This is a genomic window from Pleomorphomonas carboxyditropha (genome assembly GCF_002770725.1).
Classification (GTDB): domain Bacteria; phylum Pseudomonadota; class Alphaproteobacteria; order Rhizobiales; family Pleomorphomonadaceae; genus Pleomorphomonas; species Pleomorphomonas carboxyditropha.
In genome coordinates, this window is record NZ_NQVN01000004.1 from 1 (window position 1) to 224,127 (window position 224,127).

At 66.3% G+C, this 224,127-nt stretch carries 217 protein-coding genes, 1 tRNA gene, 3 pseudogenes and 2 riboswitches (1 of these 223 only partly in view); of the genes and pseudogenes, 99 read left to right on the forward strand and 122 right to left on the reverse strand.

All coding sequences use genetic code 11. The features are described 5' to 3' along the window. From CJ014_RS08845 to CJ014_RS08880, 8 genes and pseudogenes are all read right to left on the reverse strand, one after another. Positions 1-208, reverse strand: a pseudogene (locus CJ014_RS08845) (signal transduction protein); the annotation flags it as partial. Positions 209-661: 453 nt separating this feature from the next. After that, positions 662-1,447: a hydroxypyruvate isomerase family protein gene (locus tag CJ014_RS08850; RefSeq protein WP_100080122.1), complete on the reverse strand. Its 786-nt coding sequence runs from the start codon at positions 1,445-1,447 to the stop codon at positions 662-664. A 2-nt stretch (positions 1,448-1,449) separates the two neighbouring features. Continuing rightward, complete coding sequence (gene otnC, locus CJ014_RS08855; protein WP_100080123.1) at positions 1,450-2,091, reverse strand: 3-oxo-tetronate 4-phosphate decarboxylase; 642 nt, start codon at positions 2,089-2,091, stop codon at positions 1,450-1,452. Then, positions 2,084-3,400: a 3-oxo-tetronate kinase gene (gene otnK / locus CJ014_RS08860; RefSeq protein ID WP_342588531.1), complete on the reverse strand. Its 1,317-nt coding sequence runs from the start codon at positions 3,398-3,400 to the stop codon at positions 2,084-2,086. The genes otnC and otnK overlap by 8 nt, the downstream gene beginning before the upstream one ends. Positions 3,401-3,478: 78 nt before the next feature. Next, entirely contained in the window at positions 3,479-4,387 is a 909-nt protein-coding gene (locus CJ014_RS08865) for a dihydrodipicolinate synthase family protein (protein WP_100080125.1), read from the reverse strand. A 15-nt stretch (positions 4,388-4,402) separates the two neighbouring features. Continuing rightward, positions 4,403-4,795 carry a hypothetical protein gene (locus tag CJ014_RS08870; protein ID WP_133121822.1) on the reverse strand — a complete coding sequence of 131 codons (393 nt, stop codon included), beginning with the start codon at positions 4,793-4,795 and terminating at the stop codon, positions 4,403-4,405. Between the two features lie 95 nt (positions 4,796-4,890). Further along, the gene (locus CJ014_RS08875) at positions 4,891-6,768 is read right to left on the reverse strand and encodes a TRAP transporter permease (RefSeq protein ID WP_100080127.1); all 1,878 of its coding nucleotides are present in this window, start codon (positions 6,766-6,768) and stop codon (positions 4,891-4,893) included. Between the two features lie 171 nt (positions 6,769-6,939). After that, positions 6,940-7,932, reverse strand: coding sequence for a TAXI family TRAP transporter solute-binding subunit (locus tag CJ014_RS08880; RefSeq protein ID WP_100080128.1), 993 nt, complete (start codon positions 7,930-7,932; stop codon positions 6,940-6,942). Between the two features lie 288 nt (positions 7,933-8,220). Here CJ014_RS08880 and CJ014_RS08885 point away from each other — a divergent pair, with 288 nt between their 5' ends. From CJ014_RS08885 to CJ014_RS08895, 3 genes are all read left to right on the forward strand, one after another. Beyond that, on the forward strand, positions 8,221-8,889 hold the full coding sequence (locus CJ014_RS08885; protein ID WP_100080129.1) for a FadR/GntR family transcriptional regulator: 669 nt from the start codon (positions 8,221-8,223) through the stop codon (positions 8,887-8,889). A 49-nt stretch (positions 8,890-8,938) separates the two neighbouring features. Further along, on the forward strand, positions 8,939-9,400 hold the full coding sequence (locus tag CJ014_RS08890; RefSeq protein WP_100080130.1) for a NanQ anomerase/TabA/YiaL family protein: 462 nt from the start codon (positions 8,939-8,941) through the stop codon (positions 9,398-9,400). A gap of 116 nt (positions 9,401-9,516) precedes the next feature. Then, positions 9,517-11,013, forward strand: a complete 1,497-nt coding sequence (locus tag CJ014_RS08895; RefSeq protein ID WP_245427208.1) for a sodium:proton antiporter — start codon at positions 9,517-9,519, stop codon at positions 11,011-11,013. A 63-nt stretch (positions 11,014-11,076) separates the two neighbouring features. Here the strand turns inward: CJ014_RS08895 and kdgR are convergent, their stop codons facing one another. Further along, complete coding sequence (gene kdgR / locus CJ014_RS08900) at positions 11,077-11,898, reverse strand: DNA-binding transcriptional regulator KdgR (protein ID WP_100080132.1); 822 nt, start codon at positions 11,896-11,898, stop codon at positions 11,077-11,079. Between the two features lie 404 nt (positions 11,899-12,302). On the opposite strand from kdgR, the gene bglB reads away from it, so the two are divergent. The 5 genes from bglB to CJ014_RS08925 all read left to right on the forward strand — a co-directional run bounded on the left by bglB (position 12,303) and on the right by CJ014_RS08925 (position 17,429). Continuing rightward, on the forward strand, positions 12,303-13,427 hold the full coding sequence (gene bglB, locus CJ014_RS08905) for a beta-galactosidase BglB (protein WP_100080366.1): 1,125 nt from the start codon (positions 12,303-12,305) through the stop codon (positions 13,425-13,427). Between the two features lie 97 nt (positions 13,428-13,524). Further along, positions 13,525-14,511 carry a TRAP transporter substrate-binding protein gene (locus CJ014_RS08910; RefSeq protein ID WP_100080133.1) on the forward strand — a complete coding sequence of 329 codons (987 nt, stop codon included), beginning with the start codon at positions 13,525-13,527 and terminating at the stop codon, positions 14,509-14,511. Positions 14,512-14,514: 3 nt separating this feature from the next. Further along, on the forward strand, positions 14,515-15,024 hold the full coding sequence (locus CJ014_RS08915; RefSeq protein WP_100080134.1) for a TRAP transporter small permease: 510 nt from the start codon (positions 14,515-14,517) through the stop codon (positions 15,022-15,024). A gap of 2 nt (positions 15,025-15,026) precedes the next feature. Then, a complete protein-coding gene (locus tag CJ014_RS08920) occupies positions 15,027-16,325 on the forward strand; it encodes a TRAP transporter large permease (RefSeq protein WP_100080135.1) in 1,299 nt (432 codons plus the stop codon). A 276-nt stretch (positions 16,326-16,601) separates the two neighbouring features. Next, positions 16,602-17,429: an alpha/beta hydrolase gene (locus CJ014_RS08925; RefSeq protein ID WP_100080136.1), complete on the forward strand. Its 828-nt coding sequence runs from the start codon at positions 16,602-16,604 to the stop codon at positions 17,427-17,429. Positions 17,430-17,501: 72 nt separating this feature from the next. Here the strand turns inward: CJ014_RS08925 and CJ014_RS08930 are convergent, their stop codons facing one another. Continuing rightward, positions 17,502-17,681 carry a hypothetical protein gene (locus CJ014_RS08930; RefSeq protein WP_100080137.1) on the reverse strand — a complete coding sequence of 60 codons (180 nt, stop codon included), beginning with the start codon at positions 17,679-17,681 and terminating at the stop codon, positions 17,502-17,504. Between the two features lie 566 nt (positions 17,682-18,247). Next, positions 18,248-18,646: a Na+/H+ antiporter NhaA gene (locus CJ014_RS28155; RefSeq protein ID WP_245427209.1), complete on the reverse strand. Its 399-nt coding sequence runs from the start codon at positions 18,644-18,646 to the stop codon at positions 18,248-18,250. Between the two features lie 184 nt (positions 18,647-18,830). Next, a riboswitch (cobalamin riboswitch) is annotated at positions 18,831-19,030 on the forward strand. Between the two features lie 175 nt (positions 19,031-19,205). On the opposite strand from CJ014_RS28155, the gene CJ014_RS08940 reads away from it, so the two are divergent. The 4 genes from CJ014_RS08940 (at position 19,206) to cobF (ending at position 22,968) form a co-directional block, all read left to right on the forward strand. Next, positions 19,206-19,997, forward strand: coding sequence for an ABC transporter ATP-binding protein (locus CJ014_RS08940; RefSeq protein ID WP_207765708.1), 792 nt, complete (start codon positions 19,206-19,208; stop codon positions 19,995-19,997). A 10-nt stretch (positions 19,998-20,007) separates the two neighbouring features. Then, a complete protein-coding gene (locus tag CJ014_RS08945; RefSeq protein ID WP_100080138.1) occupies positions 20,008-20,958 on the forward strand; it encodes an ABC transporter substrate-binding protein in 951 nt (316 codons plus the stop codon). Between the two features lie 32 nt (positions 20,959-20,990). After that, entirely contained in the window at positions 20,991-22,079 is a 1,089-nt protein-coding gene (locus CJ014_RS08950; RefSeq protein ID WP_100080139.1) for a FecCD family ABC transporter permease, read from the forward strand. 127 nt (positions 22,080-22,206) lie between these two features. Continuing rightward, on the forward strand, positions 22,207-22,968 hold the full coding sequence (cobF, locus tag CJ014_RS08955; RefSeq protein WP_100080140.1) for a precorrin-6A synthase (deacetylating): 762 nt from the start codon (positions 22,207-22,209) through the stop codon (positions 22,966-22,968). Positions 22,969-23,294: 326 nt separating this feature from the next. Here cobF and CJ014_RS08960 read toward each other — a convergent pair. The 3 genes and pseudogenes from CJ014_RS08960 to CJ014_RS27515 form a co-directional block, all read right to left on the reverse strand. Further along, a pseudogene (locus tag CJ014_RS08960) lies at positions 23,295-23,552 on the reverse strand (hypothetical protein); the annotation flags it as partial. Positions 23,553-23,731: 179 nt separating this feature from the next. After that, the gene (locus tag CJ014_RS08965; RefSeq protein WP_100080141.1) at positions 23,732-24,022 is read right to left on the reverse strand and encodes a DUF3175 domain-containing protein; all 291 of its coding nucleotides are present in this window, start codon (positions 24,020-24,022) and stop codon (positions 23,732-23,734) included. Between the two features lie 11 nt (positions 24,023-24,033). Beyond that, positions 24,034-24,324, reverse strand: a complete 291-nt coding sequence (locus CJ014_RS27515) for a hypothetical protein (protein WP_133121823.1) — start codon at positions 24,322-24,324, stop codon at positions 24,034-24,036. Here CJ014_RS27515 and CJ014_RS08970 point away from each other — a divergent pair. Further along, on the forward strand, positions 24,314-26,698 hold the full coding sequence (locus CJ014_RS08970; RefSeq protein ID WP_100080142.1) for a phosphoketolase family protein: 2,385 nt from the start codon (positions 24,314-24,316) through the stop codon (positions 26,696-26,698). The two genes, CJ014_RS27515 and CJ014_RS08970, sit on opposite strands and share 11 nt — an antisense overlap. A gap of 112 nt (positions 26,699-26,810) precedes the next feature. Here CJ014_RS08970 and CJ014_RS27805 read toward each other — a convergent pair whose 3' ends face one another. After that, the gene (locus CJ014_RS27805) at positions 26,811-26,981 is read right to left on the reverse strand and encodes a hypothetical protein (protein ID WP_165790800.1); all 171 of its coding nucleotides are present in this window, start codon (positions 26,979-26,981) and stop codon (positions 26,811-26,813) included. 192 nt (positions 26,982-27,173) lie between these two features. Between CJ014_RS27805 and CJ014_RS08975 the strand changes: the two genes are divergently transcribed. After that, the gene (locus CJ014_RS08975; protein WP_100080143.1) at positions 27,174-28,034 is read left to right on the forward strand and encodes a recombinase zinc ribbon domain-containing protein; all 861 of its coding nucleotides are present in this window, start codon (positions 27,174-27,176) and stop codon (positions 28,032-28,034) included. A 114-nt stretch (positions 28,035-28,148) separates the two neighbouring features. Here the strand turns inward: CJ014_RS08975 and CJ014_RS08980 are convergent, their stop codons facing one another. Continuing rightward, positions 28,149-28,841, reverse strand: coding sequence for an HNH endonuclease (locus tag CJ014_RS08980; RefSeq protein ID WP_100080144.1), 693 nt, complete (start codon positions 28,839-28,841; stop codon positions 28,149-28,151). Between the two features lie 151 nt (positions 28,842-28,992). Here CJ014_RS08980 and CJ014_RS08985 point away from each other — a divergent pair, with 151 nt between their 5' ends. The 6 genes from CJ014_RS08985 (at position 28,993) to CJ014_RS27535 (ending at position 33,877) form a co-directional block, all read left to right on the forward strand. After that, the gene (locus CJ014_RS08985; protein WP_133121824.1) at positions 28,993-30,180 is read left to right on the forward strand and encodes a restriction endonuclease; all 1,188 of its coding nucleotides are present in this window, start codon (positions 28,993-28,995) and stop codon (positions 30,178-30,180) included. A gap of 19 nt (positions 30,181-30,199) precedes the next feature. Further along, positions 30,200-30,724, forward strand: coding sequence for a DUF6650 family protein (locus tag CJ014_RS27520; RefSeq protein ID WP_133121825.1), 525 nt, complete (start codon positions 30,200-30,202; stop codon positions 30,722-30,724). A gap of 7 nt (positions 30,725-30,731) precedes the next feature. Beyond that, positions 30,732-31,634 (forward strand): hypothetical protein, encoded by a 903-nt coding sequence (locus CJ014_RS08995; protein ID WP_100080147.1) that lies wholly within the window; start codon positions 30,732-30,734, stop codon positions 31,632-31,634. Between the two features lie 64 nt (positions 31,635-31,698). Beyond that, on the forward strand, positions 31,699-31,947 hold the full coding sequence (locus CJ014_RS27525) for a hypothetical protein (RefSeq protein WP_133121826.1): 249 nt from the start codon (positions 31,699-31,701) through the stop codon (positions 31,945-31,947). 131 nt (positions 31,948-32,078) lie between these two features. Continuing rightward, positions 32,079-32,816 (forward strand): hypothetical protein, encoded by a 738-nt coding sequence (locus CJ014_RS27530; RefSeq protein WP_133121827.1) that lies wholly within the window; start codon positions 32,079-32,081, stop codon positions 32,814-32,816. Positions 32,817-32,830: 14 nt separating this feature from the next. Further along, positions 32,831-33,877, forward strand: a complete 1,047-nt coding sequence (locus CJ014_RS27535; protein ID WP_133121828.1) for a hypothetical protein — start codon at positions 32,831-32,833, stop codon at positions 33,875-33,877. Between the two features lie 221 nt (positions 33,878-34,098). Here CJ014_RS27535 and CJ014_RS27540 read toward each other — a convergent pair whose 3' ends face one another. Then, on the reverse strand, positions 34,099-35,076 hold the full coding sequence (locus CJ014_RS27540) for a hypothetical protein (RefSeq protein ID WP_133121829.1): 978 nt from the start codon (positions 35,074-35,076) through the stop codon (positions 34,099-34,101). A gap of 278 nt (positions 35,077-35,354) precedes the next feature. On the opposite strand from CJ014_RS27540, the gene CJ014_RS27810 reads away from it, so the two are divergent. The 11 genes from CJ014_RS27810 (at position 35,355) to CJ014_RS09060 (ending at position 45,416) form a co-directional block, all read left to right on the forward strand. Next, positions 35,355-35,495, forward strand: a complete 141-nt coding sequence (locus CJ014_RS27810; RefSeq protein WP_165790801.1) for a hypothetical protein — start codon at positions 35,355-35,357, stop codon at positions 35,493-35,495. 256 nt (positions 35,496-35,751) lie between these two features. Continuing rightward, complete coding sequence (locus CJ014_RS09015; protein WP_100080151.1) at positions 35,752-36,957, forward strand: MFS transporter; 1,206 nt, start codon at positions 35,752-35,754, stop codon at positions 36,955-36,957. Positions 36,958-36,999: 42 nt separating this feature from the next. Beyond that, a complete protein-coding gene (locus CJ014_RS28160; protein WP_245427211.1) occupies positions 37,000-37,329 on the forward strand; it encodes a hypothetical protein in 330 nt (109 codons plus the stop codon). A gap of 6 nt (positions 37,330-37,335) precedes the next feature. Further along, a complete protein-coding gene (locus CJ014_RS09025; RefSeq protein WP_100080152.1) occupies positions 37,336-38,478 on the forward strand; it encodes an MBL fold metallo-hydrolase in 1,143 nt (380 codons plus the stop codon). Positions 38,479-38,725: 247 nt separating this feature from the next. Beyond that, entirely contained in the window at positions 38,726-39,295 is a 570-nt protein-coding gene (locus CJ014_RS09030; RefSeq protein WP_100080153.1) for a DUF6152 family protein, read from the forward strand. 166 nt (positions 39,296-39,461) lie between these two features. Further along, entirely contained in the window at positions 39,462-39,956 is a 495-nt protein-coding gene (locus CJ014_RS09035) for a hypothetical protein (protein WP_100080154.1), read from the forward strand. A 358-nt stretch (positions 39,957-40,314) separates the two neighbouring features. Continuing rightward, positions 40,315-41,139, forward strand: coding sequence for an SDR family NAD(P)-dependent oxidoreductase (locus CJ014_RS09040; protein ID WP_165790802.1), 825 nt, complete (start codon positions 40,315-40,317; stop codon positions 41,137-41,139). Between the two features lie 43 nt (positions 41,140-41,182). Continuing rightward, positions 41,183-42,163 carry an aldo/keto reductase gene (locus tag CJ014_RS09045; protein WP_100080156.1) on the forward strand — a complete coding sequence of 327 codons (981 nt, stop codon included), beginning with the start codon at positions 41,183-41,185 and terminating at the stop codon, positions 42,161-42,163. Positions 42,164-42,345: 182 nt separating this feature from the next. Next, positions 42,346-42,756, forward strand: coding sequence for a cyclophilin-like fold protein (locus CJ014_RS09050; RefSeq protein ID WP_100080157.1), 411 nt, complete (start codon positions 42,346-42,348; stop codon positions 42,754-42,756). Positions 42,757-42,927: 171 nt separating this feature from the next. Beyond that, on the forward strand, positions 42,928-44,031 hold the full coding sequence (locus CJ014_RS09055) for an alpha/beta hydrolase (RefSeq protein WP_100080158.1): 1,104 nt from the start codon (positions 42,928-42,930) through the stop codon (positions 44,029-44,031). Between the two features lie 167 nt (positions 44,032-44,198). Beyond that, positions 44,199-45,416 carry an arabinose transporter gene (locus CJ014_RS09060; RefSeq protein WP_100080159.1) on the forward strand — a complete coding sequence of 406 codons (1,218 nt, stop codon included), beginning with the start codon at positions 44,199-44,201 and terminating at the stop codon, positions 45,414-45,416. 12 nt (positions 45,417-45,428) lie between these two features. Here CJ014_RS09060 and CJ014_RS09065 read toward each other — a convergent pair whose 3' ends face one another. From CJ014_RS09065 to CJ014_RS09080, 4 genes are all read right to left on the reverse strand, one after another. Beyond that, positions 45,429-46,322, reverse strand: a complete 894-nt coding sequence (locus CJ014_RS09065) for a LysR family transcriptional regulator (protein WP_100080160.1) — start codon at positions 46,320-46,322, stop codon at positions 45,429-45,431. 71 nt (positions 46,323-46,393) lie between these two features. Continuing rightward, the gene (locus tag CJ014_RS09070; protein WP_100080161.1) at positions 46,394-46,693 is read right to left on the reverse strand and encodes a superoxide dismutase; all 300 of its coding nucleotides are present in this window, start codon (positions 46,691-46,693) and stop codon (positions 46,394-46,396) included. 89 nt (positions 46,694-46,782) lie between these two features. Further along, positions 46,783-47,331: an NAD(P)H-dependent oxidoreductase gene (locus CJ014_RS09075; protein WP_100080162.1), complete on the reverse strand. Its 549-nt coding sequence runs from the start codon at positions 47,329-47,331 to the stop codon at positions 46,783-46,785. 33 nt (positions 47,332-47,364) lie between these two features. Then, entirely contained in the window at positions 47,365-48,522 is a 1,158-nt protein-coding gene (locus CJ014_RS09080; protein WP_100080163.1) for an iron-containing alcohol dehydrogenase, read from the reverse strand. Positions 48,523-48,662: 140 nt separating this feature from the next. Between CJ014_RS09080 and CJ014_RS09085 the strand changes: the two genes are divergently transcribed. Next, positions 48,663-49,616, forward strand: a complete 954-nt coding sequence (locus CJ014_RS09085) for a LysR family transcriptional regulator (RefSeq protein ID WP_100080164.1) — start codon at positions 48,663-48,665, stop codon at positions 49,614-49,616. A 36-nt stretch (positions 49,617-49,652) separates the two neighbouring features. Here CJ014_RS09085 and CJ014_RS09090 read toward each other — a convergent pair whose 3' ends face one another. Together CJ014_RS09090 and CJ014_RS09095 are read right to left on the reverse strand one after the other, a co-directional pair. Beyond that, positions 49,653-50,669 (reverse strand): zinc-dependent alcohol dehydrogenase family protein, encoded by a 1,017-nt coding sequence (locus CJ014_RS09090; protein WP_100080165.1) that lies wholly within the window; start codon positions 50,667-50,669, stop codon positions 49,653-49,655. Between the two features lie 17 nt (positions 50,670-50,686). Continuing rightward, positions 50,687-51,154, reverse strand: a complete 468-nt coding sequence (locus CJ014_RS09095) for a cyclophilin-like fold protein (RefSeq protein WP_245427215.1) — start codon at positions 51,152-51,154, stop codon at positions 50,687-50,689. 619 nt (positions 51,155-51,773) lie between these two features. Here CJ014_RS09095 and CJ014_RS09100 point away from each other — a divergent pair. Together CJ014_RS09100 and CJ014_RS09105 are read left to right on the forward strand one after the other, a co-directional pair. Continuing rightward, entirely contained in the window at positions 51,774-52,502 is a 729-nt protein-coding gene (locus CJ014_RS09100) for a dihydrofolate reductase family protein (RefSeq protein ID WP_100080167.1), read from the forward strand. A gap of 163 nt (positions 52,503-52,665) precedes the next feature. Next, positions 52,666-53,643, forward strand: coding sequence for a LysR family transcriptional regulator (locus tag CJ014_RS09105; protein WP_100080168.1), 978 nt, complete (start codon positions 52,666-52,668; stop codon positions 53,641-53,643). On the opposite strand, the gene CJ014_RS09110 is transcribed toward CJ014_RS09105, so the two are convergent. From CJ014_RS09110 to CJ014_RS09245, 29 genes are all read right to left on the reverse strand, one after another. After that, positions 53,576-53,815, reverse strand: coding sequence for a DUF2274 domain-containing protein (locus CJ014_RS09110; RefSeq protein ID WP_100080169.1), 240 nt, complete (start codon positions 53,813-53,815; stop codon positions 53,576-53,578). The genes CJ014_RS09105 and CJ014_RS09110 overlap by 68 nt on opposite strands. A gap of 2 nt (positions 53,816-53,817) precedes the next feature. Next, positions 53,818-55,002 (reverse strand): TraB/TrbI/VirB10 family type IV secretion system protein, encoded by a 1,185-nt coding sequence (locus CJ014_RS09115; RefSeq protein ID WP_100080170.1) that lies wholly within the window; start codon positions 55,000-55,002, stop codon positions 53,818-53,820. Then, the gene (gene trbG, locus CJ014_RS09120; protein ID WP_100080171.1) at positions 55,002-56,042 is read right to left on the reverse strand and encodes a P-type conjugative transfer protein TrbG; all 1,041 of its coding nucleotides are present in this window, start codon (positions 56,040-56,042) and stop codon (positions 55,002-55,004) included. The genes CJ014_RS09115 and trbG overlap by 1 nt, the downstream gene beginning before the upstream one ends. Before the next feature lie 71 nt (positions 56,043-56,113). Continuing rightward, positions 56,114-56,803 carry a conjugal transfer protein TrbF gene (gene trbF / locus CJ014_RS09125; RefSeq protein WP_100080172.1) on the reverse strand — a complete coding sequence of 230 codons (690 nt, stop codon included), beginning with the start codon at positions 56,801-56,803 and terminating at the stop codon, positions 56,114-56,116. Next, positions 56,800-57,939 carry a P-type conjugative transfer protein TrbL gene (gene trbL, locus CJ014_RS09130; protein ID WP_100080173.1) on the reverse strand — a complete coding sequence of 380 codons (1,140 nt, stop codon included), beginning with the start codon at positions 57,937-57,939 and terminating at the stop codon, positions 56,800-56,802. Before trbL ends, trbF begins: the two co-directional genes overlap by 4 nt. 3 nt (positions 57,940-57,942) lie before the next feature. Then, positions 57,943-58,230, reverse strand: coding sequence for a putative entry exclusion protein TrbK-alt (trbK-alt, locus tag CJ014_RS09135; protein WP_100080174.1), 288 nt, complete (start codon positions 58,228-58,230; stop codon positions 57,943-57,945). 21 nt (positions 58,231-58,251) lie between these two features. Beyond that, entirely contained in the window at positions 58,252-59,013 is a 762-nt protein-coding gene (gene trbJ / locus CJ014_RS09140) for a P-type conjugative transfer protein TrbJ (RefSeq protein ID WP_100080175.1), read from the reverse strand. Further along, positions 59,010-61,448, reverse strand: a complete 2,439-nt coding sequence (gene trbE / locus CJ014_RS09145) for a conjugal transfer protein TrbE (protein ID WP_100080176.1) — start codon at positions 61,446-61,448, stop codon at positions 59,010-59,012. The genes trbJ and trbE overlap by 4 nt, the downstream gene beginning before the upstream one ends. Before the next feature lie 13 nt (positions 61,449-61,461). Beyond that, positions 61,462-61,743, reverse strand: coding sequence for a VirB3 family type IV secretion system protein (locus CJ014_RS27815; RefSeq protein ID WP_165790803.1), 282 nt, complete (start codon positions 61,741-61,743; stop codon positions 61,462-61,464). Beyond that, on the reverse strand, positions 61,743-62,075 hold the full coding sequence (locus CJ014_RS27820; protein ID WP_165790804.1) for a TrbC/VirB2 family type IV secretion system protein: 333 nt from the start codon (positions 62,073-62,075) through the stop codon (positions 61,743-61,745). The genes CJ014_RS27815 and CJ014_RS27820 overlap by 1 nt, the downstream gene beginning before the upstream one ends. Then, the gene (trbB, locus tag CJ014_RS09155; protein ID WP_425351908.1) at positions 62,072-63,007 is read right to left on the reverse strand and encodes a P-type conjugative transfer ATPase TrbB; all 936 of its coding nucleotides are present in this window, start codon (positions 63,005-63,007) and stop codon (positions 62,072-62,074) included. Before trbB ends, CJ014_RS27820 begins: the two co-directional genes overlap by 4 nt. Before the next feature lie 190 nt (positions 63,008-63,197). Then, positions 63,198-63,995, reverse strand: coding sequence for an AbiJ-NTD4 domain-containing protein (locus tag CJ014_RS09160; protein ID WP_100080179.1), 798 nt, complete (start codon positions 63,993-63,995; stop codon positions 63,198-63,200). Between the two features lie 237 nt (positions 63,996-64,232). Next, positions 64,233-64,676 carry a CopG family transcriptional regulator gene (locus CJ014_RS09165; protein WP_100080180.1) on the reverse strand — a complete coding sequence of 148 codons (444 nt, stop codon included), beginning with the start codon at positions 64,674-64,676 and terminating at the stop codon, positions 64,233-64,235. 5 nt (positions 64,677-64,681) lie between these two features. Beyond that, complete coding sequence (locus CJ014_RS09170; protein WP_100080181.1) at positions 64,682-66,664, reverse strand: conjugal transfer protein TraG; 1,983 nt, start codon at positions 66,662-66,664, stop codon at positions 64,682-64,684. 26 nt (positions 66,665-66,690) lie between these two features. Beyond that, the gene (locus CJ014_RS09175) at positions 66,691-68,430 is read right to left on the reverse strand and encodes a relaxase/mobilization nuclease domain-containing protein (protein ID WP_100080182.1); all 1,740 of its coding nucleotides are present in this window, start codon (positions 68,428-68,430) and stop codon (positions 66,691-66,693) included. Between the two features lie 243 nt (positions 68,431-68,673). Then, entirely contained in the window at positions 68,674-69,390 is a 717-nt protein-coding gene (locus CJ014_RS09180) for a lytic transglycosylase domain-containing protein (protein ID WP_100080183.1), read from the reverse strand. Positions 69,391-69,394: 4 nt separating this feature from the next. Then, positions 69,395-69,730, reverse strand: coding sequence for a DUF736 domain-containing protein (locus CJ014_RS09185; RefSeq protein ID WP_100080184.1), 336 nt, complete (start codon positions 69,728-69,730; stop codon positions 69,395-69,397). 67 nt (positions 69,731-69,797) lie between these two features. Further along, on the reverse strand, positions 69,798-70,343 hold the full coding sequence (locus tag CJ014_RS09190) for a S26 family signal peptidase (protein ID WP_100080185.1): 546 nt from the start codon (positions 70,341-70,343) through the stop codon (positions 69,798-69,800). After that, on the reverse strand, positions 70,340-70,861 hold the full coding sequence (locus tag CJ014_RS09195; protein WP_100080186.1) for a DUF2840 domain-containing protein: 522 nt from the start codon (positions 70,859-70,861) through the stop codon (positions 70,340-70,342). The genes CJ014_RS09190 and CJ014_RS09195 overlap by 4 nt, the downstream gene beginning before the upstream one ends. Continuing rightward, positions 70,858-71,112 carry a hypothetical protein gene (locus CJ014_RS09200; protein ID WP_100080187.1) on the reverse strand — a complete coding sequence of 85 codons (255 nt, stop codon included), beginning with the start codon at positions 71,110-71,112 and terminating at the stop codon, positions 70,858-70,860. The genes CJ014_RS09195 and CJ014_RS09200 overlap by 4 nt, the downstream gene beginning before the upstream one ends. Beyond that, positions 71,109-71,804: a ParA family partition ATPase gene (gene parA / locus CJ014_RS09205; RefSeq protein WP_100080188.1), complete on the reverse strand. Its 696-nt coding sequence runs from the start codon at positions 71,802-71,804 to the stop codon at positions 71,109-71,111. Before parA ends, CJ014_RS09200 begins: the two co-directional genes overlap by 4 nt. Then, positions 71,801-72,961, reverse strand: a complete 1,161-nt coding sequence (locus CJ014_RS09210) for a replication initiator protein A (protein ID WP_100080189.1) — start codon at positions 72,959-72,961, stop codon at positions 71,801-71,803. Before CJ014_RS09210 ends, parA begins: the two co-directional genes overlap by 4 nt. Positions 72,962-72,979: 18 nt before the next feature. After that, complete coding sequence (locus CJ014_RS09215) at positions 72,980-73,261, reverse strand: helix-turn-helix transcriptional regulator (RefSeq protein WP_100080190.1); 282 nt, start codon at positions 73,259-73,261, stop codon at positions 72,980-72,982. Between the two features lie 136 nt (positions 73,262-73,397). Next, entirely contained in the window at positions 73,398-73,973 is a 576-nt protein-coding gene (locus tag CJ014_RS09220) for a DUF2285 domain-containing protein (protein WP_245427217.1), read from the reverse strand. After that, entirely contained in the window at positions 73,864-74,223 is a 360-nt protein-coding gene (locus CJ014_RS28165) for a transcriptional regulator domain-containing protein (RefSeq protein ID WP_342588534.1), read from the reverse strand. The genes CJ014_RS09220 and CJ014_RS28165 overlap by 110 nt, the downstream gene beginning before the upstream one ends. 65 nt (positions 74,224-74,288) lie before the next feature. Then, a complete protein-coding gene (locus tag CJ014_RS09230; protein WP_100080191.1) occupies positions 74,289-74,561 on the reverse strand; it encodes a DNA -binding domain-containing protein in 273 nt (90 codons plus the stop codon). A gap of 102 nt (positions 74,562-74,663) precedes the next feature. Continuing rightward, positions 74,664-74,915, reverse strand: coding sequence for a helix-turn-helix domain-containing protein (locus CJ014_RS09235; protein ID WP_100080192.1), 252 nt, complete (start codon positions 74,913-74,915; stop codon positions 74,664-74,666). 326 nt (positions 74,916-75,241) lie between these two features. After that, positions 75,242-75,643, reverse strand: coding sequence for a single-stranded DNA-binding protein (locus CJ014_RS09240; protein ID WP_100080193.1), 402 nt, complete (start codon positions 75,641-75,643; stop codon positions 75,242-75,244). 762 nt (positions 75,644-76,405) lie between these two features. Beyond that, on the reverse strand, positions 76,406-77,059 hold the full coding sequence (locus CJ014_RS09245; protein WP_100080194.1) for a TetR/AcrR family transcriptional regulator: 654 nt from the start codon (positions 77,057-77,059) through the stop codon (positions 76,406-76,408). A 188-nt stretch (positions 77,060-77,247) separates the two neighbouring features. On the opposite strand from CJ014_RS09245, the gene CJ014_RS09250 reads away from it, so the two are divergent. After that, positions 77,248-77,853 carry a cytochrome b gene (locus tag CJ014_RS09250; protein WP_133121830.1) on the forward strand — a complete coding sequence of 202 codons (606 nt, stop codon included), beginning with the start codon at positions 77,248-77,250 and terminating at the stop codon, positions 77,851-77,853. 118 nt (positions 77,854-77,971) lie between these two features. Here CJ014_RS09250 and CJ014_RS09255 read toward each other — a convergent pair whose 3' ends face one another. The 12 genes from CJ014_RS09255 to CJ014_RS09310 all read right to left on the reverse strand — a co-directional run bounded on the left by CJ014_RS09255 (position 77,972) and on the right by CJ014_RS09310 (position 91,746). Further along, positions 77,972-78,904: a DUF2493 domain-containing protein gene (locus CJ014_RS09255; protein ID WP_100080370.1), complete on the reverse strand. Its 933-nt coding sequence runs from the start codon at positions 78,902-78,904 to the stop codon at positions 77,972-77,974. Between the two features lie 374 nt (positions 78,905-79,278). Beyond that, entirely contained in the window at positions 79,279-80,316 is a 1,038-nt protein-coding gene (locus tag CJ014_RS09260) for a DUF7146 domain-containing protein (protein ID WP_100080196.1), read from the reverse strand. Beyond that, positions 80,316-84,665 (reverse strand): strawberry notch-like NTP hydrolase domain-containing protein, encoded by a 4,350-nt coding sequence (locus CJ014_RS09265; RefSeq protein ID WP_100080197.1) that lies wholly within the window; start codon positions 84,663-84,665, stop codon positions 80,316-80,318. Before CJ014_RS09265 ends, CJ014_RS09260 begins: the two co-directional genes overlap by 1 nt. Before the next feature lie 158 nt (positions 84,666-84,823). Next, positions 84,824-85,468 carry an antitoxin of toxin-antitoxin stability system gene (locus tag CJ014_RS09270; RefSeq protein ID WP_100080198.1) on the reverse strand — a complete coding sequence of 215 codons (645 nt, stop codon included), beginning with the start codon at positions 85,466-85,468 and terminating at the stop codon, positions 84,824-84,826. After that, positions 85,461-85,877: a hypothetical protein gene (locus CJ014_RS09275; RefSeq protein WP_100080199.1), complete on the reverse strand. Its 417-nt coding sequence runs from the start codon at positions 85,875-85,877 to the stop codon at positions 85,461-85,463. Before CJ014_RS09275 ends, CJ014_RS09270 begins: the two co-directional genes overlap by 8 nt. Before the next feature lie 96 nt (positions 85,878-85,973). Continuing rightward, positions 85,974-88,109, reverse strand: coding sequence for a ParB/RepB/Spo0J family partition protein (locus tag CJ014_RS09280; protein ID WP_100080200.1), 2,136 nt, complete (start codon positions 88,107-88,109; stop codon positions 85,974-85,976). A gap of 216 nt (positions 88,110-88,325) precedes the next feature. Next, positions 88,326-88,697: a DUF2958 domain-containing protein gene (locus tag CJ014_RS09285; RefSeq protein ID WP_100080201.1), complete on the reverse strand. Its 372-nt coding sequence runs from the start codon at positions 88,695-88,697 to the stop codon at positions 88,326-88,328. After that, positions 88,694-89,656: an ArdC family protein gene (locus tag CJ014_RS09290; protein WP_100080202.1), complete on the reverse strand. Its 963-nt coding sequence runs from the start codon at positions 89,654-89,656 to the stop codon at positions 88,694-88,696. Before CJ014_RS09290 ends, CJ014_RS09285 begins: the two co-directional genes overlap by 4 nt. 224 nt (positions 89,657-89,880) lie before the next feature. After that, the gene (locus tag CJ014_RS09295; RefSeq protein WP_245427219.1) at positions 89,881-90,465 is read right to left on the reverse strand and encodes a PIN domain-containing protein; all 585 of its coding nucleotides are present in this window, start codon (positions 90,463-90,465) and stop codon (positions 89,881-89,883) included. Then, on the reverse strand, positions 90,446-90,892 hold the full coding sequence (locus tag CJ014_RS09300; RefSeq protein WP_100080203.1) for an excisionase: 447 nt from the start codon (positions 90,890-90,892) through the stop codon (positions 90,446-90,448). Before CJ014_RS09300 ends, CJ014_RS09295 begins: the two co-directional genes overlap by 20 nt. A gap of 129 nt (positions 90,893-91,021) precedes the next feature. Further along, positions 91,022-91,447: a PIN domain-containing protein gene (locus CJ014_RS09305; protein WP_100080204.1), complete on the reverse strand. Its 426-nt coding sequence runs from the start codon at positions 91,445-91,447 to the stop codon at positions 91,022-91,024. After that, entirely contained in the window at positions 91,444-91,746 is a 303-nt protein-coding gene (locus CJ014_RS09310) for a hypothetical protein (protein WP_100080205.1), read from the reverse strand. The genes CJ014_RS09305 and CJ014_RS09310 overlap by 4 nt, the downstream gene beginning before the upstream one ends. 499 nt (positions 91,747-92,245) lie before the next feature. Here CJ014_RS09310 and CJ014_RS09320 point away from each other — a divergent pair, with 499 nt between their 5' ends. After that, positions 92,246-94,003: a recombinase family protein gene (locus CJ014_RS09320; protein WP_100080372.1), complete on the forward strand. Its 1,758-nt coding sequence runs from the start codon at positions 92,246-92,248 to the stop codon at positions 94,001-94,003. Here the strand turns inward: CJ014_RS09320 and CJ014_RS09325 are convergent. Together CJ014_RS09325 and CJ014_RS09330 are read right to left on the reverse strand one after the other, a co-directional pair. Beyond that, a tRNA-Met gene (locus CJ014_RS09325) sits at positions 93,960-94,036 on the reverse strand. The genes CJ014_RS09320 and CJ014_RS09325 overlap by 44 nt on opposite strands. A gap of 242 nt (positions 94,037-94,278) precedes the next feature. After that, positions 94,279-95,832, reverse strand: coding sequence for an NAD(P)H-hydrate dehydratase (locus CJ014_RS09330; protein WP_245427221.1), 1,554 nt, complete (start codon positions 95,830-95,832; stop codon positions 94,279-94,281). Positions 95,833-96,217: 385 nt separating this feature from the next. Between CJ014_RS09330 and CJ014_RS09335 the strand changes: the two genes are divergently transcribed. The 3 genes from CJ014_RS09335 to CJ014_RS09345 all read left to right on the forward strand — a co-directional run bounded on the left by CJ014_RS09335 (position 96,218) and on the right by CJ014_RS09345 (position 99,096). Beyond that, positions 96,218-96,556, forward strand: a complete 339-nt coding sequence (locus CJ014_RS09335) for a P-II family nitrogen regulator (RefSeq protein ID WP_026790983.1) — start codon at positions 96,218-96,220, stop codon at positions 96,554-96,556. A 132-nt stretch (positions 96,557-96,688) separates the two neighbouring features. Next, positions 96,689-98,098 (forward strand): type I glutamate--ammonia ligase, encoded by a 1,410-nt coding sequence (gene glnA / locus CJ014_RS09340; RefSeq protein ID WP_100080207.1) that lies wholly within the window; start codon positions 96,689-96,691, stop codon positions 98,096-98,098. Positions 98,099-98,268: 170 nt separating this feature from the next. Next, a complete protein-coding gene (locus CJ014_RS09345) occupies positions 98,269-99,096 on the forward strand; it encodes a shikimate 5-dehydrogenase (RefSeq protein WP_100080208.1) in 828 nt (275 codons plus the stop codon). 4 nt (positions 99,097-99,100) lie between these two features. Here the strand turns inward: CJ014_RS09345 and CJ014_RS09350 are convergent, their stop codons facing one another. Together CJ014_RS09350 and CJ014_RS09355 are read right to left on the reverse strand one after the other, a co-directional pair. Then, positions 99,101-100,348 (reverse strand): Hsp70 family protein, encoded by a 1,248-nt coding sequence (locus CJ014_RS09350; RefSeq protein ID WP_100080209.1) that lies wholly within the window; start codon positions 100,346-100,348, stop codon positions 99,101-99,103. A 67-nt stretch (positions 100,349-100,415) separates the two neighbouring features. Then, positions 100,416-100,622 (reverse strand): hypothetical protein, encoded by a 207-nt coding sequence (locus CJ014_RS09355; protein WP_133121831.1) that lies wholly within the window; start codon positions 100,620-100,622, stop codon positions 100,416-100,418. 205 nt (positions 100,623-100,827) lie between these two features. On the opposite strand from CJ014_RS09355, the gene parE reads away from it, so the two are divergent. The 4 genes from parE to CJ014_RS09375 all read left to right on the forward strand — a co-directional run bounded on the left by parE (position 100,828) and on the right by CJ014_RS09375 (position 107,903). Then, positions 100,828-102,873, forward strand: a complete 2,046-nt coding sequence (gene parE, locus CJ014_RS09360) for a DNA topoisomerase IV subunit B (RefSeq protein WP_100080211.1) — start codon at positions 100,828-100,830, stop codon at positions 102,871-102,873. A 73-nt stretch (positions 102,874-102,946) separates the two neighbouring features. After that, on the forward strand, positions 102,947-104,773 hold the full coding sequence (locus CJ014_RS09365; RefSeq protein ID WP_100080212.1) for an SLC13 family permease: 1,827 nt from the start codon (positions 102,947-102,949) through the stop codon (positions 104,771-104,773). Between the two features lie 305 nt (positions 104,774-105,078). Beyond that, a complete protein-coding gene (locus CJ014_RS09370; protein WP_100080213.1) occupies positions 105,079-106,623 on the forward strand; it encodes a DEAD/DEAH box helicase in 1,545 nt (514 codons plus the stop codon). 224 nt (positions 106,624-106,847) lie between these two features. Beyond that, positions 106,848-107,903 carry a GGDEF domain-containing protein gene (locus CJ014_RS09375; RefSeq protein WP_100080214.1) on the forward strand — a complete coding sequence of 352 codons (1,056 nt, stop codon included), beginning with the start codon at positions 106,848-106,850 and terminating at the stop codon, positions 107,901-107,903. A gap of 1 nt (position 107,904) precedes the next feature. On the opposite strand, the gene CJ014_RS09380 is transcribed toward CJ014_RS09375, so the two are convergent. Then, complete coding sequence (locus CJ014_RS09380; protein WP_100080215.1) at positions 107,905-110,070, reverse strand: ComEC/Rec2 family competence protein; 2,166 nt, start codon at positions 110,068-110,070, stop codon at positions 107,905-107,907. Between the two features lie 158 nt (positions 110,071-110,228). Here CJ014_RS09380 and gltX point away from each other — a divergent pair, with 158 nt between their 5' ends. Beyond that, complete coding sequence (gltX, locus tag CJ014_RS09385; RefSeq protein WP_100080216.1) at positions 110,229-111,653, forward strand: glutamate--tRNA ligase; 1,425 nt, start codon at positions 110,229-110,231, stop codon at positions 111,651-111,653. A 363-nt stretch (positions 111,654-112,016) separates the two neighbouring features. After that, complete coding sequence (gene gltA / locus CJ014_RS09390) at positions 112,017-113,309, forward strand: citrate synthase (protein ID WP_100080217.1); 1,293 nt, start codon at positions 112,017-112,019, stop codon at positions 113,307-113,309. Between the two features lie 76 nt (positions 113,310-113,385). On the opposite strand, the gene CJ014_RS09395 is transcribed toward gltA, so the two are convergent. From CJ014_RS09395 to rpsB, 14 genes are all read right to left on the reverse strand, one after another. Continuing rightward, positions 113,386-114,573: a lipid-A-disaccharide synthase gene (locus tag CJ014_RS09395; RefSeq protein ID WP_100080218.1), complete on the reverse strand. Its 1,188-nt coding sequence runs from the start codon at positions 114,571-114,573 to the stop codon at positions 113,386-113,388. After that, the gene (locus tag CJ014_RS09400; RefSeq protein ID WP_100080219.1) at positions 114,570-115,442 is read right to left on the reverse strand and encodes an LpxI family protein; all 873 of its coding nucleotides are present in this window, start codon (positions 115,440-115,442) and stop codon (positions 114,570-114,572) included. Before CJ014_RS09400 ends, CJ014_RS09395 begins: the two co-directional genes overlap by 4 nt. Beyond that, positions 115,439-116,245, reverse strand: coding sequence for an acyl-ACP--UDP-N-acetylglucosamine O-acyltransferase (gene lpxA / locus CJ014_RS09405; protein WP_100080220.1), 807 nt, complete (start codon positions 116,243-116,245; stop codon positions 115,439-115,441). The genes CJ014_RS09400 and lpxA overlap by 4 nt, the downstream gene beginning before the upstream one ends. A gap of 122 nt (positions 116,246-116,367) precedes the next feature. After that, positions 116,368-116,796, reverse strand: a complete 429-nt coding sequence (gene fabZ / locus CJ014_RS09410; protein WP_100080374.1) for a 3-hydroxyacyl-ACP dehydratase FabZ — start codon at positions 116,794-116,796, stop codon at positions 116,368-116,370. A 65-nt stretch (positions 116,797-116,861) separates the two neighbouring features. Then, positions 116,862-117,911 carry a UDP-3-O-(3-hydroxymyristoyl)glucosamine N-acyltransferase gene (gene lpxD / locus CJ014_RS09415; RefSeq protein WP_100080221.1) on the reverse strand — a complete coding sequence of 350 codons (1,050 nt, stop codon included), beginning with the start codon at positions 117,909-117,911 and terminating at the stop codon, positions 116,862-116,864. Between the two features lie 372 nt (positions 117,912-118,283). After that, positions 118,284-120,524, reverse strand: a complete 2,241-nt coding sequence (bamA, locus tag CJ014_RS09420) for an outer membrane protein assembly factor BamA (RefSeq protein WP_207765710.1) — start codon at positions 120,522-120,524, stop codon at positions 118,284-118,286. Between the two features lie 251 nt (positions 120,525-120,775). After that, positions 120,776-121,885: an RIP metalloprotease RseP gene (gene rseP / locus CJ014_RS09425; RefSeq protein ID WP_100080223.1), complete on the reverse strand. Its 1,110-nt coding sequence runs from the start codon at positions 121,883-121,885 to the stop codon at positions 120,776-120,778. A gap of 70 nt (positions 121,886-121,955) precedes the next feature. Then, positions 121,956-123,152, reverse strand: coding sequence for a 1-deoxy-D-xylulose-5-phosphate reductoisomerase (gene dxr / locus CJ014_RS09430; protein ID WP_100080224.1), 1,197 nt, complete (start codon positions 123,150-123,152; stop codon positions 121,956-121,958). 17 nt (positions 123,153-123,169) lie between these two features. Further along, complete coding sequence (locus tag CJ014_RS09435) at positions 123,170-124,033, reverse strand: phosphatidate cytidylyltransferase (RefSeq protein ID WP_100080225.1); 864 nt, start codon at positions 124,031-124,033, stop codon at positions 123,170-123,172. Continuing rightward, positions 124,030-124,788 carry an isoprenyl transferase gene (locus CJ014_RS09440; protein WP_100080375.1) on the reverse strand — a complete coding sequence of 253 codons (759 nt, stop codon included), beginning with the start codon at positions 124,786-124,788 and terminating at the stop codon, positions 124,030-124,032. Before CJ014_RS09440 ends, CJ014_RS09435 begins: the two co-directional genes overlap by 4 nt. Before the next feature lie 57 nt (positions 124,789-124,845). Beyond that, entirely contained in the window at positions 124,846-125,409 is a 564-nt protein-coding gene (gene frr, locus CJ014_RS09445) for a ribosome recycling factor (protein WP_100080226.1), read from the reverse strand. Between the two features lie 80 nt (positions 125,410-125,489). Further along, positions 125,490-126,206: a UMP kinase gene (gene pyrH / locus CJ014_RS09450; protein WP_100080227.1), complete on the reverse strand. Its 717-nt coding sequence runs from the start codon at positions 126,204-126,206 to the stop codon at positions 125,490-125,492. Positions 126,207-126,507: 301 nt separating this feature from the next. Next, on the reverse strand, positions 126,508-127,434 hold the full coding sequence (tsf, locus tag CJ014_RS09455) for a translation elongation factor Ts (RefSeq protein ID WP_100080228.1): 927 nt from the start codon (positions 127,432-127,434) through the stop codon (positions 126,508-126,510). Between the two features lie 231 nt (positions 127,435-127,665). After that, on the reverse strand, positions 127,666-128,451 hold the full coding sequence (gene rpsB, locus CJ014_RS09460) for a 30S ribosomal protein S2 (protein WP_100080229.1): 786 nt from the start codon (positions 128,449-128,451) through the stop codon (positions 127,666-127,668). Between the two features lie 295 nt (positions 128,452-128,746). Here rpsB and CJ014_RS09465 point away from each other — a divergent pair, with 295 nt between their 5' ends. The 3 genes from CJ014_RS09465 (at position 128,747) to CJ014_RS09475 (ending at position 131,957) form a co-directional block, all read left to right on the forward strand. Beyond that, complete coding sequence (locus tag CJ014_RS09465) at positions 128,747-129,256, forward strand: MarR family winged helix-turn-helix transcriptional regulator (protein WP_100080230.1); 510 nt, start codon at positions 128,747-128,749, stop codon at positions 129,254-129,256. 119 nt (positions 129,257-129,375) lie between these two features. Then, positions 129,376-130,428 carry an HlyD family secretion protein gene (locus CJ014_RS09470; protein ID WP_245427223.1) on the forward strand — a complete coding sequence of 351 codons (1,053 nt, stop codon included), beginning with the start codon at positions 129,376-129,378 and terminating at the stop codon, positions 130,426-130,428. Beyond that, positions 130,425-131,957: a DHA2 family efflux MFS transporter permease subunit gene (locus CJ014_RS09475; protein WP_100080232.1), complete on the forward strand. Its 1,533-nt coding sequence runs from the start codon at positions 130,425-130,427 to the stop codon at positions 131,955-131,957. The genes CJ014_RS09470 and CJ014_RS09475 overlap by 4 nt, the downstream gene beginning before the upstream one ends. 57 nt (positions 131,958-132,014) lie before the next feature. Here the strand turns inward: CJ014_RS09475 and CJ014_RS09480 are convergent, their stop codons facing one another. From CJ014_RS09480 to CJ014_RS09490, 3 genes are all read right to left on the reverse strand, one after another. Further along, entirely contained in the window at positions 132,015-132,623 is a 609-nt protein-coding gene (locus tag CJ014_RS09480) for an NADH-quinone oxidoreductase subunit E (protein ID WP_100080233.1), read from the reverse strand. A gap of 254 nt (positions 132,624-132,877) precedes the next feature. Further along, positions 132,878-135,322, reverse strand: coding sequence for a BON domain-containing protein (locus CJ014_RS09485; RefSeq protein ID WP_100080234.1), 2,445 nt, complete (start codon positions 135,320-135,322; stop codon positions 132,878-132,880). A gap of 218 nt (positions 135,323-135,540) precedes the next feature. Further along, a complete protein-coding gene (locus tag CJ014_RS09490) occupies positions 135,541-136,653 on the reverse strand; it encodes a porin (RefSeq protein WP_165790805.1) in 1,113 nt (370 codons plus the stop codon). A 672-nt stretch (positions 136,654-137,325) separates the two neighbouring features. On the opposite strand from CJ014_RS09490, the gene CJ014_RS09495 reads away from it, so the two are divergent. The 6 genes from CJ014_RS09495 to CJ014_RS09520 all read left to right on the forward strand — a co-directional run bounded on the left by CJ014_RS09495 (position 137,326) and on the right by CJ014_RS09520 (position 142,942). Continuing rightward, positions 137,326-138,489 (forward strand): benzoate/H(+) symporter BenE family transporter, encoded by a 1,164-nt coding sequence (locus CJ014_RS09495; protein WP_100080236.1) that lies wholly within the window; start codon positions 137,326-137,328, stop codon positions 138,487-138,489. A gap of 22 nt (positions 138,490-138,511) precedes the next feature. Then, the gene (locus CJ014_RS09500) at positions 138,512-139,084 is read left to right on the forward strand and encodes a histidine phosphatase family protein (protein ID WP_100080237.1); all 573 of its coding nucleotides are present in this window, start codon (positions 138,512-138,514) and stop codon (positions 139,082-139,084) included. 121 nt (positions 139,085-139,205) lie between these two features. Continuing rightward, complete coding sequence (locus CJ014_RS09505) at positions 139,206-139,904, forward strand: molecular chaperone DjiA (RefSeq protein WP_100080376.1); 699 nt, start codon at positions 139,206-139,208, stop codon at positions 139,902-139,904. Positions 139,905-139,959: 55 nt separating this feature from the next. Then, a complete protein-coding gene (locus CJ014_RS09510; protein ID WP_100080238.1) occupies positions 139,960-140,595 on the forward strand; it encodes a GNAT family N-acetyltransferase in 636 nt (211 codons plus the stop codon). A gap of 116 nt (positions 140,596-140,711) precedes the next feature. Beyond that, entirely contained in the window at positions 140,712-142,211 is a 1,500-nt protein-coding gene (locus CJ014_RS09515; protein ID WP_207765712.1) for an AMP nucleosidase, read from the forward strand. Between the two features lie 53 nt (positions 142,212-142,264). Then, positions 142,265-142,942, forward strand: coding sequence for an HAD family hydrolase (locus CJ014_RS09520; RefSeq protein ID WP_100080240.1), 678 nt, complete (start codon positions 142,265-142,267; stop codon positions 142,940-142,942). 5 nt (positions 142,943-142,947) lie between these two features. Here CJ014_RS09520 and CJ014_RS09525 read toward each other — a convergent pair whose 3' ends face one another. The 8 genes from CJ014_RS09525 to CJ014_RS09555 all read right to left on the reverse strand — a co-directional run bounded on the left by CJ014_RS09525 (position 142,948) and on the right by CJ014_RS09555 (position 151,913). Next, a complete protein-coding gene (locus CJ014_RS09525; protein ID WP_100080241.1) occupies positions 142,948-143,208 on the reverse strand; it encodes an EscU/YscU/HrcU family type III secretion system export apparatus switch protein in 261 nt (86 codons plus the stop codon). Further along, entirely contained in the window at positions 143,205-145,496 is a 2,292-nt protein-coding gene (locus CJ014_RS09530; RefSeq protein WP_100080242.1) for a hypothetical protein, read from the reverse strand. Before CJ014_RS09530 ends, CJ014_RS09525 begins: the two co-directional genes overlap by 4 nt. 238 nt (positions 145,497-145,734) lie before the next feature. Next, the gene (gene gcvPB / locus CJ014_RS09535; protein ID WP_100080243.1) at positions 145,735-147,282 is read right to left on the reverse strand and encodes an aminomethyl-transferring glycine dehydrogenase subunit GcvPB; all 1,548 of its coding nucleotides are present in this window, start codon (positions 147,280-147,282) and stop codon (positions 145,735-145,737) included. Next, positions 147,279-147,437, reverse strand: a complete 159-nt coding sequence (locus CJ014_RS27825) for a hypothetical protein (protein ID WP_165790806.1) — start codon at positions 147,435-147,437, stop codon at positions 147,279-147,281. The genes gcvPB and CJ014_RS27825 overlap by 4 nt, the downstream gene beginning before the upstream one ends. Continuing rightward, on the reverse strand, positions 147,434-148,780 hold the full coding sequence (gcvPA, locus tag CJ014_RS09540) for an aminomethyl-transferring glycine dehydrogenase subunit GcvPA (protein ID WP_100080244.1): 1,347 nt from the start codon (positions 148,778-148,780) through the stop codon (positions 147,434-147,436). Before gcvPA ends, CJ014_RS27825 begins: the two co-directional genes overlap by 4 nt. 227 nt (positions 148,781-149,007) lie before the next feature. Next, positions 149,008-149,379, reverse strand: a complete 372-nt coding sequence (gene gcvH / locus CJ014_RS09545; protein WP_100080245.1) for a glycine cleavage system protein GcvH — start codon at positions 149,377-149,379, stop codon at positions 149,008-149,010. Between the two features lie 27 nt (positions 149,380-149,406). Then, positions 149,407-150,567: a glycine cleavage system aminomethyltransferase GcvT gene (gene gcvT, locus CJ014_RS09550; RefSeq protein ID WP_100080246.1), complete on the reverse strand. Its 1,161-nt coding sequence runs from the start codon at positions 150,565-150,567 to the stop codon at positions 149,407-149,409. Between the two features lie 154 nt (positions 150,568-150,721). After that, a riboswitch (glycine riboswitch) is annotated at positions 150,722-150,815 on the reverse strand. A 522-nt stretch (positions 150,816-151,337) separates the two neighbouring features. After that, the gene (locus CJ014_RS09555) at positions 151,338-151,913 is read right to left on the reverse strand and encodes a hypothetical protein (protein WP_133121833.1); all 576 of its coding nucleotides are present in this window, start codon (positions 151,911-151,913) and stop codon (positions 151,338-151,340) included. Between the two features lie 270 nt (positions 151,914-152,183). Between CJ014_RS09555 and ispH the strand changes: the two genes are divergently transcribed. From ispH to CJ014_RS09575, 4 genes are read left to right on the forward strand one after another with little or no spacing between them, the layout of a single operon-like run. Then, positions 152,184-153,158 carry a 4-hydroxy-3-methylbut-2-enyl diphosphate reductase gene (gene ispH / locus CJ014_RS09560; RefSeq protein WP_245427225.1) on the forward strand — a complete coding sequence of 325 codons (975 nt, stop codon included), beginning with the start codon at positions 152,184-152,186 and terminating at the stop codon, positions 153,156-153,158. A 1-nt stretch (position 153,159) separates the two neighbouring features. Then, on the forward strand, positions 153,160-154,140 hold the full coding sequence (locus tag CJ014_RS09565; protein ID WP_100080249.1) for a homoserine kinase: 981 nt from the start codon (positions 153,160-153,162) through the stop codon (positions 154,138-154,140). Next, a complete protein-coding gene (rnhA, locus tag CJ014_RS09570; RefSeq protein ID WP_100080250.1) occupies positions 154,137-154,619 on the forward strand; it encodes a ribonuclease HI in 483 nt (160 codons plus the stop codon). Before CJ014_RS09565 ends, rnhA begins: the two co-directional genes overlap by 4 nt. Beyond that, positions 154,609-155,484: a diacylglycerol/lipid kinase family protein gene (locus tag CJ014_RS09575; protein WP_100080251.1), complete on the forward strand. Its 876-nt coding sequence runs from the start codon at positions 154,609-154,611 to the stop codon at positions 155,482-155,484. The genes rnhA and CJ014_RS09575 overlap by 11 nt, the downstream gene beginning before the upstream one ends. Before the next feature lie 6 nt (positions 155,485-155,490). Here the strand turns inward: CJ014_RS09575 and CJ014_RS09580 are convergent, their stop codons facing one another. After that, positions 155,491-155,973, reverse strand: coding sequence for a peroxiredoxin (locus CJ014_RS09580; RefSeq protein ID WP_100080252.1), 483 nt, complete (start codon positions 155,971-155,973; stop codon positions 155,491-155,493). A gap of 41 nt (positions 155,974-156,014) precedes the next feature. Beyond that, the gene (locus tag CJ014_RS09585; RefSeq protein ID WP_165790807.1) at positions 156,015-156,839 is read right to left on the reverse strand and encodes a protein-disulfide reductase DsbD domain-containing protein; all 825 of its coding nucleotides are present in this window, start codon (positions 156,837-156,839) and stop codon (positions 156,015-156,017) included. A gap of 223 nt (positions 156,840-157,062) precedes the next feature. On the opposite strand from CJ014_RS09585, the gene CJ014_RS09590 reads away from it, so the two are divergent. Next, positions 157,063-159,156, forward strand: coding sequence for a methyl-accepting chemotaxis protein (locus CJ014_RS09590; protein ID WP_100080254.1), 2,094 nt, complete (start codon positions 157,063-157,065; stop codon positions 159,154-159,156). Positions 159,157-159,320: 164 nt separating this feature from the next. Continuing rightward, positions 159,321-159,911, forward strand: a complete 591-nt coding sequence (locus CJ014_RS09595) for a YqgE/AlgH family protein (protein WP_100080255.1) — start codon at positions 159,321-159,323, stop codon at positions 159,909-159,911. On the opposite strand, the gene purD is transcribed toward CJ014_RS09595, so the two are convergent. Continuing rightward, positions 159,912-161,195 (reverse strand): phosphoribosylamine--glycine ligase, encoded by a 1,284-nt coding sequence (purD, locus tag CJ014_RS09600; RefSeq protein ID WP_100080256.1) that lies wholly within the window; start codon positions 161,193-161,195, stop codon positions 159,912-159,914. It abuts the gene before it with no gap. A 142-nt stretch (positions 161,196-161,337) separates the two neighbouring features. Between purD and ubiA the strand changes: the two genes are divergently transcribed. After that, positions 161,338-162,282, forward strand: a complete 945-nt coding sequence (gene ubiA / locus CJ014_RS09605; protein WP_100080257.1) for a 4-hydroxybenzoate octaprenyltransferase — start codon at positions 161,338-161,340, stop codon at positions 162,280-162,282. An 11-nt stretch (positions 162,283-162,293) separates the two neighbouring features. Here ubiA and CJ014_RS09610 read toward each other — a convergent pair whose 3' ends face one another. Next, positions 162,294-162,689: a DUF6165 family protein gene (locus tag CJ014_RS09610; RefSeq protein ID WP_245427227.1), complete on the reverse strand. Its 396-nt coding sequence runs from the start codon at positions 162,687-162,689 to the stop codon at positions 162,294-162,296. 106 nt (positions 162,690-162,795) lie between these two features. Between CJ014_RS09610 and CJ014_RS09615 the strand changes: the two genes are divergently transcribed. Further along, a complete protein-coding gene (locus tag CJ014_RS09615; protein ID WP_100080258.1) occupies positions 162,796-163,677 on the forward strand; it encodes a glycosyltransferase family protein in 882 nt (293 codons plus the stop codon). 27 nt (positions 163,678-163,704) lie between these two features. Here CJ014_RS09615 and CJ014_RS09620 read toward each other — a convergent pair whose 3' ends face one another. After that, entirely contained in the window at positions 163,705-164,268 is a 564-nt protein-coding gene (locus tag CJ014_RS09620; protein WP_100080259.1) for a DUF6101 family protein, read from the reverse strand. Positions 164,269-164,704: 436 nt separating this feature from the next. On the opposite strand from CJ014_RS09620, the gene CJ014_RS09625 reads away from it, so the two are divergent. The 6 genes from CJ014_RS09625 (at position 164,705) to lpxK (ending at position 170,265) form a co-directional block, all read left to right on the forward strand. Further along, a complete protein-coding gene (locus CJ014_RS09625; protein ID WP_100080260.1) occupies positions 164,705-166,048 on the forward strand; it encodes a TldD/PmbA family protein in 1,344 nt (447 codons plus the stop codon). After that, positions 166,035-166,829, forward strand: a complete 795-nt coding sequence (locus tag CJ014_RS09630) for a 3'(2'),5'-bisphosphate nucleotidase CysQ (protein WP_100080261.1) — start codon at positions 166,035-166,037, stop codon at positions 166,827-166,829. The genes CJ014_RS09625 and CJ014_RS09630 overlap by 14 nt, the downstream gene beginning before the upstream one ends. Positions 166,830-166,914: 85 nt before the next feature. Further along, positions 166,915-167,148, forward strand: a complete 234-nt coding sequence (locus CJ014_RS09635; protein WP_100080262.1) for a DUF4170 domain-containing protein — start codon at positions 166,915-166,917, stop codon at positions 167,146-167,148. 69 nt (positions 167,149-167,217) lie between these two features. Further along, positions 167,218-167,961, forward strand: a complete 744-nt coding sequence (locus tag CJ014_RS09640; protein WP_100080263.1) for a lysophospholipid acyltransferase family protein — start codon at positions 167,218-167,220, stop codon at positions 167,959-167,961. Further along, entirely contained in the window at positions 167,954-169,252 is a 1,299-nt protein-coding gene (locus CJ014_RS09645; RefSeq protein ID WP_100080264.1) for a 3-deoxy-D-manno-octulosonic acid transferase, read from the forward strand. The genes CJ014_RS09640 and CJ014_RS09645 overlap by 8 nt, the downstream gene beginning before the upstream one ends. Then, positions 169,246-170,265, forward strand: coding sequence for a tetraacyldisaccharide 4'-kinase (gene lpxK / locus CJ014_RS09650; RefSeq protein WP_100080265.1), 1,020 nt, complete (start codon positions 169,246-169,248; stop codon positions 170,263-170,265). Before CJ014_RS09645 ends, lpxK begins: the two co-directional genes overlap by 7 nt. 74 nt (positions 170,266-170,339) lie before the next feature. Here lpxK and CJ014_RS09655 read toward each other — a convergent pair whose 3' ends face one another. From CJ014_RS09655 to thrC, 10 genes are all read right to left on the reverse strand, one after another. Continuing rightward, a complete protein-coding gene (locus tag CJ014_RS09655) occupies positions 170,340-170,552 on the reverse strand; it encodes a DUF2093 domain-containing protein (protein ID WP_026782128.1) in 213 nt (70 codons plus the stop codon). A 52-nt stretch (positions 170,553-170,604) separates the two neighbouring features. After that, positions 170,605-171,954 (reverse strand): MATE family efflux transporter, encoded by a 1,350-nt coding sequence (locus CJ014_RS09660; protein ID WP_100080266.1) that lies wholly within the window; start codon positions 171,952-171,954, stop codon positions 170,605-170,607. A gap of 46 nt (positions 171,955-172,000) precedes the next feature. Then, positions 172,001-172,702 carry a TerC family protein gene (locus CJ014_RS09665; protein WP_100080267.1) on the reverse strand — a complete coding sequence of 234 codons (702 nt, stop codon included), beginning with the start codon at positions 172,700-172,702 and terminating at the stop codon, positions 172,001-172,003. Positions 172,703-172,853: 151 nt separating this feature from the next. Continuing rightward, positions 172,854-173,474 (reverse strand): HAD family hydrolase, encoded by a 621-nt coding sequence (locus tag CJ014_RS09670; protein WP_100080268.1) that lies wholly within the window; start codon positions 173,472-173,474, stop codon positions 172,854-172,856. Between the two features lie 3 nt (positions 173,475-173,477). After that, the gene (gene tldD / locus CJ014_RS09675; RefSeq protein WP_100080269.1) at positions 173,478-174,899 is read right to left on the reverse strand and encodes a metalloprotease TldD; all 1,422 of its coding nucleotides are present in this window, start codon (positions 174,897-174,899) and stop codon (positions 173,478-173,480) included. Between the two features lie 111 nt (positions 174,900-175,010). Next, positions 175,011-175,541, reverse strand: coding sequence for an invasion associated locus B family protein (locus CJ014_RS09680; protein WP_100080378.1), 531 nt, complete (start codon positions 175,539-175,541; stop codon positions 175,011-175,013). A 149-nt stretch (positions 175,542-175,690) separates the two neighbouring features. Next, a complete protein-coding gene (locus tag CJ014_RS09685) occupies positions 175,691-178,684 on the reverse strand; it encodes an EAL domain-containing protein (protein WP_425351905.1) in 2,994 nt (997 codons plus the stop codon). A gap of 190 nt (positions 178,685-178,874) precedes the next feature. After that, positions 178,875-179,462 carry a GNAT family N-acetyltransferase gene (locus CJ014_RS09690; protein ID WP_100080271.1) on the reverse strand — a complete coding sequence of 196 codons (588 nt, stop codon included), beginning with the start codon at positions 179,460-179,462 and terminating at the stop codon, positions 178,875-178,877. Continuing rightward, positions 179,459-180,739, reverse strand: a complete 1,281-nt coding sequence (locus CJ014_RS09695) for a M16 family metallopeptidase (RefSeq protein ID WP_100080272.1) — start codon at positions 180,737-180,739, stop codon at positions 179,459-179,461. Before CJ014_RS09695 ends, CJ014_RS09690 begins: the two co-directional genes overlap by 4 nt. Positions 180,740-181,129: 390 nt before the next feature. After that, positions 181,130-182,530 (reverse strand): threonine synthase, encoded by a 1,401-nt coding sequence (thrC, locus tag CJ014_RS09700; protein ID WP_100080273.1) that lies wholly within the window; start codon positions 182,528-182,530, stop codon positions 181,130-181,132. Positions 182,531-182,730: 200 nt separating this feature from the next. Here thrC and CJ014_RS09705 point away from each other — a divergent pair, with 200 nt between their 5' ends. Beyond that, entirely contained in the window at positions 182,731-183,582 is an 852-nt protein-coding gene (locus CJ014_RS09705) for a patatin-like phospholipase family protein (RefSeq protein ID WP_100080274.1), read from the forward strand. 1 nt (position 183,583) lies between these two features. Here the strand turns inward: CJ014_RS09705 and CJ014_RS09710 are convergent, their stop codons facing one another. Next, the gene (locus CJ014_RS09710) at positions 183,584-184,024 is read right to left on the reverse strand and encodes a nucleoside deaminase (RefSeq protein ID WP_207765713.1); all 441 of its coding nucleotides are present in this window, start codon (positions 184,022-184,024) and stop codon (positions 183,584-183,586) included. 112 nt (positions 184,025-184,136) lie between these two features. Between CJ014_RS09710 and CJ014_RS28375 the strand changes: the two are divergent. Together CJ014_RS28375 and rsmD are read left to right on the forward strand one after the other, a co-directional pair. Beyond that, positions 184,137-184,937 (forward strand): annotated as a pseudogene (locus CJ014_RS28375) (pseudouridine synthase); the annotation flags it as partial. A 538-nt stretch (positions 184,938-185,475) separates the two neighbouring features. Beyond that, entirely contained in the window at positions 185,476-186,036 is a 561-nt protein-coding gene (gene rsmD, locus CJ014_RS09720; RefSeq protein ID WP_100080277.1) for a 16S rRNA (guanine(966)-N(2))-methyltransferase RsmD, read from the forward strand. Between the two features lie 8 nt (positions 186,037-186,044). Here rsmD and CJ014_RS09725 read toward each other — a convergent pair whose 3' ends face one another. Continuing rightward, positions 186,045-186,713, reverse strand: a complete 669-nt coding sequence (locus CJ014_RS09725; protein WP_100080278.1) for a HugZ family pyridoxamine 5'-phosphate oxidase — start codon at positions 186,711-186,713, stop codon at positions 186,045-186,047. Between the two features lie 267 nt (positions 186,714-186,980). Between CJ014_RS09725 and CJ014_RS09730 the strand changes: the two genes are divergently transcribed. From CJ014_RS09730 to CJ014_RS09755, 6 genes are all read left to right on the forward strand, one after another. Next, complete coding sequence (locus CJ014_RS09730) at positions 186,981-187,685, forward strand: response regulator transcription factor (RefSeq protein ID WP_100080279.1); 705 nt, start codon at positions 186,981-186,983, stop codon at positions 187,683-187,685. A 62-nt stretch (positions 187,686-187,747) separates the two neighbouring features. Next, complete coding sequence (locus tag CJ014_RS09735; protein ID WP_425351906.1) at positions 187,748-189,556, forward strand: stimulus-sensing domain-containing protein; 1,809 nt, start codon at positions 187,748-187,750, stop codon at positions 189,554-189,556. Further along, the gene (locus CJ014_RS09740; RefSeq protein ID WP_100080280.1) at positions 189,553-190,005 is read left to right on the forward strand and encodes an HPr kinase/phosphorylase; all 453 of its coding nucleotides are present in this window, start codon (positions 189,553-189,555) and stop codon (positions 190,003-190,005) included. Before CJ014_RS09735 ends, CJ014_RS09740 begins: the two co-directional genes overlap by 4 nt. Before the next feature lie 263 nt (positions 190,006-190,268). Next, entirely contained in the window at positions 190,269-190,670 is a 402-nt protein-coding gene (locus CJ014_RS09745) for a PTS sugar transporter subunit IIA (protein ID WP_026790909.1), read from the forward strand. Then, complete coding sequence (locus CJ014_RS09750) at positions 190,667-190,960, forward strand: HPr family phosphocarrier protein (protein ID WP_100080281.1); 294 nt, start codon at positions 190,667-190,669, stop codon at positions 190,958-190,960. Before CJ014_RS09745 ends, CJ014_RS09750 begins: the two co-directional genes overlap by 4 nt. Positions 190,961-190,965: 5 nt before the next feature. Then, positions 190,966-191,478: a GNAT family N-acetyltransferase gene (locus tag CJ014_RS09755; protein WP_100080282.1), complete on the forward strand. Its 513-nt coding sequence runs from the start codon at positions 190,966-190,968 to the stop codon at positions 191,476-191,478. 2 nt (positions 191,479-191,480) lie between these two features. On the opposite strand, the gene mutL is transcribed toward CJ014_RS09755, so the two are convergent. Continuing rightward, positions 191,481-193,361: a DNA mismatch repair endonuclease MutL gene (gene mutL, locus CJ014_RS09760; protein ID WP_100080380.1), complete on the reverse strand. Its 1,881-nt coding sequence runs from the start codon at positions 193,359-193,361 to the stop codon at positions 191,481-191,483. 146 nt (positions 193,362-193,507) lie between these two features. Between mutL and CJ014_RS09765 the strand changes: the two genes are divergently transcribed. Beyond that, a complete protein-coding gene (locus tag CJ014_RS09765; protein ID WP_425351907.1) occupies positions 193,508-194,245 on the forward strand; it encodes an NAD-dependent deacylase in 738 nt (245 codons plus the stop codon). A 12-nt stretch (positions 194,246-194,257) separates the two neighbouring features. Here CJ014_RS09765 and CJ014_RS09770 read toward each other — a convergent pair whose 3' ends face one another. Then, positions 194,258-194,782: a P-loop NTPase family protein gene (locus CJ014_RS09770; protein WP_100080283.1), complete on the reverse strand. Its 525-nt coding sequence runs from the start codon at positions 194,780-194,782 to the stop codon at positions 194,258-194,260. A gap of 83 nt (positions 194,783-194,865) precedes the next feature. Here CJ014_RS09770 and CJ014_RS09775 point away from each other — a divergent pair, with 83 nt between their 5' ends. Then, a complete protein-coding gene (locus CJ014_RS09775) occupies positions 194,866-195,717 on the forward strand; it encodes a TIGR01459 family HAD-type hydrolase (protein ID WP_245427229.1) in 852 nt (283 codons plus the stop codon). A gap of 61 nt (positions 195,718-195,778) precedes the next feature. On the opposite strand, the gene CJ014_RS09780 is transcribed toward CJ014_RS09775, so the two are convergent. Together CJ014_RS09780 and CJ014_RS09785 are read right to left on the reverse strand one after the other, a co-directional pair. Beyond that, a complete protein-coding gene (locus CJ014_RS09780; protein ID WP_207765715.1) occupies positions 195,779-196,414 on the reverse strand; it encodes a protein phosphatase CheZ in 636 nt (211 codons plus the stop codon). 161 nt (positions 196,415-196,575) lie between these two features. Continuing rightward, positions 196,576-196,959 carry a response regulator gene (locus CJ014_RS09785; RefSeq protein WP_026782148.1) on the reverse strand — a complete coding sequence of 128 codons (384 nt, stop codon included), beginning with the start codon at positions 196,957-196,959 and terminating at the stop codon, positions 196,576-196,578. 457 nt (positions 196,960-197,416) lie between these two features. Here CJ014_RS09785 and CJ014_RS09790 point away from each other — a divergent pair, with 457 nt between their 5' ends. From CJ014_RS09790 to CJ014_RS09805, 4 genes are all read left to right on the forward strand, one after another. After that, positions 197,417-198,391 (forward strand): bifunctional riboflavin kinase/FAD synthetase, encoded by a 975-nt coding sequence (locus CJ014_RS09790; RefSeq protein ID WP_100080286.1) that lies wholly within the window; start codon positions 197,417-197,419, stop codon positions 198,389-198,391. Between the two features lie 227 nt (positions 198,392-198,618). After that, on the forward strand, positions 198,619-201,570 hold the full coding sequence (gene ileS, locus CJ014_RS09795) for an isoleucine--tRNA ligase (RefSeq protein ID WP_100080287.1): 2,952 nt from the start codon (positions 198,619-198,621) through the stop codon (positions 201,568-201,570). Next, entirely contained in the window at positions 201,567-202,070 is a 504-nt protein-coding gene (gene lspA, locus CJ014_RS09800; protein WP_100080288.1) for a signal peptidase II, read from the forward strand. Before ileS ends, lspA begins: the two co-directional genes overlap by 4 nt. Positions 202,071-202,137: 67 nt before the next feature. Further along, positions 202,138-202,797, forward strand: a complete 660-nt coding sequence (locus CJ014_RS09805; protein WP_133121834.1) for a hypothetical protein — start codon at positions 202,138-202,140, stop codon at positions 202,795-202,797. Between the two features lie 130 nt (positions 202,798-202,927). Here CJ014_RS09805 and CJ014_RS09810 read toward each other — a convergent pair whose 3' ends face one another. Continuing rightward, on the reverse strand, positions 202,928-204,337 hold the full coding sequence (locus CJ014_RS09810; protein ID WP_133121835.1) for an EAL domain-containing protein: 1,410 nt from the start codon (positions 204,335-204,337) through the stop codon (positions 202,928-202,930). Between the two features lie 241 nt (positions 204,338-204,578). Between CJ014_RS09810 and CJ014_RS09815 the strand changes: the two genes are divergently transcribed. The 12 genes from CJ014_RS09815 to hisG all read left to right on the forward strand — a co-directional run bounded on the left by CJ014_RS09815 (position 204,579) and on the right by hisG (position 217,211). After that, positions 204,579-204,773, forward strand: coding sequence for a heavy-metal-associated domain-containing protein (locus CJ014_RS09815; RefSeq protein WP_100080291.1), 195 nt, complete (start codon positions 204,579-204,581; stop codon positions 204,771-204,773). A gap of 211 nt (positions 204,774-204,984) precedes the next feature. Continuing rightward, on the forward strand, positions 204,985-206,313 hold the full coding sequence (locus tag CJ014_RS09820) for a sigma-54-dependent transcriptional regulator (protein ID WP_100080292.1): 1,329 nt from the start codon (positions 204,985-204,987) through the stop codon (positions 206,311-206,313). Between the two features lie 167 nt (positions 206,314-206,480). Then, the gene (locus tag CJ014_RS09825) at positions 206,481-207,065 is read left to right on the forward strand and encodes a hypothetical protein (RefSeq protein ID WP_100080293.1); all 585 of its coding nucleotides are present in this window, start codon (positions 206,481-206,483) and stop codon (positions 207,063-207,065) included. A gap of 4 nt (positions 207,066-207,069) precedes the next feature. Continuing rightward, positions 207,070-207,558, forward strand: coding sequence for a GNAT family N-acetyltransferase (locus tag CJ014_RS09830; RefSeq protein ID WP_100080294.1), 489 nt, complete (start codon positions 207,070-207,072; stop codon positions 207,556-207,558). A gap of 138 nt (positions 207,559-207,696) precedes the next feature. After that, complete coding sequence (locus tag CJ014_RS09835; RefSeq protein ID WP_100080295.1) at positions 207,697-208,584, forward strand: DMT family transporter; 888 nt, start codon at positions 207,697-207,699, stop codon at positions 208,582-208,584. Between the two features lie 156 nt (positions 208,585-208,740). Continuing rightward, on the forward strand, positions 208,741-209,028 hold the full coding sequence (gene groES / locus CJ014_RS09840; protein ID WP_026782155.1) for a co-chaperone GroES: 288 nt from the start codon (positions 208,741-208,743) through the stop codon (positions 209,026-209,028). Positions 209,029-209,081: 53 nt separating this feature from the next. Next, positions 209,082-210,713 carry a chaperonin GroEL gene (gene groL, locus CJ014_RS09845; RefSeq protein ID WP_100080296.1) on the forward strand — a complete coding sequence of 544 codons (1,632 nt, stop codon included), beginning with the start codon at positions 209,082-209,084 and terminating at the stop codon, positions 210,711-210,713. A gap of 337 nt (positions 210,714-211,050) precedes the next feature. Further along, the gene (locus tag CJ014_RS09850) at positions 211,051-212,856 is read left to right on the forward strand and encodes an ABC transporter ATP-binding protein/permease (protein ID WP_100080297.1); all 1,806 of its coding nucleotides are present in this window, start codon (positions 211,051-211,053) and stop codon (positions 212,854-212,856) included. A 165-nt stretch (positions 212,857-213,021) separates the two neighbouring features. Continuing rightward, a complete protein-coding gene (locus CJ014_RS09855; RefSeq protein WP_100080298.1) occupies positions 213,022-213,438 on the forward strand; it encodes a DoxX family protein in 417 nt (138 codons plus the stop codon). 157 nt (positions 213,439-213,595) lie between these two features. Then, on the forward strand, positions 213,596-215,089 hold the full coding sequence (gene hisS / locus CJ014_RS09860) for a histidine--tRNA ligase (RefSeq protein WP_100080299.1): 1,494 nt from the start codon (positions 213,596-213,598) through the stop codon (positions 215,087-215,089). Further along, entirely contained in the window at positions 215,086-216,222 is a 1,137-nt protein-coding gene (locus tag CJ014_RS09865) for an ATP phosphoribosyltransferase regulatory subunit (protein WP_165790808.1), read from the forward strand. The genes hisS and CJ014_RS09865 overlap by 4 nt, the downstream gene beginning before the upstream one ends. Further along, positions 216,219-217,211: an ATP phosphoribosyltransferase gene (gene hisG / locus CJ014_RS09870; protein WP_100080301.1), complete on the forward strand. Its 993-nt coding sequence runs from the start codon at positions 216,219-216,221 to the stop codon at positions 217,209-217,211. The genes CJ014_RS09865 and hisG overlap by 4 nt, the downstream gene beginning before the upstream one ends. A gap of 133 nt (positions 217,212-217,344) precedes the next feature. Here hisG and CJ014_RS09875 read toward each other — a convergent pair whose 3' ends face one another. The 4 genes from CJ014_RS09875 to CJ014_RS09890 form a co-directional block, all read right to left on the reverse strand. Continuing rightward, entirely contained in the window at positions 217,345-217,656 is a 312-nt protein-coding gene (locus tag CJ014_RS09875) for a helix-turn-helix domain-containing transcriptional regulator (RefSeq protein ID WP_100080302.1), read from the reverse strand. A 13-nt stretch (positions 217,657-217,669) separates the two neighbouring features. Next, positions 217,670-217,993: a type II toxin-antitoxin system RelE/ParE family toxin gene (locus CJ014_RS09880; protein WP_100080303.1), complete on the reverse strand. Its 324-nt coding sequence runs from the start codon at positions 217,991-217,993 to the stop codon at positions 217,670-217,672. Between the two features lie 90 nt (positions 217,994-218,083). After that, positions 218,084-218,704: a DNA-3-methyladenine glycosylase I gene (locus CJ014_RS09885; protein WP_100080304.1), complete on the reverse strand. Its 621-nt coding sequence runs from the start codon at positions 218,702-218,704 to the stop codon at positions 218,084-218,086. A gap of 125 nt (positions 218,705-218,829) precedes the next feature. Next, positions 218,830-219,480, reverse strand: coding sequence for a protein phosphatase CheZ (locus CJ014_RS09890; RefSeq protein WP_207765716.1), 651 nt, complete (start codon positions 219,478-219,480; stop codon positions 218,830-218,832). 372 nt (positions 219,481-219,852) lie between these two features. Here CJ014_RS09890 and CJ014_RS09895 point away from each other — a divergent pair, with 372 nt between their 5' ends. Together CJ014_RS09895 and CJ014_RS09900 are read left to right on the forward strand one after the other, a co-directional pair. Continuing rightward, positions 219,853-220,560: a L,D-transpeptidase gene (locus CJ014_RS09895; protein ID WP_100080306.1), complete on the forward strand. Its 708-nt coding sequence runs from the start codon at positions 219,853-219,855 to the stop codon at positions 220,558-220,560. A 161-nt stretch (positions 220,561-220,721) separates the two neighbouring features. Continuing rightward, positions 220,722-221,399 carry a L,D-transpeptidase gene (locus CJ014_RS09900; protein ID WP_245427232.1) on the forward strand — a complete coding sequence of 226 codons (678 nt, stop codon included), beginning with the start codon at positions 220,722-220,724 and terminating at the stop codon, positions 221,397-221,399. Between the two features lie 35 nt (positions 221,400-221,434). Here CJ014_RS09900 and CJ014_RS09905 read toward each other — a convergent pair whose 3' ends face one another. After that, positions 221,435-221,767, reverse strand: a complete 333-nt coding sequence (locus CJ014_RS09905) for a lysozyme inhibitor LprI family protein (protein ID WP_100080307.1) — start codon at positions 221,765-221,767, stop codon at positions 221,435-221,437. A 378-nt stretch (positions 221,768-222,145) separates the two neighbouring features. Between CJ014_RS09905 and CJ014_RS09910 the strand changes: the two genes are divergently transcribed. Continuing rightward, the gene (locus CJ014_RS09910; protein ID WP_100080308.1) at positions 222,146-222,760 is read left to right on the forward strand and encodes a LysE family translocator; all 615 of its coding nucleotides are present in this window, start codon (positions 222,146-222,148) and stop codon (positions 222,758-222,760) included. 7 nt (positions 222,761-222,767) lie between these two features. Here the strand turns inward: CJ014_RS09910 and CJ014_RS09915 are convergent, their stop codons facing one another. Then, a complete protein-coding gene (locus tag CJ014_RS09915; protein ID WP_100080309.1) occupies positions 222,768-223,658 on the reverse strand; it encodes a LysR substrate-binding domain-containing protein in 891 nt (296 codons plus the stop codon). Between the two features lie 272 nt (positions 223,659-223,930). Here CJ014_RS09915 and CJ014_RS09920 point away from each other — a divergent pair, with 272 nt between their 5' ends. Continuing rightward, on the forward strand, positions 223,931-224,127 hold the 5' portion of the coding sequence (locus CJ014_RS09920; RefSeq protein ID WP_100080310.1) for a YjiS-like domain-containing protein. The gene runs 127 nt beyond the window's last position; the window shows 197 of its 324 coding nt (coding positions 1-197); its start codon is at positions 223,931-223,933; its stop codon lies beyond the right edge, outside the window.

A 224,127-nucleotide genomic window follows, 5' to 3' on the forward strand; every position in this document is an offset into this window, starting at 1 on the left:
GCCCCTTGTCGGCCTTGACCGGGTGGGCGCGGCGCGCCTTGCGGCCGAGCGAAGCGAGCGCCTTTTCGAGCAGCGCTTCGTACTTGGCCTCGACCGGCCAGCATTCGACGTTGGCGCTTTCGCGCAGATCGGCATTGGTGACGAACAGAACCTCGCCGGGAGCCGGCGAAATCTGGGCGGGGGCGGCGGGGAGTTTCAGCGCGAGCATGATCGATGTCCAATTCTCAGCAAAATAATGCGGCGAAGAGCGGAAATCCTGAAGCTTTTATGACGGCGAGATCACTTGCTACGTCGTGTTAGCAGCGAATTATCGCACATATATACCCCTGTCAAGGCTGGCCAAAAGTCGTAGAAGGGAGGTGAAGGCGCGCAGACCGGCGAGGGGGAAAAGAGCGCGAGCTATCGCAGCCTTTGGCTGACAACGGCGACGTCCATTGCCGCTTGTTCATTGCCGGCCGAGCGTTTCCGGGCCAGCCTTTTCCCGCGGTGGAGACCGACAACGAGACGGCGGGACGCCGGCAAGGCCCGAACGGCTGGTGGTGGACAGCCGCATCCGGCACAACGGAAACCCGCCTCTGGGAGACCGTCGGTATCGCGTCGGGGCCATCGCCGGCACATGGCGCGGTTTGAAAGCCCTACCGCCTCGTTCAGGTCTCGCTGCTTATGGTTCAGTTGAGAGAGCCCGATAGCGATCGAGCCAGGCCAATCCGGCCTCGGGCGAGGAGCGCGGCCTGTATTCGGCACCGATAAAGCCCGAATAGCCTGCGGCTTCCAGACCGGAAAGCAGCACGTCGTAGTCGACGTCTCCATGATCCGGTTCGGACCGATCGGGAGAACTGGCAATTTGAATATGGGAAACGATCGACCCAAGAGAAGCGAAGACTTCGAGCGGGTCGAGGCCCATGCGCGCGGCGTGATAGCAGTCCAGCATGACGCCGAGGTTCGGCTGACCGAGTTCCTCGACGATTTTCCCGGCCGGTGCGAAACCATCGAGAAAATAGCCGGGAGAATCGAAAGCGTTCAAAGGCTCGATCAGAACGCCGATGCCATGGCGTCCGGCCAACTCACAGGCATAAAGGAGGTTGTCGCGGAAAACGGCGTCGGACCCGCGGCTGCGAGAGATCCGTCCGGCCATCACGTGGATGTTTCGGGCTCCGATCGCCGAAGCCCATTCGACGGCCTGTTCTATGGCCGCCCTCGCCTCTTCCCTTCGGTCCGGCAGCGCCGCCAATCCGAAGTCGCCTGGCCGGTCTCCTTTGCTCGTGTTGACCGACAGCATCGGCAGCCCGGCCTCGTCGAGCGCCGCCCGGACCGCGCTCATGTCCTCCCCATAAGGCCAATGACATTCAACCGCGTCGAAGCCGGATCGCATCGCGGCCTCGATCGCCTGCGGAAGCGACATCCCCGTCCAGAGAAAGCCGAGGTTCGCGGATATTTTCAGCGCCATGATCAGGCTGCCCCATGGTTTGCCGCGAGTTCCTCGACCTGGGCCGGGGTCAGCCGCTTCGCGCCGCAGTCGCGCGTCAGGAAAAACAGCCGAGCGGTTGCTTCCAATTCCTCCATGGCATTGACCGCATCCTCGAGCGTACGCCCGACGACGATCGGCCCGTGGTTGGCAAGCAATACGGCCTTGGCGCTGCCGGCCAGCGCCGCGATCGCTTCGCCGATCGCCGGGGAGCCGGGACGGAAATATGGCAGCAGCCTGACCTTCCCGAGCAGCATGATCGAATAGGGCGTGAGCGGCGGGAGCGCATCGCCCGGGTCGACATCGGACAGCATGGAAAAGGCCGTCGCAAAGGGCGAGTGCAAATGGACCACCGCCCCGGTTCCCGGGCGCGAGGCATAGAAAGCGCGGTGGAGCGGAATTTCCTTGGTCGGCCGGTCGCCGCCGATATGGTTGCCATCGGCGTCGAGTCGGGACAGCCGGCCAGCGTCAAGGGTGCCGAACGAGGATCCCGTCGGCGTCATGACAAGACCGCCGTCATCGAGACGGGCGGATATGTTGCCGCTCGAACCGTGCGTCAATCCGCGCCTGTGGAAGGAGCCGGCGAAGTCGACGATCTTCCGTCGAAGTTCGGTCTCGTCAATCAATGCAACCTCCTGCAAGCGTCGTCAGCGCCTTTTCGAAAAAGCTTTCGTCGCCGAAATTGCCGGATTTCAAAGCCAGCCACAGGGGGCGGCCGCTGGCCCGGACCGCCGGCACGCCCGGTGCGATCTGCGGACCGATCTCCAGGCTCGCAATTCCAAGCCCCTCCACCACGGCGCCGGAGGTTTCGCCGCCGGCGACGACGATGCGCTCGATACCGGACGCGGCGAGCTGGCTTGCCAGGGCGGCGAAGAAAGCCTCGATGGCCAATGCGGTTCGTTCGATGCCGTACTCGGCTTGAACCGCCTCGACCACCCGTGGTTCAGCAGAGGAATAGATGAGTGGCGCAACCCCCGGCGTCTGGCCGGCAAACCAGTTGACGACGGTATCCGGGACAAGCTTGCCGCTCAGGATGTCGGCTGGAACCACCTCGAAGGCAGGATGGGAGTTGGCAAAAACAGAAACCTGCAGTCGCGTCATGGCGGAACAGGAGCCGGACAGCACCACCGCCGGACCGGAACTGCCCGTCCACCAATTTGAGGATTGTGTCGCAGGGCCGATCCCGAAGTTGCCGGGCAGGCCGAGGGCCAATCCGGAGCCGCCGGTGAGCAGCAGCAGATCGGAAGCGGCGCTGCCGATTTCGACGAGATCGGCGTTGGCAATGGCGTCGACCACCACCACTGGCCGTCCCGCGGTCGCTTCCCGCTTGAGAGCGGCACGGATCGCATCGGCTCCGCCCCGAACATCGGGCATGGCGACATGCCCCACCGCCTGTCGGCTCTGGTGGCCGAGCCAACGGCGGATGTCGGAATCGGACATCGGCGTCAGCGGATGGTGGCGCATGCTGCTCTCGGACAGCAGGCGGTCGCCGACGAAGAGGTGCCCCTGGTAAACGCTGCGGCCGTTGTCCGGAAAGGCCGGGCAGACGACCGACAGGGATGCGCCGAGGCGGGCCATCAGCGCGTCGATCACCGGCCCGATGTTGCCGTCGCGCCGTGAATCGAAGGTCGAACAGATCTTGAAGAAGATCTGGCGGCATCCCTGCGCCAGCAGCCAGTCGGCGGCGGCCAGCGATTGGCCGACCGCCTCGGCCGGCGCAACGGTACGCGACTTGAGAGCGACGATACCCGCCTCGACCGCAGGATCGGCGTCGGTCGCCGGCAAGCCACAATACTGGACGACACGCATGCCGCCGATCGCCAGCGTGTTGCCGAGATCCGACGATCCGGTGAAGTCGTCACCTATGCAGCCGAGTAGCATGTGGCTTTCCTTTTCTTCAGCACCGCGCGAATTCAAGTTTTCGCCGTCCGGCAAGCGTGCTCGAAGGCCTCGCGATCATGACGTGCGGCCAAAGCCGGCATCGTGGCCGCACGTCATCGGTCGATATGGATGTCAGGGCAGTTCGGCGATCATCGCCCGGATGCGGTCGATCGCGGCGTCGATCGCCTTTTCCTCTTCCGGCCGGATCGGCTCTGTGGGCTGGCAGACGCGTTTGTCGAAGAGTCCCAGGCGGCTCAAGGCATACTTCGTCGAAGAGGTCTGACTTTTGGCAAGCGGGAAGATCCGGCAGATTTCCTCGATGACCGAATGGCAGCGCATGGCCTTGTCGATATCGCCGGCACGACCGTAGTCATAGCACTTGACGAACGGTTCGGGGAACAGCGGCGACATCGACGGAATGAAGCCGTCGGCGCCGAGCAGCATCGAGGCGGCGGCAAACAACGTCGTACCCTGCAGCAGCAGGAAATCGGTGCCGCGGAAATGATCGAGGCAGGTCTGGAAGTCGGCGAAGGATCCGCTGGTGTCCTTGTATCCGACCACCTTGTCGATCTCGGCGATCTTGAAGATCGTGGCGGGCTTCAAGGTCTGTCCGGTAAACGGCGGGATGTTGTAGATGAACAGATCGAGATCGGTGTGGCGGGCAATTTCCTCGAAATGGCGTACGGTTTCGTCCTGCGTAGCGTGGCGGGCGTAGAATACCGGCGTGATGACGGCGGCCGTGCCGCCCATCTGCTCCAGCGCCTTGATGTTGTCGATCACCCGGCGTGTGCTCGAATCCATCACTCCGCTCATCACCGGCACGCGTCCGGCGGTCTGGTCGATAACGATCCGGATGGCCCGATTGCGCTCGGCTTGCGTCAAGGCCAGACATTCGCCGTTCGACCCGGCGACGAAGATGCCGTGATTGCCGCCGGCGATCGTATGGTCGACCAGCCTGCGCAGCCCGCCTTCGTCGACGTTCTCGTCGGCGTCGACCGGGGTGACGATGGGGGGAATGGAGCCTATGTAGTTCTTCTTCATCTCGATTCTCTCAGATCAGCGGTTGGCCTCGGCGGCAATGTCTTCGGGGCGGATGTTGTCGACCTGGCCATAGATGCAGACGGCGTCGATGAAGCCGCCTTCGCCGTATTGGAAGACGTGCCACTCGAGCTCTTCGAAGTGCAGGATGGTACCCGCGCGGAGATCGACCTTCTCGGGAAGATCGTCCTTGGCCGGTCCCTTGCGCACCCAGCCATTCCTGGCGTCGAGAATGACGACCGTCTCCTCGGCGTGATTGTGCGGCTCCATAGGACCGCTCTCGGCCGAATAGCGGCAGAAAGACACGGTCATCTTTTCGCTGCCGGAGGCTGAATTACGGCCGATCGCCCTCTGGAGAACCCGCCCCGGCAGTGGTTCTGCCACGATGTCGTCGCGTTGAATGACTTTCATTTTCTTGGCTCCAGTCATGAATTGTTATGTGGGAGAGGCCGGCGGCTGGAAGGGAGAGGACCGCCGGCCCGGCTCTGGTCAGCCGGAAGGAGGGTTTACTGACTGACCTGAATTGCCTTGCGGCCGCGCCCGGCGGACACGAAACACCATCCCGCAAGGATCGCGCTGGCACCGACGAGGCCCCACCAGTAGACGCTCGACGTCGGGACGATGATGATCGCGAAGGAGAGAGCGGCGAACGCCCCCCGTTCGATCAGATTCAGCATCCGGAACAGCCAGCCCTGCAGGAACACCGCCCAGAAGAGGCACGCGACCAGCATGCCCGCCGCCGCGATGATGATCTCGAGGGCTGTCCCCTGCCACAGGATGGCGGAGTTATTGATGAAGCCGAAGGGAATGACGAACATCACCAGGGCGTAGACGAAGGCGATGCCGCCCGTTTTCATTATGCTTCCGCCCGCCATGCCGGCCGCCGCGTAGGAGGCGAGCGCCACCGGCGGCGTGACCATCGACAGCACGCAGAAGTAGAAGATGAAGTAGTGGGCGCTGAGCGGCTCCATGCCAAGTCCGGTCATCGCCGGGATGAACAGCACCGCGCCGATGATATAGGCTGCCACGGTGGGCATGCCCATGCCCATGATCAGGCAGCCGATGATGATCATGATCAGCGACAGGTAGAGGTGATCGCCGCCGATCAGCGTCAGGAACCCGAGGAAACGCAAGACCAGACTGGACTGAATGGCCACAGCCATGACGATGCCGACGGCCGTGCAGGAAACGGCGATCTCGGCGGCCTGCACCCCGGATTCGGGGATGATCTTCAGGAATTTCCTCAGCGAGAAGCGCGTGTTGCTGCGCAGCATCGGCACGAGGAGCGCCACGACGATGCCTGCAACCGCCGCGAGCTTGGCGGAGTAGCCCAGGAACAGAGCCGCCGCCAACACGATCGGGCCGGCCAGCAGATGCAAGCGGGGGAGGAGGGGATCGCCGGCGATCTCGCCCACCCCCATCTTCATGCCACCCTGCTTCCGGGCGATCAGGTCGGCGTTCATGAACACCGCGAAATAATACCCGAGCGCCGGGATGAGACCCGCGAGCGCGATCTCGGCATAGGGAACGCCGAGAATCTGCGCCATCACGAAGGCCGAGGTTCCCATGATCGGCGGCATCAGCTGTCCGCCGGTGGAGCCAACCGCTTCGGTGGCGCCGGCCTGATCGGCGTTCATGCCCGATCGCATCATCAGCGGAATGGTCAGCACGCCGACGGTGGTGACGTTGGCGACCGCCGAGCCGCTGACGGTGCCGAACAGTGCGCTGCCGAGAATGGCCGACTTGGCGGCGCCGGCGTTCATGTTGCCGACCAGGCGGATAGCGATGTCCATGAACACCTTGCCGCCACCGGTCATGGTGAAGACGGCACCGAAGGCGACGAAGAACACAATGATGTCGAGACCGACCTGGGCCGGCGTATCGAAAATGCCGACGGTCTGCATCGACAGGATTTCGGCGAGTTCGTCGAGGCTGAAGCCGGGAAACGATACGAGACTCGGCAGATGCTGGCCGAACAAACCATAGGCGAGAAACGCCAGCACGACCGACAGGAGCGGCCAGCCGACCTGCCGGCGCACGCCTTCGAGCAGCACGACGAGGCCGAGCCAGAGTGCAGCCACATCCCGAGGATAGACGTCGTCGACGTATTGCATGCGGGTCTGCAGGCGATAGGCGTCGAGCAGATAGTGGGCACAGAGCCAGAGGCAGGCAACCACCAACGCGGCGTCGATCACCATGGCCACCCGCGGCGAAACCGGCAGATAGCGCTCAAGCGGCTTGAGCAGCAATACCACGGCAAGGGTCATGTAGACGTGGAAGGGGATCACCCCCATCGGATTGAAGGGCGTCACGAAATTGGCGAAGGCAATGACGATGTAGACCGTCGCCAGCGCCATCGCCGCGTATTTTCGGTAGGCGAGCATGAGGATGCTCCTATGAACAGGCGCGAGAGCCGGCGCGGGGAAATGGCCGACCAGGAGGATGGTTTTCGTGGGGGGGCGGATCCGCGTCGATACGCGGATCCGTTGAATTGCGGGCTGCGAAGCGACACCCGAGGCGCGTTCCGTCCCGAGACAGGGGGGCCTATTGCAGGCTCACTTCAGCCAGCCGCGCTCGCGGTAGTACTTTTCAGCACCCGGATGCAGCGGGATCACCTGGAACTCGGGCTGGATATACTTTTCCGGTTCCCAGCCGGCGAAACCCTTGTTGGCGGCCACCAGCGTATCGATGCTCTCGATGACTGCCTTGGTGACGTTGTAGACGACGTCCTCCGGCACATCCTTGTTGGCGATGAAGTCGTTGAGGGTCACCGGCATCTTCAGATCCGCCGTCTGCCCCTCATAGGAGTTGGCAGGCAGAACGCTGGTCGCAAAGCCGTAAGGCTTTAGGGCGGCGAGATCGTCGTCGTTCCACCCCAGGAACACCATCTTTTCGGAAAGCATGATTTCGGCGAGATCCGGGTTCCCGATCGGACCGATGCCGAAGTAGGCGTTGGCCATGCCGTCCTGAACGCGCTGGCCCATCTGGGACGACGGAACCTGGGCGATACTGCCCCTGGCCCGCTGCTCATCAAGGCTCGAACCGGCGTGCTTGAGGAACAGATCCAGGACCACCGGGTTGATGCTGCCGGCCGGCTCGACCAGCACCTTGGCGGGGTTGTCGCCGGTCAGGGCCGTACGCACCTCGGCATTGCCGGATTTCTCCACGTAGCTCTGACTGGCGACAACGGAGAGATAGGCAACCTGCATGCCGCTGAACACCAGACGGTTGTTCTGCTGCGGCTTGCCCTCGAAGTCCAGGATGGCGTTCCAGCCCCAGGAGAGCGGCAGCGCGTTGGAAAAGGCGAATTCGGTCTTGCCGGCGTTGGTGAGGGCGGTGTTGGTCACCGAGCCACCGCGGGGGATGATCTCGACGTTGTAGCCGGTCGCCTTCTCGATGGTCGGCTCGAACAGACCCGCATAGATGTAGATGCTGCTGCCGGGCTCCTCCGCCTGAATATGAATGGTCGTTTCCGCATGGGCGCCGAATGAATAGGCGCCCCCGGCGATAACCGTCGTCGCAAGGGCAAGTGTCCTCAAAAGATGCATTTCATCCTCCCGTCTGTCGCTCGTGGCGATGCCGTACGGTAATCATATAACCATGTTACCAGTCAATACGGGAATCACAAGACATGGACCTTAGTGGAATAAGCATAAAGACTTAGCAGCGAGCCCCTTGAGAGAAATCGGGACAGATGCCTCAATGAGTTGTAAAAATGTGCCCCCACTCCAGTGAGATGCACTGGCCTTTGAACCCGCCCCGTGATAGAGATCGACATTGTAACCATATAACCATCTCAATCGTCGAGCAGAGAGACCGGGCTGGAAACTGAACGGATGAGAAAGAGCCTTACCGACGAACTCACGGCGTCCCTGACGACGCAGATCGAGACCGGCAAGTTCTCCCTTGGCGAGAAGCTTCCGACGGGCCAGCGACTTGCCGAAGAGCACGGCGTAAGCGTGACCGTTGTCAGGGAGGCCATTTCCCGGCTGATGTCCGAGGGACTGGTCGTATCTCGGCAGGGCGCAGGCGTATTCGTGGCGCCGTCAATCGACCGGCGCCCCTTCCGCATCATGCGGTCGAATGGGGCCGATGCTCCGACGCTGTCCGAGGTTTTCGAGTTGCGCCTCGGTGTCGAGGTGGAGGCGGCGGCCCTTGCGGCCACACGGCATAACAAGCGGACGCTGGCCGCCATCTCCAGGGCGCTCAAGGAGATGCAAGCCGCCTACGAGGCCGGCGGCGACGCCGTCGAGGAAGACCTCGCCTTCCACCGCAAGATCGCGCTGGCCACCGGCAATGCCCTGTTTGGCGGGTTCATCGAGTTCATCGGCGGCCATGTCAAGGGGGTGATACAGGCCTCGCGCGAAAGCGGCGACCGCGACGAAATCGTCGCCGCGCTCGCCGAGCACAATCTTATTTATTCGGCGATCGCAGCCGGCGATGCCAACGGAGCGCGGGAGGCGATGAAGCAGCACATGGACCGCTGCCTCAGCCGTTGCGGTTGAATTCGATCCGGCAACGCCGTTTCATCAGACCCCCTGGGAGGAACTTCGCTTGTTTTCCGGCCATCTGGACAATCTCGACCGCGACGCTGCGGCCCTGCCCGCCGACATCTTGCAGTGCCTTCGCTTCCTCAGGCAGATCGACCGGGGTGCTGTGGCCGGGCGGATCGAAATCGATGGCGAGAACGCCTATGGGCTGGTACAGGAATACCTGTCGGCTCCCCGAGAGGCCTGCAAGGCCGAGGTGCACCGGCTTTTCGCCGACATCCAGTTTATGGTGTCGGGCGAAGAGACGATCGGCTATGCGCCGCTTCCGGCCGGCGCGTTGCCGGACGAGGCGCATTTCGAGGAGCGTGATGTCGGTTACTTCCGTTCCGTCGACGGCGAGAGTTTCATTCACCTGCGTCCCGATGCCTATGCCGTGTTTTATCCCTCCGACATTCATCGTCCGCGTTGCCAGGCCGGGAACGCACCGGAAGCCGTCAGGAAAATCGTCATCAAAGTCAGGGTTTGAGTCGAGTGATCGCTTGAACCGGCATACGGGGTCGAGGCTTTCGGCCTCCGTTTGCGATTTTTCGACCCGACGGTCGGCGGGCTCATAATATCCAGGGACAGGAAATCACTTCCATCATGCAGAAAAAATGTCCGTCGATGGCGGCGACCGGCCATCCGAAGTCGCCATATCCGCTCGGTTGCCGCGTCGCATCTGGTTGCCTATGGCTGTCCTGCATCCTCGGGACGTTTCTCATCTCCTCCCCTGCCCTGGCCTCGGAAGGCGGCCATGGCCTCGACGGCGCCGCGCTCGGCGTGATCTGGGCCGTGCCCTTCGTCGGCATTCTCTTGTCGATCGCCCTGTTGCCGCTGCTGGCGCCGCATTTCTGGCACCACCATTTCGGCAAGGTCGCCGCCGCCTGGGCGCTCGCCTTCGTGCTGCCCTTCACCCTCCTCAACGGTAAGGCGGTCGTCGAGCCGCTGGCCGAAACCGTCCTCCTCGACTACCTGCCCTTCGTCATCCTGCTGACCGCCCTCTTCACCATCGCCGGCGGCATCCTCGTCACCGGCAACCTGCACGGATCGCCGAAGACCAATCTTGCCCTGCTCACCATCGGCACCCTGCTCGCCTCCGTCGTCGGCACCACCGGCGCTTCCATGGTGATGATCCGCCCGCTCCTGCGCGCCAACGACGGCCGACGCCACAACGTCCACGTCGTCGTCTTCTTCATCTTCCTGGTCTCCAATATCGGCGGCTCGCTCACTCCGCTCGGCGACCCGCCGCTGTTCCTCGGCTATCTCAGGGGCGTCGGCTTCTTCTGGACCACGCTGCACATGCTCAAAGAGACCGGCTTTGCCGCCGTGGTGCTGCTCGCCCTGTTCTACCTCATCGACCACAAGCTTTACCGCAACGACGCCGATTTCCGCGGCAAGTTCGATCCGACGCCCGACACCGGCCGCGTCGGCGTCGAGGGCCGGCTCAACATCGCGCTTCTGATGGTGGTGGTCGGCGGCGTGCTGCTGTCGGGCTCGTGGAAGCCGGGCATCGGCTTTCAGCTGTTCGGCGTCGAAGTGCAGTTGCAGAACCTTGCCCGCGACCTGATCCTGATCGCCGCCGCGCTCGCCTCGCTGTCATTGACGCCGAAAGATGTCCGGCATCGCAACGGCTTCGAATGGGGACCGATCCTCGAGGTCGCCAAGCTGTTCGCCGGCATCTTCGTCACCATCATCCCGGTGCTGGCCATGCTGAGGGCGGCCCACGAAGGCGCCTTCGCGCCGCTGGTCGGCCTCGTCACCGCCGCCGACGGCACGCCGGTCAACGCCATGTATTTCTGGGCGACCGGCCTGCTGTCGTCCTTCCTCGACAACGCGCCGACCTACCTCGTCTTCTTCAATCTCGCCGGCGGCGATCCCCAGCACCTGATGACCGAGATGGCGACGACGCTGGTGGCGATTTCGGCCGGCGCCGTGTTCATGGGCGCCAACAGCTATATCGGCAACGCCCCCAACTTCATGGTCAAGTCGATCGCCGAGGGCGCCGGCGTCAAAATGCCGTCCTTCTTCGGCTACATGGCCTGGTCGGCCGGCATCCTCGTCCCGCTGTTCCTGATCATGACGGTGCTGTTCTTCGCATGACGAAAGGCTGCCGGGCATCCATCCGGCACCGGCGATTCGACGGACTGTGTCGGGCCGGCTGGGTCAGGCTGCCGTCGAGCCGGAGCGGGCGAGCGGGGCGTAGTCGCCGGAGAAGCCGAGCCCTTCGGACGTCGCCTTGCCGGCCCGCCGCAGCTCCCGGACATAGTCGGCCCGCCGGTTTTCGTCGAAGCGAAACACCGGAAAGGACACGCTTATCGCCGCCACCACCTTGCCGATGTGATCGAAGACCGGCACGGCCATGCAGCGCACGCCGAGTTCGCTTTCCTCGCATTCCTCGGCATAACCCTGCTGGCGGGCCTTCCAAAGCTGCGCGGCGAGCACGGCGGGATCGGTGATCGTGTTCGGCGTCTGCTTGAGATAGCCCAGCTTTGGCAGCAGCGCGTCGAGGTCGTCGTCATCCCGCCAGGCCAGCAGTGCCTTGCCGAGCGAGGTGCTGAACAGCGGGTTGCGCTTGCCGATCGGCGATTGCAGGAACAGGTTGTACAGCGAATCGAGCTTGTGGATGTAGACGACCGAGTTGACCTGCGGATCGAGGATGCCGAGGTGAACCGCCTCGTGCGTCCGCTGGACGAGTTCGCCCATCGGCTTGTCGGCCACCTTGATGAGATCGGCCCTGCGATTCAGCACCTTGGCGCCGAGATCGTAGACCTTGAGCGTCAGGCCGTATTTCTCGGTGTCGCCCTCCTGCTCCACGTAGCCGAGTTCCTGCATGGTCTGCAGCAGGCGGTAGGCCGTGCTTTTCGACGTCATTGCCCGCTGCGACAGCTCCGTCAGACTGACCGTCCGGTCTTCGGCCAATGCTTCGAGCACGGCGAAAACCTTGAGAACGGCGGCGACCGAGTCCTGTTTGGGAGGTGTGGGCATGGATGATCTCGTCTCGTAAAATTCGGAACACGATTTTGAAATGCGCCCCCATGAAATGCAACAGCTCGTTGGCGCTTTCCGACGCCATCGCAATCATACTGATGGAGAACGATTTTCATCGAGTAGGGGAAATGACGGAACTTGCGGATCGGCGCAAGTCATGCAACCTTGCTCTTGTCGAAACGCTGTTTCGGATTTTTGCGATCAACAGTTCGCATAAGATCGGACCGGTGTTCCGCAAAAGTGGGGAGCCGCTGAACGAACTGGTGGACGGAAAGCGCCGCGGCCGGCAATGGCTGCCGGACGGGCATTTCGTGCCGACGTTCGCGCACGGTTTTCCGAGCGTGCGGCCGCCAGCCGGCGGAGAGCGCAATTCCCAATTGGGCGAGGACCCGCAAGAGGCCATGACCATGCATCCGCTGCTCCGGCAGAAAGAACGCATCTACCCGCGCGACCATGTGATCGGTCTCCTCGACCGCCTGACCGAGAACCTGATCAACATCAGGGACGAGACCGGCGAGTTCCTGCTGCGCCTCGAGGATGGCCGCGTCATCGACACCAAGGGCTGGGCCGGCTGGGAATGGACCCACGGCATCGGCCTCTATGGCATGTACAAGGTCTGGGAACTCACCGGCGACAGGAAGTTCGCCGACATCATCACCGACTGGTTCGCCGCCCGCTTGCGGGAAGGCACCCCGTCGCGCAACATCAATACGGTCGCCCCTTTCCTGACGCTCGCCTATCTCTACGAGCGCACCGGCAATCGCAGCTACCTGCCCTATCTCGACGTCTGGGGCGAATGGGTGATGAACGGCTTGCCGCGCACCGAGGAAGGCGGCTTCCAGCACATCGTCTACAACTCGGTCAACAACCAGCAGATCTGGGACGACACGCTGATGATGAGCGTGCTGCCGCTGGCCAAGATCGGCCTGCTGCTCGGCCGGCCGGCCTACGTCGACGAGGCCAAGCGGCAATTCCTGCTGCACATCAAGTATCTCGTCGACCGGAAGACCGGCCTCTGGTTCCACGGCTGGACGTTCGAGGGACGGCACAATTTCGCCAATGCGCTGTGGGCGCGCGGCAATTCCTGGATCACCATCGCCATCCCCGAGTTCCTCGAGCTGACCGACTTGCCGGAAACCGATCCGGTGCGGCGGATGCTGATCGATACGCTGGCGGCGCAGGTGGGGGCGCTGGCGCGCTGCCAGGCGCCATCCGGGCTGTGGCGCACCATTCTCGACGACGAAACGTCCTATGAGGAGGCATCCGCCTCGGCGGGCTTCGCCTACGGCATCCTGAAGGGTGTCCGGCGCGGCTACCTGCCGGCGGAATTCGAGGCCGTGGGCGTGCGCGGCGCTCAGGCGGTCTGCCAGCACATCTCGCCCGCCGGCGAACTGACGCAGGTCTCCTTCGGCACGCCGGTGTTCATGTCGGTGGACGACTACAAGAAGATCCCGCTCACCTCGATGCCCTACGGCCAGGCCATGGCGCTTCTGGCGCTCGGCGAGCTTCTCTACCAGTACATCTGACGAAATCCGGTCGCCGGGCCGGACCTTCCGCCGGAGGACATACGGCGAAGGATCCGGCCCGGCGGCCGGCCGAATATCCCAAACCAGGAGGAAACCCATGAAATTCGTGACTGCCATTCTGGCGTCGGCCTGCCTTGCCGCCAGCCTTTCCGCCGCCGAGGCGCTGGAGCTGCGCTTTGCCTACGCGCAGAACGCCACGCCCACCAAGGAGGCGATGGCCAAGTTCGGCGAGATCCTGAAGGAAAAGACCAACGGCGAGATCACCGTCGCCTATTTCCCCGACAGCCAGCTCGGCGGCGAGCGCGAGCTCGTGGAGATGGTGCAGGGCGGCCTGCTCGACATGACCAAGGTTTCGGGCGGCCTGCTCGAAAGCTTCTCGCCGGTCTACGGCGTCTACTCGATGCCCTATCTCTTCGACAGCGAGGAGCATTTCTACCGGGCCATGGACGACGCCAAGATCATGGACCCGATCTACAAGTCGACCGAGGCGCGCGGCATGGTCGGCATCACCTATTACAATTCCGGCGCCCGCAGCTTCTACACCGCCAAAAAGCCGATCGAGAAGGTGGCCGACCTCAAGGGCCTCAAGATCCGCGTTCTCCAGAGCCCGACGCTCATCCGCATGGTGCAGCTGCTCGGCGCCGCCCCGATCGCCATGAGCCAGGACGAGGTTTACACCTCGCTGCAGCAGGGCGTGCTCGACGGCGCGGAAAACAACGAATTCGCGCTGACGGTCGCCCGCCACGCGGAAGTGGCCAAGAACTACACCTACGACGTCCACACCCGCATTCCCGACATCATGCTGATCTCGACGGCGACGCTCGCCCGCCTCACCTCCGACCAGCAGAAGGCCGTCTATGACGCCGCGAAGGAATCGACCGAATTCCACAAGCAGCTCTGGGGCGCCGCCGTCGACGAAGCCCGCAAGGAGAGCGAGGAGAAGTTCGGCGTGAAGTTCATCTACCCCGACGTCTCCGAATTCCAGAAGGCCGTCGAGCCCATGTACGAGGATCTCAAGAAGAATGCCGACCAGTACCCGGCCTTCGAGGCGATCCGGGCGGTTGCGGACAAGAAGGCAAACTGACAGATGCTCCAGGTAAGACGGCTCATTGATTTCATCACGGCGGCGATCTGCTCCGTGCTGCTGCTCGCCATGGTCGTGCTCGTCACGTGGCAGGTCATCAGCCGCTATGCGCTGAATGATCCGAGCACGTTTTCCGAGGAGCTCCTTCGCTTCGGCGTCATCTGGCTGTCCCTCATCGGAACGGCCTATGTCGCCGGCAAGACCGGCCACATGTCGGTCGATCTCGTCAAGGACCTCCTGCCGCGCAAGTGGCAGGCGGCCCTCGACATCCTGATCCAGGTCGCCTTCATCGCCTTCGCGGTCGGGGTGCTGATCATCGGCGGCATGCGCGCCGTCAACATCGCCGCGCAACAATACACCGCCGTTCTCCAGATACCGATGGGGGCGATCTACGGCTCGCTGCCGGTCGCCGGCGTGCTGACCCTCGTCTATTCCATCCTCAACATTATCGATCTCCTTCAGGGCCGCGCGACCAAGGCGCCCGTCGGCGACGACATCCCGGCGGGAGAATGACCATGGCCGGATATGCAAGCATCATCCTGATCACGGTCTTTCTCGGCCTTACCGCCCTGGGGATTCCGCTCGGCATCGGCATTCTCGGCGCCGCCCTGTCGGCGATCGCGCTGATGGCGCCTTTCGATCTCGCCCTGTTCACCGCCGCGCAGAAGATGATCGCCAGCCTCGACAGCTTCTCGCTGCTGGCCGTGCCCTTCTTCGTGCTTGCCGGGGTGATCATGAACAGCGGCGGTATCGCCATCCGCCTGGTCAACTTCGCCAAGCTGATCGCCGGCCGCATCCCCGGCTCGCTGACGCAGACCAACATCGCCGGCTGCATGCTGTTCGGCTGCATCTCCGGTTCGGCCATCGCCGCCTCCACCTCGATCGGCGGCGTCATGGTGCCGATGCAGGCCAAGGAAGGCTACGACCGGGAATTCGCCGCCGCCGCCAATATCGCCTCGGCGCCGACCGGCATGCTGATCCCGCCGACGACCGCCTTCATCATCTACGCGCTGGTTTCCGGCGGCACGTCGATCGGTGCCCTGTTCCTCGGCGGCGCGGTGGCCGGCACGCTCTGGGGCCTCGGCCTGATGGTGCTCACCTATTTCGTCGCCAAGAAGCGAGGCTACGCGCTGGCGCCGAGGGTGGGCGTGAGCGAGGCGGTCAAGATCACCATCGAGGCGCTGCCAAGCCTGTTCCTGATCGTGCTGGTCATCGGCGGCATCGTCCTCGGCGTCTTCACCGCCGTCGAGGCCTCCGGCATCGCGGTCGTCTACACCATGCTGCTCGCCTTCGTCGTGCATCGCACCGCGCCGATCTCCAAGCTGCCGCGGTTCCTGATCGAGACGGCGCAGATGACCGGCGCCATCATGCTGCTGCTGGCGTCTTCGGCGGCGCTGTCCTTCGCCATGGCCTTCTCCGGCATTCCGGCGGCGGTGACTAGCCTGATCCTCGGCATATCCGAAAACCCGATCATCGTGCTGCTGATCATCAACATCGTGCTGCTGATCGTCGGCTGCTTCATGGACATCGGTCCGGCGATCCTGATCTTCACGCCGATCCTGCTGCCGATCGCCCAGAAGGTCGGCATGGATCCGGTGCACTTCGGCGTGGTGCTCATCTACAACCTCGCCATCGGCACCATTACGCCGCCGGTCGGCTCCGGCCTCTACATCGGCGCCGCCATCGGCAAGGTGAAGGTGGAGCGGGCGGTCGTGGCGCTGCTGCCCTTCTACGCGGTGATCTTCGCCATCCTCCTGCTGGTCACCTATGTGCCCTCGCTCACCATGTTCCTGCCGCGCTACTTCGGCATGTAACACGCGCCGGCTGAGCAGCCTCCATGTCGGGCAAAAGGCACAGGCTTTTTTCCCGATATGCAACGGCGACATTCATGTCGACATGATCGGGACTTGAGTCTGTGCCGGCTCGACCGTGACCGTCGCCGCGGAAACGGCGCCGGCCCCATGCCTCTACGCTGCGTTTGATGATTGCCCCGGCGGGCGGAAGCCAACCGCGGGTTACCGCCGATCCGAAGTGCCGCGCCGGGCGACTACGCCCGGAGGGACTGTCGGCGCCCTACCTGGAACGATGCAATGAATACCATTTCCCACTCCCGTCCGGTCGTGCCCGTTCCGGCGATAAAGGTTCTGGCCGACGGGGCGGCCAACCGCGTCTCCGGCGCTTGGCCCGACCGCGTTCTGGATATGGTGACGCGCGCCGAACTCCACAGTTTCGCGATCGACGCGCCGCGTGCCCGCGCGATCGTCTACGCCGGCGGCGGCTACACGCAGCTCTTCTACGACAAGGAGGGGACCGAGGTGGCGCTGTGGCTGAACAGCCTCGGTATCGACGCGCATGTCCTCGTTCATCGCCTGCCCGGAGCGTCCGACGGATGTGGCGGCGCCTTTCCCAAGGACATCGCCCTCCGCGACGGCCTGGCGGCGCTCGATCGCCTCGCCGGCGAGGGGCCGGACCTGCCGCTTTTCCACGTCGGCCTGTCTTCGGGCGGCCATTTGGCGGCCGTCATGACCTGCCAGGCGCACAGGCTTGCTCCGCGCGGCGCCATCGTCGCCTATGCGCCGATCAACGCCAATCATCGCCTGCACAAGGTGCCGCCCGGCAAGCCGGACTATCCGCCGCTCGAAAAGCAGGACTTCTACGACGACTGGCCGATCGGCCTCGCCGCCTATCCGCATGGCCTGCCGAAGGTGCCGCTCTTCCTCGCCTATGCGCTTCACGACCGGTCGGTGCCGGTCCAGCACGCGCTGCGCCTCGTCGAGACGGCGGCCGACGCCGGCCTCGAGGTCGACGCGCATGTCTTCGGCGCCGCGCCGCACGGCTTCGCCCTGCGCGACCGCGACGGCAGCCATGCCCGCTGGCCGGAACTCGCCGCCGACTGGATCGACCGCCATCTCCGATAGGACGCGTCGTGCGACCGACGAACGGCACGGCGAACGGTGTCGGCGCCCAATGAGGTCGCCGAGATCAGAACATCAGAGCCAGGAACGAAGCGTGTCGCGGCTGTAACCGATGCCCTTGAGCTGTTCATCGTCCAACTTGAGCAAATATGGCGCGGCCATGCGCTGGGCGTGCCGCTCACGCGAGACCTTGGTGGATTCCCAGGCGCGCGACAGGAAACCCCCGCGGGTGGAGTTGCGATCGATGTTGCTCATCACATGCACCTCTGAATATTGGCCGGCGGGACTTTCGGACGCAGCATCGCCACGCGATGCCGCCTCTTTCCCGTCACCTTGCAATATGAGCACGATCCTACTTTAGTTGTAGGTATAATCACGCAATCCGGCCATGCCGGACGGTCATATCATCGCAATGCCTCCGTGAAGGCTGACGAGCATTCGGAGGCCGCTGCCGCCGAGACCGGCAACGAGCCGAACACGGCTTCGATCGGCTAACGCAAAACCATATTGATGGCGCATCGCCTTATGCCTTCGCCTGCCTGCGAAGTCCTCCGGCATAGATCACGCCCCAGCCGATCCCCAGCAGCGCCGCCGTGATGGACCCGAGCAGCACGCCCAGCTTGGCCGCGCTCGGAAGGTTCGAGCGCCCGGCGGCACATAGGCATAGGCCGAGCCAATACCTATGCGCTGGAGGAGCAGCACCAGGCCGATGCCGAGAGCAACGACGGCGAAGCCGCTATATTCCAGCCCACCGGAATAGAAGAAGGCGATGTCGGTGGCCGTCGGCACCGCCCAACCCTGGGCTTGTGGCGCGGCGCTGTTCAGAGCCAGATCAGCGCTGGCGCGGCCACACCGCCAACCGCAGCTGCGATCGGCAAGGAGGCTTGCCGCAGGTCGCTCAGCGCCCCGTCGTGAATCTCCCGCCGTATTTCCATGCCGACGACGAGGAAGAACGCGGTCATCAGCGCGTCATCGATCCAGAAATGCAGGGGGCGATCGAACTTGAATTCTCCGAGGCCGACGGAAAAGGAGACGTGCCAGAGATGATGATAGCTTTCCGCCAGCGGCGAGTTCGCCCAGACGAGAGCGATTGCGGCAGCCACCAGCAGCACGATGCCGCTGACGGCCTCGACATGCAGGAATCGTTCAAGGGTGGCGAAAGCGCGTTCGGCGAGGATTTGGGTACGAGGACGTTTCCGCCCCGGTGTCAGTCGGTTCATCGGCATGGCTTCTCCGCGCGGCGGCCCGACCAACGCAAGAACCTGCCTCACCGCACCATGCAGCGGGCACCCTTGAGGGTGCTGGCAAAGCGATTCGGGACTTCCAACCATTCGTCTCTGCGGCGGCGGACCCGTCACCCATCGGTAGCGCACGCCAGCCATTGACGACACCCCAAGCCGGCGCCTACGTTTGCTTCGTGACGGTCCTTCGGAAACGAAGGTGAAAAGGGAACGCGGAAGGCTCCCCATGGAGTTCGAGCCGCGGCTGCCCCCGCAACTGTGAACGGCGAGCCCGCTGCCATCGGCCACTGGTCTGAACGACCGGGAAGGCGGTGCGGGCGATGAACCGCGAGCCAGGAGACCTGCCGTCCCGCCCTTGAAACACCAGCCGGCGGTGGGCCGGCGCGGAGGTCATGCGATGGTCAAGCCACCGATCCGGACGTCGTCCGGTTGCTCGCTGGGTTCGTGCCTCAAGATGCACGCCGGCTGACAGTGCCCGCCTTTTCCCATCCTTCACGTGTTTTCTGACGCTTGCCCGCTACGCCGGATCGCTTTTGTCATGCCCGAGCACATGCCCATCCTGTCGGTCAGCAATCTCGCGTGGGGGCCGAAGGGCCGCCTCATCTTGTCCGACATCGGTTTCGATCTCGAGCGAGGCCGGCGGCTCGTGATCGTCGGACGCAATGGCGCCGGCAAATCGAGTCTCCTGCGCTGCCTCTACCGGGTGAACCGGCCGACCGCCGGCCGCGTACTCCTCGACGGCGAAGACATCTGGACGCTGTCAGGCCGATCCTTTGCCCGCAAGGTGGCGACGGTGCTGCAGGAGACGCCCGCCGACTTCGGCCTCACCGTGCGGGAGATCGTCGAGCTGGGCCGGCTGCCGCACCGGGCCTCGCCATTTTCTCCGGAGGTCGCTGGCCGTGACACCGTCGAAGCCGCCATGGCATGCCTTGATGTCTCCCGCCTATCGTCGCGCGCCTTCGCAACGCTGTCGGGCGGCGAGAAGCAGCGGGTGATGCTGGCCAGGGCGCTGGCCCAGGAGCCTGAGCTGCTGATCCTCGACGAGCCGACCAATCATCTCGACATCCGCCATCGTCTCGAGCTCGTCGAACTGATCAGGGGCTTGCCGATCACCATTATCGCGACCGTGCACGACCTCGAGCTCGCCGCCGCTTTCGGCGATGACATGCTGGTGCTGTCGGACGGAAGGCTCGCCGCCCATATCCGCTCCGACGCCCTGACCCCCGAACTCATTCGCTCCGCCTTTGCCGTCGAGGCCACCGTCGAGACGATCGGCGGCGCGCCCCGATACGCCTTCGCCCTGCCTCTCCCCCATTCCGAACATCCCTGAAAGGCCTGCCATGCTTCCAAGATCCGCCATTCTCGCCCTGCCGATCCTCCTTGCCGCCGGCCTGCCTGCTCTTGCCGGCGTCACCGTCAGAAGCTGCGACCGCGACGTCACCTTCGACAAGCCGCCCGTCCACGCCGTCTCCAATGACGTCAACCTTACCGAGATGATGCTGGCGCTGAAGCTCCAGGACCGCATGGTCGGCTATACCGGCGTCTCCGGCTGGAAGACGCTCGATGCGTCCTTGCGCGAAGGCATCGGCGAATTGCCGGAGCTGTCGGCCAAATACCCGACCAAGGAGGTGCTGGCCGCCGCCGACGCCGATTTCTTCTTCGCCGGCTGGAACTACAGCATGAAGGTCGGCGGCGAGGTGACGCCGGAGACGCTGGCGCCGCTCGGCATCAAAGTCTACGAGCTGACCGAAAGCTGCATCCACATCATGAAGAAGGACAAGGCGTCGTTCGCCGACTTCTTCAACGACATCGACAACCTCGGAAAAATCTTCGACGTTTCCGACCGGGCCGATAAGCTGGTTGCCGGCTACAAGGCCCGTCTCGCGGAAATCGAGGCCGGTATCGACCCGAAAACGCCTCGCCCGCGCGTCTTCGTCTACGACAGCGGCACCGACAAGCCATTCACCGCCGGCGGCTATGCCATGCCGACGGCGCTGATCGAAGCCGCCGGTGGCAGCAACATCATGGACAACGTCGACACAAGCTGGACGACGGTCGGCTGGGAAGCGGTGGTCGACCGCGATCCCGAGGTGGTCGTCATCGTCAACTACGGCGACGTCACCGCCGAACAGAAGCGGCAGTTCATGCTCGATAATCCGGCATTCAAGAACGTCTCCGCGGTGAAGAACGATCGTTTCGTCGTGCTCGACTACGTCGAGGCGACGCCGGGACCGCGCAACATCGAAGCGGTCGCCAAGCTCGCCGCAGCCTTCCACCCGGCGGCCAAGTAACAAATCAGGAGACGGTCCGGGAAAAGAATATCATGGCGACCATCGACGGCGACGCAGACCGCGCAGCCGGCTTCTCCAAGCCGGTCAACAAGGCATATCGCCTCGCCCTCCCCGCCAGTCTGGGAGTCGGCCTGCTACTGCTCGTCCTCGCCATCGGCTGGGCGGTCGGCGTCGGGTCGACGCCCATCCCGCTCGGCACAGTGGCAGGCGTCGTTCTCGACCATCTCTGGCCGGGCAGCGTCGCCGTGAGCTGGAGCCCCGGCCGGGCGTCGATCGTCTGGGATATCCGCTTGCCCCGCGCGCTGCTCGCCGCCCTGGTCGGCGGCGGGCTTGCGCTCGTCGGCACGGCGCTGCAGGCGATCACCCGCAATCCGCTCGCCGATCCGCATCTCCTCGGTGTCTCATCGGGGGCGAGCTTCGGCGCCATCTTGGCCCTCCTGCACGTCGGGCTGGTCTGGGGGCTTTTAACCTTGCCGCTGTTCGCCTTCGCCGGGGCCATGGCGGCCACCGCCCTGGTGATCGTCGTCACCCGGGTGGCCGGCGCCGGCAGCGCCGAACGCATGGTGCTGGCCGGCGTCTCCGTTTCCTTCGTGGTAATGGCGGCCGCCAATCTCCTGATCTTCCTCGGCGACCCGCGTGCCAGTCATACGGTGATCTTCTGGATGCTGGGCGGGCTCGGCCTCGCCGAATGGCGCCACCTCGTCTACCCCGCCACGGTGCTCGCCGGCTGCGGGTTCTGGCTCGCCGCGCGAGGATCGGAACTCACCGCGATGACCGTCGGCGACGAGACGGCCGCCTCGCTCGGGATCGCCGTCGATCGCTTCCGCCTCGAGGTCTTCACCATCTCGGCGCTGCTCACCGGCACCATGGTGGCCTTCTCCGGCACTATCGGTTTCGTCGGGTTGATGGTGCCGCATGTGGCGCGAGCGCTGGTTGGCGGCGAGGTCCGCCGCATGATTCCGGTCTCCGCTCTGATCGGGGCGATCTTCCTGGTCTTGGCCGATGCCTTCGCCCGCGTCATCGCCGCTCCCGAGGACATGCCGATCGGCATCGTCACCGGCGTCGTCGGCGGCCTGTTCTTCATCGGGCTGATGGCGAAGCAACGAAGGTCACGGCGTTGATCACCGAATTCCGCAATCATGGCAGCCCGCATCCCGGTTCGGCGCGAACTCCCTCCGCCGACCATGGCCGGCGTCGGGAAAAAGACATCACGGCTCCTTGCCCCAAGTCTCGATCCGGAGGAGATCCATGCGCAAGATATTGATCATCGGAATAGGCGCGGGAAACCCCGATTACCTTACCGTGCAGGCAATCAACGCCCTCAATCAGGTCGATGTGTTTTTCATTCCCGACAAGGGAGTGGAAAAGACAGCACTACAACTGCTGCGCAAAGACGTTTGTGAACGCTTCATAGCCGATCCCAAGTACCGAATGGTTCGCATCCCGATGCCGACACGGGCCGCCGCGGGAGCGGACTATCGCGGCAGCGTCGACAAGTGGCACGCCGAGCTTGTCGAGGCGTTCTCAGGGTTCATCACCGAAGAACTCGGCGAAGAACAGTGCGGAGGCTTTCTCGTCTGGGGCGACCCGACGCTCTATGACAGCACATTGCGGATCATCGAGCACATCCGGAAGAACGGCCTCGCATTGGAGTATGAAGTAATCCCCGGCATCAGCAGCGTGCAGGCCTTGGCGGCCCGCCATCGCGTCGCGCTCAACGGCATCGGGCAACCGGTATTGGTGACGACCGGTCGCAAGCTCGCCGAAGGATTTCCCAACAATCTCGACAGCGTCGTGGTCATGCTGGACGGCGACCAGGCTTTCAAGCGGATCGAAGCGGAAGACATCGATATCTACTGGGGGGCTTACGTGGGCACCAAGGACGAAATACTGGTCGCCGGAAAGCTGTCCGAGGTGATGGGGGATATCGAGAGGATCAGAAGCCAGGCACGCATGGAGAAGGGTTGGATCATGGACACCTACTTGCTTCGCAAGGGTGACGGGAAATAGCAGGGAACTGGCCCATCGCGACCGGCTCCGACCCAAACGGTGCGGGACTGGTCGGCTTGTTCAGGCGCTGCTGTTCGATATATTGCGACAGTCGATCTTGCGCCTCATCGTCGTGCTCACTTCGCCGTATCCGCGCCTCTACGGCCCGTGCGCTCGCCTACGGCGTCACGGGCGAGGCCGCTTTTTGATATGACAGACTTCCATCGGGGCTGAGACAGCGGAGGATACGCGCCGCCCTTGCCGAAGCGGTAGACCGGGATACCGAGCTTCCTCGCCTTGTCGGTGAGGTTATCCTGGGTGCCGGAGCCGAGGAAGACGAGGACGCCGATCCGCCCGACGGCGCGGTGGAAGAGGGTCGACCAGAGGAGATCGTCGAGGTCGGGCTCGAGGCGGGTATCGGCCAGCGTGGCGATGAAGGCGTCGAAGATATCGGCGACGACGCCGGCGACCTGATCGCCCTCGGGAAGCGGCCGGGGATCGGGCTCGCTCTCGAAGGAACGCCAGCCATAGAGCTGAAGCTCCTGCAAGCGCCGCCCTCTACCTCTCGAGGGCAGCGCGACGAAACCGGAAAACCGGAAAGACACGGAAGCGCCGAAGCGGAACTCTGGACCCAATGAGAGTCAGTCGCCGGCAAATCCGCTGCGTTCGAGATCCTTGATGCGGACGATCATGCTCCGTCGGGGATCGAGTCCAACGCTTTGGTCCTAGCCCAAACGCACTCCGACGAGCAGGAGGCGGCCCGCCGCTCGCGATATATGGGGGGTTAGTCGTCAGCAGTCTTGCCATAGGCGCGACGAAGCTCATCCTTTGCCTCTTCCAGCACCTTCTTGCGGCTCGCCGTGAGGTTTTGGCCGGCCCGGTTGATGTAAAAGGTCAACATGGACATGGCCGACCGGTACGGCTCGGACTTGCGTTTTTCACTCTTGTCGGCCGATCTTTTCAAGGACGCCGCGATCTCCTTCGGGTCGTCCTTCTCGAACACATTCGGCTCGAGGTCGAGCGCGTCGCTGTGCTCGGTAACCTCCGCCGACCACTTCTTCGTCTTTCGGGGCATAGCCATTCTCCTCAGATTTGACCGCCTGGCATTTTCTCAAGCGGCGTTCCTGGCAGTATCTGGATCGGTGCTTGCGACGGCGAGAGGATCGGATCTGGAGATGGCAGGGGAACACCCGGCGGTTCATCGGGTTGGGGAGTTTCGGGCGGCGCAGGCGGTGTCGGTCGCGGGTCGTTGGGATCGGGCGCTGTCATCTTGTCGTCGAGCCTTTTCCGATACCAACCTTGGCATTTGTCATGTGTTCCAGAAGAAGAAGGGTTATTCTGCTGGCGGACGGAAAGGACATAGGTGATGAACGACAAGACTGACCAGTTCGAGATGATGGACCGGTATTTTCGTGCCGCAAACTACGTGTCGGTCGGCCAGATCTACCTTATGGACAATCCGCTTTTGCGGGAGCCGTTGCGCGGAGAGCATGTGAAACCGCGGCTGCTGGGGCATTGGGGCACCACGCCCGGCCTCAATTTCATCTATGTGCACTTGAACCGCCTGATCAAGGAGGGCGATCTCGACGTGCTCTACATCTGCGGCCCGGGTCATGGCGGGCCGGCGATGGTTGCCAACACCTGGCTCGAAGGCAGCTACAGCGAGATTTATCCCGACATCGGCCGCAACGCGGAGGGGATGAAGAAGCTATTCAAGCAGTTCTCTTTCCCAGGCGGCGTGCCGAGCCATGTCGCTCCTGAGACACCCGGTTCGATCCATGAGGGCGGCGAGCTCGGCTATGCGCTGGTGCATGCCTTCGGCGCCGCATTCGACAATCCCGACCTGCTCGTCGCCTGTGTCGTCGGCGATGGCGAGGCCGAAACGGGTCCGCTGGCAGCCGCCTGGCATTCCAACAAGTTCCTCAATCCCCGCATCGACGGCGCAGTCCTGCCGATCCTTCATCTCAACGGCTACAAGATCGCGAACCCGACACTGCTGGCGCGGATGGATGACGACGAGTTGAGAAACCTCTTCGCCGGGTACGGCTACGATCCGTTCTTTGTCGAAGGCAGCGATGCCATGACCATGCACGGCTTGATGGCGGCCACGCTCGACGAAGTCATGGGCCGCATCCGCGACATCCAGGCGGACGCGCGCTCCGACGAAGCATCCGCCACACGGCCGCGCTGGCCGATGATCATCCTACGCAGCCCGAAAGGATGGACCGGGCCGAAGGAGGTCGACGGGGAAAAAGTCGAGGATTTCTGGCGTTCGCATCAGGTGCCGGTTTCGAACGCGCGCGGCGATGCAGCCCATCGCAAGATCCTCGAAGACTGGCTGCGCAGCTACCGACCGGAGGAGTTGTTCGACGCAGAGGGCTGCCTGTTGCCCGAGATCGCCGCCCTTGCTCCCGAAGGCGACAAACGCATGGGCGCGCTGCCCCATGCCAATGGTGGGCTCCTGAAAAAGGAACTTCTGCTACCCGACTGGAAGAGTTTCGCGCTGGACTTGCCGAAGCCGGGCGGCAGGATAGCGGAAGCCACGCGCCTCATGGGCGCCTATCTGCGCGACGTCATCAGCCTCAACGACCACGCGAAGAATTTTCGCCTGATGGGGCCGGACGAGACAACATCGAACCGGCTCGACGCCGTCTTCGAGGTCACCGACCGCGTCTGGATGGAAAAGATCGAACCCTACGACGTGCATCTCGCACGCGAAGGCAGGGTCATGGAGGTCCTATCGGAGCATCTTTGCCAGGGCTGGCTGGAGGGCTATCTCCTAACCGGCCGGCACGGTCTTTTCTCCTGTTACGAGGCGTTTATCCATATCGTCGATTCCATGGTGAACCAGCACGCCAAATGGCTGAAGACCTCGGCCGAGCTTTCTTGGCGCAAACCGATCGCCTCGCTGAACTACCTGCTGACCTCCCATGTCTGGCGGCAGGACCACAACGGGTTTTCCCATCAAGACCCCGGCTTCGCCGACTTCGTCGCCAACAAGAAGGCCGACACGGTACGGCTCTACTTCCCGCCGGATGCGAACACACTTCTGTGGATCACAGACCATTGCCTCCGGACCTGGAACCGCATCAATGTCATCACCGCCGGCAAGCAGCCCGCACCGCAGTGGCTGACGGCGGACGAGGCTGAGAAGCACTGCAAAGCCGGCGCCGGCATCTGGGACTGGGCCTCGACCTGCCCGGTCGGCGAGGAGCCCGACCTCGTGATGGCCTGCGCCGGCGACGTGCCGACGATGGAGACGCTCGCTGCTGTCGATCTTGTGCGCACGGCGTTGCCGGATTTGAAGATCCGGGTCGTCAACGTAGTGGATTTGATGACGCTGCAGTCGCACAGCGAGCATCCGCACGGCTTCACCGACGAGAGGTTTGACGCTCTGTTCACCAAGGATAGGCCGGTAATCTTCGCCTATCACGGCTATCCGTACCTAATCCACCGGTTGACCTACCGTCGGACCAACCACGACAATTTCCACGTCCACGGTTTCCGAGAGGAGGGAACGACGACGACGCCCTTCGACATGGCCGTGATGAACCAGATCGACCGCTTCCACCTAGCGCTGGCCGCGCTTCGCCGCCTGCCGCAGTTCGCCGAGCGGTCCGCTCATTTTGCAGCCACGCTGGAAAGGAAGCTCGAAGAGCACAGCGCCTATGTCTCCGAGCACGGCGAGGACATGCCGGAAATTCGCGACTGGTTCTGGCCCTACGGCACCGCCGCTAAGGCGGGCGACTGACGGGCAAGGCGATCCTGACGCTGACTGCCGGTTCATTGAACGTCGGTTTGGGCTTTACGACATCGGTGACGGGAAACCTGCAACCGCGGCTCGGGGAACGCTTACGACAAGCCTATCGCCGCGCCTGACCGTGGCGGCCATAGATGGCACGCTTCGCATCGATCGTCCTGTTCCCAGTGAAGGCGTGGCCGATAGCATCGCAGCGCTGCTCGCTCTCGTCGAGCAGGATTTTGGCGGTCGCCGGCTGTTGGCTTGCGGCCATCGCATCGCCGGTGAAGCTCACGTCCTCGCATCAACTCTATTCGGACCGACCGGCAGAAAGGATTGGCCAAACCGTCTGGCTTGGCCGCAGGAGGAACTGTCCTTTTTCTAAGCTATAATCACCGATTACCGCACAGGGGCATTCCTTGTGTTTTCATCGGCGTCTAGCTGCGGTTTCATCGTTCGTGCCAATCCCTAGCTTGGATTTTTGCGAATGAAGGCAGCGCGGCGGGACAAGATCAGGATCGAGGTTTTCGGCCCTACCAATAAGGTGGGAACGGCCGAAGACGCTCTCCGCATGAATGGCTTCCACCGGCCGAAGACCCTGTTGTCCGGTCTGATCTTCTGCGGCTGTTGCGGCGGTCCCTTCTCGATCCGCGGCGCTGACCGCTTCGCCTGCTCGACGCACGCCACCAAGGGCACCTGCTCCAACAACCGTACCATCCCGCGCGAGGAGTTGGAGAACCGGGTTCTTGCTGGGCTGAAGCACCGACTGATGACGCCGGAGGCGGCCGACGCGGCGGTGCGCAGCTATGCCCAGGAACTCAACCGGCTGAACCGCGAGCATCGTTCGAGCACGGCGGCCTGGCAGAGCGAACTCGGCAAGATCGACAAGCAGATTGCCCAGATCGTCGACGCGATTGCCGAGGGCATGTACCATCCTTCGATGAAGGAGAAGATGACCGGGCTGGAGACGCGCAAGCAGGAACTGACCGCCCTGCTCGCCGACGCGCCGAAGGACATGCCCGATATGCTTCCGAACGCGGCGGTGGTCTATGCTAAGAAGATTGCCCGCCTTATCGACGCACTCAATCAACCCGAAGAACGACAGGAAGCGGCAGCTACGATGCGGACGCTGATCGAAAAGATCGTGCTGACGCCCGGCCCGAACCGGGGCGAGATCGACGCAATGCTGTACGGGGAGCTAGGGACGATCCTGAATTGGATCGAGAGGCAGGACATTGGCAAAGGCGGGAAAAAGACAAAACCCGCAGCTTTCGCTACGGGTTTGTCGGTCTCAATGGTTGCGGGGGGGCGCAACCATCTCAAATTGCTATTTCGTGCCGCCGCCTAGCTCACTGTCTGGCATCATCTTGTGGTCGATTATCCCTCTGTAGGTCCCGCGTTTCAATCGAAAAGCTGCCACTGCCAACGCAAAGGCCGGAGTCGCCCAATCAATCTACGTCGATCACGCAATCTCATCGGCGCGCTTCGCGTGCATCTTCAGTTTCCTGAGGAACGCGTCGAGCTCTCCATTTTCGAGTAATTCAAATGCCAGCAGCTTTGCGTCGTTCACACTTGAAAGGGTTTTCTTCCCGCGAACATTATTGACGCATAATCTGAATTTCTCGTCTACGGGCTCAACTATTAAATCCGCACCCTTCTGGTGGATGCGAAACGCACCGTCACTATCAACCTTCCAACGTGTTGATCGGATAAAACGCTGTTGTCGCGCCTCGAAGCGGCGAATTGAGTCCATGTGGTTGCTGGCTAGCGTTGTGTCCGTAAGATGGTCGCAGCAGGTTTCCCCTACCTCAAGTGAGGGCCATTTGGCGTGCTGAACAAAGAAAACATGACGGATGGACGTGCCGCATAACTCGCACTCCCCCGAAGGTTCGCCCAAATCATCGTAGCCAATGCACTCCCATCCTGTGAAGGGCTGCACGATCCCATGTTCATCCGCGTGGCATCCTTTGCACAGAGTCTCGCATAGTTCGTAGGGATAATCCCACGGCAGCTTTCCCGGAAGGTATTCCTTGTGGTGAACTTGAAGGACCGCCCCTTGTAGCGGACCACGGCCGCAGCGCACGCAAGCACCGCCATCGAGTTCGATGACTTCTTGGCGGAATTTCAGCCAGTCCTTGCGGTGGTAGTGGCGCATGGTACAGATTCCATGCTTGGGTTGCTGCGCAATGATACTCGATTCTCGATCTGTGGGATGTATGGCGCGATGGTCCTCTCGGCTTGCCACAGGCAGTGCGGCTGATCGTTGTGTTGGACCGGTTCTGAAATAGTTTGATCGGGGGCGAAGCGTGGAAAAAACTACACTCTATGGAGCGCTTGAACAGCTCGAAGCGATCGAAGCAAATCTCACAAAGCTTGAACGGCTGTGCAACGACATAGAAGACCTGATTCCGACTGGAATTTCATTTGGGTCGAACCCTGTTTACGAAGACAAATGCCGTGCGGCGCTAGCAATTGTAGAACACATGCCTGCTATCGACGGTTGGCGGCTTAAGCTGGACTTCCTCGACCTAGACGCGATTGCGCAGACCAGATTCGATCTCGCGGAGATCATGGAACCGACCGCCGAGATAAGCTTTGAAAGCAGCCTCGAGGAACCATCCCGCCAGCTTCGCGAATATCGCTTCAGGTTCAACCGCAAGCGCCGGGAACTGATAAGACAAACCCTTGACGACGCCATTGATCAGATTGACCGGCTGATCCGGGAAATCCATCCCACCATCGAAGCGATGGAACCACGGGCATCAATTCCCGAAGCGCCACTGGCCGGGCTGCGTACCCATTTCAAAGAAATCACCACGCTGATTGGGAGCAGCATGCCGCGCCCCGACCGCTGGACCGAGATGGGCCGCCACCTGCATTTTGGGCAGGTCGGCGACTTCCACGACATCGAAGGCGTTGACTGGCCAGCCGCCAAGTCCAGCCTACGAAAGAACCTCTACGGTCAAGACGATCCGATCCCTGTAAAGGTCGGCGACCTCTGCGAGTTAATAGCCAGCAAACCATCAGGGCCGATACCGACCAAGCTCAACTGGGAAAAGCTTACGGACGAAGAATTCGAGCGATTGATTTTCTCGCTGATTGCGGGCGAGCCAGGATATGAAAATCCGGAATGGCTGACACAGACACGAGCCGCCGATAAGGGGCGTGATCTGTCTGTTACCCGCGTCAACAGGGATGGATTATCCGGACATTTGCGTGCTCGAGTCATTATCCAATGCAAACACTGGCTGGAGCGCAGCATCTCTCCGGCGGACGTTGCCCTTCTCAGAGAACAGATGGCTTTGTGGGAACCACCGCGTGTCGATATCCTCATTATCGCAACAAGTGGGCGATTTACGACAGATGCGGTGGCGGCCATTGAAAAGCAGGCGCAATCGGACCGGGCGCTCAGGATCGAAATGTGGCCGGAGAGCCATTTGGAAATGCTCCTCGCGGCGCGGCCGGCGCTGATTGCGGAGTTTGGTTTGCGATGATGGGAAACGGGGAAATTATATGAGGAACTGGCTTCGCAAAAGCAGCAAGGTCACGGCAGAAACGGCCCGGCAAATAACCGGCTTCAGCACGCCTCTTGGAGGCGTGCAGTGGGCCGATCCTGGACCGTCCGAAACCGAACTCGTCCGGCGCTTCCTTGTCTTTCTCGAAGATCGCCGTGTTCTCTACAATCCTTTCCAGCTTGAAGTCGAAAGCCAAGTCGAGCATTCCGTCCAACAAATCCGCGAGGAATGTACCAAGACCTTGCAATCACTGCCTGCTTCGGCCTTCGCCGTTGCGCCGGTTAGAGCAATCCGCGAAGCAGGGCGACGTTTCCACGATGATCAGCTTGAAGAGTTCCCTCATTTCGATGGCGATTGGCCGCGCCGCGGTCGGCCCGGCTTCTTCATGGCTTTGGGGGCCTACCGTGCTACAGTTGGCTATCAGGTTGCACTTCTGGCGGGGCGGTACGGCATCGACGTAGAAGGCGACCTCGCGTCGACTATGCCAACTCTTGGCGATGGTGCTACTGGCGGTGGAAGCTAAATGCATCATGCGGCAGCCGCATTTTCTTGATCCGCTGGGTTCACGGCTTCCGGCTCTGGAGCAGAATACGCTGAAACTGCGCGCCATGCAGATGATGCTGGTCATGTTCTATGCTGAGGAACTCAAACGCAAAGTTCTTGACCTGATCCAGGCGACGGACGGTCTGGCGGCAAGATTGCAGCCTGCTGGCTCCAGGCATGAGCGCGTGCCGAAGGGTACAAAAAACCCCGTAGACAAGGCCCTGAACGCACTGATCGATGACGGTGCGATCGCGCCTGATGAAAAGGTTGAGATCGTTTCGCTGATCGACTACCGCAATGCGATCGGGCATCGCATGCATGAACTCGTTGCCGACTTCAGCACAGAACGATACGTAAGAGATCTTTTTGAGTACGGTTCAGACCGCATCAAGGAGTTTGATTACGGTGCCGTCGAACGACTACAGCATTTTCACCGGCGGATCGGTAGCCTATATCGCACGCATCACTACGTCATGACATCTTCTGCCAACAAACTGATGTTCAAGGCTGCGGAGCGGACATTTCTTTCAGAGATTAAGAGACTTAAACGCAAGATTTGCGACCTCCATGCTGTGCGCGGTGAGGACATCAGAGCAATCAATGCCGAGCTGTCCCTTACCGGAACCGAGTTTGACAGCAACGAGCGATATCCTACGCACCCGCTGCACAAATATGATGACGGCCGACTGACGCAGCGCGGCGTGGAGATTTGCTACCGGCTCTTCGATAGCGGGCGCTCCCCCATGAGCGTTGCACATCTGATGGGCATCTCGCTCCGGGCGGCCCGGCATCACCACAAACTGTGGGGCGCAGCAGGCGGGAAAGTGCGGCCGCAGGTCGATTACGAGAGCCTGCCCCGCCGTAAATTCTATCGGAAGTACGACGACTAGCGAGGATCGCCTCAGGTCAATCCCGAATCGGGTATAACGATAGTCAGTTCATTGGAGGCAGCACTTGGTAGACGTCATATACAACGCTAAAGATGTACCGTTGCCAGTTGAACAGCACGTTACTGTTGTTGTTCATAAAGAACTTGTGAACGGTCGTGCAATAGATAAGGCGTATTTCTATGATAGTTCCAAGGGTGATTACGGTGGAAGCGGACCGTTTGATTTTTTAGTAGACGAAGCAATCGAACGCGCGAAGCGCTTTGCATCTGACAATAACATCACGAAAGTCGTCATGAGAGCACAACAGCCGTGAACGTCAAGGTTACGCCCGAAATCTGCACCACAGACCCTATCTGGCGAGGATGCCGCTTCATTTGGAAAAGGCCGGATAGCTGGATGCCGCTCCTTGGGTCATGGTTGGGCCCCCGATTTCGTAAGGACGGCATGCGTCGTCTGCGTCCTGGCGTTTATCGCGATATTTGCTGGGACGACTCGGAGTGGTCCGACATACTAGAGAAATCTGTGCGCGGCAATTTTGACAGCTATACGGAAGAACTCGCGGACTCCCTTAAGCACGCGATCATGCGCACCTTCCATGGCTGCCGGACAGACGATGCCGGCATTTATTTCCGGGAAGGACTTCGCCTTCATGACCGGCGCGAGATGACGGCCAAACTGCGCACGATTATTGAGGAGAATGCCGAACTTCACTGGATGCGGGATCGCGTTGATGAGGCAATCCGTGAAGTGGACAACACTCTAGACGAGGGGCGGTTATATGTCGTTGCCGATGATACGGTTCTTCTGAAACACGCCGCGCATTATCTCATATACGGGAGCGAGTGGATTACCGCCGTTCTCGGCGGTCCCGGACACAGGGTGCTGAAGAATATTGGCGTCCCCACACTACTGGAAATCGACCTGCCACTTTCGATGAGTACCTCTCAGACGCGCACAGAACTCGCCGTCAAAATGCTCAATGAGTGGACGCGGTTTACATGTAATGCACCGGATTGGTCTGCCCCGATCGATTTTTCCTTTTGCCTCCGGGCCGATGTTCCCGCATCTTGTATTGTGGGCCATTCACATCCTGCCGAATTGCATGATCCGTTGAACGGCAGAGCGCTCTATCGCCCCCTAAAGACGGCATGCGCTTATTGCGGCCAGAGATTGCCCTTATAGTGCAGGTGTTTCCTATGCCACGAAATCCCCGCACCCACCTCCCTCCTGAACTCGAACCCGTCCGCGAGGCGGCACGTCGCGCGCTTGGCCCAGTCAAAACGGCGACGGAGAATACCAAGGCCGATAAGAATTTTCTCTTCAACGCTCAACGCACCGATGCTGGACGCCAGCTTCCGGCACAGCATCTTGTCTACTTCGTGCTGGCAGATCTCCTCGGATTTCGCGATCTCGGGCGCTTCGAAAAATTGGCATGGTCGATTCCAGTTGAGTTCAACGGGCGCGCTTTCCTGATCGAACACCGAAAATTCGGTGTTGGCGTTTTCGCGGCAGATACCGAGAAAAACGAAGCGGACGCACAGCAAATCGTCAACCACATCCATAAAGCTGTGAAGGTTGCACGACCTTTTTTCGACTGGCTGGCTACTAAGGCGGTGGAAGAGTCCGCTGTTAACGTCACCAACAAAAGCGCCTCGCTCTTTGACCGATTCGAGTTTCTGCGCGACACCTATCAATTGAAGAATAGCGAGGCTGAAAGCCGCAAAGGCGAACGGATCGTCCAGGCGGGCAAGACAAAGAGCAGCGATGAATGGCAATCTATCTCCTTTCCGGCGATGCGCCTTCGCACCGAAGCAAAATGGCTCGGTCTTGCCGCTATCGAGGCATTCTTTAGTTGGACTGAACATGTCTTCATCCATATCGGTATCCTCCGCGGTACGCTGACGAGCGCGGATGAGGTGGCCCGAGCCGCCGAAGCCGATTGGGCGACGAAGTTCAAGCTAGCCTTCGATCTCGTGGACGGACGCTCAAAGGAACTTTACGAGGAGCTGCTCAAAATACGAAAGGAACTGCGCAATTTTGTCGCGCACGGCTCGTTTGGAAAACAGGGGGGAAGCGTTCAATTTCCATTCTTCTGCCGGCGCCGTACCTGTGCTGCTGCCAGATCCGATCGGCAGCCGCAGATTTTCGTTTGGCGAAATTGGTACCTTCGATATTCAATATGCATTGCAATCGGTCGAAGAGTTCATTGTGCATCTATGGGAGGGGTCGCGCGCACCGGCTAGAATTTACGTTCAGGAATACGAGCTACCCCTCATCCTGACTATGGCGCGTGACAGCACTTACGAGAGGGCAATCACTTCAGTCGAGAATATGACATTGTTTGCTAGCCACCTAGCCGGTCAGATAGATAACGCTGCGAATATGGATTGGTAGGCAACCGGCGGAAGAACAGAAATCAGCGTTTCGTTGGAGATCACGAGACGCCCGCGTTGGTGATTGGAGCTCAAGCAAGAAAGCTTCGAGGCCCAGTGCCGGCAATCTTGTCACCGGATGCCGCATAAACGGCAGCGATGTCCTCAATCGATCCGATCTCGACGAAAAAAGCGCCGTCGGCCAGAGGCGGGCCGCCTTCGGGATCGAGGGCGAACCTCATCTCCCGCTGATAAGCGAACGCCATCTCCTTTGAAACCATGGCTCTGGGCTTGTAGCCGCATGGGAAATGTGGATCGAAATACTCATTCGGGAAAAGGGACTTCGCTGCGTGAGGAGCAGCACGATTGAGATGTGGTAGGGCGCGTTCGACAAACTTCATTGGCTCAAAAATAACGATACAGGCGTCTGATCCGGCAAATTCTTTAAAGAGACGCGGATCGAGATCGCTGCTGAAGGAGCAAAACCAGTACGGAGTGTTCTCAAGCTCGCCATTGCGCTCAACGCAGCGGCGCGATGCGAACACCACATCTCCAATAGGCTCGATCGTGCTGCCATCAGAGCCAGTGATCCGAATTGCCTGGGCGGGCCGCCTGTAAGCTTTGCTCATCTCCTCATCCGCTCGCGCCGCATCCAGATTTTCATTCCGATATGTTCCGGCAGGAGCGAACCGGATGCACCCATTCAGAAGCTGAAGAAGCCATCTTGTTTCACCCAGTCGCACCAGAAGTTTCCGTCCCCCTGCCACTACACCGTCAAATCCAGGTGCAAGAGCTGGCATCGGCAGTATCGTCGAGGTCGGCATTGACGTTATACCGCGCCGTTGGAACTCTAGGATCGTCCAGTGACGGGCGCGAAGCCACCACCATGGACTTAACCATCCATTATCCTCACTAAGACTGTCCCGTGGTGTATTTCCATTATCGAGATATTGGATGTTGCGGTCGAGATGATCGAGGCGCGCCTGCAACGTCGCGTCCGAGAGATTTACGAGGTTCCGTCCGCCAACCCGGTCCATGAGGGTCCAGAGTTCCTCATCATAGGCGGGCATGGCCCTTCGCAAGTCGATTATCGCTTCTACTGGCACGTCGTCTCCTTTTTTCATTCATGATACAGAAGCGCTGTCGTCAACACAGCCGCTGGAGAGCGCCATCCCCAACAAGGTGGGCAACCGCAAATTTTGAGACCAGTGGATTCAAATCGGCAAAATCCGACTCCTTCCTGCCACGCACCCGCTCACCCTGGAGTGGCGAGCGTTACGGATATGGCTGGTTCACCCGCGAGGCCGCCGGCGTTGCCGTTCACTATGGCTGGGGCTATGGCGGCCAGATGATCTATGTGGTGCCCAAGCTTGAGCTGACCGTCGCCATGACCTCGGATGAAAGTTCGCCCTCGGTCACCGGGCATCGTGAAGCCCTGAATGACCTTCTGACCGAGATCACTCGAGTGTTCGCGGCCGCGCAAAACTGACGGCGGTCCCGTTCGGCCCTATCCGGCGCTGAATGCACGGACTAGGGACGCGCATTCATGAACCCTTCTTATGAGCACATGCAATTTTGCCCGGCTAGTCACTGATCGGGCCTTCGACTAAGTCGAAGTCACAGGTTCGATGCGGCGGTGTTACTGTTCGTCCCCGGACATTCAGGAAAATTGCGCCGGTGACCCATGACCGCCCGGCGGGCCGGTGCGTTCTGCGCCCGCGACAGTTTTGAAGGTGGAAACAGAAATGTCGGCTCGGGTTACCGACGCTGCGACGGGTGACGCAGCGGATCAGACCGCCAATTGGGGCGGGGTGCTCGCGATGTCGCTCTGCGTCTTCGCGCTGATCGCGTCGGAGTTCATGCCCGTCAGCCTGCTGACGCCGATTGCCTCCGAGCTTCAGGTGACCGAGGGACAAGCCGGACAGGCGATCGCCATTTCCGGCGCTTTTGCCGTGCTGACCAGTCTCTTCATTTCCTCCATCGCCGGACACCTCGACCGCAAGGTGTTGTTGCTGGCGCTGACAGGCGTGATAGCGGTCTCGGGGACGTTGGTGGCGATCGCGCCGAACTATGTGGTCTTCATGGTTGGCCGGGCGCTGATCGGCGTCGTCATCGGCGGGTTCTGGTCGATGTCGGCGGCGACCGCGATGCGGCTGGTGCCGGCGCATCTTGTGCCGCGCGCGCTCGCGATCTTCAACGGCGGTAATGCGCTGGCAACCGTGGTCGCTCCGCCGCTCGGCGCCTTCCTCGGCTCGATCATCGGCTGGCGCGGTGCGTTCTTCTGCGTCGTTCCGGTCGCGGTGATCGTGTTCTTCTGGCAGTTGGTTAGCCTGCCGCCGATGAAATCGGAGCGCCGCTCCGGTTCCGGCAACGTCTTCAGGCTCTTGCAGCGCCCGCTGGTCGCCCTGGGTATAGCCTCGGTCGGTCTCTTCTTCATGGGGCAGTTCGCGCTCTTCACCTATGTTCGTCCCTTCCTTGAGACCGTCACGATGGTCGATGTCTCGACGCTCTCCCTCGTTCTGCTCGGAATCGGTCTCGCCGGCGTCGTCGGAACCAGCCTCATCGGCGCTTTCCTGAAGGAAGGGCTCTATCGAACCTTGACCGTCATCCCCGTGGCTATGGCCCTGATCGCCGTGATCCTCATCGCCTTCGGCCACAGCCTTGCCGTCACGGCGGCCGTGCTGGGCATCTGGGGCCTGATCGGCACGGCGGCGCCGGTGGGCTGGTGGACCTGGCTGGCACGTTCGCTGCCGCAAGATGCCGAAGCCGGCGGCGGGCTGATGGTGGCGGTCATCCAGCTTGCGATCACGCTCGGAGCGGTTACTGGCGGCGTGCTCTTCGATTTCAGCGGCTACCGGATGACCTTCGCCGCCAGCGCCGTGCTGCTGCTGCTTGCGGCCGTGGTGACCGTCCAGACATCGCGCCGGACGACTGCACCTGCCGGGCGGTAAAGACCGCCCGGCCGAATGGAGATTGGGGAGTTCAATCAGATCATGGAACGCGCACAGGGAAGCCCGATCTTCGATGCGAACGCCCGCCGCACGATGCGGACCGGAAAGTCCCACCTCCGCATGGGGGCCACGCTTTCGCTTCTTGCAGTGCTGATCGCAGTCCCGGCCGCTTCACTGGCACAGGATACTCTCACCCCGATCCTGGATCGGGGAGAAGGCACATGGACGGCGACCGTCATCGCAGACGGACTGGACTACCCCTGGAATCTGGTGCGGGACGGCGAGCGTCTGATCGTGACCGAGAAGGCTGGTGCTCCTCGAGGACAGGGACCGTCCGCCGATCGTCTGATCCGGCTATCCCCGCAGCTGTGAACCCACATGAGTTTTCTCGTCAAGACGATCCGCTTCAGGGTCAGGACCATCGTCAAGGCTCTTGTCGTCGTCGCTGCCCTTTTGGGGTTCGGTGCGCTGGTATTTTCACAGCACCCCCTCTGGGGAAGATTGCCGGCAGGCGAGCGTCTGGCTCGCCTCGCCCAATCTCCCAACTACGCCGACGGCGCCTTTCGGAACCTCGTTGATACGCCGATGCTGACCACGGAGGAATCGCGGCTGTCGATCATGATCGGCAACACCTTCGGCAAGGCGGGCAATCGGCGTCCCCAAGCTGAGATCCCGGCCATCAGGACCGACCTCTCTGCTCTGGACCCGGTCGAGGATCTGGTCATCTGGCTGGGGCATTCTTCCTATTTCGTGCAACTGGCCGGGCGCCGCATCCTGATCGATCCGGTATTCAGCACCAACGCTGCCCCCATACCCGGGGCGAACGTCGCCTTTGAAGGAACCAGCCTCTATACCGCCGATGACATGCCGGAGATCGACCTCCTGCTGATCACCCACGACCACTATGACCATCTGGACTACCGCAGCATTCGGGATTTGCTGCCCAGGGTCAGGCAGGTCGTCGCGGGATTGGGGATCGGAGCGCATTTCGAGGCATGGGGTTACGCGCCGGAAATCGTGCATGAAGCCGACTGGTATGAGACCGTTCGACCGGTGCTGGAACTGGAGATCCATGTCACGCCCGCCCGCCACTACTCGGGGCGCACCTTCACGCGCGACAAATCCCTGTGGGCCGGTTTCGCGCTGACGACCGCCGAGCGCCGGATTTTCATCAGCGGCGATTCTGGATACGGGGAGCATTTCGCCGAGATCGGGCGGCGCTACGGCCCCTTCGATTGGGTGACGCTGGATGCCGGGCAATATGATCCACGGTGGGCGAACGTCCATATGACGCCCGAGGAGGCCGCACAGGCGGCTGAGGATTTGCGGGCGAGTGCGCTCACACCGGGCCATGCAGGCCGCTTTTCCATTGCGCCCCATGACTGGAACGATCCCTTCCTGCGCATTGTCGCGGCCAGCGAGGAGCGCAGCTATGCGCTGTGGACGCCGGAGATCGGCCGCGCCTTCCATCTGGACGGACGTTCGCAGGTGTTCTCGCCCTGGTGGGAAAATGTCAGGTAAAGGGCCGCCTGCACAATCCGGGAGACCAGGACCGACAGTGATGCTGTCGCCCTGCCGACCCGTTCGCAACCCGTTTTGCTCTCGATATTTTGGCGCTTATTCATGAGCTGTGCCGATAGGCACAAGCGATTTGGCCCCGGTAATCCGGGCCATCGTGCCATGATAACCTTCATCCTTGAAGTTGAGGCGGGTGGCACAGCGCCGCTGCCGGTCCCGTGGCACGACCGATGAAGCGGGGAGAAGAAGAATGGCGGATACCGACCGGAAAAGCATCCATGGGAATGAAGCCATATCGCGCGACCGCCGGCGCGTGATCTTCGGCGCTGCCGGGCTGGCGGCCGCACCACTGGCCTCGATCCTTACGGCCCTGCCGGCGTTCGCGCATCACGGGTGGGCCGGCTTCGACACCGATCACCTCATCTACATCGCTGGAACCGTCTCTTCGGATGGTGTCTGGGGGAACCCGCACTCGCACTTCGATGTAACCCTGGACAGCAACCTGCCTGCCCACACTCCCGAGCTGGCGATTCCAGAGCAGTTGCAAGATCCCGAGGACAGTGTCCGGGTCAATGCCGCTCTCTCCTACAAAGGCCCCCACACGGAGCTGGAGATCATCATCGCGCCGCCGGCCTGGTCGGGCAGGTGGGGCCTGGCCCGTGCGCTGGAGATCGGGGAGCGCGTCCAGGCGGTCGGCTACATCAATCGGACAGATGACGGTCTGTTTCGTCCGGTTGTGTTCTGGTTCGGGGATGACGCAGTGCCGGTGAACCAGGTGCTCGGCAACACGCTCCCGGTGCGAGCGCCGCTGCCGGAATAGGCTTCCGCGACGGATGCGGGCGCCACCCCGACCACCAGGGCAGACGCCGCAGTGCATGACTCCGGGGATTGGGTCGTGTGGATAGTGTTGGGGGTCATCATCGTCGCAGCGGGTGCGGGTGGGTTCCTCCACCTGCGCCGTCGCACCGGGCGGAATTGAACGGAGTATGCTTGATTTGCTCGACTCGTTGCTGAAGCTGCTGCAGGGCTCTGCGCTCGGCCAGACGGTGCGGAGTGCCGAATACCTCTATCCCGTGCTCGAAGCCACCCACATCCTCGGGATTGCTCTCCTTGTCGGCCCGGCTTTCACCTTCGACGTCCGCCTGACGGGAGTCGGACATCGCGTCGTGTCCGTAACCACGGCCGCGCGCTATCTGCTGCCCGTCTCCCACATCGGCTTTGCCATCACCGTTATCACGGGCATCGCATTGCTCAGTGCGCAGGCGACCGTGGTCGCCGGTGCCGGAGCTGCACCGTGGAAGTTCGGCCTGTTGATCCTCGCTTGCCTCAACGTGCTGGTGTTCCACTACGGCATCTACCGCCGCGTCGATGAGTGGACGGATTCCGCTGTGACCCCGGTCGCCGCGCGCGTCGGGGCAGGCGTGTCGCTGACCGCATGGACAGGCGTGATCTTCGCCGGTCGGCTCCTCGCCTACACCTGACCGTCGCAGCATCGGCATCGGCGGATTGTTTTTCCGGCAATGGATTGATGTCGCCGAACCGCATTGCAGCACGTGAATGGTTATCGAAACAGATTAAATTGATGAGACAATCTCATAGCTACATGCATATTTGAGTGGATTATCAGCGGGAGACCGGAGCTCTATCCTGGCGCGGCAACCACGAAAGACGGTGAACCGCATGACCAGGATGAGCAGACGTAGCCTTCTCCTGTCCGCAACCGCGTTCGGAGTCGCGGGCCTCGCCCTTCCTCAACTCGGACACGCTGAATCGTCCGCCGTTCCCGCGCCCGCAGGGCCAGGGGACAATGGTCTCGCGCCCAGCGGAGACCGGTTCGGCGTGGGCATCTACAACACTCAGCAAGTCGCAGACGAATTGCGCTACATCGAGGAGAACATTCAGCCGCAGGGCGAGACGGGAAGCAGGCGCATCCTGATCACCGGCTCAACCGCTGGGTTGGGTCAGCTTGCCGCCGCTTACCTGCTCCGGCGGGGTCATCGCGTCGTCGCACACGCGCGCAACGCTCAACGCGCCGCTGACGTGCGACGCGACCTGCCCGGTCTCGAATCCGTGGTCATCGGCGACCTGCTGAATCTGGATGAGACCCGAGCGCTCGCTTCCCAGATCAACGAGTTGGGAGCGTTCGATATCATCATCCACAATTCCGGCGAATACGGCCTGCCGAATGCTGAAATCCTCAACGCCAACTCGCTGTCGCCGTATCTGTTGACGTGCCTCGTCGATGCGCCCCGGGAAGTGCTGGTCTACCTCACATCGGACCTGCACCGGGGCGGCAACCTCAAGCTCGACGAGATCCGGGGCGAAGGCACGAATGTCAACTACAACGACAGCAAGCTCCACATGGCGGTACTTGCGACGGCGATCGCCCGGCGTCACTCCGCCCTGCGTGTCAACGCGGTCGCTCCGGGTTGGGTGCCGACGGTCATGGGATTCCACAATGGGCCATACGCCCCCGACGATCTGCGCGCCGGCTACATGACGCAGGTCTGGCTGGCCGAAGGCACGGACCCGGCCAGCCGGATCACCGGCCGGTATCTGTTCCATCAGAAAGAAGACAGTGTTCACGCCGACGTCTACGACGAGGCAGCCCAGGACGCCCTGCTCGCCGCCTTTGCCGAGCGGACAGGGGTTTCGCTCGGCTGAGCCGGTCCGTCGCCGCCCGCGGCCAACCACAAGGAGATCCTCGATGCAATACGCCCATCTTGGCCGCACCGGCCTGCGCGTCAGCCGGCTTGCGCTTGGAACCATGAATTGGGGCTATGTCACCGACGAAGCAGCCGCCTTCGAGATCATGGATGCTGCCGTCGATGCCGGCATCAACTTCTTCGACACTGCCGACGTATATGGCGGCCCGCAGAAGCCGGACATCGAGAAGGGTTACGGCATTTCGGAGGAAATCATCGGCCGCTGGCTCGACCAGGGTGGGCGTCGCAACAAGATCGTGCTGGCGACGAAGGTGTATCAGCCCATGGACTACGGGCAGAACGACCGGAAGCTGTCCGCCTATCACATCCGCCGCGCCTGCGAGGACAGCCTCCGGCGGCTGAAGACCGACCATATCGACCTCTACCAGATGCACCATATCGACCGCGCCACGCCTTGGGAGGAAATCTGGCAGGCGATGGAGCTTCTCGTCCAGCAGGGCAAGGTCAGCTATATCGGCAGCAGCAATTTCGCCGGCTGGCATATCGCCACCGCGCAGGGCGTGGCGCGCGAGCGGCATTTCCTCGGCCTCGTGGCGGAGCAGAGCCTCTACAACCTCGTCGACCGAACCATCGAACTGGAAGTAATCCCGGCGGCGCGGCATCATGGGATCGGCATCATCCCATGGAGCCCTTTGGCGGGCGGACTCCTCGGCGGCGTGCTCGACAAGACACTCGACGGCCGACGCGCCGGGCTTGCCCAAAGGGTCGAGCGCAATCGCGCGCAGCTCGAAGCCTATGAGGCGCTTTGCGGCGACCTCGGCGAGCGTCCGGCCGACGTGGCCATCGCCTGGCTCCTGCACAACCCGGCCGTCACCGCGCCGATCATTGGGCCGCGAGTGAAGGAGCAACTGGTCGAACAGCTTCGCGCGCCCGAGATCGTCCTGTCGCCCGAGGTGCTGGCGAAGCTGGACAAGATCTGGCCCGGCCCCGGCGGCGAGGCGCCCGAAGCCTACTCCTGGTAGGGAAGCGTCATATATGCGCCGCGCATCCCGCGGCGAAGCTTCGAAGCCGTCAAGTTCGCGACACTGACCTGGATCGACCGGCTCAACAATCGCCCGGCTGTGGCCCTTTGCAGGCGCCGGCGGAGCGAAAGTCTTTTGGCCTCCAAGCTCCTTTCACCACGCTCACTTTAGGTGAACGCCATATGCGGTACACGTCTCTCCTCGCAGCCGGTCTCACCCTTGTGCTGACAGGACCTGCAACAGCCCAAGAGCGCATCCAGATTTCGTCAGACTGGGGATGGATCACCGCCACGCTGGTCGACAACACCGCGACACGTCGCTTGGTCGAGATGCTGCCGATCACGATCGCGATGCGGGATCATCTGCGTCAGGAGAAGACCGGTGATCTTCCCGCAGCTCTTCCGGAAGCCCCGAGACAACGCGCGTTCAGGGCTGGGACGCTCGGGCTTTGGGGACCGGATCATTTCGTCATCTATTACCGGAACGGGCGTGTCCCTCCGCCCGGCATCGTGATCCTCGGCCATGTGACTGGCGATGTGTCGATTTTCGATCGCCCCGGCCCGATAGCCATTCGGATCGAACGTGCGAACTGAGCGCCGCTCAAGCCTCAGCCAGGCGACGTTATGCGCTTCGCGAGCTGGTCCAGCATCTCCGGATTAATGAATCGACCTCATCACTTCAATCAAAGTTGGCCGCCTAGTCGATGAGCCCCGCGTCGAATAAAATGAGTAAATCAACGTATTATACGGAAAGGATATGCTGCCATGATCGAGCAGAATGAGATTGTCAATACAGTCAAATTCCAGGATGTGCCCGACGCTGGTCGTCGCAATCTGCTCAAGATGGCAGGTGTTGGCGCCGCTGCGTTGAGTGCCGCCTCCGTCGCCGGCGCACCCGCTGTCGCGCAATCCAATAACGAGTGGGACAAGACCTTCCCCAAGAGCGAGAACGTCAATCACCAGAAGGTCAGCTTCCGGAACCGCTATGGCATTACATTGTCGGGCGATCTGTACCTGCCGAAGAACCGTGCCGACCAGCGGCTGCCGGCGCTCGCCATCGCCGGTCCATTTGGCGCGGTGAAGGAGCAGTCTGCGGGCCTCTACGCGCAGACCATGGCCGAGCGCGGCTATGTCGCGGTCGCGTTCGATCCGTCCTATGTCGGAGAAAGCGGCGGAGAGCCCCGCAGTGTCGCTTCTCCCGACATCAATACCGAGGATTTCAGCGCCGCTGTCGACTATCTCGGCCTGCACGCTTCCGTCGACCGGGATCGGATCGGCATCATCGGCATTTGCGGCTTTGCCGGCATGGCATTGAACGCCGTCGCCGTGGACAAGCGCGTCAAGGCCGTCGCGACCACCTCCATGTACGACATGTCGCGCGTCATGGCGCGGGGCTATTATGACGCGCTCACTCCCGAAGAGCGCACGCAGTCGTTCAAGCAGATGAGCCAGCAGCGATGGGCTGATGCCGAAAGCGGAACGCCCAAGCTGGCAGGCGGGCTGCCCGAAACCTTGGACGGCGTCGACAATCCCGTCATCCGGATGTACTTCGACTATTACAAGACACCTCGCGGCTTCCACGCGCGCTCGGTGAACTCGACGACAGGCTGGACCGTGACAAATCCGCTGTCGTTCATGAACATGCCGCTCCTGACCTACATCAAGGAAATATCGCCGCGGCCGGTGCTGCTGATCGCCGGCGAGAATGCCCACTCGCGTTACTTCAGCGAGGACGCCTACAAGGCGGCGGCAGAGCCGAAGGAGCTGATGATCATCCCGGGCGTCGACCATGTCGCTCTGTACGACCGCCTGGATGTGATTCCGTTCGACAAGCTCAAGTCGTTCTTCGACCAGCATCTCAGCGCATAAGCGAGGCAGCTTCATCTCGCTGGCGATTGGTTTGTTAGTGTCTCAGGGGAGCCCAGATATTGTCGGGGCTCCCCGTTTGGTACTGTCTTGACACGGTTTCGGCACCGCCCTCGATGGCAACCGAGCGTGCCGACGGCTCGGCCTCCAAGCAATGAAGGCACTCCACAATGACATCGGCGGTTCCTCGGGAGGGCTCGAAACCTTCGCTTGCGGTTTCTCTCCTGCCGATGGCGTCGGTGGTCTTCATCCTCTTCTTCGTGATCGGCATGGCGATGCCGGTTTTGCCGCTCCATGTTGATGGGCGGCTGGGCCTGCCTGCGTTCGTGGTTGGACTGGTCGCGGGCAGCCAGTTCATCGCTTCCCTGGCATCGCGTCTCTGGGCGGGACGATTTGCGGATGCACGCGGCGGCAAGCCGGCGATCGTCATCGGCTGTATCGTCGCTGCGGCCGCGGGCCTGCTCTATCTCTCTTCCCTGCTTTTCGTGTCGGTTCCTGCTCTTTCGGCTGCGATCCTGATCCTTGGCCGCGGTGTGCTCGGCGCCGCGGAGAGCTTGGTCATCACCGGTGCGCTCGCATGGGGGCTGGCTCTCGGTGGGCCGGCGAACGCCGGCAAGGTGATTGCCTGGATGGGAATGCCGATGTTCGCGGCCTTTGCCCTCGGCGCCCCATTCGGCTCCCTGCTCTATGATCGAAGCGGTTTCGCCGCCGTCGCGCTCGCGACGATGATCGCCCCGCTCGCCGCGGTCCTGTGCGTCACGCCATTTGCGGGGGCCGCGCCACTTCCCGGTCAGCGGCCGAGCATGCGTGCCGTGCTCAGCTTCGTGCATGTTCCCGGCTTGGCACTGGCGCTCGGCAGCATGGGGTTCGGCTCGATCACCATCTTCATCGCATTGCTTTTTACCGAGCGGCACTGGAACGCGGCCTGGGCCGCGTTCACGATCTTCAGCGTCGCCTTCATCCTGGCGAGAGTGCTGTTCGGCCATCTGCCCGACCGGGTGGGAGGCGCCAAAGTCGCCCTGGCAAGTCTCGTGATCATCGCATCCGGTCAGGTCTCGATCTGGATCGCGCCATCGCCGCTGCTGGCCTTCGTCGGATCAGGGCTCACGGGTTTCGGTCATTCCCTGCTCTATCCGGCACTCGGCGTGGAGGCGGTGCACCGAACACCCCCTGAAAGCCGGGCGGCGGCGATGGGAACCTATACCGCCTTTCTCGACCTGGCGCTCGGCATCGCCGGACCTGCGCTTGGGTTGATCGCCGGCTGCATTGGGATCCGAGATGTGTTTCTCGTCACGGCGATAATGGTGATGGCCTCGGCCATGGTGACGCTGAAGCTCTTGCCGAACGGCATAGCCGATTTGCTGCGTCGGTTGCTGGCCAGATCCTGAGCTTTCGGCGCCTTACTCGCGGTGTCGCAATGCCTCGACCAGTGCGACGAAGGCGGGCGAAGACTGGCGCCGGCTCGGATAATAGAGATAGTAGCCGTCCCAGTACGGACACCAGCTTTCGAGAACTCGCCTTAGGCGCCCTGCTGCAAGATGGGGTTGCGCGATTTCCTCGGGCACATAGGCGACGCCGAGGCCCGCAAGCGCAGCATCCAGCGCATGAAAAATGTTGTTGAAGGTAAGCTGACCGTCGACACGAATCTTGATCTCGCGCCCCTTCTCCTCGAACTCCCAGGCCCAGAGCCCGCCCGACGTGGGAAAGCGATAGTTTATGCAGGTGTGGTGCATGAGGTCTTGTGGGCTCGTCGGCTCGGCATGCTCCGCAAAGTAGGATTCCGCACCGACAACGGCGAAACGAAAATCCGGACCGATGCGCGCGGAAATCATATCCTTCGCAAGCTGCTCGCCCATACGAACGCCGGCGTCATAGCGCTCGGTGACGATATCCGTGAGACCGTTGTCGAGCAGGAGCTCGACCTTGATGTCAGGATAGTTTGGAAGAAACTTTTGCAGCTTCGGCCACAAGACGCTGCTGATCGCATAGTCGGCCGCGGTAATCCGGATGGTGCCCGCAGGCTTTTCCCTGAGATCGTTCAGAGCGTCGACCTGCGCCTCGATCTCATCGAAATGCGAAGCTATGCCGGCAAGCAGCCGCTCGCCGGCTTCAGTCAGCGAGACGGCGCGCGTCGTGCGGGTGAGCAGCCGGACGCCGAGCTGTGCCTCGAGCTGACGGATCGTGTGGCTCAGAGCTGATTGTGAGACTCCCATCTTTGCCGCAGCTTTGGTGAAGCCGCCCTCACGAGCGACTGCCAAAAACACAAGCAGGTCCTTGATGTTCTCGCGCGCCACCCATGAATCCTTCTCATGCTCGCATGCAAATTATAGCTTCCAGTCCAAGCCATCGATAGTGGCGTAGCTTGTCACTGACGCGATGGAGCGAACAGCATTTCCCAGTTCAGAAAGGGACCGAGCGGGATGATGTCCCAATCGATGAGGCCCGCTTTGGCCAGCGGGAATTCGGCCAGGGCTTCGCGCGCGGCTTCCACCGACTCGCATTCGGCGATGATAGCGACACCGGGACGGTCTTGCCGGAAATAGATGTCGCGCACGACGGTGCTTTTGTAGAGCAGCCAGGCATGACGCACTTCATCGAGCAGATGCGGCTGGTACTTTTCAAGGCTGGCACCCGGCTGGGGGATGTCGAGGCAAAGCAGTTTCATGGATCTTGCTCCTGGCTGCCACAAGTGGTTCATGAGCGCTGACCGCCTAGTGACGGCGCCAACGCTCAGAACCTGGTGGTGTGTTAGGTTTACGCATCCACAGGCGCGGCGAGTGGCATAACCAGCTTCTCGACAAAGGCGCGGCGGAAGGCTGCGAGAGTTTCTTCGCTGACGCCCATGGCGTTATAGAAAGCCAGAGGCGGCAGGTATTTCATTCCGACGTAGTAGGCGCTCGCCTTCATCGGCGTCAGGACCTCGTCCACCGTGCTCTGGATCAAGCCTGTGGCGGAGTAGGTCTGCTCGGTCGCCCCCGCGGAGACGACCACCTGCATCTCCTTGCCCTTCAGTGCCGTTCCCTCGGGGCCAAACGCCCAGCCGTAAGACCACACCTGATTCAGATAGGCCTTGAGCATCGGCGTCAGGTTGAACCAATGGATCGGGAACAGGTAGACGATGCGGTCCGCATTGTCGTGCGCTCGCTGTTCTGCCGCCACGTCAAAGCCATTCAGGCGGCCGCCGTACAACGACTCGAGGTTGCGCACGGCGACGCCGGCGGTCTTCTCGGCCGTCCTCTGCAAGTCCTTGATGACTTTGGATTGATCGGGATAGGGATGAGACACGATGACGAGGGTTTTCATTGCTCTGTCCTTAATCGGCGTGCGTGGGTCGCATCAAAGGCTGGCTTCAAGAACCGTTCGGCTGACCTCCAGCGTCACGTCCTGACGCTCGCCGAGCCGGGTCATGCCGTGCAGGCCCAACTGCTCGACCAATCCGTCGATTGCCTCAGCCTGGATGCCATAGTCGGAAAGGCGGGTCTTGACGCCGAGGTCTTCGAAGAAGGCGCGGGTCTTCTCGATGGCGAGATCGATCCTTTCGTCCTCGCTGTCCGCCGTGATGTGCCACACGCGTTCGGCGTACTGCAGCAGCTTTGCCCTCTTGCCGTCCCGACGGGCGTCGAGCATCGACGGCAACAGAATGGCCAGAGTCTGCGCGTGATCGAGGCCATGGAGCACCGTGAGCTCGTGCCCCACCAGATGGGTGGCCCAGTCCTGCGGCACGCCGGCTCCGATCAGGCCATTGAGCGCCATCGTGGCCGCCCACATCATGTTGGCGCGTGACTGGTAGTCCGGGGGTTGGCTGACCACCGTCGGACCGATCTCGATCAAGGTCTGCAACAGCCCTTCGGCGAAACGATCCTGGACCCGCGCGTCAACGGGATAGGTCAGGTATTGCTCGACGACATGGGTGAAGGCATCGACCACGCCGTTGGCGAGCTGGCGCGCCGGGACGGTAAAGGTCTTGCTCGGGTCCAGGATGGAAAACTGCGGGAACACATGAGGCGATGCGAAGAGGGCCTTGGTCTGCGTCGCCTTGCGCGTCACCACAGCGTTGAAGTTCATTTCGGAGCCGGTCGCCGACAAGGTCAGCACCGCGCCGAACGGCAGCGCGTCGCGGACGGCGCCACCGACGGTCTCAAGGATCTGCCACGAGTCGCCCACGAATTTCGCGGCGGCCGCGACGAACTTCGTGCCGTCGATGACGGAGCCGCCGCCCACCGCCAGGAGGTAATCGATGTTGTGAAAGCGGACCTGCTCGACCGCCTGCGTGAGCGTCTCGAAGCTGGGGTTCGGTTCGATGCCGCCGAATTCGTAGTGGGCGCGATCGCCCAACGCCTTGCGTACCTCGGCCAGGGTGCCGGTGCGCTCCGCGCTCTGACCACCGTAGAGGATCAGGACGCGCGCATCACCGGGGATCAGTTCGTCGAGCGCCGGAACGGTGTCCTTGCCGAAGACGATGCGGGTCGGGTTATGAAATTGGAAATTGAGCATTTGCGAGCCATTCGAGCATTGCGATGGCTGCAATTTATGCGGAGCTATTCATGAACAGAATGAGCCATGCGGTTTATGATTACATAACTTCGAGTTGAGAGTAGACTCTCCTCCAGAAGCAGGGCACCGGATCTCAAGCCATGAATTCGACGCAGCGCGTTCGCGCCATCCTTTCGTTCGTGCAGGCGGCGGACGCCGGCAGTTTCGCCGGCGCCGGGCGCGCTTTGGACATTTCGTCGGCGGCGGTTAGCAAGAACATCGCCGGGTTGGAGAAAGCGCTCGGCGTGCGGTTGATGAACCGCACGACGCGCACGTTGAACCTGACCGAGGAAGGAGAGGCGTTCCTTCGTCAAGCCCGCATTGCCCTCGAAGCTCTGGATCTGGCGGCCGAGGCCGCAATTGCGCATCGCGCGGCGCCCGCAGGACGGGTCCGAATCTCGACGAGCGTCGGTTTCGGCCGGGAGCAACTGGTGCCGGCCCTCCCGGGACTCCTCGAGAAATACCCTGGCCTGGCGGTCGAAGTGGACTTCGATGATCGCATCATCGATCTGGTCCACGATCGCTATGATCTGGCGTTGAGAGGCGGCCGCATTGCCGACTCGTCACTGGTCTCGCGAACGATCTGCCACATGAACATGGTTCTGATCGCGTCGCCGGCCTACCTCTCTCGGTATGACGTGCCGCGAAAGCCCGACGATCTCGCCCGACACCGATTGCTCACGCGACGTTTTCTGGGCGGTCGTGTCTTGCCTTGGAATTTCAGGGCCGAAGACGGGAGCGTGACCACTCTCAATACCGACGCTTCTGTCATGACCCTATCATCTCCGGAAGCGCTCGCCCAGGCAGCGCTGGCGGGCGCAGGCATTGCCGAGGTGGGCGTCCATCACGCCTGGAAACACTTGGTCGACGGCCGGCTGAAGGTTCTGTTGCTGGATGCCCACCACCCCGGCAGTTTCGAGATGACGTTGCAATACCCCCATCGCGCCTTGGTCGCGCCCCGCGTGCGCGTGACGGTGGACTATCTGCTCCAGGCGTTCGCGAAACTGGAGGAGTTGCATGTGCCGCTTTCCGCGTTGAAGCAACATGAAGCCTGACGGCCGCGCCGGGAGCGGCGCGACCGCCCGGCCGCTTCACACGTGGAGCAACGTCTTGATCGCGCGCCGTTCGTCCATCGCACGATAGCCTTCGGCGACGTCGGTCAACGGGAGGGCGAGATCGAAAACCCTTCCAGGATTGATCGTCCGGTTCAGCACCAGATCGATCAGATCAGGAAGGAATCGGCGCACCGGCGCCGGTCCGCCCAGCAGGCTCTTTTGGGCGAAGAACAGACCTTGACCGTCGATCTGGACCCCGTGCGGAACGCCGACGAAGCCGATGGAGCCGCCGGGACGGGCGCAATTCATCGCCTGCGTCATGGACTCCTGCGTACCGACGCATTCGAGGACCGAGTCGGCACCGACGCCATCGGTCAGTTCCTTGACGCGCGCAACCCCTTCGTCGCCCCGCTCCGACACGATGTGCGTTGCCCCGAACTCAAGCGCGAGATCTTGGCGCGTCTTGTGACGGCTCATGGCGATGACGCGCTCCGCCCCCATATGCCTCGCAGCAAGAACCCCCATGAGCCCAACCGCGCCATCTCCGACCACGACGGCGGTGCTGCCTGGCTGCACGCGGGCCGCGTCGGCGGCGTACCAACCGGTGCCAAGCACGTCGGACGCGGCCAGCAGGCTCGGGATCAGATCGTCCGAAGGCATGGCCGAGGTCGCAACCAGCGTGCCGTCGGCGAGCGGCACGCGCAAAACCGGCGCCTGAGCTCGGCTCATGAACTCGCGCTGCTCGCAGGACGATTGAAAGCCGAAGCGGCAATGCGGGCAGGTATTGTCCGAAATACAAAACGAGCCGACCACGAACTGTCCCGGCTTCACGGTCCTGACGGCGCGTCCCACCTCCACGACCACGCCGCAATACTCGTGACCCATGTGCATCGGCGCATCGACCGGCTGGAGGCCGCGGTAGGGCCAGAGATCGGAGCCGCAGATGCAGGATGCCGAAAGCTTGATGATGGCATCGGTCGCCTCAACGATTTCTGGTTCAGCGACGGCCTCGCAGCGGATGTCGCCTGGACCGTAAAGCACTGTTCCGAGCATGGGATTATCCTTCGGGTCTATGGAAGGCGCGTGATCCGCGCGGCGAACCGTCCGTCGCGCAGTAGCGGCGCGATGTCGCCGTCGAACCGGCCAAGGCGGATCACGTCGTTCGAGTAGCGATAGTTGCCGTAGTAGAAGATGATGTTGCCCCAGGGCGCGTAATAGGCGAGGTCGCCGATGGCTTCGTTGGCAAACGGGCCGCTGCCTTCGGTGGTCAACTTGCGCGGCAGGTAGGCGATTTTCTCGATTGATGCGTAATCCTCGAACGTCAGATCCAGCGGCAGCATGGCCGCGAAGTCCCGGGCGCTCGGGTTGTCGGCGAGCGTCGCGGTCAACCGTGCCCCGCCAATGTCGATTGCGATTCTCATGGCCGACCTCGACTGATCCGCTGTCTCTGCCCGAACGATCGACGAAACGAACGCGCCACCAAGGACGGCGGCAACAGCGGCGCGGCGCGTCATACCGTTGTCCAAGGCATTGACCATGGGCGAGTTCAAAGGAAGTGGGCTCTCAGCTCTACGCATCGCATCATCAACCGGGAAGAAGAGGGGCGGTGTGACTGATCCCGCCGGCATGCAAACACAAAGGCTTCGCGTCTCGGATGCGGATTGGAAAGCCCGTGAATTTCTAGGCGGCAAGGCGCTCCATTATGACAGGCGCCACGGCCGGAACTAGGTAGGGAAATGAGATTGACGCCATGAGCCGGATTCATGAATTCTCGCCAACATGCTCATGCAGATGCCACTATAACGTGCCGGCTGCTTCCAGTCGTGGACGCCCATAATTTCTGAAGTCCGATGGCTTGGCATCGAGTGGCCTCTTCCTGCGAGGCGACGAGATCAAACCTTGTGGTCGGCTCTGCTCTTGATGACCGCTTGTTCGGCGCGCTGACCGCACAAGGCATCGCTCAGCCCTCACTTACGGCCGTCGCGCGACACTGAAGGGGTTAGTCGACGTTCCTCATTGATGAGAGCGTTTCATGACCTCAAGCATGATTTCCGGCCTAATCATGTCAGCGCCGGAGCAATATACAGAGGCAGATCCGACGCGCTTCGCCGCAGCGGGCTCGGTGCGTTTCATTACTCAATCTTGGAATGCTCCCTGATGCGCCCCTTCATCGTCTGCCATATGGGCACCTCCATCGACGGTCGCCTCCATCCCAGCAGGTTTACCCCGGCGGCCGAGGGTATCTCCGTCAAGGTGTTACGCAGCCACTATGAAGAGGTGGCGGGACACTTCAACGCAGAGGGATGGATCGTCGGCCGCAAGACCATGGCCGAGATGGCCAAGGGTCTCCAGCGAGCCATCGACAACGCCCCGACCGTGGCGCGCCAACCTCACGTCGCCAACCGAAACGGAAGGGACCTTGCTGTTGCCATAGACCCCTCGGGACGTGTCCACTATGGCCAGGACAATATCGGCGGCGACCACATCGTCGCGGTGCTGGGGGAGCAGGTCCCGGACGACTATCTGGCCGAACTGCGCGAAGACGGCGTCTCCTATATTTTCGCCGGCCCGAAAGGCGACGATCTCCCCGGAGCCATGGACCAACTTGCCAACGTGTTCGGGGTGAAGAGGCTGCTGCTCGAGGGCGGCGGCCGGATCAACGGCGCCTTTCTCAAGCATCGCCTGATCGACGAGTTCAGTACGCTGATCTTTCCCGCTGTCGATGGCCTCGCCGGAGCGTCAAGCATCGTCGACTATGACGGAGCGGAGGGCGAGCGCCCTGGCGCCGGTAAGGCGCTACGGCTGATCGGATGCGAGATTCTCGAAGGTGGGATGGTCTGGCTGCGCCACGCCGTCGAGGATGCGCCAAGCGCGGAGGCGCGGTGATGATGGACCTTGGCGACATCGTCAACTAAGCAGGCTGAGGCTGGACATGAATTATCCTTTCCGGCTCAGAGCAGGGCCGTCGAATATAGCGGGCTGTCCTCAACTTGCGCCGATGTCCGCGACCGAGATGAGCGCCGACATCCGCGCTCGCTGATCGCTGCAGATGGCGAAGCGTTCCAGCTCTATAGAGCTTCGCCATCTGCGCTATTTCGTTGCCGCAGCAGAATATGGCAGTTTCCGCAAGGCGGGAGACTCCATGGAGATACAGAAGTCCGCGATCAGCCGAAGCATTCGCGATCTCGAAGACTATCTAGGCGCTTCTTTGTTCCAACGATACAATGGCGGTGTCCGTCTGACGCTGGCAGGGCAGCGCTTTCTTCAGCGAGCGCGTATAGCTCTTAGGCAGATCGATGAAGGCGCCAAGGATGTCGCAGCAATTGGCCGCTCCCACGAAGGCTGCATAAAGGTTGGCATTCTCTCGTCGCTGGCCTCAGGCTTCCTGTTCGAGCTGCTACGGGCTTACGACAAAGCCCATCCGAGCATTCTGATGGAGTTGATGGATGGCAGCCCCGCAGAACATGCCGCGGCTGTTCGGCAATTCCAGCTCGACGTCGCCTTCATAATCGGCACGGCGGAGTGGAGTGACTGCCAGACCGAATACCTATGGTCGGAGCGGATCTTTGCGGTCCTGCCAAGCGATCATCGGCTGACGGCAAAAGCAGAGCTTGGCTGGCATGATCTCGCTGGCGAGAGCTTTATTGTTAGCGATGCGGCGCCCGGCCCCGCAGTCCACGATTATCTTGTGCAGCGGCTTGCCGCTCTCGGTCGCCACCCGGAGATCCATGTCCAATTGGTCGGACGGGATGATCTATTGTCAATGGTGGCCATGGGACGCGGCCTCACCCTCACGAGCGAAGCAGCAACAGGGGCACAGATGCCAGGGGTCGCCTACCGCCCCATTCTCAATGAGGTACTATCGTTCAGCGCGATATGGTCGCCTAGGAACGACAATCCTGCGTGCCGTCGACTGCTGAGCCTCGCCCGTTCTATGGCGCGATCGGGAACCGCTTCTCTCAATTTTCCGATCTCGACGGTGTCACAGTTCGCCTCGCCTTTGCGAAGAACCGATCCGTCGCAATGAATCGCTCCAGCATCGGAACGATGAGACGCATGGGATCGGTCGGCGCGTGGTTGTTTTCGCGGGCGAGAATTTCGGCGTAGGCGATCAGATCGCGATGGAGGCTGGCAGGCAGTTCCACTGTCACCTTCACTGGTTTGTCGTCAGCAATCGGGCCGAGCTTCAACTTCGCCATGGCTATCCCCGGTATGATTCGAGCACGAGATCGCGGGTGACGATGACGCGCACCGGGAAGCCGGGCCGGATGGTCAGCGTCGGCGCGATCTGTAGCTGGCGGCGGACGATCTGCTGGCCGGCGTCGTTGATAGTGTCCTGGCCGCCGTCGCGGATGGCCCGGATCAGCCGGTCGTCGTCATCCGTGGCCAGCTCGGCGCCAACGCTGAGCAGCGTCGACAGGCCGGCGGCCTTGGCGAGATCCCACCAGTGATAGTCGACGCCATCCTCGAGCCCGGCATAGCCTTGGGGATCGGCGCCGGGCTGGCGCTCGAGCACGATCGAGCGGCCGTTGGGGAAGATCAGACGGTTCCAGACCAAGAGCACCCGGCGCTGGCCGAAGCCGACGTTGTTGTCGTACTGGCCGATGATGCGGGTGCCTTGGGGCACGAGCAGGAAGCGGCCGGTCGGGCTGTCATAGATGCTCTCGGTGACCTGGGCGGTGACCTGCCCCGGCAGGTCGGAGCGGATGCCGGTGATCAGCGCCGCCGGGATGACGGCGCCGGCCTGAAGCACGTAGGGCGACGCCGGCGCCATGACGCGATCGGCGGCGACGGTGCGGCGGTCGACGCCGGCATTGAGGAAGGCCACCTCCCGGTCCTGCGCGCCGGATGCGCCGGCCAAGCCTAGGCTGCCGGGGTCCCTTGCCGTCGGGCCGGCAGACGATCCGACGCCGGCAGCGGTTCTTGCCTCGGCCTGGAAGAAGACGCGGCTGGTGCGGGCGGCTTCCTGCTCGGCGAGCCGGCGCTGTTCGGCCGGATCGACGGTGGTGGGCTGCACGGTCGGCGGCACGACCGGCTGGCCGCGGTTCTGCGCCGCCACGATCGGCCGGCCGAGATCGCCGGGCAGCGCCGGGCCGAGGACCGGGCCGGTATAGTCGCGCGGCAGACCGGCAAGCCCGTCGGCGGTCACCCGGTTATCGGTGGAATAGAGCTCCTCGCCGCCGGGGCCGCGATCGCGGGTCTGCAAGGCGTAGATCAGCGCACCACCGATGCCGAGCGAGGCGACCAGGCCGAGCCCGGTGAGCACCTTGCGCGACAGGCGGGTGACGCGCGGTGGCTCGGCGCGCAGCCGCATGGAGGTGGCGGATTCCGAGGCGGAGGCGGACAGTGGCTCATCCACGGCTTCGCTCCTGTCACTGCCGCTCATCACGACTGCCCTCCTTCCGGCTTTCCTGGGGTCGATCCCGGCTGCCGGCCATCGGTTCGCACGATCCGGACGGTCTGCTGGCGGTCGCCGCCACCGAGGCGCAGCTCGGCGGCACCGAACAGGCGGTCGACGATCAGGACGTTCTGGTAAATGCGGCTGTTGACGATCTGCGCCTCGCCGTCCGGGCCGATGACGAACAACGGCGGCATCTCGCCCTGTGCGATGCCGCGCGGGAACTCCAGATAAACGCGCCTGCCGTCGTCGTAGACGGAGACCGGCCGCCAGGGCGGCGTGTCGCCGGTGAGGCCATAGCGATAGTTCCGGGCCGAGATGACCGGAATGACCGGCGTCGCCGGCACGCCCGGACGTTGCGAGGCCGGCAACTGCGGATAAGCCCAGGCGACCGACGGCATGTAGGGTTTCTCGCCGGATCGCAGCTCGAGCATGTAGGTGCGGCGGTCGGTAGTCACGACGAGGTTGGTCGAGATGTCCGGCCGGGTCGGCTTGACCAGCACGTGGACGCGGCGCGTGACGCCAGAACCGCTCTCGGTGTCGCCGATTATCCAGCGGGCGGTGTCGCCGGCGGCGATCGGCCCGGCGCCGGTCAGGCCCTCGCCCGGCTCGAGGGCGATGTCGGTGATCTGGCCGGGCGCTGCATAGACCTGGTAGAGGGCGCCCTCGCTCCACGGATAGACCTGGATGGCGTTGTAGTAGCCCTCGCGGCGCGGCTCGACGCGGGCGGCGGCGTTGGCGTTCTCGACCCGCGCCGCCGGCGTACCGGCAGCCACCCCGCCGCGTGCCGGCGTCCAGACCGGTGGCACGTGCAGCGGCTTCGGCCGCTCGTCGACGGTGCCAGCCGGCACGGCCGGCAACGGCGGCACGTCGGCGTCATAGCTGATCTGCGGCGGCTTCTGCGCTGTGGCGCAGCCGGCGAGCAGGGCAGCGGAAACGAGCAGAAGCGTGATGCCGCATTTACGGAAAGCCGAGGATACGCCAGCGCAGCAAACCGGAGACACGTGAGTGCGACAAGCCGGGAACATGGAAAGTCGCCCACACGGAGACGCGGAACCAAGGCCAGTCGGGCTTGTGGCTTTCAGGATCGTCGGCCGGTTCATTGTCCCAACTCCCGCGACCAGGCGATGGCGTTGACGTAAATTCCCAACGGATTGGCCTTGAGCCGTTCGGCGTCGCGCGGCGGCTGAACGACGATGGTCAGGATGGCGGTCCAGCGTTCGGTGGTGGAGAGCTGACCGTTGTCGTAGCGACGCTCGGTCCAGGCGACGCGGAAGCTGTCGGGCGAGGCACGGATGACCGATGACACCTCGACGGCAACCTGCTGCCTGCCGACTTTGGCAAACGGATCGTTGGCGCGAGCGTAGTCGTTGAGCGCGGCGGCGCCGCGGTCGGTGGTCCAGTCGTAGGCCCGGAGCCAGTTCTGGCGGACGATGATCGGATCGGCCGGGATGCTGCGCACCTCCTCGATGAACCGCGCCAGATGCCAGGCCACCTGCGGGTCGGTCGGCCGGTAGTCGGCAACGGCGGTGGCAACGGTTCGCGCCTCGCCGAGACGATCGACTTCCACCACCCAGGGCACGACGGTGCCGCGCGCCGACTGCCAGACCAGACCGCCGGCAAGCCCGGCCGCCAGGATTAGCGAGCCGAAGGCCATCAGCCGCCAGTTCTTCGCCTGGATACGGGCCGTGCCGATACGCTCGTCCCAGACCTGCGCCGCTTTCTGGTAGGGCGTGACGGGTTCCGGCGTCTTGCCGTAGTGGGTGGAGGCGCGCTTGAAGAGGCTCATGAGCGGTCGCTTTCGGAGAGGTTGACGGAGGCGCCGCCACCGTGACTGTCGCCCGAGCGCATGGCGTGCGCGGCGGCGGTAGCGCCGTGGCTCATCGTCTGGCCATGTTTCATGCGTTGCGCCCAGGCCGGCGGAGAATCCGGTGCGGAAGGCGATGCGGTTCCCCCTGCGGAAGCCGTGTTCCCAGCACCGGTCCCGCCGCCGACGGTGCTGCCCAGGGTGGAAGCGCCGGTCGTCGTGAAGCTGCTCTTGGCGGCCAGCATGGCGCCGCCACCGGCTGCGAGCGCCACGCCGCCGACGGCAAGGCCGGTACCGACGGCCGCGCCGGCGCCGAGCTGCGGCCCGCCGGAGACGAGGCCGTTGGCGATGCCGGGGCCGAAGATGCCGAGTCCGACCAGCGACAGGGCGGCCAGCACAATCGCCATGGCGTCGTCGATGGTCGGCGCCGTGTCGCCGAAGCCGGCGGTAAACTCGGAGAACAGCGTCGAGCCGATGCCGATGACGACGGCCAGCACCAGCACCTTGATGCCCGAGGAGACGACGTTGCCGAGCACCCGCTCGGCCATGAAGGCGGTCTTGCCGAACAGCCCGAACGGGATGAGCACGAAGCCGGCCAGCGTCGTCAGCTTGAATTCAAGCAATGTCACGAAGAGCTGGACGGCGAGGATGAAGAAGGCGAGCAGCACCAGCGCCCAGGCGAATAGCAGGCTGGCGATCTGGATGAAGTTCTCGAAGAAGCTGACCCAGCCCATCAGATCGGAGATGGACTCGAGTAGCGGCCGGCCGGCGTCGAGGCCGGTCTGCGCCACCTTGCCCGGCCGCATCAGGTCGGCAACGGTGAAGCCGGTGCCGGAGCCCTTGAGGCCGAGGCCGGCGAAGCTCTCGAAGACGATGCGGGCCAGGTTGTTCCAGTTGCCGATGAGGTAGGCGAAGACGCCGACGAACAGCGTCTTCTTGACGAGGCGCGCCATGAGATCGTCATCCGCGCCCCAGGACCAGAACAGGGCAGCGAGCGTCACATCGATGACGATCAGCGTCGAGGCGATGAAGGCGACCTCGCCGCCGAGCAGGCCGAAGCCGCTGTCGATGTAGCGGGTGAACACGCCGAGGAACTGGTCGATGACGCCGGTGCCCATGGATCACCGCCCTTCGCCGGGGGACGGAGAGACGCGCGCCGTGGTGCGGCCGAGGAACCTGTCTCGCGTCTCCGCCCAGACACGCAGGCAGTCGGCATCGCCGGCGGCGGCCTCGCCCATCTGCTGGCAACGACGTTGATCTTCGCGCAGGGGATCGCGCGACGGCGTGACCACGAGCGCCGGCCGGGGTGCCGGAGCTTCTTCCTTGCGCGTCATCTCGATCGCCGTCGCGGTGATGGCGACCGCGACAAAGACGATTGCGCCCAGTTGGGCCAACGTCTTGCCATCCATAACGATGCTCCCTTCCGGCTCTCAGTTGCCGCTGTTGAACATCTGCGCGTTGCCGGGCTGATAGCCGCTGCCCGGTCTCAGGAAGCGCTGGCGCTGCACACGGCCCTGTTCGGCGGCGGCGGCGCGTTCGGCCGCCGTCAGCGCGTCGGCCCGGCCGTTGGCGGCGACGAGCGCGGTCAGGTCGGAAAGCTGCTGCGCCTGCAGGGCGAGGAGCTGGTTGCCAGCCTGCGCGGCTTGCAGGGCGCCGGTCGCACCCTGGCTCTGGCCGACCAACTCCGCCGTCTGCGTGCGATTGGTATCGATGTTGCCGACGACGCCGGCCTGAACCCGCATGGCGTCCTGCAAGCCGCCGACGGTGTTCTGCCAGCGGCTTCGTGCGTCCGCGACGAGTTGCTGGTCGGTCGCAGTCAGGGGGATATTGCCGTACTGGCTCTGGAACGCCTGATCGATCTGCTGCACGTCGAAGGCGATGCGCTGCGCCTGTTGCAGAAGCTGCTGGGTGCGCTGGACGGACTGCTGAAGCTGCTGCAACGAGGAATAAGGCAGGCTCGCCAGGTTCCGCGCCTGATTGATGAGCATCTGCGCTTCGTTTTGCAGGCTCGTGATCTGGTTGTTGATCTGCTCGAGCGCCCGGGCCGCCTGAAGGACGTTCTGGACATAGTTGGTCGGGTCATAGACGAGCCAGGCGGCGGCGGCCGTCGGCGCCAGCAAGGGCGAAAAGGCGATGGGAAGCGAGAGGAACGATGCGGCGACGAGTGCCGCGCGAGAGCGACGGATCATCATCGCTTGCTCTCCAGGTTGGTGAGATCGGGGATCAGGTCGGCCGCCCAATCGACGCTCCGCGCGCGGAGCCAGGCCGCGAGAAAGCCATTGCGACCGTCCTCGGCGTGAATGCGGGCGATGAGGGACTGGTCGGATTTGGCCGAAGCGGCGGTCAGCGCGAGCCCGATTTCGTTGAGGCCAAGTTCGAACAGGCGGTTACCTCTTCGGCTCTGGCAGTAATAATCACGCTTCGGCATCGCCCGGGCGATCAGTTCGATCTGCCGGTCGTTGAGGCCGAAGCGCCGGTAAATGGCGGTGATTTGCGGCTCGATCGCCCGTTCGTTCGGCAGCAACAGCCGGGTGGGACAGCTCTCGATGATCGCCGGCGCGATGGCACTGCCGTCGATGTCGCTGAGCGACTGGGTGGCAAAGACGACGGAGGCATTCCGCTTCCTGAGCGTCTTCAGCCATTCGCGGATCTGGCCGGCAAAGCCATCGTCGTCGAGCGCCAGCCAACCCTCGTCGACGATCAGCAGCGTCGGCCGGCCATCGAGCCGGTCGCCGATGCGATGGAACAGGTAGGAGAGCACGGCAGGAGCGGCGCCAGTACCGATCAGGCCCTCGGTCTCGAACGCCTGGACGGAGGCTTGCCCGAGATGCTCGGTCTCGGCATCGAGCAACCGGCCATAGGGACCGCCGACACAATAGGGCCTGAGCGCTTGCTTGAGATTGTGCAACTGGAGCAGCACGACAAGACCGGTGAGGGTGCGCTCCTCGACCGGCGCCGAGGCGAGCGAGGTGAGCGCCGACCACAGGTGCTCCTTGACCTCCGGCGTGATGGCGATGCCCTCGCGCGTCAGGATGGCGACGATCCAGTCGGCGGCCCAGGCGCGTTCCGGCGTCTCGTGGATGCGGGCGAGCGGCTGAAGCGAAACCGAGGACTCGACGCCCTCGGTCAGGTCGCCGCCGAGGTCGTGCCAGTCGCCGCCCATGGCCAGCGTCGCCGCCCGGATCGAGCCGCCGAAATCGAAAGCGAAGACCTGGCTGCGATCATAGCGGCGAAACTGTAGCGCCATCAGCGCCAGCAACACGCTCTTGCCCGCGCCAGTCGGCCCGACCACCAGTGTATGGCCGACGTCGCCGACATGCAGGGCGAGGCGGAACGGAGTCGAACCTTCGGTCTTGCCATAGAGCAGCGGCGGCGCCTCGAAGTGCTCGTCGCTGTCGGGACCGGCCCACACCGCGCTCAAGGGAATCATGTGAGCGAGATTGAGCGTCGAAATCGGCGGCTGGCGGACGTTGGCGTAGACGTGGCCCGGCAGCGAGCCGAGCCAGGCGTCGACGGCATTGACGGTTTCCGGCATCGCCGTGAAATCACGACCCTGGATGATCTTCTCGGCGAGGCGCAGCTTCTCGTCGGCGAATCGGGCATCTTGGTCCCAGACGGTGACGGTGGCGGTCACATAGGCCATGCCGGCGAAGTCGGCGCCAAGCTCCTGCAGGGCTAAATCTGCATCGGCCGCCTTGTTGGCGGCGTCGGTGTCGACCAGCACCGATTGCTCATTGGTCATCACTTCCTTGATGATCGCGCCGATGCTCTTGCGCTTGGCGAACCACTGCCGCCTGATCTTCGTCAGCAGCCTGGTGGCATCGGTCTTGTCGAGCAGGATGGCACGTGTGCTCCACCGATACGGGAACGCCAGGCGGTTCAGGTCGTCGAGGATTCCCGGCGTGGTCGCCGTGGGGAAGCCAACGATGGTAAGGATGCGCAGATGCGCGTTGCCAAGACGCGGTTCCAGTCCGCCGACGAGGGGTTGGTCGGCGAGCAGCGCGTCCAAATACATCGGTGTTTCCGGGACACGAACTCGATGGCGCTTGGTCGAGATCGTCGCATGCAGATAGGTCAGCGTCCCGGCGTCATCGAGCCAGGTGCATTCAGGCATAAACCCATCGAGCAGCGCCAACACCCGGTCGGTGCGATCGGTGAAGCCGTTTAGGATTTCGCGGGCGTCGACACCGGACTGCTCGCGGCCCTCATAGAGCCAGCTTTCCGCACGCGCCACATCCTCGGCGGGCGGCAGGTAGAGGAAGGTCAGATAATAGCTCGACTCGAAATGCGTGCCGGCTTCCTCGAAGTCAGCCTTGCGCTCGGCATCGACCAGCGCCGAGGCCGGATCGGGAAAGCGGCTGTTTGGATAGGTCGCGGCCTCGTATCTCTGGGCCTCGACGAAGAGGCTCCAGCCCGATCCGAGCCGCCGAACGGCGTTGTTGATGCGGCCGGCGACGGCGACCAGCTCGGCCGCGACTGCGCTGTCGAGATCGGGGCCGCGGAAACGCGCCGTGCGCTGGAACGAACCGTCCTTATTTAGAACCACGCCTTCGCCGACCAATGCCGCCCAGGGCAGGAAGTCAGCGAGACGGGCGGCTGTTCGGCGATACTCAGCAAGACTCATCATGGTCGCATCTCCCTCAGACCGATAGATGACCGGGGATGCGCAGATGCCGTCTTCCCACTTCGACGAACAGCGGATCTCGCCGGGCAGCCCAGACGGCAGCGAAATGCCCGACCACCCACAGGGCGAGGCCGACCAACCAGAGCCGCAGCCCCAGGCCGACGGCGCCGGCCAGCGTGCCGTTCAGGATAGCGATGGCGCGTGGCGCGCCGCCGAGCAGGATGTGCTCGGTCAAAGCCCGACGGACGGGAATGGTGAAGCCCGGCACGTCGGCGGCTTGTTCGAAAATGCCCGCCATCAGATCAGCACTCCGCCGCCGAACGAGAAGAACGACAGGAAGAACGAGCTGGCCGCGAAGGCGATGCTGAGGCCGAAGACGATCTGGATCAGTCTCCTGAAGCCCCCGCTCGTGTCGCCGAAGGCCAGCGTCAGGCCGGTGACGATGATGATGATCACCGCGATGATCTTGGCGACCGGCCCCTCGACAGATTCCAGGATCTGCTCCAGCGGCGCCTCCCACGGCATGGACGAGCCGGAGGCGTAGGCACTTGGTGCCAGGACGAGGCTGGCATAGGTGAAGGCGACGACCGCCGCGATGCGGCGGCGGAAGCGGGCGGCATGCTGGATCATGAGACTTCTCCTGTTGACGGCGGGCAAGCGGGGATGACGCGGTAGTCGCCATCCGGTCCGAGGCCGTCGATGCGGGCGAGTTCGGCAAGGCGACGCTGGGAGCCGCGACCGGCGAGCACCGCCACGAGGTCGATGGTCTCGGCGATCAGCGCCCGCGGCACGGTGATGACGGCTTCCTGGATGAGCTGCTCCATCCTTCTCAGCGCGCCGATGGCGCTGCCGGCGTGGATGGTGCCGATGCCGCCGGGATGGCCGGTGCCCCAGGCTTTGAGGAGATCGAGGGCCTCGGCGCCGCGCACCTCGCCGATCGGGATACGGTCAGGGCGCAGGCGCAGCGACGAGCGAACCAGATCGGAAAGCGACGCCACGCCATCCTTGGTCCGCATCGCGACGAGGTTCGGTGCGGCGCATTGCAACTCGCAGGTATCCTCGATGATGACGACGCGATCGGCAGTCTTCGCCATCTCGGCGAGAAGCGCGTTGGTGAGCGTGGTCTTGCCAGTGCTGGTGCCGCCAGCAACCAGGATGTTGGCGCGGGTGGCAACGCCCTGTCGGAGAGCGACCGCCTGATCCGCCGTCATGATGCCGGCGGCCACGTAATCGTCGAGCGTGAAGATCGCGGAAGCGGGCTTGCGTATGGCGAAGGTCGGAGCCGTCACGATGGGGGGTAGCAACCCCTCGAAGCGTTCGCCGCTCTCCGGCAACTCGGCGGAGACACGCGGCGAGCTGGCATGAACCTCGGCGCCAACATGATGGGCCACCAGGCGGATAATGCGCTCGCCGTCGGTCGGCGACAGGCGCTCACCGGTGTCGGACAGCCCCTCGGACAGCCGGTCGATCCAGAGCCGCCCGTCCGGGTTGAGCATCACCTCGACGACGCCGGGTTCTTCCAGGAAGCGCGCGATCGCTGGACCGAGAGCGGTGCGCAACATGCGCACGCCGCGGGAGATCGCCTCGGATTGCTGGAGGGTAGCGGTCACGTCGTCCCCGTTCTGGCGCGGGCCCGTACGACAGACGGCCCTGGATCGGGGACGATTAAGAAAGCCAGAAGTTAGGCCGATTCAACAAGGATTCATCGGCGTAGTAGCATGGCGTGCAAATACAGGAGATCGGCGGTCCAGACTAAGGAATCTCGTCGTTTCTCCGAATCAAATAGACACCGAGAGCACAGGCCAAGCTCACCACCAATTCGGCTTCTGACGCGCTTGGATCTCGCCCCTCACGAAGGTGGCGTCCTCGCTCGGACGCATAGCCCCAAATCTTGGGGAGTGCTTGATCCAGGGGATTTGGCAGATTCAGGCGAGGAATCAACTCGCCAAGCGTCGGCTTTGGTTGACCGGTAACGTGCCGAGCAACGCACTCCAGAGCGGCCATCGAATGCTGAATGGCTCCAGTTCGGTCCGGCTCAGGTCGGCGAGAAATATCCTTGAGCGCCTCTTTGATTTCTGTAGCAGCAGTCTGCCTTTCTGTCGCCGTGAACAGCTTTTCCGCTTCGTCGGTGAGAGCAGTGAATGTGGCGTCACCTCGGTAGACGATACCATTCGGTGACTTCAGTTCCCAGCCAATCCCTTTGTCCTTGAATAAGCGATTGAGTTCGTTTTGGAACAGGTCCTGATGCTCAAAATCATATTCGAGATTGCGCCATAACGTTTCCGCGATATCGTACACTTTGTACCACTCGCAGCTTCGCAGCAATCGTAGAACTTCATCCCAGATGTTTGGGTATTCGGACCAGTTGCTCTGGTCCGGCGCTTCGAAGAGAACACTGCAAATGATATGTCGGATGGTTGATGGCTTCATCCCGGCGTTTCGAGCGATCGCTGCGACGCCGAACCGAAGTTCTTCAGGAGCGGCTTCCCGGAGCATGATTTCCGGCTCGGGACCACCGAAGCCATGTCGGTCGGAGAAATAGCGGCTCACGAATGCCCCCTTAAGATTCTCTGGGATGTAGGTTACCGTAGACGGAACCCCAAGCGGTGGATTTAATGCTGACAATGTTTTTTTTGGGGGGGGGAAGCTTGCCAGGGCGGCCAGCGAGACAAAAGCTAATGCCTTCGCAAATCCGAGAATGACCTTCGGCTGGGAGCAAGGTCAATAGAATGTCGCTTTTAAGCGCCGCAGCCCCTAATAGCTGCTCTGGCGTATATCCACCTTGACCTATTCTCCTTGTGGCGAAACATCCTCTGCGATCTCCTGCTGAAGCTTCGGTCCTTTGGCGAGGCGGCGACCGAGCGCCGTCACGAAGGCATCGTAGCGCTCGCCGGCCTTGGCGCGGGCAGCGTGCGCAGCCGGCTCGGGCAGCGCCGGCGTGGTAGTGAGCCAGAAGCGAATGAACACGGCCAGGCTCTCGACAGCGATGCCCAGGTCCCGTTCGAGTCGAGCCATGCGCCGGTCGAGCTGATCAAGGCGCTTTGCCAGCACCGCCTCGCGGCGCTCGGCCGCGTCGGGCGACAGAAACGAGGCAATGGCGGCCTCGGCGATCATGGACTGCGGTAGGTTCCGGCGCGCCGCGTGGTCGGCCAGCATCGCCAGGACGTCCGGGGCGAGATAGACGGAGATCTGCGCCTTCTTCCGGCGCGGGCCGTGATTGTGATCCGACATGGCCGTCAGAGCTCCATGCCGTCGTTCGGATCGAGCGAGACCTGCCGCGCCACGCCCTGCATCATGCGGTTCATCCGGCTGTTGCGGACGGCGTCATCGTCGACATCGTCGACGGGGTCGATCTCGAATTCGTTATCGATCGGCGCCTTCTTCTCGACCGGCTTGACGCGGGCAAGTTCGGGCTGACGGCGGTGCTCGGATTCGGTGGTGTCCTCCTCGCTGGTCTCGGCCGAGGCAGCGGCAAGAACTGCTGGCCGCGGCGGCAAGGGGAGTGCCGTCCAGTCGTCGGGCCGCCCTTGCGTTGCTGCGGTCAAGGCCGGCGGCGGCAGGATGCGTTCCTTGAAGCGGGCGTCCTCGTAGTAGCGCGCCTTCTTGGCGCGGATCGGCGGTGTGCCGGCGACCATGACGATCTCGTCGGCGGGCGGCAGCTGCATGATCTCGCCGGGAGTGAGCAGCGGCCGGGCGGTCTCCGATCGCGACACCATCAGATGACCGAGCCAGGGGCTCAGTCTGTGGCCGGCATAATTCCGCATGGCGCGCATCTCGGTCGCAGTGCCGAGGGCGTCCGATACGCGCTTCGCCGTCCTCTCGTCGTTGGTGGCGAAGCTCACCCGGACGTGGCAGTTGTCGAGGATCGAGTTGTTGGGACCGTAGGCTTTCTCGATCTGGTTCAGCGATTGCGCAATCAGAAAGCTCTTCAGCCCATAACCGGCCATGAAGGCGAGCGCCGACTCGAAGAAGTCGAGGCGGCCAAGCGCGGGGAACTCGTCGAGCATGAGGAGCAACCGATGGCGGTCGGCCTTGGCCTGCAGATCCTCGGTGAGGCGTCGTCCGACCTGGTTGAGGATCAGGCGGATCAGCGGCTTGGTGCGATTGATGTCGGAAGGCGGCACCACGAGGTAGAGCGTCGTCGGTTGCTTGCCGCCGACGATGTCTCCGATCCGCCAGTCGCAGCGCCGCGTCACCTCGGCGACGACGGGATCGCGGTAAAGGCCGAGGAACGACATGGCGGTGGAGAGGACTCCGCTTCGCTCGTTGTCGGATTTGTTGAGCAGTTCCCGGGCGGCGCTGGCGATAACGGGATGCGGCCCGGCGGCGCCGAGATGCGCCGTCTTCATCATCGCTCCCAGCGTCGACTCGATCGGCCGCTTCGGATCGGAGAGGAAGGCGGCGACGCCGGCGAGGGTCTTGTCCTCTTCGGCATAGAGGACGTGCAGGATCGCACCGACCAGGAGCGCGTGGGAGGTCTTCTCCCAATGGTTCCGCTTCTCAAGGCTGCCTTCCGGGTCGACCAGGATGTCGGCGATGTTCTGAATGTCCCGGACTTCCCACTCGCCGCGGCGCACCTCGAGCAGTGGATTGTAGGCCGAGGATTTGGCGTTGGTCGGATCGAACAGCAGCACGCGACCGTGGCGGGAGCGGAAGCCGGCGGTGAGTTGCCAGTTCTCGCCCTTGATATCGTGGACGATCGCCGAGCCCGGCCAGGTCAACAGGGTCGGAATGACGAGACCCACGCCCTTGCCGGAGCGGGTCGGGGCGAAGCACAGCACATGCTCCGGCCCGTCGTGGCGGAGATAGTCCCGATCGTAGCGGCCGAGCACCACACCCTCTGGCCCGAGGAGTCCTGCCGCCTTCACTTCGGCTGTCTCGGCCCAGCGGGCGGAGCCGTAGGTCTCGACGTGTCTGGCCTCGCGCGCCCGCCAGACCGACATCAGAACCGCAACGGCGATCGAGATGAAGCCGCCGGAGGCGGCGATGTAGGCGCCTTCGACGAAGATGGACGGCGCATAGGCGTCATAGAAATACCACCACCAGAAAAAAGCGGGTGGTAGGTAAAATGGCCAGCCGAGGACAACGAACCATGGCGGCCCGAGTTGCGCCTGGAAGGCGAGCCGCCACGCGACATATTCGGTGGCACCCCAGGTCGTCGCCAGCACGATCAGCAAGACAGTGAGGATTTGACCCCAGAGGATTTTGGTGGCCGACATGGTGGCGGTCCTTTCCAGATGAGCGGCTAGAGGCCGAGGCCCCGCTTTCGGCCGAAGCTCCAGTCGACGCCGCCGTCGGCGCGAGCGATGCCGGAGACGTGCCTGCCGAGCTGCTTTTCGAGGGAGGGGGTCCAGGGGACGAGCTGGAAGCCGAGGCCGTCGTCGATCATGGCGAAGCGGCCGGAGGCGAGCGCAAAGCGCTGACGATAGATGCCGGCGACATGCTCGCCGCTGCCTGCACGGTTGACGGGCTGGCCTGTCTCGGCGGCGAGCGTCTCACCCAGTTCGTCCAGCTCCCGGCGGCGCAGCGTGTCGATCAGGTTGCGGGTGAAGGTGATGCGCTGGCCCTGCCGCTCGGCGAGGCGCTGTTCAATGAGGTGCCCGGCACGGCGATCCAGTGCCTGCCGTACCTCGGCACCGAAGCCGCTGTCGGAGAGCGCGGCAGGCTCGCGGGCGATGTTCTGCCGGTCGAGCCAGGTGGCGCCCGAGGCGGTGATCTGCCGCTCGATATCGAGATCGGAGCGGACGGCGAGCGCCACCCGGCGCTGCCCACGCGCGTCGTCGAACCGACGCAACTCGACAATCGATCCGGGCGCGCTGTCGCCGGCCGCATCGAGGTCCGGCAGCCTGACGTGGTGGGTGCGGCCGTCGACGCCGTCGACCACGGCATAGGCGGTGCCGTTGAGCTCGTCATCGAGGCCGCGTCCGACCAGCCGGCCGACGATCGGAACCTCGAGGCTTTCGCCCGCCAGCACATAGCTGGCCGACCCGCGTTCGATGCCACGCTCGGTGAGCGCCCGGTGCATCCGCTTGATGATGTCGCCCCGCTCGCCGAGCTCGCGCAGCACCGTCTCGGCTTCCGGCTTGACGACCCATTGCGCGTTGCCAACCTGGCTCGCCACGCCAAGCGCTTCGAGCTTGCGCAAGCGCCCGACCTTCAGGGCGTGGAATTCGTCGGGCCGCGCGCCGGCGGGCGGCGCGAGGTCGATGATGCCGGTCTCCTTTCCATCCCGGACAAGCTGGCGATCGAGCTGGGTCCAGCGCTCGGCCGCGATCTGGCGCTCGAGCGCGCGGCGGATGTCGAGGTCGGTGCGCGGTCCCAACTCCTGGGTGATGAGATCGCGCGCCCGGTCGCGCATCCCCTCCTTGATGTAGTCGCGCGCGATGACGAGGTCCTGGCCGTCGTCGCGCACACCGCGCACGATCAGGTGGACGTGCGGATGCTCGGTGTTCCAGTGATCGACCGCCACCCAATCGAGGCGGGTGCCGAGATCCTTCTCCATCTGGCCGGCGAGATCGCGGGTGAACGATCTGAGGTCGGCCATCTCCAGCGCGTCGTCGGGTGAGACGATGAATCGGAAATGATGCCGGTCGTCTTGGCACCGTTCGGCGAAGGCGTCGGCATCGGCGGTCTCGGTGCCCGGCCCGAACAGGCGGGTCTTTTCTCCGTCGCGGGTCACACCTTCGCGGCGCAGATAGGTGAGATGGGTGCCGAGCGGCGCGGAGCGCACCGTATGGCGAACGACACGCGCCTTGATGACGGCGCCGCGGGAGCGCGCGGTGATCAGGCGGTTTGCCTGGATGCTGGCGCGCTGACCGTGACCGAAGCGCGAGCGGTTGCCGGGCACGATCCGCCCGGAGCGCGACGCGCCGCCGCCCGCCTTCTTCGCGGCCGCCAGCGCCTGCGCGATGAACGGCTTGGCGCGCTGTGCGCCGGAGGAGCGGATGCGGCCGGGACGGACGCGGAACTCGCGCTCATCGGCCATGATGCGGCTCCGCAAGGTGCAGAATGTCTCGTGGATATAGAAACTTGAGTAGGCAGGGCACATTGCCGCCGAAGGTGGCAATGTGCGAAACGCGTGAGAAAATCCAACGAAAACAACCGACCGACCGGCGCGCAATGTGCGCGGTTTTATCCTGCCCTCGTGCGGTTGCGTTGCCTGCCCCCTGTCTCTGCGCCCTCCATGCCACGCCCGAGCCCGACAGGATGCGAATGGGCGGCAATGTGGTCATGGAACGGTCCTTCTCATTGAGCGCGCCACGAACAGGCCGCCGGACTGCGGCACGATGGCGGACGCATCGCTTATTGCGGTTGCGGTAGGCGTGTCGTTCGACGAACGTCCGGCCGGCACGGGATCGGCAGCAGGCGTGCGGGCTGGCCGCATGATGAACAGCGGCGCGCGGGTCCAAGCGAGTGGATCGGCCGCTGTGACAACGATCGGCCCCGCCATGTCACCACCGTCGATCGCCGGCATCACGGTGGCGACGTAAGCGCGGGTTTCGGGCGGAAGAGGACGCCCCTTCAGCGACGTCTCATAGCCGCCAGGGCCTGCGTTGTAGGCCGCGATCCAGCCCGGCGATCCGTAGCGATCGAACAGCTCCCGGATATAGGCGGCGCCGGCGATGATGTTGTCGCGCGGATCGTGGGCGTCGTCGCCGAGACGATGGCGGATGCGCAGCTCAGCCCACGTCTCGGGCATGATCTGCATGAGCCCGATCGCACCCTTGGGAGAAATCGCGCGCGGATCGCCGTTGCTTTCCGCGCGTATCACCGCCCTGATCCAGGCGGCGGGAAGCTCGAAGCGCTGCGCCGCCTCGGCAATATGGTCGGCAAAGGGATCGCGGGCCGACGGCCGAGCGATCGGCATCGCCTGCACGAAAGCCGTCGTCGGTGGAACACTCGCGAGGGCCAGGCCGGAAAGGAGAAGGAGGGCGGCGCAGCGCATGGCGTCAATCCTTCCCGTCGCGCCTCTGTGGGCGGCTCCAGTGCAGCGACCAGGCATTGCCGGCGGCGGTGTCGCGGAACAGATTGGCGCGGATCGGCTGCGGGAGCGCGGGGTCGTCGATGACCAGCGCGATGTAGTCGCCGGCACGTTCGCCGGTGCGCTTCCAGCCCGCGCCGATCTCGGGGCCTTCGTCATCGCCGAGATGAAGCCGATAGTCCGGCGCGTTCTCGGTGTCGGACGGCTCGGCCGGAAAGAGGGTCACATCCCGGTCAAGCGAGAAGGTCTGAATGCGCCCGGCGAAACCCTTCGACACGCGCGTGAACTGACCAATCTGCGGCATGGAAATCTCCTCTATGCTGGTGGTGGAAGGAAGTCGGCGAGCCCCGCACGCGCTGGTTCAGGGGGCGTCACAGCGTTGGCGCACGCCAGACGAAGCGGCCGTCGTCGTCTTCGTCGGTGTAGAGCGGCATCGCCCGGCCGATGACGGCGCGAGCCGGAAGCGGGCCGAAGTAGCGGCCGTCGAGGCTGTCGCGGACATCGGGGTTCATCAGGAACAGCTCGCCGTCCGCGAGGCGGCGGCAGCCCTGCCAAACCGGCAGAGCGCGGCCCGTCCCGTCGCGGTCGAGCGCGTCGCCGAGGGGCAGACCGTCGACCGTGATACTGCGGCCGATGCGGCAAACCTGTTGCCCCGGCAGCGCCATAACGCGCTTCAGGAGCGGCACGCCGCGGCCGATATAGCCGCGCTCGACCATGAAGTCGGCGAGCGGCTTCGGCGGCGTCACCGCGACCAGATCGGTGATGTCGAGGTCGCCGATCGGCTCGATCTCGTAGAGGCCGATCGGGGCACTGGCCGAGGTGTTCCACACGAACCTGAGCGACGTGGGAACGAAGGAGGCGACGGCGACGCCCATTACCGAGAAATACGTCACCATGACGTAGCCGAAGCGGGTCATCTTTCGACCTCCCGCCGCTGGAGCCACGCCTGATGGCGCGCCAGTGTGTAGGCACGTGGCGCCTCGCCGGCGCGCATCCGGTTGTGGACGTGGCGCCAGTGATCGGGGGCGACCTCGCATGCGTCGATGCCGGCGGCCTCCACCGCGTCGATATGGCGGAGCACCTGCTCGACCTTCGGCCAGCCTTCGATCTTCAGCAGGATGTCGCCGCCGGGGCGCACGAACGGCAGCGTCTGGTACGCTTCGCCCGGCTCGACGGCGCCCACGATGTCGATGCGCGAGATGATGGTGCCGAAGTCGTTGGCTGCCCAGCGAACGAAAGCGAAGATGCTGCCGGATCGGAAGGAGAGGATGCGCCGTCGGCGGTCGAGCACCTGTTCGCGCGCCTCGCGGCCGAACCTGATCCAGTTCTCGATCCGCTTCTCGAGGTGCGTCAGCTCGACATGGGTGAAGCCATCGGCCGGTTGCGTCGACGGCACCGGGCCGCCACGCACGCGGGGGGCCGCGTTGCCGGTCATGAGGGGTCTCCTTCGGACTTTTGGGGGAATTCCCGTGCGAGCAGCCCGCGCAGCATGTCGGCGACGGTGATCCCGCGCCGGAACGCGGCGATCTTGATCCGGCCACGCAGCTCGGGCGTCACGTCGATGGTCAGCCGCGCGGTGAAGTCGGAAGCGTCGCCGTCGCGGGATGAAGCGTCTGCCGCCTTGATCCATTGCTCGGGATCGGCAGGCCGCGCGGCGAAGCCGCGACGGGGCGGGCGGTCGCTCATGGCGTGGCCTTTCCGTCGAGCGGCAGCGCGGCGGCGGTTCGGCCGCAGCCATTCTCCGCCATCGCGGCGTCGATCTCGGTCGCCAAAGCCTCGATCTCGCGTGCGGCCGGCGTATCGTCGTCGAGCTCGCGGACCAGTCGGCCGGATTGCGCCGCTGTCGCGAAGGCGATGCGCTGGCCGATCGTGCTCGCCAGCACCGGCGGGTCATGGTCAGTCAAAGTCTCGGCCGTCTCGCGGGCGAGAATCGAGCGGGCGCCGCAGCGGTTGAGAACGAAGCGGGCGACCAGCTCCGGCCGATAGATGCGTGCTTCCCGAAGAAGCGCGAGCATGTCGGCCGAGGCCCAGCCGTCGAGCGGCGACGGCTGCACGGGGATCAGCACTAGGTCGGCAGCAAGCAGGGCCGAGCGCATGAGACTGGCGACGCGCGGCGGGCCATCGATCATTATATGATCGGCACCGCGGACGAGTTCGGGTGCCTCGCGATGGAGCGTGTCGCGCGCCAGGCCGACGACGCCGAAAAGCCGCGGAAGGCCCTCTCGAGCACGCTGCTGCGACCAGTCGAGCGCCGAGCCTTGCGGGTCCGCGTCGATCAGCGTGACGCGCTTGCCTCTCGCAGCCCATTCCCCGGCGAGGTTCAGCGCCAGCGTCGTTTTGCCGACGCCACCCTTCTGATTAAGGATTGCCACGATCATCGCGTCTCCCCCGAATCGTCGAGAGGACGCCGCGATGCGTCGACAGCATCTGAGGCAGTAAAGCCGCCTTTACGGAAAGACGTATTGCTTCTGTTGGCGGCCGAAGCTGGCCCTTCAGCCCGGCTTCGAGCGGTGTTGGCGATGTTGTCCACATCGCGCGCGCGCTCTTCAAAGTTAGATTCTTGGTTAGACTCTAAGTTAAGGGCGCGATTTTCGTTTTTTCCATCGTGAGTTAGGGCCGGTTTGGGTTCCCGATAGCACGATAGTCGGGTTCCTGATGGCACGATATTGCCGGTTCCCGATAGCACGAGGCCATCCACAGCTTGCCCACCGGGCTCGGACGGCTCGAAGGCGAGCAGCATCCGCCCCCCGATTTCGACCTCGATGAACAGCGTGTAGCCGGGCAGCGGCTGGCGGCGGATGATGTCACGCAGCTCGAAGGCGAAGCGCTTGAACGGCGACAGGCTGCCGGATTTCTGATGGAGATGGCGGAAGTCGAAGCGCCAGCCGTCGTGCTGGCGGCCGCCGTGCTTGCGCACCAGCCGGTAGAGCCAGCGATCGAGCCCGCCGGTGAGGTCGAAATAGGCCCGGTCGATGGTCAGCACGAGCGCATCGTCGAGGACGGCGCGGTAGAACCAGTCGGGCACGATCAGCTCGATTCCGGCGGGTTTGCCGAGACGATCGGTGCGCTCCTGCCACTCGTTGATCCACGAAAAGCGATGGCGGCGGCCTTCCGCAGGCTGGCGGATGGTGGTCGAGACCGTGGTGGACTGGAGCCGGTCGAGCGCAGCCTTGAGGCGCTGATAGTCGCGCAAGGAGGTGCCGCGGCCGACGAAGGTGAGGATTTCGTATGGCGTGGCGGCCATCAGCCGCGAGGTGTTGAGGCCGGCGTCGCGCGCCTCGACGATCTGGCTCGCCGCCCAGATCAGGATGTCGGCGTCCCAGATCGTTGCCATGCCGTGGTCGGGCACGGCCTCGACCCGGATCGCGACATTGCCCGCCGCGAAATCGATTGATGCGGTGCGGTGGGTCTTGGAGAGGGAGAAGAACGGATAGGCCATGAGATCCTGCGCGTCTCGTGGCGCGAAGTCGCCGGGGAGCGCCCGGAACAGCTCGAGTTGCCCGCGCTCCGAGGATGAGCGATGCCGCGCCGTCATTCGGGAAGCCGCCAGCGATCAGCGGACGTAGCGGCCGGGTTGCGGACGGGCGGGCAGCGAGTGGCGTTTCGCCGGCAGCACCTGCCCACGCGGATCGGAGGTGGAGGTGACTGCGCCGCGCGCCGCCCAGGCTTCGAGATCGTCGACCGCATAGACGACGCGGCCGCCGAGCTTGCGATAGGCCGGGCCGGTCCCATAGGTGCGGTGCTTCTCAAGCGTGCGGGCCGAGAGGCTGAGGAATTCAGCAGCTTCCTTGGTGCGCAGGAAGCGCGGCGGCAGAACGGCAAGATCGGGTCGCATGGATCGGGCCTCCGTGGAGTTTCCGGTGGCCGCTGCAGGTCAGCGGCGGACGCTGGCCACGATGGCGGAGCGAGGCCGACGAGTTGTCGTGCGAAATTGGGGGGACCCAAAATCCCACACCGGCCGACGCCGGGGTTCAGCGGCGATGGCGATGACGGAGGAGCTTGCGATAGCCGCCGGCGATCATGGTGCGGGCATCTCGGAGCAGAGACATGACGGCGTGGCGGGCCGAGGACGTCTGCCACTCGTCGCGGCTGATGCTGCCGATGCGGAAGATGACCTGCGCGATCTCCTGCTGGGTGGCGCCGTCGCGCGCGCCATCGAAGGCTTGCAGCATTCGACGTGCTCGCGTCCGTTGCTGGCGGGTCAGGCGCGTGTCCGGGGGAACGACGCGACCATGCAACGCGGCGAGAAGGCGGCCGATCGCTTCCAGACGGTCGAAGCCTGTGATGCCGAGCGGCACTATGGCGACCAAAGGAGCGTCGCCCGCCGCCGCGTCAACCCGCAAAATCTGGATAGATTGGGAATTGCCGAGGTCGTAAAGGCTGTGGGTGCCTTCCTCGTCGATGTTCGACGCGATGACCGAAAGAATCGCACGATCTTCAGCATCCGCTATGAGGATGGCCGGTGCAGACGCAAGGACGATAACGCTCGTGTCTTCCTGCGGCAGCCAGAAGACGGGAGCTGCTGGTGGGGCGAGGAGAGGGTCCACGGGGAAATCGCACCCCCCACCGCTGCCGAATCTTGTCGGTCAGCGATTGCGGGTCGGTGTCGGTCCGCGTCAACGCTTCGAAGTCCCTATCATAGACGTCGTTGCGGCGGAGCCATTCCCAGGCGAGCTCGGATGCGGTCAAGTCCTCGACATGATCATAGCTTGCCGAGGAGCACCAGTGGGATGCGTCGGGCGTCAAGCTGTCCTCCGTCTTCTTGGTCAAAAGACCCACGAAGGAACTAGAATTCACGGCCAGGTTGTTCTTTGGAAGCCCGGCCAGCGGCAACGGGTGGCGCCGCAACGGCAACGCGGCAATCAGTGTTGCTGGCTCTCACGGACCAGTTCGCGATAGCCGTGCTCGGTCATCCAGCGCGCACGGGCCAGATGGGTCTCGTGGATATGCCAGCATCGCGCGGGATCGCACGCAGGATCGAGGCCGAACAAGATCTGGACGGCCTTGCGCCAGTCCGCTCCGGCACGCGCGGAATCGAGCAGGCGCAGGTAGAGAACCATATGCTCGCGGTCATAGGGCGTGAGCGTCTGGCTCGACGGCGGCTCATCCAGAAATTGCAGGGGCGTTCGTCCCATCTCAGCACCGCACCCTTCTTCTTAACTATTTTGTCATCGTCAAAGTACAGTAGCATGAAGAGAACGAAAATAGTCGGGTGAGATACGCACGCCAGATCGGTGCTATCGCCTCCCATGATCGGTCCGGTCATGAAGCAGCAACACGCCTTCGCCCTTGTCCATGGACAAGAGAACGATGCCCGCGGCCTCGAGCGCTCGGCGTACCTGATCGCGCGTCGACTCGTACACCTCGAGACCATTTTCTGATTCGAGGCGCTTAAGTGCGGTCAATGAGATTTGGGCCGCGTCAGCAAGCGTCTCCTGTGTCCAACCCAGCAAGGCGCGCGCGGCCCGTGACTGTCGGGCGGTGATCATCCATGATCACTTCCCACACGGACCTGCACGCACGCCAAAACTACGACTAAAATAGTCGTTCTTAACCGCGCGTGCCAGCGCAAACTGGCCGTATAGCGGGTCGGTAGCGCCGAGAAGGGGCGCGATTCGCGCTCTCTATGGTGGAGGTTCAAGGTGGGCGGGTTTCCCCTTCTCCTTTAGGGAGAGGCATGGGAGGAGCGGTTTGCTCTCCTTTCATGAGGATTTCAGGCCGGTCGATCCGGCCGGGAATCCTAGTTCAAGGCCGCGATCCGCCGCGAACATGAGGAAACCCGGCGGCTTGCGCCGCCGGGCCTTTGGCATCTTGCTCAGAACGGGATGTCGTCGTCGAGATCGCGCTGGTCGCCACCGCTTTCGGTCTGCTTCGCCCGGCTCAGGAAGTCCACCGTCTCGGCGATGATCTCGCATCCATAGCGGTCGTTGCCCTGCTGGTCGGTCCATTTCGTGTAGTGGATGCGGCCGCGGACCAGAACCTTCATCCCCTTCTCGCAATACTGCTGGATCGTCTTGCCGAGGCCGTTGAAGGCGGTGATGCGGTGCCATTCGGTGTCCTGGACCCGGTAGCCGCGCTCGTCTCGGACGACCCTGCCTTCCGAATAGCGGGGCCGCGAGGTGGCCAGGGTGAAGTGGGTGATGGCGGTGCCGCCCTGGGTGTTGTGGGTTTCGGGGGCCTGGCCGATGTTGCCGGCGAGAATGACGATGTTCTGCATTGTAAGTCTCCGTTGCTCCTCGGAGGGACCAATCCCTCCGACGAGACCCGGCCAAAGCCGTCGGGAGACGCCTGCACTGACGCCTCGGCGTCAGCTCGACCCCCAAGGTCGGAGTGGTGCGGGCAGGTGCTTTGCGCCAACTCGGTCCGAAACCGCGGGGGTTGCGGTCGGAAACCGAACGGACTTAGGGGATCAGTCAGTCGGAGGGATTGGTGCCTTGGAGAGCCCCAAAGGGGACGCACAGCAGAACCCTCGTCCTTGCCGGCGACAGCGCCGACAGGTCCTATCCCGAAACTCGCCATGCCGGGCGTGCCCGCAAGAACCCCTTCACCGGCCGCCTTGTGCCGCCCGCCGGAAGGCAGGTCGGGACGAGCCTGAACGGCTGCCGGGCTCCAGCGACATGGCACCGCTGCCGCCTCGATGGCTGAAGGTGTGATCCGGCGGATTGCGGGTTTGGGAAGATGAAGGTGCTCGCGGCTATAGGCGATGACGCACAGCGCGATCGTCAGGGAGATGGCAAGCAGGATCAGCGTCATGGTAGCCTCCGCATGAACGGTTGAGGATCACGACAGGCTGCCGGGAGATACGCTCCGCCTGCGACTATGCCAATTCGCCGTTGCTGCATATTGACTCACTTCGTCGCTATATGGCAGTTTTCAAAAAACACTCCACGAATTAGTGGATTCCACACAAATTATATAAAGTATAAAATATAACAAATCATTCCGGCATTCACCGAACAGTTAATAGTATACACAGGCATCATATAATAAAACCACACATCCGTAGCGCTAAATTGATCCGTTGCAACATCAGCTTGCGCGTAAGCCCACTCGCCTTGCCGAATAAGGCTTGCAGGTGAAGATCTCCCATGGCCACCCCAAAGAGAGCTCCAGTAAGCTGCCTAATGTCGACAAGTCCGGAATCAAGCTGTTCGTGCCCAAGGCGCATTACAGCAGAAGCTAAGTAAGCCTGCCCCTTCGCCATCACACGCTCGTAGAATTCATCTACAAGCTGAGGTGCCTGCTCGGCCTCTGAAATCAGGATCCGTGTCAGGCGAACTTGACGAGGCGACAACACAAACTCAATAACCGCAATTAGCCGATGGCGCAGCTCAGTCAGCGGATCGGCGGCCGGTGTGGCGTCTATATCCGCCCAGGGAAAATCATGGGCAGCGACTATAACGGCCGCCAATACATGCCGTTTATCCGGATATAGCTCATACAGCGACTTCTTCGACATTCCGGCGGTGCGCGCAATTTCCTCCATTGTGGCTGCGCCGTAGCTCTTTGCTACAAATACCTGTTCGGCCGCCTGAATAATACGCCCAATGCGCTCTTGCTGAGAGACGGCAGGGCGTCCCGGCCTTCCCTTGCCGGGGTTGTGATCGACAGGACTCGATGTGTGGCTTGACATTTTAGAACGGCATCGTTTATTTATCCTAATTACAGAACGGTATCGTTTTTAAATCCTTGGCGCAAGTCGGTTGAGCTATGTCTCGCGGCAGTGGAGCGACTTATTGTCATAACGGCTCTCCTCGACGCTTTCGTCATCGATTCAGTGCCTATCCCAGCGGTTCAACAGCGTGACCGGATTGCTATAAATTGCAGACCGGCGAGGTGGGTGTGATGATTATGATTGACGACATTAAACGATATAGTGGGCTCGCCATTCTGTTTCACTGGATCACAGCCGCCTTATTCCTCGTTTCGTATATATCGGTCTATTATCGCATTTGGTTTACTACGCTAGGTGAACCCGACAATCTCGCCGCGATCCGCGCGCACACCTTCGCCGGGGTGCTGATCGGAGTCATCGCCGTGCTCCGGCTGATCTGGCGCAAAGTCTCGCCGCCACCGGAACTCCCGCAAGGCGCATGGATAGAGCATGCCGCGGCTAAGGCGGTGCACTATGTGCTCTATATCTTCATGGTCTTCATGCCGGTTACCGGCTATCTTGGCTTACGTGCACCGCTCGGTTGGCTGCCAACGCCGAAATTCGAGGATACTCTGCTCTACCGTTGGTTCGTTACTGAATGGCTTGGGCTTACCTGGGAGGAATGGGAAGCACCGGTCGACTGGATGCACCACACAGCTGGGGCTTTCGTAGTCTGGGTTCTGATCTCAATTCATGCAGCGGCGGCACTTTATCATCATTACATTAGGAAAGACGAAGTCCTGTCGAGAATGATCCCTCGCATGCCCAACTAGTGAAATCGATCAATCTCGCAATCAAAGGGCGCATTGGCGATTAAGGCCGGTGCGCGGCGGAATCATTGTTCTTCAAGTAGTACGGCAAATTTATCTCCAAAAGAGCATTGACGGCGCTTTACGCGCCGCCATCGAACTTCATGACGGGAATGCCGAGCTTCTTCGCCTTGTCCGCAAGGTTCTCCTGAATGCCTGTGCCGGGGAAGACAAGGACGCCGACCGGCAGGACGTCCAGCATGGCGTCGTTGCGCTTGAACGGCGCGGCCTTGCCGTGCTTCGTCCAGTCGGGCTTGAAGGCGACCTGCGGCACCTTGCGGGCATCCGCCCAGCGGGAGGCGATCAGTTCGGCGCCCTTCGGCGTGCCGCCGTGCAGCAGCACCATGTCGGGGTGCTTGGCATGGACCTGATCGAGCTTCGCCCAGATCAGGCGATGGTCGTTGAAGTCGGCACCGCCGGTCACGGCCACCTTGGGGCCGGCGGGCAGCAGCACCGCGGTCTCGGCCCGGCGCTTCGCGGCAAGGAAGTCGCGGCTGTCGATCAGCGCCGAGGTGAGATGGCGATGGTTGACCATCGAGCCGGTGCGCGGCCGCCAGGGCGTGCCGGTGTGGTGCTCGAAGGCTTCCGCCGAGAGGTCTCGGAAGAGTTCCATGCTGTTGCGCCGCTCGATCAGGGTCTGCCCCTCCGCCGTGAGGCGCTCGAGTTCGACCGACTTCACCTCGCAGCCGTCCTGTTCGCGCTGGAGGCGGCGCTGCGCCTGTTCGTTGTCGTCGAGCTCGCGTTCCACCCGGTCGGCGGCGCGGTGGAAGAGGTTGACGGCGCCCCAGAGCAGATCGTCGAGGTCGGGTTCGAGGCGGGTTTCGCCAAGTGTGGCGACGAGGGCGTCGAAGATGTCTGCGACCGCGGCGGCGATCTTCTCGCTTTCCGGCAGCGGCCTCGGATCAGGTTCGTCCTGGAACGGACGCCAGCCATAGAGCTGGAGCTCAGTGAGGAGATGGCCGGTAGGGGATGAGGTGTGGACGGGCTCGAAACCTACGTCATCGTCTTCGTTCATCATCGGGAGCGTCCTTCGTCTGGAGACCGCGACCATCGCGGCCTTCGCAGGCGTCGAAGCTCACAGGCGGGACGGCCTGGCAGCCCTCGCGCTTCCGCGAGGGCCTTGATGGCCAAGCCCGGCTATTTTGTTTCGCGATGCAAAGGCGGGGCGAGACGGGGTCCCCACGCGACCTGTCGCGTGGGGTGGATTCCCCGCCGGCGGAAAATAGCCGGAGCGCCGCGCCATTGCCCGGCCGGCCCGTTTGTGAGCCGATCGCCCTCTCAGAAGGCCATGGGCGCCGCTCTCTCTGACAAGGAAGGATGCTCACGGTGATGAGCGGAGGCGGCAGGTGGAGACGCCCTGGGGCCGCGCCTCGTCCCCCGCCGCTCTCCTCACGCCTCCATGAATCGGCTGACGTCTTCGGGACGAAGCTGATCCTTCAGGGCCGCCCGGAGGGCGTCGACGCCGCGCCAGCGCAGATCTTCGTTGAAGTCGTCGCCGACCGGCGACACCGGGATCGCCTCGATGCCGACGCTCGCTGCTCTGGCGATCAGGCTGTCCCTCGCACCGTCACCGGCCGGGTCGCGATCTCTGAGGACATAGAGCCTGCGCAGCGTCGCCGGGAACAGGATGGCGGCGAGGTGGGCGGCCGAAAGTGCTGCCAGCATCGGCATGTGGGGCAAGACCTGGCGGGGCGACAGCACGGTCTCGATGCCTTCGCCGGCCGCCAGCACCTCACCGGCCACGCCGAAGCGGACGCTGTGCCCGAGAAGGTCACCCATCGCCCGCCTCGGCGTCTCGACAGGCGCCTTGCCCGAACCGTCGAGGGCGAGCCAGGTGCGGTGTGCGCCGGTCTGCCGTCCGGCAAGATCGGTGACGGAAGCGACCATCGCCGGCCAGATCTCGGTGGGCGAATGCTCATCGGGCCTGTAATAGCTGCGCGGATGGAAGCGCAGCGCGGCGGTGCCGGAGAGCGACGTGATCGCCCGCCCGTTGAGGTAGATCTGCGCAAGCGTGCCGCCGATCGGCTGTGACATGGCGAACAGTCGCCGCGACGCTTCGGGCGAGCCAATGGCGATGCTCGATGTCCTGCCGGTTGGCGTTCTCGTCTTTTCCGGCTCGGGGTGCGGCAGGGAGAGGAACCGCCGCGCTTCCTCGGTCACGTCCTTGAAATCGACAAGGCCGAGCGTCTCGCGGATGACGTCGAGAAGGTCGCCGTGCTCCCCGGTCGCAGCATCGGTCCATTTTCCCGCCGGGCCTCTGGCGGTGTCGCGAAGACGGACATAGAGCGACCGGCCGGGGGTGTTCTGGACATCCCCGACCAGCCAGTAGTTTCCCGAGCGACGGCCGGAGGACAGATATGCGCGGCACACCGCCTCGGCCTGTCGGCCGAGACGATGCGCCAGATCGGAAGCGTCGTGACGGAACATCACGCCGCCTCCCGCTCGCCGATGCGCTCGACCGGCCAGCGATCGAGCACGCGGGCGAGCACGGCCGGGCCGGAAGCGTCGGCCGGCACGAACATGCGCAGCTTCCAGGAGATGATCTCATGGAACAGGCCGTAGGCGGTCAGTCGCTCGCGCATCGTGTCCGTGAAGCCGGATAGCTCGATGCGGTTGGCGGCCATGACGCGCACCCGGCGAAGCTGGAGGCCCTCGGCGAGATCCAGGATCGTGTGGCCGTCCATCAGCGCCGCGAAGGCGTCGTCCGGCGAGAGCGACGGTGCGCCGGTCGTGGTCGCATGGGCGGCCCAGGCGGGCGAGACACGGCGGCCGATGATCCGCTCGCCCGCGTCGGTCTGAAGCCGATAGACGCGGGTGGATTCGTTCGGCAACCGCTTCCAGATCGGCAGCAGCAGCCCCGTGACCATGTGCAGGGTCGAGTCGGAAAACTCCGGCACCTCCGCGATCTCGGCGTTCCAGGCCGTCGCGAAGGCGTCCCGCCCGGTCTCGGCCCAATGGGTCTCGCCCATCATCTTGACCGGGACGTTGTGCGCCTCCGTCGGCCGGATCAGCCGGACGCGACGCTCGATCTCGCCGTCGTCGAGCATGACGCTGGTGGTCGGAATCTGCACGGCGGCGCGGCCCGACCGCTCGTTGACGAGGAGCTTCGCGCGCGGATCGTCGAGATGGCCGAGCGCCTCGGCGAGCGTGACCGGATGGTTGCGCCGGCGTTCGGTGATCGTCAGCAGACGGGTCTCGGCACCGGTGCGCGGATGGGTGTAGATCGTCTGGCGGTCGGTGACGACGAAGCTCTCGGCACGCAGTGTTTCCAGCCCGGCGTCATAGGTGCCGGAAGCGATGGCGCCCTCGATCTTCGCGGCGAGCAACTGCTCGAATGCGCCGAACAACACGCCCTGGAGCGCGATGGTCAATGCCAACAATCTGTTCAGGAAGGTGGTGATGCCCGGCAGTTCGTCCTTGATGCCGTTTGCGTCCATCAGCGTGAGGCCGGTGGCCGCCTCGAAGCGTTCAAGCGAGCAACCTTCGATCTTACCGCGCATCAGCAGCAGGTAGAGCTGGCGCAGCGCGTCACGCGCATAATGGCTCTCCAGGTTGTCCTCGGGCCTGAAGAGGCCCTGGCCGCCCGTCTGGCGCTGGCCACGCGTGATCGCGCCCAACGTGTCGAGGCGGCGGGCGATCGTGCTGAGGAAGCGCTTCTCGGCTTTCACGTTGGTCGAGATCGGCCGGAACAGCGGCGGCTGCTTCTGGTTGGTCCGGTGTGTGCGGCCAAGCCCCTGGATGGCGGTGTCGGCCTTCCAGCCGGCTTCCAGCAGGTAGTGGACACGCAGCCGGGTGTTCCTCGCCGACAGCTCGGCGTGATAGCTGCGGCCGGTGCCGCCGGCATCGCTGAACACCAGGGCGCGCTTCTGGTCGTCCATGAACGCCTGAGTCTCGGCCAGGTTGGCCGAACCAGCGCGGGTCTCGACGACAAGGCGGTCAACGGTGACGCCATTGCCCGGCTTGCGGATGATGCGACGCGACCGACCCGTCACCTCGGCCACCGTGTCGGTGCCGAAATGCTGGATGAGCTGGTCGAGCGCGCCTGGGACCGGCGGCAGGCTCGCCAGATGGGCGATCAGTTCGTCCCGCCGGGCGACCGCCTCGCGGCTCTCGACCGGCTGGCCGTCCCGATAGACGGGGCGCGACGACAGATTGCCCTCAGAGTCGGTGAACGGCTCGTAGAGCTGGGTCGGGAAGGAATGGGCGAGATAGTCCAGCACATATTCGCGCGGCGTGATGTCGACGCGGACGTCGTTCCATTCCTCGGTGGGCAGCTCCGCCAGCCGGCGCTCCATCAGCGCCTCGCCGGTGGAGACGATCTGGATGACGGCCGAACGGCCTTCTTCCAGATCCTTGGTGATCGACCGGATCAGGGTCGGGGTCTTCATGCTGGTCAGCAGATGGCCGAAGAAGCGCTGCTTGGCGCTCTCGAAGGCCGAGCGGGCGGCGGACTTGGCTTGCCGGTTCAGCGTGCCGGACGATCCGGTGATGTTGGCGGCCGCCATCGCCGCATCCAGATGGTTATGGATGATAGCGAAGGCTCCGGCATAGCTGTCGTAGATGCGGGTCTGCCCCGGCGTCAGCTCGTGCTCCACCAGCTCGTATTCGACCACGGCGAAGGAGAGCGAGCGGGCGGTGTAGAGCCCGAGGGCGCGCAGGTCGCGGGCGAGAACCTCCATCGCCGCAACGCCGCCGCCCTCGATGGCCTCGACGAACTCGGCTCGCGTGGCGAAGGGGAAATCCTCGCCGCCCCACAGGCCCAGGCGTTGCGCGTAGGCAAGATTGTGGACCGTCGTGGCGCCGGTGGCAGAGACATAGACGATGCGGGCGTTCGGCAGGGCGTGCTGGAGGCGAAGCCCGGCGCGGCCCTGCTGCGAGGCGGCGACGTCGCCGCGCTCGCCCTTGCTGCCAGCCGCGTTCTGCATCGAATGCGCCTCGTCGAAGATCACCACTCCATCGAAATCGGAGCCCAACCATTCGACGATCTGCTTGACCCTGGAAACCCTTGTCCCCCGGTCGTCGCCCCGTAGCGTGGCGTAGGTCGTAAATAGGATGCCTTCCGACAGCGTGACGGACTTGCCTTGCGGGAATCGGCTGAGCGGCGTGACCAGAAGCCGTTCCATGCCGAGGGCCGACCAGTCGCGTTGCGCGTCCTCCAGCAGCTTGTCGGATTTGGAGATCCACACCGCCTTGCGGCGGCCCTGCATCCAGTTGTCGAGGATGATGGCGGCGGACTCCCGGCCCTTGCCGACGCCAGTGCCGTCGCCGATGAAGAAGCCCTGCCGGAAACGGACGGCCCCCTTGGCGTCCTCGGGCGCGGCGCTGACGACGTCGAGCGTATCGTCCACCGTCCAGGCGCCGACGAGATGGTCCGAATGGGCTTGCCCGGCATAGATGACGGTTTCGAGCTGAGCGTCGGACAGCAGGCCGAGAATGGTCTTCGGCAGATGCGGCCGATAGCTGGGCTTTGGCGGGGCGACGCTCGCCATGGCCGCCGACTGCACGAGCTGGGTCGGGTGGGCCTGAGAGCCGGGAATACGGATGACCTGAAGTCCGTATTCCTCATAGATGGCGTCAGTGATGTGGCCGCCTTCGGCCGCCTGCCAATCGACAGTCTCGTAGTTGAGCGGCACGACCTCCGGCTCGGCCGGCGACACCGGGCGCGCGGCTTTCGCGCTGCGATTGACATAGCCGCGCACGGTGCGAGGTGCAGCGACTGCAGATGCGGCGATCGGGATACCGGGCAACTCGACCGGCAGCCGAGCCGGAACCCGCACGTCGATCCACGCCATCAGCGTCGCGGTGTCCGGCGCGACGCCGGGCGTGGCCGGAAAGACGGTCGGATCATCGGCGGGCAGCTTGTCGATGACGGTCAGCCGCGTTGGAAAGGTCGTGCCGTGCTTGGTATAGACGGAGCCGTCGATCGCGGCGGAGAAGACGACGCGGCCGCGCTCCTGCAAACGGGCGAAGGCCGGAGTCCAGGCCGGATTGTCGGGTGCGAAGCTGGCGCCGGTGATCGTGACCAGCCGCCCGCCGGGAGCGAGGCGCGCCAGCGCCGAGGCGACATGGCGGAAGGCGGCGTCGGCCACGCGGCCCTCGACATGGGCCATGACCGAGAAAGGTGGATTCATCAGCACGACGCTGGGGACCAGGCCGGGATCGAGATGGTCGTCGATCTGGGCCGCGTCGAAGCGGGTGACGGGCAGAGCCGGAAACAAGGAGGACAGGAGACCGGCGCGCATTTCGGCCAGCTCGTTGAGCACGAGCGCGCCGCCGGCGATCTCGGCCAGGATGGCGAGCAGTCCGGTTCCGGCCGAGGGTTCGAGCACACGGTCGGCCGAGGTGATGGCGGCGGCCGTCGCCGCGACCAGGCCGAGCGGGATAGGAGTCGAGAACTGCTGATAGGTCTGCGCTTCCTCGGAGCGGCGTGTATGCGTCGGCAGGAGGCCGGCGATCTTCGCCAGCAGCGGCAGGCTCTCGGCCGCCGAACCGGCTTTGCGGAAAAGCGCCTTTCCGTACTTGCGCAGGAACAGGACGGTCGCGGCCTCGCAGGCGTCGTAGGCTGTTTTCCAGTCCCAGGCGCCGGTGGCATCGGAAGCACCGAAGGCGATTTCCATCGCGCCGCGCAGCGTGGCGGCGTCGATACGCTGTCCGCGCTCGAGATGAGGCAGCAGCAGGCCCGCCGCCGCGAAGACGAAAGCTGCGGTGTCGGTGTCGGAGGCAAGCGGAAGCGGCGCGGAAGCCGGAGCCGCCGCGGATGCGGAAATCATGTTCATGGGAAGGGCCTCGGGAGAGCACGACGGGATCGAGCCGCGCAGCGCTCTCTCTCGACCGCACAGGCTCAAACCCGTCCCGGCCCCCTCTGCCTCTCAGAAGGCGAGCCGTGGCTGACATGACAAAAGCGCCCTGCCGTAAGGCAGAGCGCTTGTCGGGATCAGCCGAAGCGGCGTCCGGCTTCGGTGAAGGTGTATTCGTTGGCGGTGATCGCCTCGTCGACAGCCTCGTCCGAGGTCAGGTAGTCGTATTCACGCTCGAGCTGCCGGTAGAGCCAGCGGGCGAGGTCGCGCAACGCCTCAATCATCACTTCCTCCGCGCCGGCGGTCATGTCCTGACGGGTGGGACTGTCGCGCTCGACCGAAATCGCCATGCAGTATTCGTGATAATAGTGTCCACGATGGCTGGCCTCGGCGTGAAGCTGGTAGAAGTTGCGGCGCTGGACGGACTGAAGAGCATCGGTGATCCGGTGAAGCTCGGTATCCTGCGGCGCGTAGTTCCTGATCCGGCGCGGGGCCTCTTTTCGGAAGGAATAGAAGGTCTCGAAGCAGGCGCCGTCGCCCTGGCTCCAGAAGCCTCGGAACCAGAGGCAAGGCTCCTGCCGGGTGCCGCCGCCATAGAGGCGCACGGTGCGGGTCTTGAGGTGAAGGCCGAGGATTTCGGCGACGCGCCGGAAGTCCTCATAGACTGAATCATACCAGTCGTAGCCGAAGCTGCCTTCGCGATACCAATCGCGGGCCTTCTCCTTGGCAGCGTCGGACAGTTCATCGAACTGATAGACCGTGGTTTCGATGACCTTACTCATCGGGATCGCCTCCATCGAGAAGCTGGGCGAGCCAGCCATCGGTATAGGTCCAGGCGACCGTCTCGCCGGTGGCGAGGTCGAGGACGTGCGCGCCACCGCCAAAGCCGTCGGGACGCGGCCGCGAGCAGGTGTTGGCATATTGGAAGCCCCAGCGGCCCGTCAGGCCGAACTCGGCGGCGCAGATCTTCACGAACTGGATCAGGCGCTCGGGATCGCCGGTGACGTCATCGTGCATCCAGAGCTGGGTGCCACCGTGTTCAGGCTGGATCGAGAGAAGGAAGCCTTCGGACGGCGGCTCCTCGGAGGCGCCTTCCTCCGAGAGCTTGTTGTAGAGGTCGAGCGCGCGAGCGGCATTCTCGGGCGTGCCGACATCGAGCAGGCACGAGAAATGAGTAAAGTAGTCAGCCATGTCAGGCCCCTGAAACGAAAAAAGCCCGGCGCGGAGGCCGGGCTGCTGATGGAAGGGAAAGGCGTGGGACGATCTGAACCGCCCCACGCCGTCGTGTTATTCCGCCGCGGCGGTGAGCGGGGCTTCGGACTCTTCGTCCGAGGGCTCTTCCTCATCGTCGGCCAGGAAGGCCGGAAGCGCCTCGTCGCCTTCCTCGGCCGCGACCGCGTCGACCGGCTCGTCATGGTCGATCAGGCGCAGCGGTTCCGGCAGCCAGCCGGTATCGGCCAGCAGGCGCTCGGCCTCCTTGGCCATGTCGCCCTTCTTCAGATGGTCGATGAGCTGGGCCGCACGCTCGCCGGCGCCTTCGCGGACGGCCGCGAGGATGCGGGGCTTGGTGACACGCCCGAGATAGTTCTCGACCGTGGGGCGGAAGCCGGCGTCCACCATGTCGAGGCCGGTAGCGCGGGCCAACCGATCCGCCTCGGCCATGCGCCGGTCGAGAGCGGACTGCGACACGCCGCTGCCGCTGTAGGGATTGGGCCGCTCGTAGAGCGCGTTGATCCCATAGCTAACGCAATGGGCGAGCAGCGCCAGCCGGCTGGCGTCGTCGAGAGCGGCGAGCCAGTCCCAGAGGGCATCCTCGTCCGCCGGCAGGTCCGCCTTCCAGTCCTCGTGTCGCTGGGTGACCGACTTCGCATAGGAGGTGTCGGCCAGATCCTTGCCCTGCTCGCGGAAGAAGACATGATTGACGGACGCCTGCAGGCTCGCGCCCGACGTGCCGGTGTGGTGGAAGGTGTCGCGCACCAGCTTGTGCAGCAGGGCCGTGAGCGCAACGTGGGGATTGGCGCCGACCGCATCGCGAAGCGCCAGCGTGCGATGGGCTGTCAGCTCGGTTACGAGCCGTTCGGGGAGCGGCTTGATGACGTCTTCCTCGTCATCCTCCTCCGGTTCGCTTGGCTGACCACCGATGGTGATGACGGCGCGCTGGACGCTGCCGACCGACGCGACATCGGTCTCGGTGGTCTCGGAATTGTCCTCGGCGCCATTGGCGCTAATCGGCGCCTCATCCTCGGGCCGGACATAGCCGCGATCGACGATAATCTCGCCGTCGCGGTCGATGCTGATGAAGACGCCGGCGCGGGCGATATCGGCCGGATCGTAGATGACCGGGCGCTTCTCGAAGGCTTCGAGCGCCGTCTCGATCGCACCGAGGCGCTGGTCGATCTCGTCGGGGAGTTCGTCGGCGCCTTCGTATTCGGCTTCGATCCGGTCGTATTCCTCGCGCAGCGCTTCGCGGGCCGCCCGTTCGTCGTCGGTCAGATCGACGAGGGTGAAGGTCTGCGCACGAAGACCACCATTGTACCCATAGGGCAGATCGGTATCGACGGCGATCCACTTCCAGCCCTCGGCGGCGATCTCCTCGGCGATGGCCTTCAGCTTGTCGGAGACGAGCCGGTCGAGAAGCGCGGGATCCTGGAGCCAGCCGCCTTCGTCGGCCTCGAACAGATCGCGCAGCACCACGCCGCCCGCCTGCTCATAGGCTTCGACGCCGACGAACAGGGCGCGCTTGTCGGAGGCGGGGATCGTGGTCTCGGTCAGCAACTGGCGGATATGCCAAGGCTGGCGGTTGTAGGCGTTCTGGATCGTTTCCCAGACCTGCTCCTGGCGCGCATGATCGGGATTGACCGTGAACGCCATGAGCATTTCGAGGGTCATGCCGTCCTCGGCATAGACCTCGTGCAACGCGGGCGAGACCGCGGCGAGGCGCAGGCGCTGCTTCACGACCTGGACGGTGGTGAAATAGGCTGCGGCAATCTCCTCCTCGGTCATGCCCTTGGTGCGCAGCTCAAGGAACGCCCTGAACTGGTCGAGCGGATGCAGCGGCACCCGCTGGGTGTTCTCCGCCAGGCTGTCGTCCTCGGCGAGGATCGGCGTCGAGGGATCGCGTACGACGCAAGGTACGGGCGCGGTCTTGGCGAGACGCTTCTGCTTCACCAGGATCGCGAGGGCCTGATAACGGCGGCCGCCGGCCGGCACCTCGAACATGCCGGTCTCATGGCCGTCGGCATCGAGAACCGGGCGGACGTTGAGGCTCTGGAGGAGCGTGCCGCGGCGAGCAATGTCCTCGGCCAGTTCCTCAACCGAAACGCCGGCCTTGACGCGGCGGACGTTCGACTGGCTGAGCACGAGCTTGTTGAAGGGAATGTCGCGCGAGGGCGACAGGGTGATTTTCTGGGTGGCAGTGGCCATCGTGGCAGTCTCCGCGACGGGCGCCGAGAGCCTCTCTCGACCCAAAACCCGTCACGAAACGAAGCGCCGCCCTCTCACTCTACAGGAGGGCAGCGCCGCCCAACCGGCGAAACGGAGATGCACGGAAGCGCAAAGCCGGAAACACGGACATCCGCTTTTCCGGCTTTGCGCGACGTACCCCATAGGGTTCGGGCCTGCGTCAAAGACGGAAGGGCATCACGCGCCCTCCCGCCGGGCGCCCGTCGCGGCATAGACGATGCGCTCCGCCGCCCGGATGCTGCCGGCCTGGCGCGCAGCCTCGGCCCAAACCGAGATCGGGACGAGACCGGAAAAGAGGATGTCACGTTCGATCCCCATGCCGAACGGCAGGCGGATCGATGCCATTTCCTCGAGCGAGAAGCTGCCCAGCTCGGGGTCGCCGAGATCGGCAAGGCCGAAGAGCGTATCGCCGTCGGCGTCCAGTTCGGCGGCGAGCCAGACACCTTCGCCGAGCGGGTTGAAGAATTTGACGACCGGCATGTGATCGACATCGCGCTGGCGGCCGTTGGCGAGAAGCTGCTCGCGGAGCTCGTCGGTCAGGAGGATCATGCTGCCCTCCTGTCGATCGAGGGTTCCAGCTCGACAGCGGGGCTATCGGCGTCCGGCAGGAAGGACAGCAGCCAGTCGGCCGCCTTGCTGGCCTGCGAGGCGGCGCGGACGATGGCGCGGTTGTCCTCGCGCAGCACCTCCAGCCAGGAACCGAGGTAGTCGGAATGGCGGACGGTCGGTGCGATGCCGAGCGAGGCGCAGCAGAAGGCCGCGTTGATTTCGGCGATCAGTTCCTCGAAGGCGTACTTCTTGGTGCCGAAGGAGCCGGAGAAGTCCCGGTTCAGGCGGGACGGATGGCCGGTGGCGTGGCCGAGCTCATGCAGCGCCGTCCGATGCCAGTTGATCGGCTCGAAATACGCCTGCGGAGGGGGCACCTGTACGAAGTCCTGCGAGGGGACATAGAAGGCGCGGTTGCCGCCGATGCGGAAGTCGATGCCGGTCGCCCGGATCAGGGCTTCGACGCGCGGCTCGATCAGGCCCGGCGGCGGTGGCGGCGCGACGGCCGCGATCTCCTCGGGCAGACCGTCGCACTGAGCCGCGTTGAACACCGTGAAGCGCTTCAGGAACGGAATCGCCTGGGCCTCCTCGCCGGTCTCGCGGGCACGGCGCTTCTCGTCCTCCGGGGTGAAGCGGTCGGCATAGACGACGGTGGTGCCGCGCTCGCCCTTGCGGACATTGCCGCCAAGCGAGAGCGCCTGGCGGAAGGTGAGCCAGCTCTGGCCGGGGAAACCATGCTCGACCACGGCGCCCCAGAGGATCAGGACATTGATCCCCGAATAGTGCCGGCCGGTGGCGGCGTTCCTCGGCATGGCGAGCGGCGCCTTGGCCGTGGCTGGCCCCCAAGGCTGGACCCAGGGGAAGCGGCCTGCCTCCAGTTCGCCGATGATCTTGTTGGTGATGTCGTCGTAAAGGCTCGCCCGATCCGAGCCTGGGCGCGTGCTGCGATCCTGTCTGGACATCGCGGTTCTCCGCGACGGGTGCCGGAAGCCTCTCCTCCGGCCCTCAACCCGTCACGGTAAACCCGGTCCGCACTCTCACTCTAAAAGGGGGCGTTGCGGGGTCTCCCCGCAGAAGGGGGTGTGCCGGCAACGACGTGCCGGCCAGGGGGAAGGCTTTCCCCCGCCGTAAAACCGCAAAGACGCAAAGCCCTGGATCAGGACTTCAGGAAACGGAGAAAGCCATCCTACAGATCGCCGACATGCTTCTCGATCTGCGCCGCCAGTTTGACGAGCTTCTGGTCGCGCAGAATGTCGACGAAGCCGACAGCTGAGACACGCGACCGGCTGAGATTGCTCCGTGCATTCGCAAGCGAACCGACCAGCATGTCCGGAGCCTGCTCATAAAGGCCGACGAGGAAAGCGTCCGGCGACTGCCGCACCAGGCCATGCTTCCTCAACTCGGCGACTGGGAAGTCACGCAGGTTCCAAGTGACGATCATCGACGCGCCGGCCTCGATCGCGGCCGCAGCGACATGGCGGTCATCGGGATCAGGCAATTTGACGGTCTGGATGTGCTGTTCGTAGCCGGCGACTGTCGCCTCCGGCAGCGCGACATGCATGAGCTGCTTCGTGGCCTCCAGGTGCTCGGCCGGAAGGCCCGGCGTATTGGCCAGGAGGTTTCGCATCCATTCGTCGTGAATCACGTCCGTCCACCGCGCGTCGACCAGACCGTCGACCGCCACCTGAACGACGATGTTCCTCAAATGGAACGGGTAGAGGATGCAGGCGTCGTAAACTGCGACGGCGGGACTAAATGCCATAGCGGACATGGAGATCTTCGGCGTCGGCGGCCAAGTCCTCCATGGCCTTGCGCCGAACGTCGAGCTTCGCCTTCAGCGCCAGCACGTCCTTGAGCAGTGCGCGGCGGTGCTTGCCGACATAGCGGAAGGGCAGATCGCCGCGATCCATCCGCAACACGACGAGCGGGCGCGAGATGCCGAGGATCGCAGACGCCTCGGTGGGGCTCAGCTCCTGATCCTCGGCGAGAACCGCCACGCGCTCGCCGCTGAGCAGGCGCGTGATCAGCGTCTCGACAGCGCTGGCCGCCGCCGGCGGCAGCGCGACGGTCTGATCCTGGCCGTCGCGGCGCCGGACGCGCAGCTCGACGCGATCGCCTTCGGCCAGCTTGGGCAGAGGCGACACCTTCTTGCGTTCCCGGTCCGAGAGACCGGCGAATTTGACGACCTGGCTGGCCATGACGGGTTCTCCTGACCAGTCAATATAGTCGAACGGGTTCACAACTGCAATAACTGAAACACCGCCCCGGCCTGGCATCTCGTTCGGGCATCTCGTCCGAGTCGCGCGTTCCAGGTTGCTCAGCTTGCGTCATCCCCGCAATGGATTGACGATCTGAATCCCGGCGAAGTCCTTTTCGTTGTCGGTCACGACCACGCAGTCGTTGGAACTGGCGACGGCCGCGATGATCATGTCGAGCCCGCTCCGCGGCCGACCAGCCGCCTTCCCTTCCGCCATCAACCGCGCCCAGATCAGACCGGCCTTATCGTCGAACGGCAGGATGCGGCCATCGAACAGCGCCTGCGGTCCTTCGGGACCGACAAACCAGGCATCAAGCGCATCGCGCTTCTTGCCACGTGGCTTTTCGAGAATGCCGCGCCGGATTTCAGCAACCGTAAGCGAGGCGATGAACAGGCCCTCGTCGCGTTGCTCGGCCATCCAGGCCAGCAGCGAGTCGGAAGGTTTCGGTTTGACGATGTTGCTGATGATGTTGGTGTCGAGAAGATAGCGCGTCATAGATCGACCTTGCGCCCCTCTTCACGTGGGCGTGACAGGTCGAGGTCGGCGCCGACCAGGGGCGAGCGGCGCAAGGCGGTGAGGATGTTGCCCGGCTTGGGCGGCTCACCGGACACGGCCGTTTTCACGGCCAAACGGAGCTGCTCCGCTTCCGGTCCTTCCTCAGTCAGACGACGGGCAAGCGTGCGGATCAGTTCGCGGTCGGACTCGAGCGCCATGATCTCGAAGCGGGTGAGCCCGCGCTGGGTCAGGCGCGCGCGATAATTCTGAATCGCCTTCTTCTGTGCGGGATTGATCATCGGCCGCCTCCATGTTATATCTGGATATATATACCAAATTTTTGGTTCTGGCAAGCGAGGACAGGATGACGACACGCGCTTCCGAGATGTTCGGTGAGTCGGGGAATATCCTGGGCCTGCGCCAGTATTTTCCGTCTGCTACGGCACGCTACGCCACGCCAGATATCGCTATTGCCGACAAACCTGCCCCATATGCCGCGGAGCATTTCTCTTTGATTTCAGTTGCTTGCACATGGTTTTGCGACGATCGTGAAGCCGATCGACTTGTAACGGGCTTCAAACGGCGCAACGATGGACCATGGCAATCGCCCAAAGCAGAGGAGCGCGCTTCGGCTTGTCGAGCCGGAATTGACGCTTGTGCGCCGGGGCGACGGTTCCGACCCGCGCCTGGTCGAGTTGGTGCGCCTGCTCGCCCGTCGTGCCGCACGGGCGGTGTACGAGGAACAGATGAAGGAACGCTGTCGCGCGCCGCGCTCCTGAGATTACAGGAGAGTGCATCGTGAAGGTCGCGATCTATGCCCGCTATTCCTCGGACAACCAGCGCGACGCGTCGATCGCCGACCAGCTCCGCATCTGCCGTCTTCACGCCGAGAAACAGGGCTGGCAGGTGGCCGAGGAATATACCGATCACGCCATCTCCGGCGCTTCGCTTCTCCGTCCCGGCATCCAGGCCCTGATCTCCGACGCGACGCGCGGTCGCTTCCAGCTCGTGCTGGCTGAGGCAATGGATCGCCTGTCGCGCGATCAGGAGGATATCGCCGGGCTCTTCAAGCGCATGGCCTACTCCGATGTGAAAATCGTCACCCTCTCGGAGGGCGAAGTCACGCATCTGCACGTCGGGCTCAAAGGCACGATGAATGCGCTGTTCCTCAAGGATCTCGCCGATAAGACCCGCCGCGGACAGCGCGGTCGGATCGAATTGGGCAAGTCGGGCGGTGGCAATGCCTACGGCTACGATGTCGTCAAGCAGCTCGACGGCAATGGCGAGCCGGTGCGCGGCGGCCGGACCATCAACGAGTTTCAGGCTGATGTCGTCCGCCGTATCTTCCGGGACTATGTCGCCGGCAAGTCCCCCAAGCGGATCGCGATGGAGCTGAACAAGGACGTTATCGCCGCCCCAGGTGGCGGCGAGTGGGGCTTCAGCACGATCAATGGCAATGTGAAGCGGGGGAATGGCATCCTTAACAACGAAATGTATATCGGCAAGCTGGTCTGGAACCGCCAGCGCTTCATCAAGGACCCCGATACCGGCAAGCGCCAAGCGCGGTTGAACCCTGAGTCCGAGTGGATCGTCCAGGACGTTCCCGAACTGCGTATTCTCGACGACGATCTCTGGCAGACCGCGAAGGCGCGTCAGGCAGCCATCAAGCATACGAGGTCGGACGACGACAGTCAGACAGACAACCATTTCCGCGACCGCCGGCGACCCAAATACCTCTTTTCGGGTCTGACCAAGTGCGGCTGTTGTGGCGGTGGCTATTCGATGATCTCGGCCAACCTGGTCGGCTGCTCGACGGCCCGCAACAAGGGCACCTGCGCCAATCGCAGGAACATCCGCCGCGACCAGCTCGAAGCGCGCGTTCTGAACGCCCTGCGCCATCACCTGATGGACCCGGGGCTGTTCAAGGATTTCTGCGAGGAATTCACCCGCGAGATGAACCGGCTGCGCATGGAAGGGCGAGCGTCGATCGACCAGGCCGAAGCCGAGGTCAAGCGGATCGACCGGGAGCTGGACAAGCTGATGAAGCTCATCATGGCCTCCGGTGACGGCGACACACCTACGCGCATGATGAAGCAAATGAAGGAGCTGGAAGTTCGTCAGAATGAGCTGAAGGCGTTTCTAGAAGAGGTGGAGGAGCCACCGCCCCTTCTGCACCCCAACATGGCACATCACTACCACGTCCAGGTCGACGAACTGTATGCGGCGCTTCAGGAGGATTCCGAGGCCAAGCGCATGGTAGCCGCCGACGTGCTGCGCTCGCTGGTGCAGGACATTATCCTGACGCCCAAGGACGATGAGCTGAAGATCGACGTACGTGGCGATCTGGCTGGAATCCTTGCGATTTCGCTGAAGAGCAAAAGGCCCGCCAGTGAGGCGGGCCAATCACAAGTTGAGATGGTTGCGGGGAGGCGCACCCATCAGAACTTGCGAATGCAAAAAAGCCGCCCGGTCGGGGCGGCTGATTTGCGCAATTTTATATCGCAAGTTGAGATGGTTGCGGGGGCAGGATTTGAACCTGCGGCCTTCAGGTTATGAGCCTGACGAGCTACCGGGCTGCTCCACCCCGCGTCAAGCGCCGTGTTTGCGGCGACGGGCGGTATATAGCGACTTGCCGGTGAAAGGGGAACCCCCGTCAGGCATTTTTTCGACTAAATAGACGACCCTGTTCAAAAATCCCGATCCGGCGGACAAAAAATCCCGGAATTCCGGGCTTTTATGGAGATGCCGTCTTGGTCTGCGGTCACCGAAGAGCGTTTCGGCGGCCGTTTTCCGGTCGCCGCGGCCCGGATGTCCGGCGCGGCGGCGTCGCCTCAATCCGTGGCGACGACGTTTTCTTCCTCCGCCCCACCTGCGAAGGTCGCCTTCGCTTCCGGGCAGCCCTTGGCGAGCACGTCGCGCAGCGCCCCGGCGATTTCGTCGGCGATCGAGCCGGGGCCGGCGATACGGCCGGCCTCGCCGTGCATCCAGGCGGCGAGCGCCGCCGCCTCGAAGGCGGGGCGGCCGGCGGCCAGCAAGCCGCCGATGATGCCGGCCAGCACGTCGCCGGAGCCGGCGGTGGCCAGCACCGCCGTGCCGTTCTCGTTGATGACGGCGCGGCCGTCGGGATGGGCGATCACCGTGTCCGGCCCCTTGAGCAGCACCACGGCGCCGGACTGCGCGGCCGCCGCGCGGGCGCGATCGAGCTTCGAGCCGCCGATGTCCGGAAAGAGGCGCGCGAACTCGCCCTCGTGCGGCGTCAGCACCACGCCGGCCGCGCGCGCCTTTATCAGGGCGAAGGCCTCGTCGGGGCGGCGGGAGGCCTGGGTGATGGCGTCGGCGTCGAGCACCAGCGCCATGTCGCCTTTAAGCGCGGCGCGGATGGCCGGCCAGACGTCGTCGCCGAGGCCGAGGCCCGGCCCCAGCACCGCCGCCCGCAGGCGCGGTTCGCCGAGGAGCTCGGCGAGCGCCGTCCTGTCGGCCGCCGGCCTGACGACGAAGGCGGCACGCCAGGCGGCGACGGTGGCGACGGCGTCCGGCGGCGTCGCCACGGTGACGATGCCGGCGCCGGCCCTGAGCGCCGCCTCGGCGGCCAGGCGGGCGGCGCCGCAGGAGAGGAGCGGCCCCGACGCCACCAGCGCCGTGCCGCGGCTGTACTTGTGGCTGTCGATGGCGGCATCCGGCCAGCAGCCGGCCCATAACGCCGGGCCGTTGGCGGCGGCCGTCGGGGCGATCTCCGCCAGCACCTTCGGACCGATGCCGATCTGGGCAAGGTGCAGGCGGCCGCAATGGGTGCGTCCGGGCAGCAGCAGATGTCCCGGCTTGCGGCGGAAGAAGGTGACCGTCTCGTCGGCGACGACCGCCGTTCCCCGCACTTCGCCGCTGCCACCGTCGATGCCGCTCGGCAGGTCGACGGCGTAGACGCGCGCGCCCCTGGCGCGGGCGGCGTTGACGGCGGCGATCAATTCGCCGTCGCGGCCGGAAACGTCGCGGCTGAGGCCGGCGCCATAAAGCGCGTCGACGATCACCGCCATGCCGTCGAAGAGGCCGGGCTCCGCCGGCAGCGTCTCGCCGCGCCAGGCCCGCTCGGCGCCGGCGGCGTCGCCCTTGAGATCGCGGGCGGTCATGCCCTCCGGCAGGGCGAGCGCCACGCGCACGATGAAGCCGCGCTGCTTGAGAACGCGGGCGATGACGAAGCCGTCGCCGCCGTTGTTGCCCATGCCGCACAGCACGACGGCCCGGGTCCCCTGGTTGAAGCGGACGCAGACGACGTCGGCAACGGCGTAGCCGGCGTTCTCCATCAGCCGCTCGCCGGAAACCCCGCCGGCTATGGTCAGAGCGTCGGCGCGGCCCATCTCGGCCGGGGTCAGCAGCAGTTCGCCATGCATCCGGTTTCTCCCTCGGCGTTTCGAGCGCGGCGCCCCGTCCGCGGACGGGGCCGCTTTCCCTCTACACCCTTGAGCGGAAAGCGACAAATGCCGCGTCGGGCGGCGGTTGGCGTCGTCTTCCTCAGCGGCCTTCAACCGCTGAAGTTTCCCTTAAGGACGCCGCATTTTGCCTAATCGACACCCATTTGCATAAGATTTAGGCCGCTTCATTGGGCATTCCTCGATATATTTCTCGCTCCCGCATCGGTGATCGCCTCATTTTTCGCCAGGAACCGCCATGGTGCCGAACTGGCACGTCGAATGCTTGAGAGGCTGCGTCTCGGTCGGCGCAGGGTGGAAAAATCGCCTCGCGCGGGGCGCCAGGAGCAACGGAGACAAGGGGTCGATGAAGAAAATCGAGGCTATCATTAAGCCCTTCAAGCTGGACGAGGTGAAGGAAGCGCTGCAGGAAGTGGGGCTTCAGGGCATCACCGTCACCGAGGCCAAGGGCTTCGGCCGCCAGAAGGGCCATACCGAGCTTTATCGGGGCGCCGAATATGTCGTCGACTTCCTGCCGAAGGTGAAGATCGAGGTCGTCATGACCGACGACATGGTCGCCAAGGCCGTCGACGCGATCCGCAACGCGGCTCAGACCGGACGCATCGGCGACGGCAAAATCTTCGTCTCGCCGGTGGAGGACGCCATCCGCATCCGTACCGGCGAATCCGGCAACGACGCGATCTGACGCCGCGCCCGGTCCATCCCGGAGGTGGACCGCCGGCAAGGATGATCCAGGAAAAATTGGGGAACCCCGACCGGCCATTCGTTTGGCCGGGGAGTGCCCCGGCAAGACCAGAAAACCCGAAAGGAAGGGCAAATGACCACTGGTGCTGACGTTTTGAAAATGATCAAGGACAACGACGTCAAGTACGTTGACCTGCGCTTTACCGACCCGCGCGGCAAGTGGCAGCACGTGACGTTCGACATCGGCCTCGTCGACGAGGACATGCTCGAGAACGGCACCGCCTTCGACGGCTCGTCGATCGCCGGCTGGAAGGCGATCAACGAATCCGACATGACGCTGATCCTCGATCCGGAATCGGCCTTCATCGATCCGTTCTTCGCGCAGACCACGCTGGTCATCGTTTGCGACATCGTCGACCCCGCCTCCGGCCAGTCCTACAGCCGCGACCCGCGCTCGATCGCCAAGAAGGCGGAGGCCTACGTCGCCTCGCTCGGCATCGGCGACAAGGTGTTCTTCGGTCCGGAAGCCGAGTTCTTCGTGTTCGACGACGTCCGCTTCTCGGCGACGCCCTACAACACCGGCTTCAAGCTGGACATGGTCGAGCTGCCGACCAACGGCGACACCGAATACGAGTCGGGCAACCTCGGCCACCGCGTCCGCACCAAGGGCGGCTATTTCCCGGTGCCGCCGATCGACAGCCTGCAGGACATGCGCTCGGAGATGCTGTCGGCCATGGCCGAGATGGGCGTCGTCGTCGAGAAGCACCACCACGAGGTGGCCTCCGCCCAGCACGAGCTCGGCATGAAGTTCTCGTCGCTGACCCGCATGGCCGACCACCTGCAGATCTACAAGTACGCCATCCACCAGGTCGCCCACGCCTACGGCAAGACGGCCACCTTCATGCCGAAGCCGGTGTTCGGCGACAACGGCTCGGGCATGCACGTCCACCAGTCGATCTGGAAGGACGGCAAGCCGGTGTTCGCGGGCAACCTCTACAACGACCTCAGCGAGACCTGCCTGTTCTACATCGGCGGCATCCTGAAGCACGCCAAGGCGATCAACGCCTTCTCCAACCCGTCGACCAACAGCTACAAGCGCCTGGTGCCGGGCTACGAGGCGCCGGTGCTGCTCGCCTATTCGGCCCGCAACCGTTCGGCCTCCTGCCGCATTCCCTACACGACCAACCCCAAGGCCAAGCGCGTCGAGACCCGCTTCCCGGATCCGGCCGCCAACCCCTATCTCTGCTTCGCCGCGCTCCTGATGGCCGGCCTCGATGGCATCAAGAACAAGATCCATCCGGGCGATGCCATGGACAAGAACCTCTACGACCTGCCGCCTGAGGAACTGAAGTCCATTCCGACCGTTGCCGGTTCGCTGCGCGAAGCCCTCGCCTCGCTCGACGCCGACCGCGACTTCCTGAAGGCCGGCGGCGTGTTCGACGACGACTTCATCGACAGCTGGATCGAGCTGAAGATGGAAGAGAACATGCGCTACGAGATGACGCCGCATCCGGTCGAGTTCGACATGTACTACTCGGTCTGAGGCACGTCCCCGGACAGGCCGGGCGCCGCGAGGCGTCCGGTTCCGACGAGCCGCCCGCCGCAAGGCCGGGCGGCTTTTTCGTTCCGGGACGCGGGATGGCCAACCGTAGGCAGCTTCCCGCCGGGCGGCCGGACGCCTATGATCGCCGGACCTTACGATGGGAGAAGAACATGTCCGCCAAGCCGCCCATAGGTCCGTCGACGAGACTCTGCATGTCGCTGGCCGGCCGCCCCGGCAAGTTCGGCTCGCGCTTCCACAACCGGCTCTACGAGCTCACCGGGCTCGACTACATCTACAAGGCCTTTACCACCAGGGACCTGCCGGCGGCGATCGGCGGCATCCGGGCGCTCGGCATCCGCGGCTGCGCCGTTTCCATGCCGTTCAAGGAGGCGGTCATTCCGCTTCTCGACCATATCGAGGGCTCGGCGGCGGCCATCGACAGCGTCAACACCATCGTCAACGACGACGGCTGGCTGACCGGCTACAACACCGACTACAGCGCCGTGCTCGACCTGCTCGATCACGCGGAGATCGCGCCCTCGACGCCCTTCCTGCTCGCCGGCTCCGGCGGCATGGCCAAGGCGGTGTCGGCGGCATTGCGCAACCGCGGCCATCGCGCCGGTATGGTCATTGCCCGCAACGCGGCGACCGGCCGGGCGCTCGCCGAGCTCTACGGCTTCGACTGGGCGGCGACCGCCGACGGGTTGACGGCGCCGCTGATCATCAACGCCACGCCGGTCGGCATGACCGGCGGCGCCGAGGCGGAGAACCTCGCCTTTCCGCCGGCGGCGATCGAGGCGGCGGAGACGGTGTTCGACGTGGTGGCGCTGCCGATCGAGACCCCGCTGATGCGGGCGGCCGAGAAAGCCGGCCGCAAGCGGATCTCCGGCGCCGACGTCGCCGTGCTGCAGGCGCTCGAGCAGTTCGTGCTCTACACCGGCGTCCACCCCAGCGAGGAGCAGGTGAAGGACGCCGCCGTTTTCGCAAGGAGCGGCTGAGCGGTCAGCCGTAACGCCGCGCCGCTTCCACCGCGAGGCCGGTGCCGACCGAGCCGAACACGTTGCCGGTGACGACGCGCGCCTCCGGCACTGCCGCCAGGATGGCGGCGCGCACGTGTTCGAGCCGGGTGGAGCCGCCGGTCAGGAACACGGCGTCGATGTCGGAAGCCGCGACGCCGGCCGCCGCGAGGCAGGCGTCGACGCGGGCGCCGATGCGGCCGGCAAGCTCGCCGGTATGACGGACGAGTTCGGCGTGATCGATATGGGTGGACAGGCCCCGTTCCAGCCAGTCGAAGGGAACGGCGACCGCGCCCTGCTCGGCGACGGCGATCTTGGCCGCCTCCACCTCGATGGCCAGGGTGTGGCCGCGCTCGTCGTCGACCACCCTCATCAGCCGCTGGATGAGACGCGGCGCGGCGGCGCGCTTTTCGAGGTCGACGAGCTCGCGGTGAACGCGGGATTCGTAGAGGCGGTTGATCGCCGACCAGGTGGCGAGGTCGTGGTAGTAGACCGAGGGCACGTCGATCTCGCCGCGGGCGAGCTTGGAGCGGAAGCCGAGGAGCGGCATCACCCTGCCGAGGCTGAGGTGACGGTCGAAATCGGTGCCGCCGATGCGCACGCCGTCGTTGGCGAGCACGTCCGAGGCGCGCTCGGCCTTCTTCGCCCGCTCCGGCCCGAGGCGGACGATCGAGAAGTCGGAGGTGCCGCCGCCGATATCGGCGATCAGCGCCAGCTCTTCGCGGGACAGCTGTTGCTCGTAATCCAGGCTGGCGGCGATCGGCTCGTACTGGAAGGAGACTTCCCGAAAGCCGAGATCGCGGGCGATGGCATGCAGCGTCGTCTCGGCCAGGCGGTCGGCCTCGGCGTTGCCGTCGACGAAATGCACCGGCCGGCCGTGGACGAGATGGGTGAGCGGCGCGCCGGCCGCCGCCTCGCCCCGCTTCTTCACTTCGGCGAGATAGCGCTTCAGCACGTCGCGGAACTTGACGCGGCTCCTGCCGACCAGCGTCGTCTCTTCCATCAGCGCCGAGCCGAGCACCGACTTCAGCGCCCGCATCAGGCGGCCGTGCTCGCCGCCGACATAGGCGGCGATGGCGGCGCGCCCAACCGAGATGGAACCATCCTGATGATAGAAGGTGGCGCTCGGCAGCGTCTCCTCGTCGCCCTCGAGGCGCACCATGTCGGCCCGGCCGCCGCTGACGACGCCGAGCGTGGTGTTGGACGTGCCGAAATCGAGGCCTGCCGCCGCCATGACCGCTCTCCGAAAAACTGGGGGCGGTTTCCCTAGCGCTTCGCGGCGGCGATTGCCAGCGGCAAAATCAGGCGATGAGGAAGACCAGCGCCGTCAGCGACAGCAGCACCAGCACCGCCGGCAGGGCAAAGATGCCGCCGGTGAGCGGCGGCTCGGCCGCCACCTCCTGAAGATGGCGCCGCATGCCGCCGAGGCGATGACCGGCGACGAAGGCATGGGTGTGGACGGCTCCGAGTTCCCGGAGCACGCCGTCTTGATACTGGTTTCGACGCATGACAAACCACCAATGAACTTCTAGGAGCTTGCGACGGCCGGGGTTAAGAACGCCTCAACGACACCGGCGGCATATTGACCGGTGGCGCTTGACCGGGAACACATGAAGAACGCGATTGGCGCCGCAGCCGCCGGCATGGCACACTCCGGACGCCGCGAATCACCTTCTCGCGGCGGCGGGCGGCGATAGGACGAAGACGGAACGCATGAAAAAGGACGACGACCTGTTCGGAACCCTGCCGCCGGCGAGCGCGGCGCCCGCCGCGGCGGCACCCGTTCGTGCGCCCAAGGCGGCGGCGCGACCGCGCGCCGAGCCCGCCGCGCCGGCCGAAGCGGTCTATGACGCGTCGGCCATCGAGGTTCTGGAAGGGCTCGAGCCGGTGCGCCGGCGGCCGGGCATGTATATCGGCGGCACCGACGACAAGGCGATGCATCACCTGTTCGCCGAGGTGATCGACAACTCGATGGACGAGGCGGTGGCCGGCCATGCCTCGTGGATCGAGGTGCGGCTCGATGCCGACGGCTTCCTCACCGTCAACGACAACGGCCGCGGCATTCCCGTCGATCCGCATCCGAAGTTTCCGGGCAAGTCGGCGCTGGAGGTGATCCTCTGCACGCTGCACGCCGGCGGCAAGTTCGACAGCAAGGTCTACGAGACCTCCGGCGGCCTGCACGGCGTCGGCGTCTCGGTGGTCAACGCGCTGTCCGAGTGGCTGGACGTCGAGGTGGCGCGCGGCCGCCAGCTCTACAAGCAGAGCTTCTCGCGCGGCGTGCCGCAGGGCGGCCTGCAGCGGCTCGGCGAGACCATGAACCGGCGCGGCACCAAGACGCGCTTCAAGCCGGACCCGCAGATCTTCGGAAAAGACGCCCGCTTCGAGCCGGCGCGCATCTTCAAGATGGCCCGCTCCAAGGCCTATCTGTTCGGCGGCATCGAGATCCGCTGGTCCTGCGATCCGTCGCTGGTCGAGGGCTCGAAGACGCCGGCCGAGGCGGTGTTCAAGTTCCCCGGCGGCCTCAAGGACTTCCTCGTCGAGGCGCTGGACGGCGAGAAGCGGGTGACCGACGACCTGTTCGCCGGCCGCGTCGGCACCGGCGGCCACGGCACCGTCGAATGGGCGGTCTCCTGGTTCGCCGGCGACGGCTTCGTCAACTCCTACTGCAACACCATCCCGACGCCGGACGGCGGCACGCACGAGCAGGGCCTGCGCCTGGCGCTGACCCGCTCGCTGAAGGCCTATGGCGAGATGGCCGGCAACAAGCGCATGGCCCAGGTGATGCCCGAGGACGTGATGACGTCGGCCGGCGCCATGCTGTCGGTGTTCGTGCGCGAGCCGGAGTTCGTCGGCCAGACCAAGGACAAGCTGTCCACCGCCGAAGCCGCCCGCATCGTCGAGACGGCGGTCAAGGACGCCTTCGACCACTGGCTGACCGCCTCGCCGCAGCAGTCCGGCCGGCTGCTCGACTGGATCGTCGAGCGCGCCGACGAGCGCCTGCGCCGCCGCCAGGAAAAGGACGTTCTCCGGAAGAGCGCCGTCCGCAAGCTGCGCCTGCCCGGCAAGCTCGCCGACTGCACGCAGAACGCCGCCCAAGGCTCCGAACTGTTCATCGTCGAGGGCGACTCGGCCGGCGGCTCGGCCAAGCAGGCGCGCGACCGCGCCAGCCAGGCGGTGATGCCGCTTCGCGGCAAGATCCTCAACGTGGCGAGCGCCGGCCGCGACAAGGTGACGGCCAACCAGTTGCTGTCCGACCTGCTGCAGGCGCTCGGCTGCGGCACCCGCTCGCACTACCACGAGGACGACCTGCGCTACGACAAGGTGATCGTGATGACCGACGCCGACGTCGACGGCGCCCACATCGCCTCGCTGCTGATCACCTTCTTCTACCGCGAGATGCCGCAGCTCATCCGTGGCGGCCACCTCTACCTCGCCGTGCCGCCGCTCTACCGCCTCACCCACGGCGGCAAGACCATCTATGCCCGCGACGACGCCCACCGCGAGGAGCTGCTCCGCACCGTCTTCAAGAACAAGAAGCCGGAGATCGGCCGCTTCAAGGGCCTCGGCGAGATGATGCCGTCGCAGCTCAAGGAAACCACCATGGACAAGAAGACCCGCACGCTGCTGCGCGTCGTGCTGGTGGAGGACGAGGCGGAGATGACGGCGGATTCGGTGGAGCGGCTGATGGGCAACAAGCCAGAAGGCCGCTTCCAGTTCATCCAGGAAAACGCCGAGTTCGCCGAGGATCTGGACATCTGAGCCCGGCTTCAGGCTGGCGCCGGCGGATGAGGCGACTTACTGTCGCCCAACGTCCGTCCGCCGGGGAGCCCGCATGACCGCCGATCTCGCCATCGTCCTCGCCCTGCTCGTCGTGGCCGTCGTGCTGTTCGCCCGCGGCCGGCCGTCGATGGACGCCGTGGCGCTGATGGTGATCGTGGCGCTGCCGCTGACCGGCATCGTCAGCGTGCCGGAAGCGCTCGCCGGCTTTGCCGATCAGAGCGTCATCCTGATCGCCGCGCTGTTCGTGGTCGGCGATGCCCTGGTGCGGACGGGTGTCGCCGGGGCGCTGGGCGCCCTGATCGCCAGGGCCGCCGGCGGCAGCGAATTGCGCCTCATCGTCCTGCTGATGCTGGCGGTGGCCGGCCTCGGCGCCTTCATGAGCTCGACCGGCGTCGTCGCCATCTTCATTCCCATCGTCCTGCGCATCGCCCGCACCATGCGGCTGCCGCCCGGCCACCTGATGATGCCGCTGTCCATGGCGGCGCTGATTTCCGGCATGATGACGCTGGTGGCGACGCCCCCCAACATGGTGGTGAATGCCGAGCTGATCCGGCGCGGCCACGACGGCTTCGGCTTTTTCGCCTTCACGCCTTTCGGCCTGCCGGTCCTGGTGCTCGCCGTCGCCTACATGCTGCTGGTGCGCCGCTTCCTGCCGGGATCGGGTTTGGCCGGCGGCCCGGCGGCCCGCCCCGGCCTCAAGGACTGGGTCGACGAATACGGCCTCGCGGCGCGCGAGGCGCGGCTGCGCATCGACGCCACCTCGGACCTTCTCGGCCATCGGCTCGGAGAGCTCGACCTGCGCGCCAGCGCCGGCATCAACATCATCGCCATCGAGAGGGCGGGAAGACTGGCCCGCCGGCTGATACGGCCGGAAGCAGCGACCGAGCTCGTGGCCGGCGACATCCTGCTGATCGACATCGTCGCCAAGACCTTCGACCTCGACGCCTTCCGGCGGACCCACCGGCTTTCCGGCCTGCCGCTCAGCGGCTCCTACTTCGTCGACGGCGCCGACGAGATCGGCATGGCCGAGGCGATCGTGCCGCCCGACTCCGGGCTCGCCGGCCTGACGCCGGTGACGAGCCGGTTCCGCACCGCCCGCGGCCTGACGGTGATCGGCATCAAGCGCGGACCGATGGCGATCGAGGGATCGCTGGCCGATGTCGTCTTTCAGCCGGGCGATACGCTGCTCCTGGCCGGAGACTGGAAGGCGATCCGCCGGCTCGGCGACGCCACTGCCGACCTCGTTCTGCTCGACCTGCCGCGCGAGGCCGACGACTATGCCCCGGCCCGCCGCCATGCGCCGTTCGCCGTGGCGATCCTCGTCGCCATGATCGCCGCCATGGCCAGCGGCATCCTCGCCAACGCCCACGCGGCGCTGCTGGCCTGCCTCGCCATGGGCGCCTTCGGCTGCACCGACATGAAATCGGCCTACCGGGCGATCAGTTGGCCGACCCTGATCCTGATCGTCGGCATGCTGCCCTTCGCGCTGGCTCTCGAGCGGACCGGCGGCGTGGATCTGGTGGCTTCGGCGGTGGCCGGCACCTTCGGCGACGCGCAGCCCCGGATCATGCTGGCGGTCTTGTTCGCGGCAACGGCGCTTCTCGGCCTGTTCGTCTCCAACACCGCCACCGCCGTGCTGATGGCGCCGGTGGCCCTCGCCGTGGCGGCCGATATCGGCGCCTCGCCCTACCCCTTCGCGATGACGGTCGCGCTGGCCGCCTCCACCGCCTTCATGACGCCGGTGTCGTCGCCGGTGAATACGCTGGTGGTCGGTCCGGGCGGTTATCGCTTCGCCGATTTCGTCCGGCTCGGAACGCCGTTTGCCGTAGTCGCCTTGCTGGTCGCCGTGCTTCTCGTGCCGCTCCTCATGCCCTTCTAGGTGAGGACACGTAGAATTCTTTCCCGGCCAAGAAGATCGGTCGATCAACTGGCATGGGCCGATGTGGTGGCGAGGTTCAACTTGGCGTCCGGAGGGGCCGAAACGTGCCTCGGAGGCCTCCGAAACCGCTTCCCGGCCGTTTGAAGTAACAATAAACGCTCAATCCGGCAGGAATTGATTGACATGCCGACGATTCCACCTATGGTCTCCCACCATGTCCGGATCGTTTCAAGACGACCCGGAAGCGTGTGGATTCGCCTGCCTCCAGTGTTCGAATCCCCCCAATCCAAGAGACCGCACACCACATGAATTTTTCTGATCTCGGACTGAGCGCCAGCGTAATGGCGGCCGTTGAAGCGGCTGGCTATACGACTCCGACGCCGATCCAGGCGGAAGCCATTCCGCACGCCGTCGCCGGCCGCGACGTCATCGGCATCGCCCAGACGGGCACCGGCAAGACCGCCGCTTTCGTGCTGCCGATGCTGACGCTCCTCGAGAGCGGCCGCGCCCGCGCCCGCATGCCCCGCACGCTGATCCTCGAGCCGACGCGCGAACTCGCCGCGCAGGTCGAGGAGAACTTCGTCAAATATTCGGTCAACAACAACCTCAACATCGCTCTGTTGATCGGCGGCGTCTCCTTCGACGACCAGAACCGCAAGCTCGACCGCGGCGCCGACGTGCTGATCGCCACGCCCGGCCGGCTGCTCGACCACTTCGAGCGCGGCCGGCTGCTGCTCACCGGCGTCGAGATCCTGGTGATCGACGAGGCCGACCGCATGCTCGACATGGGCTTCATCCCGGACATCGAGCGCATCTGCAAGCTGGTCACCAAGAACCACCAGACGCTGTTCTTCTCGGCCACCATGCCGCCGGAGATCCAGGCGCTGACCGAAAACTTCCTGAACAACCCGGTGCAGGTCGAGGTCGCCAAGCCGGCGACCGCCGCCGCGACGGTGGCCCAGCGCCTCGTCGTCTCCGGCTCCGAGGACTTCGAGAAGCGCGAGACGCTGCGCGCCCAGATCGCCGCCGCCGAGGACCTCAAGAACGCCATCGTGTTCTGCAACCGCAAGCGCGACGTCGCCGTGGTGTTCCGCAGTCTGGTCCGGCACGGCTTCAACGTCGGCGCCCTGCACGGCGACATGGACCAGCGGGCGCGCATGGCGACGCTCGACGCCTTCAAGAAGGGCACGCTGACGCTGCTGGTCGCCTCCGACGTCGCCGCCCGCGGCCTCGACATCCCCGACGTCAGCCACGTCTTCAACTACGACGTGCCGATCCACGCCGAGGACTACGTCCACCGCATCGGCCGCACCGGCCGGGCCGGCCGGTCGGGCACGGCGGTGATGCTGGTCACCCAGGACGACGAGAAGCATCTTTCCGCCATCGAGAAGCTGATCACCACCGACATCGAGTGGATCGGCGACCCGATCGTCTTCGATCCGGAGGCGCGCAAGCGGTCGCGCGGCCGCAAGAGCGCCGAGGGCAAGGGCCGTTCCCGCGCCAAGGCGGACGGCGACGAGGCCCGCGCGCCGTCACGCTCGCGCCGCACCCGCCAGGAGGCCGCGCCGTCCGAGGCCGCCGACGAAGCGCCACGCCCGAGCCGCAGCCGCGCTTCCCGGGCCGAACGCGAGGCAAGGCCGGAGCGGGAGACGAGACCGGAGCGGGAGACGAGACCGGAGCGCGAGGCGAGGCCGGAGAGAGGCCCCGAACGCCAGCCCGTCCGGGCCGGCGAGCGGCCGCGTTCCCAGTCCCGCCGCGACGTCGACGACGGTCCCGCCGTCGTCGGGCTCGGCGATCACGTGCCGGCCTTCCTGCTGCGGCCGGTCCGCATCGCCAAAACGGCGAACTGACCGGACGACAGGAGTCCTCCATCGAGCGGCGGCCTTTCGGCCGCCGTTTTCGTTTGGCGCGTGTGGCAAATCGGGTCGGCCAGCCGGAAAAATTCGCCGCCTCCCGGTGCCGGTGTTGGCGGAAAAGCTCGAATTGTCATGATCGCGTGCACCTTTGCTTAACGCTCAATTCATGCCTGCCATTTATCAATGGACGAGGCGTGCAAGGGCAGCGGGCGGAGACCATGACGCATCGGGAAGAGTTCCTGCGGACAATCGGCTATGGCGAGGCGGCCGTAGCGCAGCTCAGGCGCAACGAGAACGCGGCTTATCCCAGGAACTACGAGCTCTGGTACAATTATTGTGCCGGCTTCAACCATGCCCTCAACCGGGCCGTGAACGACATCCTGCGCAGCAGGGGCCGCATCGACACGACCGAGCTCAACGCCATCTACAACCAGTTCATCTCGCCGTCGCGCCTCTCCGACCGCATCGAGGATGTCGGCGGGCGCATTTCCGACGAGATCGAAGGCGTCATGGCGGCGATGAACAGGACGATCGCCGCCAATGCCAGCTATGCCGGCACGCTGTCCGAGGCTTCGACGGAGTTGGGCGCCGGGCCCGATCCCTCCCGGTTGCGGGGCATCATCGGCGAACTGCTGGTCGCCACGCAGGAGACGGAAAACGTCAACCGCGAGCTGGAAGGGCAGCTCGCCGACAGCCAGCGACAGATTTCCGAACTCAAGGAAAGCCTCGAATCCCTGCGCTTCGAGACCCTGACCGACGAGCTGACGACGCTGGCCAACCGCAAGCATTTCGACCAGTCGCTGGAGCGGGCGGTGGCCAACGCCGCCGAGACGGACGGCGTCCTGTCGCTGCTGATCACCGATATCGACAATTTCAAGTCGTTCAACGACAGTTTCGGCCACCAGACCGGCGACCAGGTGCTGCGCCTGGTGGCGCTCTCCGTCAAGCAGGCCATCAAGGCGCATCACCTCGCCTGCCGCTACGGCGGCGAGGAATTCGCCATCATCCTGCCGAAGGCGACCCTGTCGCGGGCCGAGGCGCTGGCCGAACGCATCCGGGTGAGCGTCAAGGAGAAGGAGCTGAAGAAACGCTCCACCGGCGAGACGCTCGGCTTCGTCACCCTGTCCGTGGGAGTGGCGACCTACCGTCGCGGCGACACGGCCGTCTCATTGATCGAACGCGCCGACACCGCCCTCTACCTCGCCAAGCGGGCCGGCCGTAACCGGGTGTGCACGGAGGCGATGCTCGCCGCTTCCACCGAGGAAGAGGCATAACTCAGCGCGCCGGGGCGAACCACGGCCGGCGGGGAATGCCGAGCACGCGGCCGGTTTCCCGCAAATCTACCATGCCGCCGGCGTCCAGCCGGACGGCGTAGGTGAGCGTGCCCGTCACGGCGAGCCGGCGCCCGTCGATCAGCGCGCCGGCCGGCCGGCACCAGGGCGGCGCCTCCAGCCCGGACACCACGATCGCGGCGACGGCGCATTCGTCGCCGAAGGCCAGCGGCCGGCTGACGACCGAGACCGAGGGGCGGCCGTCCAGCCAGCAGGCCTCGGCGTCGCAGGTGGCGTCGCGGTCGAGCGGCAGCCTTTCGGCCGGGTCGAGTCCCACCGCCGCCATCCAGACGTCCAGCATGAAGCCGCCCTTGCCGCCGACTTTGTGCCAGGTCCCGTCCTCCTGCCGCACCAGGGCCAGCGAGCCGTCGCCGGCGACGATCAGGTCCGGCGGCGAGCCGGCGCCGACGAAGGCGAGGCCGGTCACCACGGCAATCAGCCCGAGCCAGCGCTTGCCTCCGCGCCACAGGCAGATCCACAATCCACCGGCGACAACGGCGAGCATGGTCCAGCCCATCGGCCGACCGTAGAGGCCGCCGCCGGGCGTCCAGTCGGCGACGACATGGGCCACGGCGATCATCGCGTCGATGCCGGCGCCCATGACGGCGAGCGGCGCGCCCTCGAGGCCGAGCGGCATGACAAGCGCGGCAACCAGCGCCATCGGCATGATCAAGAGCGACACCAGCGGCTCGGTGACGAGATTGGCGATCATGCCGAGCGGCGCCAGACGGCCGAAATGATAGAGGGCCATCGGCAAGGTGGCGAGGCCGGCCACCACGGTCGCCGCCAGCGCCGCCACGGTCCAGAGGGCGAACCGGCGCACCGTGCGCGCCAGCAGGCTGACGTCGCCGCCATCCGCCACGTCGCCCTGCCGGGCGCGCCAGGCCTCCAGCCCGGCCATCAGCGCCACCACGGCGGCAAACGACATCTGCGCGCCCGGTTCCATCACCGCCTCCGGCGACAGCGTCAGCGTGATGAGGGCGGCCAGGGCGATCACCCGCAGCGACAGGGCGCGGCGGTCGATCAGCACGGCGAAGAGCGACACCGCCACCATGATCATCGAGCGCTCCGCCGGCACGTCCATGCCGGAGACGACGAAATAGGCGCCGGTGCCCAGCATGGACAGCGCGGCGGCGATCTTCTTGATCGGCAGGGTGAGCGCCAGCGGCGGCACCAGCGCCAGAACGAGGCGGATGCCGCCGAACAGGAAGGCGGCGACCAGGCTCATGTGCATGCCGGAGATCGACAGCACGTGCGAAACGCCGGCGATGCGCATCGCCTCGTTGGTGGTCTCGGATATGCCGGCGCGATCGCCGACGATCAGCGCCGCCGCGATGGCGCCGGTGTCGCCGGGAAGCGCGGCGCGGATGCGGCCGGCCGCCGCCATCCGCACGGTCTCGATGCCGCTCAGCAAGACCAGCCGGGTATCGGGCGGCGGCGCCTGCGGCCAGGGCTTGACCGCGCCGTAGGTGAAGCCGCTGGCGCCGACGCCGGCGAACCAGGCGACGCGGGCGAAGTCGTAGCCGCCCGGCAGCGGCGGCGGCATGGGCGGCGCGAGGCGGGCGAGCATGCTGACCGCCTCGCCCGGCGCCGGCATCCGGCCGCGCGTCGTCACGCGGACGAGCGGCGGCAGGCCATCGCGCGGGCGGGGCTCCATCTCCTGCGGCCGGACGAGCAGGCGCGCGGCCCCCTTCCCCCGGTCCTCGACCGCCACGACGTGGCCGCGCACCGTCACGGTCCGCTCGAACGGAAAGACCGGATGGCCGGCAAGGCGCGTCGCCAGCGCGGCATGCAGGAAGCCGGCGCAGGCGAGGCCGACGAGGACCGCGAGGTACGGCACGACCGGGTGGCGGCGGACGACCAGCAGCAATGCCGCGACGACGCCGAGGCCGGCGAGCGCCAGCTCGACCGTCGCAGGCTCGCTCGCCGGGGCGAAATAGAAGGCGGCGCCGACGGCGGCGGCCACCGGCCACCACAGGAAGCCGCGGCCGTCGTCGAGGTCGCGGGCGAAGGATTTTGCCAGGACGGAAAGGGTGCGCCTCCATGCCGGTCCGGCCGCCGGCCGGCGATACGCGGGAGGCTCGATACTCGTCTCCGTCCGGACCGTCACACTCGCCGCCTATTTCGGTTGCTTACGCGATCCCCGCCGCGATCTTATTTTGCGAAACGCACGGGTTTCCTGTAAGACGCCGACCACGCAATGGTCCGGCCGGCGACGATCCGCCGTCCTCTCCGGGCCAACCCTGGTATTTTTCGGAACTATCGTCGATGTCCACGCCCGTCGTCACGCGTTTTGCGCCGTCTCCCACCGGTTTTCTGCACATCGGAGGCGCGCGGACGGCGCTCTTCAACTGGCTCTATGCCAAGCGGCACGGCGGCAAGATGCTGCTCCGCATCGAGGACACCGACCGCGAGCGGTCGACGCAGGCCGCCGTCGACGCCATCATCGACGGGCTAAGCTGGCTGGGCCTCACCTGGGAGGGCGAGCCGATCTCGCAGTTCCAGCGCGCCGCCCGCCACGCCGAGGTGGCGCGCCAGCTGGTCGCCGCCGGCAAGGCCTATTACTGCTACTGCACGCCCGACGAGCTCAACGAGATGCGCGAGACCGCCAAGGCCAACGGCCTGCCGCCGCGCTACGACGGCCGCTGGCGCGACCGCGATCCGTCCGAGGCGCCGGCCGGCGTCAAGCCGTCGGTGCGCATCAAGGCGCCGCTCAACGGCGAGACGGTGATCGAGGACGCGGTTCAGGGCACCGTCACCTTCCCCAACAAGGACCTCGACGACTTCATCATCCTGCGCTCGGACGGCACGCCCACCTACATGCACGCCGTGGTGGTCGACGACCACGACATGGGCGTCACCCAGATCATCCGCGGCGACGACCACCTGACCAACACGGCGCGCCAGAAGATCATCTACGACGCGCTCGGCTGGGACATGCCGAAGGTGGCGCACATCCCGCTGATCCACGGGCCGGACGGCGCCAAGCTGTCCAAGCGCCACGGCGCGCTGGGCGTCGAGGCCTACCGGGCCATGGGCTACCTGCCGGTGGCGCTCCGCAACTACCTCGTCCGCCTCGGCTGGGCGCACGGCGACGCCGAGATCCTCTCCACCGACGAGATGATCGCCCTGTTCGATCTCGAGGGCATCGGCCGCTCGCCGTCGCGCTTCGACTTCGGCAAGCTGGAGAATCTCAACGGCCACTACATCCGCCAGACGCCGGACGACGAGCTGGTCGACCACGTCGTCGCCCTGCTCGACCACATTCCCGAGGGCGCGGCGCTCAAGGCCAAGCTCGACGCGGGCAAGAAGGCGCAGCTTGCCGCCGCCATGCCCGGCCTCAAGGAGCGCGCCAAGACGCTTCTCGAGCTGATCGACAACGCCGGCTTCCTGTTCGCCAGCCGGCCGCTCTCCCCCGACGACAAGGCGGCCGCCCTGCTCGACGCCGCCGGCAAGACGGCGCTCGCCGACCTGCTGCCGCGCCTCGGCGCGCTGCCCGACTGGAGCGCGGCGGCCACCGAGGAGGTGGTGCGCGCCTATGCCGCCGAGACCGGCCTCAAGCTCGGCAAGGTGGCGCAGCCGCTCAGGGCGGCCGCCACCGGTCGCACCACGTCGCCGCCGATCTTCGACGTGCTCGCCGTGCTCGGCCGCGACGAGGCGCTTGGCCGCATCGGCGACGCGCTGGCCGGCTGACGGAACCCGGCCTTTGGGAAAACGCCAACCCCGCCCGGCCAGGCCGCGGCGGGGTTTTCACTTCCTTGCGAGGGGGCGTCGGAACGGGCGAGAATCTAGCCGGTTCCGACACGGAAAAACGCTAGCCCAAGCGGTGGAAAACCCCACCGGAACAATAACTCGCGCCTCAAGGTCCGGTTCCGCGCCTCCTCCGAAATGGCAAGGCTGAACACCAATTCGACGGCTTGCCGCAGTAGGGATTTTCCGCTACGTGAAGATCGACATGCGACTGGGAGGTTGGTCGGCAGTTTACGTAAACGTAATCGCTATGTCCTTCCCCTCATTGGCCTGGTCCACCCGATCACCTCTTGGAGATCCGACCGAATGACCACGAAGAACGCGACCGTCACCATCGATGACAAGACCTATGAGTTCCCGCTCAAGGACGCGAGCATCGGCCCCAGCGTGATGGACATCTCCACCTTCTATGGCAAGACCGGCCACTTCACCTACGATCCGGGGTTCACGTCGACCGGCGCCTGCGAATCCAAGATAACCTATATCGACGGCGACAAGGGCGTGCTGCTCTATCGCGGCTACCCGATCGAGCAGCTGACCCTCGAGGGCGACTATCTCGAGACCTGCTACCTGCTGCTTTACGGCGAGCTGCCGACGCCGGCCCAGAAGCAGCAGTTCGACAGGCACATCACCCGCCACACGATGATCCACGAGCAGATGACCCGCTTCTTCCAGGGTTATCGCCGCGACGCCCATCCGATGGCGGTGATGGTCGGCACGGTCGGCGCGCTGTCGGCCTTCTATCACGACTCGATCGACATCTCGGATCCGCACCAGCGGATGATCGCCTCGCACCGGATGATCGCCAAGATGCCGACGATCGCCGCCATGGCCTACAAGTACTCGATCGGCCAGCCGTTCATCCACCCGAAGAACGACCTCGATTACGCGGCCAACTTCCTGCACATGTGCTTTGCCGTGCCGGCCGAGGACTACAAGGTCGACCCGATCCTCGCCCGGGCGATGGACCGCATCTTCACCCTGCATGCCGACCACGAGCAGAACGCCTCGACCTCGACGGTGCGTCTCGCCGGCTCGTCGGGCGCCAACCCGTTCGCCTGCATCGCCGCCGGCATCGCCTGCCTGTGGGGTCCGGCGCACGGCGGCGCCAACGAGGCGGCGCTCAACATGCTGGCCGAGATCGGCACGGTCGATCGCATTCCCGAATACATCGAGCGGGCCAAGGACAAGAACGACCCGTTCCGCCTGATGGGCTTCGGGCATCGCGTCTACAAGAACTACGACCCGCGCGCCAAGATCATGCAGCAGACCTGCCACGAGGTGCTGGAGACGCTCGGCATCAAGGACGATCCGCTCCTGGACGTCGCCGTCGAGCTCGAGCGGATCGCGCTCAGCGACGAGTATTTCATCGAGAAGAAGCTCTACCCGAACATCGACTTCTATTCGGGCATCACGCTGAAGGCGATGGGCTTCCCGACCTCGATGTTCACCGTGCTGTTCGCCGTCGCCCGCACCGTCGGCTGGATCGCCCAGTGGAAGGAAATGGTCGAGGATCCGAGCCAGAAGATCGGCCGCCCGCGCCAGCTCTACATCGGCGCGCCGCAGCGCGACTACGTCGAGCTCGACAAGCGCGGCTGATCCCTGCGGGACAGAACGAGGAAGCCTCCGGCGGCGACGCCGGGGGCTTTTTTCATTTTGCAGGAACGAGGAAAGCTCAGCGGCCGGCGAGGCGCAGCACCACTTCCGCCGCCGTTTCGGCGGCCGGCCGGCCGTCGGGAAGCGCCATCATCTGCCGCAGGCGCGAGAAGGCGGCGAGCTGGGCGGCGCGGGCGAGCGTGTCGGCAAGGAGCGGCGCCAATGCGTCGGCGAGCCGCTCCGGGGCGAGATCGGGGTCGAGGAACTCCGGGCTCGCCTTGTCGCCGAGGATGATGTTGGCGAGGCCGAACATGGTGATGTTCACCAGCCCCGGAATGCGGCGGGCGATTTCCGAGACGAGGCGGAACAACGGGTCGCGCGCATAGGCGATCACGCTGGGCACGCCGGCGAGCGCCAGCTCCAGCGTCACGGTGCCGGAGGTGGCGAGCGCCGCGTGCGCCGTGCGGAACGCCGCCCACTTTTCGGCCTCGCCGGTGACGATCCTGGGCCGCGCCGCCCAACCCGCCGTTTCCCGTTCGATGCGCTCCCTGAGCCGCTCGACGGCCGGCAGCACCGGCCGGAAAGCCAGCCCGCGCGCCGACAGCGCATCGAGCACCCGGCCATAGAGCGCCAGCATGCGGTCGATCTCGCCGGAGCGGCTGCCGGGCAGCACCAGCAGCGTCGGCGGCTCGGTGCCGCCGATCGGCGGGCGCTCGCCCGGCGCCGGCGTCAGCAGCTCCGGCCGATCGATCAGGGGATGGCCGACGTAGGTGGCCTCAGGGCCTTTCAGGCGGGCGAGGACGGCCGGCTCGAACGGCAGCAGCGTCAGCACGTGATCGATGTAGGCGGCCATCCTGCGGGCCCTGCTGGGCCGCCAGGCCCATACCGACGGGCAGACGTAGTCGACGACCGGCAGGCCCGGCAGCGCCGCCCTGACGTCGCGCGCCACGCGGTGGGTGAAGTCCGGGCTGTCGACGATCACCAGCACGTCCGGCCGGCCGGCGATGACGGCGCCGGCGGTCTCGGCGGTGCGGAGCTGGATCAGCGGCAGCCGCTTCACCACCGGGCCGAAGCCCATGACGGCGATGTCGTGCAGGGGGAAGAGGCTCACGAGCCCCTCGACGGCCATGCGGTCGCCGCCGACGCCGAAAAATTCGATCGGGCGGTCCGACAGCCGCCTCAGCGCCGCCATCAGCCGCGCGCCCAGTTGATCGCCGGATTCCTCGCCGACGACCATGGCAACGCGGAGCGGCCGATGCCCGGTCATGGCCCGTCGTCCGGGAACGGCCGGACCTGCAGGAACAGCCGGGCGGCGTCGGCGGCGGCGACGGTGGCCGGCCGGTCGACGATCATCACCCGGCCGGATTCCACGGCGATGCCGGCAAGGCCGGCGGCGGCGGCCGCCTCCACGGTGCGGGGACCGATGGTCGGCAGGTCGACGCGCAGGTCCTGCTGGGGCTTGGCCGCCTTCACCAGCACGCCGGAGCGGTGCGCCGCCTTGAGGCGGCCGCGCTTCCTAAGGTCGGCGACGCGCTGCAACAGTTCGTCGGTGCCCTCGATGCCCTCGACGGCGACGACGCGGCCGGAGATCGCCACCACCGCCTGGCCGATGTCGAGCCGGCCGAGCGCCAGCGACGCCTCGACGCCCCTGGCGATATCGGCTTCGGCGTCGTTATTGGGCTTGAACCGACCGAGGCTGCCGCTGCCGCCGACCAGCTCCGGCGCCACCTGATGGGCGCCGACCACCCGGTAGCCGCGGTCCTCCAGGAAGCGGACGACATTCTTCAGCACGGTATCGTCGCCGCCGACCATCAGCGACAGGATCTTCGGCAGGCTCAGCACCGCGCCGAGGTCGACGCGGATCGCCGAGAAGTCCGGCCGGTTGACGGCGCCGCAGATCACCACCTCGCCAACCTGCTCGCGCGCCAGGAGATCGAACAGCCGGCCGATCTCGCCCCAGCGCAGCCAGTGGTGATGGAAGGCTTCGATGTCCAGATCGGCTTCGCCGACCAGACCGAACACCACCACCGGCCGGCCGGTCGCCTCGGCTGCTCTTGCCACGACAACGGGCACGCTGCCGCCGCCGGCGATGATCCCCAGGGTCGGTCTGTCGGGAGCGGTGGTTGCCAGGGTCATTCGGGCTCGCCATCCCGGCTGCGCGGCGTGCAGATGGCGCGGTCGCCGCCCGCCCGGATGAATTCGATCATGCGGTCGACCAGCGGGCTGCCGCCATGGGTTTCCAGCACGCGGTCGAGGCGTGCCGACAATGGATCGTCGCCTTCGAACAGCAGCTTGTAGGCGTTGCGCAAGGCGTGGATGTCGTCGCGGGGGTGATTGGCGCGCCGGAGGCCGACCAGGTTCAGGCCGCCGAGGCGGGCGCGGTTGCCGGTGACCATGCCGAAGGGGATGACGTCGTTCTCGACGCCGGTCATGCCGCCGACCATCACGCCCTCGCCGATGCGCACCCACTGGTGCACGGCGCTGAGCCCGCCGAGGATGGCGTTGTCGCCGATATGGACGTGACCGCCGAGCGTGGCGCAATTGACCAGGATGACGTTGTCGCCGACCACGCAGTCGTGGGCGACGTGGGCGTTGGCCATCAGGAGGCAGCCCGCGCCGACGCGCGTCAGCATGCCGCCGCCCTCGGTGCCGAGATGCAGCGTCGCGCATTCGCGGATCACCGTCTTGTCGCCCACCTCGAGCCGGCTCGGCTCGCCGCGATACTTGAGGTCCTGCGGCACCATGCCGACGGTGGCGTGCGGGAACACGGTGACGCCGGCGCCCAGCGTCGTGCGGCCATCGACCACCGTGTGCGCGTGCAGCACCACGCCGTCGCCGAGCCGGACATTGGGGCCGACGACGCTGAACGGGCCGATGCTGACGCCTTCGCCGATCTCGGCGGCCGGGTCGACGACGGCGGTGGGATGAATGGTGCGCATGCGGTTGATCCTTGGCGGCGATGCGGCGGGGAGCCGCCCGCTTCCCTATAGCTTCGGTTGCCGGCGAGGGGCCGCAATTTATGTTTCAGCGTGTTACGGCATTCCGGCGCGGCAGCCGGCCGTCAGGCGTTGACCAGCATGGCGCTGAGTTCGGCCTCGGCGACCTTGGTGCCGCCGACGATGGCCGTCGCCTCGTACCACCACATGTTGGCGCGCTTCTTCAGCTTGCGGACATGGTACTCGACCACGTCGCCGGGGCCGACCGGCTTCCTGAACTTCACCTTGTCGATGGTCATGAAATAGACCAGCTTCGGCGCGGCGCCGTCCGTCGAGTTGACGCAGATGGCGCCGGCCGTCTGGGCCATGCCCTCGATCATCAGGACGCCGGGCATCACCGGCGCGTCGGGGAAATGCCCCTGGAACTGCGGCTCGTTGATGGTGACGTTCTTGATGCCGATGGCCGAGTTGTCGCCGTCGATCTCGATGATCCGGTCGATCATCATGAAGGGATAGCGGTGCGGCAGCGCCTTGAGGAGCGCCTGGATATCCATGACGCCCAGCGTGCCCCTGACTGGCGTCCCGGTCTCGGCCGGTGCCGATGCGGTATCGGTTTCGCTCACGTTTCGTCCCTTCCCGTCGCCTGCTTCGCGGCCCGCTTGAGGGCCATCTGTTCCCTGGTCCATTCACGGATCGGCTTCGCCGGGTTGCCGACGTAGCGCGTTCCCGCGGGAATGCTGTCCTTGACCATGGCGCCGCCGGAAATCTGAGCGCCCATGCCGATGCGAATGTGGCCGGCAAGGCCGGTATGGCCGCCGATCGCCACGAAATCCTCGAGCTGCGTCGAACCGGAAATGCCGACCTGCGCCACCAGCACGCAATGCCGGCCGATCTCGACGTTGTGGCCGATCTGCACGCCGTTATCGATCTTGGTGCCTTCGCCGATCACCGTGTCGCGGTTGGAACCGCGGTCGATGGTGACGTTGGCGCCGATCTCCACGTCGTCCTGGATGACCACCCGGCCGATCTGCGGCACCTTGAGGTGGCCGCGCGGCCCCATGGCGAAGCCGAAGCCGTCCTGGCCGATGCGGGCGCCGGGGTGGACGATGACGCGGTTGCCAACGAGCGCGTATTGCAGCGTGACGCCGGCGCCGATGTAGCCGTCGCGGCCGAAGCGCACGCCGCGCCCGATCACCGCATTTGCCGAAATGATCGTGCCGGCGCCGATCTCCGCGCCGGCGCCGATGACGGCGCCCGGCTCGACGGTGACGCCCTCCTCAAGGCGGGCGGCGGGATGCACGCTGGCCGCGGGCGAAATTCCCGCCTCGCCGAACGGCCCCTTCAGGCAGAAGGCGTCGGGAAACAGCGCCTGCATGATCAGCGCCATCGCCCGATAGGGCTGCTGGGCCACGACGACGGCGGCGCCGGCCGGGGCATCGGCGACATGGGCGGCCGAGCAGAGCACGATCGACGCCCGCGTCTCGCGGAAGGTGGCGATGTAGTGAGGGTTATCGAGGAAGGAAAGGTCGCCCGGACCGGCCTGGTCGAGCGGCGCGACGCGGCCGATGGTGATCTCGGCGTCGCCGCGCGCCACCTCGCCGCCGGCAATGCGGGCCACCTCGGCAAGGGAGAGCCGGCCGGAGGGGGCGAAGAATACTGGATCGGTCATGGCAACACTCGCTCGTCCCTCCCGGTGGCAAACCACGACAGACGCGCGCCTTCCTTCTCCGTTTCGGCTGAAGCACCGCAGGCTCGACGGCCACCCGGCTTTCCGTCGCGGCCGGCTGCGATCTTCCCGGAACGGAAGGCATTAGCCATTGCGCCGGGCCGGTGTCAACCGACCGCGCGCGTCAAGTGACTTCGGAGACGCGTTGTTCAGGGATCATGGTGCGCCGAGGCAGCGAAATCGCCCGTTCGCCGCGGAGACGCCGCTTCGAAGGACGCAAGGCGCCAAGGCGACGCCGCCTTTTCAAGGCCGTGGCCACAAAGCAAAACCGCCGCGCTTCGGGCGCGGCGGTCGATGGTTCGAAAGGGGCCGGCGTCAGAACTTGGTGCCGCCGGAGAAGCGGAAGACCTGCGTCTTGTCCTCGTCCTCTTTCATGACCGGGTAGGCGAAGTCCGCCCGCAGCAGGCCGAACGGCGACTGCCACACGATGCCGGCGCCGACCGAGGCACGCAGGGCAAGGTCGTTGTCGGTGCCCGAGGTCGGATTGTCCGACGACCACAGCGTGCCGGCGTCGGCGAACAGCGAGGCCCAGACGCCGTATTCCTGCGGCAGCATCGGGATCGGGAACAGGGTCTCGGCGGTGGCCGCGACGTAATACTTGCCGCCCAACGCGTAACCCGTCGCCGGATCGCGCGGACCGAGGCCGTTGCTGTCGAAGCCGCGAATGATCGATCCGCCCACCTGGAACTGGTCGATGTAGGCGACATCATCGTCAAGGCCGAACATCGCGCCGCCCTTGGCGCCGAGATGGCCGATCATGTCCCAGTCCTCGACCAGCTCCTTGTAATATTCGACGCGAGCCGTGGTGCGCAGGAAGGTCGCATCGCCGCCGACACCGGCAAATTCCTGCTTGATCTGCGCATAGACGCCGTTCCGCGGGAAGGTGTAGTCGTCGATGGTGTTATAGGTCAGGCTGGTACCGATGATCGAGATGAAGCGATCTTCGTCGGTGACAAAGCTGCTGTACTTGGAGTGAACGTCGGAAATCTTCTGCTGATAACCTTCGTAGAACACACCGAGGGTCGTGTCGTCGTTGAGCGGAATACCGAAGCGAAGCTTTCCGCCGGTATTCGACTCGTCGAACGGATGCACGCCATCGTCGGTATCGCTGTAATTGCGCCGGTAGATGTCGAAGCCGCCTTCCAGACGACGATCGAACAGGTAGGGCTCGGTGAACGACAGCTCATAGGACGAGTCGCCGGACTTTCCGTCGGTGGTGATGCCCTTGGAAACCGAGGCGCGCACATACTGGCCGCGGCCGAGGAAGTTCTTCTCGGTTATCGACAGCTCGGCCAGGATGCCGTTGGTCGTCGAGTAGCCGGCGCCGATGCTGACCTCGCCCGTCGGCTTGTCGTCGACCTGAACGTTGACGATCACCTTGTCGGAGGACGAGCCGGGTTCCGACCAGATGCGGACGGTCTTGAAGTAACCGAGGTTCTTCAGCTTCCGCTCGGCCTTCTCGATCAGCACCTGATTGTAGGCATCGCCTTCGCCGATATCGAACTCGCGGCGAATGACGTAATCGCGGGTGCGGTCGTTGCCGATGATGTTGATGCGCTCGATGTAGGCGCGCGCGCCCTCGTCGACGAAATAGGTGACGGCGATGGTGCGGTTGGCATAGTCGCGGTCGCCGCGCGGACGCACCTGCACGAAGGCATAGCCCTTGGCGGCGACGGCCGTGGTGATCGCCTCGAGCGACTTGTCGACTTCCGCGGCCGAATAGGTATCACCGGTGTGCGTCAGGGCCAGCGCCTTGAGATCTTCCGGATTGACGTCGGACAGCGTCGTCTCGACCTTGATGTCGCCGTACTTGTAGCGCTCGCCCTCGTCGACGGTGAAGGTCAGGAAGAAGGAGTTCTGCTGGCGGTCGAAATCGGCGGTGGCGGAGACGATGCGGAAATCGGCATAGCCGTGATTGTAATAGAAGCGGCGCAGCGCTTCCTGGTCGGCGTTCAGCTTCTCCGGGCTGTAGTTGTCCGACGTCTTGAACCAGCCGAACAGGCCGGACTCCTTGGTGGAGATGACGTTGGACAGGCGATAATTGGAGAAGGCGTTGTTGCCGACGAAGGTGATCTGGCTGACCTCGGTGCGCGGGCCTTCGTTGATCTGGAAGATGAGATCGACGCGCCCCTTGCCGAGATCGACCTGCTTGGGCTCGACGGTCGCGTCATAGCGGCCGCTGCGGCGATAGAGTTCGAGGATGCGCTGCGTGTCGGACTCGACCTTGCCCTGCGTCAGCACCGAGCGGGGCTGCAGCTCGACGACGCTCTTCAGCACCTCGTCGGACTGCACGTCGTTGCCCTCGAAGGCCACGCGGGCGATCACCGGGTTCTCGACCACCTTGACGATGACCTGGCCGCCGGACTGGCTGACCTGAACATCGGAGAACATGCCGGTGGCGAACAGCGCCTTGATCGATTCGTCGATCTCGGCGGCGCTCAGCGGCCGGCCAGGCGTACCCTTGATGTATGCGGCGATGGTCTCGGGCTCGACACGCGTGTTGCCGACCACCGTCACGCGGCCGGCGGACGCCGCTTCGGCCGAGATTGCGCCCAACTCCGGGACAAATCCGCCCCACAAAGGTGCCGCGGCGAGCAAGACAGCGGAGGCGGCGACGACTTTCGTCCATTCCTTGAATGAGCGCATTTAATCACGTACCCGAGTTTCTACGGCCGAAGCCGATTGGGAACCCTTGTTACAGATTCCGATCAAGAGGGTTTTACAGTCTTTGCCACGATGCGCAAGCGACCTTGCCATGGGCGGTGCCGTTTTCCATGTCTTGCGTGACCCGTAGGCCACTTTCGGAGCTAACCCGATGCGATCTTGGCGATATCGTTCAGCACGCCAAAGGCCATCAGTCCCAGGACGATAGCGAAGCCGATGCCGAAGCCGATCTCCTGGGCCCGCTCCGGCAGCGGCCGTCCACGCAACGCCTCGATCGCGTAGAATGCCAGATGTCCACCGTCGAGCATCGGGATTGGAAATAGGTTAATGAGACCGATCGAAATCGACAGAATGGCAGCAAGGTTAACAAGAGGTATAAACCCCATCGCCGCCACCTGGCCGCTGACGCGGGCGATGCCGATCGGCCCGCTGATCTGCGTCGCCGAGGTGCGCCCCGAGAACATGCCGGCCACCGAGGACAGCGTGCTGTCGATGATCGACCAGGTCTCGCGCACCGCCTCGTGCGCGGCGCCGAACGGCCCGTAGCTGCGCAGCTCGACGGTGGGGTTGGTCTGCCTGAGGCCAAGCACCGGCACGGTCTGCTTTTCCCCGAAGCCGTCGACGATCTCGCGCGAGCGCGGCGTCGCGTGCAGCGTCAGCCGGCTGCCCGAACGGTCGATGTCGATGGCGAGCTCGACGCCGTTCTGCAGCATGACGACGCGCTGGATGTCGGCAAAGCTCTCGATCGGGTCGCCGTCGATCGCCAGGATACGGTCGCCGGCCAGGAAGCCCGCCTCGGCGGCCGGGCTGTCCGGCTCGACGGCGCCGGCGACCGGCGCGATCATCGGCTTGCCGAAGGCGTAGAACAGGACCGCCAGCACGGCGATCGCGAACAGGAAATTGGCGGCCGGCCCGGCGGCGACCACGGCGGCGCGGGCGGCAAGGCTCTTCGACTGGAAGGCGCCGGGATCGGCCGACCTTGCGCCCGGCTGGCTGGCGGCGTTGGCGTCGTCGATGAAGCGCACGTAGCCGCCGAGCGGAATGGCCGACAGCTTCCAGCGCGTGCCCTTGCGGTCGGTGCGGCCCAGGAGCTCCGGGCCGAAGCCGATCGAGAAGACGCTGATGGCGACGCCGGCCCGGCGCGCCACCCAGAAATGTCCGAGTTCGTGGACGAAGACCACGACAGTCAGCACGATCAGGAAGGGAATGACCGTTCCGATCAGCATGCCGCCGGTTGCCGCGAGAAAATCCAATGCCTCATCCTCTCGTGATGCTGCCTGCCCCAGTCGCCAGCGGCGTCAGGCGGCACTTCGCCCCGCCACACTATAGGCAGGCCGAGGCGATCTTGCGAGCCCGGCCGTCGAGTTCCGTCGCGGCGGCGAGCGAGTCCGGCTCCGAAAGCCCGCCCTCCCCGTCAATCTTGCCGAGGGTCGCCTCGACGACGCGGGCGATGTCGAGAAAGCCGATTTGGCCGGCGAGGAAGGCTTCGACGGCCACCTCGTTGGCGGCGTTGAGCACGCAGGGCGCGCCGTCGCCGCGCCGCATCGCCGCCTCGGCGAGCGGCAGGCAGGGAAAGCGGTCGCGGTCGGGGGCTTCGAAGGTCAGGCTGCCGATCGCCGACAGGTCGAGCGGCTTCACCGTGGTCGGGCGGCGCTCGGGCCAGGCGAGGCAGTAGCCGATCGGCGTGCGCATGTCGGGCACGCCGAGTTCGGCCAGCAGCGAGCCGTCCCTGTAGCGGACGAGGCCGTGCACCACCGACTGCGGATGCACCAGCACCGAAAGCTGGTCGACGGAAACCGGATAGAGCCGGTAGGCCTCGATCAGCTCCAGCCCCTTGTTCATCAGCGTCGCCGAATCGATGGTGATCTTCGGCCCCATGCGCCATTTCGGATGGCGCAGCGCCATGTCGCGGGTGACGGCGGCGAGCTCGGACTTCGGCGTCCTCAGGAACGGCCCGCCGGAGGCGGTGACGATCACCTCGGAGACGGTGTCGGCGTTGCCGGCCTCGAAGACCTGGAAAATGGCGTTGTGCTCGCTGTCGACCGGCAGGATGCGGGTGCCGGCGCGCTGCGCCGCCGCCAGGAACAGCGGACCGGCGGAAACCAGCGTTTCCTTGTTGGCGAGCGCCAGGACGGGCGTGGCGCCGAGCGCGGCGAGGCTGGGCGCCAGGCCGGCGAAACCGACGATCGCCGAGACGACGATATCGGTCGGGCGGGCGGCGGCATCGGCCACCGCTTCGGCGCCCGCCGCCGCCTCGATGCCGGTGCCGGCGAGGCGGTCGCGCAGCTCGGCGTAGGCGGCGGCATCGGCGACGACCGCGACCCGGGCGGAGAAACGGATGGCGAGCTCGGCGAGCTGACGGGCGTTGCGACCGGCCGTGAGGGTCTCGATCGCGAAGCGGCCCGGCTCGGCGGCCACCAGGTCGAGCGTGTTGAGGCCGATCGACCCGGTGGCGCCGAGAATGGAAAGCCGTCTCGGTGCCGGGCTCACCGATGCGCCGGCACCGGGGCCCGCTGCCATGTTCGCTGTCATCGCTATCACCAGATGAGGAGGCCTTCGGCAATGCCTCCGCCCGCAAGCCAATCACGCCCAAGGCCGATGACGACGGCGACGGCCAAGGCTGCCACGAGGCCGTCGACACGGTCCATGATGCCGCCGTGGCCGGGGATGAGGACGCCCGAATCCTTGACGCCGAAATGTCGCTTCATGGCGGATTCGGCGAGGTCGCCCACCTGCCCGACGATCGACAGCAGCAAGGCGACGAGAACCAGCACTGCGCCGACGCCGATGCCGGCCGCCGCGGCCACCAGGCAGCCGGCAACGACACCGGCGATAGCGCCGCCAATGGCGCCCGACCAGGTCTTCTTCGGCGAAAAGCGCGGCGCCAGCTTCGGCCCACCGATCAGCCGGCCCGAGAAATAGGCGGCGGTGTCGGTTGCCCAGACGACGGCGAGCACGAAAATTACCGCCACGGCGCCGGTCGAGGCGAAGGTCAGCGTATCCGGTCCGCGCAGCGCCACGGCGGCGATCGCCGGCACGCCGGCATAGAGCACGCCGAGCGACAACCAGGCGACGCGCGGCTCGGTCACCCGCGCCAGCAGCAGCGCCGCCGCCACTAGCGCCGAAAAGCCCAGCGACTCGAGCGGCTCGTCGCCGGCCATCGCCACCGTCACGGCGAGAAAAGCCATCAGCGCCCAGGGGGCGGCACGGAAGGCGAACGGCCCGCTCATGGCCATCCATTCGCGCAGGATCAACACGGCGACCACCGCGGAAAGTGCCGCGAAGACCCAGCCGCCGGCCCACAGCGCGCCGACCGTCACGACGGCCAGCACGACGGCCGACAGCACCCTCGAAGCGAGCTCGGAGCCGGCCTTGCCAGGCGCGGGAGGCAGCGTGCTCATACGGCCTCGCCCTTCTGCGGCAATCCGCCGAAGCGTCGTTCGCGGCCGAGATATTCGGCGATCGCCCGATCGAAGGCGGCGCCGTCGAAATCCGGCCAGTAGTCCGGCACGAAGACGAATTCGGCGTAGGCCGACTGCCACAGCAGGAAGTTGGAAAGCCGCTGCTCGCCGCTGGTCCGGATGATCAGATCCGGGTCGGGCATGCCGGCGGTGTCGAGCCTGGTGGCGACGAGGTCGACGGTAATCTCCTCGGCCCCGAGCCGGCCGGCGGCCACCTCGCCGGCGATGGCCCGCGTCGCCCGGGCGATCTCGTCGCGGCTGCCGTAGTTGAAGGCGATCACCAGGTTGAGACCGGTGTTGCCGGCGGTCTTCTGCTCTGCCTCGATCAGCAGGGCGGCGATGTCGCCGGAGAGGTTGTCGCGGCCGCCGATGACGCGCACCCGGACGTTGCCACGGGTCAGCTCGTTGAGATCATGGCGAATGAAGAGCTTCAGGAGCCCCATCAGCTCGCTGACCTCGTCGGCCGGCCGCGACCAGTTCTCGGACGAAAAGCCGAACACGGTCAGCCATTCGATGCCGATCGCCGTGGCGTGCCTGACGACGTCGCGGATGGACTGCACGCCGCGCCGATGCCCCTCGGCGCGCGGCAGGCCACGCGAGCGCGCCCAGCGGCCGTTGCCGTCCATGATGATGGCGACATGGCGCGGCAGGCCCGCTTTCCGAGGCTTCTCCGCCGGCGCCGTTCCGAGCCGCATCATGTCCGACTTGTCCTCTCCAAAAGCCCGCAGATCCGCCAGCCAGCCCTCGCGGGATCAGACCTGCATGATCTCCTGTTCCTTGGCGGCCAGCATCCGGTCCGCCTCGGCGATCGCCTCGTCGGTGATCTTCTGCACGCGATCGGAATAGACGCGCAGGGAATCCTCGGAGATCAGGCCCTCTTTCTCGAGGTCCTTCAGCTCGTCGAGGCCATCGCGACGCACATGGCGGACGGCCACCTTGGTCGCCTCGACGTATTTGTGGGCGATCTTCACCAGTTCCTTGCGGCGCTCGGTGTTGAGCTCGGGGATCGGCAGGCGCAGCAGCGTGCCCTCGATGATCGGATTGAGCCCGAGGTTCGATTCGCGGATCGCCTTGTCGACGGCGTGGACCATGCCCTTGTCCCAGACCTGGACGGAAAGCATGCGCGGCTCGGGCACCGACACGGTCGCCACCTGGTTGAGCGGCATGGTGCTGCCGTAGGCGGCGACGACGATGGGATCGAGAAGGCTCGCACTGGCGCGACCGGTGCGGAGGCCGGCGAGGTCGTTCTTGAACACGCTGAGCGCGCCCTGCATGCGACGCTTCAGGTCGTTGATGTCGTAGTCTTCATCGGCCATCTTGCCAACCTTCCAGAACTGACCGGCGCCGTGCCAGCCTTTCGCCACCGACGGCGACGGGCGGCCGGCGCCCGCTGTTGTTACCCGTCGATAACGGTGCAGAGACCCTTGCCCTTCAGAACATTGACGAACGCGCCATGCTCGTGGATGGAGAACACCACTACCGGAATCTTGTTGTCGCGGGCAAGCGCAATCGCCGCCGCGTCCATGACCTGCAGGTTCTTCGAAAGAACCTCCTGATGCGTCAGGCGCTCGTAGCGGCGCGCGGTGGGATCCTTCTTGGGATCGGCGGTGTAGACGCCGTCGACCTGCGTGCCCTTGAGCAAGGCGTCGCAATCCATCTCGGCGGCGCGCAGCGCGGCGCCCGAGTCGGTGGTGAAGAACGGATTGCCGGTGCCGGCGGCGAAGACGATCACCTTGTTGGCGGCGAAGTGGCGCAGCGCCTCGCGCTGGGTGAAGGTTTCACAAAGCGCCGGAATGGCGATGGCCGACAGCACGACGGCCGGCGCGCCCAGCCGCTCGATGGCCGAGCGCATGGCGAGCGCGTTCATCACCGTGCCGAGCATGCCGAGATAGTCGCCGGTCGTGCGATCGCCGCCATCGGCCGCCACCGAGACGCCGCGGAAGATGTTGCCGCCACCGACCACCACGCCGACCTGGATACCCAGCCGATACGCCTCGACGATCTCGCCGGCCAGGCGATCGACCACCTTGGGATCGATGCCGAAGCCGCGATCGCCCATCAGGGCCTCGCCCGACAGCTTGAGCAGGACACGGCGATACTTGAGCTCGGTCATGGGCAAAACTCCGAATTTTCGAGAAAAAGCGATTCCGGGAAAGGGAAAGGATCCTAATCCGTTCCAACTAACCCGCATCGACGCCGATGGAAACCCCCATGAACGGCATAATCGCGGCGGCAGTCATGCGAGCCATAAGCAGATATGACAAGGGCGCCGAACCGGCCGGCGCCCTTGTCGAAATCAGCGGGAAGCCAGATCGCCGTGCGTCCTGACGGACGCAGAATGGCGATCCGGCCTTTTGCTATCGCATCGGAGCTTCCGAAAGCCGGAATCCACCTTTCGGTCCGATGCCGTGCGCTCAGCCCTGGCCGGCGGCGGCGGCCACTTCGGCGGCGAAATCGCTCTCGCCCTTGTCGATGCCTTCGCCGAGGGCGAAGCGCACGAAGCCGGTGACCTTGATCGGCGCGCCGACGGTCGCCTCGGCGGCCTTGACGGCGGCTTCGACGGTAAGGTCGGGGTTGATCACGAAGGCCTGCTTCAGCAGCGTCGACTCCTCGTAGAACTTGCGGATGCGGCCCTCGACCATCTTCTCGATGACGGCGGCCGGCTTGCCCGATTCCTTGGCCTGCTCGACGAAGATGGCGCGCTCGCGCTCGACGACATCGGCCGGGATCTCCTCGGCCGACAGCGCCAGCGGCGAGGTGGCGGCGACATGCATGGCGATCTGGCGGCCGAGCTTGACCAGCTCGTCGACGTTGCCCGTCGATTCGAGGGCGACGAGAACGCCGATCTTGCCGAGGCCGTCGGCGATGGCCGAGTGGATGTAGGTGGCGACGGCGCCGGCCGACACCTTGAGGGCGGCGGCGCGACGGAAGCCCATGTTCTCGCCGATGGTGGCGATCAGTTCCTTGACCTCGGCCTCGACCGAATGCGCCTTGCCCGGATAGGTGGCGGCGGCGATGGCGGCGGCGTCGCCCTCCTTCTCCACGGCGACGGCGGCCACGGCGCGCACCAGCGCCTGGAAGGCGTCGTTGCGGGCGACGAAGTCGGTCTCCGAGTTCACCTCGACGACGGCGGCGATCTTGTCGCCGGTGGCAACGCCGACCAGACCCTCGGCGGCGACGCGGCCGGCCTTCTTGGCGGCCTTGGAAAGGCCCTTGGCGCGCAGCCAGTCGATGGCGGCTTCGATATCGCCGTTGTTCTCGGCCAGGGCGTGCTTGCAGTCCATCATGCCGGCGCCGGTCTTGTCGCGGAGATCCTTCACCTGGGTGGCGGAAATGTTCATGTGATCCTCGTCTTTTCTCGTGAAACCTCGAACGCCGACTGCCGGATTGATAGCGGCCCGTCCTGACGGGCCGATGACCAAATGGCCGGGCGGCATCTCATGGCAGCAACCCGGCACCGGCAGGCATTTCCGGTTCAACCCGCCCGCCAACCGGCGGGCCTTTCAACAGGTCGGGCGGACCCTTCACGGATCCGCCCGAAAAGCGTCGGCAAGATCACGCCGAAGCGTGGATCAGGCGTTGGCCTCGGCGGCGACTGCGTCGTCAGCGAGCGCCGGCTCGTCGAGCGGCTGCTCGGAGGCGCCGATGTCCTCGCCCATGGCACCCATGGCGCGCGACAGGCCGTCGATGGCGGCGCGCGAGATCAGGTCGCAGTAGAGCGTGATGGCGCGGCCGGCGTCGTCGTTGCCCGGCACCGGGAAGGTGATGCCGTCCGGATCGCTGTTGGAATCGAGGATGGCGGCGACCGGGATGCCCAGGCGGCGCGCCTCGTCGATGGCGTTCTTTTCCTTGTTGGTGTCGATGACGACGATCAGGTCGGGCGTGCCGCCCATGTCCTTGATGCCGCCGAGCGCGCGCTCCAGCTTGTCGCGCTCGCGGGTCATCACCAGGCGTTCCTTCTTGGTGAGACGGGCCGACTGCTCGGAGTTCAGCGTCTCGTCGAGCTTGCGCAGGCGCTGGATCGAGCCGGAGATGGTCTTCCAGTTGGTCAGCATGCCGCCGAGCCAGCGGCTGTTGACGTAATACTGGGCCGAGCGGTGGGCCGCCTCGGCGATCTCGTCCTGGGCCTGGCGCTTGGTGCCGACCAGCAGCACGCGGCCGCCGCGGGCGACGGTGTCGGACACCGCCTTCAGCGCCTGGTGCATCAGGGGAACGGTCTGCGCGAGGTCGAGGATGTGGACGTTTGCGCGCGAGCCGAAGATGTAGGACTTCATCTTCGGATTCCAGCGGTGGGTCTGGTGACCGAAGTGGACGCCGGCCTCGAGCAGCTGGCGCATGGTGAACTCGGGAAGAGCCATGGGGTAGTACCTTTTTCCGGTTTGGCCTCCGCGGGAGGAATCAGCCAGGGCAACATTGCCAGGACCGACCGGAGGGAACGCCAAGGCGCACCCGCGGCTCCCGCGTGTGGAATGGCGCGGGATATAGGGGAAACGGCCGGGCATGGCAAGGGCCAACGGTCATCGGATGCTTCGCAAAGGCGCCTTTTCCGCCCAATGGCCCTATGAGGCCCGCCGCCGTGCGGCTCACCTTTAATTTACCTAACTTAATATACTGACTATTATCATAAGCACGCTTATCATATATACCGCCGGCATGAGCAACTGGACACCCACCGTCGGCGGCCTGATCCACGAGATCGACCGTCTCGTGAAGAAGCGCTTCGACCGCTTCGCCGAAACCACCGGCATGTCGCGCGCCCAGTGGCAGGTGCTGGCCCGCGTCGCCAAGCGCCAGGGGGTCAATCAGGCCACACTCGCCGATCTCGTCGGCGTCGAGCCGATCACCATCTGCCGCATGGTCGATCGCCTGGAGGCGCTCGACCTCGTGGAACGGCGGCCCGACCCCAACGATCGCCGCGCCCGCCTGATCCACATGACCGAGGCGGCGCGCCCCGGGCTCGAACGGATGAAGGGAGTGGCGCAGGCGCTGTTCGCCGAGGCCCTCGATGGCTTCACGCCGGAAGAGGAAGCCACCCTTTTCCGCCTGCTCGGGCGCATCCACGCCAACCTTCTCGCCGATACCGACGAGGAGCAGACCACGCCGTCTCCCATGTCGACCGATGATAGCGAAGCCGTCCGGACCGAGCCGGACCAGAAAGACTGACCAGAATGTCCGATAGCCAACAAACGACGCCCGCCCCCGCTTCCGCTCCGACCCCTGCTCCTGCTCCGGCCGCCCCTTCCCGCCGGCCGCGCCGGCGCGGCCCCCTCCGCTACCTCCTGATGGCCGCCCTGCCGCTGGCGCTCGTCGCGGCGGGCGGCTGGTACTGGGTGACCGGCGGCCGCTGGGCTTCCACCGAGAATGCCTACGTGCAGCAGAACAAGGTGCTGGTCGCCCCGGAAGTCGAGGGCCGTATCGCCGAGGTGCGGGTTGGCCAGAACCAGACGGTGAAGCCGGGCGACGTGTTGTTCCGCATCGACGACGCGGTCTACCGGATCGCCCTCGAGAAGGCCGACGGCGCGGTGGCGCTCGCCCGACTGCAGGTGGAGGAATTGCGCACCCGCCTCAAGGACGCCGAGCTCAAGGCCGACACGGCGCGCAATACCCTCGCCTTCCAGGAGGTGCAGTTCGGCCGGCAGGACAAGCTGAGGCGGACCGGCAACACCACCGAGGCGCAATATGACAGCGCCCGCCACGATCTCGACCTTGCCCGGCAGGCGGTCGCCGAAGCCGAACAGGGGGTGGCCGACGCGCTGGTCGCCCTCGGCGGCGACGCCGACATCGAGACCGACAAGCATCCGTCGGTGCTCGGCGCCCTCGCGGCGCAAAACAGCGCCCGGCTCGATCTCGAGCGCGCCGTGGTGCGTGCGCCCACCACCGGCACGGTCAGCCAGGTCGCCAACCTGCAGGTGGGCCAGTATATCGGCAGCGGCAGCCCGGCGATGGCGATCATCGACACTACCAGCACTTGGGTGGAAGCCAATTTCAAGGAAACCGACCTCGGCCACATGCGCGCCGGCCAGACCGCCGAGCTGACGCTCGACGCCTATCCCGACGTGACGATCAAGGGCCACGTCGAGAGCTTCGGCGGCGGCACCGGCGCCATCTTCTCGCTGCTGCCGGCCCAGAACGCCACCGGCAACTGGGTGAAGGTGGTGCAGCGCGTGCCCGTCCGCATCACTCTCGACGAGCCGACGTCGCTGCCGCTGAAGGCGGGCCTCAGCGTCGGCGTCGACGTCGACACCGGCTTCGTGCGGCCGTTGCCGGCCTTCCTGCGCACGGCGCTCGACACGCTCGGCCTCGGGGCCTCGCCGGAGAAACTCGCCGCAAAATGACCCCGGCCGAACTCACCGACGTACCGCACCGCGGCCTTCTGTCGATCGCCACCATGCTGGCGGTCATCATGCAGGTGCTCGATACGACGATCGCCAACGTCGCCCTGCCGTCGATGCAGGGCAGCCTCGGCGCGGCGCAGGACACCATCAACTGGGTGCTGACCTCCTATATCGTCGCCTCGGCCATCGTCATGCCGCTGACCGGCTGGATAGCCGACGCCATCGGCCGCAACCGGCTGTTCCTGATCTCGGTGGCCGGCTTCACCCTCGCCTCCTGCCTGTGCGGCATGGCCGGCAGCCTCACCGAAATGGTGGCGTTCCGCGTGCTGCAGGGCATCTTCGGCGCCTCGCTCGCCCCCCTGTCGCAGGCCGTGCTGCTCGACATCAACCCGCGCGAACGGCATGGGCAGGCCATGGCCCTCTGGGGCGCCGGCATCATGGTGGCGCCGGTCCTCGGCCCCACGCTGGGCGGCTGGCTGACCGACAGCTTCGACTGGCGCTGGGTGTTCTACATCAACGTTCCCGTCGGCCTGCTGGCCTTCCTCGGCATCGCCTTCACCATGCCGGCGTCGCCGCGCCGCCACCGGTCGTTCGACTTCGTCGGCTTCGCCTTTCTCGGCCTGTTCGTCGGCGCCCTGCAACTGATGCTCGACCGCGGCGAACAGCTCGACTGGTTCTCGTCGCCGGAGATCATCGTCGAGACGGCGCTGGCCGCCGCCGCCCTCTGGTGCTTCATCGTCCATTCGGCGACCGCCGAGCATCCTTTCATTCCGCCGCAGATCTTCCGCGACCGGAACTATGTCGCCGCCAGCATCTTCACCTTCGCCATCTCGGTGGTGCTGCTGGCGACGACGGCGCTTCTGCCGCCGATCCTGCAACGCATCATGGGCTTTCCGACGGTGACCACCGGCCTCGTGCTGGCGCCGCGCGGCATCGGCACGATGATCGCCATGCTGCTGGTCGGCCGGCTCCTGCGCTTCGTCGATCCGCGCCTGATCATCGTCGTCGGCCTCGGACTGACCGCCTGGGGACTGTGGGGCATGACCGGCTTCACCCCCGACATGGATTCCTGGCCGATCATCTATACCGGCGTGGCAATGGGCTTCGGGCTCGGCCTGGTGTTCGTGCCGATGTCGACGGTGGGCTTCGCGACGCTGCCGCCGCAGCTCAGAACCGAGAGCGCCGCGCTCTACAGCCTGGTGCGCAACATCGGCTCGTCGATCGGCATATCCATGGTCTCGGTGGTGCTGACCCGGAATATCCAGGTCAATCATGCCGAGCTCGCCGAACGGCTGACCGCCTTCTCGCCCGGCGTCGACGCGGCCGCGCATGCCGTCGGGATGAACGCCAGCTCCAGCCAGTTCGCCGGAGTTATCGATCAGATCACCACGCTTCAGGCGACGATGATCGCCTATGTCGATGATTTCAAACTGATGATGTACGTATCGCTGGCCGCCCTGCCGCTGGTGTTCCTGCTTCGCAAGCCGAGGACGATAGCGCAAGGACCGGTCATTCCCGACGCCGAATGAGACAGGCGGCGGCTTCGGTTCACCGACGTGCTCCGGGACCTTGCGACCGCGGAGAGGTCAGAACTCGGCGGTCCCGTCCCCGTCGCCGGATGCCAGCGCCTTGGCCTGGCCGATCCAGTCCTCGCGCTCGATACGGCCGGGGAAGGCCAGATAGGCGCCCACCCAGCGGGCCTCGGCCGGCGTCCAAGCGGCAATCTGGTCGAGATGGTAGATACCGAGTGCGTTGAGCCGTGTCGCATTCTGCGGGCCGATGCCGCGGATGCGCCGGAGATCGTCGGCGCCGCCGGGGCGCGGCCCCGGCAAGGCCGGCGGCCGCTCGCCGAGCCGGTCGGCGGCGGCGATACGGTCGAGGCCCGCCGATACCTCGGCGGCCGGCCCGGTCAGCGCCTCGGCGACCGAGGGCGCGGCGACCGGCACATCTCCGGATGTGGCCGGGGCGGCCGTCTCCGGCTCCGTCGCCTCCAATGACGGGGCCTGCTGCTCGGCTTTCTCCCTATCGTCGCTCATGTCGGCTTCGGCCGCCTCGGCCGCCGCCATCACCTCGGCCAGGCGTTCGCTGCCGACCGTGCGGCGGCCAAACCATTGCTTGACCAGGACACCGACCAATATGCCGGCGCCGACGGCGATCGCCGTCAGGATGAAGGTCTCGATGATCAGAATGGCCATGGTGAACCCCACTGGGAGGAAAGCGACCTGTCGACCGGATTGCCGTGCGCCCCGACGGACGCGGAGTGGCAATCCAGTCCATTGTTATTGCCTCGGAATTTTCGAAAACTGGAGTCCACTTTTCGGTCCGATGCTCCAATGGTCAAGCCTCGATGCGGTCGGAGCCGAACCAGCCGATGACCAACCCGGCTATGAAAGCGATCAGAAGATACGGCCAGAGCGTAAGGACGAGATAGAGCATCAGGACCTCCTGGTCAGGGCGCTGCCGGGGTGATGGAAAATCCATCCGCCGTGCCGGTGGCGCCGCTCGCCGTCAACCGGCCGGGATCGATGCCGATCTCCGCGAAGGCGCCGGCCACGTTGCGGGCGCGTGCCTCGCCGAGCGCCCGAGCCCGCGCCGCGTCGGCTCCGCCTGCCGTTGCCGTCAGCACGAAACGGGCGGCGGGGCAGCGGAGCACCAGCGCACCGAGCCGGTCGATGCCCCCCCGGCTGTCGGCGGCAACCGTCGCCGCACCGTTGTCGAAGCGAACGGGGGTTCGGGCGAGCACGGCTTTAATCGCCTCGCCGCAAGCGGCCGCCTCGAGTGGCGGCTCGGCCGGCACGGCGTTGACGGCGACCTCGAGTGTAAAGCCGGCAGGCACCGCCGTCGACAGTTCCGAGGGCAGGCGCGCCGCGCCGGCGGCGGTGAAAGCACTGCCCGTCACCTTGATGGCGCTTCCCTCGACGCTGACGTTGCCCTTGGCAAGAAGCGACGCGGCCCGGATGGCAAACAACGCGACATCGCGGGCGCCCTCCGGCGCGCTCTTGACCACCTCCGACGAATCGAGAATATCCGCCTTGCCGAACGCCCGATCGGCGGCGTTCCTCAGCGCCTTTCGCATGGCCTCGTCGGCGAGATCGCCATCGAGGGTCACCGTATCGAGCCCGCGCTCGACAAAAAAGCGGAAGGCGGCCGGCGCCGAAATCTCCGAGCTGCCTTTGACGACGCCGGCCGGCAGGCTGTCGAGCTCGTTGCCGACCATTGCACTGGCCTCCGCCGTTGACGCCTTGCCCGTCACCGACAAGGTATTGCCGACGAAGCGTACCTCGCCGACATCGAGTTCGGCCAGGATCGCCGCCGCCTTGCGCGACACGGCGACGAGGTCGATGGCGGCATCGAGGCCGGCGCCGAGACCGGACCGGTCGACAAGGCCAAGCTCGCCCGACGAACCGTCGACGACGGCCCGGATGGCGGCGCGCGTGGCTTCCGAAGGGGCGGACCCGGCGATGGTGAGCTGTTCGGCGTCCTTGGTCATCGACCAGACATAGGGGGTAATTGACGGCGGCGTGACGCCGTTGCCGACGTCATAGCCGGCCGGCGGATTGGCGATGGCCGCTTCCAGCTCGAGAAAGTCGCCGGAAGTCGCCGCCGTGCCCGACAGCGTCAGATGGGTGCCCGACAGGAGCGCGGTTCCCTCGTCGAGCTTGGCAAGCAGGCCGATCGCGAACCGGGCCGCCGCGCCAAAGCCGGGAGGGGCGCCGTCGGCCAGCGTCGTCTCGACCACCGGTTCGCTATCGCCCTCCTCGTTACCGGCAATCGCCTGAGCCGCCTCGGCAATATCGCTCTCGGCGTCGTCCGTCGGCACGAAGCCGGTCACCGTCACGCGGCCATGACTTTTGGAGACGGTCAGCGTGAACGGCTCGACGATCGGCAGGGCAATGGACTTCTGCAGAACGAAGCCCGGCGGATTCCAGGTCTCGAGATAGGCGTTGAGCGTTCGATAGGCCTCGGGGCTGGCGGCCCGGCCGGATACGACAAGCAAGCGGTCATTGAGGGCGATATGCGCCGAGGCCAGAAGATCGAGGTAATCCGCCGCCGCCTCGGCGGTTTCGGCAAAACCAGCCGGCGCACCCGCCGCATAGTCGAGGTTGTCGAATACGTTGCGGGGCCCGATCGCCTGTCGAACCACGTCGAGCACAGCATCGCGCGTCGCCGGATCCGGCACGAAACCGGATACCGTGACGCCATCGTCATCGCGGTCGATCGACCAGACGAAGGGCGAGGCCAGCGGCCGCGACACCTTGACGGCCGCCACGCTGTAGCCTTCCGGCAGCGCCGGGGCGAACGCCGTCAGCCGATCGTAGGCGGCGTTGCTCGCCGCCTCACCCTCGATGGTCACGACCCTATCGGTCAGTGTCGCCTTGCCGCGCGAGAGGAGAGCCGGCACGCCATAGAGCGCCCGCATGGCGTCGAAATAGCGATCGTCGGCCTTGCCGCGCGCCAACAGACTATGATCGGCGATACCGAGCCCCGGCGCGGCGGCCGCCAGGGCGCCGAAAATGCGCGCCCTGTCCGGCAGCGACGGCACGGCGCCGCTCAGCATGATCGTATCGCCGTTGCGCTCGAGCGTAGTGACATAGGGGCTGATTTCGGGCAGCAATCCAGCTGCCGAGGCATCGACCGCGCGAACCCCGTAGAGCCGGCCCAACCGCTCGATCGCCAGCCGGCGATTCTCTTCCGATGGCGCATCGCCCCGCAGGTAGACGTCGCGGCCACGAATATCGACGGACGCCCAACTGGTCGCCTCGCCGGACAACACCTGTCCGGCACGCGTCCCGAGATCGACGGCGATGTCCGTCGTCCTGGTGATAAGCGCCGCGGCCGTGACGGCGACCGCCGCCGCCACGCCAAGTATCGCCGAGATCTGCCAGCGAACCATCTTCCCGCCTCCGGAAGCCCGGACGCCACCCGTCCGTTCGCGGCAATGAGAATACGAAAGGGCATTTGCGAAAAGCAATTACCCGCGGAACACAGTCGTCAAACAAATGAACGATAAGGCAAAAAAGTCGTCGCTTGCGGAAACCGGGTCCGCAACCTCTCAAAAAGAAAAGGCCCGGACGAGCCGGGCCTTTTCCTCAAACCCCGAAGGGAATGATATTACCACACGCGGACGAGGCGGGTGACAGCGGTGAACTGGTTCCAGTCGTCCTGAGAGGCGTAGTCGAGTTCGCCCTGCAGGTTGAGGCCCGGGGCCAGCTCGTAGTCGACGCCGACGTTGGCGTAGATGAGGTCATCAGCAAACTTGCCGACATCGGGATTGGCCGTGGTACCACGATTATAAGTAACCCCATCGACGATCTGGTAGCGAACACCGGCGTAAACAGCCAGCGGATCGCTGAACTGATACGAGGCGGCAATGGCCAGGTCGGTGACGTTCTCAGCACGGAAACCAGCGATGTTGGCCAGGTTGACGCCGTCGCCACCATCCTGGTAGGCAGCCCAGACGCGCAGCGACAGCTTGTCGACCAGCTTCAGGTTGGCAGTGGCCTTGACACCCCAGATGTCGCCATCCACACCCAGATCGTCGTCGTAGGAGCGATAGATGCCCGACACGTCGAAGCTGCCCCAGGACTGGCCGGTAATACCGATGATGCCCGAGGCCTGGTACTCGGCCTCTTCACCCGACTGCCAAATATAGGGGCGGTTGAGCGTATCCTCTTGCGTGTCGTTATTGCCATAGAGACCGGCGCCGATGAAGAAGCCGCCGCCGAGGTTGTCGACCAGAACGCTGGCGCCGGTGGCGGTGTAGTCGCCAGGCTCCCAGGTCGAGTCGTTGATGCCATAGAGGCCGTCGCCGTTGGCGACTTCGTCCTGACGGCCGACCGTCACGTAGCCGACCTGGATGAACGCCTGGTTGGCCAGAATATCGCGCGTTTCGTCATCAATACCGATTTCGAAGTACGAGCGGACCACGCCGATATCGGAGGCCGTACGGGCATCGAAGCCGACGTAGGCATCGGTGCGCATCCGAACAGTGTCGCGGCCGTTGTTCAGGTCGCCACCGTTGTTGGTGTAGGTGACGCCGGCACGAACGCGGCCCTTGACGCGCAGGCAGGTCTCGGTGCCGGGGATGTAGAAGAAGCCGGCGCCGTAGGCGTCGCAAACCTTCACGTAGTCAACAGCGACCGGGGCGGCTTCGCCCGGCAGGTCGGCGGCGTAAGCACCCGTGGCGACCATCAGGCCGGCGGCGGTGCCGAGCAGCGTCTTCATGTTCATTTCCTGACCTCCAAAGTCATCTAGAGAAAGAACCCTTCCCTGCCTGACAACAAACGGCCTGACCGTTATCATCGCTGGCGTGGAACCGGTTCCGGTTCTTTGCCGCCTTGCTCCGCCGCCTAACCACCCCAGGCAGATCGACTTCACTTGGCGGTGAGTTCCGTCTCCCGAAATCTCACGACGCTAGTGATGGCCGATCCTGAGCCGGTCTTCAACGGGAAAGACGCCGGCAATCCGCCCGGAATGGCTAATCGAAAATCCATGTTGCAGTTTTGTCACTCACCTCCCTCCCCCCGGGAACACAAGGGTTAATAGAAGGTTAAAGCCCTGCTTCAAAAGGGAATTGTCGGTTTCCAACCCATTAGCATCCGTTCATTTTCCACAAGCCTCAGGGAACCTACTCATAACCAAACGGCTAGGAGGCTAAGAAGCTTTCCGCCGTCGCGGCGGCGAACAGACGGTCCGACGACGGCGAATCTCTCCGGGAGGAATCGGGGCGCAAAGGGCCGGAGGACGGGTCGGGAATCATCGGGCGCCCTCCGTCGATCATCCCGCCGCCCGCGTCACGGCCGGTGCGACACGCCGCCGGCACGCCGGGTCTTGAAGGCGGCGGGCCTTTCGGATTGGATAGCGTCGTCCCTCCCAATCCCTCTCCGGAATCGACAAATGCCCTCCCGTCCTTCGCCGCAGGCCGTCGCCGCCGGCCTCATCGCCGCCTTCGTCGGCTTCGGCGGCGCCTTCACGGTGGTGGTGCGCGGCCTTTCGGCGGCCGGCGCGTCACCGGCCGAGGTGGCCTCCGGACTGATGGCGGTCACCATCGCCATGGGTTTTTCCGGCATTCTTCTCAGCCTCAGGTTCCGCATGCCGATCTCGGTCGCCTGGTCGACACCCGGCGCGGCGCTGCTCGCCTCCTCGGGAGCGGTGGCCGGCGGCTATTCCTACGCGGTCGGCGCCTTCCTGATCACCGGCGCGCTGCTGATGCTGTCCGGCGTCGTCAAACCGCTCGGCCGGGCGGTCGCCGCCATTCCGACGCCGATCGCCTCGGCGATGCTGGCCGGCGTGCTGCTGACGCTCTGCCTCGCGCCGGTCAAGGCGGTGGCCGTCTCGCCGCTCGCCGGCCTCGCCGTGGTGCTGACCTGGCTTGTCGTCGGCCTCTGGCGCAAGGTGCTGGCCGTGCCGGCCGCCGTCATTGTTGCTGCCGTCATCATTGCCATAACGACGCCGATCCCGGAGGCGGTGACGGAAGGCCTGGTGCCGGCGCCCCTTTTGATCGTTCCTCACTTCAGCTTCGCGGCGCTGATCGGCACGGCGTTGCCGCTCTATGTCGTCACCATGGCGGCGCAGAACATCCCGGGCATGGCCGTGCTCAACGCCAACGACTACCGGCCGGCGTTCGGTCCCATCCTCAGCAACACCGGCGCCTTCACCCTTCTCGCGGCGCCGTTCGGCGGCCATGCCGTCAATCTCGCGGCCATCACCGCCGCCCTTTGCGCCGGCCCCGATGCCGACCCCGACAAGGACAATCGCTACTGGGCGGCCGTCGTCTGCGGCGTCGCCTATGTCATCGTCGGCCTGATCTCCGGCGCCGCCACCGCCTTCATCGCCGCCGCGCCGCCCGTGCTGATCGAGGCGGTGGCCGGCCTCGCGCTGCTCGGCGCCTTCGGCGCCTCCACGTCGACGGCGCTGTCGTCGCCGGAGACGCGCGAGGCGGCCGTCGTCACCTTCCTGGTCACCGCCTCCGGCGTCGGCTTCCTCGGCATCCCCGGCGCCTTCTGGGGACTGATCGCCGGCATCGCCGTCCATCTCATCAACCGCGTCAGGATCGCCTGAACGGACGCACAGGACCCGCCCCATGCTCTATCTCGTACGACACGGACAAACGCTCTGGAACACCGAGGCCCGTTTCCAGGGCCAGTTCGACTCGCCGCTCACCGACCTCGGCCGCGATCAGGCGACGCGCATCGGCCGGGCGCTGGCCGCCGAGATCGGCGCGCGCGTCGAGCCGATCCGCGCCTATGTCAGCCCGCTCGGCCGCACCCGCGCCACGGCGGAACTGATCGGCCGATCGCTGCCGATGAACGTCGTCGAGGTGCCGAGCCTGATGGAGGTGCATTTCGGCGACTGGGAGGGGCTGACGCGCGACGACATCCTCTCCCGCTTCGGCAGCGACCAGTCGATCCGGCCGATCGACTGGCAGTTCCAGGCACCGGGCGGCGAGACGCTCGACACCGTGCTCGCCCGCGTCGAAACCTGGTATGCGACGGCGGAAGCGCCGGCGGTGATCGTCACCCACGGCATCATCAGCCGCCTGGTGCGCGGCCTCCACGCCGGCCTCGGACACGAGGAGATGCTGACGCTGCCGGTGTCGCAGGACGGCTATTTCCGGCTCGACGGCGGGAACATCGAGTTCGTGCCGGCGCCCTGACCGGCCGCTGCGGTCCGCGAGAGGTTTCGTTGACCGAACCGGTCAAATCCTAGTGTGAAGGGCGTGATCGGCCGCCTCTGGGCTCGTCATGATAGCGGTTATGCCGTATGGTTTTCCCATCATGACCTTCTGGCAGCAATTCTCCGCCGTCATCGCCCGCATTCCCGATGCGGTCACCTGTGTCTTCCAGTGCGTGGTCGACGTGCTGCGCGAGACACTGTCGCCGGAGGCGCGGCGCGGGGTGGCGTTCACCTCCGCCATGATCGCGCTCTCCGCCAAGATGGCCAAGGCCGACGGCGTCGTCACCGCCGACGAGGTGGCCGTCGTCGAGCGGCTGTTCCAGGTGCCGCCGGAAGAAAAGCGCCACGTCGCCCGCCTCTTCAACCTCGCCAAGCAGGACACTGCCGGCTACGAGTATTATGCCGAGCGGATCCATGCGCTCTACGAGACCGACATGGAGACGCTCGAGGACATCCTCGACGGCCTGTTCGTGATCGCCACCGCCGACGGCAGCCTGCATGACGACGAACTCGCCTTCCTCGAGACGGTGGGCACCATCTTCCGCCTGCCGCAGGCGGCTTTCCATCGCGTCTTCGCCCGCCACGTCGGGGAAGACGCCCGCTGCCCCTATGCCGTTCTCGGTCTGCCGCCCGGCGCCGACGACGCGGCGGTGAAGAAGGCCTGGCGACGCCTCGTCGCCGAGCATCACCCCGACCGCCTGCAGGCGCGCGGCCTGCCGGCCGATTTCATCCGCGTCGCCACCGAGCGGATGGCCACCATCAACGCCGCCTACAGCGCCATCACCCGGCAGGCGGCGTAACACCCTTCGGAATATCCTTCCGGCAGGCGCCGGCATCCGCTAAATACGGCGGATCATGACTGACACGCCTTTCCTCCCCGACGGCTACCACGCCCTCGCCCCCGGCAAGCTCGCCAACCTCGTCACCTTCCTGGAGATGACGGAACGCCCGGAAAGACCGCGCCGGCCGGCACCGGCCGGCTATGCGATGGAGCCGGTCGACCGCTGGGACACCGAGGCCTTCCTCGACCTCTACCGGGAGATCGGCTGGGAATGGCTGTGGAGCTCGCGCCTGCTGATGCCGCGCGACAAGCTGGAGGCCAAGCTGGCCGCGCCCCACATGCGCTCCTGGTGCCCGGTGAAGGACGGACGGCGCATGGGCATCGTCGAGATGGACCTCTCCGGGCCGCATGAGACCGAGATCTCCTTTTTCGGCCTGGTGCCCGACGCGGTCGGCGGCGGCATCGGCGGCTGGATGATGCGCGAGGCGATCGACATTGCCTTTGCCCGGCCGGGCGTGAAACGCCTCTGGCTGCACACCTGCCATTTCGACAGCCCGCAGGCGCTGCCCTTCTACATGCACATGGGCTTTACGCCCTACGCCCGCGCCGTCGAGGTGCACGACGACGTCCGCCTCCTCGGCCGGCTCGACGAAAGCGCCGGTCCGCACGTTCCGATGATCCGGAACGGTCGCCGGCCGGATCTGGGCTGACGGTTGACCGGCGAAGCGCACAATCGGACTGGCTTCGCCGTCATCTTGTGGTATTGACCTTGCGGTACCAGCCCCAGGACCAATGGCCCCAGGGACACGTACCGCAAGAGACCGACATGATCGCATCCGAGCGCCCGGCTCCCGTTTTCATCGATAGTCCCCCCCGCCTTCCCATGACCAGCTTCCGCGACGCGGAGGCGGCCGTCGACCGTCTGATCGAGATCTACGCCCGCAACACCGCCTTCCTCCGCTCCTCCTTCGAGGCTGTGGTGCAGGGCGCCGTTCCGGAAGGGCGCATCCGCGCCTATTACCCGCTGATCCGGGTGTCCACCGACACGCATGGCCGCGCCGACTCGCGCCTGTCCTATGGCCAGTTCAGCGGTCCCGGCGTCTACGAGACCACCGTGTCGCGGCCCGAGCTGTTCCGCACCTATCTCGTCGACCAGTTGACGGTGATCATCCGCAACTACGACGCGCCGATCGAGATCGGCGAGAGCTCGCTGCCGATACCCTTGCATTTCGCCTTCTACGAGGGGGCCTATGTCGAGGGCGCGCTGATGGACACGCTGCCGCGGCCGCTGCGCGACATGTTCGACGTGCCCGACCTTGCTGTGACCGACGACGCCATCGTCAACGGCACGCTCGACCCCAAGATCGGCGATCCGCTGCCGCTCGCCCCGTTCACGGCGCCGCGCGTCGACTATTCGCTGCACCGCCTGCAGCACTACACAGCCACCTCGCCGCGCTTCTTCCAGAACTTCGTGCTGTTCACCAACTACCAGTTCTACGTCGACGAGTTCGCCGCCCGCGCCCGCGAGATGATGGCCTCCGGCCAGAGCGACTACGTCGCCTTCGTCGAGCCGGGCAACCAGGTGACGCCGCTCGGCGAGGCGGCGCCGACCGAGGGCGAGGAACTGCTGCGCCTGCCGCAGATGCCGGCCTACCACCTCGTCCGCGACGATCACTCCGGCATCACGCTGGTCAATATCGGCGTCGGCCCCTCCAACGCCAAGACGATCACCGACCATGTCGCCGTCCTCCGGCCGCACGCCTGGGTGATGCTCGGCCACTGCGCCGGCCTCAGGAGCAGCCAGGCCCTCGGCGACTACGTGCTGGCCCATGGCTACGTGCGCGACGATCACGTGCTCGACGCCGACCTGCCGCTGTGGATTCCCATTCCGCCGCTCGCCGAGATCCAGGTGGCGCTGGAAGGCTCGGTCGCCGAGGTCACCGGCCTCAAGGATCTCGAGCTCAAGCGCATCATGCGCACCGGCACCGTCGCCACCATCGACAACCGCAACTGGGAACTGCGCGACCAGCGCGAGCCCGTGCAGCGCTTCTCGCAATCGCGCGCCATCGGCCTCGACATGGAATCGGCGACCATCGCCGCCAACGGCTTCCGCTTCCGCGTGCCCTACGGCACGCTGCTCTGCGTCTCCGACAAGCCGCTGCATGGCGAGCTGAAGCTGCCGGGCATGGCGAGCGCCTTCTACCGGCGGCAGGTCAGCCAGCACCTGACCATCGGCATCCGCGCCATGGAGAAACTGCGCGACATGGCGCCGGAGCGGCTGCATTCGCGCAAGCTGCGCTCGTTCATGGAAACGGCCTTCCAGTAGGCGCGTCCTTCCCCGTCCAGGCCCGTCGGGCCGCCCCGAACCCGGATCATCCCATGCTCACCATTTTCGACTGCGACGGCGTGCTTATCGATTCCGAGATCATTTCCTCGGCGGTCACCGCGGAAGTGCTCAACGACGAAGGCTTCGCCATCACCGCCGATGAAGTGACGTCCCGCTTCGCGGGCCTCGCCAGTGGCGAGATGGAGGCAATTCTCTCCGAGGAAACCGGGCTGCCGGTCAGCGGCCGCATCAAGGAGCGCATCCAGGCGGAGTTCGACCGGCGCATCGTCCACGTCAAGGCGGTGCCGGGCATCTCCGACCTGCTCGATGCGCTCGACGGCCCGCGTTGCGTCGGCTCCAACGCCGATGCGGCCTATCTCAAGCGGGCCCTCACCAGCGCCGGCCTCTACGATCGCTTCAAGCCCTACGTGTTCTCGGCCGGCGAAGTGGGAACCCGCAAGGGCAAGCCAGATCCCAACGTGTTCCTTCATGCGGCCCGCGAACTCGGCGCCGATCCCGCCGAGACGATCGTCATCGAGGATTCGTTCGCCGGCGTTACCGCCGCCGTCCGGGCCGGCATGCGGGCGATCGGCTTCACCGGCGGGGCGCACTCCTGGCCGGGACACGCCGAGGCGCTGATGGAAGCCGGCGCCGAGACCGTGGTTCGCAAGCACTCCGATATTCTTGCAGTGATTGAGGCTTTCGGAAGCTGGGACGGCAGAGGCGTCTGACCGTCTCACGCCTTCTTCGCCGCCCTGAGCACGGCGGCGATCACCGCCGCCACGGCCTTGTAGAGGTCGACCGGGATCGTCTCGTCGAGCTTCAGCGTCGACAGCGCCTCGGCGAGCGCCGGATTTTCCTCCACCGGCACGCCCGCTTCCCGCGCCTTGTCGACGATCGCCTCGGCAACGGCGCCCTTGCCGGTGGCGACCACTTTCGGCGCTTCCGGCGCGGCGTATTGCAGGGCTACCGCCTTGCGGACGTCCTTGTCGCTCATAGCTGAAGATCCAGGCGATGGCTGGCCGCGGCCGCCGTTTCGTCGCGGCCCTCGGGCGGATGGCCGCGATGCAGGTCGACGCCGGCCACCACCATGCCCTCCTGCTCGAGGCCCAGTACGATATTCTCGCGCTCCGCCTCCATGCGGACCAGGCCGTCGTCGCTCTCGCACCAGACGCCGACGGCCACGCGCCGCCCGTCCATCAGGCCCACCCGCACGGCGACGGGCCCGAGGGGGGCGATGTCGAAGGCGATATCCACCTGGAACACCCGGCGCGGCGGCGCGCCGGGCTCGCTCGGTGCGTGGTCGTCGCGTTCGATGCGGAGCTGGGCGACCGACGTGCCGTTCGGCCCGGCGATGGGAATTTCGAGCATCAACGCCGGCGTCGGTTGCGCGGCTTTCGCGTCGCGGCCGTCGGCGGTGGCCGCCTGATGCAGGAAGACGCGCGACAGCGAGCGCTCCGCCTCGCCGAGCGCGCGACCGGCCAGCGTTTCGGTCGGGACCGCCTCGCTCGCGTCTTCCCCGACAAGCGGCACGGCCGGCTGGCCGCGCACGGGGCCGCCCTTGCGCGGCGGCGGCGGCCGGTCGATGCGCGGTGCCGCCGCGTCGTCGCCGGCACCGTCGAGACTGGCCATCACGTCGGCGTTGCGGCCGAGCCAGGCGACCAGCTCGCGGCGGAGCACCTCCAGCGCGCCCTTGAGGTCGACGCCAGCCGCCGGCGGCATCGCCGCCGTTGGCAGGGTGGGCTGCCGGACCGGCGGCGCGGCCACTTCGGCAACGGCCGGCGCGGCCGGACGGGCCTGGGGCGTAGCCGGTTGCCCAACCTGGGAGGACGCCTGCCCCGCCGCCTGCTGGGACGCGACAGGCTGCGGCGAAGCGGCAGACGGCGTGGCACCCGGCTGTGCCGGTGCGTCCGGCACGACGGACGACGCCACCGGAGCGGCCGCCGGTCGCGGCGCGGCCGGTCCCGGCACGACCCTCGGCAAGCTCTCCACATCGGAAGGAACGAAGGGAGCCCTCTCGCCGGCAGGACGAGAAACAGGCGTTTCGCCGCCCTCGGAAGCGATCACCGAAGGCGGCGACGCGGGACGCCCCACATCGGCGGACGATCCGGCGGGCGCCGGGGATGCAGCCATCGGCGCGGCGGGTGTCAGCGGCCGGCCCGGTGTCCAGGGTGCAAACGAGCGGGAAGACGCCGATGCATTGGCGGGCGATGCCGGCGAAGCCGCCGGTGACGGCTGAGTTGGTGCTTGAACTTCCGGCGGTTCGGACGCCGGCAGCGAGGAAGCCGTAGACGGCGGGACGCCGCCGGAAGCAGGGGGCGGCGGATTGGCAGGCTGGCCGGCAACCGCAGGCGTCGCCAGCACTGTTGGCGAGGAGGGCGCCGCTCCGGCCGTAGTCGTCGGCGCCGGTTGGGCTCCGGCGCCACCGGTCGAGGGGACCTGCGCCGATGTCGGCGCCGAAGCGTCGCGAGCGACCTGGACAGTTGGTAGCAGTGGGGACGGCGGGACGGTCGTTGCCGCGGCCACAACCGGTGACGTTCCTCCAGCCGCCGACGGTGCGGCGAGGCTGGCTGCCGGAGCGGCGGCAACCGTCGCGGCCGGAGCTCCGGGCATGGCGGATGGGCCGGCCGCATTGCCGGCACTTGAAACCTGTGGGGCAATCGGCGCGGCCGTCGATGCCGGCAGGCCGCCCTGCCGGCCATAGGCCTGGGCGGCCGCTGCCGGCGCACCGACGATCGGCGGCGCGGGCGCCGGGACGGCCGGGGCCTGTCTCGCGGCGGCCGGCGTCGTCGCCGGCGCGGCCGTGGTTGGCGTCGCGGGACGGGCCGTCGCCTGCCGCCGGTCCTCCGGTGCGCCGCCGAGCGCCTGCCGGACGGCGGGCGACAGGGCCGCCGCCATCCTGCCGGCCGCCACCGCCTCGTGGAATACGCCCGACGAGCGGATCGCCTCGGCGACCCGCTCGGGCGTCACGTCGCCATCGCCGAGGCGGAAGGCCAGGACGGCGTTGATCGCCGCCTTCACCGCGTCGGGCAGCTCCGGCGCGTCGGCGAGCCCGGCCAGCGTGGCGTAGAGCGGCGCCAGCCCGCCCTGGCGGCCCAGCGCCTCGGCCACCGCTCTTTCGATCAACGTGGTTTCGGGAAGGATGGCGGTGGCCGGCTCGGCCGTCGCCGCCGCCTGGAGGTCGACAAGCGAGCCGGCGGCCGTCTGTTGGGCGAGCGTCTTGCCCGGCTGACCGGAGTTCGCCTGGATTTCGCTGATCACCGGCGGCAGCGGGCCGATCGCCATGGGCGTGCTCCCGGGAAAGGGGGGTATCCGGGAGGGTGCGTCGAAACGGCCCGTCTGGCAAGCCGTCACATGAAATCGGTCGCGGTTTTCAGGCGGAAACGGCGGCCGAGGCCGCCGTTCCAATGTCGGTCAGCCCTAGATCGTCACCCTGCGTCCTGACGGACACACGGTGACGATCTAGTCTCTTGTTTTGCATCTGATTTTCCGAAAACCGGATTCCACTTTTCGGTCAGATGCTTTAGTAGACGAGCTTCGGCTGGCGGGCGGCCAAAGTCTCGTCGACGCGGCGGCGCGGCGCCAACCGCGGCGCGGCCTTGAAAGCGCCGGCCTCCCCCGCCCTCGCCTTCTCGGCCAGATGCCGCAGCATGCCGATGAACTGGTTGAGGCTCGCCTTCGATTCCGACTCGGTCGGCTCGATCAGCAGGGCGCCATGAACGACCAGCGGGAAATACATGGTCATCGGGTGGTAGCCCTCGTCGATCATCGCCTTGGCGAAATCGAGCGTCGTGACGCCGGTGCCCTCCAGGAAGCGATCGTCGAACAGCACCTCGTGCATGGCCGGCCGTTCCGGGAAAGCCACCGTCATCACGTCGGCAAGCCGCGCCTTGACGTAGTTGGCGGCGAGCACCGCATCCTCCGACGCCTGCCTGAGGCCGTCGGCGCCGTGGCTCAGCATATAGGCGAGCGCCCGCACGAACATGCCCATCTGACCATGGAAGGCGGTGATGCGGCCGAACGGCTTCAGCCCCCGATCGCCGGCGGCCTTGCGCGTCTCGACGAATTCGGCCGCGCCGTCCTCGCCGAAGCGCACGAAGGGCACCGGCGCATAGGGCGCGAGGCGGTCGGACAGCACCACCGGGCCGGCGCCGGGACCGCCGCCGCCGTGCGGCGTCGAGAAGGTCTTGTGCAGGTTGATGTGCATGGCGTCGACGCCGAGGTCGCCCGGCCGGACCTTGCCGACGATGGCGTTGAAGTTGGCGCCGTCGGCGTAGAAATAGGCGCCGGCGGCGTGCGCCGCCTCGGCGATCTCGACGATGTCGCGCTCGAACAGGCCGCAGGTGTTGGGATTGGTCAGCATGATGGCCGCCACCTCGGGGCCGAGGCGCTTCCTGACCTCCTCCGGATCGACGGTGCCGTCGGCGCGCGCCGGCACGCCGACGACGCGGAAACCGAGCTGGGCGGCCGTCGCCGGATTGGTGCCATGCGCCGATTCCGGCACCAGCACCACGTCGCGCGCCTCGCCACGATCGGCGATCGCCGCCTTGATCGCCGCCATGCCGCACATCTCGCCATGGGCGCCGGCCTTGGGGCTCATGGCGACCGAGGCCATGCCGGTGAGCTCCAACAGCCAGCGGCCGAGCTCGGCGATGAGTTCCACGGCGCCGGCCGCCGTCGACAGCGGCTGCAGCGGATGCACGTCGGCAAACCCAGGCAGGCGCGCCATCGCCTCGTTGAGGCGCGGGTTGTGCTTCATGGTGCAAGAGCCGAGCGGGTAGAGCCCGAGGTCGATGGCGTAGTTCTGGCGGGAGAGGCGCACGTAGTGGCGCATGGTCTCCGGCTCGCTGAGGCCGGGAAGATCGACGGGCGCCGTGCGGGCAAGCGTGCCGAGCCGCGGCTCGAACGCGCCGGCATCCTCGAAATCGACGCCGGTGGCATCCGGCCGGCCGGCCTCGAACAGCAGCGGCTCCTCGATGTCGAGACCCCGGTTGCCGGTGAAGGTGGATGCGGTGGCGGCAGTTTCGGCGGCAACGGGCGCCGTCGGGCGGCCCACGTTATTCATGGTCATCGGTCACCTCCGAAGGTGAACAGCGTCGAAAGCAGGAAGCTGCGGTAGCGGCTCGGCGTCTTCACCGGGCTGTCGCTGAAGAAGCGGTGCCGGGCGACGGGAGCATTCTCCTTGTCCCACGGCTCGCCGCTGTCGGTCGGGCGCCGGTCGGTCATGCCAGCGCCCCCTTGAGAGCGGCCGCCAGCGCTGCCCTGTCCTCGTCGGTGTTGACCTCGGTGGCGGCGACGACCAGCACGTTGTCGAGCTCCGGCCGGTTCGGCTCGAGCCGGCTTGCCGGCACGCCGGCGAGGATGCCCCGGGCGGCCAGCGCCTCGACGACGCCGCCGGCGCTTTTCGGCAAACGCAGGGCGAACTCGTTGAAGAAGGCGCTATTGAGCAATTCGACGCCGGGCAGCGCGGCCAGCATATCGGCGAGCCTCACGGCGTTGGCGTGGTTGAGGCGGGCGAGCTTCGTCAGCCCCGTGCCGCCCAACAGCGTCAGGTGGATCGAGAAGGCCAGCGCGCAGAGGCCGGCGTTGGTGCAGATGTTGGAGGTCGCCTTCTCGCGGCGGATATGCTGCTCGCGCGTCGACAGCGTCAGCACGAAGGCGCGCCGGCCGTCGGCGTCCACCGTCTCGCCGCAGAGGCGGCCGGGCATCTGGCGGACGTATTTCTGGCGCGTCGCGAACAGGCCGACATAGGGGCCGCCGAACGTGAGCGGATTGCCGAGCGATTGCCCCTCGCCGACCACGATGTCGGCGCCTTGCGCGCCCGGCGGCTCGATCAGGCCGAGCGACACCACCTCGGTGAACACGGCGATCAGCAGCGCGCCGACGGCGTGGGCCTTTTCGGCGATCGGCTTCAGGTCGTAGAGATGGCCGTAGAAGGACGGCGACTGCACGACGACGCAGGAGGTCGTCTCGTCGATGGCCGCGAGGATTTCCTCGGTGCCCGACAGGTCAGGCGGCAGGCTTTCCACCGTGTGGCCGGGGAACCGCGTCACCGTCTCGACCACGCCGCGATAATGCGGATGGACGCCGCCGGACAGCAGCGCCCGATCGCGCCGGGTGATGCGATGGGCCATCAGCACCGCCTCGGCCAGCGCCGTCGAGCCGTCGTACATCGAGGCGTTGGCGACCTCCATGCCGGTGAGGCGGGCGACCTGCGTCTGGAACTCGAACAGCACCTGCAGCGTCCCTTGCGCGATTTCCGGCTGGTAGGGCGTGTAGCTGGTCAGGAATTCCGAGCGCTGGATCAGGTGATCGACGGTAGCCGGAACGTGGTGCCGGTAGGCGCCGGCGCCGACGAAGAACGGCACCGCGCCGGCGGATGTGTTCTTCGCCGCCATGACGCCGAGGCGACGGGCGACCGCCTGCTCGCTGGCGTGCGGCGGCAGGCTCGGCAGCGCGGCGAGGCGTTTTTCGGCCGGCAGGTCGGCGAACAGATCGTCGATCGACGATACGCCGATGGCGGCCAGCATGTCGGCCCGGTCGACGTCGGAAAGGGGAAGATAGCGCATGGGATAGGCTCCAGGAGGCGTGGTCGGATGCTCTTCCTTGAGAGGTCGTGTTCACCCCTCTCTCCAACTCTCCCCCACAAGGGGGGAGAGGGCGCCGCTTGGTTCCGGCCAGAACTTCATGGTCGGGAAGTTCGAGCCATTCAGCTCAACGAGCCCTCTCCCCCCTTGTGGGGGAGAGCTGGAGAGAGGGGTGGGAAACACAACGCTTCGGAAAAGCTCTACCGGGCTCAGAGCCCCGCGACGAAGGCCTTGTAGGCGGCTTCGTCCATCAGGACCTCGAGCTCGGCGGCATCGGACATCTCGATCCGGCAGAACCAGCCGGCGCCCTCGGGATCCTCGTTGACGGTGATCGGGCTGTCGGCGAGCGGGTCGTTGGCCTCGACGACCGTGCCGGTGACCGGCGAATAGACCTCGCTCGCCGCCTTGACGCTCTCGACGACCGCCGTCTCCTCGCCCTTCTTCACCTTGCGGCCGACGGTCGGCACCTCGACGAACACCACGTCGCCGAGCTGGGCCTGCGCATAATCGGTGATGCCGAGGGTGGCGACATTGCCGGTCACGGAAATCCACTCGTGCTCTTCGGTGTAATACTTGGTCATGGCTTTGCCCTGCTGTCTCTGGAAGCTTTATTTGGGCGCGCGGTAAAAGCGCGCCGGAACGAAGGGAAGGGAAACGACCTCGGCCGGCAGCGCCTTGCCGCGCACCACCAGCCCGATCCGCGTGCCCGGCCGGGCATGGACGGCGGCGACGTAGCCCATGGCGATCGGGCCGCCGACCGTCGGGCCGAAGCCGCCGGAGGTGACGATGCCGATGGCGACGCCGTTTTCGTCGACGATCTCGGCGCCATCGCGGGCCGGCGCGCGGCCGTCCGGCCGGATGCCGACGCGCTTGCGGGCGACGCCCTCGGCGATCTGCGCGCGGACGATATCGGCGCCGGGAAAGCCGCCTTCCTCACGGCGGCGCTTCTGGATCGACCAGAGCAGGCCGGCCTCGACCGGCGTCGTCGTCTCGTCGATGTCATGGCCGTAGAGACAGAGCCCGCCCTCGAGACGCAGCGAATCGCGGGCGCCGAGACCGATCGGCCGGACGCGAGGATCGCGCAGCAGAATTTCCCACAGGCCGGCGACGGTGTCGGCATGGACCGAGATCTCGAAGCCGTCCTCGCCGGTATAGCCGGAGCGGGACAGGACGGCCGGAATGCCGGCGATGCTCGCCGGGCCGACGTCCATGAAGTCCCAGCCGGCGACGTCGGCGCCGAGCGACACCAGCACGTTCACCGCCTCGGGACCTTGCAGGGCAATGAGCGCCCGCTCTTCGTGAATCTCTAGCAGTATGCCGTCGGGCAGCCGGGCGGCGATATGGGCGTAGTCCGCGACCTTGCAGGCGGCATTGACCACCAGGCCGAGCGTACCGTCGGCGCCGGGAGCGCGATGCACCATCAGATCGTCGAGGATGCCGCCGCGCTCGTTGAGCAGTTGCGAATAGCGCTGCCGGCCCGGTTCGAGGCCAAGGATATCGGCCGGCACCAGCGCCTCGAGGGCGCGGGCGACCGTCGGGTGGTCGGGTCCGCGCAGCGTCGCCTGCCCCATGTGCGACACGTCGAACAGGCCGGCCGCCGCGCGGCAGTGGGCGTGTTCGGCGAGAATGCCTTCGTATTGCACCGGCATCAGGTAGCCGGCGAACGGCACCATGCGGGCACCGAGCGCCACGTGAGCGTCGTGGAGCGGCGTCTTGAGCGGCGCGGCGTTGGAATGCGGGTCGTGATCGGCATGGACGGGTGTCGTCATGCGGTCGGCTCCGGCTAGAGGTGGGCGGACGACGGGCTTCGTCATGTCCGCGCCCCCTCTGTCACGTAACCTGAGAGATTTCCCCGGACGCCCTGTCCGGGTTACTCCTTCGGTGAGTCGAGGCCTGGGCCTCGCCTGCTTTCCAGAGCGTCGCCCGCTGCGAGCGGTCCTTTTGCCTGAGAGTTTCCGGGGCGGTTGCTCCTTCGGCGCCGACGGTAACCACCGTCGGTCTCTCCCGCGCAGCGTCTCGGAACCTTGCGATTCCGCGTCCGGGCACGACTTTCCCGAACAGCCGCCAGCATGACCTGTCAGCGGCGGAATTTCAATCGAGTTCTTTTTTTCGTGCCTCAGGCGCCGGCGGGCGTCCCGCCCTTGGCTTCCGCTCCGCTTTGCGTCTTTCGGGGCTTCGCCACGAAAGACCCGCTGCGCGCGGCGCCACTTGGCGCCGGAAGCCGCAGGGGCGGCTTCGGGTATCCTTCACTCTGATGCTCGGCACGGCGATCTATATATGCCGCCCGTCCCATTCTGCCCGAGGTCCTACGCCTTCGCGTAGGATGACAGAATTATATATAGGAAACAGGTACATAACCTATTATAAATTGTCATCCTACGCGAAGGCGTAGGACCTCGGGCCGGAAAGGGCGAGAGGGGCATATAAGGCTCCGGCATGTACGCAGCCGTTCGTTACCGGCGTCGATGCCAGGGCAGGCAGCTTGGGTTTTCGCTCCCCGCGGGCGCCGGAAGCCGCCTGGGGCGGCTTCGGTCGATTCCTACTTCTTCTTGCTCTCGTCGAAGCCGACGTAGATGACGAAGTTGCCCTGGCTCTTGTCGCCGGCAACCACGACGTCGGGCGCCACCAGGTCCCAGTCGGCGGCGGCCGAGCCCGGCGCTATGGTGACGTCCAGCGGATAGAGCTTGGAGTAGAGCACCTCGTCGCCGTTGCGCACCAGCACGACGCGCACCGGCAGCGTCGCGGCGCCGGTCGCGCCGTTGGGACCGGCGAGCAGGCGGCCGGCCACGCCCACCTTGACGGTGGTGGTGCCGGAGACATCGGTACGGCATTCGCGGGCGAACTTGCGGATCGTGCCCTGGAAGCGGATGGCGCTGTAGTCGCCTTCCTTGCCCTTCTCGAACACCGCCATCATCTGCGTGCCGTCGCGCACCTGCACGTCGGGGCAGACGGCGACCGGCGCGAACTTCTCCAGCGTTTCCTGTTCCGCCTTGGCATCGGGACCACCCGAAATCCATGAGCGAGGAGAGAAGCCGCCACCCGACGAACAGGCCGAAAGCGCCGTGGCAAGCGCCAATGCTGTCAAAATCTTACCGCTGAAACCGACAGAAACCATGAGAGCGTTACCTCCGCTTCGCCGCTTCCATAGCATGCGGCCCCGGCCTTGGCGACTCGTTCCATGCCGGTCGTTCCTCGTCGGGCATCCGCCCCCCGCGCCTCGCGGCGCCGGACGCCCTTCGGGGCGATTCCCGTTCCGAAACGCCGCGTCGCGCGGCGTCGGCGGGCACCGGCAGCCGGCGATGCGGCTGCGGGCGATCGCCGCCTTTCCCTTGACAGTCCCCGGGCAAACACTTCTATTCCGCTTCTCCAGCAAGAGGGACCACGGTTGTCGCTGCCGAAGCTCAAGATCCTGCTTTGCGCGCCGCGCGGCTTCTGCGCCGGCGTCGACCGGGCGATCCAGATCGTCGACCTGGCGCTCGCCCGCTACGGCGCGCCGGTCTACGTGCGGCACGAAATCGTCCACAACAAATACGTGGTCGAAGAGCTGCGGGCCAAGGGCGCCGTGTTCGTCGAGGAGCTCGACGAGATCCCCGACACCGACCAGCCGGTGATCTTCTCGGCGCATGGCGTGCCGCGCTCGGTGCCGGCCGCCGCTCAGGCCCGCAATCTTTTCCAGCTCGACGCCACCTGCCCGCTGGTCACCAAGGTGCACCGCGAGGCCGAGATCCACCACAGGAAGGGCCGGCACGTCATCCTGATCGGCCACGCCGGACATCCCGAGGTGATCGGCACCATGGGGCAGTTGCCCGAGGGGGCGGTGACGCTGATCGAGACCGTCGACGACGTCGGCAGGTTGAGCTTTCCGGCCGGCACGGTGCTGTCCTACACGTCGCAGACCACGCTGTCGGTCGACGATACGCGGACGATCGTCGAGGCGCTGACCGTTCGCTTCCCGGACATCGTGCCGCCGCACAAGAGCGACATCTGCTACGCCACCACCAACCGGCAGGCGGCGGTGCGCGAGGTGGCGCCCAAGGTCGACGCCATGCTGGTGGTCGGCGCGCCCAACTCGTCCAACTCGCAGCGCCTGCGCGAAGTGGCCGCCCGCGAGGGCTGCGCGCGCGCCTTCCTGATCCAGCGGGCCTCCGATCTCGACTGGGCCGCGCTCGACGGCATCGCGACGCTGGGCATCACCGCCGGCGCCTCGGCGCCGGAAGTGCTGGTCGAGGAAATCATCGACGCCTTCGCCGCCCGTTACGACGTATCGGTCGAAACGGTACGGACGGCCGAGGAAACCATCGCCTTCACCCTTCCGCGTCCCTTGCGCGATATGGCCGACCAGGGCGGCCCGGAGCTCTAGAATGGCCGTCTACACGGATGTTTCCGACGAGGAACTTTCCGATTTCCTGACCCGCTACGACATCGGCGCGCTGGTCTCCTGCAAGGGGATCGCCGAGGGCGTCGAGAATTCCAACTTCCTGCTCGGCACCGAGGCGGGACGCTTCATTCTGACGCTCTACGAGAAGCGGGTGGACGAGGCCGACCTGCCGTTCTTCCTCGGCCTGATGGACCATCTGGCCGGCCGCGGCATCAACTGCCCCGAGCCGATCCGCGATCGCGACGGCCGGGCGCTCGGCCGCCTCGCCGGCCGGCCGGCCACCATCGTCAGCTTTCTCGACGGCATGTGGGTGAAGCGGCCCGAGGTGAGCCATTGCGGCCAGGTGGGCGAGGCGCTGGCCCGCCTGCACCAGGCCGGCGAGGGCTTCGCCATCCGCCGCCGCAACGGCCTCGGGCCGGACGGCTGGCCGCCGCTCTACGCCGGCAGCGCCGACCGCGCCGACGAGGTGCTCGCCGGGCTCGGCGGCGAGATCGAGACCGAGCTCGCCTTCGTCGCGGCGCACTGGCCGAAAGGATTGCCGGACGGCGTCATCCACGCCGACCTCTTTCCCGACAACGTGTTCTTCCTGAAAGGGCAGTTGTCCGGGCTGATCGACTTCTACTTCGCCTGCAACGACTTCCTGGCCTACGATCTCGCCATCTGCCTCAACGCCTGGTGCTTCGAGCCGGACGGCGCCTTCAACATCACCAAGGGGCGGGCGATGCTCACCGGCTACGCCGCCGGCCGGCCGCTCACCGACGCCGAGATCGAGGCGCTGCCGGTGCTCTGCCGCGGATCGGCGCTGCGTTTCCTGCTCACCCGTCTTTATGATTGGCTGATGACGCCGCCCGGCGCGCTGGTCCGCAAGAAAGATCCGCTCGAATATTACCGGAAGCTGCGCTTCCATCGGACGGCGGCGACGGCGACCGCCTACGGCCTCGAGCTTGCCGGAACCGGCGCATGAGCGAGACAAGGCGCGTCACCGTCTACACCGACGGCGCCTGCTCGGGAAACCCCGGGCCGGGCGGCTGGGGGGCCATCCTGGTCTATGGCGGCAAGCGCAAGGAACTTTATGGCGGCGAGCCGCTCACCACCAACAACCGCATGGAGCTGACCGCCGCCTGCGCGGCGCTCGAAGCCCTGACGCGGCCCTGCGCCGTCGATCTCTACACCGACAGCCAGTATGTGAAGGGCGGCATTACCGGCTGGATCTTCGGCTGGAAGCGGAACGGCTGGAAAACCGCCGACAAGAAGCCGGTGAAGAACGCCGACCTCTGGCAGCGGCTGGAAGCGGCCCGCCAGCGCCACACGGTCGACTGGCACTGGGTGAAGGGCCACGCCGGCCACGACATGAACGAGCGGGCCGACGAGCTGGCCCGCTTCGGCATGGCGCCGTTCAAGCCGGGCTACGTGCCGCCCGACGGAGGCGCGGATGCCGCATGAAGCCGCGCCGATCCTCGTCGTCGCCAACCCGGTGGCCGGCAATTTCAACTACCGCCACCTGATGCGGCTGGCCGAGCGGCTCGACCGGCTCGGTCTCAAGTCCGACATCTGGCTGACCCGTTACCCCGGCGAGCTCGCCGACATTGCCGCCGAGCTTTCGCCGTCGGTGCGCACCCTGGTGGTCGGCGGCGGCGACGGTTCGATCAACGAGGCGATCACCGGCATCATCCGGCGCGGCGGCGACGGCCCTGCCCTGTCCATCCTGCCGTTCGGCACCGCCAACGTGCTGGCGCACGAGCTCGGCCTGCCGTTCTCGCCGGAAAAGCTGGCCGAGCGTATCGCCGCCGGTCGCACGACGCCATTGTATCTCGGCACGGTGGGCGAGCGGCCGTTCTCGCTGATGGTGTCGGCCGGCTTCGACGCCGATATCGTCCACGCCGTCGACGCCCCCTTCAAGCGGCGCTGGGGCAAGATCGCCTATGGCTGGCGCGGCCTGACGCTGGCGCTCGCCGGGACCGGTCGCGACGTCACCGTCACCGCCGACGGCGAGACGATCCGCTGTCGGATCGCCGTGGTGACGACCGCACGCTTCTACGGCGGTCCGCTCGCCATCACCCGCCACACCCGCGCCACCAAGCCGGGACTGCGCCTGGTGACGCTCGCCGACGACCGGCCGGCAACGCTGCTACGCGCCGCCACCGCCCTGGCGCTCGGCCGCCTCGACAGGCTCGCCACGGTTCAGGATCGGGCGGTCACCGAGGTGCGCTTTTCCGGCGAGGGCATCCGCATGCAGATCGACGGCGACCGGCTGGAGACGACCGACGCGCCGGTGCGCGCCGGTCCGATCATCGAGGTGATCGCCTGAGGGCTCTCAGAGCTTTTCGAGAATGCTGGGCGCGGCCGAGCAGGTGGTCTCGCTGGACTTTTCCTCGACCTGCAAGTCCTTCACGACGCCGTCCTCGACGATCGCCGCGTAGCGCTTGGACCGCACGCCCATGCTGGGCGACGGATCGAGAGCTAGGCCGACCTCCTTGGCAAAGGCCGCCGCGGCGTCGGCGAGGAAGACGATCTTGTCGCCGGCGCCGAGCGCCTCGCGCCAGGCGCCCAGCACATAGGCGTCGTTGACCGCCGTCACCGCGATGGTGTCGACGCCCTTGGCCCTGATCTCGTCGAAGTTCTGGATGAAGCCGGGAACGTGGCTCTTCGAGCAGGTCGGCGTGAAGGCGCCCGGCACCGCCACCAGGATCACCTTCTTGCCGGCGAACACTTCGTCGGTGGTGATCTCCTTCCTGCCGCCATCGGCGGTGGGCGTCAGGAAGGTGAACGCGGGCAGCTTGTCTCCGACCTTGATCATGACCTTTTCCTTTCTCGATGGCTGTTGCCTCGTGAATATACCTATTCAGCCATAGCGTCGAGGCGACGGACGATCTCGTAGGCATGGTCCGTCTCGACCAGGACGAAACTCAGCTCGACGCCATCGGTCCCTGTCGCTCCCGACGGCCCCTCCAGCGCAACGGTGAAGCGGCGGCGGCCGCCGTCGTTGCCGACGAGCTCGGGGGGCGCGGCATACCATTTGGCCGGACCGGTGACGAACAGATCGACGAGGCGGCCGTCGTCGGCGACCGAGACATCGACGCTGCCTCTCGCCGTCCTGGCGTCGAAGCCGAGACGGTCGACGGTGAGACGGCCGTCGTCCACCCGCGCCGGCACACGCGCCTCGAAGGCGGCTATATCGTCGCTTGCCGCTTGATCAACGGCAGCGGCCGGATCGAGACGAGCCGCGACCTCGGCCTCGGCCGGCACGCAGACCTCGGCGCAGAGGCCGTAGAGCACGCGGACGATGAGCGTCACCGGCGCGCCGGGACGCGCCGGCACGGCCCGGATCGGCAGCAGAAGGCGCCCCTCGTAGATCATCGACGTGCCGGCGCCATCGCTGTGGCGAACCGGCACCGGATAGTCGACGGTGAAGTCCTTCAGGTTGTCGCTGCGGGCCACGTCGAAAATCGGCGGGATGCCGGCGTCGCCGGGGTTGCGCCAATAGGTATGCCAGCCGTCCGGCAGGTCGAGCTCCAGGGCCGCCCGGTAGGCGCCGCCTTCAAGGCCGCCGGCCACGACGAGGCGCGCCGCCGCCGCCGGCACGTCGAGGGTCGAGGCGTGGGCGGGAAGGCCGCCGAGCAGCGGCAGGAGGAAGACAAGTCTCAGCAGGGCCAATATCTTCAAGGCAGTCGTCTCGGCTCGAGGAAACATCTGCGACTAGATAGCATCGGGCGGGGCGGCCGCGCCCCACGAAAAAGCACGGACCAGTTGGCCGCGGATCACATTGTCGTGGTCGGAATCGCCGCCGCCGCGACCGACGTCCTTGTCATTATCGGCAATGTTTTCTGTTTCTTAAGGGCTGATGGGCTTGATGGATACACCTTTCGTATAAGTCGGCGAGGATAGTATGCGTCTGTCGATACAGAAGTCGATCATCTTGGTCATTGCGACGTTGAGCCTCGCCCTTCTGGCCCTGACCGGCAACGGCGTCTGGACCGCCTATCGGGCCTGGACGACGGCCGAAACGCTCCGCAAGCTGACCGGAATCGAGCGCAGCCTGTTCGAGGCGGTGTCGAACTTCCGGGTCGAGCGCGGCGATACGCCCTCGGTGCTGGGCCTGCCGCCCGAGCAGAGCGGCGACGCCGTCAAGACCATCACCGACCGGCGGGCCGCCACCTCGACCGGCCTCGAAGCGACGATTGCCGGCCTGGAGACGATCGACGACGCCACCCTCAAGCCGACGCTCGACGACCTCAAGGCGCGCCGGGACGCGCTCGACAAGCTGCGGGCGGCCGCCGACGCCGAGCTCGGCAAGCCGCTCGCCGAACGCGACAAGGCGCTCGGCAAGACCTATCTCGCCGAGGGCGGCGACATCCTCGCCGCGATGGACAATGCCACCGGCGCCATCGAGGGCAGCATCCAGGCCATGGCGCCGGAACTCGCCGCCCTGGCCAACGTCCGCGCGCTCGCCTGGAACGCCCGCAGCTATGCCGGCACCGCCGTGACCGGCATGCTGCCGGCCGTCACCGAGAAGCGCCCGTTCCGCGACGGCGAGGCGGCGCCGGTCACCGCCGCGCTGAAACAGGCGCAATCGCTGTGGGAACTGGTGCACGACATGGTCGCCTCGTCGACCATTCCCGAGGCCGTCAGGCAGAGCTTCGCGGCGGGCGACGCCGCCTTCTTTGCCGGCGACTTCCGCAAGCTGCAGGACGAGCAGATCAAGAAGATGACCTCCTGGCAGCCGCCGAGCGTCAAGTTCGACGACTGGCGCCAGGCGGGCGCCAAGGCGACCGCGGCGGTCGGAAACGTCGCGGGAGCGGCCATCGACTCCCTCCGCGAGCAGGCCGACCGCTATTCGGTCGCCGCGACGCGCCAGCTTGCCATCAACGCCGCCATGCTCGCCGTCACCCTCCTGCTGGCGATTGCCGCCGCCGTCATCACCCGCGTCCGCCTCGGCCGGCCGATGGCCCTGATGACCGACGCCATGGGGCGGCTCGCCGCCAACGACACCTCGGTGGCCATCCCCGGCCTCGGCCGCAGGGACGAGATCGGCGCCATGGCCGCCGCCGTCGAGGTGTTCAAGACCAATGCCATCCGCGTCGGCGAGCTGGCCCGCGAGGCCGCCGCGCGCGGCGCCGAGGAAGCCGCCGAGCGCCAGCGGCTGCGCGAGGAGACGGCCGTCGCCTTCGAGGCCACCGTCGGCGGCGTTCTCGAGCGGGTGGTCGCCGCCATCGACCTGTTGCACAGCTCGGCCGAAACGCTGACCGGCAACGCCGAGGAAACGGCGATGCAGGCCGCCTCGGCCGCCGCCGCCGCCAACCAGGCGACGGCCAACGTCCAGACGGTGGCCGGCGCCACCGAGGAACTCTCGTCGTCGATCACCGAGATCGGCACCCGCGTCGCCACCGCCGGTTCGGTGGCGACGGAAGCCCGGGAAACCGCCGCCGCCACGCGCGAGAACATCGGCAGCCTGCAGGCCGCCGCCGACCAGATCGGCACCATCGTCGAACTGATCGACAGCATCGCCGGCCAGACCAACCTCCTGGCGCTTAACGCCACCATCGAGGCGGCGCGGGCCGGCGAAGCGGGCAAGGGCTTCGCCGTCGTCGCCGCCGAAGTGAAGCAGCTCGCCGACCAGACATCGAAGGCCACCTCGCAGATCGGCCGGCAGATCGGCGGCATCCAGTCGTCGACCGGCACGTCGGCCGCCTCGATCGGCGCCATCGCCGAGATCATCTACCGCCTGACCGAGATCTCCGGCGCCATCGCCACCGCCGTCGAGCAGCAGGCCGGCGCGGCGAGCGAGATCGCCCACAACGTCAGCGAAGCGGCGCGCGGCACCGCCGCCGTCTCGGAAAACGTCGAGGGCATCCGGCAGGCCTCCGAGCACACCAGCACCGTGTCGGCCACCGTGCTGTCGGCCGCCGACGATCTCGCCGGGCAGGCCGGCGAACTCCGCCGGGCCATGGACGAATTTCTGGTGACGCTGCGGGCGGCCTGACGGCGCGGCGATCCGGCCCATCCGGCGCGGGGAACAAGCGGGAGATGGCGGGCGCCGTCTCCCTTCGCCGCTTTCATCCTTGAATAATCGCCATGGCGGTTCATATTGGTCAATCGGAGCCATACGAACCCTTGGCGAACCCTTGGCGAACCCCTGGATGCACCATGGCCGGAAAGGCAGCCTATCTCGACGGTAAGTTCCTGATCGCCATGCCGGCGCTCGACGACGGCGATTTCGGGCGCGCGGTGATCTACATGTGCGCCCATTCGGCCGAGGGGGCGATGGGGCTGGTGATCAACAAGCCGCTCGACCACCTGTCTTTTCCCGACCTCTTGGTCCAGCTCGAGATCATCCCCGACGAAAAGCGCATCCGCCTGCCTTCGGAGGCGCGGGCCATGCGCGTGCATCAGGGCGGCCCGGTCGATACCGGCCGCGGCTTCGTGCTGCACACCTCGGACTTCCATCTCGACGCGTCGACGCTGCCGATCTCCGAGGACCTGTCGCTGACCGCGACGGTGGAAATCCTGAAAGCGATCGCCGAGGGGCGCGGCCCCGAGCATTCGCTGCTGACGCTCGGCTACGCCGGCTGGGCGCCGGGCCAGCTCGAAAGCGAGATCCAGGCCAACGGCTGGCTCACCACCGATTCAGATCCCGAGATCATCTTCTCGGCCGCCGACGGCGACCGCTATCGCCGGGCACTGGCCACGCTGGGCGTCGACCTCGCCGCGCTGTCGCCGACCAGCGGCCGGGCGTAGTCAACCAGCGGATTTTTCCCGCGCCACCGCCCGCCAGCCGATGTCGCGGCGGCAGAAGCCGTCCGGCCAGCGAACGCGGTCGACCGCCGCGTAGGCCTTGGCCTGCGCCTCGGAAACGCTGTCGCCGAGCGCGGTGACGGCGAGCACGCGGCCGCCGTTCGCGACGATCGCGCCGTCATTTACGGCGGTGCCGGCATGGAAGACCGACACGTCCGGCAGGGCGGCGGCCTCGTCGAGGCCCTCGATGCGGCTGCCCTTCCGATAGCTGCCGGGATAGCCGTCCGCCGCCATCATCACCGTCAGGGCGGTGCGTTCGTCGAAATTGGCGATGTTGCCCGACAGGCGGCCTTCGACCGAGGCCAGCATCAGTTCGAGAAGATCGGATTTGAGGCGCGGCAGCAGCACCTCGGTCTCGGGATCGCCGAAGCGGACGTTGTATTCGATCAGCTTGGGGCCGTCCCGCTCGATCATCAGGCCGGCGAACAGCACGCCGACGAAGGGCGTGCCGCGCCTGGCGAGACAGCGCACCGTCGGCACGACGATCTCGTCCATGATGCGCATCTCCATCGCCTCGTCCACCACCGGCGTCGGCGAATAGGCGCCCATGCCGCCGGTGTTGGGGCCCTGGTCGCCGTCGCCCACCCGCTTGTGGTCCTGGGCGGCGGCGAGCGGCAGAACGTCGATGCCATCGGTGATGGCGAAGAAGCTCGCCTCCTCGCCGACGAGGCAGTCCTCGATCACCACCTCGGCGCCGGCCGCCCCGAAGGCCCCGGAGAAGCAGGCGTCGACGGCGGCGAGCGCCTCCCCGACGGACGACGCCACGACGACGCCCTTGCCGGCGGCGAGACCGTCGGCCTTGACGACGATCGGCGCGCCGCGCCCGAGCACATAGGCGCGAGCCGCCTCCGCATCGGAAAAGCGTCCGTAGGCGGCCGTCGGAATGCCGGCCTCGGTGCAGAGTTCCTTGGTGAAGGCCTTGGAGCCCTCGAGCCGGGCCGGTTCCCTCTTCGGCCCGAAGGCCTTGATGCCGGCGGTGGACAGGTCGTCGACGAGGCCGGCGACCAGCGGCGCCTCCGGCCCGATCACCACGAAGTCGACGCTTTCGGCCTTGCAGAAGGCGATCACCGCCGCATGGTCGGCCGGATCGACGGCGGCGAGGTCGGCGATGGCGGCGATGCCGGCGTTGCCGGGGGCGCAGGTGAGGCGCGTCAGCTTCGGCGAGCGGCGGAGAGCGGCGGCGATGGCGTGTTCGCGCCCGCCGGAACCGATGAGGAGCACGTGCATCTGAGGGCCTCCAACGTCGCCGAACCGATGCTGCGCGCCTTACCATGGCGGGTCATGGAACGAAAGGCCGGGGACGCTGATACCAGCCGATTTGCGCGAGGAAGCTGTCGCGCGGGGACGGCCGCGGCGCTAGACTTCTCCCATGAACACGCCTGATTCCGACGAGATCGTGATCCCCGACGCCAAACGCGGCAACTGGGTCGACCGGTGGCTGCCGGCCATCCTCAAGCCTTATGCGCAGCTTGCCCGGTGGGACCGGCCGATCGGCTGGTGGCTGCTGCTCTTGCCCTGCTGGTGGTCGCTGGCGCTGGCGAGCGGAACCGCCGGCCGCGCCGTGCCCTCGCCCTGGTATGCGCTGCTGTTCCTGATCGGCGCCATCGCCATGCGCGGCGCCGGCTGCACCTACAACGACATCGTCGACCGGGACATCGACGCCGCCGTGGCCCGGACGCGGACGCGGCCGATCCCGTCGGGCCGGATCAGCGGCAGTGGCGCCGCCGCCTTCCTGGTGCTGCAGGCGCTGATCGGCCTTGCGGTGTTGCTGCAGTTCGACCGGTTCTCGATCGTTCTCGGCTTCTGCTCGCTGGTGCCGGTGGTGATCTATCCGTTCATGAAGCGGGTCACCCATTTCCCGCAGCTCGTGCTCGGCCTGTCCTTCTCCTGGGGCGGGCTGATGGGGTGGAGCGTGGTGTTCGGCCGGCTCGATGCGCCGGCCCTCCTCGTCTATGCCGCGGCCATCCTCTGGACCTTCGCCTACGACACCATCTACGCCCATCAGGACCGCGAGGACGACGCGCTGATCGACCTCGGCTCGACGGCCCGCTATTTCGAGCGGTCGACGCCGAAGCTGCTCACCGTCTGCTACGGCGCCGCCGTGCTGCTCTTGGGGGTGGCCTTCTATCTGGCCGACGCGAGGATCGTCGCCTTCGTCGGCCTCGCCGGCTTTGCCCGCCATCTCGCCTGGCAGGTGGAAAAATTCGACGCCGACGACGGCGACCTCTGCCTGAGGCTCTTCAAGTCCAACCGCGACGCCGGCCTGATCCTGACGGCCGGCCTCGTCGTCGACGGCCTTCTCAAGGGAATGTAGCCGGCCTTCGCTCAGTAGGGTTTGTAGCTCTTTTCCTCGAGGATTTCAGAGATGAGGTGGATATTGATGCGCCGCTTTACGGCCGCCCGCAAATCATTGGTGCGGTAGACGCTTCGCGCAAGCTCGATGAATTCCTCGTCGAACGCGCGGTCGGCTTCCTTCTCGCGGATACGGTCCTCGATGACCCAAAGGCGCGAGTTGATCTCCAGCAGTTCCCGTTTCATGTCGGACAAAACCGGATCGCCGGCGATGGCGCTTTCGACCATGCCGGAAAGCATCGCGAGCTCCTTCTCGACATTGAGAAGAGCCCTTTCCTCGGTCATATTCTTCTTCTTGATTTCCAGAATGGTTATTTTGTCAACGACTTCGCCCCACGACGTGGGTACTGCGGGAATTTCTCTCGTCACGGCATTCTCCGGGTTCGTTTCCGCGCGCGGTCGTTGAGTAGCGCCGAACCCGATGATAGTCCATAGATCGCATCCGTTTCCGGAAGCGTACGAGGACGATGGCTACATGTTCTGGTTCAAGAGGTTTCTCAGTCACTTCGGCCTGAAATACATCCCGCATGCCGTCCGGACGGAGGCCGGCCTCCTCGTCGATGCAGCGGGACGGAAGCATATCGCTATCCGCGCCCGCAGCACCAACCGCAAGCGTGCGCCGTTCACCGCACCGGGGCTGGGCGACCGAATTCACTGCGTGACCATGGGGTGGGCCTTTTCGAAGGCCAATGGCGTGCGGGTGGTGTTGCACCTGAACAGGAAAAAGCTGTCGGGCGGACAGTTCGGCAATAAGCGCGACTCTTGGAACGAGGTGTTGAGCCTGTTTCCGCCGGACAACGTCGAGCTCATGATGCACGATTACGAGCCGCGCAGCGAGCGGTCGTGGATTTCTTACCTGGAAAGCCGCGGCTTTCCCGCCGAGATCTACTGGTATCAGGATCATCCGGGCCGATTCGAGACGCCGCAGCCGCTGGAAATCTCGCAGTATCTCCGCAACATCCCGCGTCTTGCCGCCGAGGATCTCGGGCACGAGCTCGCGCTTCCCGCGCGCTTTGTCACGGTGCAGTGGGATTCCATCCAAAACGGCCGCACGCTTCCGGTCGAGCGGCAGGAAGAGGTGATGGAGCGCTACAGGCGCGACGGCTACGAAACAGTGGTGGTCGGGGGGCGGGCCAGCGATCCGCTTTTGAAGAATTCCCTACGCCACATCGCCTACGCCATGTCGAAGGCCGAGCTGCACGTCGGCGTGGATTCGGCCTTCATGCACATGGCGTTTCTCTATTTGCCGTATGAGCGGATTCATCTCTACAACCAGCGAAAGAGGTTTCAGTCCCACCATCTCCTGCGGGCGCTGGACGCCGGCTGCGTACTAAATCATCACTACGAGGACGAATGACCGGCTATCAGCCGGTCCATCGGCCGCTCACTCGTAGCTGATGATCTCGCGCCAGTCGCGCAGCACCGGCATTTCGCCGGCGGTGCCCATCTTGCGGCGGACCAGGAACCGCGGCCGGCGCTCGGCCATGGTGGCGTGACGGCGGCGCGGCGCCGGCTCGCCCACCGGGACGGTCGCCCGGGGGCCGACCCGTTCGACGCTGCCGGACGTGGTGACCAGCAGCATCGGCAGGCTCAGCCGGTCAGACCAGCCCTGCCAGTCGGCGGCGGCGGCTTCCATGTCGCGCGTCACGGTGAGCGGAATGGACAAGGCCGGATCGCGATGATGCAGCTCGACATGGGCGACGAGATCGCCGGCGGCGTTCGGCTCGATCCTGACCGACACGCCCTCGAAGGCGGCGAACGGCAGGCTCAGCGTCAGCGGCAGCCCGGACAGTTGGCGGCGGACGATGACGCCGTCGTCGTCCATGTAGATGGCGGCCTCCTGGACCGGCCGTCCGGCCTGCCCGACGTTGACGCACCACTTGGCCGGCAGATGCCCCGGATCGAGCCTAAGCGCCGTTTTCAGGCCCAGGGGAGTGGCTCCCGTCATGCTCTTCGCCTCACTCGATTATCTTTTGACTATCCCTGTCGGGCCAGGCGTCTTTTTTGCGTCCGGTCCCGAAACCATGGCCAGCATAGGGCGAACGTCCTGCCCGGCGGCTTAAGGGATTGGGTAAACTTTTTCTCGATTTTTGAGAGGGTTAGCGGAATCTGAAGCGCCAAATCGCGGCACGGCGTCAACCCTCGGTCAATCTTCGTTGACAAAGGCGCCGGATCCGGCGCGCCGGCGGCCGGCGCGATCGCGGCCGCAAAAGGCTTGCGCATCAACCGGTTGGGCGGCAGATTCCCGAGGCGGGCCAAACGGCCTTACGGTGAAGACCGGCAAGGAGTTGCCGCAATTCTATAGGAGGAAGACGGCCTCGATACTTGTCGGCCGACACCCCCAGCCCTAAACACAGAACTCCCGCAACCGATCGGATATCCGCATGAGCGATCTCGTCGACCTCGACCAACTGACAGGACAAGCCGCCCGCCTCGTCGAGGCGGCGCGCGCCGCCGGCGCCGACGCGGCCGATGCCGTCGCCGTGCGCTCGGTCAACCAGGTAGCGAGCGTGCTGAAGGGCAAGGTCGAGAAAATCGAGCATGCCGAGAACGACGATTTCGGCCTGCGCGTCTTCGTCGGCGATCGCAATGCCACCATCTCCGCGACGCTCGGCTCGGACGTCGAGGCGCTGGCGGCGCGCGCCGTCGCCATGGCCCGCGCCGCGCCGCCCGACCGCTTCGCCGGCCTCGCCGACAGCGCGCTGCTGGCCGCCACCCGGCCCGATATCGATCTCCTCGACGAGACGCCGGTGTCGGCCGCCGACCTCGCCGAGCGCGGCCGGGCGGTCGAAGAGGCGGCCATGGCGGTCGACGGCGTCACCAACACCACCGGCGCCAGCGCCTACTGGGCGCGCGGCGGCATGGCGCTGGTCACCTCCGGCGGCTTTTCCGGCGCCTACGAATCCTCCGGCCACGGCCACTCGGTGGCGGCCATCGCCGGCAGCGGCACCGGCATGGAACGCGACTGGGACTCCTCGTCGAAGACCCACCTCGCCGATCTCGAGAGCGCCGAGACCGTCGGCACCCGGGCCGGCAATCGCGCCGTCCGCCGCCTCAATCCGCGCCAGGTCGCGACCCAGACGGCGACGGTGGTCTACGACCCGCGCGTCGCCACCAGCCTGATCGGCGCGCTCATCGGCGGCATTTCCGGCGCGTCGATCGCCCGCCGCTCGTCCTTCCTGAAGGATCGGCTCGGCAAGCCCCTGTTCGGCGCCAAGATCCGCATCACCGACGATCCGCTCCGCCCACGCGGCCCGGGTTCGCGTCCGTTCGACGGCGAGGGGGTCGGCGCGGCGGCGCTCGATCTCGTCGAGGACGGCGTGCTCAGGACATGGCTGCTCGACAGCGCCACGGCGCGCGAGCTCGGCCTTCAAACCAACGGCCGGGCCGGCCGCGGCACCGGCGCGCCGAGCCCGTCGTCCACCAACGTGCTGCTGCATCCGGGCGAGCAATCGCCCGCCGAGCTGATCGCGGCGGTCGGCACCGGCCTCTATGTCACCGACTTCATCGGCCACGGCGCCAACCTGATCACCGGCGACTACTCGCGCGGCGCCGCCGGCTTCTGGATCGAAAACGGCGAGATCGCCTACCCGGTGGCCGAGATCACCGTGGCCGGCAATCTCCTCGACATGTTCCGCGAACTGGTGCCGGCCGACGACATCGAGTTCCGCTCGGCCTTCACCGCGCCGACGGTGGCCATCGGGGGATTGACGATTGCCGGCCGCTGACAGCGCATGCATCGACGAAGACACCGCGCTGCTTTCCGACGCGGCGCTCGCCGCCGCCAGCATCGGCCTCTCCTTCTTCCGCCGCGACCCGCGCGTCTGGAAGAAAGAGAATGATTCGCCGGTCAGCGAGGCCGACCTCGCCATCGACCGCTTCCTCAAGGAGCGCCTGTTGGCCGCCCGCCCCAACTACGGCTGGCTGTCCGAGGAGACCGAAGACGATCCGGCCCGGCTCGGCTGCGAGCGGGTGTTCGTGGTCGATCCGATCGACGGCACGCGCGGCTTTCTCGCCGGCTCCGACCAGTGGACCATCTCGCTCGCCGTGGTCGAGGGCGGCCGGCCGGTGGCGGCGGCGCTGCTGCAGCCGTCGGTGAGCCACCTCTACACCGCCGGTTACCGGCGCGGCACCTTTCTCGACGGCAACCGCCTGCGCCTGCAGCCGCGACCGAGCCTTGCCGGCGTGCGCGTCGCCGGCCCGGCGGTGCTGATTTCGCGCCTGTCGCGCCCCGTCCCGACGCTGAGGAGCCGCGGCTACGTCGCCTCGCTGGCGCTCAGGATCGCCATGGTCGCCGACGGTACGCTCGACCTGGCGTTCGCGCGCGGCGGCTCCCACGACTGGGACCTCGCCGCCGCCGACCTCATCGTCGCCGAAGCCGGCGGAACGCTCGAAACCATCGACGGCGCGCCGATCACCTACAACAGGCCCGATGCCGACCACGACAGCCTGGTCGCCGGCCTGCCGGCGCTGACGCGGGCCGCCGCGGCGGCCATCGGTCCCTACTGATCGGCACCCTTGCAAAACAGGCCGGGCTTGACGAAAAGAAGGTGGGCGGCCCGCGGGAGGCGCCCGCTGCGGAAGGCGGAATCCCATGACGACTGAAGTCACGTCGAAGCAACTGCTTCATCTGGTTATCGGCGGCGAGATGAAGGCGCTCGATTCGACGGAGTTTGCCGATATCAACGCCATCGATATCGTCGGCACCTTCCCCAACTACGCGGCGGCCTATGCTGCCTGGAAGCAGAAGGCGCAGGCCACCGTCGACCAGGCGCAGACGCGCTATTTCATCGTCCACCTGCATCGTCTTCTGGACCCGTCGACCTGATGCTGAAGGCGACCGGACGACACGTCATGCCACCATGGGTGTTCCGCTTCTCGCCCCCGGAGACGCCGTTTGCGACTTGACCGGAAAATCCTCGGCAACGCGGCGGTGAGCCGCGTCCTGCCGTATCTTCTCGCCCGCTACGTCCTGGCGGTCCGCCGCACCGCCCGGCTGACGGTCATGCCGCCGGACGCCCTGGACGTGGCGCGGGCGGAAGCGCCGGCCATCTTCACCTTCTGGCACGGCCTGGCGATGATGGCGAGATACGCCATCCCATCGGACCTGCCGTTCGTGCCGATGGTCGCCCGCAACGCGGCGGCCAGCTTGATCGCCGAGGCGGCCGGCACGGTGGGCGTGCGCACCATCCGCGCCTCCGGCGCCCAGCGCGCCCGTGCCCAGCACAAAAAGGGCGGGGCCACCGGCTTCCGCCAGGCGCTGAGGGAACTCGCCGCCGGCAACTCGGTGATGATGACGGCCGACGTTCCCAAGGTCGCGCAGGTGTCCGGCAGGGGCGTCATCCAACTGGCCCGGCTGTCCGGCCGGCCGATCATTCCGGTCGCCTACGTCTCGCGCTACGGCCTGCGCTTCAACAACTGGGACCGCATGGTGGTCGACCTGCCGTTTTCGCCGGCGACGCTCCGCCACGGCGCGCCGATCCACGTTCCGGCCGACGCCGACGACGAGGCCGTCGAAAGGCTGAGGCGCAGCCTCACCGAGGAGCTTGATCGGATCACGCAAGACGCCTACCAACGCACGGGAATCGCAAAAAAGTTCACCCCCGGCCCCACCAACCAAGACCTTGCCGCCGATGGCTGATCTCGGAGACGCGCTGCTTTCGACGTGGATCGCCCTGACCCGGCTCGCCGGCCCGGTCGGCACGGTCATCGTCGGCGCGCGGCGACGCCGGGGCAAGGAAGATCCGGCCCGGTCGGCCGAGCGGCTCGGCCACCCGTCCGCCACCCGGCCGGAGGGGCCGCTCGTCTGGGTGCACGCCGTCAGCGTCGGCGAGGCGATGGCGGCCATGCCGGTGATCGATCGGCTGACCGCCGAGGGCAGGAGCGTGCTGGTGACCACGGTGACCACCACGTCGGCCGCCCTCGTCGGCCATCGCCTCAGACCGGGGCTGGTCCACCAGTTCGCGCCGCTCGATCTCGCCGGGCCGGTCGATCGCTTTCTCGCCCACTGGCGCCCGGATCTGGCGGTGTTCGTCGAGAGCGAGATCTGGCCGGTGACGATCGGCCGCCTCGCCGATCACGGCATACCCTTGGTTGTCGCCAACGCCCGGCTGTCGCCGCGCTCCTTCCGGGGCTGGCAGCGGGCCGCGCCGGCGGCGCGGGCGGTGTTCCGCCGCATGTCGCTGGTGCTCGCCCAGACCGACGACGACGGCGCGCGCTTCTCCCGCCTCGGCGCCTCTCAGGTCGCCACCTTCGGCAACATCAAGTTCGACGCCGGCCTGCCGGACGTCGGCATCGCCGATCTCGACGCGCTGAAGAACGGCATCGGCGAACGGCCGACGGTGCTGGCCGCCTCCACCCATCCCGGCGAAGACGAGGTGGTGCTGACGGCGTTTCTGAAGCTCAGGGAAAAGCGGCCGGAAACGCTGCTGGTCATCGTGCCGCGCCACCCGGTGCGCGGCGGCGACATAGCGCTGCTATCCGAGGCGGCCGGCCTCGCCACGCGGCGTCGCGGCATCGGCGAGCTGCCCGATGGCGCGACCGAGGTCTACGTCGCCGACACGCTCGGCGAACTCGGCGCCTTCTTCCAGCTCGCCGACGCCGTGCTGATGGGCGGCACGTTCGTCGACGGCATCGGCGGCCACAACCTGATCGAGCCGGCCCGTCTCGGCGCGGCGGTGATCAGCGGGCCGCATTTCTCCAACTGGCTCGACATCTACCACGCCTTCATCGATGCCGGCGGGCTCAGGATCGTCCGCTCGCCCGACGAGCTCGCCGACGCGGCGCTCGGCCTCATCGGCGATCCGGCTCTCAGGAAGGCCCAGGCGGCGGCCGGCGAGCGGGTGGTGTCGGGGTCGGCCGGCGCCGTCGCGCGCACCATCGAGGCGATCACGCCGCTGATCGGCCGATCCTCGGGTGGCGGCCCATGCTGACGCCGGCCTTCTGGTGGAAACGCAAAGGCATCGCCGCCCTGTTGCTGGCCCCCCTCGGCCTCGTCTACGGCGCCATCACGGCGCGGCGCATGCATCGGCCGGGCGGCGCCGAGCCGCCGCTGCCGCTGGTCTGCGTCGGCAATTTCGTGGCCGGCGGCGCCGGCAAGACGCCGACCGCCATCGCGCTCGCCCACTCCGCCCGGTCGGTCGGCCTCGATCCCTCCTTCCTCACCCGCGGCCACGGCGGCCGCCTCAAGGGGCCGGTGCTCGTCAACATCGACCGCCACACGGCGCGCGACGTCGGCGACGAGGCGCTGCTGCTCGCCCGCGTGGCGCCGACGGTGGTGGCGCGCCGGCGCGCCGACGCCTTTGCGCTCCTCAGGGCGACGGGCACCGATCTCTGCATCATGGACGACGGCTTCCAGAACCCGTCGGTGAAGAAGACCTTCAGCTTCGTGGTGGTCGATGGGGCGGTCGGCGTCGGCAACGGCCTGCCGCTGCCGGCCGGCCCGCTCCGGGCGCCGCTCCGGCGCCAGATGCTGCTGGCCGACGCGATCGTCGTCTATGGCGACAGCAAGAATGGGCAGCGCGTCGTCCGCACGGCCGCCCGGGCCGGCAAGCCGGTGTTCCGCGCTGCGCTCGTCGCCAACGCGCCGCCGGCCGAGCGGCGCCGCCGGCTTTACGCCTTCGCCGGCATCGGCCGGCCGGAGAAGTTCTTTCGCTCGCTGGAGGATGAGGGCTACCGCCTCGCCGCCCGGCGCGCCTTCCCCGACCACTACCCCTATCGCTTGTCCGATCTCGCCCGGCTGCTCGACGAGGCGGACATGCTGGACGCCGTGCCGGTCACCACCGAGAAGGACGCCGTGCGGCTGCCGCGCGGCATTGCCGGCAGCAACTGGTCGCGCGACCGCGTCACGGTGTTCGGCGTGCACGCGCGCTTTTCCGAGGAGCAGGCGGTGGGCGCGCTGCTCCTCGACATCCGCCGGCGCTGGGTGGCGCGGCATTTCAGCTGAAAAACTAGTCTTTTGTTATCGCATCGGATTTTCCGAAAACCGGATTCCACTTTTCGGTCCGATGCTCTAGGCCTTCAACGGGCGCCGGTATGGCGACGGTAGGCGGTGAGCGCCGCCTCGGCGTCGATATAGGGCTCCTGGTGCTCGGCGGACCAGTATTTCAGGTCCTGCAGCAGGATCGGACGGCCGGTGATCGCGCAACGGACGTAATTGCCGTTGCGGAGGATCTGATAATCGCCGTCGAGGTAGCGGATCTGCGCCTCGCCGCCGCCGAAGGGGGGGTCCATGCTGTTCAACATGCAAGGTGAATAACGCCCGTCCGGCCGCCGCGCAAGAGGATCATGCCGCGGCGGCGAGGCGGTCGATCGACCGGCGGGCCAGCCAGAGGGCCGGCAGGCCGAACAGGGCGGCGCCGATGCTCCACCACAGGAGCACCGCCTCGGCGCTGCCCTGCCAGACGCCGAGCCAGCAGAAGGGCAGCGTGCCGAGCGTCGCCCGCCCCCAGTTGAACACCGTCGAGTGGGAAGCGAAGCCGAGGTTGTTGAAGGCGGCGTTGGCGACGAACAGCGCGCCGGTGAAGATGAAGGTGGGCGCCGCCCACAGGCAGTAGAAGGCGATCATTTCCGCCACCCGGCCGGTGGCGTGGAAAGCCCAGTTGATGGCGTCGGTGCCGAGGAGCAGCAGCAGCCAGATGACGGCCACGTAGATCGCCGTGAACAGCGTGCTGTCGGCCAGCGTCTTGCGGACGCGATCGAAGCGGCGGGCGCCGACGTTCTGGCCGAAGATGGCGCCGACCGAGCCGGTGAGCGCGAAGATGCCGGCAAAGCACAAGGGATAGATGCGGCCGATGATCGACCAGCCGGCCACCGCCTCGGTGCCGAAGCGGGCGACGTAGGCGGTGACCAGCATGTTGCTGGCCGGCGTCGCGAGATTGGTCAGGATGGCGGGAAAGGCGATGGCAAGGAGCGGCCCGACGTCGCGGCGGACGCCCTCGGCCGTCGGGCGCGCCAGCGCGTTGAGGCGCGGCACCAGGCCGTACCAGCCGACGGCAAGCGCCACGAAGCGGATCAGCACCGTGACGATGGCGGCGCCGGTGACGCCGAGGTCGAGCGCGAAGATGAAGATCGGATCGAGGATGGCGGTGGCGGCGGCGCCGGCGAGGTTGATCCACAGCGTCATGCGCGGCGCGCCGAAGGCCATCAGCACGCCGCCCATGGCCATGCTGAGGGCGAGCGGCGGCATGCCCAGCATGGTGATCCAGAGAAAATGCCGGGTGACCTCGAATTCGCGCCCCTCGGCGCCGAGCAGCGCCAGGCAGGGGTCGAGCACGGCGGCCAGCGCCAGCGTCACGACGGCGGTCGCCGCAAAGGAAATGATCAGGCCGGAGGTGGCGACCCGCCGGGCGGCGGCACGGTCGCCGGCGCCGATGCGCCGGGCGGTATGCGCGGTCACGCCGATGGAAAAGCCGATGCCGACCGACACGATGACGAACAGCACGGCGCCGGCGTAGCCCATGGCGGCGGTCAGCACCTCGTCGCCCAACAGCGATATGTAGAGGAGGTTGACGAGGTCGACGGTGAAGATGGCCATCAGCCCCAGCGAGCCCAGGGCGGTCAACGCCACCACGTGGCGGAACACCGATCCCTCCACATAGGCGGCGTCGGCGGGCGCGCCGGCGGCGTGCGTCATCTTGAAACCTCGTGTCCGGTCGGAGGCGGGCGAAGCGCGGCCGGCCTCAGTTCAGCATGTCGCCCGTAGCATCCTGGAGGTCCTGAATCTGGCAGCTTTGTTCGCCGGTGATGCCGGTGCACACCTCCAGCGAGCCGCGATGGATCATGTCGAGGGAGACGTAGAGGATGACCAGCAGGCCGATCCAGGCGATCCAGCGATAGCGGTGCAGCAGGCGGGCGATCAGCGTGGCGGCGGCTCCCATCAGGCCGACCGACAGCAGAAGGCCGATCACCAGGATGCCGATGTGGTCGCGCGCCGCGCCGGCCACCGCCAGCACGTTGTCGAGCGACATGGAGACGTCGGCGAGAATGATCTGGGTCAGCGCCTGGCGAAACGTCTTGCCGGCCGGCGCCGGCGTCACGTCGCAGGCGGCCGTGTCGAGCGCCTGCTCGGCGGCCTCGACGCCGCGCGCCTCCTCGTGGCGGCTCGACCGGATCTCGCGGAACATCTTCCAGCAGACCCAGAGCAGCAGCACGCCGCCGGCCAGCGTCAGGCCGACGATGGCCAGCAGATGGGTGGTGATGACGGCGAACAGGATGCGCAGGGCGACGGCGCCGCCGATGCCCCAGAAGATCACCTTGCGCCGGATCGTCGGATCGACGCCGGCCGCCGCCATGCCGACGACGATGGCATTGTCGCCGGCCAGCACGACGTCGATGAAGACGACCTGAGCCAGCGCGGCAAGCTCGACCGACAGAAAATCCATTGAAAACACGGCGTCCGTCCCAACCTTGTTCGGCGAGACGCCGAGGCCTGCCGGGCACGCTCCCGGCCGCCGGTGAGGTAGGATGCGCGAGGGGAAATTTCAATGGCCGGAAGGGATTTCGCCCCTCGTCACTTCTACGGACCTGGCGCGTTCAGAGCAGGCCGTGCGCGGCGAGATCGGCCTCCAGCGCCGCCGGCGTGGTGAAGACGCTGCCCGAGAGCCCGGCGGCGCGGGCGCCTTCGACGTTCTCCGGCATGTCGTCGGTGAAGAAGCTCTCCTCCGGCGAGAAACCCAGCCGGTCGAGGGCGCGGTGGAACACCTGCGGATCGGGCTTCATGGTGGAGAAGGACGCCGACACCAGGAAGCGGTCGCCGACCAGGCGGGCGAGCTCCGGGGCCAGCGTTTCGCGATAGACATGGACCAGCGGGCCATTGTTGGTGAGTACGCCGACAACCGTTCCGGCCGCGATCAGCCGCTCGATGACGGCGAGCGTGCCGGGAATGAGGCGCATGCCGCGCCGCCGCGCCTCGACCCAATCCTCTACCGCCAGCGGATAGCCGAGGCGGTCGCGCCAGGAGCCGATGTAGAGCTCCGGCGTCGGAAAGGCGCCGCCGTCGGCCGCCGCCTCCAGCCCCTCGCTCCAGACGCGTTCGTTGATGAAGGCGGGATCGAGGCCGGTGACGGCGGCGAGATGGGCGATGCGGTCGGCGCGCGTATAGGCGTAGACGACATCGTCCATGTCGAACAGGGCGAGACGGATCGGACCGGCCATGGGTCAGGTCGCCGTGCCGCCGACGGTGACCGCGTCGATCCTGAGCGACGGCTGGCCGACGCCGACCGGCACGCTCTGGCCGGCCTTGCCGCACATGCCGATGCCGCGGTCGATCTCGAGGTCGTTGCCGATCATCGACACGCGCTTCATCGCCTCGGGACCGTTGCCGATCAGCATGGCGCCCTTGATCGGCTCGCGGACCTTGCCGTCGCGCACCCGATAGGCCTCGGTGCAGTCGAACACGAACTTGCCGGAGGTGATGTCCACCTGTCCACCGGAAAAGGACACGGCGTAGATGCCGTCCTTCACCGAGGCGATGATCTCCTCGCGGCTCTTGTCGCCCGAGAGCATGTAGGTGTTGGTCATGCGCGGCATCGGCACGTGGGCATAGGACTGGCGGCGGCCGTTGCCGGTCGATTCGGCGCCCATCAGGCGGGCGTTCTGGCGGTCCTGCATGTAGCCGACGAGCCGGCCGTCCTCGATCAGCACCGTCTTGCGGCCCGGCGTGCCCTCGTCGTCGATGGTCAGCGAGCCGCGCGCCTCCGGCAGCGTGCCGTCGTCGACGATGGTGACGCCCTTGGCCGCCACCTGCTCGCCCATCAGGCCGGCGAAGGCGGAGGTCTTCTTGCGGTTGAAATCGCCCTCGAGGCCATGCCCCACCGCCTCGTGCAGCAAGACGCCGGTCCAGCCGGGGCCGAGCACCACGTCGAAGGTGCCGGCCGGCGCCGGCTTGGCCTCGAGATTGACCAGCGCCTGGCGAAGCGCCTCGTCGACGGCATGCTGCCAGCGCTCGGGGGTGACGAAGCCGTCGAGCGCCAGGCGGCCGCCCTCGCCGTAGGAGCCGCTCTCCTGGCGGTCGCCGCTGCCGGCGATCAGCGAGACGTTGACGCGCACCAGCGGCCGCACGTCCCTGAGATGGACGCCGTCGGCGCGGATGATCTCGACGATCTTGTGACTGGTGGTGATCGACGCCGTCACCTGACGGACGCGCGGGTCGCGGGCGCGCGCCCAGGCGTCGATCTCCGAGAGCAGCGCCACCTTGTCGGAAAAGGCCGGGCTGAGCAGCGGGTTGACGTCGCCGTAGAGCTTGCGGTTGGTCGGGCGCGGCGGCTCGGCCAGCGTGCCGGAATAGCCCATCGAGACGGCCTTCACCGCGTCGGCGGCGCGGCGCAGCGCCTTTTCGGAGAGATCGTCGGCATGCGCGTAGCCCACCGCCTCGCCGGCCACCGCCCGAAGGCCGAAGCCCTGGTTGACGTCGTAGGTGGCCGTCTTGAGGCGGCCGTTGTCGAAGGTCAGCGCCTCGCCTTCCGCGCGCTCCAGATAGAGCTCGCCATCGTCGGCGCCGGCCAGCGCATCGGCAACGAGACGCCCGGTCGTCTCGGGATCCAGTCCGGCGAGGGCGAGGAGATCATGGCGTTCGGTCATCGGCGGCAGCGTCCCATCATGAGGAGGATCGGTCCTCCATAAAAGCAAACGTCCGGAGCCTCCGGACGCGCAATATGTCGTGTTTCCGGCTGCCCCCTACAAGTATGGGGCTCACGGCAGGGCGTCGAAGCCTTCCTTGAAGCCCTTCAGCGAGATCGGGATGCCGATGCCGTCCTCCGGCGAATCGTAGATGATGAACAGCGCCTTGCCGCCGCTCTCGAGCTGGCCGACCAGATCGTCCTGCAGCACCACCTCGGCATAGCAGCCGCGCGCCCGGCAGCGCACGAAGCCGACGCGGCCGATGTCCTTGTCGTCGATGCGGAGGCCGAGGCCGGCCATCAGGTAGACGCCGAGCGGGGCGAGGACCCGCATGATCTTCGCCTTCTTGTCGACCGTCTTCACGATCAGCACCGACAGGCCGATGTTGTCGCGGTCCTCGGCGGTGACGTTCTGCACCATGGCGCATTGCTTGTCGCGGGCGCCGACCGGCTGGTCGCAGCGGATCTGCCAGTCGCCATGCACCGACTCGACCTTGCCGTCGACGAATTCCTGCGCCGCCGCCGAGGAGAGCGTCGCCGGCAGCGAGCCCAAGGCGAGCAGGACGGAAAGGCAGGCGGAAAGAACGGTCCTCATGACGGTCATGATCCTCTCGTCAACGTCCCAGACCCCGAAGACCGGCGGCGAATCACCGGCCAATCCTTATTCCCACACTTGCGGCGGCGCGAAAAGGCGGAGGAATTTGTCCGGCCTCAGTCGCCGGCGGGCCTCCGACCCGCGCCTTCGTCCCGACGTCAGGCGGCTGGCGGTCCGCTCGCCGCCTCGCCGACGCCGACCGGCGCGGCCGAAGCGCCCGGCACCCGCTCCGGCACGCGCAACGGCGCGTCGGGGATGGCGACCGGCGCCACCTTGGCCACCGCCTTCTTGGCCTTCTCCATCAGCTTGCGCACCTCGTCGGCGCTCATCGGCGAGCCGAACAGATAGCCTTCGAGATAGTCGGCGCCGAGACCGGCCACTTCCTCGAGATCGACGGCGCGATCGACCCCCTCCACCACCAGCTCCAGCTCGAGATCGTGGGCCAGCGAGGCGATGGTCCTCAGAAGCGCCTGCCGGTGGCGGCCGGAACTCCTGAGGACGTTCTGGTCGACCTTCAGCGTGCCGGGCGGCAGCCGCTGCAGATAGCTCAGCGAGGAAAAGCCCATGCCGAACTCGTCGACGGCGAAGCCGGCGCCGAGCTCCTTCAGCTTCACCAGCATCTGCAGCGAGAATTCCGGGCTTTCCATCAGCAGGCCCTCGGAGAACTCGATGTGCAGCACGTCGCGCGGCAGGCCGGTGCGCGACAGGATGGCCTTCACCTCGTTCAGAAGCTCGTGCCGGAACACCTGCCGGTTGGACAGGTTGACCGACATGGTCAGCGTGTCGCCGAACGGCAGATGGTCGCGCCAGTCGGCGAGCTGGCGGGCGGCCCGGTCGAGCAGGAACAGGCCGAGCTGCGCCACGAGGCCCGAACGAACGGCGATCGGCATGAATTCGGCCGGCGGGATCGAGCCCTTGCGCGGATGGTTCCAGCGCAGCAGCGCCTCGAAGCCGGACACCGACCGGTCGTCGGCCCGGATGACCGGCTGGTAGAGCACGGTCAATTCGCCCTTGTCGATGGCGCCGCGCAGGTCCTGCTCGAGGGCGGTGAGATCGGCCGACATGATGCGCAACGCCGGGCGGAAGGTCTCGATGCGGTCGCCGCCCAGCTTCTTGGCGAAGGCGAGCGCGATCTCGGCGTCCTGCACCAGCGTCCGCGCCTCCTTGTCGTCGGTGTCGGGCACGGCGATGCCGATCGAGGCGGTGAGGAACACTTCCTTCTCGCCGACGACGATCGGCGCCCGCACCGCCCGCTTGACGGTGTCGGCGAAGGCGGCCAGCCGGTCGGAGGCCTGCTCGGAGACCAGCACGATGCCGAAGCGGTCGCCTTCGAGGCGCGACAGCGTGTCGAGCGGCTTGACGAGCCGGCCGAGCCGGCGGGCCAGCGTCAGGAGGATGGTGTCGCCGACCGACAGGCCGAGCGTCTCGTTGACCTGGCGGAAGCGGTCGAGGTCGATGAGGAACACCGCCGGCCGGCGCTGATTGTCCACCTTGGCGCGGGCGAGGTCGGAGGCGAGACGGTCGAGGTAGAGCTCGCGGTTCGGCAGCGAGGTGAGGTTGTCGTGGATGGCGTCGGAGAGCAGCCGCTCCTGCGCCAGCTTCATGTCGGTGATGTCGAGCAGCGTGCCGACGCAGCGGATGACCTCGCCGTCCGAACCGAGGATCGGGCGGGCGCGCAGGCGGAACCACTGGTAATGGCCGTCCTGGGCGCGCATGCGGAAGGTCTGGGAAAGGCGGCCCTTGCGCGTCTCGACCACGGCGTCGAGCGTCGCCTTGAAGCGCTCGCGGTCCTGCGGGTGCAGGTAGTCGAGCCAGTCGCGGGCTGGCCCTTCGAGGCGGCCGCGCTTGAGGCCCAGGCTCTCCTCGGCCTCGGCCGAGGTGACGATCTGGTCGGCCAGCACGTCCCAGTCCCAGATCATGTCGCCGGAGCCGGTGAGCGCCAGCGCCTTGCGCTCGCTGTCGTCGACCTGGCCTTGCGTGATGGCGCCGCCGGCGAAGGCGTGCTGCATGACGGTGAAGCCGAGCAACAGGACGACCAGCACCAGGCCGCCGGCCAGCGCCGGCTGGGCGAGATCGCTGACCAGGCGGCCGGAGACGGCAAGGCCGGTGCCGGCCAGCCAGGCGAGGAACACCAGCCAGGTCGGCACCAGCATGATCGCCCGGTCGTAGCCGCGCAGCGCCAGCGCGACGATCAGCACGAAGCCGATGCCGCCGAGGGCGGCCAGCACCATGCGGGCGATGCCGGCGGTGATCGACGGATCGTAGAGGGCGAGCGCGAACAGGCCGGTCAGCGCCAGGAGCGTGATCAGCATGACGTGGCTGTAGCGCACGTGCCAGCGGTTGAGGTTGAGATAGGCGTAGAGGAAGATCACCATGGTGACGGCGATCATCACCTCCGAGCCGGCGCGGTAGAGCTGGTCCGTCCCCGAGCCGACGGCGAACACCTTGTTCCAGAAGCCGAAGTCGATGCAGAGATAGGCGAGCACCGCCCAGGCGAGCGCCGCCGTCGCCGGGAACATCATCGATCCCTTGACGACGAACAGGATGGTCAGGAACAGCGCCAGCAGGCCGGAGATGCCCAGCACGATGCCGCGGTAGAGCGTGTAGGCGTTGACGCTGTCCTTGTAGGCATTGGGCTCCCAGAGGCCAATCTGCGGCAGGTCGCGCGTCCTGAGCTCGACGACGAAGGTCACCACGGTGCCGGGATCGAGCGTCACCAGGAAGACGTCGGAATCCTGGCTGGTCTGCCGCTCGGGGGCGAAGCCGGAGCTCGGCGTGATCGCCGCGATGCGCGAGGCGCCGAGATCGGGCCACATGACGCGCGATCCGACCAGATGGAAATGCGGGGCGACGATCAGCCGGTCGAGCTGCAAATCCGACTGGTTGGACAGCGAGAACACCACCCAGGACGGATTGGGGTCGATGCCCTTGGCCCGCACCTCGATGCGGCGGACGACGCCGTCGGGACCGGGCGCCGTCGACACCTGGATCGAGTTGCCGGCGTCGCGCCGGTATTCGACGGCATGCGTCAGGTCGAGCGCCTTGACGTCGGGCTCGACCAGGATGGGCTCGGCGGCCCGGGCAAAGTGGGGCGTAAAGCCGGCGGCGAACACCAGCAGCAACACGGCGACAGCGGCGCGGACGAAGGCCAAGGACACTCTCCAGCTCGACTGGCGAACAGTTCAGTTTTCGTGAGCCGCGCCGGATACGCGGCGGCTTTTCGGGGGCGCGGCGGCCGGGGCGGCAGTCCGCCGGACATCCTTCGCGCGGCTTCCTCCGAAAGCGCGTCGGAGAGGTATAGCCGAGGACGGCGGCCGTGCAAACCGCCCGTTCGACAGGCCGTCAGGCGGCGCCGTCGTCATCGGCCATGCGCGCCAGCAGCACGTGGTCCTGCCAGCGGCCGTCGATCAGGAGATAGCGCCGCGCGTAGCCTTCGCGGACGAATCCGGCTTTTTCGAGAAGCCCCAGGGAACGGTCGTTGCCGGGGATGCAGGCCGCCTCGACCCGGTGGAGCCGCAATTCGCCGAATGCGAATTCGAGAACCAGATCCACCGCCCGGCGCATGTAGCCATGACCGGCGTGGCGCACGCTCATCCAGTAGCCGAGGCTGCAGCTCTGGGCGACGCCCCGCCGGATATTGGACAGCGTGATGCCGCCGAGCAGCGCCTCGTCGTCGTTCCGGAAGATGAGAAAGGCAAAGCCGCTCTGTTCGGCGGCCTCGCGCTGGACACGGCGGACGCGGCGCTTGAAGGCGGAGCGCGTCAGGTCGTCGGCCGACCATGTCGGCTCCCAGGGCTTCAGGAAGGCGCGGCTCCGGGAGCGTTCGCCCACCCAGGCGGCGTAGTCCGACACCGCCGGCACGCGCAGACAGACGGCGTCGTCCGCCAGCACCGGAAAGTTTCCGGAAGCCACGACGCCGAAAAATGTCATGCCGCGCTCGCCTTGGCCGATACGGCACCGGCGGCGATCGAGTCCACCGAGGGAACCTTGGCGATCGGGCCGATGGCGGCGAGCGTCGGGTTGGGCGCGACGACGATCTTCTCGAGGAACTCGCAGACCTTCTGCGGCGTCACGGCGTTGATGCGGGTGACCAGTTCGTCGAGCGGCAGCGTGCGGCCATGGAACATGATGTGACGGGCGATCTGGCCGGCGCGCGCCACCGGGCTCTCCAGCGCCATCAGCAGGCCGGCGCGGAGCTGCGACTGGGCGCGCTTCACTTCCACGGCGGTGACCGCCGTGGAGGCGCGGGCGATCTCGTTCATGGTCTCCTCGACCACCGCGCCGGCGTCGCGCTCGCCGGTCGCCGCCGAGATGCCGAAGATGCCGGCGTCCTCGAAGCCCCAGTGGAAGGCGTAGATGGAATAGCAGAGGCCGCGCTTCTCGCGGATCTCCTGGAAGAGCCGCGACGACATGCCGCCGCCGAGGATCGAGGAGGCGATCTGGGCGGTGATGTAGTCGTCGGCGCCATAGGCGATGCCGGGGAAGCCGAGCACCACCTGCGCCTCCATCAGGTCGCGCTCCTCGCGCGCCTCGCCGCCGACATAGACGGCCCGTTCGGGAACGACCGATTCCGCCTCGCCGAAATGCTGGAACTTGCGGCGGGCCATGCGCACGAGCTCGCGATGGCCGAGCTTGCCGGCGGCGGCGATCACCGTGCGGCCGCCGGTATAATGGCGATTGAGATAGGTGCGCAGCGCGTCGTCGGAGAAGCTCTTCACCGTCTCGATCGAGCCGAGGATCGGCCGGCCGATCGCCTGGCCGGGGAAGGCGGCCTGCTGGAACATGTCGAAGACGAAGTCTTCCGGCGCGTCGAGGGCGGCGCCGATCTCCTGGCCGATGACGTGCTTCTCGCGATCGAGCTCGTCGGGCTCGAACAGCGAATTCTGCAGGATGTCGGAGAGGATATCGAGGGCGAGCGGCACGTCGCCGGCCAGCACGCGGGCGTAGTAGCTGGTGCTTTCGATGGAGGTGGCGGCGTTCACCTCGCCGCCGACGTTCTCGATCTCCTCGGCGATGTCCTTGGCCGACCGCTTCTTGGTGCCCTTGAAGGCCATGTGCTCGAGAAGGTGGGAGATGCCGTTCTCGTCCGCCGCTTCCGATCGCGATCCGGCCGCCACCCAGACGCCGAGCGCCGCCGATGCCAGATGCGGCATGGAATGGGTGACGACGGTAATGCCGTTTTCCAACTTGGTTACTTCGACGGCCATCCGACCATTTCCTCCCTAGTGGTTCGGCCCCGACATTGGCGCTCGCCCGATAGAGGCCTCCCGGCCAATGTCGGAGCCGAGAGAACCACCGGAGCGGCGCGCGTTCTGACGAACGCAAGGCGTCGCCCTCTTCTTCCTCGTCGCATCGCCTTGGGAAAACCGGTTGCCGCCTTTCCGCACGATGCTCGGCAGACCCTTGTTTCCAGTGGCGCTTTCGAACCCGGCATTTGTCTCCCACATGATGTCAGGCGGGATTCAAATGTCAAATTCGCTCCGTTGGAGGGTCGGCTTTTCCAGCGAACACTGCATGGAACGACGCGCCACTCAACATAAAGTTTCGCGCCACCCTTCACTTTTGCCGGCGCGCGCCCTCCCGACGGCACTGTCCGTTCAGGCGAGAACCCGCGCCCTCCGGCGCACGAAAGCCTCGACGGCGGCGAGATCGTTGGCGAGCACCGTCATGCGTTCGGGCCGCTCCATCAGGTCGCCGAGGAAGGCCGGCAAGGCCGGCCGCTCGCCGCTCGCCGCCTGCACCGCATCGGGGAACTTGGCCGGATGGGCGGTGGCGAGCGTCACCATCGGCACGGGACCGCCGGTGAAGGCCTCGGCCACCACCACGCCGTTGCCGCCGTGGGTGTCGATCAGGTAGCCGGCCTCGCTCCGCAGGCGGCGGATCAGCGCGGCCGTCGCCTCGACCGACGCCCGGCCGGCGGCGAACTCGCTGCGGATGGCGGCGAAGGCGGCGTCCGGCAGCGCAAAGGCGCCCGACTGAGTGAGCGTCTGCATCAGGCGGGTCACCGTCGGCGCGTCGCGGCCGCAGGCCTCGAAGACCAGGCGCTCGAAGTTGGAGGACACCTCGATATCCATCGACGGCGAGGTCGACGGCACGACGCCGGTCGCCTCGTAGCGGCCGGTTTCCAGCGTGCGGGCGAGGATGTCGTTGACGTTGGTGGCGATCACCAGCCTGTCGATGGGCAACCCCATCTTCTTGGCGACGTAGCCGGCGAAGATGTCGCCGAAGTTGCCGGTCGGCACGGTGAACGACACCTTGCGGGCCGGCGCGCCGAGCGCCACGGCGGCGACGAAATAATAGACCACCTGGGCGGCGATGCGCCCCCAGTTGATCGAGTTGACGCCCGAGAGGCGGAGTTCGTCGCGGAAGGCGAAGTGATTGAACATGCCCTTCACGAGGCCCTGGGCGTCGTCGAAGGTGCCTTGGAGGGCGATGCAATGGACGTTGGCGTCAAGCACCGTGGTCATCTGCCGGCGCTGCACGTCCGAGACGCGGCCGTCCGGGAACAGGATGAAGATGTCGGTGTTGTCGCGGCCGCGGAAGGCCTCGATCGCCGCGCCGCCGGTGTCGCCGGAGGTGGCGCCGACGATGGTGGCGCGGGCGCCGCGCCGGCCGAGCACGTGGTCCATCAGGCGGGCGAGCAACTGCATCGCCACGTCCTTGAAGGCCAGCGTCGGCCCGTGGAACAGCTCGAGCAGGAAATGGTCCGGGGCGATCTGGACGAGCGGCGTCACCGCCGGATGGCGGAAGGTGCCGGTGTAGGCGGCGTCGATCATCGCCTTGAGGTCGGCGTCGGCGATGTCGCCGTCGACGAAGCGCGAGATCACCTCGAAGGCGACGTCGGGGTAGGAGCGACCGGCGAAGGAGGCGATGGTCGCCGCGTCGAGCGTCGGCCAGGTCTCCGGGACGTAGAGGCCGCCGTCGCGGGCGAGGCCGGCGAGGACGACGTCGGAAAAGCCGAGGACGGGGGCATTGCCACGGGTGCTTACATATCTCACGGACTTCTTCCCTGACGCGGCGACGGCCCGGGGTTCGCCTGCCGTCCTGAAAATGCTCTAGCGGCGGCGCGGCACCGCCGCAAGCGCAGTGACAATCGGGAAAGATCGTTTTTTGCCGGCCGATCTCGCGAAAGCGTCGTAAAGACGCCATATCGGTCCCGCATGCCCCTGTTCACGCCGAACCGACCGAGCCCGCCATCATGACCGTCGTTCCCCCGCCGCAGCCAAGCTTTCCCCGCCTCGGACTGGCGCTCGGCGGCGGCGGCGCGCGCGGCCTCGCCCACGTGCACGTATTGTCCGCCCTCGACGATCTCGGCCTCCGGCCGTCGGCGATCACCGGCTGCTCGATCGGCGCGCTGATCGGCGCGGCGGCGGCGGCCGGCCTCTCCGGCGCCGAGATCGAGGACGAGATCCTGGCGGCGCTCGGCCGGCCGGCCGACGTCTGGGGCAAGGTCTGGAAGCTCCGGCCGCGCAGCCTCGCCGATCTGGCCGGCGGCCTGCCGGTGTTCGATCCGGTGGCGGTGATCGGCGAATTCCTGCCGGAGCGCATTCCCGACGATTTTTCCGCCCTTCCCATTCCCTTTTCGACCGTCGCCGCCGACTTCTACGGCACCGCCGAGGTGGAGATCGGCGCCGGTTCCCTGCGGCGGGCGGTCGCCGCCTCGATCGCCATCCCCGCCCTGTTCCGGCCGGTGGAAATCGGCGGCCTGACGCTGATCGACGGCGGCGTGGTCAATCCGCTGCCCTTCGACCGGCTGCCGCAGACCGTCGAGCTGATCGTCTCGGTCGACGTGGTGGGAACGCCGGTGCGCCCGGACAACGGCCGCCTGCCCGGCGCCCGCGAGGCGCTGTTCGGCGCCAGCCAGGTGCTGATGCAGGCGCTGATTTCCGAAAAGCTGAAGTCGCGACAGCCCGACGTGCTGATCCGGCCGCCGATCGACGGCATCGGCGTGCTCGACTTCACCAAGGCGCGGGATATCCTCGCCGCCACGGCGAGCGTCCGCGAGGACGTGAAGGCGGCCGTCGGGCGCCGCCTCGACGCCGCGGCTTGATTTACCGCCGACCGGCGAAGAACTCTTTGAGAAGCCGCCCTGCCTCGCTCTCGCCGATGCCGGAATAGACCTCCGGCGCGTGATGGCAGCCGGGCGAGGCGAAGAAACGGACGTTGTGCTCCACCGCGCCGCCCTTCTCGTCGGCGGCGCCGTAGTAAAGGCGGCGCAGGCGGGCGAAGGAGATGGCGGCGGCGCACATGGCGCAGGGCTCGAGGCTGACGTAGAGGTCGCAGCCGACGAGCCGCTCCGAGCCGATCGCCGCGGCGGCGGCGCGGATCGCCAGCATCTCGGCATGGGCGGTGGGATCGCGGAGCTCCAGCGTGCGGTTGCCGGCGGCGGCCAGAACGGCGCCGTCGCGGACGATCACCGCGCCGACCGGCACCTCGCCGCGGGCGGCGGCCAAGCGCGCTTCCTCGATGGCCAGATCCATGAAACCGGGCATTGCGGTCCTTAGAGTTGGAGAGAGGGGTATAACCCGGCAATCGCTTCCGGAACATAGGGACCGACGCACCAATGGCTGCACGTCGCCCGCTTTTCCTGCTAAGAGCGTCGGCATGATCAAGACTCCCTCCCCCGCCGCCAAGGCGAAGAAGTCCCCGGCCAAGGCCGACGACGGCGCCGACCGCATCGCCAAGGTGATCGCCCGCGCCGGCCTGTGCTCGCGCCGCGAGGCGGAAAGCTGGATCGCCGCCGGCCGCGTCAAGCTCAACGGCCGCGTGCTGGACACGCCGGCGATCACCGTCAAGGCCGGCGACACGGTCGAGGTGGACGGCCAGCCGCTGCCCGAGCGCGACCGCACCCGCCTCTGGCTGTTCCACAAGCCGCGCGGCACCGTCACCACCACCTTCGACCCGGAAGGGCGGCCGACGGTGTTCTCGATCCTGCCCGACGACCTGCCGCGCGTCATGACCATCGGCCGGCTCGACATCAATACCGAGGGCCTCCTGCTGCTGACCAACGACGGCGGCCTCGCCCGCGTGCTGGAGCTGCCGGCCACCGGCTGGCTCCGCCGCTACCGGGTGCGCGCCCACGGCGAGGTCGACCAGGCGCGGCTCGACGCGCTGAAGGACGGCATCGCCATCGACGGCATCCTCTACGGTTCGGTGGAGGCGACGCTCGACCGCCGGCAGGGCGACAACGTCTGGCTAACGGTCGGCCTGCGCGAGGGCAAGAACCGCGAGGTGAAGACCATCCTCGCCCATCTCGGCCTCGACGTGAACCGGCTGATCCGCGTCTCCTTCGGTCCGTTCCAGCTCGGCGAGCTGGCCGACGGCGCCGTCGAGGAAGTGCCGCGCCGCGTGCTGCGCTCGCAGCTCGGCGACCGGCTGGCCGGCGAGGCGGGGGCCGACTTCGAGCTGCGCGAGGACGATCGCGCGCCGATCCAGTCGGTGATCGCCAGGAGCGGCCAGACCGCGCCCGCTCCCAAGGAAAAGGCGCCGGCGCGCCCGAAGGCCGTCTCGGCGGCGGCGACCCGCAAGCGCCACGAGGCCGATCTCGACGCGCGGCCGTCACGCCAGCCGGCCGGCCGGAGCGGCGGCAAGGCCGGCGCCGGAAAGCCGCCGGTGCGCGTCGCCAAGGCGGAGAAGCCGCAGCGCGCCACGCTGAGCCTCAAATCCGACGCCGCCGGCGAGCACCGCGCCGGCCGCCTCAGCCGGCGCGACGAAACCGAAAGCGCGCCGCGCGCCTACAAGTCGGGCAAGAGCTTCGAGGTCGACCGCAAGCCGCGCGCCCACGGCGACGAGCCCACCCGCGTGCGCGGCGACCGGCCGCAGCGGGGCATCGTGCCGAAGGGCAGCCGCATCCAGGACGGCAGCCCCGCCCCCGCCGGCAAGGGCGGCAAGGGGCCGAAGGCCGGCGGCGGCCGTGGCGGTGCGGGCAAGCCGAGGGGACGCGATGCGGATCGTCGCCGGTAAGCATCGCGGCGCGGCGCTCGCCACCCCGGCGGCCGGCGGCCTCGCCATCCGCCCCACGTCCGACCGGCTGCGCGAGAGCCTCTTCAACATCCTCGAGCATGCCTACGACGGCGTGTTGGAGAACGCCCGCGTCATGGACGTGTTCGCCGGCACCGGCGCCCTCGGCTTCGAGGCGATGAGCCGGGGGGCGAAGACCTGCCTGTTCGTCGAGGAGGCGGCGGAGGCGCGCGGCCTCATCCGCCGCAACCAGGAAACGCTCGGCCTGATGGGCACGACGCGCATTTTCCGCCGCGACGCCACCGCTATGGGATCGATCGGCCCGGCCGAGCCCTACGGCCTCGCCTTCCTCGATCCGCCCTACGGCAAGGGCCTTGCCGAACGGGCGCTCGCCTCGCTGCTCGCCGGCGGCTGGCTCGCCGACGGCGCCATGGTGGTGATCGAGGAGACCGCCAAGGCCGACCTGGCGCTGCCGGACGGTTTGCAGCGCCTCGACCAGCGCATCTACGGCGAGACGCAGGTGATGTTCGCCCGCCGGACCTGACCGACCGCTCACCCCAGCTCGGCAAGCAGGACCGCCACCTCGCCGGGATGGCCGGCCCGGCGCGAAAAGCACAACCGTCTCACCGGCGCGCCCGCGACGTCGACGCCGTCGGGATCGACCGCCACCATCGGCGGGCCGGCAGCGCTGCCGTTGAGGGCGCTCAGCAGCAAGGCCTCGGCCGCCACGAAGGCGTTGGCGACGGCCGGCGGCACCAGAACGTCGGTCGCCGCGAGGCGGGCGATCCGTCCGAAGCCGGCCACCAGATGAACGCCCTCCACCGTCATGCGGTGGATGGAGAAATCGCCGAAACCGGCATAGCCCTCCGCCTCCGGATGGCGCGCCAGGAAGCGGGCGAGGAGACGCGCCCGGTCGGCCTCGTCGCGCGCAACGCGCTGGAGCCGGCCGACGACGGTGGCGCGGGCGCCGGTCAGCGGATCGTCGCCGCCGCCGGCCGGCACCTGCATCAGCAGCGAGGCGCGGCCGTCGCGCGCCAGATGGCGGGTGTGGGCGGCGAGATCGGACAGAAGGACGAGCGGCGCGCCGTCGATGTCGGTCGCCACCGTCACGAAGGTGACGAACGGCCCGCCGTCCGGCGTCAGCGTGCCGAGCGAGGCGGTCGCCGCCGAGCGCAGGATGCGGCGCGCCATGTCCTCGGCCTCGAAACGGGTATCGTCCATCGGAAATCTCCCTTGAATTCCTCGGCGAGCCTCCGCCGGGCCGTAACCGAACCGGAGCGAACTTTGCCGATCGGCAGTCCAGTCTTCAAAGGCCCGGAGGCAAATTCATTCCCTTAGCCCCGAAAGCGGGTGAACAAGCGAGTGAATTCTTGATCTTTCTACATTGTTGCCCAGATTCTGCTCAACTCTGCTACAAAGGTCCGGCTGTCGATACCGACCGAATATGACATGAAGAGCTTAGGCTCGGAACTGACGGGGACCTGGGGCATGCCGACCATCGCGCTCGTGGACGATGACAGAAACATCCTGACGTCCGTCTCGATCGCCCTCGAATCGGAGGGCTATCGCGTGGAGACCTATACCGACGGCGCGTCCGCCCTCGACGGTCTCACCAAGGTGCAGCCCGATCTCGCCATCCTCGACATCAAGATGCCGCGCATGGACGGCATGGAACTGCTGCGCCGCCTCCGGCAGAAGACCGACATGCCCGTCATCTTCCTGACCTCCAAGGACGACGAGATCGACGAGCTGTTCGGCCTCAAGATGGGGGCGGACGACTTCATCCACAAACCGTTCTCGCAGCGCCTGCTGGTCGAGCGGGTCAAGGCGGTGCTGCGCCGCGTCGCGCCGCGCGACACCACCGCCGCGCCCAAGCCGAGCGACGCCAACCGCAACATCGAGCGCGGCAACCTCGTGATGGACCAGGAGCGGCACACCTGCACCTGGAAGGGCCAGAACGTGGTGCTGACCGTCACCGAGTTCCTGATCCTGTTCGCGCTCGCCCAGCGGCCCGGCGTGGTCAAGAGCCGCAACGCGCTGATGGACGCCGCCTATGACGATCAGGTCTATGTCGACGACCGCACCATCGACAGCCACATCAAGCGGCTGCGCAAGAAGTTCAAGGCCATCGACGACGACTTCGAGATGATCGAGACCCTCTACGGCGTCGGCTACCGCTTCAAGGAGATGTGAGGCGGGGCGCTAGCGGAACGAATTTGACATTTGAATCCGAGGCTAGCATTTGGCGGAGGCAAATGTCGGAGTCGAGCCACTGGCAGGAAGCGATGCCGATGAGGGGAAGCCAGGAAGCCGATCGGGAGAGCGGCGGGCGCATCCAGACGATGCGCCGGCTGGTGCCGGTCGTCATCCGTCGCGTCAAACGCTCCGCGGCGACGTCGGTCGGCACCTCGCTGAGCCGCCGCATCCTGGTCCTCAACCTCGCCGCGCTGGTGGCGCTGGTATCGGGCATCCTCTACCTCAACCAGTTCCGGGCCGGCCTGATCGACGCGCGCGTCGAAAGCCTGCTGACGCAAGGCGAGATCATGGCCGGCGCCATCGCCGCCTCGGCCTCGGCGGTGTCCAACACCATCACCATCGATCCCGAGCGCCTGCTGCAGATGCAGGCCGGCGGCGAGATGACCGCCCCGACCGACACCGAGAGCCTCGACTTTCCGATCAATCCCGAGCGGGTGGCGCCGCTCCTCAGGCGGCTGATCACGCCGACCAAGACGCGGGCGCGCATCTACGACCGCGACGGCATCCTGATCCTCGATTCCCGCTTCCTCTACTCGCGGGGGCAGGTGCTGCGCTTCAACCTGCCGCCGGCCAAGCCTCAGCCGCCATCGCTTCTCGAACAGGCGATCAACGCCGTCACCTTTCGCCTGAGGCGGTTCGACCTTCCCGTCTACCGGGAGCTCGGCGGCGCCAACGGCCGCGGCTATCCCGAGGTGGAACAGGCGCTCAACGGCGCGCCCGGCACGGTGGTGCGCGTCACCGACGCCGGCGAGATGATCGTCTCGGTGGCGGTGCCGGTGCAGCGCTTCGGCGTCGTCGTCGGCTCGCTGCTGCTGTCCACCGAGGGCGGCGACATCGACGCCATCGTCACCGCCGAGCGCTGGGGCATCTTCCGCGTCTTCCTGGTGGCGGCGGCCGTCACCACCACGCTGTCCTTCCTGCTGGCCGGCACGATCGCCCGGCCGCTCCGCCGCCTCGCCGCCGCCGCCGACCGCATCCGGCGCGGCGTCAAGCAGCGCGAGGAGATCCCCTCCTTCGACCGCGAGGACGAGATCGGCGACCTCGCCCGCGCCTTCCGCGACATGACCAATGCGCTCTACAGCCGCATGGACGCCACCGAAAGCTTCGCCGCCGACGTCGCCCACGAGCTCAAGAACCCGCTGACCTCGCTGCGCTCGGCCGTCGAGACGCTGCCGCTCGCCAAGAGCGACAACAGCCGGGAGCGCCTCCTCGAGATCATCCAGCACGACGTCCGCCGCCTCGACCGGCTGATCACCGACATTTCCGACGCCTCGCGCCTCGACGCCGAGCTCGCCCGCGAGGACGTGGCGCCGCTCGACGTCGGCCGGCTGGTCGAGGGCGTCGTGTCGCTGGCCCGGGAGACCGGCCGCCACCAGGAGATCGGCATCGACCTCAAGGTCGACCACGGCGAGGGCGACAAGCCGCTGATGGTGCTCGGCCACGACAGCCGGCTCGGGCAGGTGTTCAACAACCTGATCGACAACGCCCGCTCCTTCTCGCCGGAGGGCGGACGGGTCGAGGTCACCGTCCGCCGCGACGGCGCCGTGATCGAGGTCGTCGTCGACGACCACGGCCCCGGCATCCGCGCCGAGAAGCTCGAACGGGTGTTCGAGCGCTTCTACACCGACCGGCCGGAGGGCGAGGGCTTCGGCAACAATTCCGGCCTCGGCCTGTCGATTTCCAAGCAGATCGTCGAGGCCCATCGCGGCACCATCACGGCGATCAACCGCACCGACGACCCGGCTGACCCCGGTCGCGTCACCGGCGCCCGCTTCGTCGTGACGCTGCCGGCGGACCTCGCCGCATGACGCCGCCGACCGTTCACGCCACCGCCGTCGTCGTCGGCGAGGCCGGCGTGCTGATCCGGGGCGCATCGGGCAGCGGCAAGACCTCGCTGGCCTTCGCGCTGGTCGACGCCGCCCGGCGGAGCGGTCTTTACGCCGCCTTCGTCGCCGACGACCGCGTGGCGCTTGAGGCCGTGCACGGCCGCCTGATCGCCCGCTGTCCGGAGCCCCTCTCCGGCCTTGCCGAGCGGCGCGGCCGCGGCATCGAACGGGTGGAGCACGTGCCGGCGGCGGTGATCCGCCTCGTCGCCGATCTCGTCGACGCCGGGGCGGTGGCCCGCCTGCCCGAGGCAACGGAAACCGAGGTGGAAATCGACGGAGTAAGGCTGCCCAGACAGGCGATTCCGGCCCGGCAAACGGTGGTTTCGCTGCCGCTGCTCGCCGCCGCGCTCGCGGAAATGAACAAGATTTAACGATCGGAGTCGCAATTCCGACAAACCTTGGGCTTTTTCCCTAAAGTCCCTCCAAGCCCCGGCTTTTCGGGCCGGCTTCCAGCCTCCCCCGTCGCGCCGACCGGCCGTTTGCCATGCCTCGGAGGGGCGCCGGACCGGCTCGTAAGCCGATTTCCTCTTGCAAGAAATCCCGCTCTGGTGAAGATGTGGCCCGTTCCAGCTTGGAGCGAAACCAACATGGCGTGCCGCATGATCTTCGCAATCTACAGGGATCGGACCCCAGCATGATCGGGTTGGTTCTGGTGACGCATGGTCGCCTGGCAGACGAATTCCGGTCGGCGCTCGAGCATGTGGTCGGTCCCCAGGCCGATTTCGAGACGATCTGCATCGGCCCTGAAGACGACATGGAGCAGCGGCGGAGCGACATCATTGCCTCGGTTGGCCGCGTCAATTCCGGCAAGGGTGTCATCCTGCTCACCGACATGTTCGGCGGCACGCCGTCGAACCTCGCCATTTCCGTGATGGACATCGGCGACGTCGAGGTGATCGCCGGCGTCAATCTGCCGATGCTGGTCAAGCTCGCCACGGTGCGCAAGGAGCGGCCGCTCGCCGAGACCGTCACCGAGGCCCGCGACGCCGGCCGTAAGTATATTTCCGTCGCCAGCCAGGTACTTGCCGGATCATGACAGATGACAAATCCGCCGGCGCCATCGTTCGCGAACTGAAGATTCTCAACAAGAAGGGCCTGCATGCCCGCGCCTCGGCGAAATTCGTCCAGTGCGTCGACCGCTTCGACGTCGAGGTGTTCGTCCTGAAGGACGGCCAGAGCGTATCCGGCACGTCGATCATGGGGCTGATGATGCTGGCCGCCGGCATCGGCTCGTCGATCGAGGTGCGGGCCACCGGCGCCGAGGCCGCCGCCGCCATGGACGCCATCGCGGCGCTGGTCAGCGACCGCTTCGGCGAGGGCGAATAGGCCCGATGGCGCCGCCGCTCCGCGTCGTCCCGGCCACGCCGCAGCTTCTCGCCCCCCTTCCCTCCTGGTTTCCGACGCCGGAGGCGCTCGCCCAGTGGGGCGGCAGCGGCCTCCACTTTCCCCTCGACGCCATGCAAATTGACTCGATGCTCGTTGAAACTTCGATGGAGCCGCCGCTTCGGCTGGCCTTCGCCGGCCTCGCTGGCGCCGAGACGGCGGCCCATGCCCAGGTGGCTCTCGACTGGACGGACGGCATCGCCCGTCTCGCCCGCTTTGCCGTGGCGCCGCACTATCGCGGGCAAGGACTGGCGCGACCCTTCCTCGCCGAGGTGTTCGCCCGGCTCGACGCCGCCGGCGACTTTCCGCGGCTGGAACTCAACGTCTATACCTTCAATGCGCCGGCCATCGCGCTCTACGAATCCCTCGGCTTCGTGCGCGAAGGCGTGCGTCGTTCGTCGGTAAAGGTCGGCGACGCTCGCTGGGACACGGCGATCTACGCCATCGTCCGGGAGCGTTGACGTTATCGCCGGCCGAACAACCGCTCGATGTCGCTGAGCTTCAGCTCGACGAAGGTCGGGCGGCCGTGGTTGCACTGGCCGGAGTTGGGCGTCTCTTCCATCTCGCGCAGCAGCGCGTCCATCTCCTCGACGCGGAGACGGCGCCCGGCCCGCACCGAGCCGTGGCAGGCCATGGTGGCGGCGATGGCGTCGAGCTTCTCCCGGAGGCGCGTCGCCTGGTCCCATTCGGCGAGATCGTCGGCGATGTCGCGCAACAGCGCCGCCGTGTCGGTGCGACCGAGCAGCGCCGGTATCTCGCGGATGGCGACGGCGCCCGGCCCGAAGCCCTCGACGACGAGGCCGAGCTCGGCGAGCTCGTCGGCGCGTTCGATCAGCCGGTTCACGTCTTCCTCGGGCATGTCGACGATATCGGGGATCAGCAGCATCTGCGTCTCGACGCCGGCGGCGATTTCCCGTTTCAGCCGCTCGTAGACGAGGCGCTCGTGGGCGGCGTGCTGGTCGACGATGACGAGGCCGGTCTCGGTCTGGGCGACGATATAGGTCTCGTGGATCTGGGCGCGCGGCGCGCCGAGCGGCCGCGACAGGCTGTCGGCCGGCGCGTCGGCAAGACCGGGGCGGGCGTCGGCCGACACCGCGCCGTCGACGACGGCGAAGCGGGCCTGCGGCGGGCCGGCGTCGAAGGGAGCCTCGTCCTCCGCGAAGCCGCGGTCGGCCGGCGCCTCGCCGGCCAGCGGCCGATCCGGCGCGGTCCGCCAGTCGAAGGCGACCGGCCGGCTCGGATAGTCCGTTCGCCAGGCCGACGCTGCCGCCGCCGGCGTCGGCATCGGTCGGGCAGCGGCGGCGGCGAGCACGTCGAGCGTCGCCGCGCCATGCGTCGAGGCGGCGCGGTGGCCGGCATCGGCGTGCGCCCGGCGCAGCGCCCCGACCAGCAGGCCGCGCACCAGGCCGGGATCGCGGAAGCGGACATCCGCCTTGGTCGGGTGGACATTGACGTCCACCTCGTGCGGGTCGAGGTCGACGAACAGCACCGCCGCCGGGAAGCGGTCGCGGGCCATGACGTCGGCATAGCCGGCGCGGATGGCGCCGAGCAGCAGCTTGTCGCGCACCGGCCGGCCGTTGACGAACAGGTGCTGGCTCTGGGCGTTGGCCTTCTGCAAGGTGCCGAGGCCGGCGAGCCCGGTCAGCCGGACGCCCTCGCGCAGCGCGTCGATCTCGATCGAGTTCTCGGCGAAGTCGGCGCCCATCACCTGCAGCGCCCGGCCCCGGAAGTCACCCTCGGCGAGCGCCGGATAATCGAGCGGCGAGCGGTCGGAACCCGACAGCGAGAAGCGGATCTCCGGATGGGCAAGCGCTAGGCGCTTGACGACGTCGGTGATGGCGCCGGCCTCGGCGCGTTCGCTCTTCAGGAACTTGAGGCGGGCCGGCGTCGAGAAGAACAGGTTGCGGACCTCGATGCGGGTGCCCCGGCTGAGGGCGACCGGCACGACTTCCGACCGGCTGCCGCCGGCGACGGTGATCGCCCAGCCGTTGTCCTCGGAGGCGTGGCGCGTCTCGATCCTGAGATCGGCCACCGAGCCGATCGACGGCAGGGCCTCGCCGCGGAAGCCGAGCGTGCGGATATCCAGCAGGTCGTCCTCGACGAGCTTGGAGGTGCAGTGCCGCTCGACGGCCAGCGACAGGTCGGCCGCCGTCATGCCGGTGCCGTTGTCGGTGACGCGGATCAGCGTCTTGCCGCCGCCGGCCGTCACCACCTCGATACGGTCGGCGCCGGCGTCGATGGCGTTTTCCACCAGTTCCTTGACCACGCTGGCCGGCCGCTCCACCACTTCGCCGGCGGCGATGCGGTTGATGGTGACGGGCGAGAGCTGGATGATGACGGACATGGGGAGCCGGGAATCGCTTGCGCCCAGACGGGCCGGGGGACGACCATAGCCGAAGCGGCCGCCCGGCGCGAGACGGGCCTCGGCCACGAAATCGTCAACACCTCCGTCCGTTCGCGGTCTATAGTCGGCGACGACGGAAAACGAGGATGCCGATGAGAAAAGTCGAGATTTCGGCGGCGACGTCGATCGTCGTGCTGACGGGCGCCGGCATATCGCAGGAATCGGGCCTCGATACCTTCCGGGACGCCGGCGGCATCTGGGCGCGCTACGACATCGACGACGTGGCGACGCCGGAGGGGTTCCGCCGCAACCCGCCGCTGGTGCACGACTTCTACAACGAGCAGCGCCGCGAGGCGGCTGTCGCCGCTCCTAACCCTGCCCATGTGGCGCTCGCCGACCTCGAAAAAGCCTGGCCGGGGCGCTTCCTGCTGGTCACGCAGAACATCGACGGCCTGCACGAGAAGGCCGGCTCCAAGGCGCTGTTCCATATGCACGGCACGCTCGACGGCTTCCTGTGCGAGGCCTGCGGCAAGCGCGGCCCCTGGGCCGGCGACATGTCGACCGCCTCGGCCTGCCCGCTGTGCGGCCGCGACGGCGCGCTGCGGCCCGACATCGTCTGGTTCGGCGAGATGCCCTATTTCATGCCCGAGATCTACCGGGCGCTCGGCGAGGCGGACCTGTTCCTGTCCATCGGCACGTCGGGCACCGTCTATCCGGCCGCCGATTTCGTCCGCGAGGCGCGCCAGGCCGGCGCCGTCACCGTCGAGCTGAACCTCGAAGCCTCCCGCCGGGGGCATGGCCTGTTCGACCTGGAGATCGAGGGCAAGGCGGGCGACAGCGTGCCGGTTTTCGTCGACGATCTTCTCGAGGGCCGGCTTTTCTGAGTGGCGTCGCCGTCAGTCCAGTTGCCAGTCGGCGCGGCATCGCCGGATGGCGGCGGCCGACGTCAGGCGGATCTTCGGCAAGGTCAGCTCCTCGAACATGTCGGCCCAGCGCCGCCGGTTGTTCGGCGTCGTCACCGCGATATGGCGGATCATCTCCCATTTGAGGCTTTCCTGTCCCCCGTCGAGACCGCCCGGCCGATCGGATTGGAACAGGGTGCGACGGACATAGCGATAGAGACTGAGCGGCATCGGGACATCGAGCAGGATGACGCCGGTGGCGCGGGAAAAACGGCGCGGCATCGAGAGGCCGTAATTGCCGTCGATCACCCAGCGGTCACCGGCGATGGCCTCGTCGTGCAAGGCGACGAAGTCCTCCTTCGGCCGGGGCACCCAGTCGGTGTCGGGCAGGTGATAGAGCCGATCGAGATGGACGACCGGAAGACCGCACTTGCGGCCGATCGCCGCGGCAAGCGTGGACTTGCCGCTGTTGGAGGGCCCCAGGATACAGATGCGTTCGCCGAAATCCGAAAGCCGCATGCCAGCCTGTCCCTGCCATCAACGCTGCCGCCTTGACCTTGTCATGTCCCACCCTTATCGGGAGGGGCATGCAAGAGCTAGACATGATCACCGGGCTCTCGACGCTCGCCGAGGCCTACGATGGCGTCATCTGCGACGTCTGGGGCGTTCTCCACAACGGCATTTCGCCCTATCCGGCAGCGGCCGAGGCGCTGTCCCGTTTCCGCGCGCTCGGCAAGGCGGCGGTGCTGCTGACCAACGCGCCGCGCCCGGCCAAGAACATTGAAGACCTCCTCAAGCGGCAATATGCCATCGGCTCCGACAGCTACGACGAGATCGTCACCTCCGGCTCGGTCGCCCGCAAGGTGTTCGAGAACGAGCCGCGCCGGCGCGTATTCCATCTCGGACCGCCGCACAACCTCAGCCTGTTCGAGGGACTCGACCTGGAACTGGTCGGCGAGGAGGACGCCGAATACGTGGCGCTGACCGGCCTGTTCGACGACGAGACGGAAAGCCCCGAAACCTACCGGCCGATGTTCTCCCGCTTCGTCGAGCGGGGGCTCAAGCTCTACTGCGCCAATCCGGACGTCATCGTCGAGCGCGGCGACCGCCTCGTCTACTGCGCCGGCGCGCTTGCCCAGCTCTATGTCGAGCTCGGCGGCGACGCCACCATCATCGGCAAGCCCTACAAGCCGGTCTACGACGCGGCGCTGGCCGCCATCGACCGGGCGCTCGGCCGGCCGGTGGAGAAGAGCCGGGTGCTCGCCATCGGCGACGGCCTGCCGACCGACATCAGGGGTGCCTGGAACCAGGGCATCGACGTGCTGATGGTGACGGCCGGCATCCACGGCGCCGATTTCGGCGACCTGATGAACCCCGATCCAGCGCGGCTTCGGGCGCGGCTCCAGGCGGAAGGGCTCGCCATCCGCGCCGCCATCCCTCGCCTCGTCTGGTAGCAGACATACAAAAGAGGCTCGATCGAGCCTCTTTTTCACTTTGTCGCTCGGCGGACGCCTCTCAGAAGAAGGCGTCGATGTCGTCCTGGCTGACGCCCTCGCCCTTGAACTGCGGGCCGTGCAGCATCAGCTCGCGGGCGCGCTTTTCGGCCGGCGTCTCGTCGCCGGCGACGTCGTTGATGCGCATGATCTTCAGCTTTTCCACCAGGGTGGTGATGCGCTTGTCGAGGGCGTTCAGTGTGGAAACGACCTTGGAGATGCGCTGACCGGTGATGTCCTGGAAGGAGCAGGCCTGGAAAATGTCGATCACCTTCTCGCCGACCAGCGCCTGGTAGGCGTCGACGTCCGCCACGTCGGCCGACATGATCTCCTCGGCCGCCGACATGATGGTGTTGGTGGCCTCCTCGGTCGCCTCGACGATGGCGTCGAGCTCGCGGCCGGCGGTGGGGATATGCTCGTCGCGCATGTCGGAGAGGCGGAGAAGCGCCAGCTCTTCCTTCATGCAGGCGATCTCGCGGGCCATCTCGCCGAGTTCGGCGTAGATGGCGAGATCCATCGTCTTGAAGAAGGACTGGAAGCTCTCGGCCATCAATTCGGCGAGACGCATGACGTCCTCGAGCGACACATCCTCCGCCTTGCGGCCGTTCCGGAGAAAGTCGATGATCTTGGCCACGTGCTCGGAGGACATGTCAGACATCGAAAGGCCTCTTTCTGAGGTGCGCGCCGGCGTTCGCCCCGATGGGGCGGCGGTACGGACGTCTTGATCTTGCGGTAGATGCATCGGCAGCGCCGCGCCCCTCCGGGTCCGCGGGAAGCGGCGCCAACGCCGCTCCGCGTTCTCCCGGCCCGTTCCCGGCGTCAATCGCCGAAGACGGCTTCGATCTTGCTCTTCAGCGTCGGCGCGTTGAAAGGCTTGACGATGTAGTTGTTGACGCCGGCCTTCTTGGCGGCGATCACGTTCTCGGTCTTGGATTCGGCCGTCACCATGATGAATGGCGTCTTCGACAGCGAGGAATCCGAGCGGACCTGCTTCAGGAGCTCGTAGCCGGTCATCGGCTCCATGTTCCAGTCGGAGATCACGAGACCGTAGCGGCGTTCCTTCATCTTGCCGAGGGCTTCGGTGCCGTCGGCCGCCTCGTCCACGTCCTCGAAACCGAGCTGCTTCAGGAGATTCCTGATGATTCGGATCATGGTCTTGTAATCGTCGACCACCAGAACCGGAATCGAAGTGTCAAGTGCCATCGTTTACTCCACACTGCCGCGGCGCCACCCGCGCCTCGATGACGAGCTCAATGCACGGGCGGGTGAACGTCCCTGCCGGGGCCCGTGCTTGAAGGAAACCATACAACGGGGACCTGAAAAGTCGGTTAATTCCCGTCCCCGCAGCTTTTTCGGCTGCCGCTGTTCACTGAGACGCTTGATTTACAATTCGTTTTTTCCTTGAATCGTTTTTATGGCGCTGTTGGGCGGTTTTCGCTTGGGTTTAACGTAAATTTCCGGCCGGCCGGTTTACGCTTTGCCAACCATGCCGGAGATTCCCTTAGCCGCCGGGCGCCTTCGGAGCGCCGCGACGGCAAGGCCATCCTGGCAATTAGCCGCTTGACCTTGCCTGGGGCAGAAGGCACGGTCACGCCGCGCCGCCCGGCCGGCCTTTTCGGCGGCAGGACGGCATTCCCGGCGACAGCAGATTCCAGAGACCATGCCCCCGTTCCAGTTCGTCGATCGTCATTCCCTTCCGCCATCCCTCAGGGGGGGCGCCGTCGCCATCGGCAATTTCGACGGCGTGCATCGCGGCCATCAGGCAGTGCTGGAGGCGGCCCTGACGGTGGCGCGGCAGCGCGACATTCCCGCCGTCGGCGTGACCTTCGAGCCGCACCCGCGCGACGTCTTCCGGCCGGAGCATCCGGTGTTCCGCCTGACGCCGGCGCCGGTGAAGGCGCGGCTCGTCGAGGCGGTCGGGCTTGACGGCCTCGTCTCCATCCCCTTCTCGTCCGCCTTCGCCACCCAGAGCCCGGAGGAATTCGTGGAGCGGGTGCTGGTGGACGAGCTCGACATCCGCCACGTCGTGGTCGGCTGGAACTTCCACTTCGGGCAGGGGCGGCACGGCACGCCGCAGAAGCTGCGCGAGCTCGGCGAGCGCCACGGCTTCTCGGTCGACGTCATCGCCCCCTTCGAGACCGAGGACGGCTACACCGTTTCCTCCAGCGCGGTCCGCGACCGCCTGGCCGAGGGCGTGCTGGCGGAGGCGACCGGCCTTTTGGGCTGGCACTGGTTCTTCGAGGGCACCGTCGTCGACGGCGACAAGCGCGGCCGCACCATCGGCTTTCCGACTGCCAACATCCGGCTGCCGCCGCAGGTGCGGCTGTCCGAGGGCGTCTACGCGGTTTTCGCCGAGATCGACGGCATCCGCCACGCCGGCGTGGCCAGCTGGGGCCGCCGGCCGACCTTCGACAACGGCGCGCCGGTGTTCGAGACCTTCGTGTTCGACTTCTCCGGCGACCTTTACGGCAAGACGATCACCATCATGCCGATTGCCTATCTCCGGCCGGAGCTGAAATTCGACGGCGTCGCCGCGTTGATCGAGCAGATGAACCATGACGCCGAGGAAGGCCGCACGCTGCTCGCCGCCTTCGACGGCTTCACCGCTCTCGATCGCGCGCTCTGGCGGCCATGAGGGCGGTAAGCGTCTTTCCTTTCGGTCGCTTTGCCGGTAGAACACCGCCCATGTCCACGCTCATCCGCCGGCCGCCGGCCGTACCGTATTTCGCGCGAATTATCGGCCCGGCCCCGATGAACCGCCGCTGAGGCGGCGAGATCGAGGGACCGGGAGCCGAGCCCTGGCCGATCGCCGGCAACGCCGCCGGCCAGCCCTTTATTCTTGCTGTACCGACGAGACATTTCATGACCGACACGCCCGCCCCGACGTCCGAAGCGACGCCGATCCGCGATTATTCGCCGACGCTCAATCTGCCGGCCACCGACTTTCCGATGCGCGCCGGCCTGCCCGAGAAGGAGCCGAAGCTGATCGCCCGCTGGGACGAGATGAAGCTCTACGAGAGGCTCAGGCAGACCGCCAAGGGACGCGACAAGTTCGTGCTGCACGACGGGCCGCCCTATGCCAACGGCCACCTGCACATCGGCCACGCGCTGAACAAGATCCTCAAAGACATCATCACCCGCTCGCGGCAGATGATGGGCTACGATTCCAACTACGTTCCCGGCTGGGACTGCCACGGCCTGCCGATCGAATGGAAGGTCGAGGAGGAATACCGCGCCAAGGGCAAGAACAAGGACGAGGTGCCGATCAACGACTTCCGCGCCGAGTGCCGCCAGTATGCCGAAGGCTGGATCAAGGTGCAGGCCGAGGAATTCCGCCGCCTCGGCGTCGAGGGCGACTTCAAGAACCCCTACACCACCATGGCCTTCGCGTCGGAGGCGGTGATCGCCACCGAGCTCCTGAAATTCGCCGTGTCCGGCCAGCTCTACCGCGGCTCCAAGCCGGTGATGTGGTCGGTGGTGGAAAGGACGGCGCTGGCCGAGGCCGAGGTCGAGTATCAGGACTATCAGTCCGACACCATCTGGGTGAAGTTCCCGGTGACATCGGAGGCGACCGAGCTTGCCGGCGCCTTCGTCGTCATCTGGACCACCACGCCCTGGACGATCCCCGGCAACCGCGCCGTCAGCTTTTCGCCGAAGATCGCCTACGGCCTTTACGAGGTGACCGAGGCGCCGGACGGCAACTGGGCCAAGGTCGGCGAGAAATACATCCTCGCCGACGCCCTCGCCGAGGCGGTGTTCAAGCAGGCCAAGGTGACCGGCTACCGCAAGGTGGCGGCCGTCGTCGCCGACGCGCTGGCGGCGCTCGTCTGCGCCCATCCGCTGAAGGGTCTCGGCGGCGGCTACCGGTTCGACGTGCCGCTGCTTGCCGGCGATCACGTCACCGACGACACCGGCACCGGCTTCGTCCACACCGCGCCGAGCCACGGCCGCGAGGACTTCGAGGTGTGGATGGAGCACGGCCGGCTGCTCGCCGAGCGCGGCATCGATCCGGCCATCCCCTTCCCGGTCGACGACGCCGGCTATTACACCGCCGATGCGCCCGGCTTCGACGGCCGGCGCGTTCTCACCGACAAGGGCGAGAAGGGCGACGCCAACCAGGCGGTGATCGAGGCGCTGGCCGCCGGCGGCATGATGGTGGCGCGCGGCCGCCTCAAGCACACCTACCCGCATAGCTGGCGCTCGAAGAAGCCGGTGATCTTCCGCAACACGCCGCAGTGGTTCGTCTACATGGACCGGCCGATCGGCAAGGGACCGGTCGGCGACACGCTGCGCGCCCGCGCCCTCAGCGCCATCGACGACACCGCCTTCTATCCGCCGGCCGGTCAGACGCGCCTCAGGTCGATGATCGAAAACCGGCCCGACTGGGTGCTGTCGCGCCAGCGCGCCTGGGGCGTGCCGATCGCCGTGTTCCGCAACACCGAGACGGGAGAGCTGCTGCCCGGCCCGGATTTCGCCCATAACGACGCCTACGCCGGCCGCATCCGCGAGGCGTTCCTCGCCGAAGGCGCCGACGCCTGGTTCGCCGACGGGGCGAAGGAGCGCTTCCTCAAGGGCTTCGTCGAGGATACCGCCGCTTGGGAACAGGTGCGCGACATCCTCGACGTCTGGTTCGATTCCGGCTCGACGCACGAGTTCGTGCTGAAGGGCCGCCCCGACCTCAAGTGGCCGGCCGACGTCTACCTCGAAGGCTCGGACCAGCATCGCGGCTGGTTCCATTCGTCGCTGCTGGAATCGTGCGGCGTCAACGGCGTCGCGCCCTACAAGACGGTGGTGACGCACGGCTTCACCATGGCCGAGGACGGCCGCAAGATGTCGAAGTCGCTCGGCAACCAGGTGCAGCCGCAGGACGTCATCCGGCAGTCGGGCGCCGATATCCTGCGCCTCTGGGTCGCCTCGACCGACTACTGGGAAGACCAGCGCATCGGCAAGAAGATCCTCGACGCCAATTCCGACGCCTACCGCAAGATCCGCAACACCTTGCGCTGGATGCTCGGCACGCTCGCCCATTACGACGGCGGCGCGGTGGCCTACGCCGACCTGCCGGAACTCGAAAGGGTGATGCTGCACAAGCTCGCCGAAGTGGGCGCCGAGGTGGTGGAAGGCTACCGGGAATACGACTTCAAGGCCGTGTTCTCGTCGGTGCTCAACTTCATGAACATCGAGCTCAGCGCCTTCTACTTCGACGTCCGCAAGGACGCGCTCTACTGCGATCCGAAGTCGAGCCTCAAGCGCCGCGCCGCGCTTCACGTGGTGGCGCTGCTCTACGACCACCTCGTCAAGTGGCTGGCGCCGCTGATCCCGTTCACCACCGAGGAGGCCTGGCTCGAACGGCATCCCGGCGAGGCGTCGTCCGTCCATCTCGAACTGTTCCCGGCGGTGCCCGAGGAATGGACCGACGCGGCGCTCGACGAGAAGTGGGAGAAGGTGAAGCGGGTGCGGCGCGCCGTCACCGGCGCGCTCGAGATCGAGCGGCGGGAAAAGCGCATCGGCTCGTCGCTCGAGGCGGCGCCGGTGGTCCACGTCGAGGACAAGGATCTTCTCGCCGCGCTCGACGGGCTCGACTTTGCCGAGATCTGCATCACCTCGCAGATCGCCGTCACCGAGGCGCCGGCGCCCGACGGGGCCTTCCGGCTCGACGACGGCACGCCGGTCGCCGTGGTGCCGAAGCTCGCCGAAGGGCGGAAATGCGCCCGCTCGTGGAAGATCCTGCCCGAGGTCGGCTCGGACCCCGACTATCCGGACGTGACGCTCCGCGACGCCCAGGCGCTGCGCGAGCTGGCGGCCGGAGCATGACGGCGACGCCGGGCGATCCTGCGACGCGGCGAACGCGGCTTGCCGCGCTCGCCGTCGTGCTGCTGACGCTCGCGGTCGACCAGGCGAGCAAATACTGGGTGCTGAACCACACCAGCCTGCCGGACGGCGACCGCATCTCCCTGCTGCCGGTGTTCGACCTGGTGCTGACCTGGAACATGGGCATTTCCTACGGCCTGTTTCAGCAGCACGAGGCCCTCGGACGCTGGCTGCTGATCGGCCTGACGGCGCTGGCGACGGTGCTGCTCACCGTCTGGCTGTGGCGGTCACGTGACCGGCTGGTGGCCGGTCTGGCGCTGGCGCTGATCATCGGCGGCGCGCTCGGCAACCTCGTCGACCGCATCGTGTTCGGCGGCGTCGTCGACTTTCTCTACCTGCACTACGGCTCTTTTTCCTGGTACGTTTTCAATCTGGCCGACTGCGCGATCGTTGCAGGGGTGGGCGCACTCCTGTATGAGTCTCTGCGCTTGAGGCCACAGTGATGCCTCAAAAGTTGGCTAATCGCTGACCGGAACAAGGGCCGGATGAAGGCCCGGCACGAGAGCGAGAGTGACGATATCGATGACCAATCTGCTGACCGGCAAGCGTTGCGCTCTTCTCGCCATCGCCGCTTTGAGTCTTTCGGCCTGCTCGGCGCTGGGCACCTCGGTGGCCGACGACGATCCGGAGACGGAAGTTCCCAACCTGTCGATGGGCCGTGCCGTCATGGAAGGCCTCGGCGCCGTGCCGGCGCGCAAGACGGCGATCGACTACACGCCGCGCGCGCCCCTCGTCGTGCCGCCGAACAAGCTGGCGCTGGTGGCGCCGGAGGATCCCAATCGGCTGGAGGCGAGCGGAACCTGGCCGGAAGACAACGATCTCAAGGCCCGCAAGGTGCTGGCCGACGCGGCGGCCCGCGAAGCCGGGCGCGAGGACAAGGACCAGGTGCCGGCGTCCGAGCTATTGGCGGTCCGCGTTCCCGACGCGCGAACCGGATCGTCGTCGGACCTCACGGTGACCGACGCCGACAGGCGGCGGGTTCTTCCCAGCCAGCTCGGCAGCATGCCGCGCGCCAGCTCCAGCCGGCTCTACGATGCCAACGGCAAGCCGGTGCGCAAGGCGCTGGTCGAGCCGCCGGTCACCTATCTCGAGCCGGCCGCCGGCGTGCCGGTGACGACCGAGGACGGCTCCCCGCCCGAGCCGCAGAAGAAGTGGTGGAAGCTGTGGTAGAGCATTTCCGTGTTTTCTGGAAACACGGACAGGCGGACGCGTATCCACTTCGCCCGCAAATGCCTTGGCGCCGACGCCGATACGAAAAGCCGCATTCCGCGGCTTTTTTATTTGGGAAATCGATCGTCGCTCAGCGGCGCGCCGCTCCCGCCCGCTCGTTTCCCGCCGGGGCCGGCCGGGTCGGCGCGCCGGCCGCGGCCTGGGCGGCGCCGAGCACTTCCGGCCGCACCTGGCGCGGGCTGGAGAACAGGTTGCCCTGCCCGAAGGCGAGCCCGTAGTCCAGGAGATCGATCACCTGCGCTTCCTGCTCGACCCGATCGACGATCAGGGTCAGCCCCTGCCGCTGCAGATGGCCGGCCATGTCCTCGACGTGGATGTCGCCGGTGACGAGCGGCGCCCGGCCGAGCAGCCGGTCGGCCGACACCTTGATCGAGCGGAAGCCGAGATCGGACCAGCGGCGGAAGTCGACGCGCAGGTCCGTGACGTTGTCGATCGAGAAATGGAAGCCGAGATCGGCCACCGCCCGCAGGCTTTCGATCTCGAGCGGCCCCATCTCCATAAGGGCTTCCTGGCGAAACTCGAACTGCACGAGGTCGGCCATGGCCCGGTTCTGGCTGAGGAAGCCCTGGAACTCGCGGAAGAAGGCCGACGAGGCGAGACTTTCCGCCGACAGGTTGATGTAGAGGCCGACGTCGCCGTTGCGCTGGGTGAGCCGCTTCAGGATCTGGAACGACCGGATCACCTGGTAGGTGTCGAGCTTGGCGATCAGCCGGCCCTGCTCGGCGAGGGGAATGAACTCGGCGGCCGGAACGAGGCCGGAGGCGCCCTTGAGCCGGGTCAACACCTCGTAGAAGCGGACGAGCCGCTGCGGCAGCGTCACCACCGGCTGCAGATGCAATTCGATCTGCTCGTCACGGATGAGGCGCTCCACCTCGCGTTCGAGGGCCGGGTCGGCGTCGGGCACGAACAGCGCGTTTCTCATGCTGGCGGAGACGTCGTGCCGGCCGTCGTCCGGCCGTCCGCCGCGGCCCTCGTCGGGATAATCGTCCGGGCGCCCCCGGCGGGGCCGCCGGCCGGCGGGCTCCTCGGCCTGCCGCATATGCCGTTCGAGGGCGCCGAAGCGCGCGTTGACGCCGTCGAGGCGGCCGTCGACGGTGGATTCCAGCTCGGCCAGGGTCTCGGTCACCTGCCGGAGCAATTCGCCCACCACCTCGACCTCGGCGGCGAGTTCGCCGGTCTGCTCGCGCACCCGGCCGGGCAGCGCCTGCTCGAGCCGGTTGAGGCGGGCGGCGATCTTCTCGATCTCGGCTTCGCCGTCGCCGGCGACGGCGGCGATCTCGGCCAGCCGGCTCTCGATCCAGGCGCGCTCCCGCCGCCGCTCCATCGGCTGCTGCACGGTGACCATGGTCAGCATCAGGCCGATGCCGATCATCAGCGCCGAGCCCGCCGACAGGCCGAGCTGGAAGTACAGCACCACCGCCGCCGAAGCGGCGATCACGCCCATGGCGATCAGGATCATCGTCGATGACGACCGGTTCATTCGCCTGCCCACTCCAACACGAAACCACGCAACGAATCACCCAGCATTGTTGCCGTTTTCGGGGGCGGAAGCGAAGACGGACAATGGTTTTCCAAGGGTTTTCAGGCCGATTTCCCGGTTGCGCCCCGCCGCCGGCGCCTTTGGACCGGTTTGCCACGCCTTGACCGCCGCCGGCCGTCGTCCCATGTTCGGCACGGCCCGCCGGCGAACGGTCGCCGGCGGCAAAAGGTGGAGACGGAACATGGTCGAACTCAACGTCAAGGGCATGATGTGCGGTGGCTGCGCCAGTTCGGTCGAGAAGGCGATCAAGCGCGTCGACGCCGATGCCGCGGTCAAGATCGATCTCGCCTCCGGCAAGGTGAGCGTCGAGACCAAGGCCGACACCAAGGCGCTTGGCGAGGCCATCGAGGCCGCCGGCTACGAAGTGGCGGCGTGACGCCGATTCCCGGCGAGGTCGCAAGGCCCGCGCCCTGAAAACCGGGCCGGGACGATCCCTTCACACGCGCCTTCCTCCGGCCGGAAAATTGGCCGAAGCGGCGCGTTTGACATCTCGTTAACGGTTATCAACGCTTTATTTACCATGGTCGGGGCAGAGTTCCGCCGGTACGCAATGCAATTTGCAACTGTCTGGCAGGGAACGCTTTCCGATGTCGGTTGGCCCGCGCAGCACATCGACGGTTCGCCTTTTGATCGTCGATGCGGACGTCTCGTCGCGACGGGTCGTTCGCAAGGCGCTCGAAGCGCGCATTGCCCGGCCGATGCTGATCCTCGAGACCGCCGAGCGCGACGCCGCCCGCGTGATGGCCGGCAAGCAGACCTTCGACGTCATCGCCATCGATCTCGAGACCATCGGCGGATCGGCGGCCTTCCGGGCCTTCGTCGAGCAACTGACGCCGACCACCGTCTATGCCATGGGCGATCCCACCGATGTGCAGGCCGCCGTCGCCTGCGTCCGGGCGGGCGCCGCCGACTTCATCGAGAAGCCGGTCGACGGCAACGCCTTCGCCCGCCGCGTCGAGCGGCAGTTCGTCGAGAGCATCGCCAACACCGTCGACGAGGCCGACGGCCTGATCGGCGCGTCGCCGGCGACGCGGGCGCTGTCCGAGCAGATCCTGCGCGTGGCGCCGTCGCTGGGGCCGGTGTTCATTTCCGGCGAGGCCGGCAGCGGCAAGTCGCTGGTGGCCCGCGCCGTCCATGCCCGCTCGCGCCGCCGCAACGGGCCGTTCGTCACGCTCGACTGTTCGCAAACGCCGGTCGACCGGCTGGTCGCCGACCTTTCCGAGGCGGATGGCGCCCTCGCCGCCGCCGACGGCGGCACGCTGTTCCTCGACGAGGTGGGGCATCTTCCCGACCCCGCCCAGCTCGCGCTGATGCGCTTCCTCGATACCGGCGAGATCGTCGGCTTCGATGGCGGCCATCGTCTTTCGGTGCGCATCATCGCCTCGTCGCGGCGGCCGCTCGACGACCTCAGCGGCCCCGCCGGCCTCAGGCAGGATCTCTATTTCCGCCTCAACGTGCTGACGCTGGCCGTGCCGCCGCTCAGGGACCGGACGGAGGACATTCCGCTCCTCGTCGATGCCATGGTGCGGCAGATCAACCGCGACAGCGGCTCGCGCTACACCCGCTTCACGGCGGCGGCCGTGCAGTGCCTGGCCGGCCGCGCCTGGCCCGGCAACGTCGCCGAATTGAGATCGGCGCTCGAAACCCTGATGGCGCTCTATCCGGGCGACCTCGTCACCGCCGACATGGTGGTACCGGTGATCGTCGCGCCGGCGGCCATCGCCGCGGCGCCGCGGAAGAAGCTGCCGGCCGAGGTCAAGCCGCTCTGGGTGGAGGAGGCGCGGGTGATCGAGGAAGCGATCGCCGCCTTCGACGGCAACATCGCCAAAGCGGCGGCCGCCCTTGAAATCAGCCCCTCGACCATCTATCGCAAGCGCCGCGACATCGAAGAGGCGATCGCCGTCCGCAGTGCTTGAGTAGTTCTGCGATGCGGCTGGCCCGAGCTTGGAAACCGGCAACGGATCAGTAAGATAAGGGCGAACCACGAAGGCCCCGGCCGGCGGGCCTGCGACGGCCTTGCGCGGCCGCTTCCGGCGGATGTCCGCGGCGCTTTGTGGACGGCTTTGGGGAAGGACAAGCGGTCATGCACGGGTTGCGTTTTCTTGCTGCTTTTTCCGCCTGCGTGATGGCGGCGTCCACCGCGATGGCGGGACCGATCCTCGACGAGGCCAAGGCCGCCGAGGCGCTGCTTGCCGAAGGCAAGGCGGTCGAGGCGCTGGCCTCGCTCGAAGCCGCCTTCAACGCGGCCTGGGACGCCGCGCCGCTCGGTTTCTCGGAGGCGACGTTCGTCACCGGCAAGCCGGCCGGCTTCGGCATCTACGCCACCCGCCCCAATTCCGTCTTCCAGCCGGACGAGCAGATGCTCGTCTACGCCGAGCCGTTCGGCTACAGCTTCGGCAAGGAAGGCGACCTGTTCAAGATCGACTTCTCGGCCGATTTCGAGCTCCGCACGCCGCGCGGCCAGATCCTGCACGCGCAGAAGGACTTTGCCTCGCTCGACATGGTGTCGCGCCGGCGGAACAAGGAGTTCCAGGTCTATATCGTGTATAACTTCAAGGGCCTGAAGCCCGGCGACTACGTGCTGGTGACCAAGCTCAGCGACCGCAATTCCGAAAAGAAGGGCGAGTTCGAGCTGCCGTTCACCATTGCCGGCAAGCCGGCCAACTGACCTCATGACCGAACATCCCTTGATCCGGCCCGCGGTCGACGCCGATGGCCCCGGCATTGCCCGGCTGATCGCCGCCGTATTCGATGAATACGAAGGCTGCCCGTTCGTCATCGCCGAGTTTCCCGAGCTCGCCGCGCCGGCCGGTCATTACCAGCGGCGGAACGGCCGGCTGTTCGTCGCCGAACATGGCGAGGCCATCGTCGGCTCGTTCGCGGTGTCCTCGCCGGATGGCGACGGCGTCTTCGAGATCAACAAGGTCTATCTCGACCGGCGGCAACGCGGCTCGGGTCTGGCGCAGAGGCTCTACGCCACGGCGATCGAGGAGGTCGCCCGGCGCGGCGGCCGGACGCTGAAGCTGTGGACCGATACCCGCTTTCTCTCCGGCCACCGGTTCTACGAAAAGCTCGGCTTCGTCCGGCAACCGGTCGTCCGCTTCCTCGCCGACGCCACCGACGGCTGGGAATTCGCCTACCGGCTCGATCTCGGCCGCTGAGCAGCCTTGCCGCAGTGTCATGCTGCCACCTTCCGTCCGGCACGCTCGTTAGCCTACCAGTCCCGGCCTTGCCGCCGACGCGGCCGGAGCGTAGAAGCCGCGTCTGGCGCTTTTGCCGCCATCCCTTCCGGAGATGCCATGCAGCCGTCGATGCGCCTTCAAGCCGCGGGCGCCGCCTTCCTCGCCGTTTTCCTGTTCTCGGGACTGGACGCCCTGGTCAAGGCGACCACCTTCGGCACGCCTTTGGCCATGGTGGTTTTCCTGCGCTACGCCGCCGGCCTGATCTTTTCGGTCGGCTCGGCCGCGGCGCAGGGCCAGCTCCGGCCGAAGAGGTCCACCGTCCGGCGCGCCGTCGGCAGATCCCTGGCCGGTCTGTCGTGCGCGGTGTTGTTCTTCGGCGCGCTCAAGCTGCTGCCGCTTGCCCAGACGGTGGCGCTCACCTTCACCTCGCCGTTCTTCATGGTGCTGATCTCGGCCGCGATGATCGGCGACCCGGTTACCCGCCGGTCGCTGTTCGCCGCCGCCTTCGGCTTTTTCGGCGTCGTGATCATGCTGGCCGAGAAGCTGAGCTCCGAAGCGGGCAGTCCGCTCGGCTTTGCCATGGCGCTCGCGTCGGCGGTGGCCTACGCCCTGTCGATGATCATGTCGCGCCGCGATACCGCCCACGACAGCGTGCCGCAGATGATCCTGGTGCAGAACCTGATCAACGCCGCGGTCGCCCTGCCCTTCGCCGTCTACTGGTATCAGCCGGTCCCCTCGGAAACCCTCGTGATGTTTCTGGCCATCGGCGCGCTCGGAACCGGCGGCAACTACGCCATCACATGGGCCTATAAGCACGCGCCGGCGACGCTGCTCGGCCCGTTCGAATTCACCGCGCTGATCTGGGCCGTCACCTTCGGCATGCTTTTCTTTGCCGAGATCCCGAGCCTCCATACCCTTGTCGGCGCCGCGATCATCATCGGCGCCTGCCTCGCGGTGGTCCAGCCGGCCGCGCCCCGGCGCGCCACCGACAATGCTCGTCCGTAAAATGCCGGAGCTACCCTTGACAGGCCGGCGGCATGCGCCTATCTCGGGCGCGCTTGGCACTCACTTATGGCGAGTGCTAACAGCACATATTTTCCGCCGTGGTCCGCGAGGCTGAAGCGCGCGCGCCACGGGCAGTTCAAAAACGAGGAGCCGAACATGAAGTTCCGTCCCCTGCACGACCGCGTCGTCGTCCGCCGGCTGGAATCCGAGGAGCGCACCGCTGGTGGCATCATCATCCCCGACACCGCCAAGGAGAAGCCCCAGCAGGGCGAAGTGGTAGCCGTTGGTCCCGGCGCCCGCAACGAGAAGGGCGAGCTCGTCGCCCTCGACGTCAAGGCCGGCGACAAGGTGCTGTTCGGCAAGTGGTCGGGCACCGAGGTGAAGATCGACGGTCAGGACCTCCTGATCATGAAGGAATCCGACGTGATGGGCATCATCGGCTGATCCTGTCAGCCCGTTTCGTCCTCCGTTAACCTCTCATTTCAAGGAAGAATTCCATGGCTGCCAAGGAAGTCAAATTCGGTTCCGACGCCCGCGAGAAGATGCTGCGCGGCGTGGACATCCTCGCCGATGCCGTCAAGGTCACGCTGGGTCCCAAGGGCCGCAACGTGGTGATCGAAAAGTCGTTCGGCGCTCCGCGCATCACCAAGGACGGCGTGTCGGTCGCCAAGGAGATCGAACTTTCCGACAAGTTCGAGAACATGGGCGCCCAGATGGTCCGCGAAGTCGCTTCGAAGACCAACGACAAGGCCGGCGACGGCACCACCACCGCCACCGTGCTCGCCCAGGCCATCGTCCGTGAGGGCGCCAAGGCGGTTGCCGCCGGCATGAACCCGATGGACCTCAAGCGCGGCATCGACCTCGCCGTCGCCGAGGCCGTCAAGGATCTGAATGCCCGCTCGAAGAAGATCTCCACCTCGGCCGAAGTCGCCCAGGTCGGCACGATCTCCGCCAACGGCGAGACCGAAATCGGCCAGATGATCGCCGACGCGATGCAGAAGGTCGGCAACGAGGGCGTCATCACCGTCGAGGAAGCCAAGACCGCCGAGACCGAGCTCGAAGTGGTCGAGGGCATGCAGTTCGACCGCGGCTACCTCAGCCCCTACTTCGTGACCAACGCCGAGAAGATGGTCGCCGATCTCGACGACCCGTACATTCTCATCCACGAGAAGAAGCTCTCCAACCTGCAGGCCCTGCTGCCGGTGCTCGAGGCCGTCGTCCAGTCGTCGCGGCCGCTGCTGATCGTTGCCGAGGACGTCGAGGGCGAAGCTCTTGCCACGCTCGTCGTCAACAAGCTGCGCGGCGGCCTGAAGATCGCCGCCGTCAAGGCGCCGGGCTTCGGTGATCGCCGCAAGGCCATGCTCGAGGACATCGCCATCCTGACCGGTGGCCAGGTGATCTCGGAAGACCTCGGCATCAAGCTCGAGAACGTCACGCTCGCCATGCTCGGCCATGCCAAGCGCGTGTCGATCTCCAAGGAGAACACCACCATCGTCGACGGCGCCGGCGCCAAGGCCGACATCGAGGCCCGCGTCGCCCAGATCAAGGCGCAGATCGAGGAGACCACCTCGGACTACGACCGCGAGAAGCTGCAGGAGCGCCTCGCCAAGCTGGCCGGCGGCGTCGCCGTCATCCGCGTCGGCGGCTCGACGGAAGTCGAAGTCAAGGAGAAGAAGGACCGCGTCGACGACGCGCTGAACGCCACCCGCGCCGCCGTCGAAGCCGGCATCGTTCCGGGCGGCGGCACGGCGCTGCTGCGCGCCAAGGCCGCCGTTGGCAAGCTCCAGTCCAGCAATCTCGACATCGAGCGCGGCATCAAGATCGTTCTCGCCGCCCTTGAGACGCCGATCCGCCAGATCGCCATCAACGCCGGCGTCGAGGGTTCGGTCGTGGTCTCCAAGGTGCTGGAGCAGAGCGAGACCTTCGGTTTCGACGCCCAGAACGAGACCTATGTCGACATGATCCAGGCCGGCATCATCGACCCGACCAAGGTCGTGCGCACGGCCCTGCAGGATGCGGCTTCGGTCGCCGGCCTGCTGGTCACCACCGAGGCCATGGTCGCCGAGCTGCCGAAGAAGGACGCCGCGCCCGCCATGCCGGGCGGCGGCATGGGCGGCATGGACTTCTGATCCAAAAGATCCGAACGTCCATAAAAGCCGCCCATCATCAAAAGTGGTTCAAGTCGGCAACAGCCGACTTGAACGGGCGGCATGGACTTCTGATCCAACGGATCTGAATCCTAGAAACTTGGAAGGGCGTCGCGAGAGCGGCGCCCTTTCTTTTTGTCGGCTGCCGATCACGCCTTACCAAAGCTTCATCCGCGCCGCCGCAATGTCGCCGCGATCGGGACGTGCTGTCGCGCCCATGAAACCTGGCAGGTTCTTGCCGTGGCATCGAATTTGATTGTCACCGTGGCGGGATTCTGCATCAGTTCGTCGACTTCTTCCGCCGTTCCGGGGACACCTCATGAAAGCACTCTTTGCGACGCTCGCGCTGGCCTGGCATCTCGCCATTCCCTATTTCAAGGAAAGGCAACAGGGCGAACTCGCCTTTCGATGGTTCAAGATCCGCCTGCAGGAACGCTGGATCGGCCTCGGCTTCGTCGTGGTGATCCTCGCCATCAACGTTGCCCAAGTCTATATCAACGTCGAGCTCAACGCCTGGAACAATCGTTTCTACACGGCCTTGCAGGACAGAAACGGCGCCGCCTTCTGGGCCGAGCTCGGCTACTGGTCCTGGATCGTCGCCATCTACCTCGTCATCTACGTCTACGAGGTCTACCTGACGAGCTGGCTGCGCATCCGCTGGCGGACCTGGATGACGGACAGGTTCCTCAATCGCTGGCTGGCCGGCGCCACCCATTATCGCCTCGCCACCAGCTACGGGCGGACCGACAACCCCGACCAGCGTATTTCCGAGGACATCAACAATTTCGTCACCTCGACTTTCTCGCTGACCATCACGCTGTTCAACACCACGCTGTCGCTGATCGCCTTCATGCAGGTGTTGTGGGGCATTTCGGCGCATTTCCCCTACGAGATCGGCGGCTTCAATCTCGCGGTCATCCCCGGCTATCTGGTCTGGGCGGCGATCATCTACTCGGTGCTCGGCACCATCTTCACCCATCTGATCGGCCGGCCGCTGATCCGGTTGAACTTCGAGCAGCAGCACGTCGAGGCCGACTTCCGCTATTCGATGATGCGGCTGCGCGAGAATTCCGAGGAGATCGCCCTTCTCAAGGGCGAGGAGATGGAAAAGCGGGCGATGCGCGGCTTCTTCGGGCGGATCGTCGACAACTGGTACCAGTTGATGGACGCCAATCGAAACCTGCGCGCCTTCTCGCTGTTCTACGACCAGGTGTCGTCGATCGTGCCGTTCATCCTGCTGGCGCCGGCCTATTTCCTCGCCGGCTCGGCCATGCAGCTCGGCGTGCTCACCCAGGCGAGCTCGGCCTTCGGCCAGGTGCAGGGCAACTTCTCGATCTTCGTCTCCCTCTACAGCATGCTCGCCGACTGGAAGGCGGTTCTCGACCGCCTCACCACCTTCGAACGGGCGATGTCGGCCGCCGAGGCCGACGCCGCCCAGCCGGGCGTGACGGTGAAGCCGACCGGCGGCGACGCCATCACCGCCGATGGAGCCGTCGTTGCGCTGCCCGATGGCCGGCCGCTCGTCCGGCTTGAGGGTGCCGCCTTCGAAAAGGGCAAGGCCGTGCTGATTTCCGGTCCGTCCGGCGCCGGCAAGACGTCGGTGTTCCGGGCTTTCGCCGGAATCTGGCCGTTCGGCGCCGGCGAGCTCGGCATTCCCGAGGGCGCCCGCGTGATGGTGCTGCCGCAGACCGCCTATCTGCCGCTCGGCACGTTGCGCGAAGCGCTCGCCTATCCCAATCCCGCCGAAATCCACGACGACGCCAGGGTGCGCGACGTGCTGAGCGCCGTCGGGCTCGGCGCCTTCGCCGACCGGCTCGACGATCTCTCCGAGGGCCCCAACCTCGCCGCCCGCCTCTCCGGCGGCGAGCAGCAGCGCGTCGCCATCGCCCGCGCCATCCTGGCCGAACCCGACTTCCTGCTGCTCGACGAGGCCACCGCCTCGCTGGACGAGGCGTCGGAAGCCGCGCTCTACCGGCTGCTCCGGGAGCGGCTGCCGCGGACGGCCATCATCTCCATCGGCCACCGTTCGTCGCTGCGTCCCCTGCACGACGAACTGGTCGTGCTGCGCAAGCAGGACGACGGCCCGTTCGTGCTGGGCGCGGCGACGCCTCTTCCTGCCGCTTGACGGGCAGTAGCCCACTTTCCGGGCGCCGCACGGCGGCATGCGACGTATTGTTTCCTTGACGGGAACAATGCGTCGCTCTTTTCATGTCTATGCTGGCAACGCATGCGTAGCTATACGGACAGCAACGGCGTCAGGCGATGCCGCCCTCGGTCACGGAGTATCGACATGGACAGCATCAAGGCCCCGGCCCTGCTCGCCGGACGCATTCTTCTCTCGATTCTTTTCATCACGTCCGGCTGGCAGAAGATCACCGGCTATTCCGGCACCGCCGGCTACATGGAAGCGATGGGCGTGCCGTCGATCCTCTTGCCGCTGGTCATCCTGACCGAGCTCGGCGGCGGCCTCGCCATCCTGGTCGGCTGGCAGACCCGCATCGCCGCCTTTCTGCTCGCCGGCTTCTGCCTGCTCTCGGCCTATCTCTTCCACTACCTGGCGATCACCGGTACCGCCGGCCAGGAGATGATGGACATGAACAACTGGCTGGCCTTCATGAAGAACGTCACCATCGCCGGCGGCTTCCTGGCGCTGGTGGGTGCGGGCGCCGGCGCCCTTTCGGCCGACGCCAAGCTCGGCAAGGCCTGATCGGACAACACAACCGGAAAGGACAGGCGGCGGGCCGGCCGGGCCGCTTCGCCTTGCCCTTTGGCCGCTTATCGATTACTTGGAAACCCGCGCGCCCCGCTCGCGGGTTTTCGCGCGTTTTGGCCGCTCGCGGCCGCTATCCCAGGGCACAGGACTGATGTCGGATTATCTCAAGGCGCGCCTGCCGCGCGGTCTCGTCGATCGTACCCCCGCCGAGCTCAAGGCGACCGAGGCCATGATCGAGACCATCCGACATACCTATGAAATCTACGGCTTCGAGCCGGTGGAAACGCCGCTGATCGAATATACCGACGCGCTCGGCAAGTTCCTGCCCGACCAGGACCGGCCGAACGAGGGCGTATTCTCCTTCCAGGACGACGACGAGCAGTGGCTCAGCCTGCGCTACGACCTGACGGCGCCGCTCGCCCGCTTCTACGCCGAGAACCACGAGAAGCTGCCCAAGCCTTACCGCAGCTATCGCAACGGCTGGGTGTTCCGCAACGAGAAGCCCGGCCCCGGCCGCTTCCGCCAGTTCATGCAGTTCGACGCCGATACGGTCGGCGCGCCGTCGGTGGCCGCCGACGCCGAGATCTGCATGATGATGGCCGACACCATGGAGGCGCTCGGTCTCAAGGGGCAGTTCGTCGTCCGCGTCAACAATCGCAAGGTGCTGGACGGCGTGATGGAAGTGATCGGCCTTGCCGGCGACGACAAGGCGGCGAGCCGCCTCACCGTGCTGCGCGCCATCGACAAGCTCGACAAGATCGGCCCCGCCGGCGTGCGCGACCTCCTGGGCGCCGGCCGCTGGGAGAACCCGGAGGACAAGTCCGGCGACTTCACCAAGGGGGCCGGCCTTCAGCCGGAGGCGGCCGATGTGGTGCTCGCCTTCGTGGCCAGCGGCGCCGACAGCGCGGCGGACACCGTCGCCAACCTCGGCAGGCTGGTGACCGGCAGCGCGCGCGGCAGCGAAGGCGTCGAGGAACTGAAGCTGATCGCCGGCCTCGTCGATGCCGCCGGCTACGCCGACCGGGTGAAGGTCGATCCGTCGGTGGTGCGCGGCCTCGAATATTACACCGGCCCGGTGTTCGAGGCGGAATTGACCTTCGAGGTGACCGGCGACGACGGCCGGCCGGTGCGCTTCGGCTCGGTGGGCGGCGGCGGCCGCTACGACGGGCTGGTCGGCCGCTTCCTGAAGGAACCGGTGCCGGCCACCGGCTTTTCGATCGGCGTCTCCCGCCTGATGGCGGCGCTCCGGACGCTCGGCAAGGTCGGCGCCGACAAGGTGAGCGGTCCCGTCTGCGTCCTGGTCATGGACAAGACGCCGGAAGCCCTCGCCGGCTACCAGAAGATGGTGGCGGAGCTGCGCGCTGCCGGCATCGCCGCCGAGATGTATCTCGGCGCCTCCGGCATGAAGGCGCAGATGAAATACGCCGACCGCCGCAACGCTCCCTGCGTCATCATCGAGGGCTCCAACGAGCGCGACGCCGGCATCGTGCAGATCAAGGACCTGGCGCTCGGCAAGGAGCTGTCGGCCGGCATCACCGACAATGCCGAATGGCGCGCGGCGCGCCCGGCCCAGAAGGAAGTCGCCCGCGCCGATCTCATCGCCGAGGTGAAGGCGATCGTCGCGGCGGCCGGAGGCGCGGCATGACCGACGCCATCCAGATCGCCCTCGACAGCTTCAAGACGGCCGGCTTCGCCGTCGTCGACGTGCCGGTCCTCCTGCCGATGGAGGACTTCGTCCGCATCTCCGGCGAGGAATTCCGCCGCCGCATCTTCGTGACCTCGTCGAACAACGGCCACGACTGGTGCCTCCGCCCCGAATTCACCATTCCCGTGGTGCGTACCATGCTGGCCGCCGAGCCGGCCGGCGGCCGCTTCTGCTATTCCGGCCGCATCTTCCGCAACGGCCGCCCCGGCGAGGCCGACGAGGTGTGGCAGGTGGGCGGCGAGATTCTCGGCGACCATGACCCCGTGGCGACCGACGCCGCCGCGCTCGCCCACGCCGTGGCGATCACCGCCGCCTGCGGCGCTTCCCGCCAGCGCATCATCGTCGGCGACGTGGCGCTGTTTTCGGCGCTGCTCGCCGCGCTCGACATCCCGCCGGCCTGGCGCTCCCGCCTCACCACGCTGTTCGGCGAGCCGGAGAAGATCGCCGACACGCTGGCGCGCCTCGAACAGCGGCGCTTCGGCTTCCCGAGCTTCGCCGCCCATGCCGAAATCATCGAGGCGCTCAGCGCCTTCCCGGCCGAGAAGGTCGGGCAACTGTTCGCCGACATCCTGTCGATCGCCGGCGTCAAGACGGTCGGCGGCCGCACCACGGCGGAGATCGCCGAGCGGGTGCTAGAACAGGCGATGCTCGCCGCTTCCGACGGCGTGCCGGCCGGAACCATCGCGGCGATTGCCGATTTCATGGCGATGCAGGACGACAACGGCGGCGATCTCTCCATCGCGGAGGGTGTCCTTCGCCTCGAGGCGCTGTCCGGCCGCATCGGCGACCGCGCGCCGTTCCGCGCCGCCGTCGACCGCTTCAAGGCGCGCGTCGCGGCGATCGCCGCTCTCGGCGTCGACCTGTCGACGCTGCACTACGCCGCCGGCTTCGGCCGTCGCCTCGGCTATTACGACGGCTTCGTGTTCGACATTCATGACGCCACCCGCGTCGAGGTCGGCCAGGTGAGCGGCGGCGGCCGCTACGACGGCCTCGTCCGCCATTTCAAGGCGGCCGAGCCGGTCAAGGCGGTCGGCTTCGCCGTCTGGCCCGAGCGCTTCCGGAGGGCGTCATGACCGAACCGTTGATCGTCGCCGTGCCGTCCAAGGGCCGGTTGCAGGAGCAGACGCTGGCCTTCTTCGAACGGGCCGGCCTGCCGATCCGCCAGGCGCGCGGCGCCCGCGACTATTTCGGCACCGTCGACGGGCTGACCGGTGTCGAGGTGCAGTTCCGCTCGGCCTCCGAGATCGCCCGCGAGATCGGCGCCGGCAACGTGCATCTCGCCGTCACCGGCATCGACCTGCTGCACGAGACGCTGGGCGGCGATGATGGCACCCGCGTCGTCGCCGAGGAGGCGCCGCACCCGGCCCATATCGTGACGCGGCTCGGCTTCGGCCGCGCCGACGTCGTCGTGGCGGTGCCGCAGGCCTGGCTCGACGTGCAGACCATGGCCGATCTCGCCGACGTCGCCGCCCGCTTCCGCCTCAAGCACTACCGGCCGATGCGTGTCGCCACCAAGTACGTCGCCCTGACGCGGCGCTTCCTGACCGCCCATGGCGTCCACGACTACCTGATCGTCGAAAGCCCCGGCGCCACCGAGGGCGCGCCGGCCGCCGGCACCGCCGAACTGATCGTCGACATCACCTCGACCGGACAGACGCTGGTCGAGAACGGCCTGAAGATCGTCGACGACGGCGTCATCATGCGCTCGGAGGCGGCGCTGGCCGCCTCGCTCGCCGCGCCCTGGACGGAGGCGGCCCGCGCCGCCTGCCGGGGGATGCTGACCCGCATCGCCGCCGACGACCGGGCGCGGTCGGTGCGGCGCATCGACGCGGTCATGCAGCCGTCGTCGGTGCTGCCCGAGGAACTCCGGGCGCGCACCGACCTGACGCTCCTGTCGCTGCACGACGAGGGGCTCAGCCTTCTGGTGCCGAAGGCCCGCGCCCAGACCGAAGCCGAGGCGCTGATCGCCCGCGGCGCCACGACGGCGGTCGTCTCGTCGGTGGAATATGTGTTCGCGGCGAAGAACGCCCTCTACGAAAAGCTCGAGGCGAAGCTGGGGTGAAGGGTGGTCGGCGGCAAGCCGCATGACCAATGCTAGATCGTCGTGCGTCCGAACGGACGCAAAGTGACGATCTAGCCTTTTGTTATTGCATCGGATTTGCCGAAAACCGGATTCCACTTTTCGGTCCGATGCTCTAGACGTGCGGCACGGCCTCGGAGATCGGTTGCACTGCCAAGCGCAAACCCATGGCTCGCAGAACTGCGCTGAGGCTGCGTAATTCCGGATTTCCCTTCTCCGAGAGGGTTCTATAAAGCTGCGTCGGATTCAATTCGGCCTCTCTCGCAACGGCCGATACGCCTCCGAAAGCCTTGGTCATCTGCCGCAGCGTCACCAGGAGTTCGCCATGGTCGCCATCGGCGAGGATCGCATCGAGCGTGGCGGCGGCCGTCGCCGGGTCCTCCCGGAACAGATCGGCCATTGCTTCATCATGGCTCAAGTCTTTCATGGTTGTCGCTCCTTCACTCGGTCCGGCTTAGCCAGTCGCGCCAACATCCGCATGCCCGATCGATGTCATTGTCTTGTGTTCGCTTGGAACCGCCGCACAAAAGCAGCATCACCGTTCTGCCCGATCGAGCGTAGTAGACCCGGTAACCGGGACCGACATCGATGCGCAACTCGTGCACGCCGTCGCGTAGCGGCTTGAAGTCGCCGAAATTGCCCTGTTCCAGCCGGTTCAGCCGCCGGATGATCGCCGCCTTGGCCTGCATGTCCCGAAGCCCACGCAACCAAACAGCAATCAGGTCTTCGCCGTCACGGGTGAGATAATGCCGGACCTCATACATTTCATGTATATTCGTTTATAAACGAATCCCCTGCAAGCTTTTTCGCTGAAAACGCGTGGGGTCCACTATTGCCTGGGGTAGCGTCGTCTCTCACCTCGGCCGGACGAAGACGGCCCGGTCCTTCTCGACGGCGGCGCGGATGTCGCAGCCTTCGAGGTGGTCGTTGACGAGGCCCATGGCCTGCATGAAGGCGTGGACGGTCGTCGGCCCGACGAAGCTCCAGCCCCGCTTCCTGAGTTCCTTGGAAAGCGCCGTCGATTCCGTGGTCTTCGGCTGGATGTCCTTCAGCGTGAAGACGGCCGGACGGCTGGCCGGATCGGGCTCGAAGCGCCAGATGAAGGCGGCGAGCGAGCCGGCTTCGGCCTGCAGGTCCAGCGCCCGGCGGGCGTTGTTGATGGTCGAGGCGATCTTGCCGCGATGGCGGACGATGCCGGCGTCGTTCACCAGCCGCTCGACATCCGCGTCGGTGAAGGCGGCGACGGCCCGAATGTCGAAATCGGCGAAGGCGGCGCGGAAATTCTGGCGCTTCCTGAGGATGGTGATCCACGCCAGACCCGACTGGAAGCCCTCGAGGCAGAGCTTTTCGAAAAGGCGCCTGTCGTCGGCGACCGGCCGGCCCCATTCCTCGTCGTGATAGCGGCGATAGAGCGGATCGCTGCCGGCCCAGAAGCAGCGGTTGACCCCGTCGTCGCCCGTGATGATGCCGTCCATGCCGCCGTCCCTCGCCAGAATGTGCCGGAGCGACCTTAGCGGCGACCGCCGCCGCGAACTGGCAGCAGCAAAAAGGCGGCCGGATGGGGTCCGGCCGCCGCGAAAATCGTCCTCTCCGGTCCGGATCAGGCGAACAGCGCGTCGATGTCGTCCTGGGTGGCGCAATCGGCGGTCGGCAGCGCCGGCCCGTTGAGCAGCGCGGCGTCGCCGACGCGGCGCAGCGATTCGTCGGCCTCGATCGAATTGAACGCCTCCATGCCGCCCCAGATCTCCATCATGCGGTTGACCCGGTCCTCGATGAAGCGGAGGACGTTGACCACCTTGGTGATGCGCTGGCCGGTGAGGTCCTGGAAATTGCACGCCTCGTAGATGGCCAGTACGCGCTCCTGGATGTTGGCGGCCATTTCCTGCTGGTCGCCCTTGAGGTGGGCGACGAGATTGTTGGCGTCCTCGTCGATCCTCTCCACCGCCGACAGGATGTTCTCGGTGGCCTGCTCGGTGCCTTCCACCACGGCGCCGAGCTCGTCGGTGACGCGGCTCATGTCCTCGCCCTTGAAGCCGGAGACGTGCAGGCTGGCGATTTCCTGCTTGGTGCGGGAAATCGCTTCCTGGATGGTGTCCATCTCGGTCTTCAGCTTGTAGGCCTCGGTGAACTGCCTCTGGTAGTCGGCGATGATGTCCTTGCTGATCTCCTGCTGCGGCTTGACCAGCTTCTTGAGCTCGCCGAGCTCATGGAGGATCGCGTCGGCATGCAAGTCGCTTGTCGGTCCAGCCATCGCGCCGACGCCAAGCATAGCTTCAATACGATAAGCCTTGCGAGCCAACGCCATATTCTACTCCTCGCATCCGCGGTCGGGAAAACATCGCCGGGACCGGACGACGCCGCCGAGTGACCAACTCTAGGGGCCGGGCGGTTAACAACGCGTATGCCGGAAACAATGACCGGCAAAATTTCCCACAGAGTTTCAGATAGTTGAGCCAATCGCCGATACGTTTCCTTAACCATGACGACAGATCGGTCGATTTGAATGGAAACAGGTCGCATCTCGTTCACCATTCCTAGAGCGGCCGCCCCTAGCTTTGTCCAAGGCGCGCGGGCGGCGAAGCCGTCGACCGCGCCCGGACATCCATCAACCGAGGTTCCACCGATGAGAGCTGCCGCCTTGTTCCTCGCCGGGGTTGCCGCCGTCGTGATCACGACGGGTTCGGCCGTCGCCCAGGCGGGTCGCTATCTTGCCCCACCGCCGGTCGTGCTGTCGCCCAATCTCACCGATCCCTGGGTGATGCAGCTCCAGCCCGGCAACGTGCCGATTTATGCGGCGCCGCAGGCGCGCAGCCCGCGCGCCTGGTCGGCGCCGGCGGAGCCCGAGGCAAAGGCGGCGCGCAAGGCCGATCCGCGCACGCGGCCGCTCGCGCCGGAGTTCCTGCCGCAGGAGGTCACCTACGACGGCCCGGCGGCGCCCGGCTCCATCGTCATCGATACGGTCAACCGCTTCCTGTACCTCGTCGAGACGGACGGCATGGCGCGTCGCTACGGCGTCGGCGTCGGACGGCCCGGATTCACCTGGGCGGGCGAGCACCGCATCACCCGCAAGGCCGAATGGCCCTCCTGGCACCCGCCGGCGGAGATGCGCAAGCGCCAGCCCGGCCTGCCGGTGATGATGGCCGGCGGGCCGAAGAACCCGCTCGGCGCCCGCGCCATGTATCTCGGCTCGACGCTCTACCGCATCCACGGCACGGCCGAGCCGTGGACCATCGGCCATGCCGTTTCCTCCGGCTGCATCCGGATGCGCAACGAGGACGTAACCGATCTCTACGAGCGGGTGAAGGTCGGCACCCGCGTCATCGTGTTGTAGCCGCCTCACCTCGGCCTTTTTTGCCCAAGAGCGGGCGGCACGTACCCTTGTCGGCAAAGGCGGTCTCGACAGCCGAGACCGCCAGCTTCTAGTTTCACGAAACTGTCGTGATTCGCCTTTGCTGCGCCGCCCGGCGGCGCGTCCACCCTTCAGGTTCCTCCATGGTGAAACTTTCCGCCGTTCCGGCGCGTCCGCTGATGCCGGCGCTCGCTGCCGGCCTTGTCCTTGCCGCCTGTGTTGCCACGCCGCCGGTGGAGCCGCCGGTCGTCGAGACGCCCGTCGTCGAAGCGCCGGTCAAGCCGCTGTCCTATCTGCCCGACGACACCGCCGACGATCCGCGCGACCTCAACCTCGTCGGCGACCAGTTGCCGCCCGAGCCCTTCCGCCGGGCCGAGATCGACTATCCGACGGCCGAACCGCCGGGCACGGTGATCATCGACACCGGCGAGAAGCATCTCTACCTCGTGGAGGAGGACGGCAGGGCGCTCCGCTACAGCGTCGGCGTCGGCCGCGAGGGCTTTGCCTGGAAAGGCACGGTGGCGATCGGCAGCCGGCAGAAGTGGCCGCGCTGGTTCCCGCCCAAGGAGATGATCGCCCGCGAGGCGGCGCGCGGCCACAACATCCCCGAGATGATGGAAGGGCAGATCGGCAACCCGCTCGGCGCCCGCGCGCTCTATCTTTACGACGGCCCCAAGGATACGCTGTTCCGCATCCACGGCACCTTCGAGCCGAAGAGCATCGGCACCAACGCCTCGTCGGGCTGCATCCGCATGGCCAATGCCGACGTGATGGACCTCTACGAGCGCGTCGGGGTCGGCACGCGGGTGGTGGTGCGCTGAAGCGACGGGCGCCCGGATACATCCGGGCCGCCTCTCTATAGTTGGCCGATCCGCTTGGTGTAGGCGTCCAGCACGCAGCCGCGCGGATCGCCGCTCTGGGCGCATTTCAGCATTTGCGCCCGCCAGGTGCGCTGCGAGGACTTGAGCTCGAGGACCCGATCGGCGCTGGCGCGGGCCATGGCCTGCGCGAAATCCCGGGCAAGACGCAGGTCGAGGTCGGCGAGCGCGTCGTCCCTGCAGATCATCTTCTCGACTTCCGCCCTGGCGCCCTCGCAGTCGAAACTGGGTTGAGCCGCCGTGGCCGGTAGCGCCAGCATCGCCAGAAAGACGATGGCAACGATGCCCGAACCTGCCGCCAACCCGCTCATGCTCGTCCCCCTTCGTTGAACGACCGCTTCCGGTCGAAGCGCCGGCCTTGCGGCTCGGCAGCGACGCGTCGGTTCCTGCGAGATTAGCGCATGAGCCGGCCATCCGTCCATGGCCGCCCATATGGGCGGACACCGTCGCCAGAGAACGCGGCAAAGGCGACGTTTTTGCGGGCGAAAGCGGACTTTTGAAAGCCGGCGGCGATTTTCGGGACGGTGCCGCCGGAAAGACACGGCCGCCATGCCGGCCGGCGATTGCGAAGATCGATCGTTGCGCGTATCACCTTGGCCGCGAAATAAATCGAGCGGGACCCTCATGACGCCGAAACCGTCCGGCGCCATGGTCCGCGCGGCCTTCGCATTCCGATGGTGGGGTAACCGATGCCGATCCTGACTCTCGTCTTCTACACCGGCGCCCTCGCCGTCGCGGCGGCCTCGCCCGGTCCCGGCATGACGGCGGTGGTGGCGCGGGCGCTCGGCGGCGGCTTCCGGGCCGGCATGACCTTCATCGTCGGCATCGTGTTCGGCGACCTGTTCTACCTGACGCTGGCCATCTTCGGCCTCGCCTCGCTGGCGCAGGAGTTCAACCTCGCCTTCCTGGTGATCCGCTACGTCGGCGCCGCCTATCTCCTCTATCTCGCCTACAAGCTCTGGACGTCGCGCGCCGACCCGGCCGAGGTGGCGGCGAAGGTACGCTCGGAGAGCGCCTGGCGGACGGTGCTCGGCGGCTTCACGCTGACGCTCGGCAACCCGAAGACCATCGTCTTCTACATGGCGCTGCTGCCGTCGCTGATGCCGATCGAGACGATCACGCTTACCGGCTATCTGGAGCTGATCGGCGTCTCCATCGCGACGCTGACCGCCGTCGGCGTGGTCTACGCGGCGGCGGCGGCCGGCGCGCGCGAGTTTTTCCGCAGCCCCAGGGCGATGCGGCGCCTCAACCGCACCGCCGGCGCCATGATGGCCGGCGCGGCGGCGGCGGTGGTCGCCCGGTAGGCGGATATCACTCCGCGGCGAGGCTCATCGCCTGATCGGCGGCGAGGTTGCCGAGCGAGGTGACGATGTGCTTGGCGAGCGCGTCGTGGATGGGGCTCTTGGCGTGCTCGGCGCGCAAGAGGCCGATCTCGGCCGGTTCGAGCTCGGGGAATCCCTCGCGCAGGCCGAGGATGCGCATGTTGGCCTTGAGGGCGCTTTCCGGCAGCACCGACACGGCGAGCCCGGCCAGCACCGCGCCCGACAGCGCCAGCGCGGCGCTGGAGATATAGGCGACGCGGAAGCGCCGGCCCTCGCGGTCGAGGGCGCGGACGACGTTGGCGCGCCAGCAGCAGTCGTCGGGGCCGAGGGCCAGCGGCACCGGATCGAGCTCGTGGACGCTGTGGTCGCGCGAGCCGACCCAGAACAGCGGCTCGCGGCGGATCACCTCGCCGCGCAGCGAACCGTAATAGCCATGGTTGATGATGCCGAGGTCGAGCCGGCCGTCGCGGATCATGTCGGAGACCGTGACCGAGCGCTGGCACTCGACGGTGATCTCGATCATCGGATTGATGCGCGAGAAGCCGGCCAGCACCGGCGGCAACAGCCGGTCGGCATAGTCGTCGGGAATGCCGAGACGAACCGAGCCGGTCAGGCCGGGATCCTCGAAGGCGGCCAGCGTCTCGTCGTTGAGGCGGATGAGGCGGCGCGCGTATTCGAGGAGACGCCGGCCGTCCTCGGTGAGCCGGCTCTGGCGGCCGTCGCGCGAGAAGATCGGCTTGCCGACGCGGTCTTCGAGGCGGCGCATCTGCATGGAGACCGCCGACTGGGTCTTGTGCACGACGTCGGCGGCGGCCGTGAACGAGCCGACCTCGGCGATGGCGACGAAGGTCCTGAGTTGATCAAGGTCGAGAACGTTCATCTTCAACAATCCTGATGGATGGCCGATCGGTTTGGCTTTTAGAGATCTCCGCCGGTTTTCGGGTGGCGTCCCATCGCCCCGCGTGATCTCATGCTGTCAGGATGTTGATATCAAGTTCCGTCATGGAAAGCATCAAAAACATGCGTTGGACTGATTGATAGCCCCATGAGATAAATCCACTATCGAAACACAGCGGCGGCATTCCCATCTCAGATATGCATTGCTGCCATGTTCTGCCCATCGGGCGGTTCAAGTTCGCTGGAGCCAAGACAATGACCCTGATCCTCGATCATGCGTCCTCGCGCCGCGTCTCCTCCCTTCGCCCCGTTCACGAGGCGACCCGCTTCGCAGGCGCCCTGTTCAGCCGTCTCGGCGCGCTGATTGCCGCGGAAATCGATCGCCGGCAAACCATGCAACTGCTGGAGTTCGACGCGCGCGCGCTGAAGGACATGGGCATTTCTCATGCCGA

What these genes read in the sequence shown, in the direction of transcription:
- CJ014_RS08910 (WP_100080133.1), top strand. Translation starts at nt 13,525, where the DNA reads ATGAAATTCGTGACTGCCATTCTGGCGTCGGCCTGCCTTGCCGCCAGC.
- gltX (WP_100080216.1), top strand. Translation starts at nt 110,229, where the DNA reads ATGTCCACGCCCGTCGTCACGCGTTTTGCGCCGTCTCCCACCGGTTTT.
- hisS (WP_100080299.1), top strand. Translation starts at nt 213,596, where the DNA reads ATGTCGGATTATCTCAAGGCGCGCCTGCCGCGCGGTCTCGTCGATCGT.
- CJ014_RS09050 (WP_100080157.1), top strand. Translation starts at nt 42,346, where the DNA reads ATGCGGTACACGTCTCTCCTCGCAGCCGGTCTCACCCTTGTGCTGACA.
- CJ014_RS09915 (WP_100080309.1), bottom strand. Translation starts at nt 223,658, where the DNA reads ATGAACGTTCTCGACCTTGATCAACTCAGGACCTTCGTCGCCATCGCC.
- CJ014_RS09895 (WP_100080306.1), top strand. Translation starts at nt 219,853, where the DNA reads ATGAGAGCTGCCGCCTTGTTCCTCGCCGGGGTTGCCGCCGTCGTGATC.
- cobF (WP_100080140.1), top strand. Translation starts at nt 22,207, where the DNA reads ATGCGCAAGATATTGATCATCGGAATAGGCGCGGGAAACCCCGATTAC.
- rnhA (WP_100080250.1), top strand. Translation starts at nt 154,137, where the DNA reads ATGAGCGAGACAAGGCGCGTCACCGTCTACACCGACGGCGCCTGCTCG.
- CJ014_RS09070 (WP_100080161.1), bottom strand. Translation starts at nt 46,693, where the DNA reads ATGAAACTGCTTTGCCTCGACATCCCCCAGCCGGGTGCCAGCCTTGAA.
- CJ014_RS09170 (WP_100080181.1), bottom strand. Translation starts at nt 66,664, where the DNA reads ATGTCGGCCACCAAAATCCTCTGGGGTCAAATCCTCACTGTCTTGCTG.
- lpxA (WP_100080220.1), bottom strand. Translation starts at nt 116,245, where the DNA reads ATGCGCACCATTCATCCCACCGCCGTCGTCGACCCGGCCGCCGAGATC.
- CJ014_RS09175 (WP_100080182.1), bottom strand. Translation starts at nt 68,430, where the DNA reads ATGGCCGATGAGCGCGAGTTCCGCGTCCGTCCCGGCCGCATCCGCTCC.
- CJ014_RS09310 (WP_100080205.1), bottom strand. Translation starts at nt 91,746, where the DNA reads ATGATCAATCCCGCACAGAAGAAGGCGATTCAGAATTATCGCGCGCGC.
- CJ014_RS09265 (WP_100080197.1), bottom strand. Translation starts at nt 84,665, where the DNA reads ATGAACATGATTTCCGCATCCGCGGCGGCTCCGGCTTCCGCGCCGCTT.
- CJ014_RS09195 (WP_100080186.1), bottom strand. Translation starts at nt 70,861, where the DNA reads ATGACCGGCAACGCGGCCCCCCGCGTGCGTGGCGGCCCGGTGCCGTCG.
- CJ014_RS09440 (WP_100080375.1), bottom strand. Translation starts at nt 124,788, where the DNA reads ATGCGGCTCGGAACGGCGCCGGCGGAGAAGCCTCGGAAAGCGGGCCTG.
- tsf (WP_100080228.1), bottom strand. Translation starts at nt 127,434, where the DNA reads ATGAACATTTCCGCCACCCAGGTGAAGGATCTCCGCGACAAGACCGGC.
- CJ014_RS27535 (WP_133121828.1), top strand. Translation starts at nt 32,831, where the DNA reads ATGCCACGAAATCCCCGCACCCACCTCCCTCCTGAACTCGAACCCGTC.
- rsmD (WP_100080277.1), top strand. Translation starts at nt 185,476, where the DNA reads ATGCGGATCGTCGCCGGTAAGCATCGCGGCGCGGCGCTCGCCACCCCG.
- CJ014_RS09635 (WP_100080262.1), top strand. Translation starts at nt 166,915, where the DNA reads ATGACGACTGAAGTCACGTCGAAGCAACTGCTTCATCTGGTTATCGGC.
- CJ014_RS09525 (WP_100080241.1), bottom strand. Translation starts at nt 143,208, where the DNA reads ATGAGCGACAAGGACGTCCGCAAGGCGGTAGCCCTGCAATACGCCGCG.
- CJ014_RS28155 (WP_245427209.1), bottom strand. Translation starts at nt 18,646, where the DNA reads ATGAACCGACTGACACCGGGGCGGAAACGTCCTCGTACCCAAATCCTC.
- CJ014_RS09820 (WP_100080292.1), top strand. Translation starts at nt 204,985, where the DNA reads ATGTCGGTTGGCCCGCGCAGCACATCGACGGTTCGCCTTTTGATCGTC.
- CJ014_RS09290 (WP_100080202.1), bottom strand. Translation starts at nt 89,656, where the DNA reads ATGTCCAGACAGGATCGCAGCACGCGCCCAGGCTCGGATCGGGCGAGC.
- CJ014_RS09485 (WP_100080234.1), bottom strand. Translation starts at nt 135,322, where the DNA reads ATGGTTCGCTGGCAGATCTCGGCGATACTTGGCGTGGCGGCGGCGGTC.
- CJ014_RS09835 (WP_100080295.1), top strand. Translation starts at nt 207,697, where the DNA reads ATGCAGCCGTCGATGCGCCTTCAAGCCGCGGGCGCCGCCTTCCTCGCC.
- CJ014_RS08875 (WP_100080127.1), bottom strand. Translation starts at nt 6,768, where the DNA reads ATGCTCGCCTACCGAAAATACGCGGCGATGGCGCTGGCGACGGTCTAC.
- CJ014_RS09670 (WP_100080268.1), bottom strand. Translation starts at nt 173,474, where the DNA reads ATGGCCGGTCCGATCCGTCTCGCCCTGTTCGACATGGACGATGTCGTC.
- CJ014_RS09285 (WP_100080201.1), bottom strand. Translation starts at nt 88,697, where the DNA reads ATGATCCTCCTGACCGACGAGCTCCGCGAGCAGCTTCTCGCCAACGGC.
- CJ014_RS09180 (WP_100080183.1), bottom strand. Translation starts at nt 69,390, where the DNA reads ATGCGCTGCGCCGCCCTCCTTCTCCTTTCCGGCCTGGCCCTCGCGAGT.
- CJ014_RS09165 (WP_100080180.1), bottom strand. Translation starts at nt 64,676, where the DNA reads ATGTCGGATCACAATCACGGCCCGCGCCGGAAGAAGGCGCAGATCTCC.
- CJ014_RS09910 (WP_100080308.1), top strand. Translation starts at nt 222,146, where the DNA reads ATGCCGATCCTGACTCTCGTCTTCTACACCGGCGCCCTCGCCGTCGCG.
- CJ014_RS09890 (WP_207765716.1), bottom strand. Translation starts at nt 219,480, where the DNA reads ATGGCTGGACCGACAAGCGACTTGCATGCCGACGCGATCCTCCATGAG.
- CJ014_RS09595 (WP_100080255.1), top strand. Translation starts at nt 159,321, where the DNA reads ATGGCCGGAAAGGCAGCCTATCTCGACGGTAAGTTCCTGATCGCCATG.
- CJ014_RS09190 (WP_100080185.1), bottom strand. Translation starts at nt 70,343, where the DNA reads ATGACCCGCTTCGGCTACGTCATGGTGACGTATTTCTCGGTAATGGGC.
- CJ014_RS09210 (WP_100080189.1), bottom strand. Translation starts at nt 72,961, where the DNA reads ATGACGGCGCGGCATCGCTCATCCTCGGAGCGCGGGCAACTCGAGCTG.
- CJ014_RS27540 (WP_133121829.1), bottom strand. Translation starts at nt 35,076, where the DNA reads ATGCCCGCCTATGATGAGGAACTCTGGACCCTCATGGACCGGGTTGGC.
- CJ014_RS08850 (WP_100080122.1), bottom strand. Translation starts at nt 1,447, where the DNA reads ATGGCGCTGAAAATATCCGCGAACCTCGGCTTTCTCTGGACGGGGATG.
- CJ014_RS09580 (WP_100080252.1), bottom strand. Translation starts at nt 155,973, where the DNA reads ATGATCAAGGTCGGAGACAAGCTGCCCGCGTTCACCTTCCTGACGCCC.
- dxr (WP_100080224.1), bottom strand. Translation starts at nt 123,152, where the DNA reads ATGGCAGCGGGCCCCGGTGCCGGCGCATCGGTGAGCCCGGCACCGAGA.
- CJ014_RS08940 (WP_207765708.1), top strand. Translation starts at nt 19,206, where the DNA reads ATGCCCGAGCACATGCCCATCCTGTCGGTCAGCAATCTCGCGTGGGGG.
- CJ014_RS09305 (WP_100080204.1), bottom strand. Translation starts at nt 91,447, where the DNA reads ATGACGCGCTATCTTCTCGACACCAACATCATCAGCAACATCGTCAAA.
- CJ014_RS09725 (WP_100080278.1), bottom strand. Translation starts at nt 186,713, where the DNA reads ATGGACGATACCCGTTTCGAGGCCGAGGACATGGCGCGCCGCATCCTG.
- trbL (WP_100080173.1), bottom strand. Translation starts at nt 57,939, where the DNA reads ATGGGCACCGGCGTCATCGACCAGTTCCTCGGCGTGTTCACCCGCTAC.
- CJ014_RS09080 (WP_100080163.1), bottom strand. Translation starts at nt 48,522, where the DNA reads ATGCTCAATTTCCAATTTCATAACCCGACCCGCATCGTCTTCGGCAAG.
- CJ014_RS09850 (WP_100080297.1), top strand. Translation starts at nt 211,051, where the DNA reads ATGAAAGCACTCTTTGCGACGCTCGCGCTGGCCTGGCATCTCGCCATT.
- CJ014_RS08945 (WP_100080138.1), top strand. Translation starts at nt 20,008, where the DNA reads ATGCTTCCAAGATCCGCCATTCTCGCCCTGCCGATCCTCCTTGCCGCC.
- CJ014_RS09880 (WP_100080303.1), bottom strand. Translation starts at nt 217,993, where the DNA reads ATGTATGAGGTCCGGCATTATCTCACCCGTGACGGCGAAGACCTGATT.
- CJ014_RS09710 (WP_207765713.1), bottom strand. Translation starts at nt 184,024, where the DNA reads ATGCCCGGTTTCATGGATCTGGCCATCGAGGAAGCGCGCTTGGCCGCC.
- CJ014_RS09750 (WP_100080281.1), top strand. Translation starts at nt 190,667, where the DNA reads ATGACAGATGACAAATCCGCCGGCGCCATCGTTCGCGAACTGAAGATT.
- CJ014_RS09680 (WP_100080378.1), bottom strand. Translation starts at nt 175,541, where the DNA reads ATGACCGTCATGAGGACCGTTCTTTCCGCCTGCCTTTCCGTCCTGCTC.
- trbJ (WP_100080175.1), bottom strand. Translation starts at nt 59,013, where the DNA reads ATGATGATCCGTCGCTCTCGCGCGGCACTCGTCGCCGCATCGTTCCTC.
- CJ014_RS09575 (WP_100080251.1), top strand. Translation starts at nt 154,609, where the DNA reads ATGCCGCATGAAGCCGCGCCGATCCTCGTCGTCGCCAACCCGGTGGCC.
- CJ014_RS09625 (WP_100080260.1), top strand. Translation starts at nt 164,705, where the DNA reads ATGAGCGATCTCGTCGACCTCGACCAACTGACAGGACAAGCCGCCCGC.
- trbG (WP_100080171.1), bottom strand. Translation starts at nt 56,042, where the DNA reads ATGTTCCCGGCTTGTCGCACTCACGTGTCTCCGGTTTGCTGCGCTGGC.
- CJ014_RS09830 (WP_100080294.1), top strand. Translation starts at nt 207,070, where the DNA reads ATGACCGAACATCCCTTGATCCGGCCCGCGGTCGACGCCGATGGCCCC.
- lspA (WP_100080288.1), top strand. Translation starts at nt 201,567, where the DNA reads ATGACGGCGACGCCGGGCGATCCTGCGACGCGGCGAACGCGGCTTGCC.
- CJ014_RS09090 (WP_100080165.1), bottom strand. Translation starts at nt 50,669, where the DNA reads ATGCTCGGAACAGTGCTTTACGGTCCAGGCGACATCCGCTGCGAGGCC.
- CJ014_RS09855 (WP_100080298.1), top strand. Translation starts at nt 213,022, where the DNA reads ATGGACAGCATCAAGGCCCCGGCCCTGCTCGCCGGACGCATTCTTCTC.
- CJ014_RS08970 (WP_100080142.1), top strand. Translation starts at nt 24,314, where the DNA reads ATGAACGACAAGACTGACCAGTTCGAGATGATGGACCGGTATTTTCGT.
- rpsB (WP_100080229.1), bottom strand. Translation starts at nt 128,451, where the DNA reads ATGGCTCTTCCCGAGTTCACCATGCGCCAGCTGCTCGAGGCCGGCGTC.
- CJ014_RS08915 (WP_100080134.1), top strand. Translation starts at nt 14,515, where the DNA reads ATGCTCCAGGTAAGACGGCTCATTGATTTCATCACGGCGGCGATCTGC.
- mutL (WP_100080380.1), bottom strand. Translation starts at nt 193,361, where the DNA reads ATGTCCGTCATCATCCAGCTCTCGCCCGTCACCATCAACCGCATCGCC.
- groES (WP_026782155.1), top strand. Translation starts at nt 208,741, where the DNA reads ATGAAGTTCCGTCCCCTGCACGACCGCGTCGTCGTCCGCCGGCTGGAA.
- kdgR (WP_100080132.1), bottom strand. Translation starts at nt 11,898, where the DNA reads ATGCCCACACCTCCCAAACAGGACTCGGTCGCCGCCGTTCTCAAGGTT.
- CJ014_RS09510 (WP_100080238.1), top strand. Translation starts at nt 139,960, where the DNA reads ATGACTGACACGCCTTTCCTCCCCGACGGCTACCACGCCCTCGCCCCC.
- CJ014_RS09115 (WP_100080170.1), bottom strand. Translation starts at nt 55,002, where the DNA reads ATGAGCGGCAGTGACAGGAGCGAAGCCGTGGATGAGCCACTGTCCGCC.
- CJ014_RS09270 (WP_100080198.1), bottom strand. Translation starts at nt 85,468, where the DNA reads ATGAGTAAGGTCATCGAAACCACGGTCTATCAGTTCGATGAACTGTCC.
- CJ014_RS09060 (WP_100080159.1), top strand. Translation starts at nt 44,199, where the DNA reads ATGACATCGGCGGTTCCTCGGGAGGGCTCGAAACCTTCGCTTGCGGTT.
- gcvPB (WP_100080243.1), bottom strand. Translation starts at nt 147,282, where the DNA reads ATGACCATGAATAACGTGGGCCGCCCGACGGCGCCCGTTGCCGCCGAA.
- CJ014_RS08965 (WP_100080141.1), bottom strand. Translation starts at nt 24,022, where the DNA reads ATGCCCCGAAAGACGAAGAAGTGGTCGGCGGAGGTTACCGAGCACAGC.
- gcvH (WP_100080245.1), bottom strand. Translation starts at nt 149,379, where the DNA reads ATGACCAAGTATTACACCGAAGAGCACGAGTGGATTTCCGTGACCGGC.
- CJ014_RS09730 (WP_100080279.1), top strand. Translation starts at nt 186,981, where the DNA reads ATGCCGACCATCGCGCTCGTGGACGATGACAGAAACATCCTGACGTCC.
- CJ014_RS09035 (WP_100080154.1), top strand. Translation starts at nt 39,462, where the DNA reads ATGCTTGATTTGCTCGACTCGTTGCTGAAGCTGCTGCAGGGCTCTGCG.
- CJ014_RS09015 (WP_100080151.1), top strand. Translation starts at nt 35,752, where the DNA reads ATGTCGGCTCGGGTTACCGACGCTGCGACGGGTGACGCAGCGGATCAG.
- CJ014_RS09245 (WP_100080194.1), bottom strand. Translation starts at nt 77,059, where the DNA reads ATGTCAAGCCACACATCGAGTCCTGTCGATCACAACCCCGGCAAGGGA.
- CJ014_RS09655 (WP_026782128.1), bottom strand. Translation starts at nt 170,552, where the DNA reads ATGGACCCCCCCTTCGGCGGCGGCGAGGCGCAGATCCGCTACCTCGAC.
- CJ014_RS09105 (WP_100080168.1), top strand. Translation starts at nt 52,666, where the DNA reads ATGGCGAAGCGTTCCAGCTCTATAGAGCTTCGCCATCTGCGCTATTTC.
- CJ014_RS08995 (WP_100080147.1), top strand. Translation starts at nt 30,732, where the DNA reads ATGCGGCAGCCGCATTTTCTTGATCCGCTGGGTTCACGGCTTCCGGCT.
- CJ014_RS09615 (WP_100080258.1), top strand. Translation starts at nt 162,796, where the DNA reads ATGTTCTGGTTCAAGAGGTTTCTCAGTCACTTCGGCCTGAAATACATC.
- bglB (WP_100080366.1), top strand. Translation starts at nt 12,303, where the DNA reads ATGACCATGCATCCGCTGCTCCGGCAGAAAGAACGCATCTACCCGCGC.
- parA (WP_100080188.1), bottom strand. Translation starts at nt 71,804, where the DNA reads ATGATCGTGGCAATCCTTAATCAGAAGGGTGGCGTCGGCAAAACGACG.
- CJ014_RS09470 (WP_245427223.1), top strand. Translation starts at nt 129,376, where the DNA reads ATGGCCGCCCTGCCGCTGGCGCTCGTCGCGGCGGGCGGCTGGTACTGG.
- CJ014_RS09810 (WP_133121835.1), bottom strand. Translation starts at nt 204,337, where the DNA reads ATGAACCGGTCGTCATCGACGATGATCCTGATCGCCATGGGCGTGATC.
- CJ014_RS09100 (WP_100080167.1), top strand. Translation starts at nt 51,774, where the DNA reads ATGCGCCCCTTCATCGTCTGCCATATGGGCACCTCCATCGACGGTCGC.
- CJ014_RS09230 (WP_100080191.1), bottom strand. Translation starts at nt 74,561, where the DNA reads ATGGGACGAACGCCCCTGCAATTTCTGGATGAGCCGCCGTCGAGCCAG.
- CJ014_RS09240 (WP_100080193.1), bottom strand. Translation starts at nt 75,643, where the DNA reads ATGCAGAACATCGTCATTCTCGCCGGCAACATCGGCCAGGCCCCCGAA.
- CJ014_RS27825 (WP_165790806.1), bottom strand. Translation starts at nt 147,437, where the DNA reads ATGACCGACCGGCGCCCGACCGACAGCGGCGAGCCGTGGGACAAGGAG.
- CJ014_RS09590 (WP_100080254.1), top strand. Translation starts at nt 157,063, where the DNA reads ATGCGTCTGTCGATACAGAAGTCGATCATCTTGGTCATTGCGACGTTG.
- CJ014_RS08920 (WP_100080135.1), top strand. Translation starts at nt 15,027, where the DNA reads ATGGCCGGATATGCAAGCATCATCCTGATCACGGTCTTTCTCGGCCTT.
- CJ014_RS09875 (WP_100080302.1), bottom strand. Translation starts at nt 217,656, where the DNA reads ATGAAAGACTTGAGCCATGATGAAGCAATGGCCGATCTGTTCCGGGAG.
- CJ014_RS08975 (WP_100080143.1), top strand. Translation starts at nt 27,174, where the DNA reads ATGAAGGCAGCGCGGCGGGACAAGATCAGGATCGAGGTTTTCGGCCCT.
- CJ014_RS09255 (WP_100080370.1), bottom strand. Translation starts at nt 78,904, where the DNA reads ATGAACGAAGACGATGACGTAGGTTTCGAGCCCGTCCACACCTCATCC.
- CJ014_RS09645 (WP_100080264.1), top strand. Translation starts at nt 167,954, where the DNA reads ATGGCTGATCTCGGAGACGCGCTGCTTTCGACGTGGATCGCCCTGACC.
- CJ014_RS09500 (WP_100080237.1), top strand. Translation starts at nt 138,512, where the DNA reads ATGCTCTATCTCGTACGACACGGACAAACGCTCTGGAACACCGAGGCC.
- CJ014_RS09620 (WP_100080259.1), bottom strand. Translation starts at nt 164,268, where the DNA reads ATGACGGGAGCCACTCCCCTGGGCCTGAAAACGGCGCTTAGGCTCGAT.
- gltA (WP_100080217.1), top strand. Translation starts at nt 112,017, where the DNA reads ATGACCACGAAGAACGCGACCGTCACCATCGATGACAAGACCTATGAG.
- CJ014_RS09465 (WP_100080230.1), top strand. Translation starts at nt 128,747, where the DNA reads ATGAGCAACTGGACACCCACCGTCGGCGGCCTGATCCACGAGATCGAC.
- CJ014_RS09350 (WP_100080209.1), bottom strand. Translation starts at nt 100,348, where the DNA reads ATGGCGGCGGCAGGCCTCGATTTCGGCACGTCCAACACCACGCTCGGC.
- CJ014_RS09480 (WP_100080233.1), bottom strand. Translation starts at nt 132,623, where the DNA reads ATGGCCATTCTGATCATCGAGACCTTCATCCTGACGGCGATCGCCGTC.
- CJ014_RS09520 (WP_100080240.1), top strand. Translation starts at nt 142,265, where the DNA reads ATGCTCACCATTTTCGACTGCGACGGCGTGCTTATCGATTCCGAGATC.
- CJ014_RS09825 (WP_100080293.1), top strand. Translation starts at nt 206,481, where the DNA reads ATGCACGGGTTGCGTTTTCTTGCTGCTTTTTCCGCCTGCGTGATGGCG.
- purD (WP_100080256.1), bottom strand. Translation starts at nt 161,195, where the DNA reads ATGCACGTGCTCCTCATCGGTTCCGGCGGGCGCGAACACGCCATCGCC.
- CJ014_RS09375 (WP_100080214.1), top strand. Translation starts at nt 106,848, where the DNA reads ATGACGCATCGGGAAGAGTTCCTGCGGACAATCGGCTATGGCGAGGCG.
- glnA (WP_100080207.1), top strand. Translation starts at nt 96,689, where the DNA reads ATGACCACTGGTGCTGACGTTTTGAAAATGATCAAGGACAACGACGTC.
- CJ014_RS27810 (WP_165790801.1), top strand. Translation starts at nt 35,355, where the DNA reads ATGATCTATGTGGTGCCCAAGCTTGAGCTGACCGTCGCCATGACCTCG.
- CJ014_RS09780 (WP_207765715.1), bottom strand. Translation starts at nt 196,414, where the DNA reads ATGTCTGACATGTCCTCCGAGCACGTGGCCAAGATCATCGACTTTCTC.
- CJ014_RS09295 (WP_245427219.1), bottom strand. Translation starts at nt 90,465, where the DNA reads ATGTCCGCTATGGCATTTAGTCCCGCCGTCGCAGTTTACGACGCCTGC.
- CJ014_RS27820 (WP_165790804.1), bottom strand. Translation starts at nt 62,075, where the DNA reads ATGATCCAGCATGCCGCCCGCTTCCGCCGCCGCATCGCGGCGGTCGTC.
- frr (WP_100080226.1), bottom strand. Translation starts at nt 125,409, where the DNA reads ATGGCCGATGAAGACTACGACATCAACGACCTGAAGCGTCGCATGCAG.
- CJ014_RS09435 (WP_100080225.1), bottom strand. Translation starts at nt 124,033, where the DNA reads ATGAGCACGCTGCCTCCCGCGCCTGGCAAGGCCGGCTCCGAGCTCGCT.
- CJ014_RS09275 (WP_100080199.1), bottom strand. Translation starts at nt 85,877, where the DNA reads ATGGCTGACTACTTTACTCATTTCTCGTGCCTGCTCGATGTCGGCACG.
- CJ014_RS09025 (WP_100080152.1), top strand. Translation starts at nt 37,336, where the DNA reads ATGAGTTTTCTCGTCAAGACGATCCGCTTCAGGGTCAGGACCATCGTC.
- CJ014_RS09110 (WP_100080169.1), bottom strand. Translation starts at nt 53,815, where the DNA reads ATGGCGAAGTTGAAGCTCGGCCCGATTGCTGACGACAAACCAGTGAAG.
- CJ014_RS09200 (WP_100080187.1), bottom strand. Translation starts at nt 71,112, where the DNA reads ATGAGCGACCGCCCGCCCCGTCGCGGCTTCGCCGCGCGGCCTGCCGAT.
- lpxK (WP_100080265.1), top strand. Translation starts at nt 169,246, where the DNA reads ATGCTGACGCCGGCCTTCTGGTGGAAACGCAAAGGCATCGCCGCCCTG.
- CJ014_RS09365 (WP_100080212.1), top strand. Translation starts at nt 102,947, where the DNA reads ATGACCGCCGATCTCGCCATCGTCCTCGCCCTGCTCGTCGTGGCCGTC.
- CJ014_RS09660 (WP_100080266.1), bottom strand. Translation starts at nt 171,954, where the DNA reads ATGACGCACGCCGCCGGCGCGCCCGCCGACGCCGCCTATGTGGAGGGA.
- CJ014_RS08950 (WP_100080139.1), top strand. Translation starts at nt 20,991, where the DNA reads ATGGCGACCATCGACGGCGACGCAGACCGCGCAGCCGGCTTCTCCAAG.
- CJ014_RS09345 (WP_100080208.1), top strand. Translation starts at nt 98,269, where the DNA reads ATGTCCGCCAAGCCGCCCATAGGTCCGTCGACGAGACTCTGCATGTCG.
- CJ014_RS09055 (WP_100080158.1), top strand. Translation starts at nt 42,928, where the DNA reads ATGATCGAGCAGAATGAGATTGTCAATACAGTCAAATTCCAGGATGTG.
- CJ014_RS09745 (WP_026790909.1), top strand. Translation starts at nt 190,269, where the DNA reads ATGATCGGGTTGGTTCTGGTGACGCATGGTCGCCTGGCAGACGAATTC.
- CJ014_RS09095 (WP_245427215.1), bottom strand. Translation starts at nt 51,154, where the DNA reads ATGGTCAATGCCTTGGACAACGGTATGACGCGCCGCGCCGCTGTTGCC.
- CJ014_RS09045 (WP_100080156.1), top strand. Translation starts at nt 41,183, where the DNA reads ATGCAATACGCCCATCTTGGCCGCACCGGCCTGCGCGTCAGCCGGCTT.
- CJ014_RS08925 (WP_100080136.1), top strand. Translation starts at nt 16,602, where the DNA reads ATGAATACCATTTCCCACTCCCGTCCGGTCGTGCCCGTTCCGGCGATA.
- hisG (WP_100080301.1), top strand. Translation starts at nt 216,219, where the DNA reads ATGACCGAACCGTTGATCGTCGCCGTGCCGTCCAAGGGCCGGTTGCAG.
- CJ014_RS09330 (WP_245427221.1), bottom strand. Translation starts at nt 95,832, where the DNA reads ATGCATGGCGAACTGCTGCTGACCCCGGCCGAGATGGGCCGCGCCGAC.
- pyrH (WP_100080227.1), bottom strand. Translation starts at nt 126,206, where the DNA reads ATGACCGAGCTCAAGTATCGCCGTGTCCTGCTCAAGCTGTCGGGCGAG.
- ubiA (WP_100080257.1), top strand. Translation starts at nt 161,338, where the DNA reads ATGAACACGCCTGATTCCGACGAGATCGTGATCCCCGACGCCAAACGC.
- fabZ (WP_100080374.1), bottom strand. Translation starts at nt 116,796, where the DNA reads ATGGATATCCAGGCGCTCCTCAAGGCGCTGCCGCACCGCTATCCCTTC.
- CJ014_RS09770 (WP_100080283.1), bottom strand. Translation starts at nt 194,782, where the DNA reads ATGCGGCTTTCGGATTTCGGCGAACGCATCTGTATCCTGGGGCCCTCC.
- CJ014_RS08885 (WP_100080129.1), top strand. Translation starts at nt 8,221, where the DNA reads ATGAGAAAGAGCCTTACCGACGAACTCACGGCGTCCCTGACGACGCAG.
- CJ014_RS09705 (WP_100080274.1), top strand. Translation starts at nt 182,731, where the DNA reads ATGACCGTCGTTCCCCCGCCGCAGCCAAGCTTTCCCCGCCTCGGACTG.
- tldD (WP_100080269.1), bottom strand. Translation starts at nt 174,899, where the DNA reads ATGACCGAACGCCATGATCTCCTCGCCCTCGCCGGACTGGATCCCGAG.
- CJ014_RS09555 (WP_133121833.1), bottom strand. Translation starts at nt 151,913, where the DNA reads ATGGTTTCTGTCGGTTTCAGCGGTAAGATTTTGACAGCATTGGCGCTT.
- CJ014_RS09740 (WP_100080280.1), top strand. Translation starts at nt 189,553, where the DNA reads ATGACGCCGCCGACCGTTCACGCCACCGCCGTCGTCGTCGGCGAGGCC.
- CJ014_RS09665 (WP_100080267.1), bottom strand. Translation starts at nt 172,702, where the DNA reads ATGGATTTTCTGTCGGTCGAGCTTGCCGCGCTGGCTCAGGTCGTCTTC.
- CJ014_RS09755 (WP_100080282.1), top strand. Translation starts at nt 190,966, where the DNA reads ATGGCGCCGCCGCTCCGCGTCGTCCCGGCCACGCCGCAGCTTCTCGCC.
- CJ014_RS09335 (WP_026790983.1), top strand. Translation starts at nt 96,218, where the DNA reads ATGAAGAAAATCGAGGCTATCATTAAGCCCTTCAAGCTGGACGAGGTG.
- CJ014_RS09400 (WP_100080219.1), bottom strand. Translation starts at nt 115,442, where the DNA reads ATGACCCTGGCAACCACCGCTCCCGACAGACCGACCCTGGGGATCATC.
- CJ014_RS28160 (WP_245427211.1), top strand. Translation starts at nt 37,000, where the DNA reads ATGGAACGCGCACAGGGAAGCCCGATCTTCGATGCGAACGCCCGCCGC.
- gcvPA (WP_100080244.1), bottom strand. Translation starts at nt 148,780, where the DNA reads ATGCGCTATCTTCCCCTTTCCGACGTCGACCGGGCCGACATGCTGGCC.
- CJ014_RS09490 (WP_165790805.1), bottom strand. Translation starts at nt 136,653, where the DNA reads ATGAAGACGCTGCTCGGCACCGCCGCCGGCCTGATGGTCGCCACGGGT.
- CJ014_RS09355 (WP_133121831.1), bottom strand. Translation starts at nt 100,622, where the DNA reads ATGCGTCGAAACCAGTATCAAGACGGCGTGCTCCGGGAACTCGGAGCC.
- CJ014_RS09495 (WP_100080236.1), top strand. Translation starts at nt 137,326, where the DNA reads ATGCCCTCCCGTCCTTCGCCGCAGGCCGTCGCCGCCGGCCTCATCGCC.
- CJ014_RS27815 (WP_165790803.1), bottom strand. Translation starts at nt 61,743, where the DNA reads ATGGCGGGCATTTTCGAACAAGCCGCCGACGTGCCGGGCTTCACCATT.
- CJ014_RS09280 (WP_100080200.1), bottom strand. Translation starts at nt 88,109, where the DNA reads ATGGCCACTGCCACCCAGAAAATCACCCTGTCGCCCTCGCGCGACATT.
- CJ014_RS09775 (WP_245427229.1), top strand. Translation starts at nt 194,866, where the DNA reads ATGATCACCGGGCTCTCGACGCTCGCCGAGGCCTACGATGGCGTCATC.
- groL (WP_100080296.1), top strand. Translation starts at nt 209,082, where the DNA reads ATGGCTGCCAAGGAAGTCAAATTCGGTTCCGACGCCCGCGAGAAGATG.
- CJ014_RS09565 (WP_100080249.1), top strand. Translation starts at nt 153,160, where the DNA reads ATGGCCGTCTACACGGATGTTTCCGACGAGGAACTTTCCGATTTCCTG.
- CJ014_RS09735 (WP_425351906.1), top strand. Translation starts at nt 187,748, where the DNA reads ATGTCGGAGTCGAGCCACTGGCAGGAAGCGATGCCGATGAGGGGAAGC.
- ileS (WP_100080287.1), top strand. Translation starts at nt 198,619, where the DNA reads ATGACCGACACGCCCGCCCCGACGTCCGAAGCGACGCCGATCCGCGAT.
- CJ014_RS09765 (WP_425351907.1), top strand. Translation starts at nt 193,508, where the DNA reads ATGCCGATGAGAAAAGTCGAGATTTCGGCGGCGACGTCGATCGTCGTG.
- CJ014_RS09900 (WP_245427232.1), top strand. Translation starts at nt 220,722, where the DNA reads ATGGTGAAACTTTCCGCCGTTCCGGCGCGTCCGCTGATGCCGGCGCTC.
- CJ014_RS08980 (WP_100080144.1), bottom strand. Translation starts at nt 28,841, where the DNA reads ATGCGCCACTACCACCGCAAGGACTGGCTGAAATTCCGCCAAGAAGTC.
- CJ014_RS09075 (WP_100080162.1), bottom strand. Translation starts at nt 47,331, where the DNA reads ATGAAAACCCTCGTCATCGTGTCTCATCCCTATCCCGATCAATCCAAA.
- CJ014_RS09185 (WP_100080184.1), bottom strand. Translation starts at nt 69,730, where the DNA reads ATGCCGCAGATTGGTCAGTTCACGCGCGTGTCGAAGGGTTTCGCCGGG.
- CJ014_RS27520 (WP_133121825.1), top strand. Translation starts at nt 30,200, where the DNA reads ATGAGGAACTGGCTTCGCAAAAGCAGCAAGGTCACGGCAGAAACGGCC.
- CJ014_RS09695 (WP_100080272.1), bottom strand. Translation starts at nt 180,739, where the DNA reads ATGGCCGTCGAAGTAACCAAGTTGGAAAACGGCATTACCGTCGTCACC.
- CJ014_RS09865 (WP_165790808.1), top strand. Translation starts at nt 215,086, where the DNA reads ATGACCGACGCCATCCAGATCGCCCTCGACAGCTTCAAGACGGCCGGC.
- CJ014_RS09790 (WP_100080286.1), top strand. Translation starts at nt 197,417, where the DNA reads ATGCCCCCGTTCCAGTTCGTCGATCGTCATTCCCTTCCGCCATCCCTC.
- CJ014_RS08865 (WP_100080125.1), bottom strand. Translation starts at nt 4,387, where the DNA reads ATGAAGAAGAACTACATAGGCTCCATTCCCCCCATCGTCACCCCGGTC.
- CJ014_RS09885 (WP_100080304.1), bottom strand. Translation starts at nt 218,704, where the DNA reads ATGGACGGCATCATCACGGGCGACGACGGGGTCAACCGCTGCTTCTGG.
- CJ014_RS09515 (WP_207765712.1), top strand. Translation starts at nt 140,712, where the DNA reads ATGATCGCATCCGAGCGCCCGGCTCCCGTTTTCATCGATAGTCCCCCC.
- CJ014_RS09475 (WP_100080232.1), top strand. Translation starts at nt 130,425, where the DNA reads ATGACCCCGGCCGAACTCACCGACGTACCGCACCGCGGCCTTCTGTCG.
- CJ014_RS09260 (WP_100080196.1), bottom strand. Translation starts at nt 80,316, where the DNA reads ATGTTCCGTCACGACGCTTCCGATCTGGCGCATCGTCTCGGCCGACAG.
- gcvT (WP_100080246.1), bottom strand. Translation starts at nt 150,567, where the DNA reads ATGACGACACCCGTCCATGCCGATCACGACCCGCATTCCAACGCCGCG.
- CJ014_RS08895 (WP_245427208.1), top strand. Translation starts at nt 9,517, where the DNA reads ATGCAGAAAAAATGTCCGTCGATGGCGGCGACCGGCCATCCGAAGTCG.
- trbB (WP_425351908.1), bottom strand. Translation starts at nt 63,007, where the DNA reads ATGTTGCGCACCGCTCTCGGTCCAGCGATCGCGCGCTTCCTGGAAGAA.
- CJ014_RS09085 (WP_100080164.1), top strand. Translation starts at nt 48,663, where the DNA reads ATGAATTCGACGCAGCGCGTTCGCGCCATCCTTTCGTTCGTGCAGGCG.
- CJ014_RS09395 (WP_100080218.1), bottom strand. Translation starts at nt 114,573, where the DNA reads ATGACCGGGCATCGGCCGCTCCGCGTTGCCATGGTCGTCGGCGAGGAA.
- CJ014_RS09370 (WP_100080213.1), top strand. Translation starts at nt 105,079, where the DNA reads ATGAATTTTTCTGATCTCGGACTGAGCGCCAGCGTAATGGCGGCCGTT.
- CJ014_RS08880 (WP_100080128.1), bottom strand. Translation starts at nt 7,932, where the DNA reads ATGCATCTTTTGAGGACACTTGCCCTTGCGACGACGGTTATCGCCGGG.
- trbF (WP_100080172.1), bottom strand. Translation starts at nt 56,803, where the DNA reads ATGAGCCTCTTCAAGCGCGCCTCCACCCACTACGGCAAGACGCCGGAA.
- CJ014_RS08930 (WP_100080137.1), bottom strand. Translation starts at nt 17,681, where the DNA reads ATGAGCAACATCGATCGCAACTCCACCCGCGGGGGTTTCCTGTCGCGC.
- CJ014_RS27530 (WP_133121827.1), top strand. Translation starts at nt 32,079, where the DNA reads ATGCGTCGTCTGCGTCCTGGCGTTTATCGCGATATTTGCTGGGACGAC.
- trbK-alt (WP_100080174.1), bottom strand. Translation starts at nt 58,230, where the DNA reads ATGGATGGCAAGACGTTGGCCCAACTGGGCGCAATCGTCTTTGTCGCG.
- trbE (WP_100080176.1), bottom strand. Translation starts at nt 61,448, where the DNA reads ATGATGAGTCTTGCTGAGTATCGCCGAACAGCCGCCCGTCTCGCTGAC.
- CJ014_RS09300 (WP_100080203.1), bottom strand. Translation starts at nt 90,892, where the DNA reads ATGGCCAGCCAGGTCGTCAAATTCGCCGGTCTCTCGGACCGGGAACGC.
- parE (WP_100080211.1), top strand. Translation starts at nt 100,828, where the DNA reads ATGAAAAAGGACGACGACCTGTTCGGAACCCTGCCGCCGGCGAGCGCG.
- CJ014_RS08870 (WP_133121822.1), bottom strand. Translation starts at nt 4,795, where the DNA reads ATGAAAGTCATTCAACGCGACGACATCGTGGCAGAACCACTGCCGGGG.
- CJ014_RS09030 (WP_100080153.1), top strand. Translation starts at nt 38,726, where the DNA reads ATGGCGGATACCGACCGGAAAAGCATCCATGGGAATGAAGCCATATCG.
- CJ014_RS09815 (WP_100080291.1), top strand. Translation starts at nt 204,579, where the DNA reads ATGGTCGAACTCAACGTCAAGGGCATGATGTGCGGTGGCTGCGCCAGT.
- CJ014_RS09785 (WP_026782148.1), bottom strand. Translation starts at nt 196,959, where the DNA reads ATGGCACTTGACACTTCGATTCCGGTTCTGGTGGTCGACGATTACAAG.
- CJ014_RS09215 (WP_100080190.1), bottom strand. Translation starts at nt 73,261, where the DNA reads ATGCGACCCGATCTTGCCGTTCTGCCGCCGCGCTTCCTGCGCACCAAG.
- CJ014_RS09905 (WP_100080307.1), bottom strand. Translation starts at nt 221,767, where the DNA reads ATGAGCGGGTTGGCGGCAGGTTCGGGCATCGTTGCCATCGTCTTTCTG.
- lpxD (WP_100080221.1), bottom strand. Translation starts at nt 117,911, where the DNA reads ATGACCGATCCAGTATTCTTCGCCCCCTCCGGCCGGCTCTCCCTTGCC.
- CJ014_RS09530 (WP_100080242.1), bottom strand. Translation starts at nt 145,496, where the DNA reads ATGGCGATCGGCCCGCTGCCGCCGGTGATCAGCGAAATCCAGGCGAAC.
- CJ014_RS09235 (WP_100080192.1), bottom strand. Translation starts at nt 74,915, where the DNA reads ATGATCACCGCCCGACAGTCACGGGCCGCGCGCGCCTTGCTGGGTTGG.
- CJ014_RS09505 (WP_100080376.1), top strand. Translation starts at nt 139,206, where the DNA reads ATGACCTTCTGGCAGCAATTCTCCGCCGTCATCGCCCGCATTCCCGAT.
- CJ014_RS09690 (WP_100080271.1), bottom strand. Translation starts at nt 179,462, where the DNA reads ATGACATTTTTCGGCGTCGTGGCTTCCGGAAACTTTCCGGTGCTGGCG.